Consider the following 217,245-nt stretch of genomic DNA (forward strand, 5'->3'; position numbering starts at 1 on the left):
CCCAGCGCCTCCGCCGCGCTGTGGCCGAACAGCTCCTCGGCCTTCGGGCTCCAGAGGACCACCTGGCCCTCCGCGTTCAGCACCACCGCGGCCACGCTGAGCAGGTCCAGCAGGCCACTGGGCGGCGCGGCGAGTCCGGCCGCCGGCCGGTCGGCGGCTGCTGGGGAGGAGTCCTTCGTGCCCATCCCTCATCTTCCCTCCCGCCCGGTGCCCTGGCTCGTGCAACATCGGCGGGCGTGGTGCCTTCATCCATGGTCGCCCCAGACCGAGGCGGCCCACATCCGGGCCTGTCCGCGCGAGCCGCTGTGCGAAGCTGGAGTCGATCACAGGCGCCACTTCCCCGGGCGTCCCGCCCAGGGAGCGGAGGTGAGTGCAGATGACCTCGAAGTCCGCCGCTGCCCCCGATCCGCCCGGGTCCGGATCAGCCGTCACCGGCAACGGGCCGGCCGTCTCCCGTCGGGAGTTCGACGCACTCTTCGAGGCGGTCCGCACCTGGGGTCGCTGGGACCCGGCCGACCGCGGTGCCTGGAACCGGGTGACCGCCGACCGGGCACGGCGGGCCACGGCGGGAGTGCGGTCGGGGGTGGTCGTGCCGTTGGCGCTGCCGTGGAACACCCGGCCGGGCCCCGACAACCGCAGGCCCGCGCTGCACCACATGACCGACCTCGGTGACGTGGAGAGCCCGGAGCCCACCGCCCACAAGGACTTCATCGCCGCCGACTACCACGGCAAGGGCGTCACGCACCTCGACGCTCTGTGCCATGTCGCCTACCGGGGGCAGCTCTACGACGGCCGGACGGCCGCCGACGTCGTCGGCACCGCGGGCGCCCGCTTCGGTGCGGTGTCGGCGCTCGGGCCCCTCGTCACCCGGGGTGTGCTCCTCGACCTCCCCGCCGTCCTCGGGACCCGCTGGCTGGAGCCGGGGCGAGCGGTGCACGCGCAGGACGTCACCGACGCGGAGCGGGCGCTCGGGGTGACGATCGGCGAGGGCGACGCGGTGCTGCTGCGGTCCGGGCAGGTCCGCCGCCGTACGGAGGTGGGCGCCTGGGACCCGGACACCGCGAGCGCGGGCTTCCACGTGGACGCCGTACCGCTGCTGGCGGAGCGCGGCATCACGCTGCTCGGGGGTGACGGCGACAGCGATGTACGGCCCTCTCCCGTCGAGGGCGTGCACTCGCCGGTCCATGCCCTGGCCCTGGCCGCGATGGGCGTCCCGCTGCTGGACAACCTCGACCTGGAAGCCCTCTCGGCCGCCACCGCGGAGGCCGGGCGGTATGCGTTCCTGCTGGTCGTGGCGCCGCTGAACGTCCCGGGCGGGACGGGCTCACCCGTCAACCCGGTGGCGGTCCTGTGACGACCGGCCCAACGGCTTGCGCATGACAAAGACACCTTCCCCGTGACGCACGCCCACAATATCCGTATTGTTATAAATACGAGATTGTTTAATGGACAGTGGACTCTCGCTAGTGAGGCGAAGCGTGGTGCTGTTCGGCGGGGCACCGACGTCCACGGGGCGTGCGACAGGCGGCACAGGGCCCGCGCGTTCGCGTGAGCGTTTCCTGGGGGGCGAACCCGTCGCAGCGGACGTGCGCACCTCGATCCTGAACTCGTGGCAGCGCTGCCGGTCCCTGGGGCTCTCGGCGGACCGGTCCGACCTCCCCTTCCGGGACGATTTCGAGCGGGACGCCCGGATCGTCCGCGCGGCCGTGCCGGTGCTGGACCGGCTGCAGTACAGGTTCGCCGGCAGTCGGCTGAACATCGCCGTCGCCGACGCGAACGGCACCGTCCTGGTGCGCCGTTTCGGCGAGGCGTCCCTGGCCAGAAGCCTCCCGGCGATCCAGCGCGTGCCGGGATTCGTGTTCGCCGAGCAGGTCGCCGGCACCAACGGCATCGGTCTGGCACTGGCGGAGCGGCAGCTCATCCGGGTCTATGGCGCCGAGCACTTCGCCGAGCGGGCCCAGACGAGCGCCTGCCGTGCGCTCCCGGTCCGCGACCCGCTCAGCGGCCGTATCGAGGGTGTGCTGTGCTTCGGCTATCCACGCTCCGTCGACGACCCCCGGCTGGCCACCGTGATCCGCAAGGCGGCGCGCGCCATCGAACGGCGGCTGCTGAGGCAGAGTTCCGCACGCGAGCGGGCGCTGCTGCGGGCCTACGTGGAGACCGAGGCCGAGGCCGCCGTCGGCCGTCACCACACCATCGGGCTGGACGAACTGGCCCTCGAACAGCACCCGCAGGACCGTGCGATCCTCATGGAGCGGGCCACCGAACTGCTCTCCCGCGCGCAGCGGGCCGCTCTCCACGTCTGCCTGTCCGACGGCCGGCGTGTCACGCTGCTCAGCCGTCCGATGACGAGTGCCACCGGCGTCGAGGGCGTGGCCATCGAGGCCGTCCTGCCCGGCCCCGCACCACGGGATCCCCTCGCCACCCCGTGGCAGTTCGACGAGTTGCCCGACTTCCCCGCCGAGCCCGCCTCCCCCGGCATCGTGCTGCCGTCCGGGGCCGTCATCGCACCCGGCCGGGTCGCCTCGGGCGGCAGGGGCGTCACGGTCGTGGCGGCACCGGGCGGTCGCCGTGCCGCCGCGCCCCCGTCGAGAGGACTACTGCTGGTGGGGGAGCCGGAGGTCGGACGGTACGCCCTCGCCGCACGACACCGGCTGGAGCTGCTGTCCGAGGCCAGTGCCCGCATAGGCACCACCCTGGACGTGCGCCGCACCGCCCAGGAACTGGCCCAGACGGCGGTGCCGCGACTCGCCGACTACGTCACCATCGACCTGCCCGAGGCCGTACTGCGCGGCGAGGAGTCCGCCCACCCGCACGGCGACCTGCGCCGTACGGTGGTCCACGGCATCCGCGACGACTGCCCCTTCCATCCGGTCGGCAAGCAGGTCGACTACGGCCCGACCACTCCGCAGCTGCGCTGTCTGACCGGCGGGGAGCCGGTGCTGGAACCGGATCTGGAGGCCGCCGCGGGCTGGCTCGCCCACGACCCCGAGCACACCGCGGAACTGCTCGCCCACGTCCACTCCCTGATCGCGGTCCCGCTGGTGGCCCGCGGTGTCGTCCTGGGCATCGCCGCCTTCTACCGCGGACAGGACCCCGCACCCTTCGGCGACGACGACTGTTCACTGGCCCAGGAACTCGCCGCCCGCGCCGCCCTGTCCATCGACAACGCCCGGCGCTACACCCGCGAACGCACCATGGTCCTGGCCCTTCAGCGCAGCCTGCTCCCCCAGGGCCTGCCCGACCAGGACGCCGTCGAGGTCGCGCATCGCTATCTGCCGGCCGAGTCCGACGTGGGCGGCGACTGGTACGACGTCATCCCCCTCTCCGGGACCCGGGTCGGCCTCATGGTCGGGGACGTCGTCGGCCACGGCATGCTCTCCGCCGCCACCATGGGCCGGCTGCGTACCGCCGCCCGCAGCTTCGCCGAACTCGACTTCCCCCCGGACGAAGTCCTCACCCACCTCGACAACCTGGTGGGACGGCTGGACCGGGTGGACTTCGCCGCCGAGGCGGACATCCTCGGCGCGACCTGCCTGTACGCCATCTACGACCCGACCACCCAGCGGTGCACCATGGCCCGTGCCGGGCATCCTCCGCCCGCGCTGGTCCGCCCCGACGGCACGGTGTCCTTCCCCGAACTGCCCGCCGGACCTCCGCTCGGCCTTGGCGGCCTGCCCTTCGAAGCCGTCGACGTCGACCTCCCCGAGGGCAGCCGGCTGGTCCTCTACACCGACGGGCTCATCGAGGACCGGTACCGCGACGTCGACGTGACCCTCGGCCGGCTCCGCGAGGTCCTGGCGCAACCGGGGCGCACACCGGACGAGACCTGCGAGGTGATCCTGAACAGCGTGGCGCCCGTTCACCCGGGTGACGACATCGCCCTGCTCGTCGCCCGCACCCGTGCCCTGCCCCCCGACCGGATCGCCGCCTGGGACCTGGAACCCCACCCCGCCCTCGTCGGCGAGGTCCGGGCCGACGCCATGCGGCAGCTGGCCGACTGGGGACTCGACGAAGCCGCGTTCGCCGCGGAACTGATGCTGAGCGAACTGGTCACCAACGCCATCCGCCACGGTTCCGGCCCGATCCGGGTACGTCTGCTGTTGGACCGCAGCCTGATCTGCGAGGTCTCCGACACCAGCAACACCGCCCCGCATCTGCGCCGGGCGGCCAGCACCGACGAGGGCGGCAGGGGCCTGTTCCTCGTCGCCCAGCTGGCACAGAGCTGGGGGACGCGCTATCTGCCCCAGGGCAAGGTCATCTGGGCCGAGTGCGGCCTCGGGGGCGGCCTCGGGGGCGGCCTCGGGGGCGGCTGAGACCGGCGACGCCACTGACCCGTTGGTGTCACACAGCGCGACAGGTGCCCGAAATGACGTAGATAGACGCATTAGGATCGCTCGCGACAGTCGGGAAGAACTCACCAGGCCGACCCTCGGAGATGTCCGTGCACGACCCTCCCGACACCTCTGCGCACCCGCTGGTCCGCATCCGCGGACTCACCAAGCGGTTCGGCGGAACCCTCGCGCTGGACGGGGTCGACCTCGACGTCCACGCGGGCAGCGTCCTCGCCCTCCTCGGCCCCAACGGAGCCGGGAAGTCCACCCTCATCAAGGTGCTCGCCGGCATCCACCACGCCGAGGCGGGACAGGTCACGGTGGACGGGCACCCGCTCGGCAGCCACGCCGCCTCGGACTCCATGTCCTTCATCCACCAGGACCTCGGTCTGGTGGAGTGGATGACGGTCGCCGAGAACATCGCCCTGAGCACCGGATACCCGCGCCGCGCCGGACTGATCTCCTGGCGGCGCACCCGGGAGCGGTGCGCCGACGCCCTGCGGACCGTCGCCGGACACCTCGACCCCGCCGCGCCGGTCGCCCGGCTCTCCCCCGCCGAGCGGTCGCTGGTCGCCATCGCCCGGGCCCTGGCCGCCCGGGCGGGACTCATCGTCCTCGACGAGCCGACCGCCCGGCTGCCCGCCGCGGACTGCGCCCGGCTCTTCCGCGTCCTGCACACCCTGCGCGACCAGGGCCATGGCCTGCTCTACGTCACCCACCGGCTCGACGAGGTGTACGAGGTCGCCGACGCCTTCGCCGTCCTGCGCGACGGCCGGCTCGTGAGCCACGGCGACCTGGCGGGCCACAGCCCCGCCCGTCTGGTGCGTGACATCGTCGGCGAGGAACTCACCCGCTACCGCCCCGCCACCGTCCCCGCGGCCGGCCCGGCCGTCCTGACCCTCGACGGCGTACGGACCGCCGGTGCGGGACCGGTCGGCCTGGACCTCAGGGCCGGTGAGGTCCTCGGCCTGGTCGGCCTCTCCGGCGCCGGGCACGTGGAAGTGGGCCGGGCCCTGGCCGGTGCCCGGCCCCTCCTCGACGGCCGGGTGCTGCTCGGCGGCCGGCCGTACCGCCCTCGCTCGGTCACCGACGCCGTCCGTCTCGGGGTCGGCCTGGTGCCCGGCGACAGACAGCGGGAGGGCTGCGCCGCCGAACTGACCGTGCGGGAGAACCTCCTGGCCAACCCGCGCGCCGCGGGCAGGCCGGCGCTGCACTGGATCGCCCCCCGCCGGGAACGCGCGATGGCCGCCGGCCTGATCGAACGGTTCTCGGTGCGCCCCCGGGACGGCGAGGCCCCGATCGGCACGCTGTCCGGCGGGAACCAGCAGAAGGTCATGATCGGCCGCTGGCACCCGGTGGGCCTGCGTCTGCTGATCCTGGAGGAGCCGACCGCGAGCGTGGACGTCGGGGCCAAGTCCGCCGTCTACCGTCTGCTCGACGAGGCACTGGCCGCCGGCCTCGCGGTGCTGCTCGTCGCCACGGACTTCGAGGAGGTCGTGGCGGTGTGCCGGCGGGCGCTGGTGTTCGTCCGCGGGTCCGTGACGGCCGAGCTGACCGGTCCGGCCCTCACGGTCGCCGGACTCACCCGGGCGGCCTCGGCCAGACCTCCCGCCGGAACCGCGACGGCCTCATGACCGCCTCGCCCAGGTCCCCGTCCCGGCCGCGCCGAGGCTCCGCCGGACACCACGTCGGCGCCTACGGCCTGCTCGCCCTCACCGCGCTGCTCTTCCTGGTCTTCTCGCTCACGCTGCCCCGCACGTTTCCCACCCGGGACACGGTGGACTCGATCCTGTTCAACCAGTCGATCCCGGCCGTCCTCGCGCTCGCCGCCACGGTCCCCATCGTGACCGGCGCGTTCGACCTCTCCCTCGGCTACGGCCTCGGCCTGGCGCACGTGATGGCGATACACCTCGTGGTCGACGAGCGGTGGCCCTGGCCGTGGGCCTGCCTGGTGGTGGTCGCCGGAGGGACGGTCGTGGGCGTCCTCAACGGCGTGGTCGTCGAGTTCGGCCGGATCGACTCCTTCATCGCCACCCTCGGGACCGGCAGCATGATGTACGCCGTGACCGGCTGGATCACCGACGGCGGCCGGATCGTCCCCGGCCCGCAGGGACTCCCCGCCGCCTTCACCGATCTCTACAACTCCAGATTCCTCGGGCTTCCGGTTCCCGCCTTCTACGTGCTGGCCCTCGCCGTCGTCCTCTGGCTGGTGCTGGAGCGGCTGCCGCTCGGCCGCTACCTCTACGTCGTCGGCTCGAACCCGCGCGCGGCCGAGCTCGTCGGCATCCCGACCCGCAGGTACACCGTGTACGCGTTCGCCGCGTCGGGGCTGCTGGTCGGTTTCGCCGGTGTGCTGCTCGCGGCCCAGCAGCAGATCGGCAATCCCAGTGTCGGCCTCGACTACCTGCTGCCCGCCTTCGCCGGTGCCCTCCTCGGCTCCACCGCGATCAGGCCCGGGCGCCCCAACGCGCTGGGCACGCTGGTCGCCGTCGCCGTACTCGCGGTCGGCCTCACCGGCATCGCCCAGCTGGGTGCGGACTTCTGGACGATCCCGCTGTTCTACGGCGGCACGCTGCTGCTCGCCGTCGGACTGGCCGGCTACTCCGCCCGGCGTCTGCGCACCGGGACCGACGCGTCCGCCGTAGCCCACGAGCCGTCCCCCTCGGCCCGGGACGGCGACACGGCGGGCCCCACGCCATGAGCCCCCCGCGTCCTTCTCCCCAGCGTCCTTTTCCTCCGCCTTCTCCTCCTCCCCCTTTTCCTCCGCCTTCTCCTCCTCCCCCTTTTCCTCCGCCTTCTCCTCCTCCCCCTTTTCCTCCGCCTTCTCCTCCGCCTTCTCCTCCGCGAGGAGTCCCCGTGCACCGCAGCCGCAAGGTCTCCCCCGCCCGGTTCGTCTCCCTCGCCCTGCTGGCGGCGGCGACCGCCCTCGCGGGCTGCGAACGCGGCCTGCCGCACGGCCCCGCGGCCTCCGCCACCGGCCCGAGCGGCTGCCCCGCGGCCGAGGCACGGGCCCAGGCCGCCGTCACCCGGGCGGAGCGGACCGACGTCCCCTGGAACGGGCCGACCAGCGGCCCCAGGGCGGTGTCCGGCAAGACGATCGTCTTCGTCGCGCAGACCATGACCAACCCCGGAGTCGCGGGCGTCGCGAAGGGGCTGCGGGAGGCCGCGAAGGTCATCGGCTGGAACGTCCGGGTGATCGACGGCGAGGGCACCCCCGCCGGTATCCAGGCGGCGCTGAGCGAGGCCGTGGCCCTCCGGCCCCCGGGCATCGTCATCGGCGGGTTCGACCCCGACTCGACCTCGCAGCAGGTCCAGCTGGCCAACGCGGCGGGCATCCCCCTCATCGGCTGGCACGCGGTCACTGCCCCCGGCCCCAGTGCCAAGCCCAAGCTCTTCACCAACGTCACCACCGACGTCGGCGACGTCGCCGCGATCAGCGCGCAGTGGGTCATCGCGCACTCCCGGGGCAACGCCGGGGTCGTCCTCTTCACCGACGCCTCGATCCCGTTCGCCCACCACAAGTCCGAGCTGATCAGGAGGGGGCTGGCCGCCTGTGCGGGCGTGCGGCTGCTGGCGTACGAGAACATCCCGATCCCGGACGCGAGCAGCCGTACCGCCAGGGAGGTCTCCACCCTCCTCGCCCGCTTCGGAAGCCGGTGGAGCTACTCCGTCGCGATCAACGACCTGTACTTCGCCGACGCCGCCCCCGCCTTCCGCGCGGCCGGCGAGAAGGGCGCCGGTCCGCCCTTCAACATCGGCGCCGGCGACGGAGACCCGTCCGCCTTCCAGCGCATCAACGGCGACCAGTACCAGGCGGCCACCGTCCCCGAGCCGCTGTCGCTGCAGGGCTGGCAGATCGCCGACGAGTTCAACCGCGCCTTCTCCGGCCGTCCGGCCAGCGGCTACGTCGCACCTGTGCACGTCTCCACGACGGCCAACAGCGCCGGGGCCTCGGCCTGGGACCCGTCGGGCTTCCGGCAGGCGTACCGGAAGATCTGGGGCAGGTGACGGAAACTGCGACGCCCCGACCCCCAACGGGGTGGTCCATGAACGGCGTCGAGCCGCCGCGCCGCCTCACGCGGTACAAGGGTCGGGTCGCGCGCCTGGCGCGGGGTCGCCTGGCACACCGTGCGGGCCTGCGCGGTGCATCTGCAGCTCCACAGTGCCGTGGCCGAGCTGGATACGCAGGCCCGGACCGAGCTCGGCACGCGCCCGGCGGAAGGCATAGGTGCCACAGGTTCTCGGCGGCGCCGGGATCGGCTCCGGCTGAGTATCACGCGTCGCATCAACGGCCGACGGTGGCGGTGGCGGTGGCGGTGGCGGTGGCGGTGGCCAGGATCTCGGTGGTCTGCTGGATCACGGTCGGCGAGGGGTTGTTGAGGCACGCATAGCCGGTGCGCGCCGTATGCCCGTCCTTGGCCGGAGCCACGATGCGCATCAGTTCCTGCGAGCCGCCCGCCCGCTCGCACCACTCGTCGACCCGGTCCAGTCGGCGCACGGCGGAGCGTGGAATTCCGGTCTCGGTCTGGACGTAGAACACCAGCGCCCCGCCCTCGACGACGGGGGTCAGCGCAGCGGCGGAGGCTTTCGGGCTGAATGTGGCGACGACAGCCGTTCCCGGCTCTCCGTCCGGACGCAGCACGGTGTGCCACCCGGCGGACCGCCCTTTGGACAAGCCGGACAGGGGAAGACCGGTGAACCCGGGCGGCGCCCAGGACACCTCGGAAGTCGCCGCGGTCCGGTCCCTGGCGGGGGGCGAATCCCGGATCTGCGTCGTGACAGCCGCCGCCAACGCGAGAGCGGCGGCGCCCGTCAGCGCGACCCCGCGCCGGCGCCGGGCCACCACACGCCGCCGGATCTCCTGCGTGCGCCGGGGATTCCAGCCCGACGGAGTGATCCGGCCCAGCAGCACACGCAGCTCCTCTTCCGCGTGCCCCTCCCCGTGTTCCTCCGTGTGCTCCGTCATGCGTGTCACGGCTGCTCACCGACCTCCAGTACGTGCGACGGCCCCAGGTGCTGACGCAGGATCCGCAGCGCCTTGGCAGCCTGGCTCTTCACCGTGCCGGGGCGGCAGCCCAGCACCTGCGCGGTCTCCTCGACGCTGAGGTCCTCGAAGTAGCGCAGGACGACGACCGCCCGTTGCCTCGGTGGCAGCCGCCGGACCGCACCGGCCAGCGACTGCTCCAGGTCGACCTCGGCGAAGACATCCCGGCCCGCGGTGACGTCCGGCAGTTCCGGCGTGGGGGTCTCGCCACGCCAGCGCCGACGCCACCATGAGGCATGGGTGTTGACCAGCGCCCGGCGTGCGTACGCCTCCGGGTTGTCGCCGGCGATGCGGGACCATTTGGGCCACACCTTGGCCAGCGCGGTCTGCAACAGGTCCTCGGCCGCGTGGGCGTCGCCCGTCAGCAGCCACGCGGCCCGGTACAGACGGTCTCCGCGGGCGGCGACGAACTCCTCGAAACTCCACTCGGTATCCGCCGCCTCCACCTGGTTCACTCCGTTTTGCCCCCGCCGTATTCATGGGTCCCATACCCAGGGAACTAGGTGGAGGGCCAACCGGGTTGCCCGACCACCGGCAGTCGCAGGGATGTGCGGGCCAGATCGAGGGTGATCGTCGGCCGGTCGGCCGCATGGTAGGCGATGCCCCGGTCGGTCCCCGCGACGATCAGGGCAAGCCGGTGGCCGGCCGGGACGACGTGGTCGGTGCTCGCGAGCGTGAGGGTGAGGGTGTACGGCTTGCCGGGCGTGAGCGGCTGGACCCTGTGCGCGTCGGCGGCGGTGCCGAGTGCGGCCCAGCCCCGGCTGAAGACGGTGTTCGTGACGTGCGTGGTGTCGGTCGCCGTCTTCTTGTAACAGGCGCTGTCCTGTGTCGTGCTCTCACCCCAGCAGGACTTTCCGGAGACCGTGGAGATGCCCAGGCCGGCCGGGTTGTAGTCGCGGATCGTGGCCGGGCCCAGGTCGACGAGGACCGCCGACAGGTTCGCGGTCGCGGTCGTCGAGGTGGCGGTGACCGTGACCTTCGAGGCCCCGGCGACGCGGAGGGCTTTGACCAGCGGCTCGGTGACGAAGCCGGCCTTCTCCCCGGTCGGCTGGTCGATGTGCGCGGCCCAGTCGGTCTCGCTCTGCTCCGGATCGTCGGTGAGGGTCTCGGTCCCGCTTCCGGCGTGGGCACTGAGCGTGCCCACGCCCGGCTGCGCGCCCTGGCTGGGGCCGAGGGCCACGGCGGCCGTCGACTTCGGCGGCCAGACGGCGTCCGTGGTCCAGTGGTCGGGGCTGCGTTCGATGTCGGCCATCGGCTCGCGGTCGATGCCGTTGTCGTAGCCGAGGAGTTCGTGGTCGAACCAGCGGTGCAGGGTGTCCACCCAGTCGGCGCGGCGGTAGTCGAAGGGGTCGACGTGACCGGTCTGGGAGAGCCAGATCTTGCGCTCGACACCGTTCCTGGCGAGGGCGTCCCACCACTGGCCGAACTCCTTGGTGCGGACCGTGAGGTCCTGCTGGCCGTGCACGACGAAGACGCCCGCCCTGACCTTGTCCGCGTCCGCCACGTAGTCCCGCTCGGCCCACATCGCCGACCAGTCACCGGACTTGACGACGGCCGGGTCGTCGAGCGGCTTGTTGACGGCGGCGCAGCGCTTGCCGACGGCATCGCTCTCGACCATGCGGATCAGCGCACCGGGCGTGGGCGCGCTTCCGACCAGCCAGGCTCCCTGGGAGAAGTAGGCGTCGTACCAGGAGGAGATGGAGCTGATCGGGACGATCGTCTTGAGGCCCTTGACGCCGGTGGCCGCGACCCCGTTGGCGATGCTGCCGTCCCAGCTCTTGCCGATCATCCCGGTGGCGCCGTCGGTCCAGGTGGCCTGTGCGCGGGTGGTGCCCGTATGGCTGGTGTAGCCGTGGGCGCGCCCGTTCAGCCAGTCGATGACGGATTTCGTGGACCGGATGTCGATGGGCCCTCCGGCGTCCGTGCAGCCGTCGGAGCGGCCGGTGCCGGGGAGGTCGACCGCGACGAAGGCATAGCCGCGCGGGACGAAGTAGTTGTCGTAGAAGAGCGGGAAGCGGACCGGCTGCCCGCCCGCGTCGTAGGACTTCTTCTGGCTCTCGTTGCCACGGCCGCAGCAGGAGTAATAGGGGCTGGCCTCCATGACGACCGGGACCTTGCGGCCCTTGGCTGCGGGTTCGCCGGGGCGCACGATGTCGACGGCCACCCGGTCGTTCTTCCCGTCACCGTCCCCGTCGAGCCCGGTGTCGACCCACACGGTCTCCCGGACGGCCTTCTTGTACGAGTAGACCGGCCTGCTCTCCCCGGAAGGGCCCGCCGCACCGGCCGTCGTCGGGGCCGGGCCGCCCGCTCCCGGGACCGAAGGACTCGTCGAGGAGGAGCAGCCGGCCAGCAGGGCGATGACCACGGTCGCGATGAGGGCCGTCGTCGGGAGCGGCATTCGGCGTCGGTGTCGGCGTTCGCGAGGTGACGCCACAGAATTGTCGGGATGCACGAACGGGTAACCGTCTGGCCCCCGGGGGAGGTTGCCCCGCCGCGGGAGCACACTCCTCGCCCTGCGGCCGCACCCCGGCTCAGGGGAGTCCTCTCGGATTCCCGCCGGAAGTCCCCGAACCAGCCGCCGCCGCGACAGGCCGCGCCCGGGCAGCGCGTTGGCCTGTGCGCGGGCCAACGCCACCCGGTCATGGACCCGCCTCGGGAGGTGTGCGGGGGACGATTCGGCTCAGGGATTCCAGAAGGCTCAGGGATTCCAGAAGAACGACACGTGCGCGCGGTCGAAGCGTCGCTCGGCCAGGTCCTGTCGCGCGATCGCTCGGTCCGGTCCGTCTGCTGTCCGCGCCTGCGGTTCCGCCCCCGCATGAGTGCGCCATTCCTACCCGCCCGGTTAAATTTACAGTCCACGGTAAAAATGCCTTAGGGTGTACATATAGCCGCTCGGTGCGAGACAAGGACGGAACGACATGGCGTCACGCCTCCAGGCCTCTACGCCCGGGCGCACTGGGTGACCCGACGACGGCGCGTGATCGCCGCCTGGCTGCTGCTCGGCGTTGTCGGCGCATACCCGCGCATGAGCGACATCGGGCATGCCAACGGACCGACGCCGTTGCCGCCACGGTTCCTCCGAGCGAGAACGCAGAAGACAGGTGACTGACATGCAGGCATACGTGATGACCCGCTACGGGGACGCGAACGCGATGGAGTTCCGCGACGTCCCCGAGCCCACGGCCGGCGACGGCGACGTACTCATCCGGGTACGGGCCGCGGGCCTGAACCCGATCGACTACAAGATCCGCCAGGGCGCGATGCGGAGGGTGCACCGCTTCGACCTGCCGCAGGTCGCGGGCAGTGAACTGTCCGGCGTGGTGGAGGCGGTCCGCCCCGGCGTCACCCGTTTCGCCGTCGGCGACCGGGTGTTCGCCCGCGTGGACAAGCGGAAGCTGGGCGCCTACGCCCCCTACGCCGTGGTCAACGAGGCCCTGGTGGGCCGGATGCCGCAGTCCCTCGGCTTCGCCGACGCGGCCGGACTGCCGCTGGCCGGACTGACCGCGCTGCAGGCCCTGCGCGACGAGCTGCGCGTCACCACCGGTGACCGGGTCCTCATCTCCGGCGGAGCCGGCGGCGTCGGCACCCTCGCCGTCCAACTCGCCGTACGGATGGGGGCAGAGGTGGCCACCACCGCGTCCCCCCGCGGCGAGGAACTGGTGCGCTCCCTGGGTGCCACGACGGTCATCGACTACAAGCAGCAGAAGTTCAAGGACGTGCTGAGTGACTACGACGGCGCGTTCGACCTGACCGGTGGCCAGGACCTGCCGGACTCCTTCACCATTCTCAAGCCGGGCGCCACCACGGTCTCCGTCGCGGGCCCTCCCACGCCCGCCAACGCCCGCACCGACTTCGACGGCGGCGCACTCCTGGCCACCGCACTGCGGGTCATCAGTGCCAAGACCCGCCGCCAGGCCAAGCAGAACGGCGTCAACTACCGCTTCCTGTTCATGCACCCCAGCGGAGCCGACCTCGATCTGCTGGCCGACCTGGTCGACAAGGGCGAACTGAAGCCGGTGACCGACCGGGTCCTCCCCTTCGACCGGATCGCCGACGCCTTCGCCCACCTTGAGCAGGGCCGCGCCAAGGGCAAGGTCGTCGTCGAGATGTGAGCCGCCGGCACCCGTCGGTCCCATGCCCCGCCAGGGTCGGGCATCGGCGCGACGGGCGCGCCCCCTGGCATCTCGTCAGAAACCTCGGGGCACGGCACGACCCGGGGCGCCAGCTCGGGCCGGGTTGCGCGAGATCACCGGCATGACTCAGCGTTTGCGCAGTTCACGATGGACGGCCCGGGATTCGAAGCCGTCGATGGTCCCGGTCCGGCCGCCGGCCCCCGTGTACTCGATGACCTCGGCGACGGTGCCCAGCCGACTGCCGGGCGCGGCAGCACGGCCCACTCCGCCGTGCCCCGGTGAATCGGCTCCTGCGAGCCGGTCAGCGGCGTGCCCGTGCCGCCCCGCCGGATCGCGACGATCTCCGCCGCGATGGACAGTGCCGTCTCCTCGGGCGTACGGGCGCCGAGATCGAGACCGATGGGCGACCGCAGCCGGGCCAACTCCGCATCTTCCAGGCCGACTTCACGCAGCCTGCGCACCCGGTCCGCGTGCGTGCGGCGGGAGCCCATCGCGCCGACGTAGGCGACCTGCATCCGTAGGGCCGCCTCCAGCAGGGGTACGTCGAACTTGGCGTCGTGGGTCAGCGCGCACAAGGCCGTGCGCGCGTCGGTCTCCGTGCTCCGGAGGTAGCGGTCCGGCCAGTCGACCACGACCTCGTCCGCATCGGGGAAACGGGCCCGGGTGGCGAAGACGGGGCGGGCGTCGCACACGGTCACGTGGTAGCCGAGGAGCTTTCCGGCGCGCACGAGTGCGGCGGCGAAGTCGATCGCACCGAAGACGATCATGCGGGGTGGAGGGACACGGGTCTCGATGAACAGGGTGAGGCCGCCGGGGCAGTGGGTGCCGTCCTCCGAGATGTCGAGGGTGCGGGTGCCGCCGGCGGTCAGCATGGCCAGTGCCTCGGCGGTGATGTGAGCCACGGGCAAGGCCGTGGGTACGGTGCCGGTCCGTGGTGGCCTGTCGCGCCCACGCGGCGGAGCCGCACAGGTCACAGCGCCGCGCCCCGGGGCGGGCGCGAACACAGGTGTGCCGAGAAGTTCGGCCGGTCCACGGATCACCCTGGCCAGTGCCGTCGGCTCCCTTCGGGCCGCAGACGACAGCGCCGCCTCGTACAGCTCTCTGTCCGGTGCGTCCCGCGTCACCGGAGTGACCAGGATCTGGATCACTCCACCGCAGGTCAGGCCCACCGCGAATGCGTCCTCGTCGCTGTAGCCGAATGTTTCGAGGACCGGCTCGCCGTTGTCGAGGACCCGCACGCACAGGTCGTACACCGCGCCCTCCACGCATCCACCCGAGACCGAGCCGATCGCCGTGCCCGCGCTGTCGACCGCGAGGGCGGCGCCGGGAGGGCGCGGCGCGCTGCCGCTGACGGACACCACCGTGGCGACGGCGAAGTCGCGGCCCTCCTCGGCCCACTCGGTCAACTCCGTGGCGAGGTCAAGCATCTCGACCTGCCCGCAGGACGCGGTCGGGGCGGATGGGCAGGCTGCGATGGCGTACGCCGGTCGCGTGCCAGACCGCGTTGCCGACCGCCGCCGCGGCGCCCACGATGCCGATCTCGCCGATGCCCTTGATGACGAGGGGGTCCTCCTCGTCCGGGTCCTCGGCCAGCCAGTCCGCCTCTATGAGGGGGACGTCGGCGTTGGCCGCGAAGTGGTAGCCCGCGAGGTCGGCGCCGATGTGGGCGCCCGAAGCCCGGTCCCGGACCGCCTCCTCGTGCAGGGCCATGGAGATGCCCCAGACCATGCCGCCGACGAACTGGTTGCGGGCGGTCAGCGGGTTGATGATCCGGCCCGCCGCGAAAATGCCCAGCATCCGGCGCACCCGCACCTCGCCGGTCGTGACGTCGACGGCGGCCTCGGCGAAGTGGGCGCCGTAGGAGTGCCGTTCCTTCTGCGGGAGTGCGGCGATGGCCTCCGCTGTGTTCGAGCGGACGGTGACGCCCTCCGGAGGGATGCCGCCGCCCAGGGCGAGTCGCTCGCGCAGTTCGTCCGCCGCCGCGGTGACCGCCCAGGACCAGGAGCTGGTGCCCATCGAGCCGCCCGCGATCATCGCCGGGCCGAAGTCGCTGTCCCCGATCAGGACCTGGACGCGGTCCGGTGTCACCTCCAGCGCGTCGGCGGCGATCAGGGTGAGGGCCGTACGTGCGCCGGTGCCGAGGTCCGCCGCGGAGATGCGGACGGTGAAGCCGCCGTCGGCCTCGGCGGTCACGGCCGCCGTGGACGGAACGGCTCCGGCGTGGAAGGTCGCCGCCGCCGTTCCCGTGCCGAGCAGCCAGCGGCCGTCGCGGCGCAGGCCGGGACGCGGATCGCGGTCCGCCCAGCCGAACCGGCGGGCGCCCTCCCGGAAGCAGGCGGTCAGACCGCGGCCGGCGAAGGGCAGCCCGGAGACGGGCCCCGTCTCGGGTTCGTTGCGGGCGCGCAGGTCGATCGGGTCGACGCCGCACTTCTCGGCCAGTTCGTCGAGCGCCGACTCCAGCGCGAACGACCCCGGTGCCTCGCCCGGCGCGCGCATCCAGGTCGGGGTCGGCACGTCGAGCCGTACGATCCGGTGGGCCGTGTGGTGGGCCGGGGCGTCGTAGAGCACCCGGGCCGGCATGGCGCTGGGTTCCAGGAACTCGTGCACCGTAGAGGAGAGGTTCAGCGACTGGTGCTCCAGTGCGCGCAGCCGTCCGTCGGGGTCGGCGCCGAGCCTGACGCGCTGTGCCGTGGGGCTGCGGTAGCCGACCAGGGAGAACATCTGACGGCGGGTCAGGACGACGCGGACGGGCCGTCGCAGGAGGGTCGCGGCCATGACGGCGGCCACCTGGTGGGCGCGGACGCCCTTGGACCCGAAGCCGCCGCCGATGTGTTCGGAGCGTACGCGCACGGAGGCCGGGTCGAGCGAGAACAGGTTGGCGAGTTCGCCCCTCACCCAGAGGGCGCCCTGATTGGAGTCGACGACCTCGAGGCGGCCGCCGTCCCAGTGGGCGGTCGCCGCGTGCGGCTCCATCGGGTTGTGGTGTTCCTCGGGCGTGGTGTACTCGGCGTCCACGACGACGGCGGAGCGGGCGAGTTCGGCCTCCAGGTCGCCCTTCGCGGTCACGGCCGCGGCGTGGGGCACGTCCGCCGGGGTGTACGCGTCCGGGCGTCCGCCGGCGAACGCGATGTCGTGCGGTTCCTGGTCGTAGTGCACCACGAGCGCCTCAGCGGCCTCCCTGGCCTGCTCGGAGGTCTCGGCGACGACCAGCGCCACGGGCCAGCCCGCGTGCGGCACCCGGTCGTGCTGGAAGAGCGCGACGGACGGGTCGGGCTTGTTCCCCATGAGCCCGTCGTAGTCGGTGTGCAGGTGCGGGGCGTTCCCGTGGTGCAGGACGGCGCGGACGCCGGGCATGGCCAGGACGGCATCGGTCTCCACGGCGCGGATACGGCCGCGGGTGATCGTGGACAACACCAGCCAGCCATGGGCGAGTTCGGCGAACGGGATCTCTCCCGCGTACCGTGCGGCCCCGGTGACCTTGTCCCGTCCCTCCACGCGGGTGTGCGCCGTGCCGACGGAGCCCTTCAGGGGGGTGACGGTGGTCATCGGGCCGCCTCCTTGGCGAGTTCGGTCAGCACGGCCACCACGAGGTTGCGCATCAGGGTCACCTTGTATCCGTTGTGCGGCAGGGGCCGGGCCGCGGCCAGTTCGGCGTCCGCGGCGGCGGCGAAGGTGCGGGCATCGGCCGGCGCGCCCTTGAGCACCCGCTCGGCCTCCAGGGCCCGCCACGGCCGCGACGCGACCGCCCCGAGCGCCAGCCGCACCTCGCGGACCGCTCCTGCCTCGACGTCGAGCGCGGCGGCGACCGACCCGATCGCGAACGCGTACGAGGCCCGCTCCCGCACCTTCCGGTAGCGGGAGGTGGCGGCGACCGGCGCGGGCGGCAGGGTGACGCCGGTGATCAGCGCGCCCTGCGGCAGGGCGGTCTCCCGGTGCGGGGTGTCACCGACCGGCAGGTAGAACCCGGCGAGCGGCGACTCGCCGGGCCCGTCGGCCGTCTCGTACGACACGACGGCGTCGAAGGCGGTGAGCGCCACGGCCATGTCCGACGGGTGTACGGCCACACAGTGGTCGGAGGCGCCGAGGATCGCGGCGTTGTGGTGCTCGCCCGCGATGGCGGGACAACCACTGCCGGGGGTGCGCTTGTTGCACGGCTGGGTCACGTCGGCGAAGTAGCCGCAGCGGGTGCGCTGGAGCAGGTTCCCGCCGACCGTGGCCATGTTGCGCAGCTGCCCGGAGGCGCCGGCCAGCACGGCCTGCGCCAACGCCGGGTAGCGGCGCCGCACTTCGGGGTGGGCGGCGAGGTCGCTGTTGGTGACGGTGGCCCCGATCCGCAGGCCGCCGTCGGGCGTCGACTCGATGCGGTCCAGCGGGAGTTCCCGCACGTCGACGAGCCGGGCGGGCCGCTCGACGCCGGTCTTCATGAGGTCGACGAGGTTGGTGCCGCCGCCGAGGAACCTCGCGTCCGGATCGGCTTCGAGCAGCGCGACCGCGCCGGAGACGTCGCGCGCCCGCTGATAGCCGAACTCCCTCATGCCGCCGCCTCCGTGGTCTCCGCCCGGGCCGCTGCCGCCTGGGCGACCGCCTGGACGATCGACACATAGGCACCGCAGCGGCACAGGTTGCCGCTCATCCGCTCGCGGATCTCCTCGGCGGTCAGCGGCGGCGGTCCCGCCTCGGGTCGTACGTCGCCGGTGACGGCGCTCGGCCAGCCGGCCGCGTGCTCCTCGAGCACCGCGACGGCCGAGCAGATCTGGCCAGGCGTGCAGTAACCGCACTGGTAGCCGTCGAGGTCGAGGAAGGCCTGCTGCACAGGGTGCAGCCGTGCGCCGTCGGCCAGGCCTTCGACGGTGGTGACCTCCCGCCCCTCGACGGCCACCGCCAGTTGCAGACAGGCCACGGCTCGGCGGCCGTCGACCAGAACCGTGCAGGCCCCGCACTGCCCCTGGTCGCAGCCCTTCTTGGTACCGGTGAGGGCAAGCCGCTCGCGGAGGGCGTCGAGAAGGGTGGTGCGATGGTCGACGGACAGGGAGTGCTTCTCGCCGTTGATGTTCAGGGTGATGGCGCTGTGCGTCGGTGGGCCGGCTGGAGCCATGATCAGCCTTCTTTCGCAGATCCGGAACGCGCCGAGAAGGCGGTCCGGCACGCAGGCGTATTGGAGAATCGGGTGCATCGGGAGACAAAGAGGCAGCTCAGTACGTGGCTGGATCAGCTCGGCCAGGGCTATGATGAATCCAACCGGACAGCTGTCCGCTACCAGGAACGTACCGGACAGCTGTCCGCTTAGCAAGGCCGGGCCCCTCCGCGAGCCCGCGAGGAGGGCACGAGTGCCGGAGAAGAAGGACGCACCGCTGCGCTCCGACGCGCAGCGCAACCGGGAACGCATCCTGGAAGTGGCACTGACCGAGCTGACCCGCTGCGCCGACGCCCCGCTGAGTGCGATCGCCAAGAAGGCGGGCGTGGGCCAGGGCACGTTCTACCGCAACTTCCCCAACCGCGAGGCGCTCGTCCTGGAGGTCTACCGCCACGAGATGCAGCAGGTCGCCGACTGCGCGACCCACCTGCTCGAGACCCGGGAACCCGACCGGGCGCTGCGCGAGTGGATGGACCGACTCGCCCGGTTCGCGATGGCCAAGGCCGGTCTGGCCGACGCGATCCGTCAGGTCACGGGCTCGGCGGCGAAGCCCGAGTACACCCCGGTGACCGCCGCGTCCGAACTGCTGCTCCGCGCCGCCGAGAAGGCCGGCACCATTCGCCCCGGCGTCACCGCGGACGACTTCTTCCTCGCCATCATCGGCCTGTTCACGATCGATCCGCAGGGCGACTGGGAAGCGCGAGCCGCCCGCCTCTTCGACCTGGTCATGGACGGACTGCGGGTGGGAGCGCCCGAAGCGAAGGCCGACTGAACAGGACGCGAGCACCTTCGGCCACCGCAATGTGCGCACGGGTGAGCAACAGGCCCAGGGTGGTGGCGAGTTCGTTGGTGTTCATGCGAGTCGCCAGGTCGCCGTCGGTGACCAGTCCTGAGATGCGGTCTCCCGCCCGGTCACGTCGAGACTCCCACTTGCGGAAGGTCCCGGACGCGAGGGGCGTGTCCGGGACCTTCCGCATACAGGATGGCGGCGACGGAGCTCAGTCGAGGTGCTCGCCCATCGCTTCGAACTGCCTCGCCATGGCCGACAGCGACCGACCGTCGAGATTTCCCATGACCCGCTTCCGGGCGCTCGCCAGGTGTACCGGATATGCCGCCCGAAGTCGCTTCAGCCCCTCCGGGGTGAGGGTCGCGACATTCCCCCGGGCGTCACCCTCGTAGCGCCGTTTGACGACCTGGCCGCGGCTCTGCAGCGCATCCACGACCCGGGTGATACGGCTCGCGGACAGCGCGGTCGCCGAGGCGAGATCCGTCATGCGGAGTTCCTGGTTCTCGGCCTCGGAGAGGTTCATGAGCACGAGGTACTCGGTGAGCGTCAGCCCCGTGGAGCGCAGTAGATCGTCGTCCAGCGAGCGCGGCAGCGCGACAATGACGCGCATCAGGGCGCGCCAGAACGGCTCTTCCTGAGCACCTAGGGGACCATCGACGGACATCCCTAAATATTAGCGTGCTCAAGCAAGGAATATCAACCTGTGCCACTTCTCCGCCTCCGAGGCCCGCTCGACGATCTCGGCGACGATGCCGAACGGACGGGACCGGGCGCACCGGCCCTGGATCTCGCGCGCACGCTTGCGATACCGCGGGTAGTCGAGCACCCCGGTGGGCGCCGGGTTGACAGCCCAGGCCCCATGACTGAAGGTTCATTCACCCGGTGCCGACGGGGGCTGGGCGATACATCCTCTTTGCTTCCGTGCGCGGTGGACGCCTCCGTGATCCCGGCGGTACCCACGCCCAACACCCAGGCCACCGTCCTCGCCGTCGCGGAAGGCGTGTCGGTACTTGTCCGGGAGCAGCGCGCCTGACGGTGCGACCGAGATCCGCTGCACCCACCGCTCCTCCAGGAAGAGATCCAACTCCCCATGTCACAACGTCTGCTGACGCACCTGCGCCATGTCGACCTCGCCGTACCCGACTTCGCCAAGCAACTCGACTTCTACGCCGGCGTGTGGGGGCTGACCGAGGTCGACAAGGACAACGGCGTCTCCTTCCTCGCCGCCGAGGGATCTCCCGAGCAGTACGTGGTCCGCCTGCGCAGGGCCGAGGAGAAGCGCCTCGACCTCATCTCCTACGGTGCGGCCACGCCCACCGACGTGGACACGCTGGCCGAGCGGCTCATCGTCGGCGGGGTCCAACTGGTCGGCGAGCCCGGCACGTTGCAGACGCCGGGCGGCGGTTACGGCTTCCGGTTCTTCGACGTCGACGGCCGCACCATCGAGGTGTCCGCCGACGTCGCGGTGCGCGTCCACCGGCGCATCGAGGAGAAGGAGTCCATCCCGGTCCGGCTCTCGCACGTCGTGGTCAACTCGCCCGATGTCGCCTCGACCCGCCAGTGGTACGAGCAGCACCTCGGCTTCGCGCTGTCGGATGCGATCGTCCACCCGCAGGCCGGGGACCTCCTCGACTTCATGCGGATCAGCCCGCAGCACCACAGCCTGGGCATCGCCGCCGGGCCGCACGCCTCGCTCCACCATGTCTCCTTCGAACTGCGCGGACTCGACGAGTTCATGCGCGGAACCGGACGGCTGCTCCGCTCCGGGACCCGTCTGGCGTGGGGCCCCGGTCGTCATCTGGCCGGAGACAACCCCTTCTCCTACTTCGTCGACCCGCACGGCAACACCGTCGAATACACAACGGAGATGGAGGAGTTGGACGAGGACGCCTGGCACCCGCACCACTACTCGGTCCAGGACGAGGAAGCGACCGACCAGTGGGGAACCGCCAATCCCCTGAGCGAACCGATCCTCAGGGAATTGCAGAACGACGTGGACCACGGTCTGTTCACAGCGCCACCTGTATGACCGCTCTGCGTTTACGGACCGGCCCCGGAGAACCCGAACTCCCGCTGAAGCAGGGGGCTTCACATCTGGCGGCGAACCTCGATGAGGAGCGCCTGCGCCGGGTTGAGGGTGGGCATCGGCAGACCGGCGGTGGTCAGGACGGCGCCGTGCAGGGTGAGCCAGTCGTCCAGGGCCGCTGTCAGCCACTGGGGTGGTGCCACCTGGTGGAACGAGGGCAGGCCGAGGTCGGCGCGTACGCGGAGTCGGTAGCGGGCGTCGGGGTCCAGGCCGGGCAAGGGAGTACGACCGGACTGGCCTTCGGGGGAAGTGGCCCCGCGCGCCCAGGAGTACAGCGCCCTCGATCCGTCCTGGGCCACCACTCCGTGCAGGACGCGGGAGTCGTCCTCCAGGTCGGCGCGGACCGTGCGACCGGTGTGGAGCAGGGGGCGCAGTTCGCGGTAGAGGGCGCTCCAGGCGGTCAGCCTGGTCAGCTCCTGCTCCGAGCACTCGGTCAGGTCCTGCTCGATGCCCGCGTGCCCGAACAACGCGGTGACCAGGCGGAACATGTCGGAAGTGACACGGTCCGTCGTGTGGCTGCGCGCGGCGCCCACGTGGGAGCCGACCAGTTCGGGCGGCAGGAGTTGGCCGGTCCAGTTCTGGATCGCCTGGCGTTCCACGGGGTCGTTGCAGTCCGAGGGCCACACCCGGTCGGTGCGGGCGAGTATGCCCAGGTCGACTCGGCCGCCGCCACTGGCGCAGCTCTCGATCTCCAGGGCCGGGTGTCGCTGCTTGACCGCGTCCAGCAGCCGGTACAGCGCCTCGACCTGGGCGTGGGCCGCGGGCCGGTCGCCGGGAGCGTGCACGGCTTCGTGGAGTTCCCGGTTGTGGTCCCACTTCAGGAAGGCGATGTCGTAGCTGCCGACGAGTGCGTCCAGTGACTTCAGGAGGTAGTCGAAGACCTCGGGGCGGGAGAGGTCCAGGACGTGCTGATGGCGTGCGGACGGGCCGAGGCCGGCGGCGGGACCCAGGATCCAGTCGGGGTGGGTGCGGGCCAGGTGGGAGTCGAGGTTCACCATCTCCGGCTCGACCCAGAGTCCGAAGTCCATGCCCAGCGCCCGGACATGGTCGGCGAGCGGGCTGAGTCCCTCGGGCCAGACGGTCGGGTCGGCGAGCCAGTCGCCGAGCCCCGCGGTGTCGGCGCGGCGGCCGCTGAACCAGCCGTCGTCGAGCACGAAGCGCTCGACCCCCACCGCGGCGGCACGCTCGGCCAGGGCCTTGAGCCGGCCGAGGTCGTGGTCGAAGTAGACCCCCTCCCAGCTGTTGAGGACGAGGGGCCGGGGGCCGCGCGGATGCTGGGGGCGTGCGCGCAGGTGACTGTGGAAGCGGTCCGCGACGCCGTCCAGGCCGTCCGCCGACCAGGCGAACTGGCAGGGCGGAGTGCGGTACGAGTCGCCGGGCGCCAGGCGGATCTCGCCCGCCCGCAGGAGTTCGCCACCGCCGAGCGCCGACGCGTGTACGCCTGCTCCCTCCGGCAGTTGCTCGACCAGGTAGCGCTGGTCGCCGCTCCAGGCCACGTGCACGGCCCACACTTCGCCGGTGCGGAATCCGAAGCCGGGTACTCCCACCGTCAGGAGATAGGGAGAGTCGACGCCGGGTTTGCCGCGTCGCACGTCACGGACATGGGACCCCTGGTGCAGCGGGCGCCGCTGGGGGGAGCGCTCCCGGCTCCACTTTCCGGTGAAGTCCAGGATCTCGGTGGCCCGGCGCGGCAGGGGCAGCAGGGTCAGCGCACCGGACAGGTCGTACGGCGCCGGGTCGGCGCCCTCGGCGCGGGAGAGGACGGCCTCGGCAGTGAGGATCCCGTGGGTGTCCAGGGTGTAGGTGAGCCTGATGTCCAGGCCGGACGCCGCCTCGCTCAGCCGCAGTTGGAGTTCGCCGCCGCCCTCGGGGTCCGCGCGGTGGGTGGCTCCGGCCAGGGTCGGACGGGGAGCTCCTGCGGTGCCGGACAGGTGGCCGTGGTGGGCCGGGGTGCCGGACCAGCCGTCCGCCTCGGTGGGCCAGACGGTGAAGCGGCGTGGGATGTCCAGGGCGTTGTTGAGGAGCGCGGGTTCGGCGGTCAGGCTCAGCGCCGTCAGGTCCTCGGTGGTCAGTTCGCCCAGGTCGGCTCCCCAATGCAGGACTCTGGGCACCGGTTCGGTCAGTTCCACGGCGAAGCAGGTGCCGGCCGCGCGCAGGCTGACGATTCGCGCGGGGGTGGTGGGCATACGGTCTCTTTTCGGGGAGGGCGGCAGGACGCGCCGTACGGGCCGCGTCCCGGTCGCGATGCGCCGGCGAGGCGGCGGTCACTTCTTGGTCAGGATGTCCTTCGTCTTGGCCTGCATGTCGGCGAAGACGCTGTCGTCCTTCTGCCCGCCGAAGTATGCCTCGATCAGCGGCTCGATCGCGTCCTGCAGTTCCGCGCCGTTGTTGAAGTCCGGAGAGGGGTAGAGCTCCTTGTTCTTGAGCATGTCGGTGAAGACCGAGAGGTCGACGCCCTGCGCCTTGAGCGCCTTGGCGGAGGCGTCCATCGAGGCGGGGATGGACGGGAAGAAGGTGCCGGTCGCCGACGCCTTCGTCTGGCAGGCCTCGGAGCCCATGTAGGAGACCCACTTCCAGGCCAGGTCCGGGTTCTTCGTGCCGGCCCAGATGGTGTTCCCGTTGGAGTTGCTGAAGACGGCACGGGTCTTGCCGTCGGGGCCGAGGACCGTGGGAGCGATGCCGACCTTGACGGTGGGGATCTTGGCGAAGGTGGACGCCGACCACGATCCGCCCGTCTCCATCGCGACCTTGCCCGAGGAGAGCAGGTCGACGTCGGAGACGGTGTTGGTGAACGTACCGATCTTGGGTGCGTACCCCTTCGCGACCAGGGTGCGGATCCAGTCCATGGTCTTCACCAGGCGCGGGTCGTTGTAGTTCAACTGGGTCGGCCAGTTGGCCTTGTTGCCGAGCCGCCAGCCCGTCGTGGAGACGAAGGAGCTCCAGGTGGACTGGCCCAGGAAGTCCTTGGCGGCCAGCTGGCCGAAGCCGTAGGTCTTGATGTGTGCCTTGTCGAAGCCCGGCTGGTCACCGCGCCGGCCCTTGGTGTCGAGGGTCAGATGGGCGATCATCTTGCCGATCGTGCCGCCGTTGTCGGGGTTCCAGTTCAGGTTCTGGACGTCCTTGGCGGTGTAGCCGGCCTTGGTGAGCATGTCGCTGTTGTAGTAGAGGCCGGTGGCCGCCCAGTCCAGGGGCAGGCCGTACTGCTTGCCGTCGGTGTACTTCCAGGAGTCGACGCCGACGGAGAAGCGCGACAGGTCGAAGCCGTCCTTCTTGATGTAGTCGTCGAGCGGGAGCAGTTGGTGCTGGTCGGCGTACTGCGGGAAGAACTGGACGCTGTTCTGGAACGCGTCGGGTGCCTTGTTGGCCACGAAGCCGGCGGTGAGCTTGGTGAAGTAGTCCACGACGTTGTACTGGGTGATCTTCACCGTGACGCCGGGGTTGGCCTTCTCGAAGTCCTTGGCACAGACCTTGTAGGCGGCCGCCTGCTTGTCGTCCCAGGTCCACCAGTTCAGGGTTCCGGAGCCGGAGCCGCCGGCGGAGTTGGAGGAGCAGGCGGAGAGGAGGGCCGCCAGGGTGAGCGAGGCTCCCAGGGCCACAGCCTTGCGAACTCTCATGGTTCCTTCTTTCACTGTCACTTGAGGCCGGAGAAGCCGATGGAGTTGACGATGCGTTTGCCGAAGGCGACAAAGAGCAGCAGCATCGGAAGCGCCGCGATGAGGGCGGCGGCCATCAGGCCCGCCCAGTCGGGGGCGGCTTGGGGCGAGGACTGCTTGAAGACGCCGAGGGCGAGGGTGAGGGGTTGGACGCTCTGGTCGTTGGCGATCAGCAGCGGCCAGAAGTAGTCGTTCCAGGCGTTGACGAACATCAGCAGCGACACGGTGGCGATGGGCGCGGTCGACATCGGCAGGATGATCCGGAAGAAGATCCGCAGCGGGCCGGCGCCGTCGATGATGGCGGCCTCCTCGACCTCGGTGCTCAGGCCGAGCATGAACTGCCGTAGGAAGAACAGGGTGAAGGCCTGGAAGAGGCCGCCGGGCAGGATGAGTCCGGCGAAGGTGTCGGTGAGCCCCAGGTCCTTCACCAGGACGAAGTTGGGCAGCAGCGTGAACACGGTGGGCACCATCAGGGCGCTGATCAGGATGTTGAACACCAGGTCGCGACCGCGCCAGTGCAGCCGGGAGAACGCGTAGGCGGCGGCCGCGGAGATCAGCACGATCAGCGCGGTCTGCACCGAGGCGTAGATCACCGAGTTGCGCAGATAGAGCGCGATGTCCAGGGTGGCGCCGGAGCCGCCCTGGGCCTGGGCCTCCGCGGTGGAGGCAAGGCCCAGGACCCGCTCGAAGGCACCCCAGGTGAAGCCCACCGGCAGCGGCGAGGACGGATTGGTCGCCAGCTTGTAGTTGTTCGACAGCGCGGTGCGCAGGATCCAGTAGAACGGGAAGAGCGTGACGAGGACGATGACGCCGAGGTAGGTCCAGGCCACGGCCCTGCCGGGTGAGAGCCTGCGGGAGTCCTTCCGGATCGGGCGGCGCGCGGTGGCCGCCGAGCCGGGTGCGATGGTGACAGCCATGGCGGTCTCCTTCAGTTCAGGTCGGATTCGTTGGCGCGGGCGAGCCGCAGCTGGGTGAAGGTGACCGCGATGAGCAGGGCGAACAGGGCCAGCGACATGGTGGCGGCGTAACCGAAGTCGAACTGCCGGAAGGCCTTGCGGTAGATGTACATCTGCAGCACGTTCGAGGCGTTGGCCGGGCCGCCCTCGGTGGTGACCTGCACGATGTCGAACACCTGGAAGGAGTTGATCACCGTCAGGACGACCACCATGACGAGGATCGGCCGCAGCAGAGGCACGGTCAGCCGGCGGAACATCTGCACTTCGCTCGCGCCGTCGACGCGGCCGGCCTCGTAGATGGTCGGCGGGATGGTCCCCAGGCCGGCGAAGATCAGCAGGGCGTAGTAGCCCATCCACTTCCACACGCTGATCGCGGCGAGCGAGGGGATCGCCCATCCCCCGCTGCCGAAGAACAGGATGGAGTGGCCGGTCACGTGCTTCAGCGCGATGTTGACGATGCCGAGGGTCGGATCGAGCATCCACTGCCACACCAGGGCGGCGATGACGTTGGAGATCAGGAACGGCAGCAGGATCACTCCGCGCAGGACCGACGACCGGGTCACCCGGTCCAGCACCACCGCCGTCACCAGGGAGATCAGGGTGCCGAAGACGACGGACAGCAGGACGAAGTAGGCGGTGACGAGCAGCGAGTGCCAGAAGACGTCGTCCCCGATCAGCTCCCGGAAGTTGGCCAGTCCCACCCACTGGGGTGGGCTCAGGACGTGGAAGTCGGTGAAGCTGAGGTAGATGCCGCGCAGGGTCGGATAGGCGTAGAAGGTCGCGAAGCCGATCACCGTGGGGAGGATGAGCAGCAGGGCGACCGGCAGGTCCCGGCGGCGTGCCGCCGCCGACCTGGTGGCGCTGGGCCGCCGCCCCTTCCTCGGGGTGGTCTTCTTCCTGACCGGCGAGGTGGCCGTGGTGGCCACCGCGCCCGGTTCACCGGACCGCGGTTTCACCGGCGTTGCGTGGTTGCCCTGTGATGTGACCACCACAGCACCCTCCTTCGTGCGATACGTGCGTGCGGTACGTGCGGTACGAGCGGTACGAGCTGGTGGACCGGTGGATCAGACGGTGATCTTGTCGATGTCGGGTGCGTAGTCGGTGGCGTTGCCGAAACTGAGCGTGTTGTCTCCGGCCTTCAGCGGTACGGGGACGGTGAGCGACTGCGGGGCACCCCAGCCGTCGTCGTTGGTGCCCGGCACCGGGACGTGGAGGGTGGTGCCGCCGACGGTGAGGTCGATGACGCGACTGGAGTCGGCGTCCACGTAGTCGAGCTTCAGCAGATAGGTGCCGTCCTTCGGGGCGCTGACGTGGGTGATGGCCACCTCGCCGCCGCCGAGGTTGCCGATCTTCTGCCCGCCGGAGCAGCCGTCGCAACCGGCGACGACGGCATTGCCGCTGAGGGGGTTGCCGGACGCCTCGGCCTCGTAGGCGGTGGGACCGGTGGACGCGGGCGTGGTGAGCGCGAGGGCCTTGCTCGGAGCCGACGTACGGCCCCTGGCGTCGCGGGCGACGACGGTGAAGGTGTGGGCGTCGGCGGCGCTCAAGCCGTTGACCGTGGCCGTGGTGCCGGTGGCGGTGGTCACCGGACGGCCGTCGGCGTAGACGGTGTACCGGGTGACGGGTGCGGTACCGGTGGTCACCTTGTCCCAGGCCAGCGAGACGCTCGTCGAGGTGGCGGCGGTGCCGTGCACGCCGAGCGGGGTGCCGGGCTCGTCGCCCTGCCGGGTCGGGGTGAAGGTGAAGAGCCGCGAACCGTGCGGGGGCAGGTTCTGCGTGAGGTGCCCGGAGACGCGGCCGAGGTTCTTGTGCTGCCACAGGTCGCGGACCGCGGCCGTGCCGTCGATGCCCAGATCGGCGAAGTCGGCGGTGACATCGGTGGCCGTGGAACCCAGGTTGAACAGCGCGACCGTGTAACTGCCGTCGGGATTGCGGGCGTACCAGGTCTGCTGGTCGGTGGTCTGGCTGACCGGCCGCGCCGGACGGCCGGCCTGGTCGACGGCGATCACCTCGTCGTTGGTGAGCAGCTTCAGCCCGTAGGAGTCGAGCTTGGTGAGGTCGTCGCCCGAGTACAGGGGCGCCGACTCGATCGCCCACAGGGTCGCGTAGCTCTGCCGTTCGGCCTCGGTGAGGCCGTCCATGGCGCCGACTCCGACGTTCAGCGAGTCGAGGTTGTTCCAGTGGCCGGGACCGGCGTCGTCGATCCACTGCACGACATCGTTCCAGCGTCCCTTCACGGAGTTGTTCCAGGTCACCAGCGTGCTGCAGTAGCACTCGACGTCCGTGTCGATCCGCCAGCCGTTGGAGTCGGCCTTCCAGGTCTCGGCCTTCGTGTGGCTGAGCGACCAGGACAGCGTCAACTGGATCGGACGGCCGGCCTGTTGGAGTGCGGTGTGCCAGGCCTGCACGTCCGGGGTGTTGTCGTGGTCCGCGTCGCCCTGCCAGGAGCCCGGGCCCACGCCGTCGACCTTGAGGAAGTCCACCCCGTAGCCCGCCAGTTGGTCGGCGAGGGAGTCGATGTACTTCTGCGCGCAGGGGTTGGCGAAGTCCATCTTGTAGGCGGAGTTCCACCCGTTGGTCTTGCGCAGGTCGGAGTAGACGATGTCCGAGGTGGTGCAGCCTGGTGCGCCGTGGATCGCGGTCGTCCCGTCGCCGTACGCGGCGGGGTCCAGGCCCACGGCCAGGTACAGCCCGTACTTGAGCCCCTTGCGGTGGAGGTAGTCGCCCAGGGACTTCATGCCGTGCGGGAACGTGGTGGGGTTCGCGGTCGGACGGGCGTACTGGTCGAAGCCGTTCGCCCAGCCGGCGTCGACGTTGATGTACTCGTAGCCGTGGGGCTTGAGCTTGGCGGCGACCACGTCGGCCTGCTGCTTGATGTGGGCCTCGGTGAGCCAGTTCACCCCGCCGTAGCCGGGATAGCTGGTGGCCTCCAGGCTCCAACTGCTCCAGCCCATGTACGGCTTGGCGGCCAGGAGTGCCTGTTGGCGGCCGGCACCCGACGGCGAGGCACCCGCCAGCGCGGCGCTCGACGCCGACGAGGTGGCGTCAGCCGTCGACGGGGAGGCGTCGGCCGCCGTCGCGGCGGTCGGTGCGGCGAGGGACACCACCAGGGCGGTGGCGGCCAGCACGGGCAGGCGACGCAGGCGCGCACCGCCCGTGCGGAGTCTGTGGCGTACGGATGCCGCAGGTCCTGCTGGACGAGCCATGTGAATACTCCATCTCGGCGCGAAAGGCACGGCGAGGCCTTCGGTAGGCCCGGAAGTGCCCCTGCACGGTCAGCCGCATGGGGAATTGGTCGAGTGGGCGTTCGGGCGCCCAAGTGGCCGTAAGGCGACGCCCGTTCGGGAGCGCAGCCCGCGATGACTTACGCGGCCGGTCGAGGAGGAAACCGGCCGCCACCTGCACCGGTGGACGTCCCATCCACCTGTCGCGAGGTGCCGCGAATGTAGCCACGCTTTTCTTCCAGCGTCAACATATTGCGCGGCCCGAATCATCGACATTCGCGGAAAGAATGGATCGGGATTCGGGCGAAGAGTGCGGAAGACGGGCACTGACCGGCGGCGAACTTCTTCTATCTTCTTTTCCAATGGAAATGTATGGTCGCCGCATGACGCTCGCCGATCAGCCACCCGCGGCCGCTCTGTTGTTCCAGACCCTGCTCGCGCACGGCCCGCTCACCCGCGCCGAGATCGGGCGCCGCACCGGTCTGTCACCCGGCGCGATCACCAAGGTCGCCACTCCCCTGCTGACCGACGGGTGGATCACCGAGATGGGCCGCTCGGCCGAGCGCACCGCCGGCCGGCCGGCCACGTTGATCGCGGTGCGGGCCGACCGCGCCCGGTTCGTGGGCGTGAAGGTGACAGGTGACGAACTCATCGGTGTGCTGGCCGACCTCACCGCACGGACCCTGGCCACCGCCCGCGCCACCCTCACCTCCCGTGACGTGGGTACCGTCGTGCTGGCCATCGCCCGGCTCGTCGACCGGCTGACCACGCAGGCACCGCCCCGTGCCGCCGGCGCCCTGCACGGCATCGGCGTCACGATCTCCGGGGACGTCGACGGCCACACCGGCACCGTCCAGTACTCCCCCTTCCTGAACTGGCGCCGCGTCCCCCTCGCCCAACTCGTCCAGCGGGCCACGGACATACCGACAGTGATCGAGAACGACGTACGCGCCCTGACCGTCGCCGAACAGTGGTTCGGCGTGGGGGTCGGGCTGTCGTCCTTCGCCCTGGTCACCGTCGGCGCGGGCATCGGCTGTGGCATCTCCCTCGGCGGCCGGGTCGTCTCCGGAGCCCACGGCGTCTCGGGGGAAGTGGGGCACCTTCCGGTGGGCGGGACCGACCGGGTGTGCACCTGCGGCAACACCGGCTGCGTGGAGGCCGTCGCCTCCACCCAGGCCATCACGGAGCAGGCCCGCCAGGCGACGGGCGATCCGGTACTGACGATGGACCAGGCGGTCCGCCTCGCCCATGCCGGCAACGCCGACGTCCGCGCCGTCTTCGCCCGGGCCGGCCATGCCCTGGGCCTGGCGCTGGCTTCCGTGGCCAACCTTATCGGGCCCGAACGCATCATCATCTCGGGCGAGGGCGTGGCCACCTACGACCTCTACGAGGAGCAGATCCGTGCCACCTTCGCGGCCCGTGCCTTCGGTGCCGCGGCCGACTGCGACCTCGTCGTCAGGCCGCTGCCGTTCGAGGAATGGGCCCGCGGGGGCGCCGCCGTCGCCGCGCAGCGCATCTTCGCCCCCGCCAGGTGACCCGCGAGCACCTCTCCTGTGCGGCCCGCGCCGCTCCCGCGTCCGCCCGACGTGAGCCGTCCTCCGTCACTCATCCCGTCTCGCAGTCACCCCGCCTCGCAGTCAACCCGTCTCGAAAGCGCACGCCATGCTGAAAGCTTTCTCCACCCAGGACTTCCGCGCTGTCCACCACCCGCCCGGAACGCTCTGGTACGACCGTCCCGCCACCCGCTGGCTCGAAGCGCTGCCCCTCGGCAACGGCCGTCTGGGCGGCATGGTCCACGGCGGCACCGACCGCGAGCGGATCCAGCTCTCCGAGTCCACCGCATGGTCGGGCGGCCCCTCCGCAACGGACCTGAGCCCGACCGCCCGGGCGCAGGTGCCGCGCATCCGCGAACTCCTCTTCGCCGGAGAACACGCCGAGGCGCAGCGGCTCGCGGCGGAGCATCTGCTGGGCAGTCCACGGTCGTTCGGGACCAACCTGCCCCTGCCCGAGGTCCAGGTCGCCTTCCCCGACGGCCCTGTGGCCCGGGACTACCGTCGGACCCTGGACCTGGACACGGGCCTCGCCTCGGTCACCTACGAGCAGGACGGCGTCCGCGTCACCCGCGAGGTGTTCGCCTCGAACCCGCACGGCCTGATCGCGATCCGCCTCACCACGGACCGCCCCGGATCGCTCGGCTTCACCCTGTCCATCCGGGACGGCCTGCTCCCCGGTGACACGACCACCACGGACTCCTCCGTCGTCTTCGGCGGCCACGCCTACGAGAGCCTGCACAGCGACGGGCATCAGGGCGTCGCCCTGGAGATCCACGCCCACCTCGAGACCGACGGCGGCACCGTGCACCGCGCAGGCGACGCCCTCCGCCTGGAAGGCGCCGACAGCGCGGTCGTCTACGTCGTCGTCGGCACCGACTGGGCGGGAGCGGACCCGCGTGCCCGGGCGGAATCTCTGCTGGCCGCCGGGCTGGAAGCCGGATACGAAGCCGTCCGGGCCGCCCACGTCGCGGACCACCAAGCGCTGATGCGGCGGGTCTCCCTGGATCTCGGATCGGCACCGCCCGACATCGCGGCCCAGCCCACCGGCACCCGCCGCGACCGGCTCGCCTCCGGGCAGGCCGACGACGCTCTCATAGCGCTGTACTTCCAGTACGGCCGCTACCTGACCGTGGCCGGCTCCCGCCGCGACTCCCCCCTGCCGCTGGCGTTGCAGGGGCTGTGGAACGACGGCCTGGCCAGCAGCGCGGCCTGGACGAACGACTTCCACCTGGACATGAACACCCAGCAGAACTACTGGGCCGCCGAACCCACCGACCTGGCCGAGTGCCAGGAACCGCTGTTCGGCTTCCTGGAGCGCCTGGCGGACCACGGCCGGGCCACCGCCGAGCAGATGTACGGTGCACCGGGCTGGGTCGCCCACACGGTGACCAACGCGTGGGGGTACACGGCACCCGGTTCCGGTATCGGCTGGGGCATGAACGTGACCGGCGGTGCCTGGCTCGCCCTGCAGTTGTGGGAGCACTTCGAGTACGGCCGCGACGAGACGTTCCTGCGGGAGCGCGCGTACCCGGTCCTGCGCGGGGCCGCCGAGTTCCTCCTGGCGTACGCGGTCGAGGAGCCGGAGCACGGGCTGCTCGTCACCGGGCCGTCGGAATCGCCGGAGAACTGGTATCTCGCTCCCGACGGCAGCCGGTGCTCCGTGTCCATGGGGGCCACTGCGGACCGGGTGTTCATGGAGGCTGTGCTGCGGATCTGCGCGGAGAGTGCGGAACTGCTTGGTGTCGACGCCGACTTGAGGTCCAGGATCGCCGCCGCGCGCCGTCGGCTGCCGCCGCTGCGGATCGGGCGCCACGGGCAGCTGCAGGAGTGGCTGCACGACTACGAGGAGGCCGAGCCGAGCCACCGGCACACGTCCCATCTCAGCGCCCTGTTCCCGGAGCGCCAGATCACCCCGCGCGACACACCGGAGCTCGCCCGCGCCGCCGAGGTCACCATCGAGCGCAGGCAGCAGGCCCCGGGCTGGGAGCAGACCGAGTGGGTCGAGGCCAACTTCACGGTCTACTTCGCCCGTCTCCTCGACGGCGACTCGGCCCTCGAGCACCTCACCAGCCTGATCGCGGACGCCAGCGAGGCGAACCTGATGACGTTCTCCGCCGGCGGGGTGGCGGGCGCGGCGCAGAACATCTACTCCTTCGACGGCAACGCCGGAGGCACGGCGGGAGTCGCCGAGATGCTCCTGCAGTCCGACGGCCGCGAGGTCGAGCTGCTGCCCGCGCTGCCGTCCGGCTGGCCCGAGGGGAGCGTGTGCGGACTGCGCGCCCGTGGCGGTCTCACCGTGGACATCCGGTGGCACGACGGACGGCTGGAAGCCGCACGGATCCGGGCGTCCCGGGCCACGGACGTCCGGGTACGGTATGGCGCCGACCTCCTCGACGTACGGCTCGCGGAGGGAGAGACGCTTGCCCTCGGCCTCGGCTGAGGGCAAGCGCCGGTGGCGTCGTCACTGGGCGATCTGGCCGCCGTCGACGAGCAGGGTCTGCCCGGTCATCGCGGTTGCGTCGAGCGCCACGAACGCCACGGCCGTCGCGATCTCCTCGGCCTCCAGCAGCCGGCCCATCGGGATCTGGTCGATCCACTGCGTCATCCGCCGCGGATCGTCCATCCCGACGGTGTCGAGGATGGGGGTGCGGGTCCGGCCCGGCGCGACGGCGTTGACCCGCACCCCGTACGGCGCCCACTCGACCCCGAGGGACCGCGCCAGCTGGGCCACGCCGGCCTTCGCCACGTCGTAGGCGACGTGGTACTCGGGATTGGAGCCGATGAAGGCGGCGATGGAGGAGATGTTCACGATCGATCCGGAGCGTCGGCTCACGAAGTGGCGGCCGAACTCGCGGCAGGCCACGAAGGTGCCGGTCAGGTCGACGCCGAGGATGCGGTTCCAGACGTCGTCCGAGACGTCGAGGGCCGCGTCCTCGTGGGCGATGCCGGCGTTGTTGACCAGGACGTCGACGCGGTCGAAGCGCCGTACGACCTCGTCGGCCGTCTCCGCGACGGCCCGGGGGTCGGAGACGTCCAGGGGCAGGAAGTCGCCGCCCACCTCCTTGGCCACGGCGGCGCCGGTTTCCGTGTTGCGGTCGGTGACGACCACCCGTACGCCACGGGCCGCGAGCGCCACGGCGATGGCGCGCCCGATTCCCTGGCCCGCGCCGGTCACGACGGCCACTCGCTCGTCGGTGTGCCTCAGGGGCGACTCGGACATCTGGTTCCTTCCGTCGGTGGATGCGTGGGGCGGCTTCACAGGGTCCTGGCCGACCCCACTTCGGGGATCTGCCAGCGGACGCGCGCGGCCGGATCGATCGCGGTCGAGGCGCCCGGGCCCTGCGGGCGCTCCATGAGCCCTTCGCGTACGACGCTGCGCTCGACGAAGGCCTCCTGGGTCCAGGGGATGAACTCCACCAGCGGCGGCACCTCGGACAGGACCGTCCCCACCAGGTGCTGGTGCACCTGCATCATGTCGCCGGCGTGCGGCGCGAACCGCAGTCCGCGAGCCGCCGCGTGCGAGGCGATCTGCAGGAACTCGGTCACCCCGCCGACCCGGGTGACGTCGGCCTGGACGACCCGGATGGCGTCGGCCGCCATGAAGGAGGCGAACTGGTGGTAGGAGTAGATGCTCTCCCCGGCCGCCACGTCCAGCCGCGTCGACGCCTGGAGGCGGGCGTGCGCCTGGAGGTCGTCGGCGTGGAAGGGTTCCTCGACCCAGTCCATCGCCGCCTCCTCCAGGACGGGCATGATCTGGTTCGCCGTCGACAGGTCCCAGCGCTGGTTGGCGTCGCACATCAGGGTCACGTCGTCGCCGAGCGCCCGGCGGACCGCGCGCACACGGCGGGCGTCCTCCCGCCAGTCGGACCGGCCCACCTTGATCTTCACCCGGGACCAGCCGTGGTCGACGAGCGCGGTGAGGTCCCGGACGAGTTCGCTGTCGGAGAGGTTGAGCCAGCCTCCGTCGGTGTTGTACGCCTCCACGCTCTCCTGCGTGCCGCCGAGGAGGCGCCACAGGGGCATGCCGGCCCGCTGCGCGGCGAGGTCCCACAGGGCGATGTCGACCATGGCCAGCGCCATGTGCACGACGCCCGCCCGGCCCATCCAGTGCGTGGGCAGCCAGTACAGACGCTTCCAGGTGCCCAGGATGTCCTCCGACGAGGTGTCCAGAAGGGCATCGGCATAGTAGGAAAGGATCACGTCGGAGAGGAGTTCGGGAGCGCAGTGCACGCCGGAGATACCCGTGCCGATACGGCCGTCGGCGGTGCGGATCTCGACCACGGGTACCGTCCAGTGCGCCATGGCGGCGGTGGAGTCGGCGATGGGCCGCTTCAGGGGCACGGCGAGGGCGTAGGTCTCCACGGAGGTGATCACCGCACCGTCGTCGCCGCGCAGGAGGTCCGCTCCGTGCGCGGACAACAGGCCGCGGGCGGTGCCGAAGGAAGTCTGATCGGTCATTGTTCCAGTCGGCCATGGCCGCCGGAACTCGTCAACGGCGAAATGCGAATACACATGATCTGCCGCGCAGATGCCCTGCCGCCGGAAGGAATTCCGTACCGGCGGCGGATGGCTGTGCGGCGAGGAGGTTCGGTCAATGACTCTCGAACTGGCCTGGTTGCGAACCTGGGTCGAGGTCGTGGATACCGGCGGCTTTACCAGAGCGGCCGAAAAGTTGCATTTGTCGCAACCACGCGTCTCGGCGCACATCGCGAATCTGGAACGCGAACTCGGCTGTCTGCTTATCGAGCGCCGTATCCGGCCGCTCACCCTCACCGACGACGGCCGCGCTCTGCTGGCCCGGGCGCGGGCGGTGCTCGCGGCGGCGGACGAACTGGTCACCGCCCGCCAGACCGACCGGGGCGACATCACGGGAACCGTCACCGTCGCGAGCTTCGCCAGCGGGAGTTCGGAGTTCCTCCCGGGGGTCATCACGGCGCTGCAGGAGAAGCACCCGGGGATCCGGGTGGCGGTCCTGGACGGTGACGTGGACTTCATCGAGGCGGCGCTGTCCGAGCGCCGGGTCTCGGTGGCCCTGCGCACGGTCCGGCCGGAGCCGCACGACCACGCCTTCACCATGCGTCCGTTGTGGCGGGAGCCCTTCGTCATGCTCGCCCCGACCGGCCATCCCCTGCTGGAGAAGAGCGAGGTCGATCTCGCGGACTTCACGGGCCAGCGCGTGATCACGATCGGCGATCCGCTCGCCAACACGGTGGTCGGTTACGAGGCCGAGGTCGAGTTGAGCATCAAGGACCTGGTCGCGCCGAGCGGAATCGTGTCCCATCAGCCGACCACGCTCGGCGCGATGGTGCGGGCCGGGCACGGAATCGGCATCATCAACTACCTGGGCGGGGTGATGGTCCTGCGCGAGGGAATGGAAATGCGTCCCATTCACCGTCTCAACCGGTATCGGGACGTGGGAATCTGGTGGCACTCGGAGCGACCGCTCGGCGCGGCCGCACAGGCTTTCATCCGAGCGGTGATAAAGGCTCCGCGGCCCGAGGGGACGACCGCCATTCCACCGCTTTGACGAGCCGGGGACGCATTCGCGGGGCGAATAACCCCCATCCGTGAATCGCCGTTGACGATCTCGGGGTGACCGGGGTGAGGTTGGTCGAAAGCCGCAAGGATCGGAGTCGCGATGGCCACTGTCCGTACGTACTCGAATCTCGATGTGGCGGTACGCAGCGACACGTCGGACGTGGGTGAGGGGCCGGTGTTCGACCCGCGTACCGGGCATCTCCTCTGGGTCGACATCTACGGCTGCAAGGTGTACGACGACGATCTGTCCACCGGGAGGCAGACCGTCACGGAGGTCGGCACGATGGTCGGCGCGGTCGCGCCCCGCGCCGCGCAGGAGGGCTTCGCCGCCGCGGTGGCGGACGGGTTCGGTTTCGTCACCGCCGACGGGCTGACGCTGGTCGACCCGGTGCTGCCGGAGCCGAACCTGCGCATGAACGACGGCAAGGTGGACTCCCACGGCCGGTTCTGGGCCGGCAGCAACGACATGGAGTTCGCGCCGGGCCAGGGCCGGCTGCACCGGTGGGACGGCGACGGACCGAGCGTCGTCGTCGCGGACGGTCTCGTCCTGCCGAACGGCCTCGGCTGGAACGCCGAGGACACCGTCCTGTACCTCGCCGACAGCTACGCCAACCTCCTCTACCGGGCCGACTTCCACGCCGAGCCGGGAGAGCTCGGCCGCCTGGAGGTGCTGGCCAAGACCGAGGGGGCCGGCGTTCCCGACGGCCTCGCCGTCGATGTGGAGGGGTGTTTCTGGGTGGCCATGCACGGGGGCCGCGAGGTGCGGCGGTACGACCCGACCGGGCGGGTCGTCGGGGTCGTTCCGGTGCCCGTCCTTCAGCCGACCAGTTGCGCGTTCGGTCCGGACGGCCGCCTGTACATCACCTCCGCCCGCAACGGCCTGTCCGCCGAGGAGCTGGAAAGGTCCCCGCTGTCCGGTTCCGTCTTCGTCATCGAGACCGGTACGCAGGGGGTCCCCGTCCAGCCGTTCCGGGCCTGACGGAACCGCCCACGGGGCACTGGGCATTCGCATTCCGGATGAATGACCATCGATAACCGTCTTTCCCTTGTGCGGTATTGGCGTCATACCGTCGATGGCATGGACACTGAAGGTCGTGACACGGAGGCAGCGGGCCCAGTGGCAGCCGTCAGGCCGCTGGTGCCCCGGCCCGGACTGGACGACATAGGACTGCTCCTCGGGGATGTGGCACGGGGGACGCCCGTCGAACTCGCCGACGGCACGGCACCGGCCGTCGAGGACATCGCCGCAGGGCACAAGGTCGCGTTGCGTGACATTCCGAAGGGCGCGCCGGTCCGCAAGTACGGCGAGGTGATCGGCGTGGCCCTGGCCGACATCCCGGCGGGCGGCCACGTGCATGTGCACAACCTGGGAATCGGCGGGTGGCAGGAGCCGGCGGCGCGTCCGTCGCCGGCCCGCTCGCGGCCCGCCTCCGCCGCCCTCACCCGCGACCACTTCCTCGGTTACCGCAGGGCGGACGGGCGGGCGGCCACCCGGAACCACATCGTCGTGGTGCCGACCGTGAACTGCTCCGCCACGGTCGCCCGGATGATCGCCCAGCGGGCCGACGAGCGGCACAAGGGGACGCCCGGCCTCGACGGCGTCATCGCGCTCCCGCACGACCTCGGCTGCGGAATGGCGGAGGGCACCCCGGGGGACGCCATCCTGCGCCGCACCCTGCGCGGCTACCTCGGCCACGCCAACGTGGCGGCGGCCCTCCTGATCAGCCTCGGCTGCGAGGTGAACCAGCCGGAGAACCTCCTCGGCGACGGCGTCGGACCCGAGACCCTCACCATCCAGGACCTCGGCGGCACCGCGGCGACGGTGAACGCGGCACTGGACCGCATCGCGCACCTGGTCGCCGGGATCACGACGTCGCGCCGCACACCGATCCCCCTCGCGGAGCTGACACTGGGCCTGCAGTGCGGCGGCAGCGACGCCTACTCCGGACTGACCGCCAACCCCACCCTCGGTGTCGCGGCCGACCTGCTCGTCGCGGCCGGCGGGAAGGTCGTCCTCGGCGAGACCCCCGAAATCTACGGCGCCCACCACCTGCTGCGCGACCGGGCGTCGAACCCCGAGGCCGCGGCCCGGATCGACGAACTCATCGCCTGGTGGCAGCAGTACACGGCCGCGGGCGGCGCGACACTCGACAACAATCCGTCGCGCGGAAACCGGGCCGGCGGGATCACCACCATCTGGGAGAAGTCCCTGGGCGCCGTACTCAAGTCCGGGACCAGCCCGCTGAACGACGTCGTCGGGTACGGCGAACCGGTCACCGCGCCGGGCCTCACCTTCATGGACACGCCCGGCTACGACCCCGTGTCGGCCACCGGCATGGTCGCCGGCGGCGCAAACCTGCTCGCCTTCACGACCGGACGCGGCTCGCTGTTCGGCTCCCGTCCGGTCCCCTGCCTGAAGATCAGCACCACCAGCGGGCTGTACGAGCGGATGCGCGGCGACATCGACTTCGACGCCGGCCCGGCCATGAGCCACGCCGACCAGGTCTCGTACGGCACCGCCTTGTTCGAGGCCCTTGTGGACATGGCGTCGGGCGTCGAGAGCAAGTCCGAGGCACTCGGCTTCGGGACGGAGGAGATCGTCCCCTGGCGCATGGGGGCCGTCCTCTGACACGAACAGGCCCTCTTCGACGTACGGCGCGTCGACGCGGGACGTCCGCACACTACGAAAGGTCGCGGCATGACACTTCAGCACAGGACCGCCCTCGTCACCGGAGCCGCCTCGGGAATCGGCCGGGCAACCGCCCTGCGGCTGGCCGGTGACGATTTCACGGTGGCCCTGCTGGACCTCGATCGGGCCGGCCTGTCCCGGACCCGGATCCTGATCGAGAAGCAGGGGGGCACCGCTCACGAGGTTCCCCTGGACCTGCGCCGGGCCGAGGAGGTCGCCGCGGCGGTGGACACCACCGTCAGCCTGCTGGGATCCCCGGACGTCCTGGTGAACGTGGCGGGAGTCGGGGTGGCGGCGAACGTGCTGGAGACCAGCGACAGTGACTGGGACCTGGTGCTGGGCGTGAATCTCACCGGGCCGTTCTTCATGACCCGGGCCGTCCTGCCCCACATGATCTCGGACGGTGCGGGTGTGATCGTGAACATCGCTTCCGTGGGCGGACAGGTGGGCCTCGCACGACGTGCCGCGTACTGCGCGTCGAAGGCGGGGCTGGTCGGGCTGACGCGTGCCGTCGCGGTGGATCACGCCAAGGAAGGCGTGCGCTGTGTGGCGATATGCCCGGGGACGGTCGAGACGGAGTGGATCGACAAGATCCTCTCCGACGCCCCCGATCCCGGCGCGGCCCGCGCGGCGATGGCGGCCCGGCAACTCGACGGCCGGCTCGGCACCCCCGAGGAGGTCGCCGCCCTCGTCGCCTTCGTGGCAGGAGACCAGGGCCGGTTCATCAACGGGGCCGCCCTGACGGTCGACGGCGGGATGACAGCGGCCTGACGGCTGTCGGCGCACACCCCTGAGGTGCGGGGCGTCAGTGCGCGCTCAGGATCAGCCGCCGAGGCCGGCCGGGCCGGCGCCCCCAGTACGGCGGCTCCCGGCAGCAGCCACGCCCCCTGGTCCCCGCTCCGACCGGGCAGGTCCTGCCGCCGGCTGGCGGCGGTCTGCCGCGGTGACCGCGAGGGCCTCCGGAGCGGGACGGCTCCGGGGGCCGGCCTGCGGAGAACCGCCCCGGGTGCGAGGCGCCTCGCAAACGCGTAGGCGAGATCCAGCCAGAAGTGCTCCCCTGGAATGCTTGAGCACGCAAGGAAGTTCGGGTGTGTGGGGCGCCGGCCGGAGCGCTCCGGGTTCCGCAACACCTTCCCGAGGAGTCGTACCGATGTTCCGTCGTCTTGTGTCACGTCACCGCCGAACCACGTTGCTGAGCGCCCTCGTCCTGGCCGGACTCGCCACCGCCCAGAGCACCGCGGCCCTCGCCGCGGAGCCGCCCGTGAGCGGGGCCCGCGTGCTCGCGCACTTCGACATCGCCGCACAGCAGCAGCCGGAGAACATCACCGCCGAGCCCGACGGCTCCGCGGACCTGACGTGGCTCGGCGCCCGGCAGGTCGTCCGGGTCACCCCGCAGGGCAGGGTCACCGTGCTGGCGACCCTGCCTGCCGTCGCCTCCGGCATCGCCTGGGCCGAGGGCATCGTCCGGGCACCCGACGGCACCCTGTACGTCAATTACAACGCGGGCCCCGCGTCCGGGATCTACCGGATCGGCCACCACGGCGGCACCCCCGTCAAGGTCGTGGACCTGCCCGGGGTCGCCTTCCCCAACGGCCTGGCGCTCGACCCGCACAGCGGCACCCTGTTCCTCACCGACTCCGCCACCGGCACGGTGTGGCGGGCCTGGCCGCGCACCGGCGAGGCGCGGCTGTGGGCGACCGACCCGCTGCTGCTGCCCGGCACCGGCCCCGACGCGCAGGGCTACGGCGCCAACGGCGTCAAGGTCCACAACGGGGCGGTCTGGATCGGCAACTCCGACCGGGGCACCCTGCTGCGCATCCCGGTGGGACCGCACGGCGAAGCGGGGAAGGTCACCGTGGCCGCGCAGGTCAAGAGCATCGACGACTTCGCGTTCACCGGCCACGGCGACAGCGTGCTGGCCGCGCAGAGCAACCTCGACCGCGTCGCCCTGGTCACCCCCGGCAAGACCGCCCAGACCGTACTCACCGCCGCGGACGGACTGTCCACCCCGACCTCGGTGACGGTCAGCGGTCGGCTGGTGTACGTGGCGAGCGCCGCATACAACAGTGGCGTCGACCCCAACGTGGTGCTCGGCCACCTGCGCCACTGAGCCCCCGGCCCGGCTGATCCCGGTGGCCCCGCCCCCCGGCCCCTGGTACGGCGCCGGCTGCCACGGCGGACGACAAGTCGGCCGGCGGCACACGCGGCGCCGGGGCGTCCGGGGGGCGGCCTGCAGCCCGGTCGGCCGGCACTTGGCGACGACGAAGACGACCCGCCCCTGCGTGGATCAACGGGATCGAACTCGAAGCGCACGACCCGTACTTGGCAGGCCCGCGACGGCGCGTCATGCCGTCGCCGGGCCGCCTGCCGGTCCGCGGGGTCTCCAACGGCACTGTCGACCGCCGTGCTGGTCCGGGTCGCGGAACAGGCGGTCCGCGACGGCCTCGGGTCACCGGGGGGCAGGCTCAGCACAGGCAGGCGGAGGATGAACCCGACGATCCCCGCTCACGCTCCCCGACCGGGCACCCCTCGTACGGCTTGCCGAAGTCCTCGGGCGGCGCTCCCACGGCCAAGTACCACGGGTGGGGAGATGTCGCCCTGTTCGCCGCCTGCACGGCAGCGCGCGCCAAGTCCCCCGACCGGCCCGCGGATCCGCGGCGAGTCCACCGGTCCGTGACATCCCCGAACGGTCCCCGGAAGTGACCAAGGGTGTGTGCCAGAATCCTCTGACACACACCCTGACCTGCGACTGTCTCCAGTCGGGACGACAGGATTTGAACCTGCGACCCCTTGACCCCCAGGCGTGAGCGTCAGAGGTGTTTTCCGCATATAGCAGACTTAATCAGGACGCAGGATGTGCGCAGAGGGCTCCCTCGTGCACTATCGCGCACACCGCGTGGTCCCCAACTGGTACCCGCTGGCGGCCATAGCTCTGCCGCCAGACGCTCCGTGAGACGTGCCGACACCTATGACCAGGATCCACCGGCTGGACAGCCGCGGACACTGCCGCACAGGTACCGTCGCCCCCGAGGGCGACATCTTCGCTCTGGGGCACACTCGTCGGCTACGACTCCGCAAGCGGCCTGCCCTTCGGGACGGGAACGCCCCACCTGGTCGCCCACCGCGTCATGTCAGAAATGCCCGCCCTGGACAGCCTCCCCGGCAAGCTGCGCAAGCTTTTGGCGAAGGCCCTCTATGTCCGGTTGACGGTGCGGTGGGGCGGGGCGGGGCAGGGCGAGTTCGCCGCCGGGTGGTCGATTGAGAGCAAGGATCCGCCGCCCGCCCCGGCGCCGTACGGAAACCCGGCAGCCGGGGCGAAGGGCCCGCGATCAGGCGGCGCGTGCGGCGCGGCCGGCCACCCACGTGGCGGCGGCATCCGCGACGCGACGCCCCAGCGCCTCGGCGGTGGCGATGTCGCTGGCCGTCACCCCCTCGGTCCCCTGATCCGCGTTGGACTGAGCGGCGGCACCCAGGAAGAAGCCCAGCCTGTTGAGATCGTTCTCGCTCCCCTTGGACGAGTTCCAGCCCCCCGGCAGGCCGAGCGCGATCCAGTGCATACCGTGCTGCGACGCCAGCGTCGCGAAGTACTGGAGGGTCGACTGTTTGTCGCCCGCCTTGGAAGCCGAGTTGGTGAATCCGGCCGCCAGCTTGTCCTTCCAGGCCTGTCCGAACCAACGCTCGGAGCTGGCCTCCGCGAAGCCGTGGAAAGCGGTGGCAGCGGTTCCCATGTAGGTGGGGGAACCGAAGATGATCGCATCCGAGGCGTCCAGCTGCCTCCACTGAGCGTCGGTGATCTCACCGATGGCGATCAGGTTCACGACGGCGCCGGCCTCCTTGGCGCCACGCTGGACAGCCTCGGCGATGACGGCGGTGTGGCCGTAGCCGGAGTGATAGGCGATGGACACGATGGGCGAAGTCACAAGTACCTCCTACGCTTGAAAACGAAAGCTTCGAGATTCAACTTATTGGCGCCCTCGCAGGTGAACCGGGTAGGAGGCTGACAGATCATGGTTAAAATCCGACACTTGGGTGTGACGGCTACTCCGGTTACGCTGACATCGGCCAGGTTCCCTGCGTGATGGTGGCTACTGGTGACGGTGAGAAAACGACAGGGCACGTCGCGCGAGATCGCGGACATCGGCTTCGCTCCCGCCGTCGGCACCCCTGCCGGCATCGAAATCATTTCTCTGGCCGACCTGCGGGAGCGGGCCGCCGTCCACATGGGCGAAGGACGGCTGCAGGCACCGCAGCGACCCACGTTCCACCACTTGATCACCCTCTCCAGCGGCTCGCTGTGGCACACGGTGGACTTCACCGGTTACGCCCTTGAGCCGGGCTCTTGGCTCTGGACCCGACCTGGTCAGGTGCAGCAGTGGGGTGATCTGGGCGACGCCGAGGGCACCCTGGTCCTCTTCGAGGGCGACTTCCTGGATCCGGCCACCGTGGCTGCAGCGCGGATGGATGATCCGTACGCCCCCGCGCTCCAGGTTCCCGGTCCCGAGGACCGTCACGCGCTGGAGATGGCCGGGGACCATCTGGCGCTGGAGTTCCAGGCGTTGCGTGGCATCTCCCTGGAGGCGCACGTGGCGGTGTTGCGCCACCTGCTGGCAGTCCTCGTGCTGCGCCTTTCGCAGCGCACCGCGCCCGTCGGCAGCCCGGCACCGGACCCAGGGGAGGCATTCCTCCACTTCCGTGACGCGGTCGAAAGCGACTTCACCCGCACCCGCCGTCTGGAGGACTACGCCCGGGCCCTGGGCTACTCACCGCGCACCCTCTCCAGGGCCGCGCTGACCGGAGCCGGGGTGGGGGCGAAGGAGTTCATCGACCGGCGGGTCGTCCTGGAAGCCAAGCGCCTTCTGGCGCACGGCAATCAATCAGCCGCCCGTGTCGCGGCGCAACTGGGCTTCACCAGTGCCACCAACTTCAGCAAGTTCTTCCACCAGCGCACCGGCCAGTCTCCGATCGCCTTCCGCGCGACCGTCCGCGGCCGCTCCTCGGAGGATGGCGGGAGCGAAGCGCCCGACGCCAGGCGGCCTGGGCGGTGAGCATCGCTCCCGGGAGCGGGACCAAGAGACAAAGACCCACAGAGCCCGCCCATCGCCAGTCCGGTGCACATGGGCAGCAGGGTGACGTCGAGGACCGCCGCTGAGGACACGGCCTCGGCGATGAACAGCGCGCCGTCCGGCCGGGCAGGGACGGAGTCAACCGCGGCGCAGGCGATCCGCCACCGGTCCCCGCCCGAGGCGGCCCAGCCGGCCATCAGAGGACACCGTAGGTCAGGACGTCCGCGGCGGTCGCGCGCCGGGGGGTGGTCGCGATGGCCCACCACCCGGCGCGCGGGCGCGTCGTGAGTACGGGTCAGCCCCAGTTCATCTCGCCGGTGGCGACCTTGGTGCCCAGGTCCAGAGCCACCGCCAGGCCCAGGTCTGGGTAACGCTGGAGCATCGCGGACTTCAGAGCCTCGGAGTCGTTGCCGTGCTTGGCCAGCTCCTCCTCGAACTCGGCGAGGTAGGTGCGAGTGGATCCGATCACCGAAGCATCGGTGGCGGAGTCGGCGGACCTGTGGCCGGCGACCACGAACCGCGGGGCGAGCCGCTCCATCTCGGCGAGCGTCTCGGCCCAGGCGTGCCGCTCACGCGGCGTAGGGGTGTCGGCGGTCCACGCATGCAGACCGGCGAAGAGCAGGACCCCGCCCACCACCGCGCGGTCCTCGGGCTGCCACAGGTACTCGGTGCGCCAGACCAGGTCGGGGTGGCCGCCGCGCAGCTCGAAGTCGTGGCCCTCGATGGTGACGTGGTCTCCTTTCAGCGCCTCCGGGACGATCACCTCGGTGGGCAGGTTCCTGCCCAGGTGTGCCCAGGTCTTGAGCTTGCCCTGCCAACTGCTCTTGATCCGCTCCACGGTGGTGGCGGTGGCGACGATCCGCACCTCCGGGAACGCCCGGCGGATCACCTCCAGGCCGAAGTAGTAGTCAGGGTCGGCGGTGGTGACCACGACGGTGGTCAGCTCCTTGCCGCTGTCGAGGACGTCCGCCAGGACCCGGTGCTGCTCGGCGAGCGTGAACTGGCCGTCGACCAGGAGTGCTTCGCGCTCGCCCGTGACCAGGACGGACGACTTGCTCAGGCCGGTGTCACCGGCCGTGTGAACGGAATACGTCAGGCTGGACATGGGTGCACTGTCCTTGGAGGGGTTGCGTGACGGTGGCTTCAGGCGGCCGTGGTGGCGGCCACGTGCTGGTCCAGGGCATGGGTGAGCGCGTCGGCCGAGGCGACACCGTCAAAACTATGCTCAGAAGCTTGTCGTCATCGGATACGCAGACGACTCCCCATGGTCAAAATCCGACAGCCCGGCGATCCCCTCAGGGGAGAAGAGCAAGATTTCGCGCGAAGTCCTGCCTGTTATACAGATGCCATGCAAAACGTCCGGCCGAACTTCTCCGGCCGGACGTTCCGCGGTGACGACTCGGCAGCCCCACGCCTGCCGTGTCACCGTGCGGCTAGCGCAGCGTGGTGTTGCCTTCGCCGCCGACGACGACCGGGGCGCCCTTCACCGGCGTGGCCTCGCCGAGATCCCAGCCCTTCGGCTTCGCGCCGGGCACCTCGACGACGGACGGCTCCTCGCCCGTGACGGGGCCGCCCTCGACGACCGGGAGGTCTCGCAGCTTCTTGGCGGTGCCCGGCGTGATGTGGTGCGGGTGCGGGTTGCCGGGCGCCTCCGAGACCGTGACGCCGTCGTGCTTGGTGGCACTGCTGCCGGCCGAGGCCGCAGCGGCAACCCCACCCGAGGCGAGCAGTGCGGCCAGTACGCCGGCCATCACGGCACCCTGACGACGCGAGATGCCGTTCCTACGCACCTTCATGTGATCAGCTCCTTCGCAGGTGGAGGGAGACAGGAGTACCGGCACACGTCCGGCCCCCGTTCCCTCGGGATCGAGATCGAGGCAACTCTCGCCCGGGCCTGCTGAAGATCCGCTGAACGTTCTGAAGATCTCCTTCAACACCTGATGTCTCAGGCCCGATGCCTGACGTCGAAGTCGACGGAGTGGGGGGTCGGCTTGCCGAGTAGCTCGATCAGCGTGCGGGTCTCGTCCTCGCTGAGGAGTGGACGCGCAGAGTTGTCTGCGGAGGACTTCGCCGAGAACCAGAAGCAGAGCACTACGTAGGTTGGGGAACGCGTTCCCTCGGCGCCCGGCCGCAAGGCATGATCACGGGCATGGCGGAAGCAAGTGCCTGCCGGGTCCGTCAGGCGATGCCGGCTTCGCCGTCGATGGCGGTGAGGCGGTAGCCAGGGCCGTTGATCGGGACGACCTCGCAGTGATGGAGGAGCCGGTCCAGGATGGCGGTGGCGAGGACCTCGTCGCCGAAGACCTGACCGAACTCGCTGAAGCTCCTGTTCGAGGTCAGGATGATCGACCGGCGGTCCGGCACAAGGCCATGGCGCAACACAGCTACGGGGCGTCTCGCATCGCGCTGCGGCCGAAGCTGGTCTCAGGTTCGGCTCTGCGCGTCCATGAGCGCGGTGGCCGTGAGCCACACGACCGCCCGGTTGAGGCGTTCGGGATGCAGGGCGCACATGGCATCGAAGAATTCGATCTGGCTCGTTGTCTCCTTCAGGAGCCGGTCCGCGTCACGGATGTACTGCCGAGTTTCCTCGATGGTGGCCGGACTGTCCAAAAGCGCCTTGTTCTTGTGCCCGCAGACGACGTGGCGCGGCGCGAGGCGCTCGACCGCGTCGAGCGCCTGAAGCCACTGTGCACGCCCGCCATCCGCAGATTCGGAGAGGTACGCGTGCACGCCGTTATAAACGACATCGCCGGCGACGACGAGCCCGATCGAGGGAACGTGCAGCACCGTGGTGCCGTCGGTATCGCTGTGTCCGACTTCGACGGAGCGCAGAACGTTGCCCTCCAGAAGAAATCCTTGCGCTGGTACGGGCCGTGCGAGCACGGGAGTCGGCGGGATCTGACCGGGGAACAGGTTGTCCCACTGGGCCTTTCTGAATTCCGCCGAGCTCTGCTGCCGCATGAGACGGATGCTGTCCTCGCCGGCGAGTACCACGGCGCCGGGGAAGCGCTCGACCAGAGGGCCGGAGCCGAACCAGTGGTCACCGTGGCCGTGCGTGATGAAAATGTGTTCAAGGCGCTTGCCCGACCGTTCGACCCAGTCACCCACCCTCCGGGCCTGTTCGATCGTCAGCGGGGGATCGACCAGTACTGCGCTCGTCTCCCCATAGATGAGCGTGGTCGACATCGGCGACCAGGAGAACAGGTCTCCGTTGGGAACGGGATCCGTGACGCTGGTGGGGATCGGATCGGAGATGAAGACTTCGTACGCCAAATCGGTCTGGGAGACCATCTCTACCACGCCCTTTTCCGTGTGGTGGTTGCCTGGTGGCACCTTGACGGGGCCGGACAGCCCGGCCGCCCCTTTCATCTCGGGACCATGACGTCCCAGTGCTCGACGGCTCGCCCGTCCGCCACCCGGAACAGGTCGTGGAACACGAAGTCGGCGCCCGCGAAGACGCCCACCGAACGGACGTAGGCGAAGTTCCCCTCGGCGACGACGTCGAGTACGTCGGAGTACTTGAGGGACCGGCCGGACTTCGCCAACTCCCCCAGTGCGGCCGCCAGTCCACTGATGCCGTCGGCGAAGCGGGGATTGTGCTGGATGTAGGACTCGCCCGCCAGGTAGTGGTCCAGGTCGGAGAAGTCGTTGTCGACCAGAATCGTGCGCACCGTCTCTTCCGCCGCCCTGCGCGTGGCGTCCGTGTCGGCCGTCGCGTCGATGACGGCGACGCCGTCGACCTGGGTGTGACCGTTGGCCGTCCGTTCCGCGATCGGCTCCTGGTCGCCCCAGTGGCCGGCGATCTGTCCATCCGCGATCTGCCAGAGATCGAAGGCTGCGGCCCGGCCACCGTCGGGGAACGTCGTCGTGGCGTGAGTCACGACGAAGTCCCCCTGTGCCAGTACACGGTGCACCTGGTTCTTGCGCCCGGTGGTGTCGTCGATGGCCGCGAGGACGACCTGCTTGTTGGCTTCATTGCCCATGACGTTCGCCTCTTGTCGTTCGCAAGCGGGGTTTGACCGTCGTACGGTCGCACCGGACCCCGTTGAGGGCGGCGGCTGCACCCGGAGAAGTGAGTACAAAAAATGTACTCACTGGTGACGTTAACCTAGCACAGTGAGTACTGAATCTGCACCGACACCCCGTGTCTGTTCTGTGACCGACGCGGTAGCAGTCGTCGGTGAACGCCATTCGCTGCCGATCGTGCGCGAGCTGCTGTACGGCAACCGGCGTTTCTCCGAGATCGCCGACGCCGTCGGGCTCTCCCGGACGCTGCTGTCCACACGACTGCGTCGGCTGGAGACAGCCGGCGTCGTGGAACGGCGGCGCTACAGCGAGCATCCGCCGCGCGACGAGTACGTCCTCACGGAGGCGGGCCGGGCCCTGCTCCCCGTGCTCGCCGCCCTCAAGGAGTGGGGCGACACGTACTGCCGGGACGGCAATGCCACAGCGGAGTTCCAGCACCGATGCGGTGCCGTCCTGCACACCCGAGCGGACTGCGCAGCCTGCGGCGAGGAGATCCGCTTCGAGGACCTGGCCGTGGTGGGAGGCACCCACCCGCCGCAGATACGCCCCTGAGCGCCTCGCGTCTCGCACGCCCTCCGGCCCGGAACCTCGCGCCGGCCGCCTCCGCCCACCACAAGCCGGGCCCTGAGCCGTGTCTTCCGCGCCGATCCCGCGGCCCACCGCGCGTTCCGGTCGGCGCCCTGGAGTGGTTCAGCGCCATCGGAGCTGTCCCTTCCACCGGATTCGCCTCTCACCGGATCGCGCCCGGGTCCCCGATCCGGGGTACCGGAGGCACGCGGTCACCCCTCTTGCCTGGCGATGATCAGGAGCAGACGGGCACCCCCGTCGGTGGTCCGAGGCGATTCCGCAGTGAGCGTCCCCCCGTGGGCGGTCGCGATGTCGCGGGCGATGGCGAGGCCAAGACCAGTCCCTCCCTCGCTGCGGGTACGGGCGTCGTCCAGACGCGTGAATCGGTCGAAGACCCTCTCCCGGTCGGGTTCGGGGATGCCCCGGCCGTCGTCGCTCACCTCGACGACCACGTCGTGCTCCGTGTGCCGCACCTCCACCGTCACCGTGCTGTGTGCGTGGCGCAGAGCGTTGTCGAGGAGGTTCGTGAAGAGGCGGGCGAGTGCCGTACGACTGCCCAGAACCGTCTCATCAGGGTCGGAGTCCGCCACGAGGACGACAGGTTGACCGGGGTAGCGCTCGGCGAGGGTCCGTCGCAAGAGGTCGGTCACGCGCAGGGGTTGGAGCTTCAGGGGCTGGCGCGCATCCAGGCGGGCAAGGAGCAGCAGATCGGCGACGATGTCCCCAAGACGTGTGGTGTCGCGCAGCGCCTCGCTGCCGACCGCGGTCCATTCAGCCCGGTCGGGACGGGCCAGGGCCAGCTCGAGACGGGCCTTCAGGGTGGTGAGCGGGCCGCGCAGTTCGTGCGAGGCATCCGAGGTGAAGGTCCGCAGGCGGCCGACGGCGCGCTGGAGTTGATCGAGAGTGCCGTTCATCGTCTCCGCCAGCGATGCGACCTCGTCGTCGGAGTCGGGGACGGGGACGCGCCGCTGGAGACTGTGGGCGGTGATGTCGGCGAACTCGGCACGGATGTTCTCCACCGGTCGCAGTGCCCGGCCCATGGCGTACCACGCCAGGTAGGCCACCAGCAGGACCAGCACGGCGGTACTGGGGACCAGGGCCCAGGTCAGAGTGATGACGGCGGTATGCGCGGGAGCACGGTTCGCGAACGCCTGCACCACGATCGGCCCCGTGGGCGTGCCCACGCTGGCACTGGCACCCTCGTCTGCCGACGCGGTGGACGACGCATCGGCAGGGTGTGCGGTGTCCAGGATGATGTCCGGCAGGGCGGCCTGTACGTCGGCCGGAGGTGTTCCTGAGCCGAGTTGGTGGGCTGCCTTGTCGACGTGGTCACGAGCCGCGTTCTGGGCGGAGGTGACCAGGTTGGTGTGGACGGCGTAGAGCAGGACCACCGAGCAGGCGGCGAGGGCAAGGCTGGCGACCAGTGCGACGGCGACGGTGGCACGGACGCGCACGGTCTGCGGCCGCAGCCACAGGCGCCGGCGGTGTCTGCGGTCATGCTCCGTCGGAGCGGAGCAGGTAGGCCCCACCGGGCACGGTTTGGATACTGGCCCGGCCGAAGGGACGGTCGATTTTCCGGCGAAGAGCACTGACGTTGACCTCCACGATGTTCGGGCCGCCCTCGTACGCGCTGTCCCAGACCCGGTCCAGGATGGCGGCCTTGCTGATGGCGATGTCCGGCGTTGCCGCGAGCAGCGCGAGGACATCGAACTCGCGAGGAGTGAGGGCGATATCCGTGCCTCCGCGGCGGCAGCGGCGGGCTCCGGTGTCGATCTCCAGGTCCCCGAAGTGCTGGACGATCTGCCGCTCCGGCCGCGCGCGACGTATCAGGGCGTGCAGCCGGGCGGTGAGGACGACGAAAGAGAAGGGCTTCGTCAGATAGTCGTCGGCCCCGGTCTCCAGCCCTTCCGCTTCGTCGTACTCACCGTCTTTCGCCGTCAGCATCAGGATCGGGGTGTTGTCGCCGATCGACCGCAGGTGGGCGCAGACCTTGTAGCCGTTCAGGCCCGGCATCATGACGTCGAGAATGATCACGTCGTAGGTGTCCGCCGCCGCCCTGGCGAGACCGTCAAGGCCGTCGCTCGCGGCGTCCACCGCGAAACCCTCTGCTCGCAGGCCCTGTTGGAGCAGCTCCACGAGACGGGTGTCGTCGTCCATCACCAGCACACGCATGCCCTCTACCTTGCCCGACCGGTCGCGCCAGTCGCTGAAGAGGATCTTCAGGACGTTCAGCGACCCTTCAGCCGACGGATCGGACTGCCCGCGCGACCGGGTGGTGACCCCATCGTCTACCGGGTCGCCCAGGTGCCCATCGTGTTCGGCGACAGACCCAGGTCGGCGGCGGCCCTGTTGGTGAGCCCGGAGCCGATCAGACGGGTGACCGCCGGCTCGGTCCTGGTCAGTGCCTGCCACCCCGACCCGGGGCCTGCCGCTCCCGTCGCCCACGGTGCCCGTCGAACTCGCGCCCCGCGAAGGACCTCTTGGACGGACAGCATCGAAGCAGCCCACCACGACCAATTCGCCACAGCCGAGCGCGCCGTCGGCCCGCTGTTCGATGACCGGTCGCCGGGTGTGCTGCGAGCCACCCCAGCGTGAACGAAAACCAGGGACGGACGCCGGTTGGTGAGCGGGCGGCCGGGCACCAGGGAGCCCGGCCCGGATGCTCAGGCGGCGGTGCCGAGGGGGTTGAGGATGGCCATGCGCCAGGTGCCGTCCTGACCACGACGGGCGACGTTGGCAGTGGTGCCGGTGGCCTTCTTCCGGTTGCCGTCGGGACCGGTGATCTCGAGGGTCCACTCCTCGCTGATGAACGCGATGTCGTCGCCGGCCACGACGCGCGACGGGCCGTTGGACAGCTGGGAGTTGCCGGCGATCGACCCGGCCGTGTAGTCGCGCAGCGCCTGACCGGTGACGGTCTCACCGGTGACGGTACGCATGACCGCACCGGGCGCGAGCAGGCTCAGGACCTCGTCAAGCTTCCCGGAGTTCATGGCCTGCTCGAAGGCCGGGGGGAGCTGCGCCGGGTCGGTGATGGGAGTCAGCATGGTGGTTCCTCTCAGAATTGGATGTTGCGCAGATCGTTGAAATGGCGGGTGCCGCGACCCGCGTGTGAAGGTCCGCCAGGATGCTCTGCGGGCAGCAGCGCCGTGCCGGCCGCCGCCGCAGGTTCCACGCATGGGGGTGTGGGACCGTCAGGCATACCGGCGAAGGAAGCCGGCCAACGCCGGGTTGACCTGGTCGGGGTGAGTGAGGTTCGTCGTGTGTCCGGCCCCGGTCACGGTGACCAACTCCTCGGCACCGGGGATCTTCCCGGCCAGCGCCTGGCCCAACGGGTACGGGATCGGCTGGTCCGCGTCGCCGTGGACGACCAGGGCAGGCACCGTGATCTCACCGAGCCGGCCGGTGATGTCGTCAACCCCCATCAGTACCTGCACCGCGTCGGCGAGCCGTTCACGCGGCTGCGCCCGCCACTTCGCCAGCCACTGGTCGTGGATCGCGGGCCGGCCCAGCAGCATCCCCAGCAATACCGGGGCCACTGCCTCCGGACCCGCGCCGCGGAATCCCTCCGACACGCCACGCATCTGCTCCAGCGCCTCGAGCGGCCAGGAGACCGAGGTCGTGTCGATCAGCACCAGGGCCTTGACCCGCTCAGGCGCCAGCAAAGCGGCCCGCATCGACAGAAAGCCGCCCTGCGAATGCCCTACCAGCGCCGCCTGTTGCACGCCCAGGTGATCCAGCAGCCCGATCAGGTCGGCGGCCGAGTCCCAGTAGGTGTAGGTCTTGCCGTCGTCCTCGGTCCGGCCGTGCAGCCGCTCGTCCCACACGACGACCCGAAAGTCCGCGGCCAGGACCTGGATCTGATGCGCCCACATGTCACGGTCCATGAGGTTGCCGTGGCTGAAGACCACGACCGGGCCCTCACCACCGCTGTCCTCGAAGTAGAGGCGGGCACCGTTGACGTCTGCGTACGGCATGGTTGTTTTCTCCATTCCTCCCGACCTCACCAGGCAGTCGGAGGCTTGACCGGACGCGGATAACGCGCTGACTGCGTGCTTAAACAATGCGCGATGCGTGCTGCGCAGGCGAGGTATGCAAGGGACGCGCCATGGTCGAAAATGGACTCGCCGATCCGCTCAAGGCGTGCGCCTCGGAGAGCCCGGGCGCGGCGCGGTCTCCGCCCCACAGCCCAGCTGCCGCTGGCTGTCCGAGCGGGCGGGGTTGTCAGCGCTGCGTGGCGCGGAATGCCCCGGGAGTGGCACCCACCGTCCGCTCGAAGAACTTCCCGAAGTTGGTGGGTTCAGTGAAGCCCAGCATGCGCCCGACGGACGCGACAGGAAGGCCCGTATGTACCAGCAGCCGCTTGGCCTCCAGGGCGACACGGTCGTCGATGAGATCCTTCGCGGTACGGCCCGTAGCGGCCAGACAGGCTCGCGTCAGCGTCCGCGGCGAGTAACCGAGGTGCGCGGCATACTCGGCAGCACGGCGCCTCGTGGTGAACGCGCGTTCCAGCTCGCCGCGGAAGACCCGGAACGCCTCGCCCCCCGCCGCAGGATTCCATTCACCGGGATGCGGCAGCCGGGCCATGCGTACCAGCAGCGCGGCAAGAAGCTGCCGCAGCAGCTCCACAGTGAGTTCCGCCTGTGAAGCGTCCCGCTCGGCCAGCGTGGCGTATTCCGCCGCTATCTCGGCCACCGCCACCGACATGGCCCGGTACTCCACCGCGGACAGTGAGAAGGCGGCAGGGCTGAGCCCCTCGTCGATGACGACTGAACTGGCAGGCACCGGCGGTGGAAAGGCAGGCGTGAACACCACCAAGGTCGCATCGAGATCCGCAATGCCCCCCTGAGGATCCGCGGGGAAACGCTGCACCTGGCCAGGACGCAAATGCAGCAGAGTCCCCGGAGCGCACGGGTAAGCCACAAAGTCGATCAACGCGGTACCCTCGCCGCGGGTGACCAGGGTCAGCTGATGGAAGTCCGGACGACTGGGAGCCGCCGCGACAGACGGCAGCAGCCGCTCACGCAGCGTCGCGAAGGACAAAACCTCCAGCCCCAGCCGGGGCTGATCCGGGTTGTAATAGCTGACGTCGACAACATCCGGGCTTCCCATACCGGCCATCCACCAATGATCGCAGTTGCGGCTGATCACACCGGCGACGAGCGTCCTTCGTCCTGGGCCCATACCGGGCCGCCGCCCAGCCATGCAAATCTCGGGCCTATGGCTACGGGCCGAAGGACAGGACGACGAGACCAACGGGCTCGAACACCGCATGTTCGCGGCCAACCGCGAACTGTGCGCCCCCCACATGACCGCCACTCTCGACGCAGCCGTGAAAGCCCTCGCCGAAGAACTCGGCGCCGCTCCCGACGACATCGGTTCCCGCATCGCGACCGCCCCGGCTTTCCTTGCAGCCGGGATGCCGACGCTCAAGGGCCCGGGACGCGGTGCCGGGTCAACGCAGGCGCGGAGCCAGGCACACGGGATGCCCGGCTCCGCGTCTCCTTCGTCACAGCTGCCCGCCGGCAAACGGCCACGGAACCCGGCCGCAGCCATCGCGAGACGTCGTCAGTCCGGACGCACCGGGGCGGCGACCAGCTCGTCCAGCCCGGGGAACGGATTGTCCGGCCGGTGCTTGCGGTACACGATGTCGACGAACGACACCGGCGCCCACTTCGACGGCTGCTCGTCGATCTGATGGACCACCTGCGCATGGATCTTGTTCCGCAGATCCAGATACGGAAACGCCTCGTGCGCCGCGTCCAGTACCGCCCGGTCCACCTCCTCGATACCGAAAGCGAACATGTCGGCACCGATACCGAAGTGCGCGAGAGCACCGACCAGATGCTTGTGGGGCGCGATCCCCGGTGAGGTGTGCAGCGCCACCGCATCCCAGATCTGGTCGGCGGCGACATCGGACAGCCCGTGCTCCCGGGCGAATCGAGCGGCCCGGAACGCACCGTCCACCTCGAACCGGTTCGGACCCTGCCCCGCGTCGGTCAGACCGATGTCGTGCAGCACCGTGGCGAGAAAGAGCGTCTCGTCGTCGTAGTCCACCCCCGCGACCAGGCTCCTGGCGGCGGCGATGCTACGCGCATAGAAGTAGCTGCGGACAGTGTGGTTGAGCAGCCATTCCGGAGAGTGCTCGGCAGTGAAGGCAACGGCGGCCTCCGTGGCCGCCGTACGCGGCCACCCTCCGATCTTCTCCGGCAGATTCTGGAGCACGCTCACTTGACCTCAGCCTCCAGCGCCAGGTGCTCGGCCATGACCACCTCGGCCGGGCGCAGCTCACCCACGACGTTGGTCTGCTCGAAGTAGGTGTACCAGCCGGAGCTCTCGACACCGCCCAGGAACACGTCGGCCACTTCCCTCGAAGGGGCCTGCCAGACCGCGAACCAGTCATAGGACGCGGAAGGCGCGGCCGGTTCCACCCTGCCCCAGCCAAGCGTCACGAATCCGATGTCCGCGAGCTGCTTCATGGCTTCCTGAATCCCTGTGAACAGGTCGTTCCGCGCCTTCTCGTCGGCGGCGAAGAACGCGGGCTTCGGTGTCCACGTCTCGACGACTACGTACATGGTGCGCATCTCCTCACTAATCGCGATCGGCGTGATGCGACCAGCCTAGGAAGACCGAGGGCCACCGTACGATGGCCAGATGGACAGTAATCCCAAAGATCCGGCCAAGATCGCAGTGGTGGTGCAGCCGGGCTACGTCCTGCTGGACGTAGCCGTTCCCCAGCAGGTGTTCGGCCGCTGGCCGGACTGGGTGACCGCCTGCTGGCCCGGCGGCGCCCCCTACGAGCTGACCTTGGTGAGTGCGGTTCCCGCGGAGAACCCGCTGGTTCCCCGCGAGGTCGAGCCGCTCGACCGACTGGACACGGCGGACACCGTGATCGTCGCCGGAGTGCAGGACCCCACCGAGTCTCCGGACGCCGAACTGGTCGAACGACTGCGTGACGCGTACGACCGGGGCAGCCGGATGGTGTCGATCTGCACGGGCGCCTTCGCCCTGGCTGCGGCCGGGATCCTGGACGGCCGCAGCGCCACCACCCACTGGCGCTGGGCCGACCTGCTACGAGACCGCCACCCGTCGGTCAAGGTCCGCGAAGCGGAGCTCTACGTCGAGGACGCCGGCGTCTTCACCTCCGCGGGTGTCCTCGCCGGAACCGACCTGTGCCTGCATCTCCTGCGGCTCGACCATGGTCAGGCCGCCACGAACACGATGGCCCGCTTCCTGGTCAGCCCGCCCCACCGCGAAGGAGGACAGGCGCAGTTCATCGAGCACATCCCGCCCGACGGCGACTCCGAGATCACCGACGTGATCGCCTGGATCCTGGAAAACCTCGACGAGCCGCTCTCCCTGGAGTCGGTCAGCCGGCACAGCCACATGAGCACACGAACCCTGCGCCGCAGATTCCGGGCCGTGACCGGAACGAGCGTCATGAACTGGGTGGCCATGCAACGCGTAGCCCGCGCGCGCGAACTCCTCGAGACCACTCGCCTCGGCATCGACGACATCGCCCACCGATGCGGCTTCGGCTCCGCGGAGTCATTGCGAATCCACTTCACCGCGATGACCAGGACCAGCCCGTCGAGCTACCGCCGCACCTTCGCTTCCTGATTCTGTTGTCAGGCGGTCGCAGCCACGGGGGCGCCACTTCGAGCACCTTCGGTCACGGATCAGGGCCCACGGGACGTTGACGCGCCGACGGGCGAGGGCGAGCTCTGCTTGGAGGTGCTTCTTCCCTCCGACGCGTCTGCGGTCGTAGAAACTTCCGCGAGTTCGGGTCGTAGCGGACGCTGACCAGCGCGGAGGTGCAGAAGACGCGCTGGAGCCTTCGGTGGTGGACCAGCGGCCGGTGAGGGTTGCCGCCGGCCTTGCCCGAACTGCCGCACAGGGCCGAGGCGCGCGATCATGCCCGTTCGAGCCGTACAAGCCACGAGTCTTCTCGACGCCCTACCGTGAGGCGATCTTCCTGCCCTGGACACTGCCGGGGCGGACGCGCGCCTGGGTCGACGGAGTCGACGGACTCTGTGACCGCGCGGTCCGGCCTTCGCCGTCAGGCGGCCTGGTGCTGGAAGGTGCGGCGATAGGCCGTGGGGGTGTTGCCGACGGTGTCACGGAAGCGGGCGCGCATGTTGGCGCCGCTGCCGAGGCCGCACCGGACGGCGATCTGCTCCACCTGGAGGTCGGTGGCCTCCAGGAGTTCTCGCGCGCGGTTGATGCGGGCGGTCAGAAGCCATTGATGGGGGCTGACACCGGTTTCCTGGCGCCACAGGCGGGTCAGGGTGCGTGGGGAGACACCGGCATGGTCGGCGAGGTGGGGAATGGTGAGCTCTTCTTCGAGGCGGAGCAAGGCCCATTCACGGGTGTCGGCGAGGGTGGTGGCCTGGGGAGTGGGGAGGCTCCTGTTGATGTACTGAGCCTGCCCGCCGTCGCGGTGCGGTGCGGCGACGATGTCCCTGGCGATGTCGTTCGCGACGGCCGCGCCGAGGTCTTTGCGGACCAGGTGCAGACACAGGTCGATGCCGGCCGTAAATCCTGCGGAGGTCAGGATGGTGTCGTTGTCGATGTAGAGGACGTTGCGGTCGACACGCAGCCGGGGGTAGAGCTCTTCGAGGTCATCCGCCTTGGCCCAGTGGGTGGTGACGGTGCGGCCGTCGAGCAGTCCGGCCGAGGCGACGGCGAAGGCGCCGGTGCAGATGGAAGCGATGCGTATCCCGGCGCGGCCGGCGAGCTTGAGAGCGGCCCGCACCCGTGGACGCGGAGGGCGCCGGAAGTCCTCGAAGCCCGGGACGATGATCGTGTCCGCTTCGGCGAGCGCCTCGAGACCCGCGGTCAGCCCCAGGGTGAAACCGGCGCTCGTGGTCAAGGCCTCCTCGGTGTCCCCGCACACGGTGAGCTCGTAGGGGGTGTTCGGACGGGCGTTGAAGATCTGCGTGGGAATCCCCAGATCCATGGGCAGCACGCCGTCCACCGCCAGGACCATGACCCGGTGCTTGTTCATGGCCGCAATATTACGTCCGACACCAGTGTCACAGGGAGGGCCAAGGAGCCATCGCGCCTCACCTCAGAAATGTTCCCGGCATAAATCACCTGATCAGGTCGCTGATCGTGTGACCGGAAAGCAAGGGCTCACTTGCAGGGCATGACCCAAAAGATGCGCATGCTGGCAGATGAGCCGTGTCCTGGAAGGGATGTTCCGGAGCAGGATCGAAGAGCGAGCACGGGGCAGCCGACTCCACACACCGGTGGAGCGGTTCACGAGCCCCGACCGTGGACGAGGAGCCGGCAATGACTTCGCAGCCTGTGGTGGGCCGCTTCTTCGATGTGCGGGGCGGCCAGGTGTACGCCCACGTCCGCGAGGGTGACGGCCCGGCGCTGGTCTTCCTGCACTACTGGGGAGGCTCACGGCGCACCTGGATCCCGGTACTGGAGCGTCTGGATCCCGGGCGCGGCTTCATCGCCTACGACCAGCGCGGATGGGGCGACTCCACGAGCGTGCCGGGACCTTACGACCTGGAGCAGCTCGCGGACGACGCGCAGCGGGTCGTCGACGCGCTCGGATACTCCCGCTATGTGCTGGTCGGGCATTCCATGGGCGGCAAGGTGGCCCAGCTGCTGGCCGCACGCAAGCCCGCCGGTCTGCGGGGAGTCGTCCTCGTGGCGCCCGCGCCGCCCGCGCCGATCGGGGTGACCGAGCAGGCGCAGGAGACGGTTTCGCACGCCTACGACAGCGCGGAGGCGGTTCTGCAGAGCATCGACCTGATGCTGACCCACGGCGGGCTGACTTCCGAGCTGCGGCAGCAGGTGGTCGAGGACAGTCTGCGCGGCGGCGACGAGGCCCGACTCGAGTGGCCGCGCCAGGGCCTGGTCCAGGACGTGTCGGCCGGCGTCTCGGCCATCGAGGTGCCGGTGCTGGTTCTCGCGGGCAGCCACGACAAGGTCGACCCGCCGACCGTGCTCGCCGACCACCTGCTGCCGCTGATCCCGACCGCCACGCTGACCGTCCTGAAGGACACCGGCCACCTCTCACCCCTCGAGGTGCCCGACCAGGTGGCCGCGCACATCGGCGCGTTCGTCGCCCAGCTGTAAGCGCAGCACTCCAGCCGCACATCCCCCGTGTGGCGATCGGCTGTCACGCCACCTGCCGTCCAGCCGCACCCCCCATACCCGGCACGCGTGAACGTGCCGCCCGGCCACCGTGCCGATCCGCCCCGGACCGGGGCCCAAAAGAAGGAGACACATCATGACCACCGACGCACACCTGTCCGTCTTCGAGCAGCTCGACCTCCCCGACACGAGCCTCACCCGGGACACATTCGCCTTTGCGGCGCAGGCCACGCCCGCCTTCATCCACGATCACTGCGTCCGCAGCTACGTCTTCGCCCGCGCCCATGCCCAGAACCGGGGTCTGCGCGCCGGTACCGACTACGACGACGAGCTGCTGTTCGTCGCTTGCGTCCTGCACGACTTGGGACTGAGCGAGGAGGGCAGCAACGGCGACCAGCGTTTCGAGGTCGACGGCGCCGACCTCGCAGCGGCATTCCTCCGCGAGCGCGGTGTCGAGGAAGAGCGTATCGCCGTCGTCTGGGACGCCATCGCTCTGCACACCTCGGACGGCATCGCGTCGCGGAAGGGCACGGAGGTGGCGCTGGCCCAGGCGGGTATCGGCACCGACATCCTCGGAATCCAGCGTGAGAGCCTGCCGGCCGGCCTCGCCGACGAAGTGCACGCCCTGCTGCCGCGTCAGGACCTGGCCCACGGGTTCAGCGACCTCATCATCACCCAGGGCGTGGCCAAGCCCCAGAAGGCGTCCCCGACGACCTTCATCGGCGACCTGGTGCGTCGCCACCTGCCCTACGGCGCCTATCCCACCTGGTACGACCTGATCGACGCGGCCGGCTGGGGCGACAAGCCGGTCGGTGTCACCGCCCGGCGCCGTGCCGAGACGCCCCAGCAGGTGGGGACCTTGTACATGGAGTACCTGGAGGCCGGCGACGTCGAGGGTCTGGTGTCGCTCTACGAGCCGAACGCCCACTTCGTCCCCACTCCCGGAACCCACCTGGTCGGCACGGACGCCATCCGCGAGGCCATGCGGCAGATGGTCGACAGCGGTGCCCGCCTCAAGCTCGAACCGCGCGAGATCCGACAGGTCGACGACGTAGCCCTGGTGTCGAACATCGCCACCCTCACCGGGGTCGGACCGGAGCCGGTGGTCTCCACCACCACCGAGATCCTCCGACGCCAGCCGGGCGGCGGCTGGGTTCACGTCGTGGACGACCCGTTCTTCAGCTGATCGCGTAGGGCGGCCTGGGCACGGATGCACAGGCCGCCCGCCCCTCCAGGACTTGGCGGGCACCTGATCAATGTTCAGGATGCTGTGAGGGATGTCCGTTGCAGGCCAACCGCGTACCCGCCTCATCGCCCGGCGCCCCAGCCCCCCAAACCTGCTGAGGAGTTCCTCAATGCCGGGCACTCAATGAGCTCCTTGAGAGTGGCCACCGATCGGGTGATGGTCACCCAATGGCCAATCGGCATCCGCCTGACCAGCCGATTGGGCAGGCCCCATGAAGAGACTCACTGATCCACGTTGCTCATCCGCCCGGTCCGGTCACCGTGAGCGGACGTACTGCCGGTTCGAGCAGCGACAAGCTCCGCTGTTGCGTGTCGAGGGCGACGCGGATACCGACCGGCATCGGCAGATTGGCGCCGACGTGTCCGAACTCGGCGTCGCCCAGGACCGGGATGTCACGGTCGCCGAGGACGTCGAGGACGATCTCGGGCAGGGTCGGGGAGGTGTCGGGCAAGTCGAGTCCGTCGATCGCGTACGGAACGCCCACGACCATGCCGGAGATCCGATCGAGGATGCCGCAGTACCTGGAGATAGCTCCACACATGCGCTGCCCGGCTGCCCGTCCTCTCCCAGAACAGCACCGCGCGGTCGAACCGTTCGAGCGGCGGCGCGTACGGCGTCGCTTGCGCCAGCACGATGCGACTGGTCACCCCGCCGATCAGCCTGCCCTCGGTGCGGCCGCCACGCCAGTACTCCCACGACGGGGTGGCCGGCAGCGCACCGATCGGCTCCGTACCGCCGGTCAGCAGCGTGGAGTAGAGCTTTTCAAGTTCCGCTCCGCGTGCTCCGGGCGCGGCCTGCCAGTGGCCGCCGAGTCCAGGGGTGGCCAAGTCGGCATGGAAGCCGACCAGGCCCGTGCGCGCATAGAGCACCAGATGCAGCAGCGAGACGTCGCTGTAGCCAAGGATCGGCTTGGGATCGGCAGTGATCGCCTCGAAGTCGATCAGGTCGAGGTAGCCGAGCGCCGTCTGACCGCCGTCATGCGCGATGATCGCGCGCACCTCAGGACCACGCAGAAGCAACTGCTCGTCGTCCACCGGTCCTCACCTCGCGGCGATAGCGTCACGAGACTCTGACTGTCCGGGCCGGTCACCATCCGGCGCTGTGCAAGCGCCTGACGCATTGGGCCTCTTGCCGAGGGTGGGCGCCTCCTTGAGGCGCCTCGGCGGAGCCGGAAGGAGCCGCCGTAGCCACTCTCGGTTGACAGTCCATTGCGAAAGGCCGGTTCCCGCACAGTGAGCGGCAGCCGACGGGCCGACGGGCCGACGGGCCGACGATCACGGCATACTCCGGTGCCGCGCCGGGTCCGGGCCAGCCACCGCATCGACTTCCCGTGCCGGGCGTTCTTCGCGGGCCCGACGTAGCGCGGCCACGCGCTAGACCTCGCCTTCCCGCCGGCGCCGAGCACGGGCCACAGCGATCGCTGCCGGCGCATCATCCGGCACGGCTTCCGACTCCGGGAACGCGCGGGCCCTGAGCTTGCGCATCGCCCTGGTCTGCCGCTCCACTGCCTCCGCGGTGTCCGGGTCGGCCAGGCGGGGCGGGCGGCCTGCCGGCGGGCGGCCAGCGCGCGGTCGTAGCCGTCACTGGCCAACTCCTGTGTCTTCACCGGCCCTAGGGCACGGCCGCCGCCTCCGGGACGGCATCGTCCCGGTCGGGCGCGGGCGCGGAGCCGGGCGCGAGGATGTACAGGTGCCGTACAACCGTGCGGCCCGCCGACCGGTTGGCGGCCGCGGTGATGCCGGCCTGCTCCAGGGATCGGCAAATGAAAGCGCCTCGCCGCGTCGTCGAACAGGTGAGGGCAACTCCCCATAGCTCGAATCGACACAGAAATCACAAAGCAGCTTGGCGCACGGGTTGTGCAGCGCACCCTGACTGAGTCAAGGTGCGCTTCAGCCGCGTTCAAGCGGACTGGTCCCCACCGGGTCCCCGAAAATGATCAAAAGGCCGCTTCAGAACTTTCCTGAAACGGCCCCTGACCTGCGACTTCGTAAAGTCGGGACGACAGGATTTGAACCTGCGACCCCTTGACCCCCAGTCAAGTGCGCTACCAAGCTGCGCCACGTCCCGCTGCGCAGTCACGCGGTGTGTACCGCGTGATCACGCAGGTCAACACTACCGCACGCGTGCCGGTGCTGCTGCCGCCGGCTCCGTGACCGCTGCGGTGACGCGCTGTCCGCGACGGACCGGCACCAGGAGCGCGGCCCCGGCGGCGGTCAGGCAGAACAGGGTGAGCAGGGCCCAGGCGTGGGTGTAGCCGGAGGCGTAGGGCAGTCCGGAGGGCTGGAGCCGGCCGGTGACCAGGACACTGGTGAGCGCGGCGCCGACGGAGCCGCCGATGGTGCGGATGTTGGCGTTCATGCCGGTCGCGGCGCCGGTCTGCTCGGGCGGCACGCTGCCAACGACGAGGTTGGCCATCGAGGCGAAGGCCAGGCCGATACCGAGGCCGAACAGGCCGGAGACGACGGCGATCTGCCACTGGGCGGTGTGCCACAGGGTGAGCAGGCCGAGCGCGAGGGCGCCGAAGGCCGCACCGGCGGTGAGGAGCGCCTTCGCGCCCACCCTGGGCTCCAGCCGGCCGCTGAGGATGCCGGAGAGGAACATCGCGAGCAGCATCGGAAGCATCAGCAGCCCGGAGGCGGTGACGCTGGCGCCGAACCCGTATCCGGCGGCGGACGGCGTCTGGACGAAGCCGGGCAGGAAGGACCAGAGGGCGTACATGCCCGCGCCGAAGAGCAGGGCGGCGGCGTTGGTGGTCCAGACGACGGGCAGCCGCATGACGCGCAGGTCGATCAGCGGGGTACGGGAGCGGGCCTCGACGAGCAGCCAGACCGCGAACAGCACGACGGCCGTGCCGAACAGGCCGAGCACCTTGGCCGAGCCCCAGCCCCACTGACCGGCCTGGCTCAGCGGCAGCAGCAGCGCCACCAGCCAGGCGGAGAGCAGCCCGGCGCCGAGCCAACTGACGCTGCCCTCGGCCCTCTTGGGCGACTCGGGGACATAGCGGGCGGCGATGAGGACGGTCACGGCGACCACGCCGACCGGGAGCCAGAACAGCCAGCGGTAGTCCAGCGCCGAGACGATGGGCCCGGCGGCCACGATGCCGACGCCGCCGCCGGCCGCGATCACCGCGGACAGGTTGCTGATGCTGCCGCTGACCCGAGCCGGGGCGAACTCGTCCCGGATGATGCCGAAGGAGAGCGGGAACAGGGCGCCGCCGACGCCCTGGACGACCCGGGCGATGATCAGGACGCCGATGTTCGGCGCGAGGGCGGCGAGCAGGCAGCCCGCCAGGACGGCCAGCAGGACGGCGACGAGGGTGCGCTTCTTGCCGGTCAGGTCGCCGACGCGGCCGAGTATCGGGGTGAAGACGGAGGCGGACAGCAGATAGGCCGTCATCACCCAGGTCGCGTTGGACTGCGAGGTGTGCAGGGCATGTTGGACGGTCGGCAGGGCCGGCGCGACCAGCGACTGGAGCATGGAGAACACGCCGGCACCGGTCGCGAGGACCGCGAAGGTGAGGCGGGTGGACTTGCGGGGCTGAAAGAGCCTCTCCGAACATCGGACACGGAGGGAAAGAACGAGGGAAAGAACGAGGGAAAGCGAGGGAAAGAGATGTCTGGGTCGTGCGGAAGGGCGCGGGCGCAGGCCGCGTCCGGCCTCGGCGGGCCCTTTTCGCACTGCTAAAGTGGAGGTACCCCTCCACTGTACTGGAGGCAACCCTCCGCTTCAACCGAAGTCGAGTAATCCCTCCGGTTCACCATCGCCCCCCGGGAGGCAGCAGTGACCGTCGTCCCCTTCCCCGTCAGTGAGATCGTCGCGGCCCGCAGACCGCATCGCAAAGACGCGGCCCGCAACTACGACGCGCTGATCGCGGCCGCCCGCGAGGCGTTCGCCGAGAAGGGCGCGGAGGCCTCCCTGGAGGACGTCGCGCGCCGCGCCGGGGTCGGCATCGGCACGCTGTACCGCAACTTCCCCACCCGCCGCGACCTCTTCGAGAGCGTCTACGCCGACGAGGTCAACACCCTGTGCCGGGCGGCCTTGGAACTGGCCGAGCTGGATCCGTGGCAGGCCCTGACCTCCTGGCTGGACCGCTTCACCGGCTACATGGTCACCAAGCGGGCGGTGCGCGAGGCGCTCAACGACGAGTCGGAGATCTTCTCGGCCTGCCGGGACTCGATGTACTCGGCCGGCGGCCCGCTGCTGGAGCGAGCCCAGAAGGCGGGCGTGGTACGGACGGACATGGAGATCGGCGACCTGCTGCGGATGGTCTCGGGCATCACGGCGACGGCCTTCGACGACGAGGCCCAGCGCGACCGCGTCATGTCCATCGCCCTGGACGGCGTACGAACGGTGCGGTAGGCGCCCCTCCAGGGGTGCGGGGCGATATCAGCGGGGTATCGAACGGGGGCCACCGCCGCGCGGGCGCGAGAGGCCCCCACCGACCCGCGGACCACCACTCACCACTCACCACTCAGTCCCGAACGCCACTCACCACTCAGCCCCGAACGGTTCTCCCTTCGTACGCCGCCCGCAACACACCCAGTGCGTCGTCGACGGCAACCGGTCGCGGATTGGCATACGCCTGCCCCGCCACCTGCCCGGCAGCCACCGCCAAGTCGCCTTCTTTCAGACCGAGTTCGGCAAGCGAACGAGGCGCCCCCAGACGTCCCGCCAGCTCCTGCAGGGCGCCCGGCGCGTCGTCCGCCCCGAGCGCCCGGGCCACGGCGGCCGCCGCCTCCGGCACGGCGGGCGCCGGGGACGTGCATCCGGGCCCCGGTGTGCAGGCCGGCGCAGGCCGACCCGAGCGAGTCGGCGACGGCCCGCGCGGTCCCCGCGCCCCGCTCTGCGCTGAGCACCCGCAGCCGCCGCAACCCGAGGTGCCGGGACTCCCCGGCGGGCGCGGTGAGTGCGGCGCCGGGCCGGAAGACCACGCGGGCGGGCCGGGTCTCGTACACGAAGTCCAGATTCACGAACGCTCCAGTACGAGGTCGAAGCGGGCGTGCCGGAACGGGTTCGGCATGCCGAACTCCCCCGCCAGCGCCGGGTCGTCGGTCGGCGTGAAGTCCTTGACCAGGCTCTCCTTGACCGCGAACACCGCGTCGGAGTCCAGGTAGGCACCGCCCGCGACGAAGATGTGCGTGGTGACCGGGGTATGCCCCTCGGCCGAGACGATGAAGTGGATGTGGGCGGGACGGTAGGGGTGCCGTCCGGTGGCCTTCAGCAGGGCGCCCACCGGGCCGTCGGTCGGGATCGGATACGCGCTGGGCACACGGGTCCGGAACCGGAAGCGGCCCTCGCTGTCGGCCGTGAAAAGGCCCCGGCCGTTGCCGGGCGGCTGGAGCTCGGGCTGCTGCACGTCGTAGAAGCCGTGCGGGTCGGCCTGCCAGACGTCCAGGACGGCGCCGGGCAGCGGGGTGCCGTCGGCGGACCGGACCACCCCGCTGACCACGCAGGGTTCGCCGGTGCCGACCAGGTCGATGTCGGCCCCCAGCTCCCGGACCGGGGACTCGGTCCTGTGGAAGGGACCGAGGACGGTCGACTCGGTGCTGCCGGGGCCGCTGTGCCCGTTGACCGTCTCGACCAGCATCGACAGGCCCAGCACGTCGGAGAGCAGGATGAACTCCTGCCGGGTGTCCGTGCAGGTCTGCCCGGTGGCGGTGAGGAACGCGACCGCCGTCTCCCACTCACCCTGGGTCAGCCGGGTCTCGCGGGCGAAGGCGTGCAGATGGTGGATCAGTGCCGCGAGCACGTCCCGCAGCCGGGGGTCGTCGGTGCCCCGCAGGCTCTCGACGGCCTCCGTGGTGACTGTGTCTTCGGTTGTCATGCCGCGGCTCCTTGCCCGGAGGAACAGTGACCATGAGTGATCGTAAGCCCGTTGACTGTTCAATGAACCGGATCTACTTGATCAGCGCGTTGGCCACCACCACGATCACCCCGAGCAACGCGTCGAGGATGCCGATGAGCACGGCCGCGGGCCAACTCCGCGCCGACCAGCGGGCCGTGACGAGCCCCAGGCCGAACAGGATCACGATGTTCAGGATGAACGCCGGGTACTCGACGCCCTTGGGCGGCCACCAGCCCCAGCCGGCGCCCGCGAGCAGGAAGACCGTGGGCAGCACAGCCGTGACCAGCGGCCACTCGTCGGCCAGGGAGCGCAGCCCCTCCCAGCGCCGGTGCGGGGCACGCTCGGCGATGTAGTGGGCATAGCCGTGGGCCAGGGCGGAGGCACAGGCGGTCACCAGGAGCCAGAGGGCGTCGTAGCGGCGGCTCGCGGCGGAGGTGTGACCGTACTGGGTGAGCGCCGCGACCATGGAGGAGGCCAGCACGGCGCCGTAGACCCCGCCGAACAGGACGGCCTCGCGGGTGTCGTGCGGGTGCGGCTCCGCCACCGCCGCCGTGGAGTCGGCCATGCTCTCCACGATCACCCCGGCGCGCCGCCCCCGCCATTCCGGACGGCCCGACGAAGTGTCCTCCCACCAGGCCCGATGCCCCACACCCTGTCCACGCCCAGGCACCGGCGGGCTCGCTAGGGTCGCCGTATGACGACGCACAGCTTCGCCCTGCACATCCCCGACGCCGAGCTCGAACCCGATCCGCTGGCCCCGGACCAGATCGTCTCCGGCACGCCCGAGGTCACCGGGAAGGTGGTCTGGGAGTCGGCCGACGGCAAGCAGCTCCGGGGGATCTGGCAGATCACCCCGGGGGTGGTCACCGACACCGAGGCGGACGAATTGTTCGTGGTGGTCAGCGGCTCGGCGACGATCGCGGTCGAGGGCGGGCCGGCGTTCACGGTGGGTCCCGGGGACATGGCCGTGCTGCGCGCGGGCGACCGTACGACGTGGACGGTGCACGAAACGCTGCGCAAGGCCTACGCGATCAATCTGTGAGCGGGGGCCGCCCGTCTCCCGGTGGAGCCCGGCTCAGCGGCCCGCCGGGGCGGGCATGTTGTACGGCGTGACCACCTGGATCGGCGACGGCAGGGTCCGGCCCGCCGGGGGCAGCGCGCCCTGGGCGCGCATCACCAGGTGGCAGGCCTCGCGCATGTCCTGCCGCAGGTCGTGGTGGAGGACGGCGGACAGGCGGTGCTCGCGCAGCAGGCGGGTGTTGTCGTGGTCGAGGTCGTGGGCGACGAACACGGCGCACTCCCGGCCCAGCTCGGCGAAGGCGCGCAGGGTCGCGTTGTTGCCGCCGCCGATCGAGTAGACGGCACGGATCTCCGGGTCGCGTTCGAGGGCGGCGCGGACCAGGTCGTACTGGGTGGCGTCCAGCCCCAGCCCCTCGGCGATCTCCACCACGGTGCGCTCGGGATGGGTGGCCCGCATGACGCTGCGGAAGCCCATCTCGCGCTCCTCCTCGTTGCGGAAGAAGCCGCTGCTGAGGCTGGCGAGGACATTGCCGGGCCGGTCGCCCAGCCACTGGCCCATCAGATACGCGGCGGTGGCACCGGCCGCGCGGTTGTCGCTGCCGACGTAGGCGAGCCGGCCGCTGGCGGGCAGGTCGGTGACCAGGGTGACCACCGGGATCTCCGCCGACCTCAGGCGCCCCACGGCGGCGGTGATCTCGGGGACGTCCGGTGCCTTGAGGATCACGCCCTGCGAGCCCCGGCGGGCTATCCGGTCGAGGGTCCCCACCAGTTCCGCCACCGGCCCGGTCTCCCGGAAGTGGAACCGGGAGCGCACCACCGCCGGATGCAGCGAGGGCAGCTCGGCCTCCAGGGCCCCGCGCACCGCCGTGGTGAACCGCTCGGGCGCCTGCATCACGATGTCGACCATGAAGGTGCGGCCCACCAGCCGGACCTGGGTGCGCTGCCGGTCCAGATCGGCGATCGCCTGCCGCACCTCCCGCTCGGTGCTCTCCCGCACCCCTCCCCTGCCGTTCAGCACCCGGTCCACCGTGGCCTCGCTGAGCCCTGCCTGACGTGCGATTTCACGGATCGGGAAGGGGTGGCCCACAGCCTGGCTCCTTGAAGGGTTTTTGATGGCTCGCTGCTGGTTGTTCGAGGGGTTTGTACTGACAAGAATGACAGAGCCCCGCCGCTCCCATGGCCCTGACCGCGGCCGTGGCCGTGACCGTGGCCATGACCGAAAGAAGGACACCGATGTCCCTCGCCGCCGAACAGGGCCGCGCCTGGCTCTCCGAGCAGGACTGCGACCTCGACACCTTCCGCGCGCTGGTCGAGCGGACCACCGACCTGGCCGGCTACCCGCACGCCTCGGCCGTCGAGCGCAACGTCCTCGTCTACGACAGCGAGCGGCTGCGCACCGCCGACGCGCCGCACGAGATGCGGACCGAACTCGTGCGCGCCCTCACCGACGGCCCCGGTGTCGTCGTCTTCAAGGGCGCGTTCCCCGACCCGAAGGTCGTCGACCGGGCCACGGATGTGTTCGAGGCGCTGATCTCGGAGCAGAAGGAGTCGGGTGCCGGGACGGGCGACCACTTCGCGAAGCCGGGCTCCAACGAACGGGTGTGGAACGCGCTGGAGAAGGCGGCGCTGTACGACCCGGAGGTGTTCGCCGACTACTACGCCAACGACATCCTGGCCCTGGTCTCCCGGGCCTGGCTGGGCCCCGGCTACCAGGTCACCTCGCAGATCAACGTGGTCAACCCGGGCGGCGTGGCGCAGACCGCGCACCGCGACTACCACCTCGGTTTCCTCTCCGACGAGCAGGCCGGGGCCTACCCGGCCCATGTGCACCGCCTCTCCCCCGTGCTCACCCTCCAGGGCGCGGTCGCGCACTGCGACATGCCGGTGGAGTCCGGGCCGACGCTGTACCTCCCCTACTCCCAGACCTACGAGCCGGGCTATCTGGCCTGGCGGCGACCGGAGTTCCAGGACTACTTCAAGGCCCACCACGTGCAGCTCCCGCTGGCCAAGGGCGACGCGGCGTTCTTCAACCCAGCGGTGTTCCACGCTGCCGGCACCAACCGGAGCGTGGACGTGCGCCGGATGGCCAACCTGCTCCAGGTGTCCTCGGCCTTCGGACGGGCCATGGAGACGGTGGACCGGGAGGCGGTGGCCAACGCGGTCTACCCGGTACTGCGCCGGCGCCGGGCGGAGGGGGCCTCCGAGGCCTGGCTGGAGCACGTCATCGCCGCGAGCGCCGAGGGCTACCCCTTCCCGACCAACCTCGACAGCGATCAACCGGTCGACGGCACGGCCCCGCGCTCGCAGGCGGACCTGGTGCGGCGGGCGCTGCGCGAGGGATGGCCGACGCGGGTGCTGCGGGACGAACTGCGGGCCGCGACGGCCCGGCGCGAGAGCTGAGGAGGCCCAGGGTTTCCCGGTGGCCGAGGTGAGCGACGCGTACGGCCGGATCGACTGCCTGGTCGACTCGGCGGGGCTCACCAAATCTGCCCCATCGCGCCGCCGGTCGTCTGCGGCGCCACTGTGACTGGCCGCGCCCACGCGTCGGAGCCGCCTATCGGCACAGCCCGTGCCTCTATGGGGCGCGTACACATCAAGGAGTGACATTCGCATGCGTATGGGAATTCTCGGTCTCGGTCGTATCGGTGCCTTTCACGCCGAGACCCTCTCGGGGCTCGACGCGGTCGAGTCGCTCGTTCTCACCGATCCGTTCGCGGATGCCGCCAAGGCCGCCGCCGAGAAGTTCGGCGGCGAGGTCGTGGACTCGCCCGAGGCGCTGCTGGCCGCCGGCGTGGACGGCATCGTGGTCGCCGCCGCCACCGACGCCCACCCCGCCCTGATCCTGGCCGGCGTCGAGGCCGGCATCCCCGTCTTCTGCGAGAAGCCCGTCGCCAAGCACATGAGTGACGGTGTCGCGGTCCTCAAGGCCGTCCAGGGCAAGGGAGTGCCGATCCAGATCGGCTACAACCGCCGTTTCGACGCCGGGTTCGTCGCCGCGCGTGCCGCCGTCCAGGCCGGCGAGCTGGGCAAGCTGCACACCGTCCGCTCGACCACCCTGGACCCGGCCCCGCCGCCCGCCGCCTATGTGGCCGTGTCCGGCGGTATCTTCCGGGACTGTTCGGTGCACGACTTCGACATCATCCGCTGGGTGACCGGCCGTGAGGTCACCGAGGTGTACGCGGTCGGCGGCAACCGGGGTGCCGACTACATCAAGGAGGCGGGCGACGCCGACACCACCGGCGCGATCCTCACCCTGGACGACGGCACCATCGCGGTGGTCTCCAACTCCCGTCACAACGCCCGGGGTTACGACGTCCGTATGGAGCTGCACGGCTTCCAGGACTCGATCGCCGTCGGCCTGGAGGACAAGCTCCCGCTGCGTTCGGTCGAACCCGGGGTGACCTTCCCGGCGGGCACCCCGCACGACTTCTTCATGGACCGCTTCACCGCGGCCTACCGCGCCGAACTCACCGCGTTCACCGAGGTCGTGGCCGGCAGCCGCCCCTCCCCCTGCACGGTCGAGGACGCCCTGGAGGCCGGCTGGATCGCGGAGGCCTGCACGCTGTCCCTGCACGAGCACCGTCCGGTGACCATCGCGGAGGTACGCGGCGCCTGACACCGGGCACGGCGGCGGGGCGGGCGGAGAGACCGGAGCACGGTCCCTCCGCCCGCCCCTTCGTCATTTCCCCTGCTGGGCCCGCAGCCCGTCCACGATCAGTCGCAGGATCCGCGCCGCCCGCGCCTCCGCGTCGCCGCGCGCCGGGTCGATCCGCCACAGGACGCTGAGCTGGAGGAGTACGTCCTCGGGGTCGACGTCCGGCTTGAGCGTGCCGTCCGCGGCGCCGGCGTCGAGCAGGGTGCCGATGGCGTGCACGAACGGCCCGTACATCGGGTCGGCGCCGCCGCCGGTCGCCGCGTGCACGACCTCGAAGACGCCGAACTTGAGCCGGCCGTAGTGGGCGACCTCGTCGAACCAGCGGCGCAGGGCCTCCAGCGGGGGATGCGTGCGCAGCAGGCCTGGCGCGAGATCGATCAGGTGCTGGAGGTCGTGCCGGTACAGCTCCATGATCAGCGCCTCCCGGGTCGGGAAGTGCCGGTAGAGCGTGCCGATGCCGACGCCGGCCTCGCGGGCGATCGCGGAGAGCGAGGCCGAGGTGGAGGCGGCCAGCTCCGCGCGGGCGGCGGCGAGGATCCGGTCCCGGTTGTCGCGGGCGTCCTTCCGGGTCGGCTTCGAGGGCTGCGGGTTCACGGGTGTCAGTCGTCCGTCCGAAGTGGATTGTCATCCGAGACCCCTCCGGTACGTTCGGAGATGTAGCGGAGGGGGTCTCCGTTTCATCGCCGATTGTGGCACATCCCACCGCATCCGTGGAGGTCAGTCATGCCCGAACTCATCCTGGTGACCGGCGGCACCGGGTACATCGCCGGCTGGTGCGTCGCCGAGCTGCTGCGGCGCGGTTACGACGTGCGGACGACCGTGCGCTCACCGGTCCGGGAGCAGGCGGTGGTCGACGCCGTCTCGGCGGTCGCCGCCCCGGCCGGGCGGCTGGGTTTCGCCGTCGCCGACCTCACCGCCGACGCCGGCTGGGAGGCCGCGATGAAGGGCGTCGACCGGGTGCTTCATGTGGCCTCGCCGCTGGGCGTGAGCGCCCGGACCCCGGACCTGGTCACCCCGGCCCGGGAGGGCACCCTGCGGGTGCTGCGGGCGGCCACCGCGGCGGGCGTACGGCGGGTGGTGATGACGTCGGCCGCGAACACCGCGAGCCCGTCGTCGTACGCCTCGGAAGGCGTCACCGACGAGACGCTGTGGACCGATCCGGAGGATCCGACGCTGATCCCCTACCGGCGTGCGAAGACCCTCGCCGAGCTGGCGGCCTGGGAGTTCATGCGGGGGTACGACGGGCCGACCGAACTGGCCACCGTGCTGCCCGGCGCCGTGTTCGGGCCGGTGCTGACGGCGGACGTCGCCGGTTCCGTCGGGATCGTCGCCCGGATGCTCTCCGGGGCGATGCCCGGCGTGCCCCGGATCGGGCTGGAGGTGGTGGACGTCCGGGACCTGGTCGACATCCACCTCGGGGCGATGACCTCACCGGCCGCCGCCGGCGAACGGTTCCTGGCCACCGGTGAGTTCGTATGGATGGCGGACCTGGCGCGGTTCCTGCGGGAGGGCCTCGGCGAGCGCGGGCGGCGGGTACCGACGCGCCGGCTGCCGGACTTCGCGGTGCGGCTCGCGGCCCGCTTCCGGGACCCCGCGCTGCGGGAGATCACCCCGGCGCTGGGCCGGCGCAACCGGCACAGCACCGAGAAGGCGGCGCGACTGCTCGGCTGGCAGCCGCGCCCGGCCCGGGAGACGGTGCTGGACTGCGCCGAGAGCCTGCTCGCCCACGGCGCGGTCCCGGTCCCGGCGGCTCAGAGGCCGTAACGGACCGCGAACTCGTCCGGGTCGTAGGCGTCCCGGTCCGGGTCGTGCCCGATCGCCGGCCTGGTCTCGACCATGTCCTCCGGGCGGATCCGCTCCGGCAGCGCGCCGAAACGCTCGTGCCGCAGCACCTCGTCGGCAGCGTCGGCGTCCGGCTCCGCGTGCTCTTCGTGTGTCATCCTCGCCCCCATGGCCCGTGTGCGTTGCCGCGGCGGCGGCATGATGGCCGCCGCGGCGGAGTTCGGTTTCGTCCCGTCGTCCTGAAGAACGTCCGGGTCCTGGCGCGTGTTCCCGGGCTCAGGCGCCGCAGGACCGCAGGAACTGCCGGGTGCGCACCGCGATGGGCAGCGGCCTGTCCGGCTCGCAGGGGTACATGTCCTGCTCGACGATGGCGAACAGGTCGACGCCCAGCCGCTGCGCCGCCTCCATCACCGGGCCCAGCTCCGGTACCCCGGTGGGCGGTTCGCACATCACGCCCTGCGCCACGGCCGGCCCGAACGGGGTGCCCTTGGCCTGGACGTCGGCCAGGATCGCCGGGTCCACCTGCTTGAGGTGGAGGTAGCCGATCCGCTCGCCGTAGGTCTCGATCAGCTTGACGCTGTCGCCGCCGCAGTAGGCGTAGTGACCGGTGTCCAGGCAGAGGTTGACCAGGTCCGTGTCGGTCGAGTCGAGGAAGCGCTCCACGTGCTCCTCGGTGTCGATGTGCGTGTCGGCGTGCGGATGGACGACGATGTCCAGGCCGTACGTCTCCTTCACCTCGTGGCCGAGCCGTTCCATGCCCTTGGTGAGGTGGGCCCACTGCTCGCCGGTCAGCTCGTGCGGCTCCAGGATCTCGGCGGTCTTGTCGTCCCGCCAGAAGGACGGGATGACCACCAGGTGCTTCGCGTCCATCGCCTGGGTGAGCGCGGCGACCTGGCTGACGTGCTCCCAGGTGGAGTCCCAGACGGCGGGGCCGCGGTGCAGGCCGGTGAAGACGGTGCCGGCCGAGACCTTCAGGTTCCGCCGGGCGATCTCGTCGGTGAGGCGGGCCGGGTCGGTGGGAAGGTAGCCGTACGGGCCGAGTTCGATCCAGGAGTACCCGGCCTCGGAGACCTCGTCGAGGAAGCGTTCCCAGGGGACCTGCTGGGGGTCGTCCGGGAACCAGACGCCCCAGGAGTCGGGGGCCGAGCCGACGCGGATGCGGTCGAGGGCGTTCGCCATGGGTCAGGACTTTCCTTCCGGACCGGTCACCGCGGGGGCGGTGAGGTCCTCCTCTTCCGGGAGTTCCTCGGTGTCGACTCCGCGGACCTGGGACAGTTCGTGCTTGAGGGCGGCGAGTTCGGTGCCGCCGGCCATGTGGTTGGTGAGTTCTTCGAGCGTGATCTCGCTGCGGGGGGCGGAGAGTTCGAGGGTGCCCAGGCGCAGCACGCTGAAGTGGTCGCCGACCATGTAGGCGTGGTGCGGGTTGTGGGTGATGAAGATGACGCCGAGGCCGCGGTCGCGGGCGGCGGCGATGTACTTCAGGACCACGCCGGACTGCTTGACGCCGAGGGCGGCGGTGGGCTCGTCGAGGATCAGCACACGGGCACCGAAGTAGACGGCACGGGCGATGGCCACGCACTGGCGCTGGCCGCCGGAGAGCGTGCCGATGGGCTGTTCCAGGTCGTCCAGGACGATGCCCATGTTGCGCAGTTCGCGGTCGGCGGTCTCCTTCATCCTGACGATGTCGAGACGCCTGACCGGCCAGGGGCCCCGGGTCATCTCGGAGCCGAGGAAGAAGTTCCGCCACACCGGCATCAGGGGGACGACGGCCAGGTCCTGGTAGACGGTGGCGATGCCCTTGTCGAGGGCCTCGCGCGGGGTGCTGAAGCGCACCGGCTCGCCGTCGACGAGGAAGTCGCCCTCGGTGTGCTGGTGCAGCCCCGAGATGATCTTGATCAGGGTCGACTTGCCGGCCCCGTTGTCGCCAAGCACGCAGGTGACCTGGCCGGGAAAGACCTTGAGGTCGACGCCGTGCAGGGCGCGGATGTTGCCGTAGGACTTGCCCGCGCCGCGCAGTTCGACGATCGGGGCGCCCTCGGCGGGCGCCGTGTCCTGGAGGACGGCGCCGTGGGTTCCGGTTCCGTTGTCTGTCATCGGGTCACCTCCTGGTCGCGGTGCGCTGGACCCACAGGTTGATCAGGACGGCGCCGAGCAGCATGACGCCCAGGAAGGCCTTGAACCAGTCGGGGTTCCAGCCGGCGTAGACGATGCCCTGCTGCACCATGCCGAACATGAAGGCGCCGAAGACCGGGCCGATCGCCGAGCCCGCGCCGCCCGTCAGCAGGCAGCCGCCGATGACGGCCGCGGAGATGTAGATCAGCTCCTGGCCGACGCCCTCGCCGGACTGCACGGTGTTGAAGGAGAACAGCTGGTGCATGCCGACGAACCAGGCGCCGAAGCCGACCAGCATGAACAGCGAGATCTTGGTGAAGGTCACCGGGACGCCGACCGCGCGGGCGCTCTCCTTGTTGCCGCCGACCGCGAAGACCCAGTTTCCGTACTTGGTGCGCAGCAGCACCCAGGTGGCGATGGCCGCGAAGACCAGCCACCACACGATGGTGATCTTCACTTCGACGCCGCCGATGTGGAAGGAGGACGCGAAGACGCTCTTGACCTGGTCGAAGCCGTCCATGTTGCTGATGTCGTCGGTGGCGACGTTGCCGGTGACCAGCTTGGTGACCGCGAGGTTGACGCCCTGGAGGATCAGGAAGGTGCCCAGGGTGACCAGGAAGCTGGGCAGCCCGGTCCTGACCACCATCCAGCCGTTGAAGGCCCCGATGGCGAGCGACACGATCAGGGCGACGATCACGCCCATCCACACGTTGAGCGTCAGCTGGTAGCTGAGCATGCTCGCGGTCAGCGCCGAACTGACCACCGCGACACCGGCCGAGAGGTCGAACTCGCCGCCGATCATCAGCAGGGCCACCGGCAACGCCATGATCCCGATGGTGGACGACTGGTACAGGATGTTCGCCATCGAGCTGGCTTCGCGCACCGGTGGCGCCGCGATCAGGAAGAACACGTACACCGCGACGGCGCCGAGGAAGACGCCGACGTCCGGACGGGCCAGCACCCGGAGCGCCAGCGGGCGTTGTGCGGTGCGGCCGTCCTTCTCCTTGGGGCCGGGGGCCGGCGGTGTGGACACCGCCGGCTGTGCCTGCTGGCTCATACGATCACCGTGTGCCCTTCGCCGCGAACTGGGCGACCTTCTCGACGTTGGACTTGTCGACGAAGGCCGGCCCGGTCAGCACCGGCTGCTCACCGCCGCCCATGTAGTTGCCGTTGTTCTTGTAGAGCCACAGCGAGTCGACCGCCAGGTAGCCCTGCAGGTAGGGCTGCTGGTCCACGGCGAACTCGATGGTCCCCTTACTGATGGCGCCGGTCAGGTCCTTGTTGAGGTCGAAGGTGGCGATCTTCGCCTTGCTGCCCGCGTCGGACACCGACTGCACGGCGATCAGCGCGATGGGGGCGCCGAGCGTGATCACGTGGTCGATGGCCCCGTCCGTCTTGAGCTTGGCGGTGATCGTGGACTTGACCGAGGTCGGGGACGTGCCGTCGACGTACAGGGTCTCCGTCGTCCCGGAGAACGTCTTCTTCACCCCGTCGCACCGCTGGGTGAGGCCCACGTTGCCCTGCTCCTGGATGACACAGACGACCTTCTTGGCGCCTTCCGTGTTCAGCCGGTTGCCGAGCGCCTCGCCCGCCACCGTCTCGTCCTGGCCGAAGAACTCCAGCAGGCCGAGCTTCTTCCAGTCGCTCACGCCGGAGTTGAGCCCGACGACCGGGATGTTCGCCGCGGTCGCCTTGCCGATGACGGCCTTGAGGGCGTCCGGCTTGGCGAGGGTGACGGCGATCCCGTCGACCTTCTGGTCGATCGCGTTCTGCACCAGGTTGGCCTGGTTGCCCGCGTTCGGGTCGGAGGAGTAGACGAGCTTGACGTTGTCCTTGGCGGCGGCCGCCTGGGCGCCCTTGCGGACGATGTCCCAGAAGGTGTCGCCCGGCGCCTGGTGGGTGACCAGCGCGACCGTCATGCGGGGGGTGCTCGCCTTGCCGGCGGAGGCGGCCGCACCGCCCTCCTCCGACTTCTTTCCTCCGGAGCTGCTGGAGCAGCCTGCGAGGGTCAGGGCGGCCGCCGCGGCCACGGCCACGAAGGGGGCCAGTCTCCGCGGACGGATACGGGATGAGCGATCCATCTTGCCTGCACCTCACTGTGCGACGGGAAAGAAAGGGGATCCGTGAGGATCCTGGACCCGGCCCGGAAAGTGCCGCTCCGGGTCGGTGCTGTGCGTTGGGACGGGATACAAGTCCCTGCGCGGCCCGCTGTCAATACTTTGTTAAGACATCATTTCACACTCAGGTCCGAATGTAAGTACAAACCATTGACAGCTCGACCTGCCCCGATCTACACCTGAGAGGCACCCCGCCCCACCCGAAGAGCCTCGCCATCCCTACCCGCTCCCGCCCGGCGTACCCCTGCACACCAACCGCCCGAATGAGGTCCCCATGAGCCAGCCGACCACCCGCCTGACCGTCGCCCAGGCACTGGTGCGGTTCCTGTCCGCCCAGTACACCGAGCGCGACGGCGTCCGGCACCGGCTGATCGCCGGCACCTGGGGCATCTTCGGCCACGGCAATGTGGCGGGTATCGGCCAGGCGCTCCTCGAGTACGGCGACGTCATGCCGTACCACCAGGGCCGCAACGAGCAGGCGATGGTGCACGCGGCCGTCGGCCACGCCCGCCAGCTGGACCGGCTCTCCGCACAGGCGGTGACCACGTCCATCGGCCCGGGCGCCACCAACCTGGTGACCGGCGCCGCCCTCGCGACCATCAACCGGCTGCCGGTGCTGCTCCTCCCCGGCGACTACTTCGCGAGCCACGCGCCCGACCCGCTGCTGCAACAGCTGGAGCACCCGGTCGAGTTCGACGTCTCCGTCAACGACACGCTGCGCCCGGTCTCCCGCTACTTCGACCGGATCACCCGCCCCGAGGCGCTGATCCCGTCCGCCCTGAACGCCATGCGGGTGCTCGCCGACCCGGCCGAGACCGGCGCGGTCACCCTCGCCCTCCCCCAGGACGTCCAGGCGGAGGCGTACGACTGGCCCGAGGAGTTCTTCGCCGAGCGCGTCTGGCGGGTCCGCCGGCCCGCCCCCGACCCGGTCGAGCTGGCGGACGCCGTGAGCGCCGTACGGGCCGCTGAGCGGCCGCTGATCGTCGCGGGCGGCGGAATCCACCACAGCCGCGCCGAGGACGCCCTGAGGGCCCTTGTGGAGGCCACCGGCATCCCCGTGGCCTCGACCCAGGCGGGGAAGGGCTCGCTGCGCCACGACCACCCGGCCGACCTGGGCGGTATCGGCCACACCGGGACCGCCGTCGCCGACGACCTGGCCCGCACCGCCGACCTGGTCATCGGTGTCGGTACCCGGTACACGGACTTCACCACGGCCTCCGGCACGCTCTTCCGGAACCCGGATGTCCGCTTCCTCAACCTGAACATCACCGGCTTCGACGCTCACAAGCTGGCCGCCCGCACCCTCGTCTGCGACGCGCTGGCGGGGCTGGACGCCCTCACGGAGGCCCTCGCCGGGCATCGGGTGGCCGCGGACTACGAGGCCGAGTACCGGGCCGGCAAGGACCGTTGGGAGGCCATCGTCGAGGCCGCCTACCGCGCGGACGACGAGGACGCCGTGCCGACCCAGACGCAGGTGCTCGGCGCCCTGGACGCGGTGGTGGGCGATGACGACGTTGTCATCAACGCGGCCGGCTCGCTCCCGGGCGACCTCCACAAGCTCTGGCGGGCCCGCTCGCCGCGCCAGTACCACCTGGAGTACGGCTACTCGTGCATGGGCTACGAGATCCCGGCCGGCATCGGCGTCCAGCAGGCGGCCCCGGACACCGTGGTCTGGTCGCTGGTCGGCGACGGCACCTATCTGATGAATCCGACCGAGATCGTCACCGCCGTCCAGGAGGGCCTGCCCGTCAACCTGGTACTGATCCAGAACCACGGGTACGCCTCCATCGGCGGCCTCTCCGAGTCGGTGGGCGGCGAGCGGTTCGGCACCGCCTACCGCTACCGCCTGGCCGACCGCACCTTCGGCGGCGCCCCGCTGCCGGTCGATCTCGCCGCCAACGCGGCCAGCCTCGGCATGGAGGTGCTGCGCGCCAAGACCGTGCGCGAGCTGCGCGAGGCCCTCGCGGCGGCCCGGGCGAGCGACCGGCCGACCTGTGTGTACATCGAGACGGACCCGGCACCCACCGCTCCTCCGGCCGAGGCCTGGTGGGACGTGCCGGTCGCCGAGACCGCCGCCCGGGAGCCGGCCGTACGGGCTCGCGAGGACTACGACCGGCAGCGCGCCGAGCGCCGTCGGCACCTGTGAACCCACGAACCCCGGAAGGAGGTGTCCCGGTGGCCCGAACCGGTGATTCCGCCCGCACCGCGACCGTCTCGGCGCTCGACTCCCTGGACTTCGCCCTGGACCGCGGCAGTCCCGTACCGCTCTACTACCAGCTCGCCCGGCAGCTGGAGGAGGCCATAGAGCACGGTGTCCTCGCCCCGGGGAACCTCCTGGGCAACGAGATCGACCTGTCGGTGCGGCTCGGCCTGTCCCGGCCCACGGTCCGCCAGGCCATCCAGTCCCTCGTCGACAAGGGGCTGTTGGTGCGCCGCCGGGGCGTGGGCACCCAGGTGGTGCACAGTCAGGTCAAGCGGCCGCTGGAACTGAGCAGCCTCTACGACGACCTGGAGTCGGCCGGGCAGGGCCCGACCACCCGGGTGCTGCGCAACGAGCGGATCCCGGCGACCGGCGAGGTGGCCGCAGCGCTCGGCATCGCGGAGGGCACGGAGGTGGTCGTGCTGGAGCGGCTGCGCCGCACGCACGGCCAGCCGGTGGCGTTCCTCTGCAACTACCTGCCCGCCACCCTGCTCGAACTCGACACGGAACGCCTGGAGTCGACGGGTCTGTACCGGATGATGCGCACGGCGGGCATCACCCTGCACAGCGCCCGGCAGACCGTGGGCGCCCGCAGCGCCACCGTCGAGGAGGCCGCCCGCCTCGACGAGAAGCAGGGCGCCGCCCTGCTCACCATGCGGCGCACGGCCTACGACGACACCGGACGGGCGGTGGAGTACGGCAGCCACGTCTACCGGGCGTCCCGGTACGCCTTCGACTTCCAGCTGCTCGTCCGGCCGTAGCTCCTCCGATGCTGGTCCGGACGCGGGAAACGAACAGGCCCGCACACGAGCCCCCACGGAGTTTGTCCCGTGGGGGCTCTGTCGTACCGCTTTGTTCAACAAACCGGTAGGCGACCATGTCGATTACGTTTCGGGCAAGAGACGGGCGAGAGAGCCGCAGGCTATTGACGCATGAGCGGACAAGCGGCTGTTATTGCGCCCACGATGTTCGGCCGAGTTGGTTTCTGATCGGTTTCGGGACCTTTCGAAGATCAACTCTTCCCCTTGCCGAACCCTGTTCCTCAGGAGCCGCCATGCGCATCTCCCCGTCCGGTCTTCACGTGCCGGGTCCGAGCCGCCGTAACGTTCTGCGTGGCGCCGGTTCGGCCGCCCTCCTCGCGGGTGCCGGCATACCCCTGCTGTCCGCCTGCGGCGGCAGCGGGTCCTCCTCGGACCCGAAGACGGTCAGCCTCGGCTCCAACCAGTCCGACGCCGTACCGAAGAAGGCCTACGGAGCCCTCTACACGGCCTTCACGAAGCAGTCCGGCCTCACCGTGAAGGTGAACACCAAGGACCACAACACCTTCCAGGAGCAGATCAACTCGTATCTGCAGGGCACCCCGGACGACGTGTTCAACTGGTTCGCGGGCTACCGCATGCAGTTCTTCGCGCAGAAGGGCCTTGCCTCCCCGATCGACGACGTGTGGGAGAAGATCGGGGCCAACTTCCCCGACGCGATGAAGAAGCTCAGCAAGGGCGCGGACGGCAAGTACTACTTCGTGCCGCTGAACACGTACCCGTGGGCGGTCTTCTACCGCAAGAGCGTCTTCCAGCAGCACGGCTACTCGGTCCCCACCACCTGGGACGAACTGGTGGCCCTGTGCAAGCAGATGAAGAAGGACGGCCTGGTCCCGATCGCCTTCGGCGACAAGGACGCCTGGCCGGCGATGGGCACCTTCGACCAGATCAACTTCCGCCTCAACGGCTACGACTTCCACGTCGAGTTGATGGCGGGCAAGGCGGAGTGGACCGACGCCAAGGTCAAGGCCGTCTTCGACCACTGGGCCGAGCTGCTCCCCTACCACCAGGACGGCTTCATGGGCCGTACCTGGCAGGACGCCGCCCAGACCCTGGTGTCGAAGAAGGCCGGCATGTACCTCCTCGGCTCCTTCGTGGCCCAGCAGTTCACCAACAAGGCCGACCTGGACGACCTCGACTTCTTCGCCTTCCCGGAGATCAACTCCGCGTACGGCCAGGACACCGTGGAGGCGCCCACCGACGGCTTCATGGTCAGCAAGTCCCCGAAGAACCACGACGGTGTCGTGAAGCTGCTGGAGTACCTCGGCTCCCCGGCCGCCGAGGAGCTCTACCTCAAGGGTGACCCGAGCGTGGTGGCGGCCTCCAACAAGGCCAGCACGTCGTCGTATTCGACGCTGCAGAAGAAGGCGTACGAGATGATCGGCGCCGCCAAGAGCCTCACCCAGTTCATGGACCGCGACTCCCGGCCGGACTTCACCTCCACGGTGATGCAGCCCTCCCTGCAGAAGTTCCTGCAGAACCCCAAGGGGATCGACAGCCTGCTCTCGTCCATCGAGCGCCAGAAGAAGACCATCTTCGCGTCCGAGTGAGCCAGCTGAATGACGACTGACACGACCACGAAGTCCCAGGAGGCGGCCGCCGCGCCGCCTCCTGGGCGCGCGTCCGAAAAGAAGCGGGTCCAGAAGGGGCACAAGCGCCTGCTGACCCGCCGTGACCGGATCACCCTCGCCTTCATGGCGGGCGTGCCGACGCTCCTGCATGTCCTCCTGGTCTGGGTGACCGCCCTGGCCTCGATCCTGCTCGCCTTCACCACCTGGGACGGCATCGGCTTCGACTCCATCAAGTGGGTCGGACTCGACAACTTCAAGCAACTCTTCACCGACAACCCGCAGTTCTGGCCCGCCGTCCAGCACAACGTCATCTGGTTCGTCGTACTCATCCTGATCCCGACCCCGTTCGGCCTGTTCTTGGCCGTGCAGTTGGACAAGAAGATCCGGTTCAGCCGGGTCTACCAGACGGCGTTCTTCCTGCCGGTCGTCATCTCCATGGCGTGCATCGGGTTCGTCTGGCAGCTGATCTACAACCCGGACACGGGCCTGATCAACAGCCTCATCGGCGCCAACAAGCCGGGGCACTACATCGACTGGATCGGTGACCCGAAGCTCAACCTGTGGGCGGTACTGATCGCCGCGTCCTGGCGGCACGCCGGCTACATGATGATCCTGTACCTGGCCGGCCTGAAGAGCGTCGACCCGTCGCTGCGCGAGGCCTCGGCGCTCGACGGCGCCAATGAGTGGCAGACGTTCAAGAGCGTCATCTTCCCGACCCTGCGGCCGACCAACACGGTCGTCCTGGTCGTGACGATCATCGAGGCGCTGCGCGCCTTCGACCTCGTCTTCGTCTTCAACAAGGGCGCCCAGGGCACCGAGTTGCTCTCCATCCTGGTGACCAACAACATCATCGGCGAGTCCAGCCGGATCGGTTACGGCTCGGCGATCGCGGTGGTGCTGCTGTTCATCTCGCTGATCGTGATCATCCCGTATCTGATCGCGACCTTCCGGAAGGAGCGGCGCGCATGAGCACCGTGAGCGCGCTGGCCAAGCAGCGCACCCCGATCCGCCCGGCGCGCGTGCTGCTGCACGTGTTCCTGGCCGGTACGGCCCTGGCCTGGCTCGCCCCGCTGCTGTGGGCGATCTTCTCGGCACTGCGCCCGTACAGCGAGACCAGCAACCGCGGTTACGTGTCCTGGCCGCACACGCTGAACTTCGACAACTTCAAGAACGCGTTCACGCAGTCGGACATGACGCACTACTTCATGAACACGGTGATCATCGCGGTTCCGGCCGTGCTGCTCACCCTGTTCCTGTCGTCGATGGTCGCGTTCTACGTCAGCCGCTTCGACTTCCGGCTCAACCTGGCGCTGCTGCTGGTCTTCACCGCCGGCAACCTGCTCCCCCAGCAGGTCATCATCACCCCGCTGTACCGGATGTACTTGCTGACGAACCTGCCTGGCATCACCGCGAGCGGCAAGCTGTACGACTCGGCGCTCGGCCTGGTGCTGATCCATGTGGCGTTCCAGTCCGGGTTCTGTGCCTTCGTGCTCAGCAACTACATGCGGTCGCTGCCGCACGAGCTGACCGAGGCCGCGCTGGTGGACGGGGCGTCGGTGTGGCGGCTGTACTGGCAGATCACGCTGCCGCTGTGCAAGCCGGCGATGGCGGCCCTGGCGACCCTGTTGTCGATCTGGATCTACAACGACTTCTTCTGGGCGCTGGTGCTGATCTCGACCGGTGACAACATGCCGATCACCTCGGCGCTGAACAACCTCTCCGGCCAGTTCTTCACCGACCCGAACCTGGTCGCCGCCGGTTCCCTGCTGACCGCGATCCCGACGCTGCTCGTGTACTTCGCGCTCCAGAAGCAGTTCGTCAGCGGTCTGACCCTGGGCTCCGCCAAGGGCTGATCCGGCCCCCTTTGAAAGAGAACCTCGTGCACAACCCGTTCACCCCGGTGGCCTCCGTACCCGTGGACACGCGCACCGCCCGTGTCCACGAGGAGGGCTGGCAGTCCTGGTCGCCGAGCGGCTCCTACGCCCTCGGCGCGGCCCCGTACCGTCCGACGAACGCCAACTGGGCGACCGTCTGCTACCGCCCCGGCCGCGAGGTGCCCGCCGGGACCTTCCAGGGCGAGGGCCTGCTGGCACTCGACCCGGGCGACGGCTCCCCGGTCCGGCTCTGGGCGGCGCCGGACCCGTTGCACGAGGTGCCGTCGATCCGGCTGACGGTCGCGGGCGGTGTCGCGGAGGTCGAGGCGGACGGCCCGGTCAAGGAGTGGGCCGGCACGGACATCCAGTCCGTGCTGGCCGACTGGGCCGGCGCCCTGGCCCTGCCGGCACCCCGCCCCGCGCCCACCGTCTGGTGCTCCTGGTACGAGTACTTCACGGCCGTCACCGAGGACGACATCCACGAGAACCTGCGCGCGATGGACACCCTCGACCTGCCGATCGACGTGGTGCAGATCGACGACGGCTACCAGAGCGCCCTGGGCGACTGGCTGACCCTCTCCGGCCGCTTCCGCTCCCGGCGGGGCATCGCGGACGCCATCCGCGCCCGCGGCCGCCGGGCGGGCATCTGGACGGCGCCCTTCCTGGTCGACCCGGCGAGCGCGCTCGCCGAGACCTACCCGGACTGGCTGGTCCGCGACCCCGACGGCAACCCACTGCACGCGGGCCGCAACTGGGGCCACGACCTGTACGTCCTGGACACCACCCACCCGGCCGCCGCGGCCTACCTCGCCGACGTCTTCGCCACGCTCCGCGCCGAGGGCTACGACTACTTCAAGGTCGACTTCCTCTACGCGGGCGCGCTGGACGGCGTACGGCACTCGGGCGCGGACCCGCTTACCGCGTACCGGCTCGGGATCGCCCTGATCCGGGAGGCCATCGGCGCCGACGCCTACCTGCTGGGCTGCGGTGCGCCGATCCTGCCCTCCATCGGCCTGTTCGACGCGATGCGGGTCAGCCCGGACACGGCCCCGCACCGCCGCCCCCAGGCCGGTGACTACAGCCAACCGGGCCAGGACCCGGCCGAGTTCACCGGTGTCGGCCGTCAGTGGCAGCACGGCCGGCTCTGGATCAACGACCCCGACTGCCTGATGGCCCGCCCCGCCGTGGAGACCCGCGCCCGCTGGGCGGCCCATGTGGAGGCCGTCGGCGGCCTGGTCGCCTCCAGCGACCGGCTGCTCTCCCTCGACCCGTGGGGCGTGGACACGACCCGCCGCCTTCTCACCGGAGCAACCGGAGTCAGCCGATGAGCGACCGCACCCTCTCCGTCCCGGGCATCGCCTACGGCGGCGACTACAACCCCGAGCAGTGGCCCGAGGAGGTGTGGGCCGAGGACGTCCGTCTGATGCGCGAGGCGGGCGTCACCATGGTGAGCGTCGGCATCTTCTCGTGGGCGCTGATGGAGCCGTCCGAGGGCGTCCACGACTTCTCACGGATGGACAAGATCCTCGATCTCCTCCACGAGAACGGCATCGCCGCCGACCTCGCCACCCCGACGGCCGCCCCGCCGGCCTGGTTCTTCCGCGCCCACCCGGAGGCGCTCCCGGTGGACCACGACGGCCGCACCCTGTCGTACGGCAGCCGGCAGACGTTCTGCCCCAGCAGCCCCGCCTACCGCGAGGCCGCGCTCAGGATCGCGGGCGCCCTCGCCGAGCGGTACGCGAGCCACCCGGCCGTGAAGATGTGGCACGTCCACAACGAGTACGGCTGCCACAACGCGGCCTGCTACTGCGACACCAGCGCGGAGTCCTTCCGCCGCTGGCTGCGGGCCCGGTACGGCGACGACCTGGCCGCCCTCAACCACGCCTGGGGCACCACCTTCTGGAGCCAGTGGTACTACGACTGGGACGAGATCCTGCCGCCCCGCGCGACCGGTGCCGTACCCAACCCGACGCACCAGCTGGACTGGCGGCGCTTCTGCTCGGACGAGCTGCTCTCGCTGTACACGGCGGAGCGGGACGTGCTCCGGGAGGCGGCGCCCACGATCCCGGCCACCACCAACTTCATGGTGATGCACAACTTCGACGCCCTCGACTACTGGCGCTGGGCACCGGAGCTGGACGTGGTGGCCAACGACCACTATCTGATGTCCGCCGACCCCGAGTCGGAGATCGACATCGCGCTCAGCGGCGATCTGGTGCGGTCGCTGGCGGGCGGGCCGTGGCTGCTGATGGAGCACTCGACGGGCGCGGTCAACTGGCAGCCCGTCAACCGGGCCAAGAACCCGGGTGAGTTGCGCCGCAACGCGCTCGCGCATGTGGCGCACGGCGCGGACGGCATCTGCTACTTCCAGTGGCGGGCGGCGAAGGCCGGCGCCGAGCAGTGGCACTCGGCGATGCTGCCGCACGCCGGGACCGACAGCCAGATCTGGCGGGACGTGGTCCGGCTGGGCGCGGACCTGACGGCGTTGGCGGAGGTACGGGGCAGCACCGGCACCGCCGAGGTGGCCGTGGTCTGGGACTGGGACGCCCGCTGGGCGCTGGAGTTCCCCTCCCAGCCGAGCGGCGAGCTGCGCTACCTGGACCTGGCCCGCTCCTGGTACGAGCCGCTGTGGCGGGCGGGCGTGGCCGTGGACTTCGTCCGGCCGGACGCGGACCTGTCGGCGTACAAGGTGGTCCTGGCCCCGAGCCTGTACCTGGTGGACGACGCGGGCGCGGCCAACCTGACGTCCTTCGCCGAGGCCGGCGGCTCCCTCGCCGTCGGCTTCCACAGCGGCATGGTGGACGAGAACAGCCATGTGCGGCTGGGCGGTTACCCGGGTGCGTTCCGTGAGGTGCTGGGCGTCCGCACGGACGAGCTGTTCCCGCTGCTGCCGGGTGAGCGGGTGGCGCTCAGCGAGGGCGGCACGGGCTCGCTGTGGTCGGAGCGGGTACGGCCGGAGGGCGCCGAGGTGGTCACGTCCTACGCGGACGGCCCTCTCGCCGGTGTCCCGGCGGTGACGCGGCACGCGTACGGCACGGGCAGCGCCTGGTACCTGGCGACGCTGCCGGACGCGGAGACCCTGGCGGGGCTGCTCGACCGGATCCGCGCGGAAGCGGGCGTGGCCGCGGGCCGTACCGCGCCGGCGGGTGTGGAGGTGGTCGTCCGGCGTGGTGCGGACGCGGACTACGTGTTCGTGATCGACCATGCCGGGGAGGGGGCCGAGGTCGCGGTGGCGGCGGGAGCGGTGGAGCTGTTGTCCGGCAAGGCGGCCGACGGGACGGTTGTCGTGGCGCCGGGTGACATCGCGGTCGTGCGGGAGCGGCGGCGGGGCGCGTAGCGCCGGGACCGGAAGGGTTGTTCGGCGGCTGTGGGTTCGTCGTGGCCGGCCGCGTAGTTCCCCGCGCCCCTTCGGGGTACTGCCGGCGGCGCATGTCGACAAGCCCCCGCGCCTCGGAAGGGGTGCGGGGGCGTTCGTCAGTCGCGGGCGAACGGGCCTTCCAGTGCCGCCCATTGGAGCAGCATGATCGTCTTGGCGTCGGCGATCTCGCCCGTGCGGATCATCTCCAGGGCGCGACGGAAGCGGAGTTCGAGGATCTCGATGTCCTCGCCCTCCTCGTCCAGGCCGCCGCCCTCGTGGGTGCGGGTGGCGGGGGTGTAGGCGGCCGCGTAGAAGGAGATCCGTTCGGTGACCGAGCCGGGGCTCATGTAGACGTCGAAGACGTGCTGGACGTCGCCGACGGTGTGGCCGGTCTCCTCGACGACCTCCCGGCGGACCGCGTGTTCCGGGTGCTCGTCGGCGGCGTCCAGGAGGCCCGCCGGGGTCTCGATCAGCATGCCGTCGGGGTGGCCGTTGACGTACACCGGGAAGCGGAACTGGCGGGTGAGCAGGACGGTTTCGCGCTCGGCGTCGTAGAGGAGGAGCGTGGCGCCGTTGCCGCGGTCGTGGGTCTCGCGTTCCTCGGTGTGCCAGGTGCCGTCGGCGTGCCGGTAGTCGAAGGTGGTGGCCCGCTCGACGTACCAGTGGCTGGACAGCAGTTTCACCTCCCGGACCTTCACGCGCGGGTTGCCGGTCAGGTCCAGGCCGGTGCGGTCGAGTCCGGTGCGGCCCCGGCGGTCGGGGGTGTCGGTCCCGGCGGTCATCAAAGGCCTGCCGGGCGGGCGGGGGCGTTCAGGTCGGTCATGATCACCTGTCTACCACCCGCCCGTGTCCGGCCGGCGTCCCGTCAGTGCACTTCGGCCCGTGCCGGGCCCTCGTCGAGGAAGCCGCCCGACTGGTGCTGCCACAGCTTGGCGTAGGCGCCCTCGGCGGCGAGCAGTTCGTGGTGCGTGCCCTGCTCGACGATCCGGCCGCGGTCCAGGACCACGAGCCGGTCCATGGAGGCGACCGTGCTCAGCCGGTGCGCCACCACCAGCGCCGTACGCCCCTCCATGAGCCGCCACAGCGCCTCCTGGACGAGCATCTCGCTCTCGGAGTCCAGCGCGCTGGTCGCCTCGTCCAGGAGCAGGATCGGGGCGTCCCGCAGGATCGCCCGGGCGAGGGCGACCCGCTGGCGCTGGCCGCCGGAGAGCTTGACGCCCCGCTCGCCGACCATCGTCTCGAAGCCGTCCGGCAGCGCGTCGGCGAACTCCGTGACGTGGGCCGCCTCGGCGGCGAGCCGGATCTCGGCGTCGCTGGCGTCGGGCCGGGCGAAGGCGATGTTCTCCCGCAGGGTGCGGTGGAACATCGCCGGGTCCTGCGGGACGTAGGCGATCTGGCCACGCAGGTCGCCCTGGCGCAGCCGGCTGATGTCCTGCCCGCCGATGGTGATCCGTCCGGCGTCGATGTCGGTCATCCGCAGCAGCAGCCGGGTGAGCGTGGTCTTGCCGCCGCCCGACCGGCCGACGAACCCGAACTTCGAGCCGCTGGGCACGTCCAGCTCCAGTCCCTCGAACAGCGGTTTGGCACCCGCGTGGGTGAAGGAGACCTTCTCGAAGCGGACGTCGGCGGCCCGCGGCGCGAGCGGTTCCGGGGTCACCGGGTCCAGCACGGTCGGCGGCTCCAGAAGCAGCTCGGTGAACTGGGCCGCCTCCGTCATGGAGCTCTCCATACGCCGGTAGATCTGGTTGAACTCGAACATGATCCGGGTCGCGTTGGTGTAGTAGGTGAAGGCGACCACGACCGCCTCCACACCGTGTCCGCCGCCGGCCAGCCCCACCGCGAGCAGCAGGCCCAGCGCGTTGGTCGCGACGGACATCGGCGCGACGAACGTGTCGATGCGCAGGTTGCCGTAGTCCCAGGAGCGCAGGGTGCGCCGCCTCGACTCGGCCACCCGGGACCGGTGTTCGGCGGCCTCCCGCCCCTCGGCGGCGAACGCCCGGACCGTGTCCATGTTCATCAGGCTGTCGGCGACGTGGCCGGACACCCGCGCGATGGCCTCCTCCCGCTGGGCGACCAGCCGCTGCCGCCGTCGGATCAGCGGCACCACGCACACCGCGGTGACCGCGATCATCGTCAACAGACCGACGACCAGGAGCGGTTCATAACGCCACAGCACCACCGACCCGAACAACAGGGGCACGAAACTGCCCACGATGTTGAAGGTGAGCGTGTCGGCGAACTCCTCGAAGCGGGTGGCGAAGCTCAGCACCCGCTTGGTGAGCGACCCGGCGAAGTTGTCGTGGAAGAACGCGGAGTCCTTGGCGAACAGTTCGTCCATGCCGATGACGTACAACTGCTCGATGCCGAGCGCGTCCAGGCGGTTCAGGCAGTGCAGACCGATCCTCCAGAACACCTCCGCCAGCAGCAGGACACCGCCGAAGCCTAGGACGTACGGCAGTGCGGCACCGAGGCCCAGGCCGTGGCCGTCGGCGATCCGGCCGACCAGCTTGGCCACGACCAGCGGGGCCCCGTAGTTGATTCCGATGTTGCCGAGCGCCGGCAGCAGCAATCCGGGCAGGGTGAACCACTTGAGCCGCGCCAGTTCCCGTCCGTAGTAACGAAGTGCGAGCATGACGGCACCTTTTTGCGGTCCGCTCGCAGGTAAATCGACTGAGGATGTCATCTCAACCCTGTGTAGTCGTCGTACGGCATGCCGAGTCGGCCGGCGCATGGTCTGCGGCGGCCTCGAATCGGCAGGTCAGGAAAGGGAAGTGTGCCGTGGCGACGGTCACGGAGTCCACGTGTTTTCCGGACGGCGGCTACTGTGCGAACACGCGGTCGACGCCCTGCGGGGTTCAGCCCAGCAGCAGTGACCTCGGCTGGGCGGAGAGGGCCTGGTCGAGGACGAGGGATGCCGCGCCCACGGCGGCGACGTTCTCGCCGAGGGTGGTGGAGACCACTGTCGTGGGGTGGGTCGCCTTCACGAACGGGGAGCGGGCGACCATCGGTTCGATGACGGGCAGCAGGCGGTCGGCGAGCAGTTTCCAGGTCGGTCCGCCGAACACGATGGTGTCGACGTCCAGCAGCGTCGCCGCTGCGCAGACACCCCGTCCGATCCGGATCGCGAGGCGCTCGATGATGCCGTCCGCCTGGGCCTCGCCGTCGGCCGCGAGCACCGCGAGGCGCTCCAGACCGCGCTGGGCGTCGGCCGGGTTCGTCACCGTGTACTCGGCGCCGAGCACGCCCAGGGCGACGGCCTCCTCGACGAGCGTCTTGGTCGAGGCGGCGGCGCCGAGGCCGCCGACCTCGCCCGCGTTCCCGGAGACCCCGCGCAGCACGGTGTCCTCCACCACCAGCCCCATCCCGGAGCCGGTGCCGAGGTAGAAGAAGAGCAGGTTGCGGCTGTCGGTGGCGGCTCCCGTCCAGCGCTCGGCGACGACGGCGGCCGTGACGTCCTTGTCGAGCAGCGCCGGGAATCCGGTCGCCTCGCTGAGCCGGTCGCGCAGCGGGTAACGGCCCCAGCCGGGCAGTTCGGGCGGGTCCACGACCCAGCCGGCGTCCGCGTCGATGGGGCCCGGCGCGGCGATGCCGAGGCCCAGGACCCGCTGCCGGTCGGCGCCCGACTCGGCCACGATCGCGGACACCGAGGCGGCCATGTCCGCGGCGATCGCGTCGGTGTCGCCGCCGCTCGGCGTCACCACACTGCGCTGGGCGACGACGGTGCCGAGCAGATCCACCAGGACGCAGGTGATGACCGCCGGGTCGAGGTGCACACCCACCGCGTACCGGGACGCGGGGTCGATTTCGAGGAGGGTGCGGGGCTTTCCGCTGCCGGTGCTCCGCTTGCCCGACTCCCGCGCGATGCCCTGGTCGATCAGCCGGCGGGTGATGTTCGAGACCGTCTGCGCGGACAGCCCGGTGGCCTGGGCGAGTTCCACCCGGCTCAGGCCGGTGGGGTGGCGGCGGATGGCGTCCAGGATCACGGACTCGTTGAAGTCACCGAGGCGCGGCAGGTTGGTACCGCGCCGGATGGTGGGCTTCCCGGTGCTCGCCGTGGTCCCCGTCATGCTTGTCAACGTGCTTCTCCCTGCCTCGGCCGGCGGCACCCCGCGTCCGCTCCTCCGACGCATTCAGTCGGTGGAATGTTATGCCACGGCTGTGTGGCCGCGGATGGTCCTCGCGCGTACACGTCAGGCACCGTCCGAGGGGCCGGCGGCCGGGCGCAGGCGCAGCGTGCGGATCTGGAACGGCCGGAACCGGAGCTCGACGGCGGCCTCGCCGGACCGGAGCGCGAGCCGCCGTTCCGGCCGCTCCAGCAGGTCGCAGTCGTGTACGGCGGCGGTCGCGAATCCCGCCGACAGCCGTGCCGAGACCGCTCCCCCGCAGGCCTCGTACAGGCGCACCACGAGGTCGCCGCTGCGGTCGTCGGCGAGCTTCACCGATTCCACGACCACGTCGGTGGTGTCGAGGGCGACCAGCGGCCGGGCCTGGGCCGGGGCGGGCCGCAGGGGCAGGTTCATGGCATAGCCGCCGGCGACGGCCTCCTCGATCCCGGCACCGGCGAGCAGTGCGTAGCCGAAGCTGTGCCGGCCGCGGTCGGCCTGGGGGTCGGGGCTGTGCGGGGCGCGCAGCAGGGAGAGCCGGAGGGTCGTGGTCGTACCTCCGTCGTCGCGTGTGTCGCGGCGGACGTCGTGCCCGTAGGTGGAGTCGGTGAGCAGGGCGGCGCCCCAGTGCCGTTCGCCGACGTGCACCCAGCGGTGCGCCCACAGTTCGAAGCGGGCCGCGTCCCAGCTGGTGTTCTCGTGGGTGGGGCGCCGGACATGCCCGAACTGGATCTCGGCGCTCTCCTGGTCCGCGTGCACGTCCAGCGGCCAGGCCGCCTTCAGTACGGTGTCGCGCTCCTGCCAGTCGATGTCGTTGCGGACGGTCACCCGGCGGCTCTCGGCGGCCACCTCGATGCGCTGGACGAACCGTGAGGCGCCGTGGGCGCGCTCGACCCGCACCACGGCGAGCAGCGGTCCCTCGTCCACGAGTGTCACCGACTCGGCCTCGTCCAGGTCGTGGACGGTGTCCCGGTAGTACGGGTCGAGGTTCCACGCCGACCACAGGTTCGGGTCGTCCGGGTGGAGTTGGAGGAGGTTGCCGGCGGTACCGGGGGCGATGGCCTCGCGTTGTGCGGCGTGGTCGTACACCGAGGTGAGCAGACCGCGCCGGTCGACGACGACGGTCAGCACACCGTTGTCGAGGACGAAACCGCCGTCCCTGGCGGTGGCGGTGACCGAGCCCCGGTGGTCGTCCACCGTGCCGCCGGAGGCGAGCGCGCCGACCTCGGCGAGGACGGCCGTACGCCCGTCCGACAGACGCTGACCGCCGGCGGACTCGGGGACGACCACCACCTCACGGCGGGGGTACGGCCCGGCGTTGAGCAGGGCGGCCGGGCCCGGGAGTGCGGCGACGGCCTCGGCGATCAGGGTCTCCAGCTCCGCGTGGATCGCCGCGTACTCCCGTTCGGCCTGCTGGTGCACCCAGGCGATGGACGAGCCGGGCAGGATGTCGTGGAACTGGTTGAGCAGCACCCGCCGCCACAGCGACTCCAGCCGCTCGTACGGGTACGGCGTCGCGGCCCGGACGGCGGCCGTGGCGGCCCACAGCTCGGCCTCGCGCAGCAGCGTCTCGGCGCGCCGGTTGCCGCGCTTGGTGCGGGCCTGGCTGGTGTAGGTGCCGCGGTGGTTCTCCAGGTACAACTCACCTCGCCACACGGGGAGTTGGTCGTGCTCGGCGCAGGCCGCGGCGAAGAACGTGTCGGGGGACTCGATGACGACCCTGGGCGAGCCCTCCAGGTCGCGCAGGCGGCGGGCCTTCTCCAGCATCGAGCGGGTGGGACCACCCCCGCCGTCGCCGTGGCCGAACGGGGCCAGCGAGCGGGTGGCCACCCCCTTCTCCGCGAAGTTCCGCTCGGCGTGGGCGAGTTCGGCCGCCGTGAGCGAGGCGACATAGCTGTCGACGGGCGGGAAGTGGGTGAAGATCCGCGATCCGTCGATGCCCTCCCAGGCGAAGGTGTGGTGCGGCAGCTTGTTCGTGTCGTTCCAGGAGAGCTTCTGGGTGAGGAACCAGCGGGCGCCGGCCAGCTTGGCGAGCTGAGGGTAGGCGGCCGTGTAGCCGAACGAGTCGGGCAGCCACACCCCGTGCTGCTCGACGCCGAACTCCTCCGCGAAGAACCGCCGTCCGTAGACCAGTTGGCGGGCCAGTGCCTCGCCGCCGGGCAGATTGCCGTCGGCCTCCACCCACATGCCGCCCACCGGTACCCAGTTGCCGTCGGCGGCGGCCTTCTTCATCCGGGCGAAGATCTCCGGCCGCTGCTCCTTCATCCACGCGTACTGCTGTGCCGAGGAGCAGGCGAAGACCAGCTCGGGGTACTCCTGCGCCAGCGTGGTCATGTTGGTGAAGGTGCGGGCGCACTTGCGCACGGTCTCCCGGACCGGCCACAGCCACGCCGAGTCGATATGGGCGTGGCCGACCGCGGCGACCGTGTGCGCGGAGGCGTGGGCGGGCCGGGACAGTACATCGGCCAGGTGCCGGCGGGCCGCGGGTGCCGTCCTCGCCACATCGGCCGGGTCGACGGCGTCGGCGGCGCGGCGCAGCGCGTGCAGGATCTCGTGCCGTCGGCTGGAACCGACCGGCAGTTCGTGCATCAGCTCGTCGAGCACCTCGATGTCGTGGACGAGGTGCCACACCTCGTCCTCGCGCACCGCGATCTCGGCCTGTACGAGCCGGTAGAGGGGCGCGCCACCCGCGGTGTCCAGCGAGCCGTAGTGGACGCCCACTCCGGCGCTGGCGACGATCGGCGGGTTGGCGGCCAGCTCGACCAGCAGGTCGACCCGGTCGCCGCCGGTGGCGGGGGCTGCGGGGTCGGCGAGGAGCACGGTCCGGTGGTACGGGTGCAGGCCCTGGATCGGCGCGCCCTGGGCGTCGTGGACCAGGCCCTCCGCCTGGCCGCCGGGTCCCTTGGTCAGGTCGAAGCCCAGGTCGAAGAGGGCCTCGACACGGCGGCCCGCCCACTCCTCGGGAATGTCCGCGGTCGCCCGCAGCCAGGTCGTCGCCCAGGGGCCGCCCCAGGTGGAACCGAGCGTGAAGGGCGTGTAGTCGGCGCGCAGCGCGTCGGCCACCGGGACCGGTTCGCCGTCCACGAACCAGGCGTGCAGTTCGAAGGGGCGCGCGGCGCTGTAGAGGGCGGGGCGGACGACCCGGTCCAGCAGCTTGCGGATCCGGGTCTCGATGATCCGGCGGTCGTCATGCACGGTGCTGGTCCTTCCGGACGTCGTGCTCGGGGTCGGGGTCGGGGTCGGGCAGCCGGACGGTGTCCTGAGCGCCGTCCGGCCAGATCACGTCCGCGAGCAGGGTGGTGTTCTCGGCGCGGGTGGTGATGCGGGGCAGAGCCACGGGGTCGGTGCCCCCGAGGTGGATCAGGGCGATGTGCAGGGAGCCGTGGGCGACGGGTCCGTCCGTCTCCACGACCGGGGTCGCGGACGGGGAGCCGAGGGCGTTGCTGTCGATGCCGGGGACCACGGCGGCGCGGGGCAGTCCCCACGCGCCCACGACCAGCGAGACCAGCCCGCCGTCGCCCACCACCCTGGCGGCACCGCCGTCCGCCCGGCCCGCCAGGGCCCAGCCGCCGATGCGCAGCACATGCCCGGCGCCGGGATCGCCGTCGACGCGCACCGCCCGTACCTCGACCGAACCGCGCAGCGCGGACCCTACGGTGATCCAGGGGCCGGGCGTGTAGCGGGTGTCGGGGCCGCCGAACGGGTCCCAGGTCGTGTCCTCGGGCCAGTGCGCGCGGGAGCGCGAGACGGCCGTGACGCCGTCCAGGGACACCCTGGCCGCGGGGCGCCGGTGCGAGGCGCGGCCGGCCGCGTCCAGCAGCACGACCGCGTTGTCGAGCGGGTCGGCTCGCACGGCGCCCGCCGTCGGGTCCCCGGGTGTCTCGGGTGCCGTGTGTGTGGAGTAGGCGAAGCGCGCGTAGCAGGGGTCGTCGGCGTGTGGCCGGCTCGGGTCGGCGTGGTCGCCGCCGTGGTTGACGACGCGGACGACTCCGTCGTCGGCGGTGCCGGAGACGAGCCAGCCGGGTGCGGCCAAGGAGCGGGTGAAGTCGCCTTGCTCCACGGCGAGTTGTGCCTCCTGTTCCGTCCACACGGGGTGGTCCGGCGGCAGCAGGAGGCCGATGAAGCCCTTCGACGCCCAGTACGGGGAGGCGGGGCCCGAGTACACCTGGAGGATGCCGCGGAACGGGCGCCGCCAGCCGAGGGTGAGCAGCCCGTCGGTGTCCGTGCCGAAGGAGCCGAAGTGGTCGAGCATCCGGTTGGCGATCGCCCGGGTCTCCCCCGGCGCCAGCGGTGTGGCCTCGAAGAGCGCGCCGGTCCACAGCGGGGCGAGTGCCGCGTGGCGGTAGGTGAGCGAGCGGCCCTGGACCAGTGGGGAGCCGTTGGCACCGACCAGCAGCCGCTGGTCCTCGAGGAAGCGGTGCAGCCGGGCGCGGTAGCGGTCGAGGAGTCCGGCGGGCGCGGCGGCGCCGAGGATGCGGCAGAACCACAGCGGGTACAGGTGCATGGCCCAGCCGTTGTAGTGGTCGAAGTTGCGGTGCTCACCGCCGGTGAGTCCGTCCGAGTACCAGCCGCCGCCCGCGTACCAGCCGTCGGTGAGCGCGATGACCCGGTCCAGGTCCTGCTGCCGCCACTGTCCGCCGACCGTGCGGGCGAAGGCCTCGGTGACGCCCTGGAACCAGATCCAGTTGTTGCCGGGCATCGGGTCGCCGACCATCGGGGCGAGCCAGTCGAGGATCCGCTGTCTGACCCGGTCGTCGAGGCGGTCCCAGATCCAGGGCCGGGTCTCGTGCAGCGCGAGGGCGACGGACGCGGCCTCGACCTTGGCCTGGTTGCACTCGGCGAAGGTGGGCCAGCGGCCCGGGTTCTCCGGGTCGGTGCCGGCGGCCAGGCCGGCCGTGTACCAGCCGGCCAGATCGTGCGGGTCGGCCCCGCCCGCCCCCGCCAGCCGGAGTCCGGCCAGCAGGAACGTGCGGGCGAAGCCTTCCAGGCCGTCACTGCGGACGCCGTTGGCGCTCGGCACGCCGGGCAGCTGGACCAGGGCGTGGTCCTCGGTGGCGTACGGCCGTACGGCGAGCAGCATCCGGTCCGCGGTCCGCTCCCAGTGGGCGCGGTCCTCGGCGGGGGTGCGGCCCTCGGCGGGGATGCGGTTCATGAGGCGCGGGTCTCCCATGCCTGTTCGAACTCGGCCCGGATCCGGTCGCCGGCTTCCCTGCGCCAGTTCCTCATCGCGTCGTCCCACGCGCTGAGCGGCAGGCGGCCCTGCATGATGCCCTTGCGGGTGTCGTCCAGGAGGGTGCCGAACAGCTTGGACTTCTTGGAGTCGGTCGGCGAGTACAGCGGCTCGGCGGGGTTGGGGATCAGCACCTTGACCGCTTCCCGCTGGAAGGCGTACTGCTCGTGCACGATGTCCGGCCTGGCCGGGTAGTACAGCGTGAACGGCGCGTCCGTCGCGAAGATGGTCGGCAGCGTGGCCTCGGCCTGGCCCTGCGGGGTGAGGACCGGGTCGGTGCCCTTCAGGGTGTGGTCGGGGCCCCGGACACCGTACTTGCGCAGCAGATAGGCGTCGGTGCCGAAGGGGGCCGCCAGGGCGTTCATGGCGCGCAGGATCTGCTGGATGCGGGACTTGGGGGCCTTCTTGACGATGAGGGTGGCGTAGTTGGCCGAGCCCTGCCACTGGCCGCCCGTGCCGCCGTCGTAGCCGGGCGCCATCATGTAGCCGAGTTCGAATCCCTCGGTCGCCGGGGCGTAGTTGGTGTAGTAGTCGTTCCACGCGGCGGGCGCGTCGGGGTTCATGACGGTCTGCCCGCCGCCGAACCAGTCCTTGGCCTTGCCCAGCACGCTGTACGTGTCCGGGTGCATGACCCCGGCCTTGGTGAGCTGCCGGACCGCGTCGAGGGACTGCTTGGCCTCCTCGGTCTCGTAGTACCAGGTGAACCTGCCGTTCTCCTGACGCCAGTTGTTGGGCGCCTTCAGCATCTGCATCACGAGGTTCCAGGCGGTGATGCTGTCGCCGAGGGCGTACTGGTTGTGCTTGGGATCCGTGACGTCCTTGCACAGCTGGACGAACTCGGTCCAGCTCTTCGGGTTCGGGTCGAGCCCGCGCTTGTTGATCAGGTCGAGCCGGGTGTAGGTGGGACCGCCGGAGAGCGGGCGGGGCATGGGCAGCGCGTAGATGCCGCCGTTGCGTACGCACGGCGCCCAGGAGGCGGAGGGGATGTTGGCGAGGTAGGGGTAGTCCCGGATGTTGTCGCCGGACAGGTGCGGGGTGAGGTCCTCGAAGAGGGTGTCCAGCATGTCCGGCGTGGCCGCCGAGTTCTGGTCCGGCTTCAGCATCAGCATCGCGTCGGGCAGATCGCCGCCCGCGATGGTCACGGCGAACTTGGCCGGGTAGTCGCCGACCGGGGTGATCTCGAAGTCGAGATCGCAGCCGACGCTTCTGTTGAGGTTCTGCCAGAGGACGTTGCGCCCGGCCGGCGGCGGCACCGGGTTGAAGATCAGCGTCATGATGCCGATGCCGGGGCCCTTGGCGGGCGGCCCGTCCGGGAAGGCCGTGACCGGGTCGGCCGGGTAGTGGAGATAGCCGGGTGCGACCCCGTCCGCGGTGGCCGGCATCGACGTCGCCACGCCTTTGTACGGGATGTATGTCGGCAGTGGTGCCTGGGCGTTGGCCTCACGCGCGGTGGCGGGGCGGTAGTCCCCGCAGCCGGCCAGGGTCAGGCCCGCCGTGACGCCGGCGGCGGAGGCCAGGAAGCCGCGCCGGCTCGGTCGTCGCGTCAGTGGCTTCATCGGGCTGCTCATCCCTTCACCGCCCCGATCATCACGCCCTTGTTCATGTGCCGTTGCAGGAAGGGGTAGATGACCACGATGGGCACGATCGACAGAACCAGGATCGCCGCCTGCAGCGACTGGGCCGGCGGCAGCGGCGCCCCGGCCGCGACGTCCACCTGGCCGCCGCTGAGTGCCGCGTTGTTGACGACGTACGTCCGCAGCACCAGTTGCATGGGCCACTTCGACGCGTCGTTCATGTACAGCAGGGCGTTGAAGAACGCGTTCCAGTACGTCACCGCGTAGAACAGGCCGATGACGGCGACGGACGCCTTGGACAGCGGCAGGACGAGCCGGGTGAGGATCTTCCACTCGGAGGCGCCGTCGATCCGGGCCGCGTCGATCAGCTCGGCGGGCAGGCCCATGAAGAAGGAGCGCAGGACGATCACGTTGAACGCGTTGATCATGGTGGGCAGGATCAACGACCAGTAGCTGTTGATCAGATGGAGCTGCTTGACCATCAGATAGCTCGGGATGACACCCGGTACGAACAGCATCGACATCAGCAGGAGCAGCAGCACGGGCTTGTGCCCGAAGGATCCGGGGCGGCTGAGGCCGTACGCGAGGAAGACGGAGGAGACCAGGCTGAGGCCGGTGCCGACGACGGTGACACCGACGCTGACCAACATGGCCTTGGAGACGATCCCGCCGTTGAGCAGGGCCTGGTACGCGAGGAGCGTGGGGTGGTCGGGCCACAGGACGTAGCCGCCCGACTCGGTGACCTCCGCGGTGTCGGCGAGCGAGGTCGAGACGATCGCCACGAAGGGCAGCACGACCAGGATCACGCAGACCAGCAGGATCAGTGACTTGACGGACCGCCAGGGCAGCGAGCCGGGGGTCTCCCCGGGGACGGCGCTGTAGGCGCGGCGCGGGCGGCGGCGCACGGGGTGGGCCGGTGACAGCGTTGTCATGACCGGTAGACACCTTCTTCCCCGAAGAAGTGGGCGATCTTGTTGGCGCCCAGCACGAGCACCACCCCGACCAGGCCCTTGACGAGACCGACGGCGGCGCTGACGCCCCAGTCCCCGGCGATCAGGCCGTGGTTGTAGACGTACGTGTCGAGCACCTCGCTGTTGTCCAGGCCGACGCCGGTCTGCTGGAGCAGGATCTGCTCGAAGCCGACGGACAGCGCGTCGCCGAGCCGGAGGATCAGCAGCAGGATCACCAGGCCGCGCAGGGCGGGCAGGGTGACGTGCCAGGTCTGCCGCAGGCGGCTGGCGCCGTCCATGGCGGAGGCCTCGTAGAGGTTGTGGTCGACGCGGGAGAGGGCGGCGAGGAAGAGGATCGTGCCCCAGCCGGTGTCCTTCCAGATGACCTGTGAGGTCAGCAGCGTCTTGAACAGCTCGGGGTTGCCGATGATGTTCCAGGTGCCCATGTCGTGGGCCTGGAGGAACAGGTTGACCATGCCACTGCCGCCCAGCAGCTGCTGGAACAGGGAGACGACGACCACCCAGGACAGGAAGTGCGGCAGGTACAGCACGTTCTGCACCCACTTCTTGACGCGTTCGCTGACCAGGCTGTTCAGGGCGAGCGCCAGGAGGATCGGCGCGGGGAAGACGAACACGACCTGGATCAGGGTGAGTTCGAGGGTGTTGACCAGCGCGTGCAGGAACTGCTCGTCGCCGTTGAACAGCACGTCGAAGTTCTTCAGCCCGCTCCACGGACTGTGCGTGATGCCGATGTACGGCTGGTAGTCCTGGAACGCGATGACGTTGCCGAGCAGCGGGATGTAGTGGAACAGCAGCAGGACCACGAGGCCTGGTATCACGAACCAGAACAGGCCCAGGTCCCGGCGGCGCCCCGGCCGGCCCGGCCTCGGGCGGCCTCTGCCCGGCGGCCCGCCCTCCTCGGCCGGACGAGCGGCCGGTTGTTGCAGCGTTGTCATGACGAGAGAGCCCTTTCGCGTGGAGAGACGTGAGACGGGCGTGTCCCGGCCACCCCCCGGAGACCGGCAGAAGTATGTAAATCCAATCGATGGGCTAACGTCAATGCTTCCGACAGGTAAATTCATGCGGCGGGTTCGGCGCTTGCGTGGAGACGGCGTTGACGCATGCGGGCGACCTCGACGGCATCCGGAACCGTGAAGTCGCCGGGTTCCGGGAGGGCGTCGGTGCCCGGGCGCGCGTGGAGCGGGCGTCGACCGCGCCGGCGGCCGGGGCGCTCAGGCCAGTCGGTGCAGCGCCTCGCGGGTGACCTCGCCGCGGAGTGGCTCGCCCGACGCCCAGCGCTCCACCTCCGCCAGCGCGTACTGCCCGAGCCGTCGCAGCTCGCTGCCCTGGGCGCCGGCGATGTGCGGGGTGACCAGCACATTGGGCAGGGACAGCAAGGGGTGGCCGGGCGGCAGTGGTTCGGGGTCCGTCACGTCGAGATAGGCCTCCAGCCGTCCGGAGGCGCATTCACGGGTCAGCGCCTGAGTGTCGACGAGGGCACCCCGGGCCGTGTTGACGAGCACCCCGCCGTCGGGGATGAGCGCCAGCATGGCGGCGTCGAGCAGACCGGTGGTCTCCGGCAGCAGCGGGGCATGGACGCTCACCACCGCCGACCGGCGGCACAGTTCGGCCAGTTGGACCCGCTCGGCGCCCAGCTGGCGCGCCTCCTCGTCCGTCACGTACGGGTCGCTCAGCAGCAGCCGGTGACCCGCGTCGGACCGGCGCAGCCCGGCCAGCACCCCACGGCCGATGCGCGACGCGCCGACGATGCCCACCGTGCTGCCGTCGGCGCCCGTACGGCTGCCGAAGGCCGGCCATCCGGCGCCGCGGCCGGCCGCCATGGTGAGCGTGCGCCGCGCGGCGAGCGTGACGAGGGCCAGGGTGTAGGAGACGACGGGGCCTGCGTTGGCGTCGGCCGCCGACGACACGACGATGCCGCGCTCCCACACGGCGTCGCTCACCAGCCCCTTGACGGTGCCGGCGGCGTGCAGCACGGCCCGTAGGCGCGGTGCCCGGGCCAGGACGTCGGCGGTGAGGCGCGGGCACCCCCAGCCGCTGATCAGGACCTCCGCCTCGGCGAGGGCGGCGGGGAAGGCCGCGGCCACCGGGCCGGGGGCGAGCCCGACGAGCCGGGAGAGCCGATCGCGCAGCTCCGCGGGGAGCACCTGATCGGCGACGAGGGGATCCATGACAAGGACGGCCGTGGGCCGGCCGGAGGGGGCGGTCACTGTGCTGGGTCCTCTTTCGATGTGTACGGACACGGCTCCGGGCCCGGCGCACGCGCCGGGCCCGGAGTGACGGAGCATCACGTCAGGCGCGCGGCAGCCGCAGCGTCACCATCTGGAACGGCCGCAGCGCGAGGACGACCCCGCCGTCCGCCGTGCCGGGCCGTTCGGCGTCGGCGAGCCGGCGCTCCAGGAGGTCCGTCAGGACGGCCCGGTCGGCCGCGAACCCGTCGGCGCGGACGACGGCCCGGGCCCGGCCGCCGTTCGCCTCGTACAGCCGCACCACCAGGTCGCCGCCGCGGTCGTCGGCCGGCTTCACCGCGCTGACCACGACGGCGTCGTTGTCGACGGTCACCAGCGGCGCCACCTCGGCGGCGGCTCCGGCGACCCGGCGCTCGGGCAGGTTGGCCCGGTAGCCCTCGCGGACCGCGTCCCCGACCGTCGCGCCCGGCACCAGCGCGTGCCGGAAGCGGTGCACGCCCTGGTCGGTCTCCGGGTCCGGGTAGCGGGGCGCGCGCAGCAGCGACGCCCTGACGGTGGTCGTCGTACCCGTGTCCCCGCTGCCGGTCCGTACCGCGCGGGTGACGTCGTGGCCGTACGTCGAGTCGTTGACGACCGCGACGCCCCAGCCCGGCTCGTCGAGGTGCACGAACCGGTGGTTGCAGGCCTCGAACTTGGCCCACTCCCAGCTGGTGTTCTGATGGGTGGGCCGGTACACGTGCCCGAACTGCGTCTCGGCGGCGTACCGGTCGGCCCTGACGTCCAGCGGGAAGGCCAGCTTCAGGAAGCGCTCGGTCTCGTGCCAGTCCACCTCGGTGTCGATGTCGAGCCGCTTGGCGTCCGCCGGGACCGACAGCAGCTGGGTGACCCGGGACCCGCCGAAGACCCGCTCGACACGCACCGCGTCGCCCTCGACGCCGAGTTCGGCCACGTCCGTGAGGTCGCTGCCGACGTTGCGGTAGAAGGCGTCGACGTCCCAGGCGTCCCACTGGTTGGGGAAGTCGGGGTGCAGCTGGAGCAGGTTGGCCACCTGCCCGGGGGCGATCGACTCCCGGCCCGCGGCGATGTCGTACGCCGAGACCACCAGTCCGCGCCCGTCGATCTCGACCCGCAGCAGGCCGTTGTCGAGGAGGTAGCCGCCGTCCGCGCGCGGGACGGGGGACACGGTGCCGCCCTCCCCGACCGGTGTCGCGGCACCTCCCGCGGGGACCGAACCCCGTTCGTGCGGCGCCGAGTTGAAGACCAGGGTCCGCGTTCCCCGCCCCGCCAGGGCCCGCTGCGCCGCTTCGATGATCCGGTCGAGTTCGGCGGCGATCCGCTGATAGGTCGCCCGGGCCTCGCGGTGCACCCAGGCGATCGACGAACCGGGCAGGATGTCGTGGAACTGGTGGAGCAGGACCGTCTTCCAGATCCGGTCCAACTCCTCGTAGGGGTACGGGAATCCGGTCCGTACGGCGGCCGTCGTCGCCCACAGCTCGGCCTCCCGCAGAAGGTGCTCGCTGCGCCGGTTGCCCTGTTTGGTCCCCGCCTGGCTGGTGAGGGTGGCGCGGTGCAGTTCGAGATACAGCTCGCCGACCCACACCGGCGGGTCGGGGTACTCGGCTTCGGCCTTGGCGAAGAAGTCGGCGGGTGCCTCCCAGGTGACGGCCGCCGAGCCCTCCAGGCTGCGCAGCCGGGCCGCCTTGGCGACCATCTCGCGGGTCGTGCCGCCGCCTCCGTCGCCGTAGCCGGTCGGTGCGAGGGAACGGGTCGCCACTCCCTTCTCCTTGAAGTTCCGTACCGCGTGGGCGATCTGACGTCCGGTCATCTCGCAGTTGTAGGAGTCGACGGGCGGGAAGTGGGTGAAGACGCGGGAGCCGTCGATGCCCTCCCAGCGGAAGGTGTGGTGCGGGAAGCTGTTGGTCCGGCTCCAGGAGATCTTCTGGGTGAGCAGCCGGGTGGCGCCCGCCGCCCTGATGATCTGCGGAAGCCCGGCCGCGAAGCCGAAGGTGTCCGGCAGCCACGCCTCGTCGTTCTCGATCCCGAACTCGTCCAGGAAGAACCGCTTCCCGTGCACGAACTGACGGGCCATCGCCTCCGACCCCGGCATGTTGGTGTCCGACTCCACCCACATCCCGCCGGCCGGCACGAACCTGCCGTCCGCGACCGCCTTCTTGACCCTGGCGTACACCTCGGGCCGGTGCTCCTTGATCCAGGCGTACTGCTGCGCCTGCGACATGGTGAAGACGAACTCGGGCGCCTCCTCCAGGAGGGCCGTCATGTTGGAGGTGGTACGGGCCACCTTGCGGACCGTCTCGCGCAACGGCCACAGCCACGCCGAGTCGATATGGGCGTGACCGACCGCGCTGATGCGATGGGCGGTCGGGCCGGCCGGCACGGCGAGGACCTCGGCGAGACACGAACGGGCCTTTCGCGCCGTGCCGTTCACGTCCTGTAGGTCCACGGCGTCCAGCGCCCGGCCCACCGCGCGCAGGATCTCCCAGCGGCGGGCGCCGTCGACGGGCAGCTCCGCCATGAGTTCGCCGAGGACCTCCAGGTCCATGACCAGGTTCCACACCGTCTCGTCGAAGACGGCCAGCCGCATCTCGCCGAGCACGTACTGGGGTGCGGCACCGGCGGTCGACCGGTCGCCCATCGGGGTCGGCCGGAACGGCACACCGCTCGCGTCGAGATCGGGGTTGGAGGCGGCCTCGATGTGCCAGTGGACCGGCTCCCCGCCGGCCACGGGCGAGCCGACGCGGACATGGGAGTTGCGCGGGTGGAGGCCCTTGACCGGGGTGCCGTCGGGCCGGTACACGAGGCCCTCGCACTGGAAGCCGGGGGTGCGCGGGGTGAAGCCGAGGTCGAGGACGGCCTCGACGGTACGGCCCGCCCAGTCGGCGGGGACCGTGCCGGTGACCTTGAACCAGCTGGTCCCCCACGGCGTGCCCCACGGGGTGCCCGGGGTGATGGGCCGGGTGGGGGCGGCCAGCCCCTCGGCCACCGGGACGGGTTCGTCCGGGGTGGACCAGAGCTCCACGGTCAGGGGTGCGGTGACGGGATGGACGGCGGGACGGATGCGTTCCCTCAGGACGCGTTCCAGGCGTGCTTCGACCAGGCTCCGGTCGTCGTGCATGAAGGGGGTCTCCTGTGGGTCGTTCAGTGGGCGGTGCCGGTCACCGGGGCGGGGCGCTCGCAGGTGCTGGTCACCGGGAGTGCGCGGCCCTGGTCCGCCGCCTCCATGAGGGTGAGCATGACGTCCAGGACATGGCCGGCGAGGTCGGCCGACGCGCGGTGCGGGCGCCCCTTGGCCAGGGCCTCGGCGAGATCGGCGAGGCCGACGCCGCGGCCCGCGTCCCGGTAGCCGGCGGACACGGGCAGCGTCTCCCAGCCGTCGCCGCGGTGGAGTTCCACGGCACCGTCGAAACCGTTCGGGTCGGGCACCGACAACGAGGCCTCGGTGCCGTGCACCTCGATGCGGGGCAGCCGGGCGGCGCGGACGTCGAAGCTCATGATCAGGGTGGACAGCGCACCGGCCGCGTGCTCGAGGACGCCGGTGATGTGCGTGTCCACCTCCACCGGGAAGACGGTCCCCGCACGCGGACCGCTGCCGATCGTCCGCTCGGCCCGCGGCCGCGAGGAGGCACCCGTCACCTTCACCACCGGGCCCAGCAGATGGACGAGGGCGGAGAGGTAGTAGGGGCCCATGTCGAGCAGGGGGCCGCCGCCGGGCCGGTAGTAGAACTCCGGGTCCGGGTGCCACTTCTCGTGTCCGGCGCCGGTCATGAAGGCGGTGGCCGCCACCGGCCGGCCGATCAGACCGTCGTCGACGGCCTTGCGGGCGGTCTGCGTTCCGGTGCCGAGGACGGTGTCGGGCGCACAGCCGACCCGCAGTCCGGCCTCCCGGGCCGCCGCGAGCACCGCGTCGGCCTCCTTGCGGTTCGCCGCGAGCGGCTTCTCGCCGTACACGTGCTTGCCGGCGCCGAGCGCCGCGAGGGCGACCTCCGCGTGCGCGGCCGGAATCGTCAGGTTGAGTACGGCGTCCACGTCGTCGCGGGCCACGAGCGCGGCGACGTCCGGCGCCGGCTCCGCGCCGGTCTGCTCGGCCACGCTCCGCGCACGGCGCCCATCGAGGTCGGTGACGGCGGTCAGCCGTACGGACGTCAGCCGGTCCAGCGTCGAGAGATAGGCGCCGCTGATCTTCCCGGCGCCGACGATCCCGATGTTCAAGGGCTTCAGCGGCTCGCCCACAGCAGTCCCCTTTCGGTCAGCGTACGGACCTCGGGCACGTCGAAGTCGTCGGGCTTGTGCCCGATGGTCGAGACGAACACCCGCCCCGCCCCCCAGGTCCTGGTCCACACGGCGGGCATCACCGCGGGCCGGTCGCGGACGTCGTCGGGTGGGAAGGTGGTGGTGGCGAGGACGTCGATGTGCGGGTCGGTGAGCAGCCAGTACTGCTCGGTGTGCACGGCGAAGTCGTCGAGCCCGGCGATGACCGGATGGTCGGCGCGCTCGGGCAGCAGGTGCACGGTGTGGTCGTGGAAGCCCGGCGGGTGCATGACGAACTTGCCGCCGGTCAGCAGGTGGTAGCCGTGGTCGTGGAAGCTGTCGACGATGCCGCCGTGCCAGCCGGCCAGGCCGGTGCCCGCGCGCACCGCGGCGGCGAGGTTGGCGCTCTGTTCCCGGGTGATGGTCCCCATGGTCCAGCACTGCACGACCAGGTCGGTGGCGGCCAGGCGCTCCGTGTCCTCGTACACCGCCAGGTCCTCGGAGGTCTCGACGGTGAATCCGTGTTCCTTGAGGAACGGGACGAACCCGTCGCTGATCGTCACGGGCTGATGCCCGTCCCAGCCGCCGCGGACGACGAGCGCCCGCCGGATGTCGGTGGTCAAGGTGATCGCACGCTCCCATCGGCGCCGCGCTGCCGGGCGCGGCGGTCGGCAATTGAAAGGGCGGGTCGGAGTGGGTGCCATGTGAACCTATGAAGGCCCGCCACAGTTTGTCAATACGTTTTATGAACTCTGCGCAGGGCCTGCGCGGGTCCGGGCACAGGGCCCGCCCGGGGACCGAGAAGTGTGCTCCGGTACGGGAGCACGAACCCGACCACGAGGCCGGAAGGGGCGTTCTCAGCCGCTGATGTGGAACGTGGAAGGAGAGTCGTTCTGGGTCGCGGCCTTTCCTGCCCGCAGGTTCTGGATCGTGTTGCCGGAGAAGGTCCCGGTGCCGGTGACCCCCGCCGCGATCCAGATCCCCTGGTCGGCCGGAGCGTCGACCGTGTTGCCCGTCAGCGTCACATCGACGTTCTTGCGGTCGATGTAGAGGCCCGCGCGGAAGGCCCCGCGCAGGACGTTGCCGCTCAGGGTGACGTGCGTGTAGGCGTCCGGATACAGCGAGGTACTGGCCGGCGAGCTGATCCGTACCCCGTGCCGGACGCCGTTCCAACCGCCGCCGCCGATCAGGACGTTGCCGCTGACGGTGGCCGATTCCAGCGGGTGGCCGGTGTCGCCGAACACGCCGATGTCCAGGGCGCTGTTGGACGACACGCCGTTGACCAGGTTGTTCGTCATCTCGACGTGCTGCCCGCCGGCGATCCGCAGGCCGTTGGCCCACCAGGGTGCGATCGCGGTGTTGTTGAGGATCTTCGCGCCGTCGACCTGGCCGTTGGTGCCGCTCGCCCCGGCGTCGGAGTAGGTCGCGAAGGAGTCGTCGCCGGTGCCCCGGGCGAAGTTGTTCTGGACCGTGATGTGGTAGCCCAGCTTGTCCGGGTTCGGCGTGTTGCCGTTGTTGATGTTGAAGCCGTCGCCGTAGGAGTCCGCGGTCCGGCTGTCCCGGACCGTGCCGTTGGAGCCGGAGAGCCAGTTGGCATCGGTGTGCCGCGTCCAGATCCGCTCGACCAGCCAGCCACCGGCACCGCTGGCGTTGATGCCGTAGTCCGCGCCGCCGGAACCGCCGACGCCCCGCCACACGGCGTTGGAGTCGATCTGGAGGTCCCGCAGCGTGGTGCCCGAGCCCACCAGGATCTGCGACCGCCAGGTGGCCGGCAGCGGCGGCTTGCGGTAGATCGTCGTGTACCACATGCCGGCGCCCTCCACCGTCACGCCGGTGAAGTTCAGCGTCGTGCCCGACAGGCTGTTCGTCAGGTACTTGCCCGGCGGGATCCACACCGACCTGCCCTGCGTCCTGGCGGCGTTGACCGTGTTCTGGATGGCGGCGGTCGAGTCGGTGCCGAAGTTCGGGTCCGCGCCGTAGTCGACGACGGAGAGCGAGTTGGCCGGCTGGGTCCGCGCGGCTCCGACGTGCTCCAGGTCGACCGAGTCGACGTCGTAGACCGCGGCGGTGTTGGCGGAGTCCTTCCTGAGGGTGAGGGTGCCGCCCGCCGGGATGGCGGCGCCGGTGACCTTGACGGGGAACTCGTTGTAGAAGCGGTACGGCATTCCGCCCGCATGGGGGTCGTCCGGGTTGGTGGTCGCGTCGCGGTAGTTCCAGGCCTGCTTGGAACTGAGCGTGATCGCCTGCCGGTAGGTGCCGTTCACGTACAGGTCCAGCGTCGCGTCGATACCGCCGCCCGCCGCCGCGTCGGGGATCGAGGCGCGCACCACCAGGCTGTCGGCCTGCCTGCCCGAGCCGTTCTTCAGGGTCACCGAGTCACCGGTGTTCCTCAGCTCGACCAGCGCGTTCCCGGACGCCTCGGTCTCCAGGGTGGCCACCGACGGCACCGTGGCCCCCGGCTTGAGGGAGCGGACGGCCGCGGCGCCGCCGAGCGTGCCGGTTTCGGCCTCCACCGTCACGAAGGGCGTCGTGGCACCGGCCGTGGCGGCGACCGGCTCGGCATCGGCGCCGACCGTGAAGCCCGAGGCGCCCTCGGTGCCGGGAAGAACGAACAGGGCACCGGCGGCAAGGGAGGCCGCGCCACCGAGCCAGAACGATGATCGTCGGAATCTTCGGAGCATGTGTCACCTCTTCAAGAGATCGGAGGCAGCACGGACCGACGGGTCGCGTGCTCCCTCGCTGTCCATTGGGTGCTGGGACGCTCACAACTCGGCGCGCGAAAGGGCATACGCACACCGGTACCGGCGCACGCCTACAGGCACCACCGCATTGCCTATCGGTACCGGCGCACGCCTACAGGTACCGGCGCACGCCCGTACCACCCGTGCCGAACCCGGGAAAGGCGAAGCCCACGGAAGGGCTGTCCGCGGGAACGCCTTCGGCTGCCGCGCAGGCGAACGCGCAAAGGGGGAATCACATCGCCGAACAGACGTCCACGCCCTGGAAACGCCGTTACGGCCACCACCATCCGCACCGCGCGGAGCCCACGACCGGACCCCGCTCCAGGAGCACGACCAGCCGCATCCCTCCTCGGTCCGGCACGCGGCCCCGCGGCCCGGCGCGCGCAGTCGGCATGGCCCGACCGACGAGGCCGTCCCTTGCCCCGCCGATCGCGCTGGCGAGTCTAGCGACGGCCCGCCGATTATTCCATCACCTTGATTAACTAACTTCGAACGGTCGGGGAGCCTTGTCGTCCGCGCCACTTCGGGCCTCGTACCGCTCCCACTCCGCGTCAGCGAGCCCGAGGAGCCGCTCGGTCTCCGCCGCGTCGGGCAGCGGACCGTGATCCCCCGTCACCTTGAGCGCGGAGACCGCGGTGATGTGGCCGAGCCGCAGGGCCCGGGGCGTCGTCTCGCCGCGCAGCAGCCCGGCCAGGAAGCCCGCCGCGAACGCGTCGCCCGCGCCCACGGGTTCCACCACCGCCGTACGCAGCGCGGGCACCGTGCACAAGCCGTCCGCGGTGACGGCCGTGGCGGCCCGGGCGCCGTCCTTGACGACGAGGATCCGCGGACCGGGCAGCAGGTCCCGCACGGCGGTGACGGTCAGGTCCTCGCCCCACAGGTGCTGTGCCTCGTCCAGGCCCACCAGCACGATGTCGGCCCGGTCGGCGAGGGCCCGCAGGGTCCCGGGCGCGGTGCCGTCCGGCCACAGGGCGGCGCGGTGGTTGACGTCGAAGCTGATGGCGTACGGCCGTTCGTCGGCCGGCTCGGCGAGGGCGCGGGTCACCAGGTCGCGGCAGGACGGCGAGAGGGCGGGGGTGATGCCGGTGAGGTGCAGGAGGGCGGCGGAGCGCAGCGGTTCGCCGTCCAGCAGGCCGGGCCCGAGGGCCGAGGCCGCCGAGCCCGTGCGGTAGTAGTGGACGCGGGTTCCGGTGGGGCCGGGGTTCTTGACGAGGAGGCCCGTGGGCCGGTGCGGGTCGGTCCGTACATGGCTGACGTCGACCCCGGTGGCGGCGACCGCGGCGCGCACCCGGTGCCCCAGCGGATCGTCGCCCACAGCCGAGAGCCAGGAGGCCGGGATGCCGTGGTCCGCGAGGTACATGGCCACGTTGGACTCCGCGCCCGCGATGGACAGCCGCAGTTGCTCGGCCTCGGCCAGCGGCCGGGGCGGGTCGGGGGCCAGGGCCGCCATGGTCTCGCCGACGCAGACCACCCGTCCCGGTGCCGGCCGCCAGGGAGCCGTCATGCGTGTCCGTCCTCCGCCACGGCGGCACGGAACGCCCGGGCCCGGTCGCGCAGGTCGGCGATGTCGCCGCCGTCGGCCGCGTCGCCGACCAGCGGTGAGCCGACGCCGACGGCGGTCGCCCCGGCGGCCAGGTAGGCCCGGGCGGCGGGCACGTCGACTCCGCCCACCGGGACCAGCACGGCGTCGGGGAACGGGCCGCGCAACGCCTTCAGATAGGCCGCTCCGCCGGCCTCGGCGGCGGGGAAGAGCTTCAGGGCGGTCGCGCCCCGGGCCTGCGCGGCGATGACGTCGGTGGGGGTCAGCACGCCTGCCAGGACCGGCATGCCGAGGTGCAGCGCGGTGTCGACGCCTGCGCCCAGGCCGGGGGTGACCGCGAAGGTGGCGCCCACGTGGTGGGCGGCCCGCGCGTCGGCGGCGGTCAGTACGGTGCCGGCGCCCAGCGGCCGGTCGGGGCCCAGCTCCTTGCGGGCCCGGGCGAGGACGGTGAGGGCGTCCGCGCCGCTGAGGGACACCTCGATCAGTTCGATGCCCTCCTCGGCCAGGGTCAGGACGGTGCGCAGGGCGGCGTCGGGGTCGGTGCCGCGCACGATGGCCAGCAGTCGGCGGGAGGTGAGGGCGGCTCGCAGATCCACGGCCAGGGCTCCTTCTACGGTTCGGGTTTCAGTGGAGGGCGTCGGGCGCCCACCACGGCTCGGGGATCAGGGCGCACCAGTCGCCTCCTGAGGTTCGGACTCTCAGCGGCGCCGGTCACCGTCGGCGGGTGCGGGTTTCTCCAGGGGCGTCGGGTGTCTGCTCAAGGGCAGTGACAGGCGGCGCTCACGGTGAGCCGCCAGCGGACCTCGCCCGAGGCGCCGACGCGGGCCGCGTCGTCCGGGCCGGCGTCGGCGAGGTCGAAGACCCGGCCGAGCATGGGCTCGACGCCCGTACTGCGGTAGGGCCGGCCGACCGGGAAGCCGCCGAGGTTGCGCCACAGGGCGACGGAGAGTGGCTGCCCCTCGGCCTCGACGGCGAAGGAGAGCCGGTCCCCGTCGTCGTGCACGCAGCACCGGCCGGCCGCCACCACGGCCCCGGCCGCCGTCCCGTCGTCCGGCCCGAACCGGTCCAGGCGCAGCCCCAGCGGCGCGGGCCAGACGCCCTCCAGCCAGCGGGCGCCGTCCGGCCAAGGACGGTTCACCAGGGGCGCCGCCTCCGGGAACAACCGGGTCGGTGCCCCGTACCGGGCCTTCAGGACGGCCTCCTCGGAGAGGTCCAGCAGCGCGTGGGCGGCCCAGAGGAAGCGGAAGCCGGGCTCGGCCGTCAGGACGTAGTCGGCCTGCACACCGTCGGCTGTGCCGCTCAGTTTGCGCGTCAGCGTGAAGTGTTCGCAGTGGACGCGCTCGCCGCCCCCCTCCCGGGTCCAGGCCCGGGACCAGGCGTCCCCGTGGTCGGGGGTGCCGCGCACGGTGGGGACGCACTCCTCCAGTCCCCCCGCGTCCACGAACGCGTCGCCCGGTGCCACACCGTCGCGTTCGGCGAGCTCGCGCCACCACAGCCATTCGCGGCCGCCGTGGCGCAGCGAGGTCCAGCGGCCGCCGTGGGCGAGGTCGGTGACGACGTCCATCACCACTCCGCGAACGAGCCGTCGGGGTGCCGCCACACCGGGTTGCGCCAGTTGTGGCCGGCCCGGTCGGCCGCGCGTACGGCCGCCTCGTCGACGGTGATGCCGAGGCCGGGGGCGTCACCGCGCCGCGCGTGCCCGGCGACGAACCGGAAGGGTTCGGGGTCGACCAGGTAGGAGAGGAGGTCGGCGTCCTTGTTGTAGTGGATGCCCCGGCTCTGCTCCTGGATCAGGAAGTTCGGTGTGGCGAAGGCGACCTGGAGGCTCGCCGCCAGCGCGATGGGCCCGAGCGGGCAGTGCGGGGCGAGCTGTGCGCCGTAGGTCTCCGCGAGCGAGGCGATGCGGTGCACCTCGGAGATGCCGCCCGCGTGGGACAGGTCCGGCTGGGCGACCGCGATGCCGGCGGCGAGGACGGGCAGGAACTCGGACCGGGAGTACAGGCGTTCACCGGTGGCCAGCGGTACCGGGCTCGCCGTGACCAGGCCGGGCAGCAGGTGGCCCTGCTCGGGGACGACGGGTTCCTCCACGAACAGCGGGTGCAGGGGGGCGAGTTCGGTCAGGACGCGGCGGGCGCTGGCGGCGGTGAAGCGGCCGTGGAAGTCGACGGCGACATCGCGGTCCGGGCCGAGGGCGTCCCGGGCGGCCGCCACCCGGGCGACCACCGCCGCGGTCTCCGCGGCCGTGGTGATCGGCGAGGTGGCCCCGGCCGCGTTCATCTTCACGGCGGTGAAGCCCGCCTCCACCTGGGCCGCGACCTGCTCGGTGAGCTGGGCCGGTTCGTCGCCGCCGACCCAGGCGTAGACCCGGACCCGGTCGCGTACCGGACCGCCGAGCAGGGCGTGCACGGGCGCGCCGTAGGTCTTGCCGGCGATGTCCCACAGGGCCTGGTCGAGTCCGGCGACGGCGCTGGACAGGACGGGACCGCCCCGGTAGAAGCCGCCCTTGGTGAGTACCTGCCAGTGGTCCTGGACGCGCAGCGGGTCCTGCCCCACCAGGTACTCGGCGAGGACCTCGATGGCCGCGCGCACGACCTCGGCGCGGCCCTCGACGACGGGTTCACCCCATCCCACCACGCCTTCGTCGGTCTGGACGCGGCAGAACAGCCAGCGTGGCGGGACGAGGAAGGTCTCTATTCGGTCGATCTTCACTGGCCGCCGCTGCCTTTCGGGTCGTCGTCGGTGCCATCGAGCCGGGCCAGGTCGCGGCCCGCCTGGTCGAGCAGGGCACGCATGGCCCGCTCGGCCGCCGCCGGGTCACGGTCGCGGACGGCGTCCAGGACGGCGCGGTGGGCGGGGACGGGGGGCTCGCTGTGCGGGGAGCTGTGCACGATGCGGTCGCGGTGGGCGAGTCCGGACTCGATCACCATCTCCATGCGTTCGAGCAGTTCGTTGTGGGTGGCGGCGAGCAGGGCGCGGTGGAAGGCGAGGTCGGCGTCGACGGCGTGGCCCGGGTCGGCGGCGTCCTGCCGTCCCATGGCGTCCAGGGCGTCCTCCAGGGCCACCAGGTCGGCCTCGGTGCGGCGCTGGGCGGCGAGCCGGACGGCGGCCGGTTCGATGATCGCCCGGACCTCGGCGAGGTTGTGCAGCAGCGAACGGTCGGCGTCGGCCGTACCGGCACCCTCGAACTGCCAGCGCAGCACGTCGGCGTCGAGCAGGTTCCAGTCCGCTCGGGCGCGCACGAAGGTGCCGCGTTTCTGGCGGGCGTCCACCATGCCCTTGGCGGCGAGCACCTTGAGGGACTCGCGCAGGGCGGTGAGGCTGACGCCGAGTTCGCTCTGCAGCGCCACCAGGTCGAGGGTGGCCCCTTCCGGGATCTCACCGCCCAGGATGCGGCGCGCCAGGGCCTCCACGGTCTGGCCGTGCACACCGCGGCGGGCGTAGGGCGTCATGTCGTACAGCCTTTCTGTTCAAAGGGCATCAGGCGGAGGCCTTCACGACACTCCAGCCGCCGTCCACGAGCAGACTGGACCCGGTGATGTAGGAGGCCTCGTCGGCGCACAGGAACGCGATCGCCGCGGCCACCTCCTCGGGCGTGCCGAACCGGCGGGCGGCCGTTCCGGCGATGCTGCGTTCCCGCTCCTCGGGCGGTACCCGGTCCCACGCCCCGGTCAGGATCGGCCCGGGCAGCACCGCGTTGACGCGCACCTCGGGCCCGTACTCGACGGCGAGCTGCCCGCACAGGGACAGCAGACCGCCCTTGGTCGCGGCGTAGGCGGGGTGGCCGGGGATGCCCGCGTGGGCGTGCACCGACGAGGTGAGCAGCACGGCCCCACGGCGGGCGCGCAGGTCGGCCAGCACCGCCTTGACGCCGAGGAAGCTGCCGGTGAGGTTGACGGCGAGCTGCCGCTGCCAGGACTGCAGGGACATCTCGTGGGCGGGTACGACGTCGACGGTGTAGGCGTTGCTGACGAGCACGTCGACCGGCCCGTAGGCGTGGGCGGCGGTGACGATCCGGGCCCAGTCGTCCTCGTCGGCGACATCGGCGTGCACGTACCGGGCCTGGCCGCCGTCCTTGGTGATCCCGTCCACCACGGCCTGCCCGCGTTCGTCCGCGATGTCGACGAGGACGACGGCGGCCTCCTCCCGGGCGAGGCGTTCCGCGGTGGCGGCGCCGATGCCGGAGGCGGCTCCGGTCACCACGGCGGTACGGCCGGTGAAGCGGGCACCGTACCGTCGTACGGACTGGTCCATCGGGCTCCTTAGAGGGTGAGCTGCTGGAAACATATGCGTCCTACCGGCGGGTCAGCACCACCAGGTCGGCATCGTGATCGGCGCTCCAGGCGAACGGCAGGCCGTAGTGGAGCAGATGGGCTCCGCTGTACGTCGTTCCCGTCGCCGTGTCCTGGTAGCGCGCCGCCGGGTCCAGGCCCCGCAGCCGGAGCCGGTCGGGGCGGCCGGGCAGCAGCGGGGCGCCGTCGACGCGGCCGGTGCCGAGCGCGGCGACGACGGTACGGTCACCATGGTCGTACTGCACTCCGCAGCTGGTGTCGTCCGGCGTGCCCAGCAGCCGGGCCTCGCCGTGGTGGACGACGTCCCGGACCTCCTTGTAGCGGGCGATCCACCGGGCGGCCTCGGCCTGCTGACCGGGTGTCCAGGCGCGCAGGTCGGCGCCGATCCCCAGGACCCCGCACATGGCGTTGACGAAGCGGAAGGCGAGGCTGCGCGGGCGCGGGTCGAGGATTCCGGGGGCGTCGGTGACCCAGGAGCTCATCAGGTGCGGGGCGTGTGCGTGCAGGAAGCCGTGCTGGATGCGCAGCCGGTCCAGGGGCGCGGTGTTGTCGCTGGGCCAGACGACGTCGGTGCGGGCGATGGTGGCGTGCTCGATCCGGCCGCCGCCGCCGGCGCAGCCCTCGACGGTGACGTCCGGGTGGGCGGTGCGCAGGTGGTCGAGGACGCGCAGGTATCCGGCGACGTGCTCGGCGTCCAGGTCGACGGGGCCGGCACCGGGGCGGCCGCGCTCGGTGGGCGGGCGGTTCATGTCCCACTTCAGATAGCCGATGTCGTGGTCGCCGAGCAGCCGGTCGAGGGTGCCGATGACGAACTCCTGGACATCGGTCCGGCCCAGGTCGAGGAGCAGCTGGTTGCGGACCAGACGGGAGGGCCGGCCGTCGATGCGGTAGACCCACTCGGGGTGTTCGGCGTACAGCCGGCTGCCGGGACTGACCGCCTCCGGCTCGACCCACAGCCCGAAGTCCAGGCCGAGGGCGCGGACCTCCTGTACGAACCGGTCGAAACCCTGCGGGAACGCCTGCGGGTCCGGGTACCAGTCGCCCAGTCCCCCGGTGTCGTCACCGCGGCCGGTGAACCAGCCGTCGTCCACGACGAACAGCTCGGCCCCGATGTCCGCAGCCGCCTTCGCCAGCTCCAGCTGCCCGGCCGCGTCGACGTCGAAGCCGGTGGCCTCCCAGGAGTTGTAGAGCACCTTGCGGGGGCGGTGCAGCCGGTCACCGGTGAGGTGGCGCTCGTAGCGGTGCCAGACCCGGGCCAGGCCGTCGAGGCCGTCCGGGCTGAACGCGCAGGCGAGACGGGGGGTTTTGAGGGTCTCCCCCGGCGCCATGAGGACGGCGCCCTCGTGCGGGACCCGTCCGGCGCGGACCCGCACGGCGCCGCCGGGCTCGGCCTCTGCCGTGATGTGCCAGTTGCCGGGCCATTCGAGGGCGATGCCGTACGCCGCGTCCCCGCTCTGCACGGCCAGCCAGGGCGCGTACGCGTGCCCGGGCGCGCCCTGGAGGCTGCCGATGGTGAACGTGCCCCGGCTCAGGTCGAGTTGGGTGAGCTGGAACTCCTGCGACCACTGCCCGCAGAGGTAGGTCAGCCCGGCCGGGCCGGCCACCGGGATGTTCACGGCGGCCGAGTCGAGCCGCTCGAGGCGGAGTTCCTCCCTGGCCGTGAACTCGGCCCAGCGGAGGATCACATCGGTGCCCGGTACGGTCTCGTAGCAGAGGACCGTCCGCAGCCCGGTCGTCCCGTCCGTGAAGGCGAGCCGCAGCGCACCCTCCGTCTCCTGCGCGCCGTCGAACTCCCACCACACGCCCCGCCCGGGGCCGGCGATCAGCTCGGAGCCGGTGAACGGCCGCAGCCCGTACGGCAGATACTCGGCCGGGGCCGCGTCGGCGGGCGTGATGAAGTGGGTGCGGTGGGACCAGTCGAGGGCGGAGGGCCCGTCCTCGACGCCGAGCGGGCCCCAGGCGTCGAGCTCGGCCCACGGACCGTCCGGGGAGATACGGACGGTGTAGGAGGTGTTCTCCGTGCGCAGGGTCCAGCGCGTGCGGGTCATTTGACCGCTCCCAGGTTGAGGCCGGCCACGAAGTGCCGCTGGAAGCGCAGGAACACGGCGACCGTGGGCGCGGCGGCGATGACCGACCCGGCGGCGATCACGTTCCACATCGACACGAACTGGCCCTGGAGTCCGATGAGCGCGGCCGTGATCGGCATCTTGGTGTCGCTGCGCAGGACGGTGATCGCCCAGAGCAGGTCGTTGAAGATCCAGGTGAAGGACAGGGCGCTGAGGGCGGCCAGGGCGGGGCGGGCCAGCGGGAGGATGATCCGCCAGAAGATCTGCCACGGCCCGGCGCCGTCGACGACCGCCGCCTGCTGGATCTCGACCGGGATCGACCGCATGAACCCGTGCAGGACGAACACGTAGAAGCCGACGCCGAAGCCGATCTGCACGCCGATGAGCGCGGGCAGGGTGTCGTAGACGCCCATCACCTCGCTGAGCTTGGACACCGGGATGAGCAGGATCTGCGGCGGCAGCAGATTGCCGCCCAGCATGAGCAGCAACAGGGAACGCCGGAAGGGGACTTCGTAGCGACTGAGGGCGAACGCGGCCATCGCGGCGAGGGCCAGGGTCACCAGGACACAGGGGATGGTGACGAGCAGGCTGTTGATCAGGGCCTGCTGCTGGCCGCCGTCGGACCAGGCCTGGCCGAAGTTGGCCAGGGTGAAGGAGTGCGGCCAGCTGCCCAGGCCATGGGCGGCGATGTCGTCGAAGGTGCGCAGGCTGGTCACCAGGACCAGCACGATGGGCAGCAGCCACAGAACGGCCAGCGCGCCCGCGCCCAGGTGGAATCCGGCGGTGGCGGCCCGCTTGCGGCGCAGTGCCGTGGAGTTGGCGGACATCAGTCGGCCTCCCGGAACGCACGGACGAGGTAGGAGGCGATGACCCCGAAGGCGAGGACGAAGATGACGACGGCCAGGGCGGAGCCGTAGCCGAGTCGCAGGGACTGGAAGGCGGTCGAGTACATGTAGGTGCTCAGCAGCTCGGACGAGTGGTAGGGGCCGCCGCGGGTGAGTGACCAGACGACGTCGAAGGAACGCAGCGAGTCGATGACGATGACCGACAGAACGACCGCGTTGACACTGCGCAGTTGGGGCAGCGTGACATGCCGGAAGCGCTGCAGGGCGCTCGCGCCGTCGACCTTGGCGGCCTCGTAGAGCGCCGGGTCGATGCCCTTGAGACCGGCGAGGTACAGCACCATCACGTAGCCGATCTGCCGCCACAGCGCGGGCACGATCACGGCGTACAGGGCGGTGTCCTGGTCGGCGAGCCAGGCGTGCCGGAGGCTGCCCAGGCCCACGCTCTGCAACAACTGGTTGAGGACGCCGTCGGGCTGGTAGATCGCCTGCCAGACGAGGGCGGTGGCGACCAGCGAGAAGACCACCGGCAGGAACAGCGCGGCCCGGTAGAAGCCGACCCCGCGCCGCTCCTGCTGGAGCAGCAGGGCGGCGGCCAGGCCCAGCAGGGCGGACAGGCCGCCGAACAGGACCAACCACAGCACGGTGTGGCCGGCCGCGCTGCGGAAGACGTCGTCATGGGCCATCTCCCGGAAGTTGCCGAGCCCGACGAACTGCGGCGGGGAGACGCCGTCCCACTTGGTGAGGGCGAGGTAGAACCCTTGCAGGGCGGGCCAGAACACCCACAGGGCCTCGGCGAGGAGCGGGACCAGGACGAAGGCGAGGACCAGGGGTGGCGTGCGCCGGGGCCCCCGGGCCCGCTTGCCGCTCATGGGCAGGCGGGCCGGGGACTTCCGGTCGGGCGCGGTCAGGACGACCATGTCAGGCGTTCCAGATCTTCTCGGCGTCCCGCTGCCAGTCGGTCAGGATGCTCCCGATCGACTTGGGCTTGGCAAAGAACTTGGTGAGCGCGGTGTCCGCGGTGGGCTGGAGGGCGTCACTGGAGTCCCGGTTGAAGAACTGGGTGATCTCGGCGGCCGCGTCCACGTGCTTGCGGCCCTTCTTCACCAGCGCGGTGCCGGCGTCCTTGGCGTCCGGGTTGCAGGGCAGGACGGTGCCGGAGGAGCCCTTGATGTAGATCTCCTGGGCCTCGGCGGTGGCGAGGTACTTCATCAGGTCGACGACCTGGTCGCGGCGGCCGGTGCGGGCGCTGGCGAAGTAGCCGTCGACAGGCGCCTCCTCGGCGAGCGGGATATTGGAGTCGATGACGGGGAAGCGGAAGAAGTCGATGTCGTCCAGGGCGCTCTTGGGTGCCGCGTCGGCGAAGAAGGTGCCGATGAGCATCATGCCGGTGCGGCCGTTGAGCAGGGAGGTCGTCGCGTCCTGGAAGGCGACGGCGGTGCCGTTCGGGTCGAAGTACGGCAGCACCTCCTGCCAGCGGTCGAAGACCTTGCGCACCTCGGGGTCGTCGAACCGGTGCTTCCCGGCGAGGAGTTCACGGTGGTACTGGGCGCCGTTGATCCGGATGTCCAGGTAGTCGAACCAGGCCGACGCCACCCAGGGGGTGTTGCCGCCCGCGCCGAGCCCGATCGGGGCGATGCCCTTGCTCTTGAGCTTGTCGCACAGGTCGAGGAAGCCGTCCCAGCTGGTGGGCTCGCTCACGCCCCACTTGGCGAAGTTGGACTTCCGGTAGAACATGCCCCACCAGTAGTAGGTGTTGGGCACGAAGACCTTCTTGCCGGAGGTCGCGGTGCAGAGCGAGTTCAGCGCCTTGGAGTAGCGCTTGAGGTCGGGCGAGGACGTCCACACCTCGTCGAGGTCGAGCAGCAGGTTCTTCTTCGCGTAGGCGTCCGCCACCGAGCCGGGATACCAGGTGTACACGTCCGGCGGGTTGGCCGAGGTGAGGTAGGTCGGCAGCTGGGTGCGGAAGGTCTCGGCGGCGACCGTGTTGAGACCGGCCTTGCCGGACCCCTTCTTCCCGTACGCCGCGACCAGGTCCTCCATGGCGGCCTTGGCCTGCGGGGCGGACAGGTTGGACTGGAGGGTCACCGCACCCTTGGAGGAGCCCTTGCTGGAGGAGGTGGATGTGACGCAGCCGCTGAGCAGTGCCGCCGTCCCGGTGGCACCGAGTCCGGCGAGGAACCGGCGTCGGCTGGGCTGATGGTTGACCATGGTTGTTTCCTCAGTCACTTGAGTGGGGTGCGGTACACGTGGCCGTCGACGCCGCGGAAGACCGCGTCGACGGCTCCGTCCGGGCCGGCTGCCGCGCCGAGCGCACCGTCGAAGGCCGCGCTCGGGAACTCCTGCCGTTTGCTCCAGCCCTGCCAGGCGCCGTCGCTGTACCGCTGCTGCCAGAGGGTGTAGTCGGCGGCCCGCACGTACAGCAGCACCGCGTCCCCGGCGGCGACCAGGGTCGGGCTGCCGCTGACGGTCCCGCCGATGGAGGTCCAGTCCGACCACTGCCCCGAGGTGTCCCGGGTCCGCGTCCACACGTCGTCGGCGGCGGTGCGTACGGCGACATGGACGCGCCCCTGCGCGTCGACGACGGCGGACGGGCGGCCGTACACCTGCCGGTCACCGGGCGCGCCGAGCGAGGACCAACCGGACGACGGCCCGCGCTGGACGACCGTGCCGTCGGCGCCGCTCGCGAACAGCGTCCAGTGCGCGGGGTCGGTGAAGGCGACGGACGGGGCGTCGGTCAACCGCCCGCCCAGGGACTGCCAGGGCCCCCAGTGGCCGTCGGCGTACACCCTCCGGTAGGCCCGGGAGTCGGCGCCACGCACGAAGACGTCGATCCGGCCGCCGGCGGAGGCGTACACGGCGGGCTGGCCGAGGATCTTCCCCTGCGCGGGACCGCCGAGGTCCTGCGTCCTGCCGTCCGCCTTCTCGAGAAGCGAGCCGTGCGGCCCGCGGAAGAACGTGGCGCCGCCGCTCGCCACGGCCGGGCTCGCCGTGGCCGTCACGCCGAGGTCGGTGCCCGGCAGGGCGTCGGCGCCGATGAGCTTCAGGAACGCGGTGCCGTGGGCGGGGACCTCGACGGTGTACGACCCGGTGTGCGTGCCCCGGTCGGCACGTGTCCGCAGGTCACGGACGCGCACCGGGCCGCCGAGGCCGGTGTCCGAGAACTGCACGGTGCGCTGGGCGGGTTGGTCGGACCGGTTGAGCAGGACGACCGCGCGCTGTCCGCGCCCCCGCAGCACCTTGCTGTAGACGTCACCGACCGAGTCGGTGGCGACCCGTACGCCCTGGACGGCGAGGGGGTCCTGGTCCACGGCGATGATCTCCGGGTTGCGCAGGGTCGCGAGCATGGAGTCGGACAGCGTCCGCGGGTCGGAGCCCAGCATCAGCGGCGAGCCCATCTCGGCCCACATCACGAACTGGCTGGTGGACTCCTCCTGCGTCAGCTCGTACGACCCGTCGGTCATCTTCCGCATCGGGATGAGGTAGTCCGGGTCGTTGTAGTGACCGGGGCCCTGCGCCTCCGGGTGCCAGGCGTTGGCGTCCATGTTGCGCAGCACGTTCGGCCACTGTCCGGGGCTCGGGGTGCCCCAGGCGATGTCGGTGCCGGTGCGCCAGGAGTCGGCGGTCGCCGGTCCGTAGACGTAGGTGTTGTGGGCGTCCTGTTCGGGGGTGTGCGGCAGGCCCCAGTCGTCGGTGAGCGGATTGCAGAGGTTCAGCAGCATCGTGCGGCCGGACTTGGCGACCGCGTCGCTGAACTCCTTGAAGGCGGGCCCCGGATCGAGCTTCGCGCCGATCCCGCAGAGGAAGTCGACCTTGATCGCGTCGATCTTCCAGCTCGCGAACTGCCGTGCGTCCTGGTCGTAGTAGCCGCGGCTGCCGAGGCCGCAGCTCTTGCCGCCGTCGTAGGCGCCGGCGTCGGTGTAGATGCCGGCCCGCAGTCCGCGCTTGTGCAGATAGGAGACGAGGGCCGGGATGCCGGACGGGAAGCGGTCCGGGTTGGCCGTCAACCGCCCCTGTGTGTCACGGGGGTTGTCGGCCTGCCAGCCGCCGTCCAGCCACACGATGTCGTATCCGCTGTCGCGCAGACCGCTGCTCACCAGCCGGTCGGCGACGGAGCGCACCTCCTTCTCGGTGGGCGCGCCCAGTCCGTAGTAGGTGTTCCATCCCATGTAGGGAGTCGGCGCGAGGCCGCTGTCGTAGTAGTCGGGTGCGCCCTGGTCGACAGCCGTCCCGGCGACGGCGTCGGGGGCCACGGTGGCGGCCAGGACCGCCGCGATCGCGGCCGCGAGGGCGGCCCGGGTGAACCGGTGGTGCGTGGATCTGTGTACGGGCGGGTGCAAAGTCACGTACCTCTCCCGGAGAGTGGGAAGCAGGAGAACGAGACGCGGGGCCGCTCCGCGGGCGAGGCCTACGACGTCACGGCGATGACTGTGTCCTGTGGCCGAAACCGTGTCAAGATTAATTACTAATTTAGTAGAAGCAGCTCGGATGATCGCCGCGCGGTCAGCGGCCGACGGTGAGACGCCGGTGGGGACGGCCCTGGGCCGGAGGTCGACGTCCAGCAGCAGGTGCCGACCCCGCTCGGCTTCTCGCCCGAGCCCGAGACCGGCACGGGCCTCGCCTACTCGGTATCGGTCGGCACCGAACGGGACGGCGGCAAGGACGCCTGCCGGCACTGAGTGATGGTGCCCGGCCTCAGCAGACCGAGCGGGAAACCGTCGTCGAAGGCTGCCGAAGCGCCCCGGCTCGCTCGGTTTCAGTCGGATCCGGTGGCGTCCAAATGGTCCACGACCGCGGCGAAGTGGGGCCAGCCGTCCACTTCGAGGTTCTGCTCCAGTGGCCGGATGTCCAGGACGGGCGCCGCGGCATCGAGCAGGCGCCTGGCCGTTCCCGGCTCGTAGAGGTTCAACCAGGTGCGGTCGGGCAGGCGCACCACCGTGCCCGCCTCGAAGTACGAGTTCGAAACGATCCTGTCCGGCCCCGGAGCGAAGACCAGGGACAATCGGCGTCGAGCACCCCGCCTCGGCGCCTGCGCGACGAAAGAGATCGTCAGACGGCAGTCGGCGTAGTCAGGTCTCACCCGCTGCCGGACAGTCCAGTACCAGACAGTCCCGTCCACCACGAGGCGGCGGACGCGTCGATCGTTCCGCATCGGGCCACCGTAGAACGTCGAGTCGACTCCGGTCTCGCGGCCCCGCCCGATTCCTCGGCGACGCCTGCCACTCGGCAGCAGGAGCGGAACGCGACGGCCAGTGCTGAGCCGCCCCCGTGGTCACCCCGCAACGCGCTTGTGAACGTGATGTGTGGGCACACGGGACACACCCCTTTGAAAGGTGCCCACTTATGTCAATCCCCAGATTTCGTAGAGACGTTGGTTGTGCGGCCCGGTCTTGTTTGGCGCTGACCAGCCTCGTGTCGTGCCGGTCGCCCATCGCATAGCCCAGGGCCCGGCGGGAGAACGCATCGTGCACGCTCGCGAGGTAGAGCTTGCCCTCGTCGGTGTCGATCTCGGTCATGTCGCCCCACCACAAGATGTCCGGCGTGATCGCGTCGAACCTGCGCAGCACCAGGTCACGTGCCGTCTTCCGCTTCCCGGGACGGGTCAGCGAACGCCGGCGGCGTGGCGGCTTGCGGCCCTGCAGGCCGAGCTCGGCCATGAGGTCGGCGACGGTGTTCTGCGACACCTGCCAGCCCTCCTCCCACACATCCAGCGTGATCCTCGGCGAGCCGTAGCTGCGGCCGGCCCGATCGGTCGAAGAAGTACGAGATCCGCTCGGCCAGCAGTGCCCGTCTGACCTCGCGTTCCGTCGGCTCGGACGGTCTGCGCCGCCACTTGTAAACCACGCCTCCGACACCCCCAGGGCTCGACAGGAGGTGCGATGCGGAATCTTGAAATCGGTCCTCTGGTCGCTGATCACCCCGACGAGCGCCGCCGGGTCCGCAACAGCTACTTCACCCACAGGACCATGCAGCGTTTGAGGACATCACGCTCCATGACCAGCTCCTTGTTGTCCCTCTTGAGCTGGGCATTCTCCCGTCGCAACCGCGCAAGTTCCTCGCTCTCACCCGTCGGACCGGCCTTGCCGGCCGCCCGTGCCCTCGACACCCAGATGGCCAGCGTCGTCTCGTTGATCCCGAGGTCCTTCGCGACCTGCGGGATCGGCTTGCAGGTCTCCGCCACGATCCGCACAGCCCCCTCACGAAACTCCGCGTCGAACTTCAGCCTCTTCCCCGCCATGACCCTCAACTTCCCCTGCAGTCACGGCCTCTACGCTACGAGGGGAAGGTCAGGGCCCTGAGCAAGATCGGGCTCGGGAAGCCGGCCGTCCAACGGGCCTCCCGACGAGTGATCGAAGCCCGGGCGCAAGTGCAGTAGATGGTTCCGGACGCTGTGTCAGCGTCCGGAACCACTCTGAAAGGCGACGCCCGATCGGGCCCTACTTTCTTTGGTGTCCCGGAACCGGAGTCACTCGCCCTGCGCGGCTTTTTCGCCACAGAGGAGAGCATGCGCTTCGCGTGCGGCGTCGTTGAGTTTCATGTCGATACCGCACTTGAACTCGCCCTGGATAGGCCGATACCACGTCGTCACGGTGCCGTACGCCGGGGCGCTCTTTCCGGTCTTTTTGCTGACGCACCCATAGGCGAAGTCTGCTGTCACGACATGGACCCCGAGGTATCCGACGAAGTCGCCCTTTGTGTTCCCCGGGTCAGTGCTGAACAATCCCTCCTTTCCGGGGATAGGGAGGGTCTTTCCGGCTTCGGCGAGGTCGGAACGGTCCATTTTCGCGCGGAGTGACGCGAGTATCGCATGGGCGTCGAGTTTCCCACTCGACTCGACTGAAGCCGTGACGTGGCGTACGGGAATGGCCGCGTAGGTGGTGAGACCGAGATGGCTGCCTGAAGTCACGCGAACCACCTGGGAGGCTGCTACGAGAGGCGTGCTCTCGGACAATTTGCCCCAGTGGTACGTGGTTTCGGCGCATGTCCACTCCTGCACCGGGTTCTCAGCCTTCGGCGTGGCCGAGACACTCGTCGTGCTCTTCCCGTCCTGCGAGGATGCGCATCCTGCGACCAGGGGGACCAGGCCGCTCAGGACGGCGAGGGAAGCCACCGCTCGCCGTTGGAATGATCTATTTTTCACGACAGCTTCCTCCTCAGAAGCAGTATTTCTTCTTGGCCAGCTTGGCCAGGCCGTTGGTGGTCGACTTGTCACATCGGATGGATCCATCGCTGGATCCCGCAAAACTCTTCACCTTCTTGTATGCGGTGGTGTGCCAGCTCTGCGCGGAGTCACAGTGGAAGTGCGACCATTTGCCCCACGCTTTCCGGGTGCCGTTGTAGAAGATGTACAGGTGATCGCTCGACGGGATCCTGAAGCTCGACGTGACGGACGACTTCGACGTGTGGGCGTGTTCGTAGTGCAGATTGAGTCCGACGGCCACCTCCATCTTCCCGATGACGACGTTGGTCTTCTCCGACGTGTTGAAGGTGGCCTCGGCGCCCGCGGTTACGACGGTCTCGACCTCTTCGGTAATGGTGTACGTCCGAGTGATGCCGGTGTTGTTGTACTTGTCGTTCTCGTGTGTGATCACGTACGCCTTGTGGGTGTAGCTCCAGGCTGTCCAACTGCTGCCCGGATCGCAGGCGGTGAGGATGGTGGGCGCTGCGGCAAAGGCGTGCCCCGTGGTGACCGCGGTGAATGCCAGGGCTCCTGCCAGGAGCGCGGCGAGTCTCTTCGTGCGCAAAGTTGTCTCTCTGTCCGGTGATTGCGGTGAAGTTCCCGTGGCCGCCGGCCGGCCGCCCGCCGTCCGTGCTCAGGACGTGGGCGGCCGGTCAGCCGGCGATCAGCCGCTCACTGCGGGGCGGTGGTCGGGCGGATGGCGTTCACCGGATCCGCGTCGTCCAGGGTGTACGTCGTGTAGGCGGCGCTGTCGGTGTCGGGCTGCAGGAAGCGGCCCGCCGCGGGCTGGTAGAGCCTGCCGCGGACCAGGACGAGGCCGCTGCTTTGGCGGTCGGCGAGCAGGGTGTTGCCGAACCAGCCGTAGCGGGCCGACGCGTCCGTCTCTCCGTACTCCGTGTACGAGTGGACCGTGGCGCTTGCGTCGCTCGTCGAGAGTTCCACGCCGACGTCGCCGTGAAGGTCGGTCAGCTGCAACACGACGTTCTTCGTCGCTCCGGTCGTGGCCAGCAGGTTGCCCTCCGGATCGGTCACCCAGCGAACCACCGTGGTGCCGTCGGTGCTCCACAAGGGGAGCGATGTTCCCGCGCCGAAGTGCGTGCTCGTGAGGGACGCCTGCGTCCACGTGCCCGTGGCGTTGCTGGACACTGTGGCGACGGACGGGCGGGCCTCGGCGTCCAGGGACCAGGTGACACGGTCCGTGCCCTTGGTCGTCTGGTACGCGGTGCCGTTGGTGAAGTAGCCGACCGCGGTGCCGTCGTCCAGCTGGGCGGCCTCGCCGAGCGCATCGTAGGTGAGTGCGCCGGCACGTCCCATGGCGTCGTACGAGGCGGTGGCCGTCGATGACGTCGAGTTGGTTCCGTCCGCGCAGTTCGCCGTGGTGGTCTGCGACTGTGTGCGGTTTCCGGCGTCGTCGATGGTGTAGGCCCGGGTTGTGCAGGTGGTTCCTTCGTTTACGGCCGTCTGTGTGAGCCGTCCCGCCCGGTCGTAGGTGTAGTCGAGGACCGAGGTGGTCCCAGCAGTTCTGCTCTCGTGGGCGCGCTGGTCCTGGACCGTGTAGGAGGCGTTGTCGGAGAGTTCCGTCGTGCCGTCGGAGGCGGCGTACGTGCGGGCCGTCGTGTTGCCGGCCTCGTCGTACGCGACGGCGAGCGTGCTGCCGTCGGCGAGTTTGCCCGACTCCAGGCGGCCGTCGACTCCGTGCGTCAGGGTGAAGGTGCCTGCGACGGAGTCGGTGACCGTGACGACCGAGTCGCCGGCTGTCGTCGTGCCGTAGGTGTAGCTGGTGCTGGACGGCACGCTGTCGCTGACCTTGGTCCTGCGGTCCAGGGCGTCGTACGAGGTGGCCTCGGTGTTGCCCGAACCGTCGTTGTAGCTGATGACTCGGCCGAGCTTGTCGTAACCGTAGGCTGACGTCTTGCCGTTGGTGGCGACGGTGGAGACCAGACCGTTCGACTCGTTGTACGTACGCGTGGTGTCGGGGGTCGTCGTACCCGTGCCACCGGAGACCGACGTCTTGGTCAAACGTCCGGCGCCGTCGTAGGTGTACGTCGTCACCCGGGACGTTGCGGAGGACGTCTCGGTCGCCTTCGCCTGGTTGCCCCAGCGGTCGTAGGTGACCGTCTTGGTGACGGCCTCGCCGGACGCGCTGCCGGACACGGATGCCGTGGTGACCTGGCACGTCCAGCCGGCCCATTCCGGGTGGCCTGAGCAGTCTCCGCTGCCGCTGCCGCTCCAGTACGTCGTGGTGGACTTGACTCCCTGGGAGGCGCTCGTGCCGGGGACGGTGCTGGTCGCGGTGTCGCCGGACGAGGTGTAAGTGGCGGATGTGGCGAGGGCGAGACTGCTCGGGTCGGTGACCGTCTTCGTGGGCAGCCCGCTGCTCCAGTCGTACGCCGTTGACACCGTGACCTTGTCTGCGTCGGCAGGGTATCCGCCGACGGAGGCGCCCGTGGTGGTGCTGGTGACCAGACCCTGGGTGTCGGAATCGGCCGGGCGTCCCTCGTCGTAGGTGTACGTGGCGTGCTTGCGCGCGGGTATCTCCGTGCCGGCCGCGAGCTTCGCGTCCGACACGCCGCCCGATAGGGCGTTTTGCAGGGTGACCCGGTGCAGCGGGCCGTATTCCTCCTTCTCCTCGGTGCCGTCGTCGCTGTAGACGCGGCGTGTGGACAGACGTTCGGCCCGATCGGCGGTCGAGTATCCGGAGATGCCGAGACGTGCCAGTTCGGTGTCGGCGCCGTCGGCGGTACCGAGGGCCAGTTCGCGATTGGCTGCGGTGAGTTCGCGGACGACGTTGCCGTAGGCGTCGTAGTCCTTGCTGCTCAGGTGTCCGCCGTCAGTTGCGGTGTCGACCTCGTTGCCGGCCGCGTCCATGTAGGAGACGGTGGCCAGGCGGTAGTTCGACGAGCTCAGGTCCGAACCCAGGCTGGAGGTGGGGACGTTGTCCGCGGAGAACACGGCGGATGCGTCGGTGGGACGGTCACTCTGTCCCCAGGATCCGACATCGCTGCTCGTCATCTCACGCGGGGCGCTGCCGCCGCTGAGCGGGACGTCGTACACCACGGTCGTCACGCTCGTGCCGTCGGTCGACGAGGCCGATCCTGCGGCGAGCGCCGGACGGGAGGCCGTGAGCAGCATGCCGGCCCCGGCGGTGGCGCTGTTACCCACGGAGCCGTAGGTGAAGGTCCACGCGAGCTGGCCCGGCTTCGTGTACGAGGTGACCCTGCTGTCGGAGTCGTAGCCGTAGGTGGTCTTCAGAGCGGATGCCACGCGCGGATCCCATGCCTGGGTCAGGAGTCCGGACGTGTTGTAGGCGTAGGCGGCCACCGCCGTGGAGGTTGCCTTCGAGGCGCCCGGGTCGGCGGCCCACAGGTTGATCTTCTTGACCCGGCCGATGTAGTCGCCGTCCGTGCTGGAGGTCGCCGTGGTCGAGTCGGCGTACACGTATTCCAGTGCCCGGCAGCCCACGACGGTCAGGTCGGTGAAGCAGTCCTTCGCCGAGACCGTGCCGCTGCCGGTGATCGCGTACTTCGGGCGGGCGAGGACGGAGTCACCGCTGATCACAGCCTGGGAGACGTCGATCTCGTCGGTGGCGGAGGTGTCGGCCACGGTGTCCAGCAACCAGGCGGTGGTCGAGCCGGACGGCTGCGTGTAGGTCGCGACGGTGCCGCTGCTGTCGGTCAGGGTGAAGCTGGTTCCCGTGACCGTGCCGGTCAGTGTCACGTCGGTGACGTCGCTGGACGTCCAGCCGCTCGTGCCATTGGTGAAGTCGACGGTCTCGCCGTCCATGTCGGTCAACCGGATACTGCTGGTGCTCAGCTCGTCGATGCGCGAGTACCGGGCGGACTGTACGTCGGCTCCCTGACCGGCGACCCATCCGTTGCCGAAGACGGGGACAAGGGTGTCGGAGTCGACGTCGTCGCTCAGGACACGGGACGCCGCCGTCCGCTGGGCGGTCAGGCCCAGCAGGGACACATCGGTCTCGGAGATGGTGTAGTTGCCGGTGAGCAGATTCACCTGCCCAGGGCCGACCTTCTTCTGTGGGGCGGCGCCCGCCGCCCGGTCGAGCGTCAGCCCGACACTCTGGGTGTTGCCCGGCGTCGTGCCGTCGGTGAAGGTCGCGCGCACGTCCAGGTCGGTGTCCACGCCCAGGGTCGCGGCGACGTTCCAGATCACGTCCGTGGCCTTGCCGTCGGTCACAGTGACAGGCCAGGTCACGGCGGCGCCGCTGCTCGCGGTCACCACGTCGCCCGCCGGCACCTGAACCCAGTCGTCCACACCGTCCGGGCGGTAGTACCAGGTCACCGAGGTGTAGCTGGTCTTGCCGCGGGCGCTCAGTGTGACGCGCCGTGCCGTACTGGTGCCCTCCTTCGGAGAGGTCACGGCAGCGCCGTCGGCACCCACCCCGAACGTGTAAGCCGTGGTGGCCGCCGACAGGTTGCCGCCGGAGTCGACCGTCTTGGCGTAGAGGGTGTGCCAGCCGTTGTCGGGGTTGATGCTGACCGTGAGCGGGTCACCGCCATTGCCGTCCGTGGTGTCGTCGACCCTGCTGGTGGCGTTGGAGTCGTCCAGGCTCCAGTAGTAGCCCTGGCCGTCCGCGGACGAGGTGTCCAGCGTGCAGTCCACGGCCGAGTCGGACTTGGCGGTCCAGGTCTGCTCGTCGTAGGTCTCGCAGGAGACCGCCGGGGCCGCGGGCAGTCCGGTGTTGAGAGCGAAGGCGGTGTAGCCGGACCAGGACCCGTAGTCCGTGCCGTCATAGCCGCGGACCCTGAACCGCAGGTGCTTCGCCGCCGGGAACGCGGAGTCGGAGGGCACGGTGAGCTTCGCCGTCGAACCGGAGGAGACCGACGACGAGGTGCCGGTGTACGAGTACGTGGTGTCCGCGTACGCCGGGTCGGCCGTGACCTCGAACTGCGCCTTGACCGAACTGCCGTCCGCGTCCGTGACCTTGGCCGTGAGCGTTGGGGTCAGCGACGTGACGTACCGCTTCCCGTTGTACGCGTTTACCACGGAAGGGGCGACGGCCGCCGAAGCGTTCACAGCGTAGGAGTTGTACGTGACCGACAGATGCGGTTCCACCGAGTTGTCGCCGGAGACGTAGTTCGCCGACCGGAATCGGCGCCAGGTGGTGGAGTCGGTCTCGTCAGCGCCCCGCATCTGCAGGCCGTAGTTGGCCGATCCGTCGGCCCACGCCTGGACGATGCCGTCGATATCGAAGTTCATCGTTCCAGCGGCACAGGACAAGGAGTAGCCGAGTGCCGCCTTGTTCGTCACGGCGTCGGTCGTGGTGGTGGACGGCTGGGTGGACCAGGTCACGTCCGACGACGACCAGGACGACGTGATGCGCCGCACCTGCGTGCCCGCACCGGACGTGGAGCAGGTCGACGAATAGTACGAGTACAGCGCCAGATTGGTGTCCAGGATGTGCTTGCCGCTGAACTTCGACACGTCGAACTTCAGGTAGGAGCGGGCCTTGTCCGTTCCGCCGTCGTACGTGCCCGACTTCAGCTCGGCCGAGGAGACCTGGGAGTCGGGGTAGTCGGGGGTCTGGACCCAGGTGTCTGTCGTCACCGCGAGCGTCGAGGTGGGGTCGACGGTCACCGGATAGGTGGCGGTGGCCAGGAAGTCCTTGTCCGGGGCCAGCACGAGGGTCTGCGAACCATCGGACGCGGTCTCGATCCTCGTGTCCACCTGCTGGGTGTGCTCGGGCTCGCCGGAAGCGTCGTTCTTCGACGAGTCCCACATCATAGGTGCCGGGGCCTCGGCAACCAGCTTTCCGTCGCCGTCCTTCAGCAGAAGGTGACCGGAGTCCGCCTGGGACAGCTTCAGACCCTGCAGATCCAGGGGAATCCGGTAGGTCACCGCCGCGTCGGACTGCTGAGTGCGGGCGATGTTCTCCGAGAAGCCCTGCGCAAGGGCGGTGACCTTCAGAGTCTGGCCGTCGCCCAGGTCGTAGGAGGCCGTGTCGTCCTTTACCTTTGGGCTCGGCAGCTTCTCCTGCCAGCCCAAACCGAAGGATTCCTTGCCTTTGGTCACCGAGGCGAGCTGCTGGTCACCGCCGTCGGACACCGCGATGTCGGCCGCAGCGGCCTCCGGCTGGAGGTCGTCGCCGGTGTCGGAGAGGGAGGTGTCGATGTCCTGCCACTTTCCGTCCTGTTTCACGCGGATGGGACCGGCGTACGTGTCGGTCCGCAGTGCCCCGTCGGGCAGCGCCCAGGTGGTCGCGGCGCTGGTCCGCTCCGACAGCACCTCAATGCTCCGGTTCTGCAACCGGGCCATGAGCAGAGCCGACGCTTCGTCATGTGCCTCGGCAGCACCGAGCGACGAGGCCGACGAGCTACTGGCGGCCGAGTCGTCGGCGACCGCGGTGGTGCCTGTGCCGGCAGTGGCCAACAGTGCAGCCTCAGCGATCAGCACGAATGCGAGCGAGCCGGAGATCCGGCGCACCCGCCCCCGCAGAGGTGATCTTCCCGGTACGCCCGGCGGCGCACCTGCCCTTCGAACGCGCATCACCCCTCCTTCATGTGATCTCTGTGTGGAGATCAGAAGGAGAGGTGTATCCGGCCATGCCATGGTGAGTGCACCCGGCATCGAGTCAGCCAGCCTGGAGCTGGTCAGTGACGGTCGATATGTGCCACATCAATGGATGTCAGCACGGGGTTAGCGAGCCCCGGGGGCCGTTAAATACCAAGCAAAGGCAAGGTAAGAGTCAAGTGAAACATTTACCAAACGCATGAATGCGTAAAGAGCTGGGCGACAAGTCGCCATGAGTGCAAGGGACTTCGGCGGTTGGCGCACCCGGGTGACGCGGTTCGACTAGGTGTGGCCGAATGGGTTTTTTGAGCCCTATTTACTCTTTATTAACTTCTGTCGATTGGCTTGAACGCGTCGGTTACACCTGGCGAGCTCATGCATGGCCGATCGTGGCGCATCGCAGGCGGCGGAGCCGCCCCCGGTTCACGTCCGAGAACTGCTGGGCCGGGTTGTCGGCGACGGGAATCCGGCCGCTGCTGCCGGTGCCCGGCTGGTTGCGCGGCCGGGGTGGGCAGCCGGAGGCGTACTGCCACCGGCAGATACTGGACGCGATCCGCTACCTCGTCGACAACGGCATCAAGTGGCGGGCGATGCCCGCCGACTTCCCGCCGTGGGACCGGGCATACGCATTCTTCCGCCGCTGGCGCGACCACGCCCTGGTCAAGGAGTTCCACGACCGGCTGCGCGCAAGGATCCGCGAGAGGGACGGGCGGGATGCGGAGCCGACGGCAGGCGTGATCGACTCGCAGGCAGTCAAGGCGGACGCCGTCGTCGGCTCCGACAGCCGTGGGTTTGACGGCGGCAAGCTGGTCAACGGGCGCAAGCGGCACGTCGTGGTCGACACCCTCGGTCTGCTGCTGGGAGTGATGGTCACCCCCGCGGACACCGGCGACCGCGCCGCCGCCCAGGTCCTGCTCGAGCGGGTGGCCGACGCGCACCACCGTCTCGCCCTGGTCTGGGCCGACGGCGGCTACACCGGCCCCCTCGTCGAGTACTGCCTGGCCACGCTCGCCCTGGTCCTCGCGATCGTCAAACGCAGCGACGACATGCGTGGCTTCGTGGTCCTGCCCGAACGGTGGATCGTCGAGCGCCTCTTCGCCCACCTGATGCGCACCCGCCGCCTGGCCCGCGACTACGAACGCCGCACCACCAGTGCCGAGGCGATGATCTACTGGTCGATGATCCTGCTCATGACGCGCCGCCTTGCCCGGCCACACTCTGGGCGAGGGTGAACCGCCCCCGCCCCGGCTGCCGCTCGGCCAGCCAGCCCCGCACTACCAGACGTTTCGCCTTCGACCGCAGTGCCTCCACCTTGGCCGGCACCACGTCCAGGCCGAACACGGCGGCCAGCTCCTGGCAGGTCAGCGGTCCTTGATGAAGCCGGTCCCGGTCCGAGAGCGCCTGCAGAATGCGCTGGTAGTCCACCGACAGCACCGACCAGGCCAGCCCCTCACGCCGCACCGGCACCTGCGACTTCGGCTTCGCCGATTCCCGGGGCGCCGACGGCCCGCCCGCAGCCCGCGGATCCGGCACGTCCTGCGTGTCGGCGGTGCTGCCGCAGTCCGGAGCCAGCACCGCATCGACCTGCCTGCGGGCGACCACCCACTCCTGCCATTCCAGCTCGGCCACGGCCAGTTCGGCCTGGATACGGTCGGCCTCCTCACGCAACCCGTCGACCCGACAGCGAGCTGCGAGTTCGTGCTGTTCCAGCAGTCCGACAACCGACGGCATCCACAACCTCCCGGGGAGCGACGACACGACAGGTCACGACTCCCACAGAACCACCGTCCCTACTCCTGACCAGCGAAAACACTGTCCTCAAGTCCGAAAAGACTTGAACTTCTTACCCGTGACCACAGCTCCGTCCGCCACGCAGCAACAGCCTGCTCATCCCGCTCGGCAGCCCGGTGTGCGGGGACCTGCGGTGACCAGCTCAGCCGGTGCAGTAGGTAGGACACACCGCGCGGGGTGTACCGGTACCCGAAGTGTCTGTTGATCAGCTCCACCACCCTGGCCAGGGTCCAGCGCTGGTCCTCGCTCCAGCCGTGTGCGGCCGGGCCAGCCTCCAACTCGGCTTGAAACCGCTCGGCCTGGGCATCGCTGAGCCGGCACGGCAGGCCACCGGCTCCCTTGGACATCAGGGCCGCTCTGCCGCCTGCCCGCCAGGCAGTCTGCCAGGCGTATGCCGACTTCCGCGAAACCCGTAACCTGCGGGCCACCTCCGGCGGTCCCGCTCCCTGCCCGAACAAACGCACCGCCTCGACGGTGGTGACGTAAGCGTGGGCAGTGCCGACGGATATGTCGAAGCCGGCGGCGATAAAACGAGGACGCGCGTCATGGCCTCTCTCGGGACGGCTCACGCATCCGGGCCGCAAGCGCGGCGCCTGGCCGTTGACGTGTTGGGCCTGGTGATCGCGGTGGTGGTGTTCGCCGCGTCCGTGCACGACAACGCCGTCGGCATCGTGCTGCTGGACAGGGTCGGCGCCGACACCGGCACCGTGGAGAAGGCCCAGGTCGACCAGGGCTTCAAGAACGCGTGATCGATGCACCAGCCGTACGCGGGGCAGGAAGTTTCGCCGGCGATGAAGGCCCCGGTGGAGCGTCGGGCACAGCCTAATGCGCCGCTGGTGTCCATCGGGGGTTTCTGCCAGTGAGGGCCAGCGCGCGGTCGAGCACGGGTGCGTCTGCGTCTTGGGGTACTTCGTCACTCAGAAGGCCGAGACCGCGCATGCGGGGTGCCTCACGCGAGTATGTCGCGAACGCGGCTTCGGCCAAGGCCGCGGGAATGGTGAGCCGTTGTCCGGTGGCTGCTGCGGTGTCCCAGGCGTGAACGGTGAATTCGGCGATCAGGATCCCGCCGAGCGCGGTCGCGGGCATGGGCGGTCCGCCGAGGCCGGCCTCGCCCTCCCACGCTGTCGGCTCGGACCAGGCCCTGGCCGCCGGTTCCGCTCTGCCGGCCACGAGCAACGCCCACTCGGACTCCGGCCGCCCGGCGAGGAGTGGCACCGGGTTCGCGGTCAGCAGGCTCGGATCCGATGCGGTGCGGGTGCCCGCGTCTCTCGTCATCAGCAGCATCATGGCGATGTGATTGACGAGGTCTTTCACCGTCCACGCCGAACACGGCGTCGGGTTGTGATACTGGTCGACCGGTGCACCGCGCACGGCGTCCACGACCAGATCGATGCTCTGCGCCAACTGCTCCACCTTCGTCGCCGGCAGCATGCGGCATCCCTCCTTCGAAGTCGACTGCGACGAACGCGATCACCGCGGTTCGCCCCTCATTCGCAGGGCGTCGTCCTAGTCGATGAAGACGCTCCACGCAGTGGCGTTGAGGTTGTCGGAGAGGAAGATGTCGGTTCCTCCCAGGCGCTTTTCCCAGGACGGCATGAGTTCGGCCGCGCGGGCGGTGACCGCATCCATCCACACCTTGATTTCCGCCTGCTTGTTGTCGGCCGGCACCTTGGCGGCGGCCGAGGCTTCCTTCATGTCGACCGTGCGCAGTGCTTCGGAAGCAGCGGCGCGCAGGTCCCGGATGTACTCCCGGTTCGTGGCCACGTCCTCGGGCGTACCGGGCAGGGCCATATGGCCGGTGACGATGGTCTCGTAGTCGTACTCCAGCAACTGGTCCATGGCGTCGAAGTACGCGGGCACGTGCGCGGAGAAGTACAGGCGGAAGAACGGCGCGCTCTTCGGGCTGAAACTGTCCATCGCCCCCATGAGCTTCAGCTCCGGCAGGTGGATGAACAGGTTGCCGGCCTGATGCCAGTCTCCCGTGTAGTCGAGGACGAAGCGCACCCCGTCGATGTCCATCTCCTTGCGCCGGCCGCTGAAGGTCTCGGTGGGCAGGGGACGCCGGTCGTCGTTCTTGACCTCCTTGATGAACTCGCCGGTGATCTCATGGGAGATGATCTTCAGGCCGTCCCGCTTCAACAGGTGAGCCGCCCCGATGTGGTCGGCATGCGCATGGCTGTAGATCAGGTGGGTGACCGGCTTGGGGGTGACCGACTCGATCGCCTCCAGCAGTCTGTCCCCCAGGAACGGTGAGGCGTCCACGAGGACGACACCGCTCTTCGTCTCCACGAACATCGTGTTGATCATCCCCTGGGTGACGAAGTGGGCACCGCCGCCCAGGTCCTGGACGACATACCCGGACTCCGGGATGTCCGGGCCCAGGGCGAAGTCGGGTACAGGCGCGAACTCGGTCATGGTGATCTCCTTCGGGTGGCCCGCCCCAGGGCTGGGGCGGAGGGATGTCCTGTGATGGGGTTCCAAGGGGCCGCGTGAGGGCCGGCTCGGGCCTGGCCTGCGGCAGCGCGGTCTTCGAGGCGACAGCGGTCCGGCGCAGGACAGCCGCTCCTTTCTCCAGCCCGGTGCAGGGAGGTCCTCTGGCTTCCTCGCGGGAGAAGGTCGTCGCTTTTGATCCAGCATGGCCTGCTTTGGGTGCGCCTGGACGCTCCAAGCGCGCCCTTCTGAACCTAGGTCTGGCTGGTCCACCTTCACCGGCCCGTCACGCCGCCAGCGGGAGCACACTGGCCGCATGAACGACAACGGCGAACTGGGGGACTTCCTGCGCTCGCGGCGAGCCCGTCTGCGTCCCGAGGACGCGGGGGCGGCTTTCAGCGGCGGCGCGCGCCGGGTGCCCGGACTGCGCCGCGAGGAAGTCGCCCATCTGGCCGGGGTGAGCACGGACTACTACGCCCGCCTCGAACAGGGCCGGCACCCCCACGTCTCCGAGACGGTACTGGAGGCGGTCGCCCGCGCCCTGCGCCTGGACGACACCGAACGCGGCTACCTCTTCGAACTCGCCCGGCCCAGGACACCCGGACGCCACCGGAGCAGTCCCGCCCGATCACCACGCATGCGGCAGCCGATCCACCAGATGCTGGACGTCCTGAACGATGTCTCACCGGCCGTCGTCATCAACCACCGCAGCGACGTCCTGGGCGCCAACCACCTGGCCAGACAGCTGATCACGGACTTCGACGCACTGCCGCACCGCGACCGCAACCTCGCCCGATTCGTCCTGCTCCACCCCGCCGCCCGTGACCTGTACCAGGACTGGGACCGGGTCGCGGAGACCTTCGTCGCCAGTCTGCGCCTGGCCTCCGGACGCCACCGCGACGACCGCCTGCTGAACGAACTCGTCGGGGAGCTGTCCATCAAGGTTCCCGAGTTCTCCACCTGGTGGGCCGGCCACCGCGTGGACCAGTGCGCGCACGGCACCCAACGCCTCGTTCACCCTGTGGTCGGCGAACTCACCCTCTCCTACGAAACGTTGGCTCTGCCCGCCGACCCTGACCAGAGCATCGTGCTCTACACCACCGAACCCGGCTCCGCCTCCGCGGAAACACTCCGCCTGCTCGCCAGCTGGACCACACCGACGAACACACACGAGGCCGCCCCCTCCCAGGCTCCGTACGGCTGATCAGGAACAGGCGGCCGATCAGTGACGAGGACTTGAGACCATGACGTCCACGCTCATCCAGATTCCCTTCGGAGAAGGGTCGACGGCCCACGAGGTCATCGAGGGCGTCGACCTTTCAGGCAAGCAGGCGGTCGTCACCGGCGCCGCGTCGGGTCTCGCGCTGAGACCGCCCGTGCCCTCGCGAGCGCCTGCGCCTTGGTCACCTTCGCGGTCCGCAGCACGGACGTCGGCGAGCGCACCGCGACCGACATCCGCAAGGCCACCGGAAACGACGCCGTCCATGTCGGCCCGCTCGATCTCGCCGACAGGGCGTTGATCGCCGCCTTCACGAGCGCCTGGACCGGGCCCCTGCACGTCCTCGTCAACAACGCCGGCGTGATGGCACTGCCCACGCTCGAGCGCACACCGGACGGCTGGGAGTTGCAGTTCGCGTCCAACCATCTCGGCCACTTCGCGCTCGCGCTCGGCCTGCACGACGCGCTCGCGGCCGCCGGCAACGCGCGGATCGTGTCGCTGAGCTCCCGCGGCCACCACGCCTCGCCCGTGGAGTTCGACGACATCAATTTCAACAGCCGTGCCTACGACCCGTGGCTCGCCTACGGGCAGTCCAAGACCGCCAACGTTCTCTTCGCGGTCGAGGCGAGCAACCGCTGGGCCACCGACGGGATCACCGCCAACGCCGTCCACCCCGGCGTGATCATGTCGACGAACCTGTCGCGCTACATGGATCCGGACCAGGCCGCACAGCTGCGCGCCGCCGAGGCAGCCGGAGAATCCGGCTCGATCCAGGGCGCACCGTTCCGGTTCAAGACCATCGCCCAAGGCGCCGCGACCAGCGTGCTCGTCGCGACCTCCCCCCAGATGGAGGGCATCGGCGCCGCTACTTCGAGGACAACGACGAAGCGGAGAAGCTGTCGGCCGAGGCCGTGGGATCCGCCCCCGGCGGCGTAGCCCCGTACGCGCTCGACCCGGATGCCGCCAAGCGCCTGTGGGAGCTGTCACTCGCCGCAACAGGCGCTTGAGCAGAATCCTCGCAAGAGTGGCACTGAACTCGTGGCAGCGATTCCAGCGCCATTCACCGACGCGGTGCTGACCCGCACATCGCATACGTGAGCCGTGACATGTACGAGGTGTTTCTACCGGGACGCAGTCGAAGACACCGCAACATGGCCCGCAGGCTCCCCGTTACGGACGCCCGCCTGACCATCGGATCGGGTCTCGAATATCCCGTCGGTGGGGAGCGGCCTCGACGCCGCGATGTACAGAACACCTGTCTCCATGTGCGGTCCTGGGAGTCCGCAGAGGAGCCGACCATCGTCCGGGACCGCGCAGACGGGGGCAGAACACATCGCAGCAGCGGCAGGACGGCTGCCGCAGGTCACACGGAAGCGGAAATGACGGACGACCTTTGGGAGTCAACTTGAGGGTGCCGCGGAGGAGCTGCGCCCTCGTAGGCCCGTCGGGGCACTCCAGCTGGCGAGCATGCTGAGCGTCTCCGCAGAGGCCGAACCAGGTTCCGCGGTGTAGAGGCAGATACTCAGGTCAGGGTCGGCGGGCAGGGCCAGAATCTCGTAGGAGAGGGTGAGTTCGCCGACCACGGGGTGAACGAGGCGCCGGGTGCCGTGGGCGCACTGGTCCACGCGGTGGCCGGCCCACCAGGTGGAGAACTCGGGAACCTTTGTGGACAGCTCCTCGACGAATTCGTTCAGCAGGCGGTCGTCGGGATGGTGTCCGGCAGCCAGACGAAGACTGGCGACGAACGCCTCCGCGACCCGGTCCCAGTCCTGATAGAGGTCACGGGCGGCCGGCTGGAGCAGTACGAATCGGGCGAAGTTGCGGTCGCGGTACGGCAGTGCGTCGAAGTCCGTGATCAGCGCCTTGGCAAGATGGTTGACTGCCAGGACGTCGCTGCGGTGGTTGAGGACCAGGGCCGGCGAGACATCGTTGAGGGCGTCCAGCATCTGGTGGATCGCCGGACGCACGCGCGGTAGCGGGGCCGGACGGCGCCGTTCCGGGCTCGGGGACTTGGGGCGGGCGAGTTCGAAGAGGTAGCCGCGTTCGGTGTCGTCCAGGCGCAGCGCGCGGGCGACCGCCTCCAGCACCGCCTCCGAGACGTGGGGGTGCCGGCCCTGTTCGAGACGGGCGTAGTAGTCCGTGCTCACCCCGGCCAGGTGCGCGACCTCTTCACGGCGCAGTCCCGGGACCCGGCGCGCGCCGCCGCTGAAAGCCGCCCCCGCGTCCTCGGGACGCAGACGGGCCCGGCGCGAGCGCAGGAAGTCACCGAGCTCGTCGCTTTGATCCATGCATCCAGTGATACCACTACAGCGGCATGACGGGCCGGTGAGTGGACCAGCCAGACCTAGGTTCAGCAGGGCGCACGCGAGGCGTCCGCACGCGCGTCCCGGGCGGGATGCTGGACGCGAACCGGGACGCAGCGCCGCCTCCACAGGTGGTCCTGGCCGGCAACGGGCCCTTCTGAGAAAGGCCCGCGCACGGCCGAGCGGAGCACCCGGTCACCCCTCGTTCCTCACACGAAGCAGATGAATCATGCCCTTTGTGATCTACGTCCTTGGGCTGGGCATCTTCGCCCAGGGCACCTCGGAATTCATGCTCTCCGGCGTGATGCCCTCCATCGCCCAGGACCTCGACATCCCCCTCGCCTCCGCCGGAATGCTGGTGTCAGCCTTCGCCATCGGCATGCTCGTCGGAGCACCGCTGATGAGCCTGGCCACCCTGAAGATGCCGCGCCGTGCCGCGCTGGTCGGCTTCCAGCTCGTCTTCATCGCCGCCCACGTCGGCGCCGCCCTTGTCCCGCACTTCGGATTCCTGCTGGTCATGCGGGTGCTGTCGGCCATGGCGTACGCCGGATTCTGGGCCATGGCCTCGGTCGCGGCCATCTCGCTGGTGGACGCCGACAAGCAGGGCCGGGCCATGGGAGTGCTCGTCTCGGGACTGAGCGTGGCCACGATCATCGGTGTCCCGGGCGGCACCCTGCTCGCACAGCACGCCGGCTGGGAGGCCGCCTTCTGGGCCGTAGCCGCGATGACCGCTCTGTCCACGATCGCACTGCTCATCGCCCTGCCCGGCGGCCGGGACACGACAACGGCACAGCCGCGTCTGGCCACGGAACTGCGCTCGCTGATGCAGCCACGGCTCTGGGTCGCCTACGCCACCACCGCACTGACCGTGGCCGCCCAATTCGCGATCTTCTCCTACCTCGGAGCCCTGCTGGAGGACGTCACCGGCCTCAGCACAGACCTGGTACCCCTCGTGCTCGGACTCTACGGCGTCGGCGCGTTCATCGGCCTGACCATCGGAGGACGCGTAGCCGACCGCGCCCCCTTCACACTCCTCCTGGTGGGCATGGCCGCCTTCATCGTCGCCGCGACAGCACTCGCAGTGACCGCACATATAGCCTGGGTCACGATCGCCCTGGTGGTGCTCCTGGGAGCCGCCAACTTCGGAGTCACGCCCGCAGTCAACGCCAGAGTCTTCTCCATTCTCGGAGAGACCAGGACGCTCGGCGGCGCCGTGAACATCGCCGCCTTCAACGTCGGCATCGCCGTCGCCCCCCTCGCATCCGGCCTCGTGATCAACACGGGACTGGGGCTGGCGGGTACGGCCTGGATCGGCGCGGCCTTCGGGGTCGCCCACATGGGCAGCGTCCTGCTGGACCGCCACCTCACCAGACGCCACGAAGCGGGACCCGAGGAGCCCACAGCCGTCTCCGAGCCGGAGCACGCTCCCGCCGCCTCCTGACAACTGCAATTCGAAACCAATCGTCCCGTCGATGATCCAGACGAAACCGCCTAACCACGAGGCCACGCCCGTGATGCACTGGTGCAGTCCCTGAGGCAGTGCATCAACATCGTCCGATCCGCTATAGGCCACGAAGCGTGACCGGCGCACCTGGCCGACGGCCCTTCCCGGACAGGCCGTACGATCATCATCCAGCAACCCTCCTGGCGAGAATCTGGGGAGTACGAGCCGCCGTGGGGAGCGCGTGGAGAGAACGGGCTGTGTAACGCGGCATGATCTCGAAAGCGCCTGAAAGGGTTATCCACCCAGGTCAGAGCCGGTGTTGAATGCATGGCCGCAGGTCAGGGCATCTCGGTAGACGACTTCAAGAAGATCTCTTCTCGCCTTGGGCTTCGTCACCGATGGCTAACCCACTCGGCAAAGCCCTCTGCCCGCCTTGGACTACCACCGGTACACCCTCGCGCCTCCTCTGAGCCGACCTATCCGTCCCGCATCGCCCTCAACCGCGTCATTCCGGCCCGTAGGGGCTCGGCTTTCAGCAGCGCGAAGAAGCTCTCGGCGGCGGCATTGTCGTAGCACGAGCCGGTTCGTCCCATGCTCTGCCGCAGCCCCAACCGGCGTATTTCCCGGCGAAGTTCGTCAGCGGTGTACTCCGCTCCGCGGTCCGAGTGCACGATGCAGGCGGGCTGGTGGCCGCTGCGGCCGGCGGCCATCGTCAGTGCGTCGACCACCAGGGATGCGCGGTGGTGGTAGGCCATCGAGTAGCCGACGATCTCGCGGGTCGCCAGGTCCAGCCACGTCGCCAGATACAGCCAGCCCTCGTCGGTGGGGATGTAGGTGATGTCAGATCTGGCGAGTGGAGAAACGGACCGGGAGGAATCCCGACACCGCGCACCCCACCATGACGTCACCAGCCGGATTCAGCGTTTCGGCTGGTTAGGGTGGAGCCGGAAGGAAGGGCGAGTGATGGGGACAGCGTCGGCGGGCACCGGGGCAGGGAACGGCCGGGCGCGCAGTCGGCGCGGCCAGGGGGCGCAGTTGCGCCGGGAGATCGTGGCCGGGGTCCAGCAGCTGCTCGCGGAGTGGGGCAGTGCCGACAAGCTGACCATGCGCGCGGTCGCCAAGGAGGTGGGGATCTCGGCTCCGAGCATCTACCTGCACTTCGCCGACAAGACGGAACTGGTGTGGGCAGCCCTGGCCGACAGATACGACGAGCTCGTCACGCAGATGACCGATGCCGAGGCTGATGTCGGCGATGATCCCCGGGAACGGCTGCGGGCACAGGCGCACGCCTACTGCCTCTTCGCGATGAGCAACCCAGGCCACTACCGGCTGATGTTCGAAGTGCGCCAACCCGCGGTGGAACCCTCCAGGATCAACGGCCACCCCGCCCGACATATCTCGGCCAGCTTCCGCAAGGCACTTCGCGGATGTCAGGAGTCCGGCTACACCTTGTCCCTGCCGGTCGAGCAGGCGGCGCAGACCCTGTGGGCCGCGCTGCACGGCACGGTGGCGCTGCATCACAGCCTCTACCACGACGAGTCGTCCGAGACGCTGACACTGCACTTGGCGGACGGGGTGGTCGACTCGCTCGTCGCGGGCACACCTGGCGCCTCCCCCCACTTCCCCCCGGCTCCCCCGGAGACAGAGGCTTCGCGCCGGATCAGGGATCTCCTCTCACCACCACAGCAGTAGGGGCAACGACTAACTCGGTCAGGCCGGCGCGCGTCTTCGCCGTCGCGCACACCTGTCGCGGCACCTGTCGATCGCGCACAAACCATCGCTCCACCACACCTCCAGGCATCGGTTGCCGCTCCCTTCGCCCAGGAGTACAGTCCAAGCTGAACTTAGTTAGGTTACTGAGGCAACTAACTCTCGGTGCCTGACTCACGTCGCCCCCCAAGGGGCTTGACGGAGGTGGACCCCCATGCAGATTTCCATCGACTTCGACAAGTGCTGCGGCGCCGGCCAGTGCGTCCTGACAGCTCCGGAGGTCTTCGACCAGCGGGACGAGGACGGCATCGTGCTCCTGCTCGACTCCGACCCGCCGACCGAGGAGTACGAGAACGTGCGTCAGGCCGCAGCGGTCTGCCCGGCCGCTGCCATCGCGGTACAGCGGTGAGGCCCGGGACTCCGTCCCGGATCGTCGTCGTGGGCGCTTCGGCGGCCGGCCTCAGCGTCGCCGAGGGACTACGACGCGAGGGCTACACCGGCCGGCTGACACTCATCGGCGAGGAAGCCCACCTTCCCTACGACCGGCCGCCGCTGTCGAAACAGCTGCTGTCCGGCGCGTGGGAGGCCGACCGGCTGCAACTGCGCGCCTCCGACGCCATCGAGACCCTCGACCTGGATCTGCGGCTCGGCACCCCCGCCGTCACGCTCGACACCATCACCGCCGAGGTCGTGCTGAGCGACGGCAACCGTGTCTCGTACGACGCTCTCGTCGTGGCCACCGGCACCAGGGCGCGCCGCCTGCGCGGTACCGAGAGGATGGGCGGGGTGCATGTCCTGCGCACCCTGGAAGACACCTTCGCGCTGCGCGAGGAGCTGGCCGCGAAGCCGCATCTGGTGGTCGTCGGGGGCGGCTTCATCGGCGCCGAGGCCGCCGCCGTGGCCCGCGGTGCGGGATGTGAGGTGACCCTGGTCACCGACACGGCCCAGCCCATGGGCGACGCACTCGGTGACGACCTGGGAGCCATGCTTCGCGCCGTCCACGTCGAGCACGGCGTACGCGTGAAGACCGGTGTCCTGGTCGACCAGGTCCTCGCGGCCGACGGTCGGGCCACCGGGGTTCGTCTCGTCGACGGCCGCACCATCACCGCGGACACCGTGCTGGTCGGCATCGGTGCGCAGCCCAACGTCGAATGGCTCGCCGGCAGCGGTGTCCCGGTTTCCGGCGGAGTCCTGTGCGACGCCACGCTCTACGCCGGCTCCGGTGTCTGGGCGGCCGGCGACGTCGCCGCCTGGCCGCACCCGCACACCGGTGAGCCGGTACGCATCGAGCACCGTACGAACGCCGCCGAGCAGGGCCTGGCCGTGGCCCGCAATGTGCTGGCGGGACCCGAGCACGCGACCCCCTTCGAGACAGTCCCGTACGTCTGGACCGACCAGTACGACCTCAAGATCCAGACCTACGGCCGCACCCGGGACGCGGACGAGGTCCGGATCGTCGAGGGCAGCATCGCCGACCGCAGGCTGGTCGCCCTGTACGGCAGGCACGGCCGTGTCTGTGCCGCGGTCGGCGTCAACATGACGCGGGCCCTGCGGGGTTACCGCGCACAGGTCGCCGATGCGGCCGAATTCGACGCAAGGAGTGCCGCATGACAGTCAGTCAGGATCTCCGGGCCGGCGTGGTGGGTCTCGGCATGATCGGTGGCGGTGTGGCCGTCAGCATGGCCCGCAACGGCCGCGTTCCGGCCGTCTACGACATCCGGCCGGACGCGTCGTCAGACCTGGCCGGTGTCCCGGACCCCCTGAGCTGTCCCGCCGACGTGGCCGAGGCCAGCGACGTGGTGATGGTCGCGGTGGTCAACGCGGACCAGGCGCGCGAGGTGATCGGCGGGGAGAAGGGTCTGCTGTCGGCCGCACACCCGGGACTGACCGTCGCCCTGCTGGCCACCGTCGCCCTGCCGGTCGTCCACGAGCTGGGGGCCCTGTGCGCCCGGCACGGCGTGGGCTTCCTCGACTGCGGGGTGACGCCGGGCGACAAGGCCGCCGAGAACGGCATGGTCGCCATCGTCGGCGGCGAGCGGGCCACCATCGAGACGGCGCTGCCCGTGCTGGACGACTGGGCCAAGAAGGTCGTGCACTGCGGCCCGCTCGGTGCCGGCATGGCCACCAAGATCGCCCGCAACGTCATCACGTACGGCAGTTGGCGCACCGTCGCCGAAGCCGCTGAGCTGGCACGCGCCGCAGGGGTGGATCCGGCCCGGCTCGCGGAGGTGATCGACACCGCGGATCCCGAGGGCCGCACCCTGCTGCAACTGCTGCGCATGCGCGGTCCCGACGGTACGCTGCCCGACGCCGTCGGCCGACAGATCGAACCGCTGATGACCAAGGACCTCGACGCCGCCCGCGACCTGGCCGACACGCTCGGCGCCGACGTACCCCTCGTAGAAGTGGTGCGCACCCGGGCCCGTCAGACACTGGCACTGGACGAGCCTCTCCCACCGTCCGGCGACGATCTCCATCAGCGCGGTCTGGAGATGATGGACGCGGTCTACGGACCCGGCTTCAGTACGGCGGTCCAGGGCAGCGGCGATCCCTTCACCGACGAGACCGTCGACTATCTCTTCGCCCAGGTCTGGAGCCGCGAGGGCCTGTCCGTACGCGACCGCCGACTGCTCACTCTCGGCGTCGCCGCCACCGTCGGCCGCCCGGAACTCGTCCAGATCATCGCCAACGGCGGCTTGGTCAACGACGAACTGACGTCCGACCAGTTGCGGGAGGCCGTACTGCATCTGGCCGTCTACACCGGCTGGTGCAAGGCCACCGCCACCCACGCGGGCGTCACGGCCGCCATCAACGCGCACACCGCTTCCCTCTCCCCCACCGCGCAGGAGCAGAAATGACCGAGCCCCTCATCGACCAGCCCGTCACCCGGAGCCCACACAACCCTCTAGACCCTCCGGCTGAATACACCCGACTGCGCGAGGACCAGCCCATCGTCAAGGTGCGCTTCCCGAATGGCTCGACCGGCTGGCTGGTCACCCGCTTCGAGGAGGGCAGCCAGGTCTTCAGCGACCCCCGGCTGAGCGCGAGGCGCCCTCGTCACGACACCCCCGAGGGGGAGGTCGACGAGGCCGGGGAGAGCGCGCCGTTCGACGCGGGGTTCGTCATGATGGACGAGCCCGAGCACGGCGCCTACCGCAGGCTGCTCACCGGTCGCTTCACCCCGAAGGCCGTACAGAACAAGCTTCAGCCCTACATCGACAAGATCGTCGACGAGCACCTGGATGCCATCGCCGCGGGGCCCGAGACCTTCGACTTCGTCCAGGCCATGGCGCTACCCATCCCCTGCCTGGTGATTTGCGAACTGCTCGGCGTGCCCTACGCGGACCGCGACGGTTTCCACGAGGCCACCGTGGACCTGATGGACATGGGCAAGAGCCGCGAGGTGCGCGACAAGGGCGCCCACTGGCTGATCGACTACATCACCGGGCTGGTCGCGGACAAGCGCCGCACCGGCGCCACCGACGGCATCCTCGCCGAACTCGTCAACAAGGCCGACGGCGATGACGCCGCGCTGACCGAGCGGCAGCTCATCGGCCTCGGCGTACTGCTGCTGTTCGCCGGCCACGACACCACGGCCGCCATGATGGGGCTGTCCGCACTCACCCTGCTCACGCATGACGAGCAGCGCAGGGAGTTGATGGAGCACCCTGGAAAGATCGGCACCGCGATCGAGGAGCTGATGCGCTACCTGACCATCGTCCAGTTCGGCCTGGGCCGGGTGGCCAAGGAAGACCTGGAGATCGGCGGAGCCCACATCAAGCAGGGCGAGCTGGTCGTGGTCGCCATGAACGCCGCCAACCGTGACCCCCGCGCCTTCCAGGACCCCGACGCCCTGGACATCGACCGCAAGATGACCCGCCACATCGGCTTCGGTTACGGCGTCCACGCCTGTCTCGGTCAGAACGTCGCCCGCGCCGAGCTGAAGACCGTCCTGCCCAAACTCTTCCAGCGCTTTCCGAACCTGCGGCTCGCCACGCCATTGGAAGAGGTCCCCATGGACTTCACCGGCACCAACTACGGCGTCCGCAAGCTCATGGTCACTCGTTGACACACCGACGACCTGCCGGGCCGGACCGGTCCCATGCCGGACACGCCTGGGCTTGACTCCGAAGCTCCTATAGACCGTCAAGTGGCTAGGGGATGTCGATGGTCCGCTCCTGAAGGCGCTGGTGAGGCGGTGGTAGACCTCACACGCGACGAAGCGCTTGAGGCATCTGAGGATGTCCTTCGTCTTGAGCCCTTCGAGGGTGCGTCGTGCGACGTAGTCGCGAGTGCGTGGGTCGTGATGCATGCAGACCAGCACCATTGTGTGCAGCGCGCGGTCGGCCTGCCGGTCGCCGCCGCGGTTGAGTCGGTGGCGGTCGGTGCGGCCGGAGGATGCTGGCACGGGTGCGGCGGCGCATAGATGGGCGAAGGATGCCTCCGAGACGAGCCTGTCGGGGTTGTCCCCGGCTGTGACCAGCAGATGCCCGGCGGTCTCGGTTCCGAGTCGGGGGTACCCATGGTGAAGCCGCCACGTGGACGTCGTAGATCACCGGCAGCGGCCCGGCCCCGGCTCCGACCGTCCCCTGCGGGCGGTAGTTGCGCAGGGCCACATCGGGTGCGCGCTCCGGCCCGGGGACCCGGACCTCGCCGACGTCGACGCCCTCGCAATCCACCTCGGGCGAGGCGGCGAGGAAGCGGGCCATGTCGGCCCTGGCCGTAGCCAGATCGGAGTGATCAACGTGGGGCATCATCGCCAGGACAGGGGTCTCGCCCCGCGGCGTGGCAGCCGGCGGTTTCGCTGACGAAGCGCGCCAGGAGTCGTCCGAACACGGCCACATCCTCGTCGGGCCACTCGCCGAACAGCTGCCTGAGCCCTTCCTGCTGCCGCGCCCGGGTCACTGCGAGACGTCGACGTCCCTTCGGGGTGAGCTTGAGCAGTTGCGCCCTGGGGAGGTGCGGAGCGTGGACCCTCAGCAGCAGCCCCTGTGACTCCAGCTCGGCCAGCTGGCGGTGGACTTGTCCAGACCGTAGACGTCCGCCAGGTCCTTCGCGTGCGGGCTCGGAGCGGAGTCGACGTAGGTCAGCGCGCCGAACGCGACGAATGACAGCCCCTGGTACATATCGTTGGACTGGGTCCTCGTGCTGCGCGTGAACTGGACGATCGCCTGATGGATCTCCTCGATCGGGTCCCGGTCAGCGTCCATGCGGACACCATGCGAGTTGCGTCACACAACTGTCAAGGTTGCGCGAAGCAACTCTGCAAGCCCAGGTCACCGATACCGTCCGCGGTCCTGGGCGTCGGCGATGGCCGGCGGGGCGACTGCTGCAGCGGCGGGTTTGGTGGCGTCGTTCACGCGGGGCGGGAGTGCGGGAAGCAGTCCTGGGCGCGTTGGGCGATCAGGTGCGCGAAGTCGACGACGACGGGGCTGGGGGTGCGGGCTGTGGCATCGATGAGGCCGATGGTGCGGAAGGCGTCGGGATCCTCCAGCGGTAGCTCGGTGATGCCAGGGGTCTCCTCGTGCGACGGTGGCAGAACGGCCACTCCGAGTCCGGCCGCGACGAAGCCGCGGATGGTGGCGATCTCCGAGCCGTGGAAGGCGGCGCTCGGGGTGAAACCGGCCGACTCGCACAGGGTCGTCACCAGATGGTGCAGACCGTAGCCGGGACTTGCCATCACGAAGTGCTCCGACGCCGCTTCGGCCAGTCGCACCGAGCCGCGCCCGGCCAGGCGGTGCTCGGCGGGCACGGCCAGGCGCAGGGGCTCGCGGACGAGGGGCCGGGCGGTGACGCCGGGTTCGTCGGGCAGCGGGGAGGTCAGGCAGAGGTCCACCTCTGCGTTGCGCAGGTGTTCCAGCAGGTTCGCGGCGCTGTCCTGAACGAAGTCGAACCGGACGCCGGGGTGTTCCTCGCGGAACCATTTGACCAGCAGTGGCACCGGGGCGCTGCCCAGGGCGGGAAGGAAGCCGAAGGAGATGGCGCCGGGAGAGTCAGTGATCCGGCGCAGTTCCTCATAACCTGCGGCGAACTCCCCCAGTCCTCGCTGGACCCGGGCGAGGAAGGCGCGGCCGGGCCGGTTCAGTCGTAGGCCGCGCCGCTCGCGATCGAACAGCGGGGTGCCGACCGCCGCCTCCAGCCGGGCGATGCTGCGACTGACCGTGGACTGCGGCACTCCCAGCTCGTCGGCGGCGCCGGTCAGGTGCTCCAGCCGGGCCACGGCCGCGAAGCGGACCAGGTCCGGACACAGTCCCGCCAGCGGTGCCAGACGGTTGGAGTGGACCGGCGGAGCATCACCGAATGACTGTTCCATAGATGGAATGATAGATGCACTTCCATGCATTGGACGCATACCTGAGGACGTCCTAGCGTCGTTCGGGTGACTGACAGCAACGCTCTCCCGGCCGCTCACGCGCGGGGCGGTTCGGGGTTCCGAAGGGCCACCCTGGCACTGCTGGCCGCCGGGATCACGACCTTCATGACGCTGTACTGCGTCCAGGCGCTCCTGCCGGCCCTCTCCACCGACCTGCGCCTGTCGCCCGCCGCGGCCTCACTGACCATCTCGGTGTCCACGGCCGCCATGGCCGTGGCCGTCGTGCCGCTGACCGTCCTGTCCGACGCGTGGAGTCGCACGGGGATGATGACGCTGTCGCTGACCTCGGCCGCGGTCCTGGGCATCACGTCGGCCTTCGCGTCGAACTTCACGACCCTGCTGGTCATCCGCGCACTGGAGGGCCTGGCCCTGGCCGGCCTCCAGGCGACCGCCATGTCCTACCTGTCCGAGGAGGTACACCCGGGGTCGCTGGGGCACGCGATGGGCCTGTACGTCGCCGGCAACGGCATCGGCGGAATGGCCGGCCGTCTGATCGCCGACGGCATCCTGGAGGTCACCGGAAGCTGGCGCTGGGCGCTGGGCGGGGTCGGCCTGGTGGCCGCCGCCGCAGCAGTCTTCTTCCGCCTGTCGGTCCCGCCCTCCGTGCGCTTCGTACGCCGCGAACCGCAAGCCCGCGCCCTGGCGGCGGCCATCACCAGGGCCCTGCCCGACAGCGGCCTGCTGCGCCTGTACGTCATCGGCTTCACGGCCATGGCCGCGTTCGTCACCGTGTACAACTACCTCGGATTCCGACTGATCGCCGCCCCCTTCCAGCTCTCCCAGACCGCGGCCGGGCTGCTGTTCGTCGCCTACATCGCCGGTTCCTTCTCCTCCACCACCGCAGGGCGGCTCGTCGACCGCCGCGGCCGCGGCCGCGTCCTGTGGCCCGCACTCGTCATCGCCCTGGTCGGCCTCGCCACCATGCTGATCCCCAACCTGGTCACGGTCATCCTCGGACTTGTCGTCTTCACCATCGGCTTCTTCGCGGCCCACGCGGTCGCCAGCGGCTGGGTCGCCGCCCGCTCCGCCGCGATGGGCGCACAGGGCTCAGCGGTCTACCTCTTCCTCTACTACCTCGGCAGCGCCGTCGGCGGCTCCCTGGGCGGACTGGCCTACTCCGCAACCGCATGGCACGGCATCACCCTGTACTGCGGCGCCCTACTGGCCACCGCACTCATCAGCGCCGCGACCCTCCGCCACCTGCGCCCACCGAACCCGCTGCGCCCGACTGTCGACCATGGCACCACGGCCGACACATCCACCGCCAAGGATCCGACTCCCAACCGGACGTGAGGCCGATCACCGCTCACCGGATAGGCACGGGACACGTCGTGATCGCCGTTCTCAGTAGCGGCATGGTCGTCATCGTGGAAGCGATCCATGCCGGTGCCAACGGTGAGTTCCGCGCAGCAGAACTACGGGTCGATGCCGCCCGGGTCGCGGCGGTGGACAGGGAAGCGTCCAACCCCTTGCTGGAGGAGCCCGGCATGGCAGAAGTGCTCGGTCTTGGCTTGACGCATCACCCGATGTTGGCCGGCGCCGACACGCACATGGCGAACCTGCTGAAGACGACGTTGAAGGACCCCGACATCCCGGCGGACCGCGAAGTCCCCGAGAACTGGCCCGAACTGGCCCAGCAGGAATGGGGCGACGACGAAGGGACGGCTGCCGCCGCCCGGCACCGTGCCCGGCTGCGCGCCGGACTCGACGGGTGCCAGGAGGCCCTCGACGAGTTCCAGCCGGACGTCGTCGTGGTCTGGGGCGACGACCAGTACGAGAATTTCCGCGAGGAGATCATCCCCTCCTTCTGCGTCCTCGCCTACGACGACACCGAGGTCGACGCGTTCGCGACCTTTCCTATAGCCGTACAGTTCGCCGGAAGTATCGATCCCACTCCGGGCACCGAGAGTCGCGTCGCTTCTGCCCATCCCTTGCTGCCCTGGCTGACCGGCGCGGCCGTCGGCATTGCCGCCAAGTCGGCGTCCAATCACCGGTTTCTACCTCGGCCCGCCACCCCGACGCCGCCGTCGGGGCACGTGGCCGCCGTCGCCACGTTCACCAATACCGTCACGCTGGAATCGCGTCAGTCGATGGCGGAGCGGTGCCGGGCCAGCGACGTCACGGTGATGTCCATGTACGGGAAGAGCGGCAGGCCCCACAGGATGTCGTTGAGCCGGTCGTTGCTGGTGACATCGAAGATGCTGAGATTCGCGAACTGGCCGACGCAACGCCACAAGTGCCGCCATTCGCCGGACAGTTGGAGCCTCTGCGCGTACTCCTTCTCTGCGGTGAGGGTTGCGTCCCTGAGGTCGGCGTCCAGGTCGGGTGGCAGGTTCACGGTCATTTGGACGGCGAAGAGCATGGTGGCCTCCTGACGGCGGTCGAGAGGGGGATGGCTTACAGCGGTCAGGAGTTGGGGTCGAGGACGAAGTCGTACGTGACCTCGCATGCGCCTGTTCCGTTCGACCGCGGGTCGAGGACGAGCTCGGGCTTCACGGCGGAGGCCACGTCGTCCTGGAGGTGAGCGCCGCCCGTGAAGTAGAGCTGCGTGGTGAGCGGTTCGTGTCCGTGGGCCGAGACCCTCAGGTGCAGGTGAGCGGGGCGCCAGGGGTGCCAATCGGCCGCGGCGATGAGTCGGCCGCAGGAGCCGTCGGTGGGGATCTGGTAGGGGGCCGGCTGGATGGTGGTCACCGCGAACCGGCCGTCGTCGTCCGTGACGATGCTGCCCCGCAGGTTCCACTCCGGTATGCCGGGTGCGAACTGTGCGTACAGTCCGTCGTCGTCGGCCTGCCACATCTCCAGCAGGGCGCCGGCCAGCGGCTCGCCGTCGACGCCGGTGACCTGCCCCTGGAAGAGGAGCGGGGTGCCCGCCTCGGTGTCCCGCATGGGAAGGGAGCTGACGCTGGGCAGAGCAGGGGCGCCGGGCACGTAGTACGGACCCTCGATGGTGCCCTTGCTGCCCTGCCGGGCCGCGGTGACGACCTCTTCGACGACGTGCTCGATCCACACGTCGAGGAAGAGGGGCCACTCACCGTCCTGGCCGACGGAGATCAGCCAGGACTTGAGGGCGTTGTACTCCTCGTACGTCACCTGGTGGCTGCGGATGACGTCGTGGACGGCAGTGATCAGCGCCGTGGCCAGGGTGTTGACGCGTGCGGCGTCGGTACGCGACCCGGACGCCCCGGTCTTGTCGGTGAGGAAGCGTTCCGTGGCCGAGGCCCCGGATCCGGCGGCCGTGGCCTTGAGGGTGGTGGTGTCGGACATGGTGTGCGGCTCCTTCGAAAGCAGGGGGTGTCAGTGGTCCTGGCGGTAGCGGGCGAGCTTGGCGTCGTCGATCGCGACGCCCAGCCCGGGTCGGTCACGGACGGCGAGCGTCCCGTCGGTGATCACCAGTGGTTCGGTGAGCAGGTCGTCGCTCATGTCGAGGAAGTTGGAGAGTTCACCGGCCCGGCGGGACGAGGAAGCGTAGGCGGTGCCGAAGGCGACGGTGCACACCGTGCCCAGCTGGCTGTCGATCTGATTGCCCATCACGACCTCGGCCCCGAGCCCCTCGCACTGGAACAGCACGCGCTGGGAATCGGTGAAGCCGGTGCGGGCCGTCTTGATGCTGATCGCGGTGGCGGCGCCGTCGAGCAGGGAACGGGTCACCTCGGCCGGCGTGGTGGCGGACTCGTCCGCGACGAAGGGGATACGGCTCTGGCCGACGAGCCAACGGCGGCCGAGGACGTCGTCGGCCGGGCACAGCTCCTCGGCGAGCGTCATCCCGAGCTCGTCCAGTTCGCGCAGCGCGTCCGCGGCCTCCGAAGCGGTCCACCCGCGGTTGCCGTCGACGTACAACTCGGTCTCGTCGCCGAGAGTTTCCCGCAGAGCCCGGCAGACATCGAGGTCGAGGCGGGCGGGGCGGCGGCCGACCTTCACCTTGAAGACCGTGATGCCGTACGTGTCCCGGATCCGCACGGCCTCGTCGGCCATCCGCCGCGGCGCGTCGAAGCCGAGCATGTGACTGACCCGCATCCGGTCGGTCCAGCCGCCGAGCAGCTGGGTGACAGGCAGGTCCAGTGCCTGGCCCGCGATGTCCCACAGCGCCATGTCGAGGGCCGACTTGGCGGCCGGATTACCGACGGTGCGATGCAGCCGGGCCCGGATCTGCTCGCGGGTGAACACGTCCGCGCCCACCAGCTGCGGCGCGAAGATCTTCTCGATCACGCCGATCACGGACGCCTGCGTCTCGCCGTAGGTGAAGGGGCGGGGCGGCGCGTCGGCCACACCGGTCAGTCCCTCGTCGGTGTGCACCCGGACCAGGACGTGTTCGGCGGTGTGCACCTCGCCGCTCGCGAACTTGAGCGGCTTGGAGTAGGGGATCGCATACGGGACGGTCTCGATCGCGGTGATCTTCATCGTGCGGTCCCCTCGACCTGCCGAGCGATGCCCAACAAGCGGCCCACGCGCGCGGGGTGGCCGATGAGTTGCAGGCCCAGCGGCATGCCGTACGGGTCCCGGTGACCTGGGACGGTCACGACGGGCAGGCCGAGCAACTGCCAGGGACGGCTCAGGATCGGGGTGCCGGTGGCGTCCAGTCCGTGCGGGGCGGGGCCGGGGGCCGCCGGGCCCAGGATCACATCGGCGTGGTCGAGGAGTTCGAGGATCCGGGTGCGGGCTTCGTCCCTGACGGCGAGCGCGGCCCGGTACTCGTCCGCCGGGGTGTCGCGCCCGCGTGCCAGGAGGTCGTTCAGGTGGCGGCTCAGGGATCCGGGATGTTTCGCTTCGGCCGCGAGCGAGCGGGCGGCCTCGTACGCCATGACGGTGGCGTGCGTCTCGGCGAGTTCCGGCGTACGGACCCGTCCCGCGAGGTCGTCCGTCTCCGCGCCGGCCGCGGCCAGGCTCCGCACCGTGCTCTGCAAGGCGTCGAGCATCGCCGGGTGGACCTCGGCCAGCTCCGTGCCGGGCCACACCAGCACCCGTACCGTGGTGTCCGGGGCCTCACACCGCGTGCCGTCGACGGCCTCCACGGCGGCGGCCAGATCGTCCACGTGCTCGGTGAGCAGTCCTGGTGCGTCCAGGGTCGGGCTGAGGCCGGTGACTCCGGTCGTCGGCCAGGCACCGACCGGGGCAACATATCCGGCGACGCCGCAGAAGGAGGCGGGCCGGGTCAGCGAGCCCGCGGTCTGTGAGCCCAGGGCGAGGGGCACGACGCCGGCCGCGACGGCGGCGGCCGAGCCGCTGGACGAGCCGCCCGGGGTGTGGGCCACATCGTGCGGGTTGCGGGTGGGGCCGGGCTGGAAGTACGCGAACTCGGTCGTCACCGTCTTGCCGAGGGGAACGGCGCCTGCCCTGCGCAGCCGGTCCACGAGCCAGGCGTCGCGCCCGGCGGTCCTTCCGCGGCGCAGCGGAGAGCCGCACTCGGTGGGCAGCCCGGCCACATCGATGATGTCCTTGACCCCGAACGGCAGGCCCCTGAGCGGTCCGTCCGGTGCCCGCTCGGCAGCCGCGCGGGCACCCTCGGCGTCCACGCGGACCCAGGCGCGGATGTCCGGCTCGGTCCGCTCCAGACGTCGTAGCGCGTCCTCTACGGTGGTCATGAGCGGGTGCCTTCCGGTACGAGGGGGTCGGCGTCGAGCCGGTGGAAGGCGCGGTTGAAGTAGACGAGGCTCTGGCCCCCGGGGCGGGTGCGGATCTGCTCGATGTCGACGAACAGCACGCTGTGGGAGCCCATGGGCACGGTGTGCTTGATCGTGCCGATCGCCGTGACGAGGGCTTCCTTGAGGACCGGGACATCATGGGTGCGGTCCCAGATGTCCCAGGTGAAGCGTTCGGCCATGGCCACCTCGGTGGCTCCGGCGAAGTGCAGGGCGAGTTCCTGCTGCTCTCCGCCGAGGACGTTGAGACCCACGCGTCCGTTCGCCCGGAAGACGTCGTGCATGGCGCTGCCGCGGTTCACGCACACCAGGACGGTCGGCGGGTCGTCGGTCACCGAGCAGACGGCGCTGAGGGTGATGCCGCAGCGGCCGTTCGGCCCGTCCGTGGTCAGGATGTTGACGGCTGCCGGGAGGTGGGCCATCGCCTCGCGGAAGTCGGTCCGGCTGGGGGGCACGGCTTCGCCCTTCCTCTCGTTGTCGTCGTACCTCGGAGTGCTCGCGGTGGTCACCACAGCTCGACCACCAGTCGCGCCGACTTCGCCCGTGACACGCAGGCGGCGATCTGGTCTCCGGCCGCCTTCTCCTTCGCGGTCAGGCAGTGGTCGCGGTGGTCGGGTTCGCCCTCGACCACCCGTAGGACACAGGTCCCGCAGATGCCCTCGCGACAGGAGGTCTCCAGCGGGACGCCGTTGTCCTCCAGCACCTCGGCGATGCTCCTGCCGGGCGGCACGGTGTAGATCTCACCGGTGTCGAGTTCGACCTCGAAGGCCCCGCCCGCGTCCGAGGGCCCACCGGCCTGGAACAGCTCCGAGTGGATCCGCTCCTCGGGCACACTGCGCGCGGCGACCTCGCGGACGTACGTCATGAAGTCCTGGGGCCCGCAGGTGTAGACGTGGGCGCCCGCCGGAAGGCCGGCCAGTTGCGCGGTGAGCGCGGCGCCGGCCGACTGCCTGCCGAGCCCGAAGTGGCGGACCACACGCTCGGTGAAGGCGGACTTCTCCAGAAGTCCGGCGAAGGCCGCCTCCGCCCGGCTCCTCGCCACGTAGTGCAGAGTGAACTCTGCTCCCCTGTCGTGCAGTTCGTACGCCATCGCGAGCAGGGGCGTGATCCCGATGCCGGCCGCGACCAGATGGTGCTCGGTCGCGTCGGGAGCAAGGCCGAACAGTTGCCGGGGCGGACCGACGGTCAGTTCGATGCCCGGCTCGGTCTTGTCGTACAGGGCGTGGGAGCCGCCGCGGGAGTTCTCCTCGCGCTTGACGGCGATGGTGTAGGCACCGGTGTCGTCCGGCGGCCCGCACAGCGAGTAGGGGCGGGTGATCCCGGTGGGGCCGGTGACGTCGATGTGCGCGCCGGACGCGTACGGGGCGAGGGGTACTCCGTCGAGGCGGACGAGTCGGAGGACCTTGATCGTGCCGGTTTCGTGGTGGGTGTCGGTGACGGTGACAGGGAACATCCGTCTGCCTTCGGAGGTCGGATCGGGAGCTGACGGCGCTGTCAGCGCATGTACAGGCCGCCGTTGGCGTCCCAGCAGGCTCCGGTGACCGCGTCCGCGTGCTCGGCCGCGAGCAGGACGGCCATGTCGGCGACGAAGCGCGGACGGCCGAGCCGACCGACGGGGATGGTCGCCTCGATCTGCGCGAGCCGCTCCGGCGCGACGGTCTCGCGGACCACCGGAAGGTCCTGCGGTCCCGGGGAGATGGCGTTCACCGTCACCCCGTGCGAGCCGAGGTCGCGGGCGAACACCTTCGTCAGGGTGGCCACTCCCCCCTTCGCCGCCGCGTAGTGCGCGCCGGTCGCCGTCCCGCCGTTCTGGCCGGCCAGGGAGGCGATGTTGACGATGCGTCCGTAGCCGCGTTCGGCGAAGTAGGTGCCGAAGACCTGACAGCCGAAGAAGGTGCCGTTGAGGTTGGTGTCCACCACGGCGTCGAAGCTCTCCGGCGTGATCTCCATCAGTGGTTCGACCTTGGCGTGTCCGGCGTTGTTGACCAGGACGTGGACGGCGCCCCAACGCTCGGTCAACCGGTCCCGGACCGTGACGAAGGCGTCCTTGTCGCGGACGTCGAGTGCGAGTCCGACAGCGTGGTGCCCCTCGGGGTCGAGCTCCGCCGCCGCCTTGGCCGCGGCCTCCTCGTCCAGGTCGGTGAGCGCGACGCAGTAGCCGCGGTCGTACAGCCGTCCGGCGATGCAGGCGCCCAGGCCCCCGGCCGCGCCCGTCACCAGCGCGACGCGCCGTTCGCCCTCCTCGTGCGGGCTCACAGCAGGAACCCCGAAGCGGTCACGGTGTCCTCGGAGTTGACCAGCTGGACGATCTTCCGCGAGATGCGGGGACCGTCCGCGCCGAACAGGATCCGGTGGGTGACGTCGGCGGCGAGGACGAAGGTCTCCTCGCGTTTGTAGCCGACGAGGATCTGCGCGGAGCAGATCTCGATCGCGTCGGTCTCGCGGCCGGTGACGACGAAGCGGGAGACCGAGCGGACGGTGCGGGCGGCCGCCGCCGCGGAGATGGACATCCCGCCGGTGAGCCGCTCGATCCGCATCCGGCGCATACGGTCGTCGTCGTAGACGAGGTTGAGGCGCGAGGCGAAGTCCGTGACATCACGGTCGATCGGAATGACGTACTCGCCGCCCTCGGACCACAGCTCGTCCCACTCCTCGTAGCGGCGAGCGTCGAGCAGATGGGCCTCGTGCCAGATCAGGGAGACGGCGGCGAGGGCGCAGGGATCGCCCAGCGGCAGCTCAACAGCCGTGCTCGGGGCCTCAGTTGCCATCGGTCATCATCCTCTTCCACATGTCGTACGCCTCCCGCATCCCGGTCTCGTCGGTCGCGTGGGAGGTGGGCTGCCCGAGGTCGTCGGGCTTCTCCCGGCCAAGGCCGCGGTTGACCAGGATCGGCATGTCCACGCCGCCGGCCACACCGCGCTGGACCCGGTTCCAGGCCTCGGCGTCGTCGGGGCTGCCGAAGCCGAAGGGGCCCTGGAAGTGCTCGTGGATGCGCAGGCGTTCGCGGTTGACGATCTCGGGGCCGCCGTCCAGGCCGAGGGCGACGTGCCGGATCTCCGTCTCCGTGACCGAGATGGGGCGCAGGACGCGGAAGAACGCCATCGACATGGCCACGTTCGGGAACAGGTTGAGGTTGAACCCGGCGCCGTGGAGGGAGCGGACGATGCGCCTCACCTTCTCCGGCGGCAGGTCCTTCGACAGTTCCTCGACGATGTGGCTGAAGCGGTCCTGGAGTTTCTCGGTGCCGTCGTCCGCGTCCAGGTCGGCGTGTTCGGCGACGGAGATGGAGACGCTGTGACCGTTGCCGAGGGCGTGGGTGACCGCGGTCTCGTCGGTCATGATCGACAGCATGCTCGCGGTCTCGGCGTCGACCGAGGACATCCAGGAGCGGTGCACGATCGGGAAGTGGTACCAGTCGGTGGTGTTCTCCAGCTGGATCTTCCAGTTGCCGTTGAAGCGGAACCGGTGCTCGCCCTGCACCTTGATCGGGTAGCCCGCGCCCTGCTTCATGAATCGGTCGATCCACAGCCTGGCCCCGCCGAGGAAGTCCTCCAGCGGCTCGATGTCCTCGCTGAAGCTGGCGAAGACCATGCCCGCGTACGTGGCCACCTTGAGCCGCTGGAGCGGGAGGTCCTTCTTCTCCAGCACGTCCTCGTAGCCTTCGGGGTACGGGATGCCTCGCAGGGTGCCGTCCAGCGCGTACGACCAGGCGTGGTAGGGGCAGGTGAAGCCGTTGCCGTTGCCCTTGGGGGTCTCGCAGACGCTGGCGCCGCGATGACGGCAGCGGTTGAGGAGGACGTTGATGCCGCCGCGCCGGTCCCGGGTGACGATGACGGGACGGCGGCCCACCCAGGCCGTCTTGAAGTCGCCGGCCTTGGCGATCTCGCTCTCGTGGGCGACCCACACCCAGGTGCGGTGGAAGATGCGGTCCATCTCCCTTTCGAAGAGGGCCGGGTCGGTGTAGAGGGTGCCGGCGACGCGGTCGGCTTCGACGAGCGGCGAGTGCGTCATCGGGTCACCTCCGGCTCGGGGAGCGGGCGGCCGAGGCGGGCCTCGATCTTCATGTAGCGCCATAGGCCGTGCTCGCCGACCTGGACGGTGCGGAAGAGGTTGCAGGCGGCTGCAACGGCGGCCTGGTCGACGACGTCGGCGAGGACGTAACAGGTCCAGGGCCAGGAGTCGGACGGACCGACCATGTGCAGGTCGTCGTCGATGGTGCCCAGGACGGTGACTCCGGGCAGTTCGTACAGCTGGCCGAGCATGGTCGTGAAGCCGTCCCAGACGGTCTTGCCCTGTCCTGTGGGCAGGTCGAAGAAGTTCTGGTTGACGCCTATGCAGAACAGCACGCGCAGGGGTGCGTCGGACACGGGGTTCCTGCCTTTCTACAGATAGCCGGGGAAGGGCTGGACGCCCATGAGGACCGCGCCGGCGCCGTCGTACATGCCCTCCTGGAGGAAGGCGTGCTGCGGCACGACCGACGCGTCACGCAGGTAGCGCTGGAGGGGGCTGCCGTCGGTGATGGCGCCGATGCCGCCGAGCTGGTAGGCGGCCCGGACGACCTCGAAGGAAATCTTGGCGAGGTGCGCGGAGGCCAGCCTCAGCAGGCTCGCCTGTTCGGCCGTCGCGGGGTCGCCCGCCTCGACCGTGGCCCACACATCCTCGGTGGTCTCGTAGAAGAAGGAGCGTGCGGAGCGGAGTTGGGCCTCGGCCTGCCCGACCGCGATGCGGTAGGTGGCGCGTTCGGCGGGCTTCGGGGCGCCGGTGAAACTGGAGCGGCCGCCCTGGGCGATGACGTGGTCGAGGGCCGCGCGGGCGACGCCGAGACCGACGACGGCCAGGACCTGGGCCGCGTAGGGGACGGTGGGATAGCGGTAGAGCGGTTCGTCGACGGTGGGTTCGCCGCCGCGCACGAACGTCCACTCCTCCGGTACGTCCACGCCGTCGACCACGAGGTCATGGCTGCCGGTGCCGCGCATGCCGATGACGTCCCAGTTGTCGACGATCTCCACCTGTGCGGGCCGCAGGACGGCGGTCCGCGGGCGCCCGGCCCGGTCCTCGCCCGCCTTGATTCCCACGCCGAGCAGGTCGGCGCCCTTGCAGCCGCTGGCGAACCTCCAGCGCCCTGAGACTCGGTAGCCGCCCTCGACGCGCTCGGCGGCCTGCACCGGGAACAGGCCGCCTGCGAAGGCCACGTCGGGCCCGTCCGCGTACAGCTCCGCCTGTGTCTCCAGCGGCAATGCGGCCAGGTAGATCGCGGAGGAGCCGAAGCTCGCGACCCATCCGGCCGACCCGTCGACCACCGAGATCCGTTCGATGAGACGGAGAAACTCGGGGGGCGGCAGGGCATCGCCACCGAATCGCTTCGGAACGCCTGCCCGGTAGATTCCCGCGCGCTTGAAATCGGCGATCACATCCCGCGGCACATGCCGCTTCTCCTCGAATTCCGCCCGCCGGTCGGCTACGACCGTCAGCAGCTGATCGAAATGCGTCATGAGGGAATCTCCTCGCATTGCCGGGCGGAACTCCCGCCCGCCGTGTCATCACGCTATGCGCGGCAACCAGCGGACCGCTATTGGAACTTGACCGCATCGCGTAGGGGATTTCCCTTATCCGGGCAACCCTATGAGGTCCTTTTGGACTGCTCCCGACCGCGCGACCAGAACCACGTTCTCCGGCCGGCCCAGTACAGCGATGTCGCGTACCGGATCCCCGTCCACGACCACGAAGTCGGCCGTTTTTCCCGCCCCGAGGGAGCCCAGCCGGTCGTCGACGCCGAGGAGGCGAGCCGCGTTCAGGGTGCCGGCCGTGATCGCTTCGAGCGGTGCCATGCCCAGGTCGACGAGGTGGGACAGTTCGAGCAGATTGCGGGCGTGCGGGACGACGCCCGAGTCCGTGCCCAGGGCGATCGGGACACCACGGGCGATGGCGTGGGCGATGTTCTCCTTGCTGATGCCGGACCAGCGGCTCTTCTTGCGGTAGTGATGGTCGGCCATGCGTGTCCGGTCGAGCGGGGCGAAGACGGTGGACAGGGTGGGCACGAGGAACGTGCCCTGCTCCAGCGCCAGGTCGCACAGCTCGTCGGTCACGCCGTAGCCGTGCTCGATGCTGCTGACGCCGGCCCGGAGGGCGTTACGGATGCCGGCGGTGCCCTGGGCGTGCACCGCCACGGGCCGGCCCCGGTGCCGGGCCGCCTCGTCGACGACGGCCGCCATCTCCTCCTGGGTCAGGCCCTCGTCGTCGGGATCGTCGTGCGGACTGCCCATGCCCCCGGTGGCGCACACCTTGACGACGTCCGCCCCGGCGCGCAGCACCCTGCGGGCGGCGAGCCGCACCTCGTCCACCGTGTCGGCGAGTTCACCGAGGTACGGGGCGGCGTCGATCCCGCCGGGCAGAGAGCAGTCGGCGTGTCCGCCGGTGTGGCTGATCACCTTCACGGCGACCTGGAGCCGGGGGCCCTCGATCAGCCCGCGCTCGACGGCCGTCCGATAGCCGGCGGGTATGCCGCCGAGGTCGCGAAGGGTCGTCACCCCCGCGTGCAGGGTGTCCCGCAGTCGGCGCGCGATCTCGAAGGTCTCCACCGTGGGGTCGGCGGCCAGGCCCGCGACCAGACCGCGTTCGGGGGTCATGGACAGGTGCACGTGGCAGTCGATGAAGCCGGGCAGCAGGGTGCGCCCGCCGAGGTCGATGTCCGTCGCGTCGGGCGTCCGCGGTGCCGCGGACGCCAGGCCCGCGTAGGCGATCAGCCCGTCGTCGTCCACGACCAGGACGGCGTCGGAGACTGGCGCCGCTCCGGTTCCGTCGACGAGGACGGCGTGCCGGTATCGAGTGGTCATGACAGCTCCGTTCGGAACAGGTGGGTGCCGGAGCCGGCCTCGACGGGTGCCGCGGTGCCCGGCAGGTCGATCAGCGCGGTGGTGCCGGGCGGAACCGTGACGATGACGCGCAGCGCGCTCCCGGTGCGGGACCAGGACACCTCGGCGCGGCCGTAGGGCGTGTCGTGGGCGGCGCGGGCATGGGTCAGACCGCCGCCGGGGCGGGGACGGACGAGCAGGCGCCGGTAGCCAGGGGCAGCGGGGGCGAGGCCGGCGACGGTGCGGTGCAGCCAGTCGGCTACGGCGCCGAGGGCGTAGTGGTTGAAGGACGTCATCTCGCCGGGGTTGACCGTGCCGTCCGGCAGCATGCTGTCCCAGCGTTCCCAGACGGTGGTCGCGCCCATGGTGACGGGGTAGAGCCAGGACGGGCAGGTTCGTTGCAGCAACAGCCGGTAGGCCGTGTCGTACTCGCCCGCCGTGCACAGCGCGTCGCAGATCAGTGGTGTGCCGACGAAACCGGTGCCGATGTGGAAGTCGTCGGCGCGGACGAGTGCGGCCAACCGCCGTCCGGCGCGGGCGCGTTGCGCGTCCGTGGCGAGGAGCCCGAACCGCAGGGCGAGCGCGTAGGCGGTCTGCGTGTCACTGGTGAGCAGGCCGTCGGGGGTGAGGTACTCCCGGCGGAACGCGTCCCGTACGGCTTCGGCCAGCTTGGCGTAGTGGGCGTGGTCGTCGTGGCGTCCGAGCAACTCGGCGGTCTGCGCGAGGAGTTGGGCTGGGTGGGCGTAGTGGGCCGTGGCCACGAGGTGCGGGTCGGTACGGGCGTCGCCCGGGCGGTCCGGCGGGGCGGACGGGTCGAGCCAGTCGCCGAGCTGTCGATCGCCGTCCCACACGTGCCGGTCGCCGGCGACCCGCGTGATGCCGTCCACCCAGGCCTTCATGCTGTCGTACTGGTCGGCGAGGATCCCCGGGTCGCCGTAGCGTTCGTACAGCACCCAGGGCACGATCACGGCGGCGTCGCCCCAGGCGGCGGCGCGCAGTTCGGGGAACGCGGTGGGGATGTGCGGCACAAACATCGGGACTCTGCCGTCCGGGTGTTGCTCGGCGGCGAGGTCGGTCAGCCAGGAGCGCAGCAGTCCCGCGCAGTCGTGCAGGAAGGTCGCGGTGGGCGCGAACACCTGGACGTCGCCGGTCCAGCCGAGGCGTTCGTCCCGCTGGGGACAGTCGGTGGGGATGTCGACGAAGTTCCCGCGCATGCCCCACACCACGTTCTCGTGCAGGCGGTTCAGCAGCGGCTCGGAGCACTCGAACCATCCGGTGCGGCGCATATCGGTGTGCAGGACGACGGCCTGGACGTCACCCGGCGCCAACTCCCCCGGCCAGCCGGTGACTTCGGCGTAGCGGAAACCGTGGAAGGTGAAGCGCGGCTCCCACTGCTCGCCGCCGGGCGTCCCCCACAGGGTGTAGGTGTCCGTGGCCCGTGCCTCGCGGAGGGGACGGACGCACAGTTCGCCGTCCTCCAGTACCTCGGCATGGCGCAGCGTGACCGTGTGTCCGGTCTCCCCCTCGACCCGGACGCGGAGCCGGCCGACGAGGTTCTGGCCGAAATCGAGGATCGTCCGGCCGGTGGGTGAGGTGAGGACGGCGACGGGGTCCAGGACCGCGGTGCGGCGCACCGGCGGCCCGTCGGGCGCGACCAGCCGGGCCGGGTCGTACGGCACCAGCCGCACGGGGCGCCAGTCCGTGGGCTCCCGGCGGGCGTCGTACTCCTCGCCCTCGTAGATCCCGGAAGACAGGATCGGACCGTGTGCGGCCTGCCAGTCGAGGCCGCTGCCGAACGTCTCGGCGGTGCCGTCGGCGTACCGGACCTCGATCTGCACGAGGGCGGCGAGCCGGTCGCCGTAGATGTCGCGCGTTCCGCCGCCGAAGCCGAGCCGCCCTCGGAACCAGCCGTCGGCCAGCAGGACGCGGATCTCGTTGTCGCCGTCGTGCAGCAGGCCGGTGATGTCGTGCGTCTGGTAGCGCAGGCGTTCGGGGTAGTGGGTCCAGCCGGGGGCCAGGACCTGGTCATCGGTCCGTTCGCCGTTGAGTTCCGTCTCGTACACGCCGTGGGCGGTGGCGTAGAGACGGGCCGAGGTGACCGGACCGCGCGGGCGGAAGGTGCCCCGCAGGACGGGCGGCGGGAGATGACGGCCGACGGGCTCCGTCCGGGCGGGCGAGACCATGTCGGCCGACCAGTCGGAGGGCTCCAGCAGCCCGGCCTCGACGGTGAGCGGATCCGACCACGGGGTGGGCCCCTCGCCGTCCGGCCCCCAGACGCGAACCGCCACCTCGACGCGGCGGCGCGAGGTCAGCGGATCACCCGGCCAGGGGACGAGCACCGACTCGGTGGACCGGCGGTGGGTCCGGCCCACCTCGCGGTGCTCCTCGGTGAGCTGTATCTCGTACGCCGTCTGGCACCAGCCGGGCCGGTCGATGGCCGTCCGCCAGGACAGCCGGGGGCGCCGTTCGCCGATGCCGAGGGGCTGCCGGTGGTGCTCGGCCCGTACGTCGGTGACTCGCGGTCGGTGGTCGGTCATGTGCTCCCTGCTTCTGCTCGCGTCGGGGCCGTCGGCAGCGCGAACCAGAAGACCGCGCCGCGCGGCTCGTTCGCGTGGACGCCGATGGTGCCGCCGTGCCGGGTGACGATGCGATGGCTCAGGGCGAGACCGATGCCGCTGCCGTTCTCCTTGGAGGTGAAGACTCCCTCGAAGATCCGCTCGTCCGTCGGCGGCCCGTGTCCCTGGTCGCGGACCGCGAGTTCGGGGCGGCCGTCGTCGCCGAGCCGGGTGACGACCCGCACGGTGCGTTCCGCCTCCGGCCAACGGGCCATCTCATCGACCGCGTTGAAGGCGAGGTTCATCACGACCTGCCCGATGAGCACGTTCTCGCACAGGACCGGCAGCGGATCGGCGGCGAGGTCGAACTCGACGGCCACCGCATGCTCCTGGGCCCGCAGTTCGACGAAGTAGGCGCAGTCGCGCACGATCGCGTTGAGGTCGGTCAGCTGCTCGGACTGCTCCAGCCGGCCGACGTAACCGCGCAGGCTGCCCAGGATCCGGCGGGCCCGCTCGATCTGCCGTACGGCGTTGTCCAGCCCCCAGGCCACGGACTCGTCGTGGGAACCGGAGCCGAGGTTGAGGCGGCCGCGCGCTCCCTCGACGAAGTTGTACGCGGCCGCCAGCGGCTGGCTGACCTCGTGGGCGATCGCCATCGCCATGTCACCCATGGCGTTGTAGCGGGCGAGGTGGTCGAGATGCTGGGTGTCGCGTCGGTGCTGTTCCTCGGCGCGGACGCGGTCGGTGATGTCGTAGAAGAGGAGCATCCGCCCGCGCAGGTCGCTCTCGATGTCGATGCGCTGGCAGGTCGCGGCGTACCAGCGGGGTGTGCCGCCCGGGGCGGCGAAGCGGTAGCGGCCCTCGCGCTCGGGGACGGGCCCGTCGCAGCAGTAGGCGGTGAAGTCCGCCCCGTCGAGGTCGCCGCCGAGCTCGCGGGACGCGGCCTCGCTGGCGAAGACGACCCGGTTCGCGTCGTCGAGGACGACGATCCCCTCGGCCAGGCCGCCGAGGAAGGCGTGCAGCCTGTTCTCGGTGCGGGACAGGTCGCGCCGGACCGCCTTCTCCTCGGCGATGTCGCGGAACTGGACCATCACCGCCGTACGCGCCGCCAGTTCGACGCGGATCGCGATCGCCTCGGTGAGGATCTCCTCGCCGTTCTTGGAGCGGTAGCACCACTCGGTGGCGCTGATGCCGTGCTCGACCGCGTGCCCGAGCCAGCGGTGGCCGAGTTCGCGGCTGTACTGGCGGGCGTTCTTGCTCATGTCCGGCGCCTTGAGCGGCTTCAGCTCGTCGACGGTCCAGCCGAGCAGGTCGCAGGCGGCGCGGTTGGCCCAGAGGATGTCGAAGGTGCGGGCGTCGTGGAGGAGGACGCAGTACTTCAGCGCTTCGGTCAGCTCGTGGAAGTCGGTCGGAGCAAGTTCGTCCACGGGCATGCCTCTGCTCACCACGCGTCCAGCCGGAGCACGTCCAGGACCAGGGCGGGGACGCTCTCGGCACCGGTCTTCTCGCGGATGCGGGCCCGGTGCACGTCCACGGTCTTGGCGCTGATGCCGAGCCGCCCCGCGATCTGTTTGTTGGACGCGCCCTCGACCGACAACGCGAGCACTTCCCGCTCCCGCCCGGTCAGGGAGTCCAACTTGGCCCGGAGTCGGCTCTGTTGAGCCTCACGGTCGAAGCGTTCGCGTGCGGTGCGCTGGGCGTTCTGCACGACGTCGAGCAGGTGCTGGGGGTCGTACGGCTTCTCCAGGAAGTCGACGGCGCCGTTCTGCATCGCGCGCACGGACATCCGGATGTCGCCGTGCGCGGAGACGAAGACGACCGGCAGCGGTGACCCGGTCTCGTTCAGCAGTTCCTGGACGCCGAAGCCGCTGAGTTCGGGCATGCGGACGTCCAGGACCAGACAGGCCGGCCGGGTGCGATCGTAGGAGCGCAGAAAGGTCCGGGCGTCCTGGAAACGCTCCGAGCGGATACCGACCGACTCCAGGAGCCAGGCGAGCGACTCGCCGAGCTCCTCGTCGTCGTCGAGGATGTACACGAGGCACATCTCAGCCGTCCCAGGCGGCCTGGGCGGTCCAGTACTCGCTGCCGTCGGCGCTGATTCCGCGCCGCCACTCGGTCGTGCGGCGCAGGGCGGGCTCGACGCGGGCGGTCGCCGCGTCGGCTCCGTCGGGGCCGTCCTCGTCGACCGTCCAGTGGACCCAGTTGACCTCGCGGCCGGTGTGGTCGTGGGTGAACAGGTCGACGTGGTGCCAGCCATAGCGGTGGGTGTCGGCGTAGCAGGTCAGAAGCATGGTGCGGTCCTTCATCACCCCTCCGGCAGCGGTGCGCTGAAGAGTCGTTCGGTACGGAAGACACAGATGCGAGGCCGGTCGCCGTCGAGCCGGAAGGTCACATCGAGACGCGCGACCATCACCTCGGCGCTGCCGGACTCGTACCGCGAGAGCTGCTGCATGGACCAACTGCCGTGCGCCGTGGCGTCCTTGAGGTCCAACGTCCCGGGAAACAGGAGGTGGACGTTGGTGCGGAAGTGCGGACTGGGCGGCAGGTAGTCCGACAGCATCGCGACGATCGCCTCGCGGCCCACGGTGCGGCCGAACTTCCCGGCGTACGCGCCGCCACCGCCCTCCCACACGGCGTCCTCGGTGAAGAGCTCCCCCAACTCGCCCTCCGCTCTCGCGGGTACGTCGCACAGGGCGAGGTAGCGGGTGAGGGTGGCCGTCACCTCGTCGGTCATGACGCGGCCGCCCTCTGCCGCTCCGCGCGGCGCTGCGCCTGCCGCTTCGGGTCCGGCACCGGAGCGGCGAGCAACAACCGCTTGGTGTAGGCGTGTTCGGGGCGTTCGGTGATCTGGGCAGCGTCGCCGGTCTCGACGATCTCGCCGCGGTAGAGCACGGCCACGCGGTGGCTGATGTGCCGCACCACGGACAGGTCGTGGGTGACGAAGAGGTACGCCACTCCGGTCGCCTCCTGGATCTCGATGAACAGGTCGAGCACCCGGGCCTGGGTCGTCAGGTCGAGGGCGCTGACCGGTTCGTCGCAGACGATCAGCCGGGGGTCACGGCACAGGGCGCGGGCGATGGCGATGCGCTGCCGCTGGCCGCCGGAGAACTCCCGGGGCAGCCGGTTTGCCGCGTCGTGCGGGAGGTGGACACGGTCGAGCAGCTTCTGCACCCGCCCCTGCGCCTCGGCGCGGGCGACGCCGGCCACCAGCAGCGGTTCGGTGAGGATGTCCATGACCGTCATGGCCGGATTCAGCGAGGTGTAGGGGTCCTGGAAGACGACCTGGATGTCCTTGCTGAGCGCCCGCCGCTCCCGCTTGCCGAGGCGGGAGACGGGCGTGCCGGCGTAGCGGATCTCGCCGCTGGTGACGGGCGCGAGGCCGAGGACGGCCCGGCCCAGCGTCGTCTTCCCGGAGCCGGACTCGCCGACCAGGCCGAGCGTCTCGCCGGGCGCGATGGACAGGGAGACGCCCTGCAGGACACGGAACGGCTTCCTGCCGCGGCCCTTCGCCGGGTATTCCACGACGACGTCGTCGAGTTCGAGCAGTGGGTCGGTCATGACGTCACCTCCTTCAGCGGCAGGGTGGGGGTGCGCAGCGCACCGCGCGCGGGTCCGCCTTCGAGCGTCGAGTCCAGCAGCATCCGGGTGTACTCGTGCTCGGGCGCCGCGAAGATCCGCCCGGCCGGCGCGGTCTCCACGATGCGCCCCTGCTGCATCACCGCGACCCGGTCACAGATGTCGGCCACGACGCCGAAGTCGTGCGTGACGATGAGCATCCCCATCTCGCGCTCCTGCTGGAGCGAGCGCATCAGGTCGAGCACCTCGGCCTGGACCGTGACGTCGAGCGCCGTGGTCGGCTCGTCGGCGATCAGTAGGTGCGGGTCGCAGCTGACGGCGCCGGCGATGAGGACGCGCTGGGCCATGCCGCCGGAGATCTGGTGCGGGTAGGACCTGAACACCCGCTCGGGGTCCGGGATGCCGACCCGGGCGAGGAGATCGAGCGCCTTGGTGCGGGCCTCGGCCCGGGACAGCCCCAGATGCTTGCGCATGGGCTCCACGAGCTGGGAGCCGATCCGGAAGCAGGGGTCCAGGTTGGACATGGGTTCCTGGGGGATGTAGCCGATCCCGCGGCCGCGCAGGGCGTTGAGCGCCGCGAGGTCCAGGCTCAGCAACTCCTTGCCGTCGAAGACGAGTTGGTCGGCCGCCACCTCCGCCTCGTACGGCAGCAGTCCGAGGACGGAGAACGCCGTCTGGCTCTTGCCGGAGCCCGACTCCCCCACCAGGCCGAGGACCTCGCCGCGTGAGACGGTGATGCTCACCCCGTCGACGACGGTCTTCTCACCGTAGCCGACCCGCAGGTTCGCCACGGTGAGCAGTCGGTCCGCCGGCGCCTCGGCGGCCGACGTCGCGGCCGTGCGGGGAGCGGGTGGCCTACGGCGCTTGGTCGCCCGGGGTTCGGTCGTGCCCAGGGCGTCCCGCACGGCGTTGCCGAGGAGGCTGGACGCCACGATGGTCAGGCCCATGGCTAGGCCCGGCCAGACCAGGAGCGCGGGTGCGTTGTAGACGTTGGTGAAGGCGTCGTTCAGCATCCCGCCCCAGCTGGCCTGGGACGCTTTGCCCAGGCCGAGGAAGGCGAGGCCCGCCTGGATGCCGATCGCCACGGCGAACACCTGGGTCGCCTGGATGACGGACGGCGCGATCACCACGGGCAGGATGTGCCGGCGCATGATCCGTGCGTCGCCGAGCCCGGAGACGCGGGCCGCGTCCACGTACAGCTCCTCGCGGACCGCGAGCACCGAGGCGCGGATGAGGCGGAAGACCATCGGAGCCATGATCACGCCGAGGACGATCATGGCGACGTCGAGGTCCTGTGAGATGGCTGCCATGACCACGAGCATCACGATGATCGCGGGTACGGCCATGATGACGTTGGTGATCCAGCCGGCCACGGCATCGAACCAGCCCCGGTAGAAGCCGCTGATCAGGCCGAGCGGTGCGCCGACGGCGAAAGCGACGAGGACGGCGAGGGTGCCGCCTACCAGGCTGGTGCGCCCGCCGTACAGCAGCCGGGACAGGACGTCCCGGCCGACGCCGTCACCGCCGAGGGGGTGGACACCCGACATGGGCGCGAGTGTGTCGCCGAGGACACTGCGGTCGGGGGCCTGGTCGGTGAGGAGCGGTGCCGCGAGACTCGCCGCGATCACCAGGCCCAGGACGACCAGGCAGACGACGGTCAGGGGGGCGCGCAGGGTCCGGCGCAGGAGGCGGTCTCGGCCGGGGGCCGGAGCCGGGGCCACTTCGGTCATGAGACACGCACCTTGGGGTTGAGCCAGCCGTACGCGATGTCCAGCAGCAGGTTGACGGCGACGACGATCACGACGGTGACGACGACCGTGCCCAGCAGCACAGGCGCGTCACCGCGTACGGCGGCCGAGTTGGCGAGGGTTCCGATGCCCGGCAGACCGAACACCTTCTCCACGACGACGGCGCCGCCGATCAGGCCGATGAACTGCAGGGCGAGGACGGTCAGGGCGGGTGGCGCCGCGTTGCGCAGGGCGTGCCGGAACACGACGCTGCGGGTGGTCAGGCCCCGGCTGCGCAGGGTGCGGACGAAGTCGGCGCGCAGCACGTCGATCAGCGCGCCGCGCACCTGCATCGCGGTGGCCGCGGTCGCGGCGACGGCCAGGGACAGAGCGGGCAGGGTGATGGACTCCAGCCAGCCGGTGCCGGACTCGCCGAGGGCGACATAGCCGGTGGCGGGCAGCCATCCGAGCCGTACCGCCAGGGTGACGGCGAGGACCAGGGCGATCAGGAAGCTCGGTACCGCGGTGCCGAGTACCGCGGCGAACTGGACGAGACGGTCCACCCAGCCGCCGCGCAGTGCCGCCGCGGCGCCCAGTGCCACACTGAGCACCGCCGCGACCAGCATTCCGGCGAGCACCACGGAGAGGGTGACCGGCAGCGTGTCCATCAGGGACTGGTTCACCGAGTCGCCGGTGAACCACGAAGAGCCCAGGTTGCCCTGCACTGCCTGTTCGATCCAGTGCCAGTACCGCTCCATCAGGGGCTGGTCCAGGCCGAGTTCATGGCTCTTCTGGGCCACCGCGGACCGCGAGGCCGTCTCGCCCAGGACATTGCGGGCCACATCGGTGCCCGTGAGGCTGAGCAGTAGGAACGTCGCGGTGGCCACGACGACCACCAGGACGGCACCGGCGGCGATGCGCCGGAACAAGAAGACGAGCACGGTCAGTTCCTCCTTCCGCGTGCCGGAGAGGGCCGGTGACTACTTCGCCGGCGTGTAGTTGTAGATCGGCGGGTACTGGCCCCCGGGCTGGGGTGTCACCTTGACGTCCTTCGCGGTCGCGTACGCGTTGGCGATGACGCTCCAGGGCGCGTTCCAGGCCTGGTCGACGACATAGGTGTTGAGCTGCTCGAAGAGCTTCTCCCGCGCGGTCCCGGTCGCCTTGCCGATGCGAGCGATGAGGTCGTCCGCCTTCGGGTCGTCGTACTTGAACGGATTCCAGGTGGACTTGTTCGTCAGCTCCAGCTGAACCTTGTCCCAGGCGGTGGGCGCACCCAGTTTGAAGTACGACATCGCGTACTTGCCGGACAGCATGGCGCTGAAGATCTGGTCGCTGGGCAGGCTGTCCAGGGTGACCTTGATGCCGATGTCCTTGAGGGACTGGGTGAGCGCGGCCTGCTCCTGCGGGAAGATCGCGGAGAAGTCGGGGATGGTGACGGCGAAGCCGTTCGGGTAGCCGGCCTCGGCCAGCAGTTCCTTGGCCTTCTTCGGATCGTAGGAGTACGTGTCGTCCAGCGCGGCCTGGTAGCCGTCCTCGCCCTTGGCGAAGACCTGTGTGGTCGGGGTACCGAGGCCGGTCTTCGTCGACTTGATGAGGGCCTGCTTGTCGAAGGCGTAGTTCAGCGCCTGCCGGACCTTCAGCTTGCCGAGGGCGGGCACCTTCTTACCGGCGCGGTCCCAGATGTAGAGGCCCTCGACGTCGCCGGGCTGGTAGGTGACGACGTTCAGGCCCCGGCCCTTGACGGTCTTCACCCGGTTGAGGTTGAGGGTGGCGCCGTCGAGCTGGCCGGACAGCAGGGCGTTGGTGCGTGCCGTCGGGTCGGCCAGGTACTTGATGACGATCTTGCCGTAGGGGAAGGCCTTCGCGTTCCAGTAGTCCGGGTTACGGGTGTAGGTGTACGTCTGCCCGGCGGTGGTGGCGCTCGTGTCCAGCTTGTACGGGCCCGAGCCGATCGGGGTCTTGGGGCCGTCGAGCGCCTTGGGGCTGGCGATCATGCCGGAGACCTGGCCCAATGCGGGCAGTACCGCTGCCGTGGGGTGGCTCAGTCTGACGGCCACGGTGTGGGCGTCGACGACGTCGACGCCGGTGATGTCCTGGATCTCGCCGGCCGCGGTTCCCGTCCCGCTCTTGGTGTGCAGCAGGTTCTGGCGCACCGCGTCCGCGTCGAGCGCGGTGCCGTCGGTGAACTTCACCCCGTCGCGCAGTTTCAGGGTCAGGGTCGTCTGGGCCTTGTCGTACGTCCACGAGGTGGCCAGGTTGGGGGTGGGCTCCCCCTTGGTGTTCAGCCGGATCAGGGTGTCGTACACCGGCTGGTAGTACTGGGCCTCGGGGCCCATGCTCGCCTTCGCCAGGTCCCACGGCGTCGCCGTGACCGACTCCGCGAGGGTCAGGGTCTTGTCCGAGCCGGCGGCCTGAGCGCCACCGCCACAAGCCGCGACTGTCGCTGTCAGGATTCCGGCGCCGATGAACGCCACTGTCTTGCGCATGTTCTCTCCACCTGTCTCAATCCTCAGTCTCCTGGAGTCCCCCGGGTCGCCCCGCTGCCGGCGGTGCACTGCCGGTACCGCTGTCGCGCCGCGTAAGCCGGTCATGCCTACGCCTGCCGCGCGGCCCACTCGCCGCAGAGCCGCACGCTCTCGTCCGGCGTCGGCCGGGCGCCCCGGTCGACCTCGATGATCAGCCACCCGTCGAAGTCGTCGGGCAGGGCGCCGATGAATCCTTCTATGTCGGCGTTTCCGTGGCCGGGTTCCGACCACAGCCCCGCCAGGACGGTCTTGCGGTAGTCCCAGCCGGCCTCTCTGGCCTGCGCGGCGAGGCCGAGGTCCAGGTCCTTGATGTGGACACTCGCCACCCGGTCCGCATAGTCGCGCACGAGCTGCGCCGGGTCGGCGCCGGCCCACGCCAGGTGGCCCATGTCGGGGCCGAAGGCGAGGAGGGAGGAGTCGACGGTGTCCAGGACGAACCGGGCCTCCAGCTCGGTCTCGGCCCAGGTGCCCACATGCGGGTGGAAGGCCGGGGTGATCCCTTCCGCACGGATGATCCCGGCGATCTCGGCAAGCAGGTCCCGTACCCGTTCCAGGCGTCCCTGCTCCGCCAGGTGCCCGACGGCGGGACGGGCCACGCGCTCGGCGTCCTTTGCCATTCCCATGGCGAGGAAGACGGTGGGCACACCGAGTTCCGCGTGCTGTGCGGCGACCCGCGCGGCCGTGTCGCGGAAGGTCTGCCGCTCGGTCGCGTCGTCGGTCAGGCGGACCGGGATGTAGCCGGGCGCGGGGCTTATGCCGTACTCGGCGAGCTTCTCGGCGTACGCCCGCGCGGTCAGGTCGCCGGGGACGGCGCTGTGCAGGGAGGTGATGCCGGCGTCACGGATGACCGTGAGCTGCTGGTCGAGCGGCGGGGCGAGCGTGGGGTCGATCCAGCCGTCGGCGCTCGCGACCCACTGCAGGGGGTTGATGGCCAGACGGTCCTGCCTGATCTTCATGCGGTGCGGTCCTCTCGGTGGGCGGGGCGCGGCTCGGGGCGTTCACAGCTGCTGGTCGGCGTGACGAAACGGTTCTCCCGCTGGGAGGTCTCGAAGCTCGCGAGAACCTCCAGGACGTGGAGGGCGAACTGGGCGTTCGCGCGGTGCGGCCCGCCGTCGATCGCGCCGGCGAGGTCGCGGACGCCGAGTCCACGGCGGTGCTGCTCGGGGGTGTCCACGGCGCCGAAGAGCTCGGTGACCGGGCTGAGCACCTGCCACTCCTCGTCTCCGTGCCGCTTGAGGCGTACGTCGCCGTCGAAGAAGTTGGGGTTGGGCAGGGCCAGGGTGCCCTCGGTGCCGTAGACCTCGATGCGGGGCAACTCGGTGTCCCAGACGTCGAAGCTCATGAGCGTGGTGCCGATGGCTCCGGAGGCGAAGGTCAGGGTGGCGGAGGCGTGCGTCGGAACCTCGACCGTGATCTCGTCGACCACGCGCCCGGGGCTGGTGACCTTGCGGGTGGGCGCACCGATGCGGGTGGCTGCGGACACCTGGGCGACCGGGCCCAGACAGTTGACGAGCGCGGCCAGGTAGTAGGGACCCATGTCGAGGACGGGGCCGCCACCGGGGCCGTAGAAGGCGCGCGGGTCCGGGTGCCAGGTCTCCGAGCGGCTGGAGCGTACGAAGGCTGTGGCGCCGACGGTCTCCCCGATCAGACCGGCGTCGATCGCGTGCCGGGCGGTCTGCACGGCGCTGCCGAGGAAGGTGTCAGGGGCCGACCCCAGCAGCGCCGTGCTGCGCGTGGCGGCGTCGAGGACCTCACGGGCCTCGGCGACCGTGGCCGCGAGCGGCTTCTCGACGTAGACGTGCTTGCCGGCCTCCAGCGCGGCGATGACGGTCTTGGCATGGAACTGCGGCGGGGTGATGTTGACGACGATCTCGACGGAGTCGTCGTCGAGGAGTTCGTCGCCGTCTCCCCAGGCCGCTATGCCGTACTCGTCCGCGGCCTGCCGGGCGCGGCCCGTGTCGACGTCGGCCACACGGACCACCTCGAACTCCGGGAAGGTGCGCAGGCCCTCGACATAGCGGCCGAAGATGTTGCCCGCGCCCAGGATCCCGATGCGGTGCCGTGCTTGCTGCTGAGCCATGAATCTCCCGTGGTCCGTGGGTGGTTGAGGTGGTTTCAGGCGATGACGAGGGGGCGTAGGGTCCGGTGCGCGATCCGCAGGCCGGTCTTGACCCGCTCCTCGGTGCCGCTCCACACCGGGTCCTCGTGCTCGACGGAGAGGGTTCCGGTGAAGCCGTTCTCGTACAGGGCGTCCACGACGGCGTTCCAGTCGACCTGGCCACGGCCCGGCACGCGGTAGCGCCACCAGCCGGTGTCCCAGGCGTCGTTGCGCTGTGCCGCCTTGCCGAAGAAGCCGTAGCGGTCCACCTTGCCGGGCAGGATCTGCAGGTCCTTGGCCTGGGCGTGGACGATACGGTCGGCGTACGGCGCGATGGTCGTGACCGGGTCGATGCCGATCCAGGTCAGGTGCGAGGGGTCCCAGTTCAGGTACAGACCGAGGGAGAACATCCACTCCCACAGCTCGGGCGAGTAGGCGAGGTTGCCCGGGTAACCGTCAGGGTGCCAGCCCTCCATCACGCAGTTCTCGATGATGAGCTTCACCCCCTTCTCGCCCGCATACTCGACGAGTTCGGGGAAGACCTTCTCGGCCTCGGCCATGTTGTGCGCCACCGGGCGGGTCCAGTCGCGGCCGACGAAGGTGCCCACGTACGGGACGTCCAGGGTGGCCGCCGTGTCCACGACCGTCTTCAGGTGGGCGTGGATCGCGGCGCGTCGCTCTGGGTCGGGATGGAGATTGTTCTCGTAGTAGGCGAGGGCGGAGATGCTGAGGCTGTGCTTCTTCAGCAGGGTTCGTGTCGCGTCGGCCGCCCGGTCGTCGAAGCCGGCCACGGGGAGGTGGGCCGCTTCGAAGTCGCGGCCCCCGGTGTCCGGCCAGGCGGCGACTTCCAGTGCCTCGTAGCCGGCCTCGCTCGCCCAGGCGGCGATCTCGGCAAGGGAGAGCCGGGGCAGACAGGCGGTGAGCATGCCGAGTTTCATACGGTGGCCTCCAGGGCTGCGGGTGCGGAAGCGATGTCGGTCCAGGTGAGCGACTCGGCAGAGGTCAGCACGGCTTCGACGATCCGGGCCGAGCGCACGCCGTCGGCGCCGGTGGGCAGGCCCTCGGGCGTCGCTCCGCGGATCGCCGCGTAGGCATCGGCGACGAAGGCGGCGAAGCAGTCGCCATAGCCCTGCGCGTGACCGGCGGGCAGGTGGGAGAGCCGGCGCTGCTCGGCCGAACCGTGGCCGGGGTCGCGTATGAGGATGCGCGCTCCGTCGGGGGCGCCGAGCCACGCCGTCTCGGGGTTCTCCTGGTCGAAGACCGCGCTGCCCGCGGAGCCGTCGAGCTCGAACCACAGCCGGTTCTTGCGGCCGGCCGACACCTGGGACACCGTCAGCGTGCCGAGAACCCCGTCGCCGGTGCGCAGCAGCACGGTCGCCACGTCCTCGGTGCGCACCTGGATCCGCGGTCCCCTGGCGGCGGTCGAGAAGCTCACACCGGCGCCGGCGGGGCGGGTGGCGACCGTGGTGCCAAGCCTCGCGGTCAGCTCGGTGAAGCGGACTCCGGCGACCCATTCGACCAGGTCGCACCAGTGCGAGCCGATGTCCGCGAACGCCCTCGACGGTCCGCCGTCCGACGGGTCGACCCGCCAGGACATGGCGTCGGCGGAGAGCATCCAGTCCTGCAGATAGCTGCCGTGGATCAGCTGCCACGCCCCGAACTCGCCGCGCAGCCGACGGTCGCGGATCTCCCGGACGAGCGGGTGGTAGCGGTAGACGAAGGGGACGGCGAGTACAAGTCCCGCCTCCCCCGCCAGCCGCGTGAGCCCTTCGGCGTCGGCGGCGGACGTGGCCAGCGGCTTCTCGCAGATCACGTGCTTCCCGGCACGCAGGGCCGCCTCCGCCTGCCGCACGTGCAGCGCGTTCGGGGTGCACACGTGGACGACCGTGACGCTGTCGTCGGCGAGCGCCGCCGGGAGGTCGGGATAGCGGGCGGGCACCGCCCACTCGTCGGCAATCCTCGCGCTGCGCTCGGGGGTCGAAGCGATCACTCCGGCCACAGAGCCGCCCGCGGCGCGGATCGCCCGGGCGTGGACGGCGCCGATCATTCCGGCCCCGACCACCACTGCCCGCATCGAGCCACTCACGGGTGCACCTCCGTCGTTGTCCAGCGACCGACCGCGGCCTGAACGCCGCGTTGCGCAACACCATCGTTTAGTTCGCCAACACAGCACAAGAGAACCAATTTAATTTTCTTCAAGGCCTAAAAGACGATGTAATTCGGGAAACATGTCGGCTTAGTCCGCCGCCAGTCCTCACCGTTCGGACTCTATTGACGGACACAAGGGGTCGGCATTACGTTCACGTGAATGCATAAAGATGACGGCAGCGCCGAGGAAGAGGTCGGGTCCTCCTCCGTGCCGCTCGCGCTGCGCCGGGTGCTGGGGCTCGTGGTCTCCGGCCAGGCGACCAACCGCGCCGAGATCGCCCGGCGCAGTGGCCTGGCCCGGTCGACCGTGGGCCAGCAGGTCGACCATCTCGTCGGCACCGGGATTCTGGAGGAGGTCGAGTCCAGACGGTCAGTGCGGGGCCGGCCGCCGCGTGTGCTGACGATCAGCCCGCAGGCAGGGAGCGTGATCGTCGTGGACGTCGACACCGCGGAGTCGCAGATCGCTCTCGCCGATCTGACCCGTCGGGTGATCGCGCGGGAGACGGTGGACGTCCGGATCGACGCGGGACCGCAAGTGGTGCTGGACGCGGTGACCGAACGGCTGCACGGGCTGCTGGAGAAGCATCGGCGCGCTCCCGACCGCGTACGGGAGGTGGTCGTCGGTCTGCCCGGGCCGGTGGACTTCGAGCAGGGGTGTGCGGTGCAGCCGACGGGCATGCCCGGCTGGGACGGCTTTCCCGTCGCCGAGTACCTCCGGGAGCGCTTCCACGCACCCATCGTGGTGGACAACGACGTCAACCTGATGGCGCTGGGCGAGGCCGCGCAGGCCCGGCTGGAGACTCCGCTGCTGTGCGTCAAGATCGCGAGCGGCATCGGGGCCGGTCTCATCACCACGCCCGATGACGTGTACCGCGGCGCCGACGGCGCCGCCGGCGACATCGGCCACATCCGGGCCGTGAGCGGTAGCAACGTCCTGTGCGCCTGCGGCAACGTCGGCTGCGTGGGAGCGCTGGCCTCCCATAAGGCGGTACTGCGAGGCCTCGGCATTGCCGAGTCGACCGCCGAGGATCCGCTGCACGGCGCCCGCGAACTCGCCCGGCGTATCGCCGCCGGCGACCCGACCGCCCTGCACGCCGTGCGTCAGGCCGCCACGGAGATCGGCGAGGTGGTGGCCATGCTGGTCCACATGTTCAACCCGCGCACCGTGGTGCTGGCCGGACCTCTCAGCGAACTGCGCGACGACCTCGTCTCCGCCGTACGGGCCGCCGTGTACCAGCGGGCCCTCCCGCTGGCCACCCGCAAACTCACCATCACCGCGACCCAGCTCAAGGGCGGCTCCGGCCTACACGGCGGCATCGCCCTGGCCACCCGGGACGCCTTCAGCCCGGCAGGCATCGCACGGCTGCTGCGCGAGGGGCGTTGAGCCACGGAGGGTCGGTTGACGGCTCCATCGCCACTCCCCCAGGGACCCGGCCTCGGCTTCACCGTCGACGAGCCGGAACCGCGCCAACTGGAGGCTCGCCGCCCGTGGTGATGGGTCTTCCCGGCGTCGATTTCGGCGTGGCCCCCTCGTGTGTCAGGGTGCGGCGCCGCTCGAAGGCCTCGGCCAGGAGGAGGTCCGGCCGTACCGGGCCGCTTTGTACTCCAGCATGCTGACGAACGAGGACCATCCGGCGTCGTGCACGGACTTGGCCAGTCTGGTGCGGGCCGGTCCCGCCACCGACAGGTCCTCCACGGCGATCCCTTGGTTCTCGGAGATCAGCCTGGTGGAGAGCTGGTGGTGGAACTCGCGGCGTGCGTCGGCGACCTTGACGTGGGCGCGGGCGACCTTCAGACGGGCCTTTTCGCGGTTCTTGCTTCCCTTCTGCTTACGGGACAGCTCCCGCTGGGCCTTCTTCAGCTTCTTCTCCGCGCGCCGCAGGAAGCGCGGGGAGTCGATTTTCGTGCCGTCGGACAGGACCGCGATGGGGGTCCCCCCGGACGGAGTCTGGGGGAGGGTGAGGCCGAGGTCGATGCCGATGGTGCGGTCGGTTTCGGGCATCCGCGCCTGGTCGGTGGCGGGGTCGGTGTCGATGACGAAGGAGGCGAAATACCTGCCGGCCGCGTCCTTGATGACGGTGACGGAGGAGGGTGTGCTGGGCAGGGTCCGGGACCACTTCACTTTCACCGTGCCGATCTTCGGCAGGTTCAGGCGGCCCTTGTCGGTGATGGACCAGCGGGCGTTGGCGGTGAACCGGATCGACTGACGGCTGCCCTTGCGGGACTTGAAACGGGGAGCACCGATCTTGGGCCCCTTGCGATCGCCGGTGAGGGAGGCGAAGAAGGTGCGGTACGCGGTCTCGGCGTCCCGCAGGGACTGCTGGAGCACCACCGCGGAGACCTCGCCCAGCCAGGACCGCTCCGTCGTCTGCTTCGCCTCGGTGATCAGCCTCTTGGACAGCTCTGCGGCCTTGGGGAACGGCTGCTTGGCCGCTTTGGCCTCCTCACGGGCGCGGACCGCGTCGTCGAACACGACACGGGCGCACCCGAACGCCCTCGCCAACGACCTCTGTTGGCCGGTGTCCGGGTACAACCCGAAGGAGTACCGGAGCTGCATGACGATCACGATACGTACTTGGGTTATGGGCGATATGCAGAAGATCAGAACTGGTAGGCACTGCACTTTCGTGATGCACGTCCATTTGGTCTTCGTGACCAAGGTTCCGGCACAAGGTGTTCACCGATGCCCACTTGAGGCGTATGGAAGAGATCACGCGGTCGGTGTGTACGGACTTCGAGTGCGAGCTGGTGGAGTTCAACGGTGAGGACAACCACGTCCACCTGCTGGTGAACTTCCCGCCCAAGGTCGCCGTGACCAAGCTGGTCAACTCCCTCAAGGGCGTCTCCTCCCGCCGCTTGCGCCGAGAGTTCCCCGACCTGGTACGCCACTACTGGCGGGCCAGCAAGCTGTGGTCCGGGTCTTACTTCGCCGGAACCGTCGGTGGCGCCCCGCTCTCCGTGGTCAGGCAGTACATCGAACAGCAGAACCGGCCGGTGTGAGCACCGCCCGGCTCCGCCGGGACCAGCCCGCGCGACGCTCCGCGCCGCAGGCGAGGAACTGCGGTGTCCGGCTCCGCCGGACCTGAATCCGCGACGCTCCGCGTCGCCACCATCAGATTCGCATCACCACCGGCCTGAAGGCCGATGCACTGCGAATGAATTCCGGTAGCCGGCTGCCTCCAAGGCACGGCCTCCTCGCCCCAGGCCCCGATGGCCTTGCCATGGCGGTACGCCTCGGTCACCGTCAGCAGCAGGCGTGGGGCGATGGCGGTGGCCACGGCAGCATCGTCGTCGACCTTGGCATCGCGCGCCTCGTAGGCGTCGGCGGCCGGAGCCGGTGCCCCGGTCGGCAGAATCGCGTCGAACTCGGTGGACTGGGCGGTCCCGGCGCACTTCCCATAGGCCGTCCAGATCGTCCGCAGCGAGTTGGGAGAGGGCGGGGCTCGGTTCGACCACCGCAGGCGGGAGGATCGCCTCGGGGACCGGAACCCCGGACCGGCCGCGACGTGCGTGCAGAGGTCCGGGTCAATGTTGGCGAGCACCTTCAGCGCCTGTTCCTTGATCGCCGTCTCCCAGCACTCGCCGAGCTCGAAGGTGTGGGCAGCGACGATGTGTTCGCGCTCGATGGGAGACATGCTGAGCCAGTACAGCCGGGCCTGGCTGAAGTGAATTCGCCGGCGCCGAAGCCACCGTCGACCGCGGCGGCGCCACCGCCACCCGTCGGCTGACCCGGCACTTGGCCTGGCTGACAACTCCCGTCGGCGCCCCCGCGACCCGAACCCGGGCGGACGTCCAGGGGCAGCCGACTTTCCGAAAGGAAGGCGCCCTCCGCCTCCGCTCCGAGCTCGAACTGGCCCGCGGGATTGGATTCCGTGCTGGGTCAGGGGGTGCCCAGCAGGCCGGCGAGCTGTTGGAGTCGCTCGGCGTCGGGGCTGCCTTCGGCGGCGGTGCAGACCATGAGCGCGGGGCCGGGGTTGCCCGGTATCGGGTAGGCGTCCCAGTCCAGGTTCAGTTCGCCGACCTGGGGGTGGTTGAGGCGCATTTGGCCGCAGGTGGGTTCCGCCACGTTGTGCAGCGCCCACAGGGCCGCGAACTCGTCGCTGCGGACGGCGAGTTCACCCACCAGCTCGACCGCGCGCGGGTGGCCGGGATCGGCGGCGACCTGCGTCCGCAGCATCCCGATCAGCTCCGCGACAGTGGCCGCCCGGTTCGGGCACGCCCGGTCGGCCTCGGGGTGCAGGAACAGCGCCAGCAGGTTCCGCTCCCTCTGCGGCTGCCGGGTGAACTCCCCCAGCAGGACACCGCCGAGCGGGTTCCACGCCAGCACGTCCAGGAAACGGCCGACGACCAGCGCGGGCGAGGGCATCGTGCGCAGCAACCGCTTTGTGGTCTCCGGGACTTCCTCCGGTTCGCGCGAACGCGGCGGGCGCGCCGGCGTGCGCGCGGCGGCGGCAAGGCTGTGCAGGTGCCGGGTCTCCTCGGCGGAGAAGCTCAGGGCGCGCGCGAGGGCGTCCAGGACCTGTTCGGAGGGGCGTACGTCGCGTCCCTGCTCCATGCGCTGGTAGTAGTCCGAACTCACCCCCGCCAGCAGGGCCAGTTCCTCCCGCCGCAGCCCGGCCACACGCCGCCGCGGGCCGGGTTCCAGACCGACGTCCTGCGGCCGCAGCCGGGTTCGGCGGGTTCGCAGGAACTCCGCGAGTTCGCGCCGGGGATCGTCTCTCATGGCGAGGGGTGAGTCGGTCACGGCGCCAGTATGCCGTCGGCGCGGCCCGCGAGGGTGGGTCTGCCAGACCCAGGAAGAGGAGAACGACCGTGCTGCCGCTTGCGGGGTCCAGCATCGGAGCAACCACACGGCCCACCACGGAAGGAACGCGCCATGAAGGCCGCTCAGATCACGAGTTTCGGTGCAGCGGATGCCCTGCAGATCAATGACGTCGACCGTCCCGCTCCTGGCGCGGGCGAGGTTCTGGTGTCGGTCGAGGCGTCCAGCGTGAACGGACACGACGTGATCGTCCGCGCGGGGGAAGTGAAGATGATCTCGGGACGCCGGTTCCCGATCGGTGTGGGCCTGGACTTCGCGGGAGTGGTCGCCGCGACCGGCGCCGGGGTCGAGGGTTACCGGGTAGGGGACCGGGTGTGGGGCATGGTGCATCCTCGTCAGCGGCACTCCGTCGCCGGGGCGGCCGAGTACGTCGTGGTCCCCGCGGGCCGGATCTCGGCCGCCCCGGCGGACCTTTCGTCGGTCGAAGCGGCGGCCTTGGTGGTCGCGGGTTCTACGGCGCTGATCGCGCTGCGCGACAGCGTGCACCTGGCGGACGGGGAACGGGTCCTGGTCCGGGGCGCGGCCGGCGGAGTCGGCACGGCCGCCGTGCAACTGGCCCACGCCATGGGTGGCCATGTGACCGCGCTGGCCCGCGACCGGCACGCCGAACTCCTCACCGACCTCGGCGCAGACGAGGTCCTGGACTACCGCTCCACCACCTCGGACCGGATCGGGCCGTTCGACGTCATCGTCGACACCGTCGGCACGGAACTGCACTGCTACCGAAGCCGGTTGGCCACGGGCGGCCGGATGGTCACCGTCGGGCTGTCCCCGTCGGCCCTGGCCGCGATCGCCGCGTCCAGCGTGTACGGTTCCCGCCGCATCCGCACCTTCAGCGCCAACCCCGAAACCCCCGTATTGCGCGATGTGGCCGACCGGGTCACGTCGGGAGCGCTGCGCCCGGTGATCGACAGCGTGTATCCGCTCGCGGACATCGCCGCGGCGCATGAGGCGTTCGAGCGCGGCGGCGCCGTGGGCAAGCACGTGGTGACGGTGCCGCGTAGCTCCCTCTGACGGAGCCCGGTCAGTGGGGCGTGGTGCGCAGGTCGATGCCGCGGTCGTGGGCGTCGGCGGTCACGATCCGGGTCGCCATCCGAGACAGCCGCTTCCGGTCGGTTTCGGGCAGCGGCTCGACACACCTCTCGATCTGCTCGGCGAACTGAGCGGCGACCTGTTCGACGAGTTGCCGACCGGCGTCGGTGATCGACACCTGGTAGGAGCGGCGGTCGACGGCGCTGGCGGTACGGGTGACCAGACCCCGGCGCTGTGCCCGGTCGACCAGGCCCGTGATCGAGGACTTGTCGAGGCCGAGGTGCCGACCGAGCTGGTTCATCGTCGGCTCCCGGTCCCGCAGTATCCCGAGCATTCGGGTCTGGACGACCGACAGGTCGTGCTGCCCTGCGATCTCGGCCAGAGCGCCCTGCACCAGGAACGACAGCTGAGCGAGCGCGTCGACCAGCCCGAAGTCCTCTTCTGCGGGCGACGATGCGGGCGGGGGCGGCATGTCGCGGGATGACGTCATGCCCCGATCCTACTTGCAAAGGTACGTGGCACCTACTAATTTGATTCGTGTCACGAACTAAACCCTTCGCGATACCTACTAAATCCTTCGTCCCGCGTACCAAACCTGAGGAGAGCAGCCATGGACATCCACGCCGCCGTAGTCAGCTCGTTCGACAACCCGCCCCGCTACGAGCCCTTCGATCTGCCCGCCCCCTCCGACGCGGATCAGGCTGTCGTCGACGTCCTCGCGGTGGGCCTGCACCCCCGGGTGCGTACCGGTGCGTCGGGCAGCCACTACACCAGCACCGGCAAGCTGCCGATGGTGCCCGGCGTCGACGGGGTCGGCCGGCGCGAGGACGGCCGCCTGGTGTACTTCGTCGCCGATGACGAACTCGTCCGCCCGATGGGCACCCGGACCGTCATCGACAGCCGCCACAGCATCCCGCTGCCCGACGGCGCGGACGTGGTGAAGATCGCCGCGGCCATGAACCCGGCCATGTCGTCGAACGCGTCCTGACCGACAACGGCTCCTGCTACAAGTCCCGTCTCTGGCGCGACGCCCTCACCGCGGCAGGGATCACCCACAAGCGAACCCGGCCCTACCGGCCGCAGACCAACGGCAAGGTCGAACGCCTCAACCGCACCCTGCTCGATGAATGGGCCTACGCCCGCCCCTACCGCTCCGAACAGGAACGGCGCGACGCCTTCCCCGACTGGCTGCACACCTACAATCACCACCGCGGACACACCGCGCTCAACGGGCAACCACCCGCCAGCCGCGTCCCCAACCTCACAGGGCAATACAGCTAGGGCGTTCGTCATCGGGGTGTGGCACATGTCTTGAGGCCATCAGTCCATCAGCTTCGGGGACGGCGGAGATCAGCTGACCGAGCCGCACCGTGTCGTCGAGAGAGGCGTTGCATCGCGCCCGAAGTCGGGAGCCACGCGTGTTTTGAGGGGACCTTGCTCGTTGACGGGGTATGAAGATCAAACGGGTGACCCGGAGCTATGAAAGCACTGGCGGTGTCCAAGATCGGGGCTGCTCAGCCGCGCACGGTAACCGGAACCTGGGGGCTACCGGTCACGGGAGCGTACCTGCGCCCGCTGTCGGAGTGGTGAGCCGGTGACCTTGAGCGTCATTGATGCCGGGGAGATCGACCTGCGTGCTGTGCGGGAGGAGGTCGATGCGGTGCTGGAAACCTTTCTTGCGGGCAAAGCCCGGGCGGCGGCAGAAAGGGGCCATACGCCGGAGGTGGTGGAGACCTTGCGGGGCTTCCTGGCCGCCGGCGGCAAGCGCATCCGGGCTCTGCTGTGTGTGGTGGGGTGGCATGCCGCGGGCAGGGGCGAGGACACCGCGTCCGTCGTTCGCGTGGCAGCGTCCCTGGAGATGTTCGTGGCTTTCGCCCTCATCCACGACGACATCATGGACGACTCCGTCAGCCGTCGCGGCCGCCCTGCTGTCCATCGTGTTCTTCGGGCGCGCCTTGGGCCCTGCGAGCGTGCGGAGCGCCTCGGTGCGGGCGGCGCCCTCCTGGTGGGCAATCTCGCTCTGATCTGGGCCCAGGAGCTGCTGCACACAGCCGAGCTGGATGGCGAGCGGCACCGGGCTGTGCACGGACTGTATGACGCGATGCTGGAGGAGGTGATGTACGGCCAGTATCTGGATGTGATGGGTACCGGCCGCGGGGATGACGACGTCGAGGCGGCCCTGGAGATCATCCGCTACAAGACGGCCACCGCGACGGTTGAGCGCCCGCTGCAGCTGGGGGCTGCTGTCGCCGGAACGGATGCGGCGACGTTGGACGTCTGTACGGCGCTGGGTATTCCGCTGGGGGAGGCGTTCCAGATCAGGGATGATCTCCTGGATGTGTTCGGCAGCGCGGACGGTGCCTGTGCGCCGGGCCTGGGTGATCTGCGGGAGGGCAAGCGGACCGTCCTGCTGGCCCTGGGCTTGCAGGCGGCCGACGTTGGGCAGCGGCAGCGTCTTCGTCACCTGGTGGGCCGGGCCGATCTGGATGAGGACGGAGCTGCGCAGGTGCGGGCCATCCTGGAGTCGACCGGAGCTCGTGCGCGTACGGAGGACATGATCGCCTCGCGCTATGAGCAGGTGCTGCGGGTCCTGAAGTCTGCCGGGTTTCCGCCGTCGGCCTCGAACGCCCTGCGCCGGCTGGCGGTGACCGCTACGCAGTACACCTCCTGACACTGCTCACGGCCCGGAAGCGCCGTGGGCAGGCCGACGGGCTGTCACCGGCCTCGCGGATCGGTGCGGGGCCGGTGCAGCGAAGCGCCGTGCTACTGACCACTGTCAGAACTGACGCGCGTTCCGCGCGTCCCTCCGGAACGGAAAGACTCTCGCGTGACCGAAACCGCCGTCCTCGCCGAACAGATCAAGGGACGTTTCGCTGCATACGAACTGCGCTTCAACACACGGTTTGAGCAGTACTTCCAGAGCCTGCACAGCGCGTTGGACGCGCCGGCACTCAGCCGGTTCACACCTGAATGCGTGGATCTGCTGAGGGATATGTCCCTGCGTGGGGGCAAGCGCCTGCGGGTGGCGCTGCTCTATGAGGCGGCCCGGCTGGTGACGACCGAGCCCGTTGCCGGCCTGGAGGAAGCCGCGCTGAGCATCGAACTGCTGCAGACGCACGGGCTGGTCCACGACGACATCATCGACGACAGCCCCACCCGCCGTGGCGGCCCCTCCACCTACTACGCCTACCGGGCGAAGTTCCCCGGTGATCCGCAGGCCGCGCTCGGGCTGGCCGTGCTCGCCGGTGACCTTGCGCTGGCCCTTTCCCTGCAGGTCCTCCTCGACTCCGAGTCTTCCCTCCCGGTGTGCCATGCCATGGTCGAAGTGCAGACCAGGGCGGCGTCCGACACGTTCCTGGGACAGATCATCGACGTAGAGAGGGACTTCACCGACCTCCCGTCCGAGGAACTGCTGCACTGCGTGTCCGACTACAAAAGCGCCCGTTACTCGATTCTCGCGCCCCTGCAGCTGGGGCTCTTGGCCGCGGGTGAGCAGCCGGATCGCTTCGATGACGAACTGCGCCGCTACGCCCGGCTGCTCGGGATCTGCGGACAGCTGCGCGACGACTACCTGGACCTCTTCGGAGACGCGCGGACCATGGGTAAGCCCACCGGCACCGACATCCGGGCCGGTAAGCGCAGTTACACGGTCGGCGCGCTCCTGGCGGCGGTCAGCGGTAGCGAGCGCACGATGGTGGAGTCGGCGCTCGGTGACGCCTGTTGTTCCCCGGAGACTATTGCTGCTGTCCGGGAGATCGGCCAACGCTGCGGCGTTGAGCAGAAGCTGCGGGCGGACATGCGGCGCTATGCGGAACTGGCTTCGGCCGAAGCCGCAAACTGGCGGCCGCGGTGGCGTCAGGAGGCGGTCACGTTCTTCGAGCTGTTGCCGCTGTGGAGCGTCGAGCGCGTCCGGTGAGCGGCCCGTGAAGACAGCGGTCCGCTGCCCTCACCGGGCAGCGGACCGGACCTCAAGCCGCAGCTCACTGGCTGGGGATGGTCATCTCTTCCAGGGCCTGACGCCAGCGGGCGGGCAGGCTCTCGGCGCCGGGGAGGGCTTCGTCGATGCGGAAGCACGCGCTCGCCACGTCCTCGTAGACGCACATCACGACCGCCGCGGGAACACCCGGCGGGCAGCAGATGATGGGATCCACGCGCTCCACCACCGCGTCGCCGTAGCCAAGACGGTGGCGCAGCACGAAGGACGAGGCGCAGACGGTGAGCCGGCCAGGATCGGTACTCATCGCCACGAGGCGCTCAAACGCCCACAGCGGAGGGCGGGCGAGGGCGGCGCGCAGGACTGCCTTGTGCTCGGCGGACTTCAGGGCGACGGTGGCCGCGCGGGTGGACGCCAGCCGCCGGCTGAGGGGCATGCTGCCGCCCGGGAGGGCGACGCGGGTCAGGAAAAGCCGGTTACCGGGGGCCGCCACTTCGTCGGCGGTGCGGAGGTTGACCGGGACCATGACGGGGATCGCAACATCTGCGGCGCGCGGCCATCCGCTGTCGGCCCATTCCGCAATCGCGTGCGCCAGGGCGGTGAGGTAGACGTCGTTGGTGCTGGCCTTGCCGGTGCGCGCCGCGGTACGCAGCCAGGAAGAGGGCACGTGGGTCCACAGTGTGTGGCGGCGGCTGGACAGCGGCTGGGACGGTGACGTCCACAGAGTCTGTTTCCTGAAGTGGCGCAGCAGCGTCGCGGTGCTGCGCACCACCTGCCCCAGGCGGGGCCGCGGCGTGTGCGGGACGCCTCGCGCCACCACGGCCGACTGCTCGGGCAGCAGGGATGGCCCGAACAGGCTCTCCGTCACCGCGGCCAGATTGGCGCCGTCCTGTACGGCGTGGTGGGCGAGGTACAGCAGCGCGAACCCGTCCGTGACATGACCGTGCAGCAGGATCATGCGCCAGGCCGGGGCTCCTTGCGGCAGAGGTTCTCGCAGAAGGCCGCGGACCGCGGCGTCCAGGGACTGCGGCTTGTTGTCCACACGCACGGCACAGATGTGGCGCTCCATGTCCGGGGTGGCGGGCAGCCACTGCGCGGTCGTTCCGTCGCTGCTCAGCACGTGCGTCAGGCAGGGCAGTCCGGGAAGGCGTGAGACCACGTGATCGCACAGCTCGGCCAGGTCGGGGACGGTGCCGGTCAGGTGCAGCAGCACGCCGATGGTAGACATGGCGTCGGGGTGCTCCGCTCGCCGTTCGGCGTCGCACAGGATGAGGTCAGCGGGGCTGGGACCGGGAAAGACACCGGAGCCCGTCACCGCAGGACACCGAACGCTACGCCGCCGACAGCTGCTCCCATGACGGCCCCGACGGTTACCTGCGCGGCAGTGTGGCAGCGCAGCCGGATGCGGGACCAGCCGATCAACGGGACCACTGGAACCAGCAGGCACGCCCAGGGCCCGAAGACCGACACGAGGATGACGACGGCGCACGCGGCGACAGCCGAATGCACCGATACCTTCCAGGAGAAGGTGATGACCATCAGGGCGAGAAGGACGGCAAGCATTGCGGCGACCAACGCGCTCACCTCGCTGGGAGCCCCCAGCACGAACAGCAGCGCCGTGCCGACGATGACCGATGCCAGGACACCCGGGGCGGCCACCACACGGTCCTGGCGATCGCGCACCTGCCGGTCGCCCCAGTAGTTGTGCCGCTCGCCGAATCCCAGGATCACCGTGGGCACAACTGCGGTGAACACAGCCGCGAACACACCCCAGCCGACACCTGCGAATCCGTCAGCGTGCCAGCCCAGCAGCACAGTCAGGAACACCATCCAGTTTCTCGGCTCGAACCCCTCACTCACCAGCCACGCGAAGGGCGCCTCACCACGCGACGCTACTCTGATCTCCGGCGCCGCATGGCCCAGATGGGCGGGGCCCGATGCACGCTCTGCCGAGTCCGTCGCCGCAGCCTCCTGCTCGGACACTCCAAGCCCCCGCCATTTCGGTTCCGACATCCCTGGACCAACGCCCACCCCGACAACGACCCCAGACGAGGCTGGTCACGCCAGACACCGGGGGCGTGGCGAGAGGTCATGGCGCTGGGGCGGTTTTCGCGACGCCGTCCGCCGCCTCCTGGGCGATCCCGGCAGCCGCCCGGTAGGTCCGAGTGCGTACAGCGAAGGCGCCCATGCCCAATGCCGCCGTTCCCAGCGCCCAACCGGCCCCCAGCAGCAGGCCGCTCCAGGGCACCACATGCAGTCCAGCGGCGGCAACGCAACTCTGCACTGCCCCGTACGCGGGCAGGTAGCGCACGAGGGCACTGTCCGCGTTCGGATTGATCAGTGGGTTCTGCAGCAGCAGATCGATGGAACTGATCATGATCGCCAGGAACATGCCGGCCAGCTCGCTGCGCAGCACCGACGCGAGCACGATGCCGATGCCGCCGTAGACCAGGGCACCGGTGAACATTCCCACGGCGAACACCACGGGCTGCACCGGCCGCCAGAACAGGTGCACCCACGCGGTGGCGTAGACGGCAACCGCGGCCGCCACCATCACGAGCGAGGAGCACTTCGCCACGGCCAGACAAGACCGCGGGTAACCGGCCTGCACCAGACGCCGGTCGAAGAGCACCGACCGGGCCGTGGAGACGAACATCATGAAACCGACCACCAGCGCCAGGGCCTGCAGCGCCCCGGTCACCTGGGTCAACACGTTGCCGTCCATGACCACAAAGCGGCCGACGGGGCGGACATAGAACCGCAGCGGCAATCGGGCCACGACCTCAAAGGCCAGAGTCGTCCACAGCGGCACGAACAGAACCACAAGGAGCAACGCCAGCCTGTTACGCGCCTGCTCGACAACCGCGAACCGCATCGCCGTACCAAAGCATGACCACCAGCGATTCACGACGACCCTCCGCCGGCTGCGCCTTGCTCCGTCTCACACAGGCGCCCCCCGTCGAGGCGGTACAGGGTGTCGAGACGGGCAGCGTCGTAGGCGAGATGGGAGACCACCAGCACCGCGCAGCCCCGATCACGCAAGGCCGCCGCCAGGTCCCAGAACCGCAGGTAGGTCTCCCAGTCGAAGCCCTGATACGGCTCATCCAGGAGCAACAACTGCGGATCGTGCATGAGCGCCAGCACCAGGTTGAGTTTCTGCCGGGTGCCGCCGCTGAGCGTTTCCAGGCGTTCGCCCCGATAGCCCGTGCAGTTCAGCTGATCGAGCAATTCAAAGGCCCGACCCGGACTGTCCAGACCGTAGGCCGCCTGGAAGAACCGCAGATGCTGCTCGACCGAGAAGGCACCGTGCAGCACAGTGTCCTGCGGGCAACTGCCCACCACCCCATGACGCTCCACCACACCTGTGTCCGGTGCGAGGTCGCCCACCAGGATGCGCAACAACGTGCTCTTGCCCGCGCCGTTCTCGCCCACGATGCCCACCAGCTGACCTGGAAACAGATCCAGCGACACCCCGCGCAGCACCGAACGCCGTCCATAACTCTTGCGGACATCCCTGATGCGAAGAACCGGCCCGCTCACCGCCACGACTGCGCCGCCCACATACAACGCCTTTGCCCACCGGTCAGCCACCCGCGCCGCGCGTTCACAGACTGCTCCACCAAGGTCACCATCCCGTCCCGCACAGCGACAGCCAACGCGATCAAAAACGACACTGAGCCGAACCGGTGACGGCCAGGACACATCGAACCGCAGCCGTACCGGACTCGGTGAACGCCCCCCTCCGCCGGAGCAGGCGGCGACGCCCTCGGTTCACCGACACGGAGCTGAGACGCCGAGCATCCGACACGGCGTGAGACAGCGGACGGACTTGCAGGTCACGCGACCGACGTCCGGCACGAGCCGCGAGACTCTACACCAATCGAGTCGTTTGACATCGAACCCAGTCGTTTCGGCTTCTCTGACAGTGAATCTAGTCGCTAGGGGTGAGCGCACTGGGGGTGTTGTATGGCCGCACCTGCTGGGGCGGATGGGGCCGTGCCGTACGTCGAGGTGTCGTGCAGGCAGTAGGTGGGCGTCAGCGGCGTCCGTGTCGACTGGCCCCACCGCTACCTGGAACGCACGGCGGTCGGTGCCCCTACAGCCATCTGCGTCCTCACCCACGACGCCAAGTGCGACATCCCTCTCCTGCGCCGGGCGCTCACGCTGCCCGTCGGCTACGTCGGCGCGATGGGCTCCCGCCGCACACACGAGGAGCGGCCGCGCCTCCTGCGGGAGCGGTGTCGAGGCACAGCAACTAGCCGCATTGCGTTCCCCCATCGGTCTCGACCTGGGAGCACGTACACCCGAGGAGACGGTCATGTCTATCACTGCGGAGATCATCGCCCACGCCAACGGGACGAGTGGACTGCCGCTGTCTCTGCACACCAGACCCGTCCACCGTGCCGCTGCCGGGATACTGCCGACCGCAAGCACCTTGATCGAGTGATTCCGTAACACGTACGCTGACGGCCGTTACTGTGTGTGGCGCAGGGTGAACAGCCCGCTGAACGCAGTTCACTCGGGTTGCCTGCGGGATGCGGGGGTGCAGGTTGGACAACTCCATGCCGGTGGCAGCTGGTGTTCCGCCCATCCATTTCGGAGTGCACGAACTGCGGACCGGAAGCGCGGACTGGGCACGGGCCGACTTCGAGAAGATGCTCGCGCAGCTCGCGAGTGCGACCAATCCGAACGTCCGGATGATCGCCGCGAATCCGGGCGACTGGGGAATCGACGCTTTCGCCGGCGCCTCGGGGGCGCCATCACGGTCTGGCAGTCCAAGTACTTCATGCCGAAGACCACAACCAGCCAGTCGCAGCAGATTCGCGAGTCCCTCGCGAACGGGCTGAAAGCCGCGGCGGCCAACGGTCACACCATCACGCTCTGGATCCTGTGCATCCCCTCCAGCATGGACGGGCCGGCAGCCCAATGGTGGGACGGCTGGAAGAAGAAGCAGGAGAAGGCGCATGGCCTCGTCATCGAGCTGTGGGACGAGACCAAGCTCAGCTCGTGAAGAAGCTACTGAGCCCCGAAGGTGACCAGGTACGCCGCGCCTATTACGAACCCTTCACGGCGGCCGCCGCCCCCGCCCAGGAGCAGATACGCCTCGTGCTGGACGTGGAGGAGGACAAGGCGGCGGCGCTCGACTCGGCTCTGTTCGTGCGGCAGATGACCGAGGCCGGCCACGTCGAACTGGACTCGGCGAAAAGGCAGTTCTTCAACGCCGACCTGGTGGCGCGCGAAGTCGCGCACAAGGGCGTGCCGGCTGAGGTTGCGGCACTGAGCTCTGCTGACGCCACCCTTCACGGGGTGTGGGAAATGCAGTTCAACGAGTGTTCGGCGGAGGGCACCCTCGCTGCTCTGCACGGCCGGGTATGGCGCGAGGTGCGCGGCGAGCATAGCAGCCATTGCCAACGCCGAACCTCATCGCGATAAGGAGGCCACAGCGGACCCTGCAGCTGCTCACCATCATGCCGTCTCCACTGATAGCGGAGCGCCTCTCCTGACCAGCGCCTGGTATTCAACCAGTGACCTCGCTGCATGCCTGCGAGTGGACGCCTCAACCCTGCGCCGCTGGCGCACCGCCCAGCCTCCCCAGGGGCCGCCCTTCGTCACGGTCTCGGAACGCGTCGTCATGTACAGCGCCCTTGACGTCGAGGAATGGCTGCGCCACCGACGTACCGTCCCGGCCAAGGGACTCAATGGCCGATAAGACACTCCCTATCGGGCGCGTGTCCGGTGGACCGATCCGACCAGCAAGCACCGCCAGTCACTGTCCGAGGGAAAGGACAGCGAAGAAGAGGCCCAGGAATGGCTCCAGGCCATCATCGAGGCCGCGCAGGCCGGACTGAGCCCATCGCTGGCCACCATGAAGCTCGCCGAAAACGGCGAAGCGAACATGGACCTCGCCCTGCGCGGCCTGGAGTTGAAAACGCTGGACCCCTACCTGTCGGGGTGGCGGATGCGCGTGGTCCCCGCCCTGGGCCACCTCGCGGTGCGGATGATCACCAATGGCGTCGTCGACCGCACCGTGCAGAACTGGATCGCCGACGAGCACAGCCGCTCCACGGTGAAGAACACCATCGCCGTCCTGGTCCGCGTCATGGAGCAGGCAGTCCGCGATGGCATCATCAAGATCAACCCGGCCCGGGTGACCGGCTGGCAGAAGCTCTACAAGCACGCCGAGGACGAACTCCTCGACCCACGGGCGCTGGCCCTGCCCGACTGGGAAACCCTCGTCGCGCTGGCCGACACCCTCGTTGCCGCCTCCCACGACCAGTACCGCGGCTGGGGAGACGTGGTCGTCTTCGCCGCGTGCACCGCTGCACGGATCGGCGAGGTCTCAGGCTGCCGTGTCGGGGACATCGACACCACCCAGTGGTTTGGAACGTGCGGCGTCAGACCACACCCGCGCCCGGCGGACTGACCGACAAGGACACCAAGGGCAAGCGGGCCCGCAGGGTTCCCATCGTCGAGGAGATCCGTCCCCTCGTCGCCCAGCGCGTCCTGTCCGCCGGACCCAATCCCGACGCCCGCCTGTTCACCGGCCCGCGCGGCGGACGCATCTCCACAGCCGTCCTGCGCGACGCCACACACTGGGACGACGTGGTCACCAAACTCGGCTACGAACACCTGCGCCGCCACGACCTCCGGCACACCGGACTGACCTGGTTCGCCGACGCCGGAGTCCAGGTACACGTCCTGCGACGCATCGCCGGCCACGGATCCCTGACCACCACTCAGCGCTACCTGCACCCGGACGTACACAAGATCACGGCCGCCGGAGCGGCGCTCTCCGCACACCTCAGCGTGCTACGCGCACCACGCTCACTGCCAAGCCCGATCGTCGTGACCCGCTGAACCCGGTCAAGGGCGCCGGTCCCACCTGGTCCCCAAGAATGATCGAAGGCCGGTTTCGGAGGCATCCGAAACCGGCCCTGACCTGCGACTGTCTCCAGTCGGGACGACAGGATTTGAACCTGCGACCCCTTGACCCCCAGTCAAGTGCGCTACCAAGCTGCGCCACGTCCCGGTGCGCTCACTCGCGGTGACCCGCGTGATCACGCGAACAGCACTTTACCCCACGTCCCCGGGCGGCCCGAAAGAGGGCGTGGGGAGGGGGGACAATCGGTCGTATGGGCCGTATGGGAAACGCCGGGACAGGGGCACGGGACCGGGACGCCGAGGGGCGGGCGCGCAGCGCACGGCCGCGCGACGGACTGGGGCGGCCGCTGCCGTACGACGCGCCGGGGGTGGAGCGGCAGGCCGAGGGCGTCGTACGGACTCCGCCGGAGACCCTCGTCGAGGCGCAGGCGCTGCTGGACGCCGGGAAGCCCTTCCACGCCCACGAGGTGTTCGAGGACGCCTGGAAGTCCGGGCCCGAGGAGGAGCGGACGCTGTGGCGGGGGCTGGCCCAGCTTGCCGTGGGGCTCACGCACGCGGCCCGGGGGAACCTGACCGGCGGGGCGCGGCTGCTGCGGCGCGGCGCGGGCGCGATCGAGGAGTGGGCGGCCGGCAGCGGGGTCCGGCGGCCGTACGGCATGGAGCTCGACGGGCTCGCCGAGTGGGCGCGGGAGCTGGCCGGGCGGGTGGAAAGCGGTGCCGGGAGCGTCGAGGCCGGGGCCGAGGCGCCGCGGTTGCGCGGCACCCGGTAGCACCGGGGGGACCCGCTGTCAGTGGCATGCGGCAGACTCGGGGGCGTGCGAAAGATTCATGTCATCGGTATCGGCGCGGGCGACCCCGACCAGCTCACCCTCCAGGCGGTCCGGGCGCTGAGGAGCACGGACGTGTTCTTCCTCCTCGACAAGGGCGAGGTCAAGAGCGATCTGACCCGGCTGCGCCGGGACATGCTCGACACGCACATACCGGACGGCGGCTACCGGTTGGTGGAGGCGCGGGACCCGGACCGCGACCGGGCCGCGAGCGGCGGGGCGTACTCGCCGGCCGTCGGTGACTGGCGCAGCGCCCGCGCGGACATCTACGAGCGGCTGATCCGCGAGGAACTCGGCGCGGAGCAGACCGGTGCCTTCCTGGTGTGGGGCGATCCCTCGTTGTACGACAGCACGCTCGCGATCCTGGAAGAGGTGCTGGCCCGCGGCGCGGTGACGTTCGAGTACGACGTGGTGCCCGGCATCAGCAGTGTGTCGGCGCTGGTGGCCCGCCATCGCACAGGACTGAACCGGGTGGCCCGGCCGGTGCAGATCACCACCGGGCGGCGGCTCGCCGAGGGACTCCCGGACGGCGTCGACGACGTGGTCGTGATGCTGGACGCGCACCAGACCTTCCGGCAGTACGCGGACCAGGACATCGACATCTACTGGGGCGCCTACCTCGGCACCCCCGACGAGATCCTGGTCTCCGGTCCGCTCGCCGAGGCCGGTCCGCGTATCGAGCGGCTGCGGGCCGAGGCGCGGGAGCGCAAGGGATGGATCATGGACACATATCTGCTGCGCCGCCACCCGGGGGTTCAGAAAGAGGGCTGAGCGGTACCCGGGTGGGCCAGTCCGGCATGCGCCGGTAGCCCACCGGTGTGAGGGTGACAACGTGACAGTGACCGAGGCGTCCGAACTGCCCGACGCGTCCCAGCCGCCCGTGCTGGACACCCGCCGGCGCAACGTCGTCTTCGTGACGATCGTGCTGGGAATCCTGCTCGCGGCCCTGGACCAGACGATCGTGGGCACCGCGCTTCCGACGATCGTGTCGGACCTGGGCGGTGCCGCGCACATGTCGTGGGTGGTCACGTCATATCTGCTCGCGGAGACCGTGGCGACCGTCCTTGTCGGCAAGTTCGGCGACCTGTTCGGCCGCAAGGTGGTCTTCCAGGTCTCGGCGATCGTGTTCATCACGGGCTCGTTCCTGTGCGGTCTGGCCACCAACATGTCGCTGCTGATCAGCTGGCGGGCGATGCAGGGCATCGGCGCGGGCGGGCTGATGGTGACCGCGATGGCGCTGATCGCCGATGTCATCCCGCTGCGGGAGCGCGGCAAGTACCAGGGTGCGATCGGTGCGGTGTTCGGCGTGGCCACCGTCATCGGGCCGCTGCTCGGCGGGCTGTTCACCGACCATCTCTCCTGGCGCTGGGCGTTCTACGTCAACGTGCCCATCGCGATCCTGGTGGTGGCCGCGGCCGCCCGCACGATCCCGGTGGTGAAGTCGGCGTCCCGGCCGGTGATCGACTATCTGGGCATCGCGCTGGTCGCTGTCGGCGCCAGCTCACTGATCCTCGCCACGAGTTGGGGCGGCAACCAGTACGCGTGGGGTTCGGGCACCGTCATCGGCCTGTTCGTGGGCGGTGCGGTGGCGCTCGCACTGTTCTGCTGGGTGGAGACCCGGGCGAAGGAACCGATGCTGCCGATGCGGCTTTTCGGCAACCCGGTCTTCACTGTCTGCTCGATCCTCAGCTTCATCGTCGGTTTCGCGATGCTCGGCGCGATGACCTATCTGCCGAGCTATCTCCAGTACGTCGACGGGGACTCGGCGACGATCTCGGGTGTCCGTACGCTCCCGATGGTGATCGGCCTGCTCATCGCGTCGATCTTCAGCGGCAACGTGGTCAGCAAGACCGGTCAGTACCGGATCTTCCCGATCGTCGGCTCGCTGGTCATGGGCGCCGGCCTGTATCTGATGTCCCTGATGGGGCCGGGCACCGGCGCCTGGCTGGAGTCGCTGTACATGTTCGTGCTGGGCACCGGCATCGGTCTGTCCATGCAGGTGCTGACGATCGCCGTGCAGAACACCGTCGACTACACCGACCTGGGCACCGCGACGTCGGGCGTCACCTTCTTCCGTACGCTGGGCAGTTCGTTCGGTACGGCCGTCTTCGGCACCATCTACACCAACGCGCTGAAGCCGAACCTGGCGGACGGGATCACCGCCGCCACCAAGGCGAGCGTCCTCGACCCGGCGGTCATCGCCAAGGCGGCCACCAGCCCGGAAGGCCTCCACCGGCTGCCCGCGCCGGCCGCCGAGCCGATCATCCAGGCGTACGCCGACACCATCCACACGGTGTTCCTGTGGACGGTACCGGTGGCGGCCGTCGGGTTCGTGGTCGCCCTGTTCCTGAAGCAGGTCCAGCTGCGGGACAGCGCACGGCTCGGCTCCACCGACATGGGCGAGGGGTTCGCCTCACCGCACGGGCCGGACTCGCAGCGGGTGCTGGAAGCGGCCGTGGCGAAGATCATCGGCCGGGCGGACCTGGAGACCGGCCGCCGTCTCATCCGAGAGTCCGGTACCCGGCTGGACGTGGCCGGCGCCTGGGCCGTGATGCAGGTCGAACTGCTCACCCGACTGGTCGGCCACGGCAACCTCGGCCTGATCGCCGCCCGCCGCCGGCTGCCCCCGGAGGTACTGCTGCCGGTCTACGACCGTATGGTCGACGAGGGCTATCTCACCCGCGCGGGCACCTTCCTCTCCCTCACCGCGGCAGGCGACCAGGAGGCCCGGACCATCGGCAGAGCCTGGGGCGCCTGGCTCGAGGACCGTGTCCAGGACGACCTCGGGCACCCTTCGGGTGCCGACCTGCGCGCCGCCGTCGACACGATCGCCAAACGGCTCCTGGTCGAGGACCTCACCGACGGACTCTCCGACCGCGCCGCGGAGTTGGAGCCGGCCGCCGCCAAGGCAGTCTGACCTCGACGCGCCGGCCACCGCGACCGAGCCAGGGCCGGGCCGGGCCACGACCGGGCCAGGGCCGGGCCACGACCGGGCCACGGTCATGGGGGCCACGGTCAGCCGATACGTCGTCCCGCCACGGTCAGGCGATGCGCCGTCGGCCCGTCGCGGGCCTCGGCCGGTCACGCGGGCCTCAGCCGGTCACGCGGTCCCCGGCCGGTCACGTGGGCCCGAGACCCAGCCGCCCCAGGCCCAGCCGCCCCAGTACACCCGCCACGTCGGGCACCGTCGTCACCCCGGACGGCAGCGGCGGGCGGCGTACGACGACCACGGGCAGGCCCAGTTCGCGTGCGGCCGTGAGCTTGGCGGCCGTCGCCGCTCCCCCGCTGTCCTTCGTGACCAGGACGTCGATCAGGTTCTCGCGCAGCAGCGCGGTCTCGTCGGCCACCGTGAACGGGCCGCGGGCCAGCAGCACTTCGGTGTGCGGGGGCAGCGGGGGCTCGGGGGGCTCCACCGAGCGGACGACGAAGTGCCGGTCCGCCAGGTGGGCGAAGGCGGACAGGCCCAGGCGTCCGGTCGTCAGGAGAACCCTGGGGCCGAAGCCCGCCAGCAGGTCCGCCGCGGCGGGCAGGGACGCGACCGGGTGCCAGCGGTCCCCGGCGCCGGGGCGCCAGCCCGGACGGCGCAGCACCAGGGCCGGGACGCCGGTCCGTGCCGCCGCCAGGGCCGCGTTCGCGGTGATCGTCTCGGCGAAGGGGTGGGTGGCGTCCACGAGGGCGTCCACACCCTGGGCGCGCAGCCAGTCGGCGAGGCCTTCCGCCCCGCCGAAGCCTCCGACGCGTACCTCGCCGGCCAGCGCGCCCGGCCGGGTGACACGCCCCGCCAAGGAGGTCGTGACGCGGACACCGGGGTGCGCGGCGAGCGCGGCGGCCAGTTCGCGGGCCTCGGTGGTGCCGCCGAGGATCAGGACGTGCGGGGACATGGGGCGAGCGTACGGGGCCCTTCGGCGGGCCCGGGACGCGGGACGGCCGCCCGGCGGGGGGCCCTTCGGCGGGCCCGGGACGCGGGACGGCCGCCCGGCGGGGGGCCGGGCGGCCGTCGTGGGAAGCGACTCCCGTCAGCCCTGGCGGGCCTTGAAGCGGGGGTCCTTCTTGTTGATCACGTAGACCACGCCGCGTCGGCGGACCACCTGGGCGCCGGGCTTGGCCTTCAGTGAGCGCAGGGACTTGCGTACCTTCATGGTTCCGTTCTCCTCGTGTCGGCCGCGGGGCCGGGTCAGCCGCGGGCGGCGGCGGTGCGGCCGTAGCGGCGTTCGAAGCGCTCCACCCGGCCGGCGCTGTCCAGGACCCGCGACCTGCCGGTGTAGAAGGGGTGCGACGCGGACGAGACCTCGACGTCGATCACCGGGTACGTGTTGCCGTCCTCCCACTCGACCGTCCGGGACGAATCGGCGGTGGAGCGGGTCAGGAACGCGACGTCCGCGGCACGGTCGCGGAAGACGACGAGCCGGGAGTCGGGATGGATGCGGGGCTTCATGGGGTTTCCTTCCTGGGGCCTCGGTCCGGTGGTGGTTCCGGAGGGTTCGGGCCCGGTCGTTCTCGGCGGTTCAGCGCTCTTCGCGGAAGTCCACGTGCGCGCCGGCCACCGGGTCGTACTTGCGCAGGACCAGCCGGTCGGGGTCGTTGCGGCGGTTCTTGCGGGTCACATAGGTGACACCGGTCCCGGCCGTCGACCTCAGCCTGACTACGGGACGCGCGGTGCTGCGTGCCATGAGGTTCTCCCTTCGCCCACACCCGGAATCACTGATCCGAGCATGTCAATCACGGTGGTTGTAACAACGCCTCCCCCGGTCGCATTCCCGGGCCGCCGGAGCGGCTGGTGCTGCGACCGGAGAGGTTCACCGGCTCGCGACGCCCGGCACGGCACTCTCCCAGCCTTCGGCCGGGAGGTGCCCCCACGCCGCGTTGTCGCATCACCCGAGTACGTCCAGTACGCGGGCGATGCTCCGCCCTGCGATGCACCGCACCGGACGCCGCGAGCTTCCGGCAGACCTTTCCGGTCACAAGCACTAGCGCAGAAGCAGCTGGAGACCGCCGACGACCGTCGCCGCGATGACCAGCTGCTCGAACAGCCGCTGGTTGATACGCTCCACCGCCCACTTGCCGAGGAGCGCGCCGGGTACGACGAACACCACGAGCGCGGCGTCGAGCAGCAGCGAGTTGCCGTCGATCAGACCGAGTCCGGCGCTGAAGGGGACCTTGGAGAGGTTCACGATCAGGAAGAAGAACGCCGAGGTGCCCAGGAAGCCGAGCTTGCGGAAGCCGGCCGACAGCAGGTACAGCGACATCACCGGGCCGCCGGCATTGGCGACCATGGTGGTGAAGCCGCCGAGGACGCCGTACGAACGGGCCTTCACCCGGCCCGCCCGGGTGGTGACCGCGTCCGGGTCGTCGGGGCCGTCGGCCTTGCGGCGGCGCCACAGGGTGACACCGGCCATCAGCAGCAGGATCGCGCCGATCGAGGTCCGTACGACCTGGTCGTCGGCCCACACCAGGAACAGCGTGCCGATCATCACGCCGGCCGCGACCGCGGGGAACAGCCGCCACAGCGTGGGCCAGTGGGCGTGCCTGCGGTAGGTGGCGACGGCCAGTACGTCGCCCGCGATCAGGATCGGGAGCAGGACGCCGGTGGAGGCGCGGGCCGGGAGGATCGCGGCGAAGACGGCGAGGCTGACGGTGTTGGCCCCGCTGACGGCGGTCTTGGAGAAGCCGACGAGCAGCGCGGCGAGGGCCAGGGCGGCGAACTCCCAGCCGGATATGTGCCAGAGGGTCATGGTGTTCATGCGGGGACCGATGCTATGTCCGGACAAGCCGATCCGGTAAGTACCGTCTCGCCGATCGGTCCTGCGTACGGCGTCCTCCCGGGGGTGCGGCCGGTCCGGCGAGCACGTTGATCCGTTTGCACCCGCTGGGCACGGGCACCCGGCCGGCGACCGCAGCACAGAAGGGAAACGCACGCATGACCGTGGTGAAGAGCACGCTGTCCGACGAGGCGCTCCGGGTCACCGGGACCGCTCTCCAGGACACCCTGGTGGATCTGCTCGGGCTGTCGCTGATCGGGAAGCAGGCGCACTGGAACATCGTGGGGCCCCGGTTCCGTTCGATCCATCTCCAGCTCGACGAGGTGGTCGCCGCCGCACGCTCCTACTCGGACACCGTCGCGGAACGTGCCGCCGCGCTGGGCGTGTCTCCGGACGGCCGCCCGGAGACGATCGCCGCGGCCTTCTCGCTGCCCGGTACCAAGGACGGCTGGCTGCGGGACGACGAGGTCGTCGACCTGATGACGCGGACGCTGGAGGCGGCGATCGGACGGCTGCGCGAGCGGATCGCCGCGACCGACGAACCCGACCCCGTCACCCAGGACCTGCTGATCTCCCTCACCGCCGACCTGGAGAAGCAGCGCTGGATGTTCGCGGCCGAGAACAACTGAGCTTCGGGGAGGCTCAGTCGGGCCCCTCCGGTATGTCCGTTTCGAGCGCCGCCGCCCGCAGGGCCGCCGCCACGCGGGTGACCGCCCGTGTCGGGGCCTGGGGCAGCCGGGCCAGCAGCTGGCGCCGCTGTTCCTGAGGTCCGCCGCGCACGGGCAGGATCCGGACGCCCGGCGGAGCGGCGGCGGCGAGGGCGGCCGGTACGGTGGTCAACCCGCAGCCCGCGGCGACGAGTTGGAGCTTGGCCAGCCAGTCACGGGCGGTGTGGACGATGTCGGGCCGCTCGTCCAGCCCGGGCCACACCCCCATCAGCCGGTCCTCGCCGGCCGCAGGGCCGGCGATCCAGCGCTGTCCGCGCAGGTCGGCCACATCGACGAAGCCGCCGCGGGCCAGGGGGTGGGCGGACGGCAGCGCGAGGCACAGGGCGCGCTCGGTGAGGGTCTGGAGCAGCAGCGGTGGTGACTCGGCGTCCGGCGGCCGGAACGGCGGCGCCGACGCGATCAGCGCGAGGTCCAGGCTGCCGGCCCGCAGCGCGCGGACCAGGGCCGGGGTGGTGCCCTCGCGGCCGATGACCAGCAGTGCGGGGTCGGTCCGGCGGAGCGCGGCCAGGGCCCGGGGTACCAGCACGGCGCCCGCGGTGGGGAACCAGCCCAGCCGGACCGTCCCGGCCCCTTCCGGCAGGCCTGAAAGCTCCCGCGCCGCCGCCTCGATCTCGTCGAGGACGACGGTCACGCGCCGCATGACGACCCGGCCGGCCGCGGTGAGCCGCACCCCGTCGCGCCGCCGTTCCAGCAGTTCGGCGCCCGCCGCCCGCTCGATCGCGGCGATCTGCCGGGACACCGCGGACTGGGTGTAGCCCAGCGTGGCGGCCGCCGCGGTGAAGGTGCCCTGTTCGGCCACGGCGCGGAAGACCCGCAGCGCGGTCAGCGACACGTCGTTGAAGTCCATGACGTTTACGCATACCACCTGTGCCGGACTTTCGTTGGACTCATGGACCTGGCGTTCCTAGCGTTGTGGGCATGAAGATTTCCCGTATCGCCCTGGTGACCGGCGCCAACCAAGGACTCGGCCGCGCCCTCGTCGAAGGCCTGGCCGCCCGGCTGACCCCGGACGACCTGGTCCTGCTCACCGGTCGCGACCAGCGGCGGGTGACGGACGCCGCCGTCGAGGTCGCCCGGCTGCCCGGCACCCGCGCCCGGGTCGAGGGCCGGGTCCTGGACGTCACCGACACCGACGCCGTCGCCCGTCTCGCCGACGAGCTCCGCGCCCGCTACGGCGGGGTGGACATCGTCGTGTCCAACGCGGTCGCCCGGGTACTGCCCGACGAGTCGCAGTCCGAGCGGGCCGACGAGTTCATCGACGTCTCCAACACCGCCACCCACGCGATCCTGCGCTCCTTCGGTCCCGTCCTGCGCCCGGGCGGCCGGCTGCTGGTGGTCGCCAGCTCGCTCGGCACGCTCGGCCACCTCGACCCCCGGCTGCACCACCTGTTCGACGGCGCCACCCTCGACCAGGTCGAGTACGCCGTGGAGTCCTGGCGCAGCGCCGTCCACCAGCACACCGCCACGGAGGCGGGCTGGCCCGTGTGGCTGAACGTGCCGTCGAAGGTGGCCCAGGTCGCCGCCGTACGCGCCCTCGCCGCCGAACGCCGGGAACAGGACCTGACCTCCGGCACCCTGATCGCCTCGGTCTGCCCCGGCATGGTCGACACCGCCACCTCCCGCCCCTGGTTCAGCGACTACAGCCAGGCCCAGTCCCCCGCCGACGCCGCCGGCGCCGTCCTCGACCTGGTCTTCGCCGACCACGTCGACCCCGCCCTCTACGGCGAGCTGGTCCGCTTCGGCAAGCCCCTGCCCTGGCACGACGGCACACCCCCGGTGGAGCAGGACCGCCTGGTCAGGCCATGAGCGCCGCACCGTGAACGCGCCGGCCGCCGACGGTGCCGCCCGCATCGTCGTCGGCTCCACCGGCCACCAGCGGTCCAGGGAGCGCCCGGACCCGAGTCGGCTCAGAGGCCCAGGATCCGGGCGACGGTGCGCAGCACGCCGTTGTCGTTGTTGGACGGGGCGAGATGGCGGGCCCGGCGGATGACGTCCGGGTGGGCGTTGGCCATGGCGAAGGACCAGTCGGCGGCGTCGAGCATCTCCAGGTCGTTCAGGTAGTCGCCGAAGACCATGGTCTGGGCGGGGGTGATGCCCAGCTCGCGCTGGAGACCGCGCAGGGCGGTGCCCTTGTTCGCGGTGCGGTTCATCACGTCGACCCAGTGCTCGCCGGAGACCACGACCTGGTGGGTGGCGGCGAAGTCGGCCAGCGCCGGGGCGGTGGTGCGCTCGGCCGGGCCGAAGTCGAAGAGCGCGACCTTGATCACGTCGTCGTCGACGGCGGTGAGGTCGTCGACGACCCGGTGTTCGACGTAGTAGCGGCGGACCTCGGCGAGGAACGCCTCGTCCGTGCGCTCCACGTACGCGGACCGCTTGCCGCAGACCACGGCACCCACGTCGACGCCGTCGGCGACCAGCCGCCGTACGGTCCGGGCGAGACCGCCGGCGACGGCCGGGTCCAGGACGTCCGAGCTGAGCTCGACGCCGTCGCGCACCACATAGGTGCCGTTCTCCGCGATGAACACCATGCCGTCGGCGACGTCCGCGAACTGCCGGGCCAGGGTGGCGTACTGGCGGCCGCTCGCCGGGCTGAACAGCACACCGCGGCGGCGCAGTTCGGCCAGCATCGGCCACAGTCCCTCGGGGATGCGCTTCTCGTCGTCGAGGAGCGTGCCGTCCATGTCGGTGACGACGAGGCGGATGTCGGCGGGACCGGCGGGGAGGCCGGGCGTGGCGAGGAGGGACGCGGGCGAGACGGGCATGTCCTGCTTCCGGTGGGGGACGGCATTCGCACACCAGTGTCCCTCATACGGCTGACGGGACCGGAAACGGTCGGGGGGATTCCTGTGACGGCGCGATCACCGGACGGCACCATGTCGGCCGACGGCGTTCGGCCGACGCGGAGGTGGGCGGCCAGGGCAACGTCGCGGCGACGCGGCTCTGGAACGGCCACGCCACCCCGCCGACCGCCGCCCGGAGCCGCGCCGGGATCGCCGGCTTCCTCGACGGGATCGATCCGCCGGCGCCGGGCCCGGTTTCGGTGCTCGCAGTGGCGCGCCGCGCCGGGGCCGACTCCCCGGCGCCGGTGCCGCAGTTCGGCACGGTCGCCGTGAAACCCTGACCGGGACGTGTGCATCCGAGCCCGTCGAGGAGGACGTCGTATGCCACCCCTTGTCGACCCCGTGCCCGGCGGGCGCCCCGGTGATCTCCCCCGGGCGCATGCCCTCGCCCATGAGCTGTCCGCGCAGGGCGTGCGGGCGATCGTGCTGGCCTACGTGGACACCGCCGGGATCTGCCGGGTGAAGACGGTCCCCTGGCAGCGGCTCCAGCAGGCGGTGGCGTGGGGCGTCGGCATGTCCCCGGTGTTCGACACCTTCCTGGCGAACGACGCGATCGTGCGCACCGACGTCCTCGGCTCGCCCGACGGCGATCTGCGCCTCTACCCGGACCTGGACCGTCTGGTGGTGCTGGCCGCACAGCCCGGCTGGGCCTGGGCCCCCGTCGACCGGATCACCCAGGAGGGCCACCGGCACCCGGGGTGCAGCCGCACCTTCCTGCGCCGGACCGTCGCCGACGCCGAGGAACGGCTCGGCCTCACCTTCAAGGCGGGCGTCGAGATCGAGTGGGCGCTGGGCCGGGCCGCAGCCCCGGCCGACGAGTTCGCCCCGGCGGCCCAGGGCCCGGCGTACGGCGCCGCCCGGCAGATCGAGCTGAGCGACTACGCGTCCGACCTGCTCGCGGCTCTGGACGCGCAGCAGGTGCCGGTCGCCCAGTTCCATCCCGAGTACGCCCCCGGCCAGTTCGAGCTCTCCACCGACGCGCTGGATCCGGTGGCCGCGGCCGACCAGAGCGTCCTGGTACGGCAGACCATCCGCGCGGTCTCGCAGCGGCACGGCCTGCGGGCCTCCTTCTCCCCGGCCGTCACCGAACGCGGCGTCGGCAACGGCGGCCACCTCCACCTCTCCGTCTGGCGTCACGGGGTCAATCTGCACGCCGGGGGCGACGGCCGGTACGGCATGACGGGCGAGGCCGAGTCCTTCGTGGCCGGGCTGCTGACCCATCTGCCCGCGCTGACGGCGGTGATCGCGCCGAGCCCGGCCAGCTATCTGCGACTCAAACCCTCCCAGTGGGCGGGGGCGTTCACGGCCTGGGGCCGGGAGACGCGGGAGACCGGCGTCCGGGTCATCACGGGCACGACCGGCCGCCAGAGCCAGGACGCCAATCTTGAGGTCAAACCGGCCGACCTGGCCGCCAACCCGTATCTCGCCCTCGGCTGCGTCATCGCCGCGGGACTCGACGGGTTCGTCTCGGGCGCGGCCCTCCCCGAGGAGGTCGTCGACGACCCGGCCCGGCTGATCCCGGACGAGGCGGTGGCCCGGGGCGTACGACGGCTGCCGACCTCGCTGGCGCAGGCCGTGGACGCGTTCCGCGAGGACAAGGTGGTGCGCATGGCCCTCGGCCCGGTCCTCGCGGACGCGGTGGTCGCCGTACGCGAAGGCGAGACGGCGGCCGTCGCCGGGCTCGACGACGCCGGGGTGGCGGCGGCCTACCGCTGGAAGTACTGATGGCGGGACCGGTCCAGGAGACTCTCGACGCGCTCCCCCTCGTCGACCACCACTGCCACGGAGCGGTCACCGCCGACCTCGGCCCGGCGGAGTTCGAGTCGCTGCTCACCGAGGGCACGGTCCGGCCGGGCGTGTCACCGTTCGACAGTCCGGTCGGGGTGGCCGTACGACGGCACTGCGCGCCCCTGCTCGACCTGGAGCGGCACGCGCCCGCCGCCGACTACCTGGCGCGCCGCGCCGAACTCGGCTGGCAGGAGGTCAACCGCCGGTTCCTCACGGCCGCGCACGCGGAGACGTTCTGCGTGGACACCGGCTACGCCCCGCACCCGGTCACCTCGCCCGCCGACCTCGCGGACGCGTCCGGCGCCGCCGCCTACGAGGTGGTCCGGCTGGAGAGCATCGCCGAGGAGGTGGCCGCGCGGGGCATCGACGCCGGCGAGTACGCGGCCGCGTTCCGGGCGGCGGCCGAGGAGGCGGTACGGCGGCCGGGGGTGATCGCGGTCAAGTCGGTCGCCGCCTACCGCACCGGCTTCGACCTGGATCCGGCGCGGCCGACGTACTCCGAGGTGACCCGGGCGGCCGCGCTGTGGTTCGCGCGGGGCGGCAGGCTCACGGACCCGGTGCTGATGCGCCACCTGCTGTGGACCGCCGTCGCCCTCGGGCTGCCGCTCCAACTCCACGCCGGTTTCGGGGACTCGGACCTGCGGCTGCACCTGGCGGACCCGGCCCTGCTCACCGACTGGCTGCGGCTGACCGCCGGCACCGTCCCGGTACTGCTGCTGCACTGCTGGCCGTACCAGCGCCAAGCCGCCTATCTGGCCACGGTGTTCGAGCATGTGCACCTCGACGTCGGGCTCACCCTGCACTATGTGGGCCCGGCCCGGGCGGGTTCGGTGCTGGCGGAGGCGATGGAGATCACCCCGTTCCGCAAACTGCTGTACAGCTCTGACGCTTATGGTGTGTCCGAGTTCCACCATCTCGGCGCCCTGTCCTTCCGGCAGGGGCTGGCCGGACTGCTCCAGGAGCGGGTGGACGCCGACGAACTGAGCCCCGCCGACGCAGTGAGGATCGCCGCCTGGACAGGACGTGACAACGCCCGTCGCCTCTACGGACTTCCCGTATCGGACCCCGGCCGCGACTGAGCGCGCGCCCCACCCGGAAAGTATGATCAAGCAATGTCTGACATGACCGAAACCACGCCCGGTTGGCTGTCCTCCGACGAGCTGGAGATGGCTCGCGCCCGTATGCCGATCCTGTACGTGGAGGCCGTGCCCGTGCGCGTGGACGACAGCGGCGAAGTCACCAGCATCGGACTGCTGCTCCGCATCGGCCCGGACGGAACGGTCAGCCGGACCCTCGTCTCCGGCCGTGTCCTGCACCACGAGCGGGTCCGCGACGCCCTGTTGCGCCACCTGGAGAAGGACCTCGGCCCGGTCGCACTGCCCCGGGTGCCGGCCTCCCTGCAGCCGTTCACGGTGGCCGAGTACTTCCCGACGCTGGGCGTCACGCCGTACCACGACCCGCGGCAGCACGCGGTGTCGCTGGCCTACATCGTGCCGGTGACCGGTGACTGCCGGCCCCGCCAGGACGCCCTGGACTTGGTGTGGTTCAGCCCGCGGGACGCGGTCTCCGAGGCCGTGCAGAGCGAGATGCCCGGCGGTCACGGCGTGCTCCTGAAGCAGGCCCTGGCGCATGTGGGCTGCGTGGGCTGAGGACCGCCGGGGACGGCCCGGCCGCCGCCAGCCGGTTCAGCTCCCCGTACAACTGGCTCTGGGTGGCCGGCCAGACATGGGCCAGCGAGGTGTCGAAGAGCTTCAGCAGGTCGTAGCCGCTGGCGGGTCGGTCGGCCAGGAGACCGAGGAGTGCGTGGCGAAGGCCCATGCCTTCACGGTAGCTCCACATTGACAGGTCAACTAATACCTCTCACCTCAGACATGTCACTCATGGAACCGACCCGCTCAGGAGGCGGCGCCGACCCGGCTGGTGACGCTTGGGATGTCCTGCTCGGCCCAGATGCACTTGGAGTCGCTGAGGTAGCGGGCGCCCCAGCGCCGCGACAGGGCGGCGACCAACGGGAGACCGCGGCCGCCCTCGTCGGTGTAGGTGGCGTGCCGGATGCGCGGGGTGCTGAGGCTGCCGTCGTAGACCTCGCAGGTCAGGATGCGGCTGCGGAGCAGCCGTAGCCGCATGGGGCCCTTGGCGTGCCGGACGACGTTGCCGACCAGCTCGCTCACGCCGGTCCCACCGGTGCAGCAGGGCGCCCACTCCCCCGACACTCGCCGCCGCCTGCCGAAGAGCCAGCGTCAGCGTCCTCGCCCGCGCCCCCGCGACGGGGGACGGCTCGGATGCGGATCCCTCCGGACGGTTCGGGCACATAACGACGGGTTAACCCGGGAGATCGCGGCGACCACCGGGGAGCCGAGCGGGGTCGTGCCGGTCGCCTACCCCTTCCGCAGGGCCGCGCGAAGGGCGTCGTCGATGCCGGGCTGCCGGAAGGCGAAGCCCGTCTTCAGCAGGCCCGCGGGCACGGCACGGCAGCTGGCGGTGATCCCCACGGAGAACTCGCCGAGGACGGCCCTCAGTGCGAAGGCGGGGACCGCGGCGAGGGTGGGCCGGTGCAGGATCCGGCCCGTCGCACGGGTGATCTCACGGTTCGTCAGCGGTTCGGGGGCCGTGAAGTTGACCGGTCCGGCGATGTCCGCGTGGTCGATCACGTGGCGGAGCGCGGCGATGTGGTCGGGCAGGGAGATGAAGGGCCAGAACTGGTCGCCGGAACCGAGCCTGCCGCCGAGACCGAACCGGAAGAGCGGGAAGAGCTTGCCCCAGGCACCGCCGTCGGCGGAGACCACGAGACCGGTACGCGGGTGGACGACCCGGACACCGGCCCGTTCGGCCGGCGCGGCGGCGGCCTCCCAGCCCACACAGACGGAGGCCAGGAAGTCGCTCCCGGCCGGGTCGGCCTCCGTGACCACGCGGTCGCCGGTGTCGCCGTAGTAGCCGGTGGCCGAGGCCGAGACCAGTACCCGGGGCGGCTCGGCGGCCTCGGCGCAGGCCTCGGCGACGGTGCGCGTCCCCTGGAGGCGGCTGAGCCGGATCTCCTGCTTGTACGTCTCGGTCCAGCGCCGGTCGCCGATCCCGGCTCCGGCCAGGTGCACCACGGCGTCGACACCGTCCAGGACTGCCGGGTCCAGCCGGGCGCCGGGCTCCCAGGAGGCGGATTCGCTGCCGTCGGCCGGCTGCGACGCGGTCCGGCCGCGCGTCAGACGCAGCACGCGGTGGCCGCCGGTGAGGAGGGAGCGGGTGAGGGCGGAACCGATGAGTCCGGTGGATCCGGTGATCGCGACGCGCATGACGTTCTCCGATGAGCGAATGTTTGAGAGTTCAAACTATCGCTCGCCAGAGTACTCCGGCCGGACGCCGAAGGGGCGCGGGGAATCGGCCGGGCCGATCCTGGAAGGGCCGACCACCGAGGAGGGCCGAGATGGAGTACCTGGTCACGATGACCACCCGGGTGCCGGACGGCACGACGGAGCGGGAGGTGGCCGAGGTCCGGGCACGGGAGGCGGCGCACAGCCGCGAACTCGCCGCGCGGAGGCGCCTGCTGCGGCTGTGGCGGCCGCCGCTGGGGCCGGGTGAATGGCGCTCGATCGGCCTGTTCGACGACGAGGGCCCGGACGCCCTGGAGCGCACGCTCGCCGCGATGCCGTTGCGCGTCTGGCGGACCGACGTCCCCGCCGAGCTCGCCCCGCACCCCGCCGATCCGGGCCGGGGCGAGGTCCCGATCGCGGCGGACAGCGAGGAGTACCTGGTCACGTTCGTCGCGGACATGCCGTCCGGAACGGGGCCCGGGAGCCCGGCGGAGTCGAAGCGCGTACGCGACATGGCCGCCGGGGGCCATCTGATCCGCCTGTGGACGCTGCCGGGCGGGGGCCGGGGCATCGGCCTGTGGCAGGCGCCCGGGGCCGGCCGGCTGCGGGAGATCCTGCGGTCCCTCCCGATGGCCGGCCGGAGCACGGTCGACACGGTGCCGCTGACCCGCCACCCCAGTGACCCGGCGCAGGTGACGTGAGCGGCTCCCGTCTCCGACGCCGTCGCGGCCCCCGTCCGAAAGGGGAGCCGCGACGGTGTCACCGCTCGGGGTGGACCGGTGTCAGGACTTGCCCTTGGTGATGAGCCACTTGCCACCGACCCAGTTGCCGACGGTCTCGTAGCCGGAGCGGAAGGAACCGAGCCAGTCGAGCTTCAGGCCGGCCTCCGCGGTGGACTTGACGGGGGTGTAGCTGCCCGGGTCGGTGGCCGAGCCGCCCGTGGTGTTCTTGGCGTAGTACGGGAAGGGGTAGACCGGGCGGGACGCGGTGGTGCTCCCGCTGCTGTCGACCGACTTGGTCGTCAGGCTGTCCGGGGCGTCGCCCTGGGTGACCCAGTCGGTGATCGCGGTCAGCGCGTCGAAGGTGTCCGGGCCCTGGCCGCCGCCGCAGTGCGCGACGCCGGGGAGCAGGAACAGCCGGGCGAAGCTCTTGGTGGCCGCCTCGCCGCCCATGACCTTCTCAACGGCCTTGTAGTAGGCCATGGTTCCGACCGCCGGGATGTGCTGGTCGCCCAGTCCGTGCCAGAGGATCAGCTTGCCACCGGCCTTCTTGAACGCCCTGAGGTCGGGGTCGGTGGCGTCGTACATCCCCTCGTTGGGCTGCATGACCTTCTTGTAATAGGCGGCCGTGAACTTGATGTCCTTGTACGTCAGGGCCGGCTGCGGGGAGTCGAAGATCTGGTAGCGCAGGGTCTCGCGGACGAAGCCGATGTCGCCGGAGGCGCCGGTGGCGGTCGCCGGGGTGATGATCCCGGCCCAGTTCAGCTCGGAGCCGCGCAGCTGGTAGCCCGGGTAGAGCAGCTTGCCGTGCTCGTCGGTGGGGCCCGCGTAGATCCGGCGCAGGGTGGTGACCTGGTCGGCGGTCAGGCAGTAGGCGTCGGACGTCGAGGTCTGTCCGGCCTTGCACTGGATGGTGGCCGGGTCCCAGGTGCAGCTGAGCGGGTCCGCGATGATCCCGTCGGCAGGCGCACCGCAGCCCTTGAGCACGGCCTTGTGCAGGTCCGCGAGGTCGGCGTTGGTGAGGGTGGCCGGGCCGCCGTCGAGGTACACGGACTGGGCGGTCCAGGCGTGCGAGAAGGTGTTCAGCGCGGTGAAGTTGTTGGCCGGGGCGCCGGCGATGATGCCGTCGAAGTCGGTCGGATAACGCTGTGCCTCGGTCAGTGCCTGGTGGCCGCCCTGCGAGCAGCCGTCGAAGTAGGAGTGCGTGACCGCCTGCCCGTAGTACTTCTCGATGATGGCCTTGGACGCCTGGACCAGCTCGTGGTCGGACTTGTAGCCGAAGTCGGCGCGCAGCGTCGGGTCGCTGGAGAAGAGCCCGCCGCCCTGGTAGTGGCCCTCGTCGCTGGAGGCGACGGCGAAGGCGCCGGTGGTCAGCGGGACGCAGCCGGTCGAGGCGGGCGCGTTGGTGACGTTGGTGTTGCCGCACAGGCCGCCGCACCCGACCTGGAGGTAGTTGGCCTGCCAGCCGGTCTCGGGGAGCTTGATCTCGAAGTGGATCTGCGGGGCGATCACGCCCTTCACATCACAGGCGGCCCAGTTGCCGAGCGTGTTGCCGCTCGCGGCGAGTTCGGCGGCCGAGGTGATCTCGAAGGGGACGCCGGGGACCGCGCTCGCCAGGTCCAGCTGGGCCATCCCGGAGCAGGACACGGCCGGTGCGATCCCGGAGGACGTGCTGCTGGTCGTCGTGGCGTTCGCCGAGCTCGAGTCGGCGGCCTGCGCATCGCCGGTCGCGCCGTAGGCGAGCGCCAGACTCGCACCGGTCACGAGCGCCACGGTGGCGGCGAGGGTGGCCAGGAAGGCCGCCGACTTCCCCCTCCACCATCGGAACAGCTGGAGCATGCTCGGATCTCCGTTCGGTCGCCGGATCGGAAAGCGTGCGGGACGCCATGACGGCGGGGAGGACCGACGGGCCGCTCCACCTCGACAATGGCTGTACGGCGCAGGAACGTAGCCTTCCGGCAAACTGGGCGCAATACTTGTCGACCAAATTGTTGACGATTTCGTCGCCGAGTACACCGGCCGGACCGTGCGACAACGTCTGCGCCAACACAGCAGCAGCGAAGCTCGGGCCTGTGTACGAACATGTTCGGTAGGCTCGTGGCATGACTGCCCGATCTCAGCCCCTCAGCCGCCGGGAGCGCCCGGCCAAGCCGGCCCTGACCCGTGACGGGATCGTCGCGACCGCGGTCCGGGTCATGCGTGCGGAGGGGCTGGAGCGGGTCACGATGCGCCGGCTGGCCAAGGAGCTCGACACCGGCCCGGCCTCGCTGTACGTGTACGTGGCCAACACTGCCGAGCTGCATGCGGCGATCCTCGACGAACTGCTGGGCGAGGTCGACTTGGGGCCGGCCGCCGGGGACGGGGACTGGCGCGCGCGGATCGAGGCCGTTCTCGCTTCCTACAGCGATCTCCTCTACCAGTACCCGAGCCTCGCCAGGGCCGCACTGGTCGCCCGGCCTTCGGGCCCCAACTATCTGAACCTGCTGGAGGCGCTGCTGGCGCTGCTCAGCCTGGGTGGCGTACCGAACGGCCAAGCAGCCTGGGGCGTGGACGTACTGCTTCAGATGGCCACCGCCAGTGCGGCCGAGCACGCCGGGCGGGACGGCTCGCCCGACTCCGAGGAGGAGTGGAACGCGGTCGCCGCCGCCGTGGAGAACGCCTCCGCGGCCGATACGCCCCACGTCGCCGCGCTCGGTTCCGAGCTGCTGTCGGGGACTCCGCAGACGCGTCGGACGTGGCAGATCCACATGCTCCTCAACGGCATCCTGCACACACCACGCGTCACATCCTGACCTCCTAGGCGGCCCCATGCGCGCGAGTCACGCGGCAGCCGGCTGGGTTCATTTCGGCGCGAGTTCACGGTGCCCACAGGGGCCGGCCGTGAGCGGCGTGCGTCTGCGCCACAGCGAGCAGGGGCCCGTAACGAACTCCGCTCGCCCCGATGATCGACACGGCACCGGAGGCAGGTCCAGGACAGCCCCGACCCGCCTCCGGTCGAGCAGGGGAAGGCGATCCTCCGCTCTTACCTCGTGACGCCGCTCGACCGGCCGGGACTGGCCGGCATCGCCGCCGCCGTAGTTCCCCAGAGGTCCGGACTGCACCGATCGCCGAGCCCGGTCGGTACGCCGATCGTCCTGAGCAAGGCCCACGCCCACCCACACCCGCTGACGAACTTGTTCGTCCCGAACATGTTCGTTACGGTGAATGGTGTCCACCTCCCCCCGTTTCCGAAAGAGGTGAGCTGCCATGTCCGCATCCACCACACCCGCGGCCGACGACACGTCCGTCGTGCCGAAGAACACCCGCTGGGTCCGTGTCGCTCGGCGCAGCCGCCGTACCGCTCCTCGCAGCCTTCATCGCGTCCCAGAAGCGGACCGACGAACCTCTGCTGCCGCCGCGGATCTTCACCGGCCACCGAAACTTCCCGATCTCCGCCGTGCTGCTGATCGTCGCCGGTGTGGCCATGTTCGGCGGCACGCTGTACCTGCCGCTGTACCAGCAGAGTGTGCAGGGCGCGTCCGCCTCCAACTCCGGGCTTCTGCTGCTTCCGATGATGGCCGGCACCGTCGCCGCGTCCCTGGTCGCGGGCAAGGTGATGACGAGGACCGGCAAGTACAGGATCTTCCCCGTCGTGGGTGCCGCCTCACTCGCCATCGGCATGGGGCTGCTGTCCACCATGGACACCACCACCTCCCGCTTCACCACCAGCGCCTACATGGTGCTGGTCGGCATAGGCACCGGCTTCACCATCCAGATGGCCAACACCATCGCCCAGAACGCTGTCGAGCTGCGGGACATGGGCGCCGCCTCCGCGGCCACCGGCCTCTTCCGCACCCTGGGCGGTTCGCTCGGCGTCGCGGTCCTCGGGTCCCTGTTCACCCGCGCCGTCCAGGGCCACGCAGGCGCTCCGGCCGAGGGCGGCCGCACGGACACCTCGGCCACCGAGGGGGTGTCCGGGCGGCCAAGGACGCCTACCTGCACGCGGTGGCCCACGGCACCCAGCAGATCTTCCTGGTCGGCGCCCTCTGCGCCGCAGCCGCCTTCGCCGCCGCGGTGTTCATCGAGGAAGTCCCACTGCGCGGCAAGCCCGGCAGCGCGCCGCAGCCGCCGAAGCCGCCGAAGCCCAAGGCCGAACCGGTCAGGACCGCCTGACCCACTCACCGGGCGACGCTCAGGCGTTCCCTCACATCCTCCCAGGCACGTAGGTGCCGGGACCCTGCCACCGGCTCAGGCTGGTGCGAAAGGAATCACCATGAACACCCACCACCCCATCGCCATCGTCGGCGCCGGACTCGGCGGACTGACCCTGGCCCGCGTCCTGCGCACCAAGGGCATCGAAGCAGTCGTCTTCGACCTGGAAGCCGGCCGGCGTGCCCGCACCCAGGGCGGCATGCTCGACATCCACACCTACAACGGTCAGGTCGCCCTGCGCTCCGCCGGCCTCTACGACGGCTTCCGCGCGCTGGTCCACACCGGTGGCGAAGCCACCCGCGTAGTCGACAAGCACGCCACCCTCCACTGGGAAGAGGCCGACGACGGCTCCGGAGACCGTCCCGAAGTCGACCGCGGCCAACTGCGCGACCTCCTGCTCGACTCTCTGCCCGAGACCACGATCCGGTGGGGCCACAAGGTCACGGCTGCACGCTCCCTGGGCGACGGCCGGCACGAGGTCACCTTCGCTGACGGCACCGCCCACACCGCCGATCTGCTCATCGGCGCCGACGGGGCCTGGTCCCGTATCCGGCCCCTGGTCTCGGACGCCCGGCCCGCCTACACCGGCATTTCCTTCATCGAGACCAACCTCCTCGACGCCGCCGCCCGTCACCCGGACAGCCTGGCCGTCGTCGGAGACGGTGCGCTGTTCGCGCTCGCCGAGGGCAAGGGCTTCTTCGCCCACCACCAGACCGACGGCAGCCTGCACATCTACACCGCGCTGCGGGTCGCCGAGGACTGGCTCGACGCCATCGACTTCAGCGACACCGAAGCCGCCAAGGCAGCCGTGCTCGCCCAGTTCGACGGCTGGGACGACAGCCTCACGGCGCTGCTCGCGACATCGGACACCGCCCTCGTACCACGCAAGATCAACAACCTGCCCATCGGCCACCGCTGGGAGCGTGTCCCCGGCACCACGCTGCTCGGTGACGCCGCACACGTCATGTCACCGTTCGCCGGTGAGGGCGCCAACCTGGCGATGCTGGACGGCGCCGAACTCGGCGAGGCCCTCGCCGAGCACGAAGGCGACACCGAGAAGGCCCTTGCCGTCTACGAGGAAGCGCTCTTCCGCCGCAGCAAGGAGAAGGCCCGGGAGTCCGCCGAGGGGCTCGAGCTCTGCTTCAGCCAGGACCCGATCGACGAACTCATCAGCATCTTCAGCGCGGTACCCGAGGACACCGACTGACCCGCCCATGGGAGCGAAGGCCCTTCCCGGCGACGTCGCGTGGCCGACGATGGTGACGGCGGCCGCCCCCCGTAGGTGCGTCGGGAACGGATGGGGTCGCGATGCCGGCGGTGCGTAGCTCGCCCCGGGCCCGGTGGGCCATGGCTTTCGCGCCGATACGGTCGAAGGTTTCCAGGGCGGCGCTCAGGTACAGACGGGCACGGGGGTCACGGGTGCGGCGCAGCCATTGTCCGTAGGCGAGCTCGATGCGTGCATGTTCCCATGGCCACCGGGCCGCTTGGGGCAGAGACAGGGCTGCCTCGAACTGGAGACCGGCCTCTGTCTCGTCGGCAGTCACGGCCGCGGCCCCGGCCGTGATCAGCGCTGTGCGGGGGGAGATGAGGTGGATGCCTGCTCGCTGCGCGGCGGCGACGTAGGCACGAGCCTCGTCCACGCGGCCGGTGCGGACCGCCGCCTCGACGAGGTCCCACACTGCCCACCGGGCCGGGATGCCGGGGCCCGGTGCGCCGGGTGGGTTGATCCTGGCCGCTGCTGGACGGCGGCCGTGGCAGCCTGCTGTTCACCGGCGGCGCCCTCGCCTTGACCCCCTCGCCGCAGTACACCTCCCTGTCGATCGGCAAAGCAGCCCTGCACAACTACGTCCAGGCCCTGTCCCAGCAGCAGGACAGCGACGTCCACGTGGCCACCGTCACCATCGACGGGTACATCGGCGGCGGCGACCCCCGCTTCGCGGCCGAAGCCGTCGCCGCGGCCTTCCTCGGTCTGCACCACCAGCCCCGCGACCAGTGGCAGGCAGAACTCCCCTACTGATCACGATTGACCGAACAGTTCGGTTTTGAATGGAGGAGCAACTCGTGGAGAAGAGGACCCTGGGCAGCCAGGGCTTGGCTGTAGCAGCGATCGGCTACGGCGCGATGGGCACCGTGATCGGCTACGGCCCCTCCGAGGACACCGAGTCGGTGGCAGCTGTCCGGGGCGCCCACGAACTGGGCGTGACCCACTTCGACACGGCCGCGATGTACGGCTGGGGAGACGGCGAGAAACTGCTCGACCGCGCACTGGCACCGGTCCGCGACGAAGTGACGATCGCGACCAAGTTCGGCTTCAACAAGGCGACCGAACCGGACTCGCGGCCCGAACACGTCCGTGAAGCCGTCGGCAACAGCCTGCGCAACCTCGACACCGACACGATCGACCTGCTCTACCAGCACGTGCCCGACCCCGACGTTCCCATCGAGGACGTGGTCGGAGTGATGAAGGAGTTCGTCACCGCCGGCAAGGTCAAGTACCTCGGCCTCGCCAACACCGACGAGGACACCATCCGCAGGGCCCTCGCAGTGCACCCGATCTCGGCTCTGCTGAACCAGTACTCGATCTTCGCCCTCGACCGCGAGTCGCTCTTCCCCGTCCTGGAGGACCTCGGTATCGGCTTCGTCGCCTACTCGCCGCTCGCACGCGGATTCCTCAGCGGCGCGGTCAGGCCCCGGGACCAGTACGACGCGAACGACTTCCGCCAGACCCAGGCATGGTGGCAGCCGGAGAACTTCGACGCGAACATCGCCATCGTCAGCGATCCGACGAAGTTCGCCCAGGACAAGGGCGTCACCTTGTCGCAGTTGGCGCTGGCGTGGCTGCTCGCGAAGAAGGACTACATCGTCCCCATCCCGGGTTCGGGCAACCCGCGCCGTGTCGCGCAGAACGTTGCCGCGGCAGACCTGACGCCCACTGCCGAAGACCTCGCCCACATCGTCCAGATCGCCCCCGAGGGCGGTCTCGGTGGACAACTGAGCTGACGCCCGCATCCCCGGTGTCTGCCCACGCCCCTGGCACGGGCAGACGTCGCCTTATATCGGCTCGGCCATGCTCATCAGGCGGGCGCGCCATCCACGACACAGCCACGCACGGTCCTGCGGCACGCGAGAGCACCGCCAGGACCACCGGCGTCTCGCCGTCCGGCGAACTCGTCGCCTCCCATCCGCTGATGGGTCTCCTGCGCCCGCTCGGCAGCGGCACCGGCTCCATGGCGACGCGGCATCTCCGCCGAGGTCCAGCAAGGGCGTCTTCGCCTGCCTCCAAGTAAAGGTGCCGATGAGCGGCATGCTCAACCTCGAAGCCGGAAACACCCCACGCGAAAAAGGGCCCCCGCAGGCTCTCGCCTGCGAAGACCCTTCGCACCGTCGGGACGACAGGATTTGAACCTGCGACCCCTTGACCCCCAGGAGTGAGCGTCAGAGGTATTTTCTGGATATAGCAGACTTAATCAGGACGCAGGATGTGCGCAGAGGGCTCCCTCGTGCACTATCGCGCACACCGCGTGGTCCCCAACTGGTCCCCGCTGGCGGTCATAGCTCTGCCGCCAGACGCTCCGTGAGACGTGCCGACACCATGACCAGGATCCACCGCCCGCCCCGGCGCCGTACGGAAACCCGGCAGCCGGGGCGAAGGGCCCGCGATCAGGCGGCGCGTGTCGTGTGCTTGTGAAGCGCAAGGGGCGCCAGCGACTGCATCATGCAGCCGCACGACCTCCTTGATGAGAGAACCTGCCACCGCAGTGCCGAAGCGACGCCCCACCCCGCATGGCCCGCCGCCGCCTGACTGGTACACGTCGTGGTCGGGCCTCACTCGCCTTGAGGAGTAGCGACCGGCTTTCGGTGTGCCCTGGACGGCTGGGTAAGGTCGCGGTACCCGAGTTGGAGAGGTAGTTGCATGGCCAACGATATTGTGATTGCGCAGACGACCAGCGACGACGAGGGGCAGGCGAAGATGCTGGCCCGAGGTGCGGTCGAGAGCAAGCTGGCAGCGGGCGTTCACATCGATGCGCCAATCACCGCCTTCTACTGGTGGAAGGGGAAGGTCGAGGCGGCGCAGGAGTGGCGCATCTCGTACATGACTACGACGGACCGTCTACCCGCGCTAGAAGCGTGGGTGCACGAGAAGCACTCGTACGACGTCACCCAATGGATCACACTGCCCGTAACCGGCGGCTCGGAGGCGTACCTGTCCTGGGTCTTCGAGGAGACGGAATCGGACTGAGGAGCGACGGGCCGAGCGTAGGACAGCGTTGGTGTGCTGAGCCCGCCGCGTACCACCTGAGGTGGATCAGGATGCGAACCGCCGGAAATGAACGGCGAGTTCCTGCTCGCTGTCAGGGAGCAACGCTGCAATAGCCGCCGCCCGCTCCTTGCCCATGGTGTTGGGCTTGGCCTGTGCCGCCGCAGCGAACTGGCGTGCCACGTAAACGCCTTGGTCGACGTCACTCCCACGCTGTAGGGCCGAAGCGAGATCACCGAGGACCACGACGCCCCCGTCCGGTAGTCCGTCTCCGAGGCAGTCGACCGCGGTGTCAGCTGTGGACGTGAGCTCGGGACGCCTCAGCTGGCCGTACACGGATAGGGCCAACGAGTCCATGCGGTATGGGGTCACGAACCTGACCCATGGCTGCTCGCTCGTGTGGTCAGCGAAATCGTAAGCGAAGCGCGCTCGGTCCAACGCCTGGAGCGCCCCCACCTCGTCGCCGGCCGCCGCAGCTTCTTCCGCGCGCCTGCCGAGAACCCAGGCGGCAGCAGTAGCGTTGCCGTGGCCTCGCACGTCGTTGGCGGCTTGAGAGAGGAACTCCATCTTCGCCTTGGGCGTCAAGGCGCCGTAGCTGCTACAGGTCAGCGCTAGGTGTTCTGTCCGGGGAGGTTGTGGGCGGGTGAGGCAGGTCTCGGCTGAGGGATCTTGAACAGGTGAGGGCCTTCCGGGTTCGGTGTGGATTGCGACGTCTACACCGACCAGAAAGGCCCTCGTGGTCCACCGTAATGCACCCCTGACCGAGACCGGCCGGCTGCGTCTGGCCCGCTGCGTGGTTGAGGACCGCTGGCCGTTGCGGCGGGCCGCCGAGCGGTTCCAGGTCTCACCGACGACCGCCCGGCGATGGGCCGAGCGCTACCGGCAGTTCGGCGAAGCCGGGATGGCCGACCGTTCCTCCCGCCCGCACAACAGCCCCGGACGGACACCGACCCGCACCGAACGCCGGGTCATCAAGGTCAGGGTCCTGCGCCGCTGGGGACCGGCCCGCATCGCCCACCTGCTGGGCCTGGTGCCCTCCACTGTCCACCGGGTCCTCGTCCGCTACCGGCTGGCACGCCTCACGCACCTGGACCGCGCGACCGGCCGGACCATACGCCGCTACGAACGGGACAGGCCCGGCGAGCTGGTGCATGTGGACATCAAGAAGCTCGGCAACATCCCCGACGGCGGAGGCCATAAGGCCCTGGGCCGGCAGGCCGGCCGCAAGACGCGGTCCGGGGCCGGCTACAGCTACATCCACACCGCCGTCGACGACCACTCCCGCCTCGCCTACAGCGAGATCCTCACCGACGAGCGCAAAGAGACCGCCACCGCCTTCTGGACCCGCGCCCACGCCTACTTCACCAGCGCAGGGATCACCGTCGAGCGCGTCCTGACCGACAACGGCGCCTGCTACAAGTCCCGCACCTGGCGCGACGCACTTGCTCTGGCCGGGATCGCCCACAAGCGAACCCGGCCCTACCGACCCCAGACGAACGGCAAGGTCGAACGCCTCAACCGCACCCTGCTCGACGAATGGGCCTACGCGAAGCCCTACCGGTCAGAGCAGGAACGACGCGACGCATTCCCGGACTGGCTGCACTCCTACAATCACCACCGCGGACACACCGCGCTCGCAGGCAAGCCACCCGCCAGCCGCGTCCCCAACCTAATTCCTTGTTAACAGCTCCAGTAGCGGGGACCACGCCCGCGCCGGACTGTTCGAGCGCGGGACTACGACGCCTTTCTGGACCCTGGCCGTT

General features: G+C 70.3%; 185 protein-coding genes, 2 tRNA genes and 15 pseudogenes (1 of these 202 running past the window's edge). 72 read left to right on the top strand and 130 right to left on the bottom strand.

Going from position 1 to position 217,245, the window contains the following annotated elements; all coding sequences use genetic code 11:
• Positions 1 to 185, bottom strand: partial view of a SpoIIE family protein phosphatase gene (locus AB0D59_RS03940; protein WP_362560431.1) — the 5' end (the start) only. The gene continues 2,008 nt to the left of window position 1, outside the view; the window shows 185 of its 2,193 coding nt (coding positions 1-185); its start codon is at positions 183 to 185; its stop codon lies off the left edge, out of view.
• Between the two features lie 191 nt (positions 186 to 376).
• Between AB0D59_RS03940 and AB0D59_RS03945 the strand changes: the two genes are divergently transcribed.
• The 5 genes from AB0D59_RS03945 (at position 377) to AB0D59_RS03965 (ending at position 8,342) form a co-directional block, all read left to right on the top strand.
• On the top strand, positions 377 to 1,354 hold the full coding sequence (locus tag AB0D59_RS03945) for a cyclase family protein (protein WP_362560434.1): 978 nt from the start codon (positions 377 to 379) through the stop codon (positions 1,352 to 1,354).
• A 232-nt stretch (positions 1,355 to 1,586) separates the two neighbouring features.
• Entirely contained in the window at positions 1,587 to 4,316 is a 2,730-nt protein-coding gene (locus tag AB0D59_RS03950) for a SpoIIE family protein phosphatase (protein WP_362560437.1), read from the top strand.
• A gap of 122 nt (positions 4,317 to 4,438) precedes the next feature.
• Positions 4,439 to 5,968, top strand: a complete 1,530-nt coding sequence (locus tag AB0D59_RS03955) for a sugar ABC transporter ATP-binding protein (protein WP_362560439.1) — start codon at positions 4,439 to 4,441, stop codon at positions 5,966 to 5,968.
• On the top strand, positions 5,965 to 7,035 hold the full coding sequence (locus AB0D59_RS03960; RefSeq protein ID WP_362560442.1) for an ABC transporter permease: 1,071 nt from the start codon (positions 5,965 to 5,967) through the stop codon (positions 7,033 to 7,035). The genes AB0D59_RS03955 and AB0D59_RS03960 overlap by 4 nt, the downstream gene beginning before the upstream one ends.
• 155 nt (positions 7,036 to 7,190) lie before the next feature.
• On the top strand, positions 7,191 to 8,342 hold the full coding sequence (locus tag AB0D59_RS03965; protein ID WP_362560444.1) for a substrate-binding domain-containing protein: 1,152 nt from the start codon (positions 7,191 to 7,193) through the stop codon (positions 8,340 to 8,342).
• 277 nt (positions 8,343 to 8,619) lie between these two features.
• Here AB0D59_RS03965 and AB0D59_RS03970 read toward each other — a convergent pair whose 3' ends face one another.
• From AB0D59_RS03970 to AB0D59_RS03980, 3 genes are read right to left on the bottom strand one after another with little or no spacing between them, the layout of a single operon-like run.
• The gene (locus AB0D59_RS03970; protein WP_362560447.1) at positions 8,620 to 9,300 is read right to left on the bottom strand and encodes a hypothetical protein; all 681 of its coding nucleotides are present in this window, start codon (positions 9,298 to 9,300) and stop codon (positions 8,620 to 8,622) included.
• 5 nt (positions 9,301 to 9,305) lie between these two features.
• Entirely contained in the window at positions 9,306 to 9,824 is a 519-nt protein-coding gene (locus AB0D59_RS03975) for a SigE family RNA polymerase sigma factor (protein WP_362560450.1), read from the bottom strand.
• A 53-nt stretch (positions 9,825 to 9,877) separates the two neighbouring features.
• Positions 9,878 to 11,776 (bottom strand): Xaa-Pro dipeptidyl-peptidase, encoded by a 1,899-nt coding sequence (locus tag AB0D59_RS03980; protein WP_362560453.1) that lies wholly within the window; start codon positions 11,774 to 11,776, stop codon positions 9,878 to 9,880.
• Positions 11,777 to 12,488: 712 nt separating this feature from the next.
• Between AB0D59_RS03980 and AB0D59_RS03985 the strand changes: the two genes are divergently transcribed.
• The gene (locus AB0D59_RS03985) at positions 12,489 to 13,490 is read left to right on the top strand and encodes an NADP-dependent oxidoreductase (RefSeq protein WP_362560455.1); all 1,002 of its coding nucleotides are present in this window, start codon (positions 12,489 to 12,491) and stop codon (positions 13,488 to 13,490) included.
• A 134-nt stretch (positions 13,491 to 13,624) separates the two neighbouring features.
• Here AB0D59_RS03985 and AB0D59_RS03990 read toward each other — a convergent pair whose 3' ends face one another.
• From AB0D59_RS03990 to AB0D59_RS04005, 4 genes are read right to left on the bottom strand one after another with little or no spacing between them, the layout of a single operon-like run.
• Complete coding sequence (locus AB0D59_RS03990) at positions 13,625 to 14,938, bottom strand: XdhC/CoxI family protein (RefSeq protein ID WP_362560458.1); 1,314 nt, start codon at positions 14,936 to 14,938, stop codon at positions 13,625 to 13,627.
• Positions 14,931 to 17,057 (bottom strand): xanthine dehydrogenase family protein molybdopterin-binding subunit, encoded by a 2,127-nt coding sequence (locus tag AB0D59_RS03995; protein ID WP_362560460.1) that lies wholly within the window; start codon positions 17,055 to 17,057, stop codon positions 14,931 to 14,933. Before AB0D59_RS03995 ends, AB0D59_RS03990 begins: the two co-directional genes overlap by 8 nt.
• A complete protein-coding gene (locus AB0D59_RS04000; protein WP_362560462.1) occupies positions 17,054 to 18,046 on the bottom strand; it encodes a xanthine dehydrogenase family protein subunit M in 993 nt (330 codons plus the stop codon). The genes AB0D59_RS03995 and AB0D59_RS04000 overlap by 4 nt, the downstream gene beginning before the upstream one ends.
• The gene (locus AB0D59_RS04005; protein ID WP_362560464.1) at positions 18,043 to 18,606 is read right to left on the bottom strand and encodes a 2Fe-2S iron-sulfur cluster-binding protein; all 564 of its coding nucleotides are present in this window, start codon (positions 18,604 to 18,606) and stop codon (positions 18,043 to 18,045) included. Before AB0D59_RS04005 ends, AB0D59_RS04000 begins: the two co-directional genes overlap by 4 nt.
• A 232-nt stretch (positions 18,607 to 18,838) precedes the next feature.
• On the opposite strand from AB0D59_RS04005, the gene AB0D59_RS04010 reads away from it, so the two are divergent.
• Positions 18,839 to 19,417, top strand: coding sequence for a TetR/AcrR family transcriptional regulator (locus AB0D59_RS04010; RefSeq protein ID WP_362560466.1), 579 nt, complete (start codon positions 18,839 to 18,841; stop codon positions 19,415 to 19,417).
• Between the two features lie 226 nt (positions 19,418 to 19,643).
• Here AB0D59_RS04010 and AB0D59_RS04015 read toward each other — a convergent pair whose 3' ends face one another.
• Positions 19,644 to 20,096, bottom strand: a complete 453-nt coding sequence (locus AB0D59_RS04015; protein ID WP_362560468.1) for a MarR family transcriptional regulator — start codon at positions 20,094 to 20,096, stop codon at positions 19,644 to 19,646.
• Positions 20,097 to 20,522: 426 nt separating this feature from the next.
• Here AB0D59_RS04015 and AB0D59_RS04020 point away from each other — a divergent pair, with 426 nt between their 5' ends.
• Complete coding sequence (locus AB0D59_RS04020; protein WP_362560471.1) at positions 20,523 to 21,461, top strand: VOC family protein; 939 nt, start codon at positions 20,523 to 20,525, stop codon at positions 21,459 to 21,461.
• Between the two features lie 59 nt (positions 21,462 to 21,520).
• On the opposite strand, the gene AB0D59_RS04025 is transcribed toward AB0D59_RS04020, so the two are convergent.
• The 5 genes from AB0D59_RS04025 to AB0D59_RS04045 form a co-directional block, all read right to left on the bottom strand.
• A complete protein-coding gene (locus tag AB0D59_RS04025; protein ID WP_362560474.1) occupies positions 21,521 to 23,704 on the bottom strand; it encodes an alpha-galactosidase in 2,184 nt (727 codons plus the stop codon).
• A gap of 78 nt (positions 23,705 to 23,782) precedes the next feature.
• Positions 23,783 to 25,132 (bottom strand): sugar ABC transporter substrate-binding protein, encoded by a 1,350-nt coding sequence (locus AB0D59_RS04030; RefSeq protein ID WP_362560477.1) that lies wholly within the window; start codon positions 25,130 to 25,132, stop codon positions 23,783 to 23,785.
• Between the two features lie 17 nt (positions 25,133 to 25,149).
• Positions 25,150 to 26,088, bottom strand: a complete 939-nt coding sequence (locus tag AB0D59_RS04035; protein WP_362560480.1) for a carbohydrate ABC transporter permease — start codon at positions 26,086 to 26,088, stop codon at positions 25,150 to 25,152.
• Positions 26,089 to 26,099: 11 nt separating this feature from the next.
• On the bottom strand, positions 26,100 to 27,119 hold the full coding sequence (locus tag AB0D59_RS04040) for a sugar ABC transporter permease (protein ID WP_362560482.1): 1,020 nt from the start codon (positions 27,117 to 27,119) through the stop codon (positions 26,100 to 26,102).
• A gap of 72 nt (positions 27,120 to 27,191) precedes the next feature.
• The gene (locus tag AB0D59_RS04045; RefSeq protein ID WP_362560484.1) at positions 27,192 to 29,333 is read right to left on the bottom strand and encodes a hypothetical protein; all 2,142 of its coding nucleotides are present in this window, start codon (positions 29,331 to 29,333) and stop codon (positions 27,192 to 27,194) included.
• 401 nt (positions 29,334 to 29,734) lie between these two features.
• On the opposite strand from AB0D59_RS04045, the gene AB0D59_RS04050 reads away from it, so the two are divergent.
• Positions 29,735 to 30,886, top strand: coding sequence for an ROK family transcriptional regulator (locus AB0D59_RS04050; RefSeq protein WP_362560487.1), 1,152 nt, complete (start codon positions 29,735 to 29,737; stop codon positions 30,884 to 30,886).
• A 127-nt stretch (positions 30,887 to 31,013) separates the two neighbouring features.
• Positions 31,014 to 33,344 carry a glycoside hydrolase family 95 protein gene (locus AB0D59_RS04055; RefSeq protein WP_362560490.1) on the top strand — a complete coding sequence of 777 codons (2,331 nt, stop codon included), beginning with the start codon at positions 31,014 to 31,016 and terminating at the stop codon, positions 33,342 to 33,344.
• 21 nt (positions 33,345 to 33,365) lie between these two features.
• Here the strand turns inward: AB0D59_RS04055 and AB0D59_RS04060 are convergent, their stop codons facing one another.
• On the bottom strand, positions 33,366 to 34,124 hold the full coding sequence (locus tag AB0D59_RS04060) for an SDR family oxidoreductase (protein ID WP_362560492.1): 759 nt from the start codon (positions 34,122 to 34,124) through the stop codon (positions 33,366 to 33,368).
• Positions 34,125 to 34,159: 35 nt separating this feature from the next.
• Positions 34,160 to 35,362, bottom strand: coding sequence for a mandelate racemase/muconate lactonizing enzyme family protein (locus AB0D59_RS04065; RefSeq protein WP_362560494.1), 1,203 nt, complete (start codon positions 35,360 to 35,362; stop codon positions 34,160 to 34,162).
• A gap of 136 nt (positions 35,363 to 35,498) precedes the next feature.
• Here AB0D59_RS04065 and AB0D59_RS04070 point away from each other — a divergent pair, with 136 nt between their 5' ends.
• From AB0D59_RS04070 to AB0D59_RS04090, 5 genes are all read left to right on the top strand, one after another.
• The gene (locus AB0D59_RS04070) at positions 35,499 to 36,431 is read left to right on the top strand and encodes a LysR family transcriptional regulator (RefSeq protein WP_362560496.1); all 933 of its coding nucleotides are present in this window, start codon (positions 35,499 to 35,501) and stop codon (positions 36,429 to 36,431) included.
• Positions 36,432 to 36,542: 111 nt separating this feature from the next.
• Positions 36,543 to 37,421 (top strand): SMP-30/gluconolactonase/LRE family protein, encoded by an 879-nt coding sequence (locus AB0D59_RS04075; protein ID WP_362560498.1) that lies wholly within the window; start codon positions 36,543 to 36,545, stop codon positions 37,419 to 37,421.
• Positions 37,422 to 37,520: 99 nt separating this feature from the next.
• Positions 37,521 to 39,071 (top strand): altronate dehydratase family protein, encoded by a 1,551-nt coding sequence (locus AB0D59_RS04080; RefSeq protein WP_362560500.1) that lies wholly within the window; start codon positions 37,521 to 37,523, stop codon positions 39,069 to 39,071.
• A gap of 69 nt (positions 39,072 to 39,140) precedes the next feature.
• Entirely contained in the window at positions 39,141 to 39,902 is a 762-nt protein-coding gene (locus tag AB0D59_RS04085) for an SDR family oxidoreductase (protein ID WP_362560502.1), read from the top strand.
• A gap of 379 nt (positions 39,903 to 40,281) precedes the next feature.
• Positions 40,282 to 41,241, top strand: coding sequence for a hypothetical protein (locus AB0D59_RS04090; protein ID WP_362560505.1), 960 nt, complete (start codon positions 40,282 to 40,284; stop codon positions 41,239 to 41,241).
• Positions 41,242 to 42,460: 1,219 nt separating this feature from the next.
• Here the strand turns inward: AB0D59_RS04090 and AB0D59_RS04095 are convergent.
• Entirely contained in the window at positions 42,461 to 43,051 is a 591-nt protein-coding gene (locus AB0D59_RS04095) for a flavodoxin family protein (protein ID WP_362560508.1), read from the bottom strand.
• 171 nt (positions 43,052 to 43,222) lie between these two features.
• On the opposite strand from AB0D59_RS04095, the gene AB0D59_RS04100 reads away from it, so the two are divergent.
• The gene (locus tag AB0D59_RS04100; protein ID WP_362560510.1) at positions 43,223 to 44,176 is read left to right on the top strand and encodes an AraC family transcriptional regulator; all 954 of its coding nucleotides are present in this window, start codon (positions 43,223 to 43,225) and stop codon (positions 44,174 to 44,176) included.
• Between the two features lie 313 nt (positions 44,177 to 44,489).
• On the opposite strand, the gene AB0D59_RS04105 is transcribed toward AB0D59_RS04100, so the two are convergent.
• The 5 genes and pseudogenes from AB0D59_RS04105 to AB0D59_RS04125 all read right to left on the bottom strand — a co-directional run bounded on the left by AB0D59_RS04105 (position 44,490) and on the right by AB0D59_RS04125 (position 48,177).
• Positions 44,490 to 45,299, bottom strand: coding sequence for an MBL fold metallo-hydrolase (locus AB0D59_RS04105; RefSeq protein WP_362560512.1), 810 nt, complete (start codon positions 45,297 to 45,299; stop codon positions 44,490 to 44,492).
• A 328-nt stretch (positions 45,300 to 45,627) separates the two neighbouring features.
• Positions 45,628 to 45,990, bottom strand: a complete 363-nt coding sequence (locus tag AB0D59_RS04110; RefSeq protein WP_362560514.1) for a hypothetical protein — start codon at positions 45,988 to 45,990, stop codon at positions 45,628 to 45,630.
• A gap of 382 nt (positions 45,991 to 46,372) precedes the next feature.
• Positions 46,373 to 46,552: pseudogene (locus AB0D59_RS04115) on the bottom strand (ATP-binding protein); the annotation flags it as partial.
• A 66-nt stretch (positions 46,553 to 46,618) separates the two neighbouring features.
• Positions 46,619 to 47,563 (bottom strand): MBL fold metallo-hydrolase, encoded by a 945-nt coding sequence (locus AB0D59_RS04120; protein WP_362560515.1) that lies wholly within the window; start codon positions 47,561 to 47,563, stop codon positions 46,619 to 46,621.
• On the bottom strand, positions 47,560 to 48,177 hold the full coding sequence (locus AB0D59_RS04125; protein WP_362560516.1) for a nuclear transport factor 2 family protein: 618 nt from the start codon (positions 48,175 to 48,177) through the stop codon (positions 47,560 to 47,562). The genes AB0D59_RS04120 and AB0D59_RS04125 overlap by 4 nt, the downstream gene beginning before the upstream one ends.
• A gap of 172 nt (positions 48,178 to 48,349) precedes the next feature.
• On the opposite strand from AB0D59_RS04125, the gene AB0D59_RS04130 reads away from it, so the two are divergent.
• Positions 48,350 to 48,772: a helix-turn-helix domain-containing protein gene (locus AB0D59_RS04130; protein ID WP_217567627.1), complete on the top strand. Its 423-nt coding sequence runs from the start codon at positions 48,350 to 48,352 to the stop codon at positions 48,770 to 48,772.
• Positions 48,773 to 48,999: 227 nt separating this feature from the next.
• Here AB0D59_RS04130 and AB0D59_RS04135 read toward each other — a convergent pair whose 3' ends face one another.
• From AB0D59_RS04135 to AB0D59_RS04165, 7 genes are all read right to left on the bottom strand, one after another.
• Positions 49,000 to 50,241, bottom strand: a complete 1,242-nt coding sequence (locus tag AB0D59_RS04135) for an ATP-binding protein (protein ID WP_362560518.1) — start codon at positions 50,239 to 50,241, stop codon at positions 49,000 to 49,002.
• 40 nt (positions 50,242 to 50,281) lie between these two features.
• Positions 50,282 to 50,959 carry a response regulator transcription factor gene (locus AB0D59_RS04140; protein WP_362560519.1) on the bottom strand — a complete coding sequence of 226 codons (678 nt, stop codon included), beginning with the start codon at positions 50,957 to 50,959 and terminating at the stop codon, positions 50,282 to 50,284.
• A gap of 491 nt (positions 50,960 to 51,450) precedes the next feature.
• The gene (locus AB0D59_RS04145; protein ID WP_362560522.1) at positions 51,451 to 51,831 is read right to left on the bottom strand and encodes a nuclear transport factor 2 family protein; all 381 of its coding nucleotides are present in this window, start codon (positions 51,829 to 51,831) and stop codon (positions 51,451 to 51,453) included.
• Between the two features lie 147 nt (positions 51,832 to 51,978).
• Entirely contained in the window at positions 51,979 to 52,761 is a 783-nt protein-coding gene (locus tag AB0D59_RS04150) for an alpha/beta hydrolase (RefSeq protein ID WP_362560524.1), read from the bottom strand.
• Between the two features lie 247 nt (positions 52,762 to 53,008).
• Positions 53,009 to 53,935, bottom strand: coding sequence for an AraC family transcriptional regulator (locus AB0D59_RS04155; RefSeq protein WP_362560526.1), 927 nt, complete (start codon positions 53,933 to 53,935; stop codon positions 53,009 to 53,011).
• Between the two features lie 417 nt (positions 53,936 to 54,352).
• On the bottom strand, positions 54,353 to 55,015 hold the full coding sequence (locus tag AB0D59_RS04160; protein WP_362560529.1) for an HD domain-containing protein: 663 nt from the start codon (positions 55,013 to 55,015) through the stop codon (positions 54,353 to 54,355).
• Positions 55,012 to 55,359, bottom strand: coding sequence for a DUF6616 family protein (locus AB0D59_RS04165; RefSeq protein WP_362560532.1), 348 nt, complete (start codon positions 55,357 to 55,359; stop codon positions 55,012 to 55,014). Before AB0D59_RS04165 ends, AB0D59_RS04160 begins: the two co-directional genes overlap by 4 nt.
• Before the next feature lie 79 nt (positions 55,360 to 55,438).
• Between AB0D59_RS04165 and AB0D59_RS04170 the strand changes: the two genes are divergently transcribed.
• On the top strand, positions 55,439 to 56,404 hold the full coding sequence (locus tag AB0D59_RS04170; protein ID WP_362560535.1) for a helix-turn-helix domain-containing protein: 966 nt from the start codon (positions 55,439 to 55,441) through the stop codon (positions 56,402 to 56,404).
• A gap of 42 nt (positions 56,405 to 56,446) precedes the next feature.
• Here the strand turns inward: AB0D59_RS04170 and AB0D59_RS04175 are convergent.
• Both AB0D59_RS04175 and AB0D59_RS04180 read right to left on the bottom strand, forming a co-directional pair.
• Positions 56,447 to 56,669: pseudogene (locus AB0D59_RS04175) on the bottom strand (IS110 family transposase); the annotation flags it as partial.
• Positions 56,670 to 56,843: 174 nt separating this feature from the next.
• Positions 56,844 to 57,791 (bottom strand): helix-turn-helix domain-containing protein, encoded by a 948-nt coding sequence (locus tag AB0D59_RS04180; protein WP_362560538.1) that lies wholly within the window; start codon positions 57,789 to 57,791, stop codon positions 56,844 to 56,846.
• 287 nt (positions 57,792 to 58,078) lie between these two features.
• Here AB0D59_RS04180 and AB0D59_RS04185 point away from each other — a divergent pair, with 287 nt between their 5' ends.
• Both AB0D59_RS04185 and AB0D59_RS04190 read left to right on the top strand, forming a co-directional pair.
• The gene (locus tag AB0D59_RS04185; RefSeq protein ID WP_362560540.1) at positions 58,079 to 58,879 is read left to right on the top strand and encodes an alpha/beta hydrolase; all 801 of its coding nucleotides are present in this window, start codon (positions 58,079 to 58,081) and stop codon (positions 58,877 to 58,879) included.
• Between the two features lie 154 nt (positions 58,880 to 59,033).
• Positions 59,034 to 60,083 (top strand): SgcJ/EcaC family oxidoreductase, encoded by a 1,050-nt coding sequence (locus tag AB0D59_RS04190; protein WP_362560543.1) that lies wholly within the window; start codon positions 59,034 to 59,036, stop codon positions 60,081 to 60,083.
• 298 nt (positions 60,084 to 60,381) lie between these two features.
• On the opposite strand, the pseudogene AB0D59_RS04195 reads toward AB0D59_RS04190, so the two are convergent.
• From AB0D59_RS04195 to AB0D59_RS04205, 3 genes and pseudogenes are all read right to left on the bottom strand, one after another.
• Positions 60,382 to 61,177 (bottom strand): annotated as a pseudogene (locus AB0D59_RS04195) (LD-carboxypeptidase).
• A gap of 959 nt (positions 61,178 to 62,136) precedes the next feature.
• Positions 62,137 to 62,210: transfer RNA gene (locus AB0D59_RS04200), tRNA-Pro, on the bottom strand.
• A gap of 45 nt (positions 62,211 to 62,255) precedes the next feature.
• A pseudogene (locus AB0D59_RS04205) lies at positions 62,256 to 63,680 on the bottom strand (MFS transporter); the annotation flags it as partial.
• Between the two features lie 243 nt (positions 63,681 to 63,923).
• Between AB0D59_RS04205 and AB0D59_RS04210 the strand changes: the two are divergent.
• Positions 63,924 to 64,502: a helix-turn-helix domain-containing protein gene (locus AB0D59_RS04210; protein ID WP_362560546.1), complete on the top strand. Its 579-nt coding sequence runs from the start codon at positions 63,924 to 63,926 to the stop codon at positions 64,500 to 64,502.
• A gap of 136 nt (positions 64,503 to 64,638) precedes the next feature.
• Here AB0D59_RS04210 and AB0D59_RS04215 read toward each other — a convergent pair.
• From AB0D59_RS04215 to AB0D59_RS04225, 3 genes and pseudogenes are all read right to left on the bottom strand, one after another.
• Positions 64,639 to 65,107, bottom strand: a pseudogene (locus AB0D59_RS04215) (iron-containing alcohol dehydrogenase).
• Positions 65,108 to 65,109: 2 nt separating this feature from the next.
• Positions 65,110 to 65,967 (bottom strand): intradiol ring-cleavage dioxygenase, encoded by an 858-nt coding sequence (locus AB0D59_RS04220; RefSeq protein ID WP_362560548.1) that lies wholly within the window; start codon positions 65,965 to 65,967, stop codon positions 65,110 to 65,112.
• Between the two features lie 73 nt (positions 65,968 to 66,040).
• Positions 66,041 to 66,553: a hypothetical protein gene (locus tag AB0D59_RS04225; RefSeq protein WP_362560551.1), complete on the bottom strand. Its 513-nt coding sequence runs from the start codon at positions 66,551 to 66,553 to the stop codon at positions 66,041 to 66,043.
• A gap of 129 nt (positions 66,554 to 66,682) precedes the next feature.
• On the opposite strand from AB0D59_RS04225, the gene AB0D59_RS04230 reads away from it, so the two are divergent.
• On the top strand, positions 66,683 to 67,030 hold the full coding sequence (locus AB0D59_RS04230) for a cupin domain-containing protein (RefSeq protein WP_362560554.1): 348 nt from the start codon (positions 66,683 to 66,685) through the stop codon (positions 67,028 to 67,030).
• A gap of 33 nt (positions 67,031 to 67,063) precedes the next feature.
• On the opposite strand, the gene AB0D59_RS04235 is transcribed toward AB0D59_RS04230, so the two are convergent.
• Positions 67,064 to 68,095: a LacI family DNA-binding transcriptional regulator gene (locus tag AB0D59_RS04235; RefSeq protein WP_362560556.1), complete on the bottom strand. Its 1,032-nt coding sequence runs from the start codon at positions 68,093 to 68,095 to the stop codon at positions 67,064 to 67,066.
• A 146-nt stretch (positions 68,096 to 68,241) separates the two neighbouring features.
• Between AB0D59_RS04235 and AB0D59_RS04240 the strand changes: the two genes are divergently transcribed.
• Positions 68,242 to 69,408: a phytanoyl-CoA dioxygenase family protein gene (locus AB0D59_RS04240; protein ID WP_362560876.1), complete on the top strand. Its 1,167-nt coding sequence runs from the start codon at positions 68,242 to 68,244 to the stop codon at positions 69,406 to 69,408.
• Between the two features lie 211 nt (positions 69,409 to 69,619).
• The gene (locus AB0D59_RS04245) at positions 69,620 to 70,624 is read left to right on the top strand and encodes a Gfo/Idh/MocA family oxidoreductase (RefSeq protein WP_362560559.1); all 1,005 of its coding nucleotides are present in this window, start codon (positions 69,620 to 69,622) and stop codon (positions 70,622 to 70,624) included.
• A 63-nt stretch (positions 70,625 to 70,687) separates the two neighbouring features.
• On the opposite strand, the gene AB0D59_RS04250 is transcribed toward AB0D59_RS04245, so the two are convergent.
• Positions 70,688 to 71,257: a TetR/AcrR family transcriptional regulator gene (locus AB0D59_RS04250; RefSeq protein ID WP_362560562.1), complete on the bottom strand. Its 570-nt coding sequence runs from the start codon at positions 71,255 to 71,257 to the stop codon at positions 70,688 to 70,690.
• A gap of 129 nt (positions 71,258 to 71,386) precedes the next feature.
• Here AB0D59_RS04250 and AB0D59_RS04255 point away from each other — a divergent pair, with 129 nt between their 5' ends.
• Positions 71,387 to 72,427, top strand: coding sequence for an NAD-dependent epimerase/dehydratase family protein (locus AB0D59_RS04255; RefSeq protein ID WP_362560565.1), 1,041 nt, complete (start codon positions 71,387 to 71,389; stop codon positions 72,425 to 72,427).
• On the opposite strand, the gene AB0D59_RS04260 is transcribed toward AB0D59_RS04255, so the two are convergent.
• From AB0D59_RS04260 to AB0D59_RS04280, 5 genes are all read right to left on the bottom strand, one after another.
• A complete protein-coding gene (locus AB0D59_RS04260) occupies positions 72,415 to 72,603 on the bottom strand; it encodes a hypothetical protein (RefSeq protein WP_362560567.1) in 189 nt (62 codons plus the stop codon). The two genes, AB0D59_RS04255 and AB0D59_RS04260, sit on opposite strands and share 13 nt — an antisense overlap.
• Positions 72,604 to 72,721: 118 nt before the next feature.
• Positions 72,722 to 73,624 (bottom strand): sugar phosphate isomerase/epimerase, encoded by a 903-nt coding sequence (locus tag AB0D59_RS04265; RefSeq protein WP_362560569.1) that lies wholly within the window; start codon positions 73,622 to 73,624, stop codon positions 72,722 to 72,724.
• 3 nt (positions 73,625 to 73,627) lie between these two features.
• Positions 73,628 to 74,539, bottom strand: a complete 912-nt coding sequence (locus tag AB0D59_RS04270; protein WP_362560571.1) for an ATP-binding cassette domain-containing protein — start codon at positions 74,537 to 74,539, stop codon at positions 73,628 to 73,630.
• 4 nt (positions 74,540 to 74,543) lie between these two features.
• A complete protein-coding gene (locus AB0D59_RS04275) occupies positions 74,544 to 75,614 on the bottom strand; it encodes an ABC transporter permease (RefSeq protein ID WP_362560574.1) in 1,071 nt (356 codons plus the stop codon).
• 4 nt (positions 75,615 to 75,618) lie between these two features.
• Positions 75,619 to 76,638: a sugar ABC transporter substrate-binding protein gene (locus AB0D59_RS04280; protein WP_362560576.1), complete on the bottom strand. Its 1,020-nt coding sequence runs from the start codon at positions 76,636 to 76,638 to the stop codon at positions 75,619 to 75,621.
• A 310-nt stretch (positions 76,639 to 76,948) separates the two neighbouring features.
• Here AB0D59_RS04280 and iolD point away from each other — a divergent pair, with 310 nt between their 5' ends.
• From iolD to AB0D59_RS04315, 7 genes are all read left to right on the top strand, one after another.
• Positions 76,949 to 78,820, top strand: coding sequence for a 3D-(3,5/4)-trihydroxycyclohexane-1,2-dione acylhydrolase (decyclizing) (gene iolD, locus AB0D59_RS04285; RefSeq protein WP_362560577.1), 1,872 nt, complete (start codon positions 76,949 to 76,951; stop codon positions 78,818 to 78,820).
• Between the two features lie 29 nt (positions 78,821 to 78,849).
• A complete protein-coding gene (locus tag AB0D59_RS04290; protein ID WP_362560580.1) occupies positions 78,850 to 79,635 on the top strand; it encodes a GntR family transcriptional regulator in 786 nt (261 codons plus the stop codon).
• A gap of 293 nt (positions 79,636 to 79,928) precedes the next feature.
• Positions 79,929 to 81,242: an extracellular solute-binding protein gene (locus tag AB0D59_RS04295; protein WP_362560582.1), complete on the top strand. Its 1,314-nt coding sequence runs from the start codon at positions 79,929 to 79,931 to the stop codon at positions 81,240 to 81,242.
• A 9-nt stretch (positions 81,243 to 81,251) separates the two neighbouring features.
• Positions 81,252 to 82,232: a sugar ABC transporter permease gene (locus tag AB0D59_RS04300; RefSeq protein WP_362560584.1), complete on the top strand. Its 981-nt coding sequence runs from the start codon at positions 81,252 to 81,254 to the stop codon at positions 82,230 to 82,232.
• Complete coding sequence (locus AB0D59_RS04305; RefSeq protein ID WP_362560587.1) at positions 82,229 to 83,116, top strand: carbohydrate ABC transporter permease; 888 nt, start codon at positions 82,229 to 82,231, stop codon at positions 83,114 to 83,116. The genes AB0D59_RS04300 and AB0D59_RS04305 overlap by 4 nt, the downstream gene beginning before the upstream one ends.
• 26 nt (positions 83,117 to 83,142) lie before the next feature.
• Positions 83,143 to 84,465, top strand: a complete 1,323-nt coding sequence (locus AB0D59_RS04310; RefSeq protein ID WP_362560590.1) for a glycoside hydrolase family 36 protein — start codon at positions 83,143 to 83,145, stop codon at positions 84,463 to 84,465.
• On the top strand, positions 84,462 to 86,474 hold the full coding sequence (locus AB0D59_RS04315) for a beta-galactosidase (RefSeq protein WP_362560593.1): 2,013 nt from the start codon (positions 84,462 to 84,464) through the stop codon (positions 86,472 to 86,474). The genes AB0D59_RS04310 and AB0D59_RS04315 overlap by 4 nt, the downstream gene beginning before the upstream one ends.
• A gap of 137 nt (positions 86,475 to 86,611) precedes the next feature.
• Here the strand turns inward: AB0D59_RS04315 and AB0D59_RS04320 are convergent, their stop codons facing one another.
• The 30 genes from AB0D59_RS04320 to AB0D59_RS04465 all read right to left on the bottom strand — a co-directional run bounded on the left by AB0D59_RS04320 (position 86,612) and on the right by AB0D59_RS04465 (position 129,870).
• Positions 86,612 to 87,277, bottom strand: coding sequence for an NUDIX domain-containing protein (locus AB0D59_RS04320; protein ID WP_362560596.1), 666 nt, complete (start codon positions 87,275 to 87,277; stop codon positions 86,612 to 86,614).
• Between the two features lie 83 nt (positions 87,278 to 87,360).
• Positions 87,361 to 89,127 carry an ABC transporter ATP-binding protein gene (locus AB0D59_RS04325; protein WP_362560599.1) on the bottom strand — a complete coding sequence of 589 codons (1,767 nt, stop codon included), beginning with the start codon at positions 89,125 to 89,127 and terminating at the stop codon, positions 87,361 to 87,363.
• A gap of 223 nt (positions 89,128 to 89,350) precedes the next feature.
• Positions 89,351 to 90,562: an ROK family transcriptional regulator gene (locus AB0D59_RS04330; RefSeq protein WP_362560601.1), complete on the bottom strand. Its 1,212-nt coding sequence runs from the start codon at positions 90,560 to 90,562 to the stop codon at positions 89,351 to 89,353.
• Positions 90,563 to 90,685: 123 nt separating this feature from the next.
• The gene (locus tag AB0D59_RS04335; protein WP_362560604.1) at positions 90,686 to 93,793 is read right to left on the bottom strand and encodes a glycoside hydrolase family 38 C-terminal domain-containing protein; all 3,108 of its coding nucleotides are present in this window, start codon (positions 93,791 to 93,793) and stop codon (positions 90,686 to 90,688) included.
• Complete coding sequence (locus AB0D59_RS04340) at positions 93,786 to 95,750, bottom strand: DUF2264 domain-containing protein (RefSeq protein WP_362560606.1); 1,965 nt, start codon at positions 95,748 to 95,750, stop codon at positions 93,786 to 93,788. Before AB0D59_RS04340 ends, AB0D59_RS04335 begins: the two co-directional genes overlap by 8 nt.
• Complete coding sequence (locus AB0D59_RS04345) at positions 95,747 to 97,384, bottom strand: substrate-binding domain-containing protein (RefSeq protein WP_362560608.1); 1,638 nt, start codon at positions 97,382 to 97,384, stop codon at positions 95,747 to 95,749. Before AB0D59_RS04345 ends, AB0D59_RS04340 begins: the two co-directional genes overlap by 4 nt.
• An 8-nt stretch (positions 97,385 to 97,392) precedes the next feature.
• On the bottom strand, positions 97,393 to 98,334 hold the full coding sequence (locus AB0D59_RS04350) for a carbohydrate ABC transporter permease (protein WP_362560610.1): 942 nt from the start codon (positions 98,332 to 98,334) through the stop codon (positions 97,393 to 97,395).
• Positions 98,331 to 99,308 carry an ABC transporter permease subunit gene (locus AB0D59_RS04355; protein WP_362560613.1) on the bottom strand — a complete coding sequence of 326 codons (978 nt, stop codon included), beginning with the start codon at positions 99,306 to 99,308 and terminating at the stop codon, positions 98,331 to 98,333. Before AB0D59_RS04355 ends, AB0D59_RS04350 begins: the two co-directional genes overlap by 4 nt.
• Before the next feature lie 276 nt (positions 99,309 to 99,584).
• Positions 99,585 to 100,541, bottom strand: a complete 957-nt coding sequence (locus AB0D59_RS04360) for a hydroxyacid dehydrogenase (protein WP_362560879.1) — start codon at positions 100,539 to 100,541, stop codon at positions 99,585 to 99,587.
• 121 nt (positions 100,542 to 100,662) lie between these two features.
• Entirely contained in the window at positions 100,663 to 103,692 is a 3,030-nt protein-coding gene (locus AB0D59_RS04365) for a glycoside hydrolase family 38 C-terminal domain-containing protein (protein WP_362560615.1), read from the bottom strand.
• Positions 103,693 to 103,715: 23 nt separating this feature from the next.
• Positions 103,716 to 104,807, bottom strand: a complete 1,092-nt coding sequence (locus AB0D59_RS04370; RefSeq protein WP_362560617.1) for a Gfo/Idh/MocA family oxidoreductase — start codon at positions 104,805 to 104,807, stop codon at positions 103,716 to 103,718.
• A complete protein-coding gene (locus AB0D59_RS04375; protein ID WP_362560620.1) occupies positions 104,792 to 105,448 on the bottom strand; it encodes a ThuA domain-containing protein in 657 nt (218 codons plus the stop codon). Before AB0D59_RS04375 ends, AB0D59_RS04370 begins: the two co-directional genes overlap by 16 nt.
• Positions 105,449 to 105,682: 234 nt before the next feature.
• Positions 105,683 to 107,506 carry a glycosyl hydrolase family 28-related protein gene (locus AB0D59_RS04380; protein WP_362560622.1) on the bottom strand — a complete coding sequence of 608 codons (1,824 nt, stop codon included), beginning with the start codon at positions 107,504 to 107,506 and terminating at the stop codon, positions 105,683 to 105,685.
• Positions 107,507 to 108,044: 538 nt separating this feature from the next.
• The gene (locus tag AB0D59_RS04385; protein WP_362560625.1) at positions 108,045 to 109,070 is read right to left on the bottom strand and encodes a sugar kinase; all 1,026 of its coding nucleotides are present in this window, start codon (positions 109,068 to 109,070) and stop codon (positions 108,045 to 108,047) included.
• Positions 109,067 to 109,702 carry a bifunctional 4-hydroxy-2-oxoglutarate aldolase/2-dehydro-3-deoxy-phosphogluconate aldolase gene (locus AB0D59_RS04390; protein ID WP_362560627.1) on the bottom strand — a complete coding sequence of 212 codons (636 nt, stop codon included), beginning with the start codon at positions 109,700 to 109,702 and terminating at the stop codon, positions 109,067 to 109,069. Before AB0D59_RS04390 ends, AB0D59_RS04385 begins: the two co-directional genes overlap by 4 nt.
• 161 nt (positions 109,703 to 109,863) lie before the next feature.
• Positions 109,864 to 110,670, bottom strand: coding sequence for a hypothetical protein (locus tag AB0D59_RS04395; protein WP_362560629.1), 807 nt, complete (start codon positions 110,668 to 110,670; stop codon positions 109,864 to 109,866).
• On the bottom strand, positions 110,670 to 111,815 hold the full coding sequence (gene dgoD / locus AB0D59_RS04400; RefSeq protein ID WP_362560631.1) for a galactonate dehydratase: 1,146 nt from the start codon (positions 111,813 to 111,815) through the stop codon (positions 110,670 to 110,672). Before dgoD ends, AB0D59_RS04395 begins: the two co-directional genes overlap by 1 nt.
• On the bottom strand, positions 111,812 to 112,555 hold the full coding sequence (locus AB0D59_RS04405; protein ID WP_362560633.1) for a FadR/GntR family transcriptional regulator: 744 nt from the start codon (positions 112,553 to 112,555) through the stop codon (positions 111,812 to 111,814). The genes dgoD and AB0D59_RS04405 overlap by 4 nt, the downstream gene beginning before the upstream one ends.
• Before the next feature lie 28 nt (positions 112,556 to 112,583).
• Positions 112,584 to 113,357 (bottom strand): SDR family NAD(P)-dependent oxidoreductase, encoded by a 774-nt coding sequence (locus tag AB0D59_RS04410; RefSeq protein WP_362560636.1) that lies wholly within the window; start codon positions 113,355 to 113,357, stop codon positions 112,584 to 112,586.
• 40 nt (positions 113,358 to 113,397) lie between these two features.
• Complete coding sequence (locus tag AB0D59_RS04415) at positions 113,398 to 115,443, bottom strand: alpha-galactosidase (protein ID WP_362560639.1); 2,046 nt, start codon at positions 115,441 to 115,443, stop codon at positions 113,398 to 113,400.
• Positions 115,440 to 116,288 carry a carbohydrate ABC transporter permease gene (locus AB0D59_RS04420; RefSeq protein ID WP_362560642.1) on the bottom strand — a complete coding sequence of 283 codons (849 nt, stop codon included), beginning with the start codon at positions 116,286 to 116,288 and terminating at the stop codon, positions 115,440 to 115,442. Before AB0D59_RS04420 ends, AB0D59_RS04415 begins: the two co-directional genes overlap by 4 nt.
• The gene (locus AB0D59_RS04425) at positions 116,288 to 117,223 is read right to left on the bottom strand and encodes a sugar ABC transporter permease (RefSeq protein ID WP_362560644.1); all 936 of its coding nucleotides are present in this window, start codon (positions 117,221 to 117,223) and stop codon (positions 116,288 to 116,290) included. Before AB0D59_RS04425 ends, AB0D59_RS04420 begins: the two co-directional genes overlap by 1 nt.
• 1 nt (position 117,224) lies before the next feature.
• Positions 117,225 to 118,514 carry a substrate-binding domain-containing protein gene (locus AB0D59_RS04430; RefSeq protein WP_362560645.1) on the bottom strand — a complete coding sequence of 430 codons (1,290 nt, stop codon included), beginning with the start codon at positions 118,512 to 118,514 and terminating at the stop codon, positions 117,225 to 117,227.
• A 14-nt stretch (positions 118,515 to 118,528) separates the two neighbouring features.
• Positions 118,529 to 120,643: a glycoside hydrolase family 27 protein gene (locus tag AB0D59_RS04435; RefSeq protein WP_362560881.1), complete on the bottom strand. Its 2,115-nt coding sequence runs from the start codon at positions 120,641 to 120,643 to the stop codon at positions 118,529 to 118,531.
• 416 nt (positions 120,644 to 121,059) lie between these two features.
• On the bottom strand, positions 121,060 to 121,455 hold the full coding sequence (locus AB0D59_RS04440; protein WP_362560648.1) for a hypothetical protein: 396 nt from the start codon (positions 121,453 to 121,455) through the stop codon (positions 121,060 to 121,062).
• Positions 121,373 to 122,263 (bottom strand): IS3 family transposase, encoded by an 891-nt coding sequence (locus AB0D59_RS04445; protein WP_362560651.1) that lies wholly within the window; start codon positions 122,261 to 122,263, stop codon positions 121,373 to 121,375. Before AB0D59_RS04445 ends, AB0D59_RS04440 begins: the two co-directional genes overlap by 83 nt.
• Complete coding sequence (locus tag AB0D59_RS04450) at positions 122,251 to 122,541, bottom strand: transposase (RefSeq protein WP_362560654.1); 291 nt, start codon at positions 122,539 to 122,541, stop codon at positions 122,251 to 122,253. The genes AB0D59_RS04445 and AB0D59_RS04450 overlap by 13 nt, the downstream gene beginning before the upstream one ends.
• A 228-nt stretch (positions 122,542 to 122,769) precedes the next feature.
• Positions 122,770 to 123,414, bottom strand: a complete 645-nt coding sequence (locus AB0D59_RS04455; protein ID WP_362560656.1) for a hypothetical protein — start codon at positions 123,412 to 123,414, stop codon at positions 122,770 to 122,772.
• Positions 123,415 to 123,457: 43 nt separating this feature from the next.
• Positions 123,458 to 124,048, bottom strand: a complete 591-nt coding sequence (locus AB0D59_RS04460) for a hypothetical protein (RefSeq protein WP_362560657.1) — start codon at positions 124,046 to 124,048, stop codon at positions 123,458 to 123,460.
• 107 nt (positions 124,049 to 124,155) lie between these two features.
• Positions 124,156 to 129,870 carry a DNRLRE domain-containing protein gene (locus AB0D59_RS04465; RefSeq protein ID WP_362560660.1) on the bottom strand — a complete coding sequence of 1,905 codons (5,715 nt, stop codon included), beginning with the start codon at positions 129,868 to 129,870 and terminating at the stop codon, positions 124,156 to 124,158.
• A gap of 530 nt (positions 129,871 to 130,400) precedes the next feature.
• On the opposite strand from AB0D59_RS04465, the gene AB0D59_RS04470 reads away from it, so the two are divergent.
• Positions 130,401 to 131,243 carry an IS5 family transposase gene (locus AB0D59_RS04470; protein WP_362560663.1) on the top strand — a complete coding sequence of 281 codons (843 nt, stop codon included), beginning with the start codon at positions 130,401 to 130,403 and terminating at the stop codon, positions 131,241 to 131,243.
• Here the strand turns inward: AB0D59_RS04470 and AB0D59_RS04475 are convergent.
• Together AB0D59_RS04475 and AB0D59_RS04480 are read right to left on the bottom strand one after the other, a co-directional pair.
• Positions 131,200 to 131,742: a hypothetical protein gene (locus tag AB0D59_RS04475; RefSeq protein WP_362560665.1), complete on the bottom strand. Its 543-nt coding sequence runs from the start codon at positions 131,740 to 131,742 to the stop codon at positions 131,200 to 131,202. The two genes, AB0D59_RS04470 and AB0D59_RS04475, sit on opposite strands and share 44 nt — an antisense overlap.
• Positions 131,743 to 131,801: 59 nt before the next feature.
• A complete protein-coding gene (locus AB0D59_RS04480) occupies positions 131,802 to 132,371 on the bottom strand; it encodes a winged helix-turn-helix domain-containing protein (protein ID WP_362560666.1) in 570 nt (189 codons plus the stop codon).
• Here AB0D59_RS04480 and AB0D59_RS04485 point away from each other — a divergent pair.
• A complete protein-coding gene (locus AB0D59_RS04485) occupies positions 132,348 to 132,551 on the top strand; it encodes a hypothetical protein (RefSeq protein WP_362560888.1) in 204 nt (67 codons plus the stop codon). The genes AB0D59_RS04480 and AB0D59_RS04485 overlap by 24 nt on opposite strands.
• A gap of 73 nt (positions 132,552 to 132,624) precedes the next feature.
• Here AB0D59_RS04485 and AB0D59_RS04490 read toward each other — a convergent pair whose 3' ends face one another.
• Both AB0D59_RS04490 and AB0D59_RS04495 read right to left on the bottom strand, forming a co-directional pair.
• The gene (locus AB0D59_RS04490) at positions 132,625 to 133,233 is read right to left on the bottom strand and encodes a TIGR03086 family metal-binding protein (protein ID WP_362560669.1); all 609 of its coding nucleotides are present in this window, start codon (positions 133,231 to 133,233) and stop codon (positions 132,625 to 132,627) included.
• Positions 133,234 to 133,308: 75 nt separating this feature from the next.
• A complete protein-coding gene (locus AB0D59_RS04495) occupies positions 133,309 to 134,217 on the bottom strand; it encodes an MBL fold metallo-hydrolase (protein ID WP_362560670.1) in 909 nt (302 codons plus the stop codon).
• Between the two features lie 331 nt (positions 134,218 to 134,548).
• On the opposite strand from AB0D59_RS04495, the gene AB0D59_RS04500 reads away from it, so the two are divergent.
• Both AB0D59_RS04500 and AB0D59_RS04505 read left to right on the top strand, forming a co-directional pair.
• Positions 134,549 to 135,436, top strand: a complete 888-nt coding sequence (locus AB0D59_RS04500) for a helix-turn-helix transcriptional regulator (protein WP_362560673.1) — start codon at positions 134,549 to 134,551, stop codon at positions 135,434 to 135,436.
• 40 nt (positions 135,437 to 135,476) lie between these two features.
• A pseudogene (locus AB0D59_RS04505) lies at positions 135,477 to 136,458 on the top strand (SDR family NAD(P)-dependent oxidoreductase).
• 393 nt (positions 136,459 to 136,851) lie between these two features.
• Here the strand turns inward: AB0D59_RS04505 and AB0D59_RS04510 are convergent.
• Complete coding sequence (locus tag AB0D59_RS04510) at positions 136,852 to 137,739, bottom strand: helix-turn-helix transcriptional regulator (protein ID WP_362560675.1); 888 nt, start codon at positions 137,737 to 137,739, stop codon at positions 136,852 to 136,854.
• A gap of 244 nt (positions 137,740 to 137,983) precedes the next feature.
• On the opposite strand from AB0D59_RS04510, the gene AB0D59_RS04515 reads away from it, so the two are divergent.
• On the top strand, positions 137,984 to 139,195 hold the full coding sequence (locus AB0D59_RS04515) for a Cmx/CmrA family chloramphenicol efflux MFS transporter (RefSeq protein WP_362560678.1): 1,212 nt from the start codon (positions 137,984 to 137,986) through the stop codon (positions 139,193 to 139,195).
• Between the two features lie 479 nt (positions 139,196 to 139,674).
• Here the strand turns inward: AB0D59_RS04515 and AB0D59_RS04520 are convergent, their stop codons facing one another.
• Positions 139,675 to 140,106, bottom strand: coding sequence for a DDE-type integrase/transposase/recombinase (locus tag AB0D59_RS04520; RefSeq protein WP_362560680.1), 432 nt, complete (start codon positions 140,104 to 140,106; stop codon positions 139,675 to 139,677).
• 55 nt (positions 140,107 to 140,161) lie between these two features.
• Between AB0D59_RS04520 and AB0D59_RS04525 the strand changes: the two genes are divergently transcribed.
• The 5 genes from AB0D59_RS04525 to AB0D59_RS04545 all read left to right on the top strand — a co-directional run bounded on the left by AB0D59_RS04525 (position 140,162) and on the right by AB0D59_RS04545 (position 144,977).
• Positions 140,162 to 140,890: a TetR/AcrR family transcriptional regulator gene (locus AB0D59_RS04525; protein ID WP_362560682.1), complete on the top strand. Its 729-nt coding sequence runs from the start codon at positions 140,162 to 140,164 to the stop codon at positions 140,888 to 140,890.
• 232 nt (positions 140,891 to 141,122) lie between these two features.
• Entirely contained in the window at positions 141,123 to 141,317 is a 195-nt protein-coding gene (locus AB0D59_RS04530; protein ID WP_362560684.1) for a ferredoxin, read from the top strand.
• On the top strand, positions 141,314 to 142,519 hold the full coding sequence (locus AB0D59_RS04535) for an FAD-dependent oxidoreductase (RefSeq protein ID WP_362560687.1): 1,206 nt from the start codon (positions 141,314 to 141,316) through the stop codon (positions 142,517 to 142,519). Before AB0D59_RS04530 ends, AB0D59_RS04535 begins: the two co-directional genes overlap by 4 nt.
• Positions 142,516 to 143,766, top strand: a complete 1,251-nt coding sequence (locus AB0D59_RS04540) for an NAD(P)-binding domain-containing protein (protein WP_362560689.1) — start codon at positions 142,516 to 142,518, stop codon at positions 143,764 to 143,766. The genes AB0D59_RS04535 and AB0D59_RS04540 overlap by 4 nt, the downstream gene beginning before the upstream one ends.
• Entirely contained in the window at positions 143,763 to 144,977 is a 1,215-nt protein-coding gene (locus tag AB0D59_RS04545) for a cytochrome P450 (protein WP_362560692.1), read from the top strand. Before AB0D59_RS04540 ends, AB0D59_RS04545 begins: the two co-directional genes overlap by 4 nt.
• A 132-nt stretch (positions 144,978 to 145,109) precedes the next feature.
• Here the strand turns inward: AB0D59_RS04545 and AB0D59_RS04550 are convergent.
• From AB0D59_RS04550 to AB0D59_RS04560, 3 genes and pseudogenes are all read right to left on the bottom strand, one after another.
• Positions 145,110 to 145,418, bottom strand: a pseudogene (locus tag AB0D59_RS04550) (transposase); the annotation flags it as partial.
• A gap of 466 nt (positions 145,419 to 145,884) precedes the next feature.
• Positions 145,885 to 146,118 carry a hypothetical protein gene (locus AB0D59_RS04555; protein WP_362560694.1) on the bottom strand — a complete coding sequence of 78 codons (234 nt, stop codon included), beginning with the start codon at positions 146,116 to 146,118 and terminating at the stop codon, positions 145,885 to 145,887.
• 146 nt (positions 146,119 to 146,264) lie between these two features.
• Entirely contained in the window at positions 146,265 to 147,221 is a 957-nt protein-coding gene (locus tag AB0D59_RS04560; RefSeq protein ID WP_362560696.1) for a LysR substrate-binding domain-containing protein, read from the bottom strand.
• A 66-nt stretch (positions 147,222 to 147,287) separates the two neighbouring features.
• On the opposite strand from AB0D59_RS04560, the gene AB0D59_RS04565 reads away from it, so the two are divergent.
• A complete protein-coding gene (locus AB0D59_RS04565) occupies positions 147,288 to 148,574 on the top strand; it encodes an MFS transporter (protein WP_362560699.1) in 1,287 nt (428 codons plus the stop codon).
• A 122-nt stretch (positions 148,575 to 148,696) separates the two neighbouring features.
• Here AB0D59_RS04565 and AB0D59_RS04570 read toward each other — a convergent pair whose 3' ends face one another.
• The 26 genes from AB0D59_RS04570 to AB0D59_RS04695 form a co-directional block, all read right to left on the bottom strand.
• On the bottom strand, positions 148,697 to 149,272 hold the full coding sequence (locus AB0D59_RS04570; protein WP_362560702.1) for a hypothetical protein: 576 nt from the start codon (positions 149,270 to 149,272) through the stop codon (positions 148,697 to 148,699).
• 92 nt (positions 149,273 to 149,364) lie between these two features.
• Complete coding sequence (locus tag AB0D59_RS04575; protein ID WP_362560704.1) at positions 149,365 to 149,643, bottom strand: muconolactone Delta-isomerase family protein; 279 nt, start codon at positions 149,641 to 149,643, stop codon at positions 149,365 to 149,367.
• A 44-nt stretch (positions 149,644 to 149,687) separates the two neighbouring features.
• Entirely contained in the window at positions 149,688 to 150,545 is an 858-nt protein-coding gene (catA, locus tag AB0D59_RS04580; RefSeq protein WP_362560706.1) for a catechol 1,2-dioxygenase, read from the bottom strand.
• A 30-nt stretch (positions 150,546 to 150,575) separates the two neighbouring features.
• Entirely contained in the window at positions 150,576 to 151,679 is a 1,104-nt protein-coding gene (locus AB0D59_RS04585; RefSeq protein WP_362560708.1) for an enolase C-terminal domain-like protein, read from the bottom strand.
• The gene (locus AB0D59_RS04590; protein ID WP_362560711.1) at positions 151,676 to 152,860 is read right to left on the bottom strand and encodes an amidase; all 1,185 of its coding nucleotides are present in this window, start codon (positions 152,858 to 152,860) and stop codon (positions 151,676 to 151,678) included. Before AB0D59_RS04590 ends, AB0D59_RS04585 begins: the two co-directional genes overlap by 4 nt.
• The gene (locus AB0D59_RS04595; protein ID WP_362560714.1) at positions 152,857 to 153,372 is read right to left on the bottom strand and encodes a flavin reductase; all 516 of its coding nucleotides are present in this window, start codon (positions 153,370 to 153,372) and stop codon (positions 152,857 to 152,859) included. The genes AB0D59_RS04590 and AB0D59_RS04595 overlap by 4 nt, the downstream gene beginning before the upstream one ends.
• 50 nt (positions 153,373 to 153,422) lie before the next feature.
• The gene (locus tag AB0D59_RS04600; RefSeq protein WP_362560717.1) at positions 153,423 to 154,370 is read right to left on the bottom strand and encodes a PDR/VanB family oxidoreductase; all 948 of its coding nucleotides are present in this window, start codon (positions 154,368 to 154,370) and stop codon (positions 153,423 to 153,425) included.
• 41 nt (positions 154,371 to 154,411) lie between these two features.
• On the bottom strand, positions 154,412 to 155,173 hold the full coding sequence (locus AB0D59_RS04605) for an SDR family NAD(P)-dependent oxidoreductase (protein WP_362560719.1): 762 nt from the start codon (positions 155,171 to 155,173) through the stop codon (positions 154,412 to 154,414).
• Complete coding sequence (locus AB0D59_RS04610) at positions 155,170 to 155,685, bottom strand: aromatic-ring-hydroxylating dioxygenase subunit beta (RefSeq protein ID WP_362560721.1); 516 nt, start codon at positions 155,683 to 155,685, stop codon at positions 155,170 to 155,172. Before AB0D59_RS04610 ends, AB0D59_RS04605 begins: the two co-directional genes overlap by 4 nt.
• Positions 155,675 to 156,928, bottom strand: a complete 1,254-nt coding sequence (locus tag AB0D59_RS04615) for an aromatic ring-hydroxylating dioxygenase subunit alpha (protein ID WP_362560724.1) — start codon at positions 156,926 to 156,928, stop codon at positions 155,675 to 155,677. The genes AB0D59_RS04610 and AB0D59_RS04615 overlap by 11 nt, the downstream gene beginning before the upstream one ends.
• Positions 156,925 to 157,284, bottom strand: a complete 360-nt coding sequence (locus AB0D59_RS04620) for a hypothetical protein (RefSeq protein ID WP_362560726.1) — start codon at positions 157,282 to 157,284, stop codon at positions 156,925 to 156,927. The genes AB0D59_RS04615 and AB0D59_RS04620 overlap by 4 nt, the downstream gene beginning before the upstream one ends.
• A 15-nt stretch (positions 157,285 to 157,299) precedes the next feature.
• Entirely contained in the window at positions 157,300 to 158,409 is a 1,110-nt protein-coding gene (locus AB0D59_RS04625; protein ID WP_362560728.1) for an acyl-CoA dehydrogenase family protein, read from the bottom strand.
• Between the two features lie 114 nt (positions 158,410 to 158,523).
• Positions 158,524 to 159,750: an amidohydrolase family protein gene (locus AB0D59_RS04630; protein WP_362560730.1), complete on the bottom strand. Its 1,227-nt coding sequence runs from the start codon at positions 159,748 to 159,750 to the stop codon at positions 158,524 to 158,526.
• Positions 159,747 to 162,305, bottom strand: coding sequence for a glycoside hydrolase family 78 protein (locus tag AB0D59_RS04635; RefSeq protein WP_362560732.1), 2,559 nt, complete (start codon positions 162,303 to 162,305; stop codon positions 159,747 to 159,749). Before AB0D59_RS04635 ends, AB0D59_RS04630 begins: the two co-directional genes overlap by 4 nt.
• On the bottom strand, positions 162,302 to 163,756 hold the full coding sequence (locus tag AB0D59_RS04640; RefSeq protein WP_362560735.1) for an ATP-binding protein: 1,455 nt from the start codon (positions 163,754 to 163,756) through the stop codon (positions 162,302 to 162,304). The genes AB0D59_RS04635 and AB0D59_RS04640 overlap by 4 nt, the downstream gene beginning before the upstream one ends.
• Positions 163,757 to 163,764: 8 nt before the next feature.
• Positions 163,765 to 164,367: a sigma-70 family RNA polymerase sigma factor gene (locus tag AB0D59_RS04645; RefSeq protein ID WP_362560736.1), complete on the bottom strand. Its 603-nt coding sequence runs from the start codon at positions 164,365 to 164,367 to the stop codon at positions 163,765 to 163,767.
• A gap of 1 nt (position 164,368) precedes the next feature.
• Positions 164,369 to 164,629 carry a hypothetical protein gene (locus AB0D59_RS04650; RefSeq protein WP_362560738.1) on the bottom strand — a complete coding sequence of 87 codons (261 nt, stop codon included), beginning with the start codon at positions 164,627 to 164,629 and terminating at the stop codon, positions 164,369 to 164,371.
• Positions 164,629 to 165,057 (bottom strand): nuclear transport factor 2 family protein, encoded by a 429-nt coding sequence (locus tag AB0D59_RS04655; protein ID WP_362560740.1) that lies wholly within the window; start codon positions 165,055 to 165,057, stop codon positions 164,629 to 164,631. The genes AB0D59_RS04650 and AB0D59_RS04655 overlap by 1 nt, the downstream gene beginning before the upstream one ends.
• Positions 165,054 to 165,881 carry an ATP-binding cassette domain-containing protein gene (locus AB0D59_RS04660; RefSeq protein WP_362560742.1) on the bottom strand — a complete coding sequence of 276 codons (828 nt, stop codon included), beginning with the start codon at positions 165,879 to 165,881 and terminating at the stop codon, positions 165,054 to 165,056. The genes AB0D59_RS04655 and AB0D59_RS04660 overlap by 4 nt, the downstream gene beginning before the upstream one ends.
• Positions 165,878 to 167,629, bottom strand: a complete 1,752-nt coding sequence (locus AB0D59_RS04665) for a dipeptide/oligopeptide/nickel ABC transporter permease/ATP-binding protein (protein ID WP_362560744.1) — start codon at positions 167,627 to 167,629, stop codon at positions 165,878 to 165,880. The genes AB0D59_RS04660 and AB0D59_RS04665 overlap by 4 nt, the downstream gene beginning before the upstream one ends.
• Positions 167,626 to 168,567 (bottom strand): ABC transporter permease, encoded by a 942-nt coding sequence (locus AB0D59_RS04670; RefSeq protein ID WP_362560745.1) that lies wholly within the window; start codon positions 168,565 to 168,567, stop codon positions 167,626 to 167,628. Before AB0D59_RS04670 ends, AB0D59_RS04665 begins: the two co-directional genes overlap by 4 nt.
• Before the next feature lie 39 nt (positions 168,568 to 168,606).
• Positions 168,607 to 170,112, bottom strand: coding sequence for an ABC transporter substrate-binding protein (locus AB0D59_RS04675; RefSeq protein WP_362560747.1), 1,506 nt, complete (start codon positions 170,110 to 170,112; stop codon positions 168,607 to 168,609).
• Positions 170,113 to 170,219: 107 nt separating this feature from the next.
• Entirely contained in the window at positions 170,220 to 171,107 is an 888-nt protein-coding gene (locus AB0D59_RS04680; protein ID WP_362560750.1) for a sugar phosphate isomerase/epimerase, read from the bottom strand.
• Positions 171,104 to 172,231 (bottom strand): Gfo/Idh/MocA family oxidoreductase, encoded by a 1,128-nt coding sequence (locus AB0D59_RS04685; RefSeq protein WP_362560752.1) that lies wholly within the window; start codon positions 172,229 to 172,231, stop codon positions 171,104 to 171,106. The genes AB0D59_RS04680 and AB0D59_RS04685 overlap by 4 nt, the downstream gene beginning before the upstream one ends.
• Before the next feature lie 35 nt (positions 172,232 to 172,266).
• Complete coding sequence (locus AB0D59_RS04690) at positions 172,267 to 173,187, bottom strand: sugar phosphate isomerase/epimerase (RefSeq protein WP_362560754.1); 921 nt, start codon at positions 173,185 to 173,187, stop codon at positions 172,267 to 172,269.
• Positions 173,184 to 174,335: a Gfo/Idh/MocA family oxidoreductase gene (locus AB0D59_RS04695; protein ID WP_362560756.1), complete on the bottom strand. Its 1,152-nt coding sequence runs from the start codon at positions 174,333 to 174,335 to the stop codon at positions 173,184 to 173,186. The genes AB0D59_RS04690 and AB0D59_RS04695 overlap by 4 nt, the downstream gene beginning before the upstream one ends.
• 222 nt (positions 174,336 to 174,557) lie before the next feature.
• Between AB0D59_RS04695 and AB0D59_RS04700 the strand changes: the two genes are divergently transcribed.
• Entirely contained in the window at positions 174,558 to 175,781 is a 1,224-nt protein-coding gene (locus AB0D59_RS04700; RefSeq protein WP_362560759.1) for an ROK family transcriptional regulator, read from the top strand.
• A gap of 192 nt (positions 175,782 to 175,973) precedes the next feature.
• Here the strand turns inward: AB0D59_RS04700 and AB0D59_RS04705 are convergent.
• Positions 175,974 to 176,954, bottom strand: a pseudogene (locus AB0D59_RS04705) (transposase); the annotation flags it as partial.
• Between the two features lie 25 nt (positions 176,955 to 176,979).
• Between AB0D59_RS04705 and tnpA the strand changes: the two are divergent.
• Positions 176,980 to 177,397, top strand: a pseudogene (tnpA, locus tag AB0D59_RS04710) (IS200/IS605 family transposase).
• Here tnpA and AB0D59_RS04715 read toward each other — a convergent pair.
• Both AB0D59_RS04715 and AB0D59_RS04720 read right to left on the bottom strand, forming a co-directional pair.
• Positions 177,319 to 178,032 carry a catalase-related domain-containing protein gene (locus tag AB0D59_RS04715; RefSeq protein ID WP_362560761.1) on the bottom strand — a complete coding sequence of 238 codons (714 nt, stop codon included), beginning with the start codon at positions 178,030 to 178,032 and terminating at the stop codon, positions 177,319 to 177,321. The pseudogene tnpA and the gene AB0D59_RS04715 sit on opposite strands and share 79 nt — an antisense overlap.
• 245 nt (positions 178,033 to 178,277) lie before the next feature.
• On the bottom strand, positions 178,278 to 179,141 hold the full coding sequence (locus tag AB0D59_RS04720; protein ID WP_362560764.1) for a helix-turn-helix transcriptional regulator: 864 nt from the start codon (positions 179,139 to 179,141) through the stop codon (positions 178,278 to 178,280).
• A 132-nt stretch (positions 179,142 to 179,273) separates the two neighbouring features.
• Between AB0D59_RS04720 and AB0D59_RS04725 the strand changes: the two genes are divergently transcribed.
• On the top strand, positions 179,274 to 180,233 hold the full coding sequence (locus AB0D59_RS04725) for an NADP-dependent oxidoreductase (protein WP_362560766.1): 960 nt from the start codon (positions 179,274 to 179,276) through the stop codon (positions 180,231 to 180,233).
• Between the two features lie 10 nt (positions 180,234 to 180,243).
• On the opposite strand, the gene AB0D59_RS04730 is transcribed toward AB0D59_RS04725, so the two are convergent.
• On the bottom strand, positions 180,244 to 180,741 hold the full coding sequence (locus tag AB0D59_RS04730) for a MarR family transcriptional regulator (RefSeq protein WP_362560768.1): 498 nt from the start codon (positions 180,739 to 180,741) through the stop codon (positions 180,244 to 180,246).
• 120 nt (positions 180,742 to 180,861) lie between these two features.
• Here AB0D59_RS04730 and AB0D59_RS04735 point away from each other — a divergent pair, with 120 nt between their 5' ends.
• The 4 genes and pseudogenes from AB0D59_RS04735 to AB0D59_RS04750 all read left to right on the top strand — a co-directional run bounded on the left by AB0D59_RS04735 (position 180,862) and on the right by AB0D59_RS04750 (position 184,167).
• Complete coding sequence (locus AB0D59_RS04735) at positions 180,862 to 181,239, top strand: hypothetical protein (RefSeq protein ID WP_362560770.1); 378 nt, start codon at positions 180,862 to 180,864, stop codon at positions 181,237 to 181,239.
• Positions 181,224 to 181,532: pseudogene (locus AB0D59_RS04740) on the top strand (integrase core domain-containing protein); the annotation flags it as partial. The gene AB0D59_RS04735 and the pseudogene AB0D59_RS04740, both read left to right, overlap by 16 nt.
• Before the next feature lie 313 nt (positions 181,533 to 181,845).
• Positions 181,846 to 182,922: a polyprenyl synthetase family protein gene (locus AB0D59_RS04745; protein WP_362560772.1), complete on the top strand. Its 1,077-nt coding sequence runs from the start codon at positions 181,846 to 181,848 to the stop codon at positions 182,920 to 182,922.
• Positions 182,923 to 183,078: 156 nt separating this feature from the next.
• The gene (locus AB0D59_RS04750) at positions 183,079 to 184,167 is read left to right on the top strand and encodes a polyprenyl synthetase family protein (RefSeq protein WP_362560774.1); all 1,089 of its coding nucleotides are present in this window, start codon (positions 183,079 to 183,081) and stop codon (positions 184,165 to 184,167) included.
• Between the two features lie 64 nt (positions 184,168 to 184,231).
• Here the strand turns inward: AB0D59_RS04750 and AB0D59_RS04755 are convergent, their stop codons facing one another.
• The 4 genes from AB0D59_RS04755 to AB0D59_RS04770 form a co-directional block, all read right to left on the bottom strand.
• On the bottom strand, positions 184,232 to 185,500 hold the full coding sequence (locus AB0D59_RS04755) for a wax ester/triacylglycerol synthase domain-containing protein (protein WP_362560777.1): 1,269 nt from the start codon (positions 185,498 to 185,500) through the stop codon (positions 184,232 to 184,234).
• Complete coding sequence (locus tag AB0D59_RS04760; RefSeq protein WP_362560779.1) at positions 185,497 to 186,168, bottom strand: hypothetical protein; 672 nt, start codon at positions 186,166 to 186,168, stop codon at positions 185,497 to 185,499. The genes AB0D59_RS04755 and AB0D59_RS04760 overlap by 4 nt, the downstream gene beginning before the upstream one ends.
• 106 nt (positions 186,169 to 186,274) lie before the next feature.
• A complete protein-coding gene (locus AB0D59_RS04765) occupies positions 186,275 to 187,093 on the bottom strand; it encodes an ABC transporter permease (RefSeq protein ID WP_362560781.1) in 819 nt (272 codons plus the stop codon).
• The gene (locus AB0D59_RS04770; RefSeq protein ID WP_362560784.1) at positions 187,090 to 187,746 is read right to left on the bottom strand and encodes an ABC transporter ATP-binding protein; all 657 of its coding nucleotides are present in this window, start codon (positions 187,744 to 187,746) and stop codon (positions 187,090 to 187,092) included. Before AB0D59_RS04770 ends, AB0D59_RS04765 begins: the two co-directional genes overlap by 4 nt.
• Before the next feature lie 483 nt (positions 187,747 to 188,229).
• On the opposite strand from AB0D59_RS04770, the pseudogene AB0D59_RS04775 reads away from it, so the two are divergent.
• The 5 genes and pseudogenes from AB0D59_RS04775 to AB0D59_RS04795 form a co-directional block, all read left to right on the top strand.
• Positions 188,230 to 188,632 (top strand): annotated as a pseudogene (locus AB0D59_RS04775) (XdhC family protein); the annotation flags it as partial.
• Between the two features lie 339 nt (positions 188,633 to 188,971).
• Positions 188,972 to 189,196 (top strand): hypothetical protein, encoded by a 225-nt coding sequence (locus AB0D59_RS04780; protein ID WP_362560787.1) that lies wholly within the window; start codon positions 188,972 to 188,974, stop codon positions 189,194 to 189,196.
• Positions 189,193 to 189,618: a hypothetical protein gene (locus tag AB0D59_RS04785; RefSeq protein WP_362560789.1), complete on the top strand. Its 426-nt coding sequence runs from the start codon at positions 189,193 to 189,195 to the stop codon at positions 189,616 to 189,618. Before AB0D59_RS04780 ends, AB0D59_RS04785 begins: the two co-directional genes overlap by 4 nt.
• A gap of 433 nt (positions 189,619 to 190,051) precedes the next feature.
• Positions 190,052 to 190,609 (top strand): hypothetical protein, encoded by a 558-nt coding sequence (locus AB0D59_RS04790; RefSeq protein WP_362560791.1) that lies wholly within the window; start codon positions 190,052 to 190,054, stop codon positions 190,607 to 190,609.
• Positions 190,573 to 191,043 (top strand): tyrosine-type recombinase/integrase, encoded by a 471-nt coding sequence (locus tag AB0D59_RS04795; RefSeq protein ID WP_362560794.1) that lies wholly within the window; start codon positions 190,573 to 190,575, stop codon positions 191,041 to 191,043. Before AB0D59_RS04790 ends, AB0D59_RS04795 begins: the two co-directional genes overlap by 37 nt.
• 98 nt (positions 191,044 to 191,141) lie before the next feature.
• Here AB0D59_RS04795 and AB0D59_RS04800 read toward each other — a convergent pair.
• Positions 191,142 to 191,215 (bottom strand) — tRNA-Pro (locus AB0D59_RS04800).
• 103 nt (positions 191,216 to 191,318) lie between these two features.
• On the opposite strand from AB0D59_RS04800, the gene AB0D59_RS04805 reads away from it, so the two are divergent.
• From AB0D59_RS04805 to AB0D59_RS04815, 3 genes are all read left to right on the top strand, one after another.
• Complete coding sequence (locus AB0D59_RS04805; protein WP_362560796.1) at positions 191,319 to 191,837, top strand: DUF309 domain-containing protein; 519 nt, start codon at positions 191,319 to 191,321, stop codon at positions 191,835 to 191,837.
• Between the two features lie 45 nt (positions 191,838 to 191,882).
• Positions 191,883 to 192,665 (top strand): precorrin-6A synthase (deacetylating), encoded by a 783-nt coding sequence (gene cobF, locus AB0D59_RS04810; protein ID WP_362560799.1) that lies wholly within the window; start codon positions 191,883 to 191,885, stop codon positions 192,663 to 192,665.
• Between the two features lie 61 nt (positions 192,666 to 192,726).
• Complete coding sequence (locus AB0D59_RS04815) at positions 192,727 to 194,811, top strand: MDR family MFS transporter (RefSeq protein ID WP_362560801.1); 2,085 nt, start codon at positions 192,727 to 192,729, stop codon at positions 194,809 to 194,811.
• Positions 194,812 to 195,013: 202 nt separating this feature from the next.
• On the opposite strand, the gene AB0D59_RS04820 is transcribed toward AB0D59_RS04815, so the two are convergent.
• From AB0D59_RS04820 to AB0D59_RS04840, 5 genes are all read right to left on the bottom strand, one after another.
• Positions 195,014 to 195,775: a cobalt-precorrin-6A reductase gene (locus AB0D59_RS04820; protein ID WP_362560803.1), complete on the bottom strand. Its 762-nt coding sequence runs from the start codon at positions 195,773 to 195,775 to the stop codon at positions 195,014 to 195,016.
• A 135-nt stretch (positions 195,776 to 195,910) separates the two neighbouring features.
• The gene (gene ykgO / locus AB0D59_RS04825) at positions 195,911 to 196,033 is read right to left on the bottom strand and encodes a type B 50S ribosomal protein L36 (protein WP_046728129.1); all 123 of its coding nucleotides are present in this window, start codon (positions 196,031 to 196,033) and stop codon (positions 195,911 to 195,913) included.
• A gap of 35 nt (positions 196,034 to 196,068) precedes the next feature.
• Entirely contained in the window at positions 196,069 to 196,329 is a 261-nt protein-coding gene (locus tag AB0D59_RS04830; RefSeq protein ID WP_362560805.1) for a type B 50S ribosomal protein L31, read from the bottom strand.
• Between the two features lie 70 nt (positions 196,330 to 196,399).
• Complete coding sequence (rpmG, locus tag AB0D59_RS04835) at positions 196,400 to 196,564, bottom strand: 50S ribosomal protein L33 (RefSeq protein WP_362560808.1); 165 nt, start codon at positions 196,562 to 196,564, stop codon at positions 196,400 to 196,402.
• A 297-nt stretch (positions 196,565 to 196,861) separates the two neighbouring features.
• Positions 196,862 to 197,635: a sulfite exporter TauE/SafE family protein gene (locus AB0D59_RS04840; RefSeq protein WP_362560809.1), complete on the bottom strand. Its 774-nt coding sequence runs from the start codon at positions 197,633 to 197,635 to the stop codon at positions 196,862 to 196,864.
• Positions 197,636 to 197,811: 176 nt separating this feature from the next.
• Between AB0D59_RS04840 and AB0D59_RS04845 the strand changes: the two genes are divergently transcribed.
• Entirely contained in the window at positions 197,812 to 198,282 is a 471-nt protein-coding gene (locus tag AB0D59_RS04845) for a DNA starvation/stationary phase protection protein (RefSeq protein ID WP_362560811.1), read from the top strand.
• Between the two features lie 13 nt (positions 198,283 to 198,295).
• Here AB0D59_RS04845 and AB0D59_RS04850 read toward each other — a convergent pair whose 3' ends face one another.
• Positions 198,296 to 199,228, bottom strand: coding sequence for a LysR family transcriptional regulator (locus tag AB0D59_RS04850; protein ID WP_362560812.1), 933 nt, complete (start codon positions 199,226 to 199,228; stop codon positions 198,296 to 198,298).
• 71 nt (positions 199,229 to 199,299) lie between these two features.
• Between AB0D59_RS04850 and AB0D59_RS04855 the strand changes: the two genes are divergently transcribed.
• Positions 199,300 to 200,187, top strand: coding sequence for an SDR family NAD(P)-dependent oxidoreductase (locus AB0D59_RS04855; RefSeq protein WP_362560814.1), 888 nt, complete (start codon positions 199,300 to 199,302; stop codon positions 200,185 to 200,187).
• A gap of 101 nt (positions 200,188 to 200,288) precedes the next feature.
• On the opposite strand, the gene AB0D59_RS04860 is transcribed toward AB0D59_RS04855, so the two are convergent.
• Positions 200,289 to 201,143, bottom strand: a complete 855-nt coding sequence (locus AB0D59_RS04860) for a Cof-type HAD-IIB family hydrolase (RefSeq protein WP_362560815.1) — start codon at positions 201,141 to 201,143, stop codon at positions 200,289 to 200,291.
• Positions 201,144 to 201,286: 143 nt separating this feature from the next.
• Between AB0D59_RS04860 and AB0D59_RS04865 the strand changes: the two genes are divergently transcribed.
• From AB0D59_RS04865 to AB0D59_RS04880, 4 genes are read left to right on the top strand one after another with little or no spacing between them, the layout of a single operon-like run.
• The gene (locus AB0D59_RS04865; protein ID WP_362560817.1) at positions 201,287 to 201,502 is read left to right on the top strand and encodes a hypothetical protein; all 216 of its coding nucleotides are present in this window, start codon (positions 201,287 to 201,289) and stop codon (positions 201,500 to 201,502) included.
• Between the two features lie 40 nt (positions 201,503 to 201,542).
• On the top strand, positions 201,543 to 202,946 hold the full coding sequence (locus tag AB0D59_RS04870; protein ID WP_362560818.1) for a glutamine synthetase family protein: 1,404 nt from the start codon (positions 201,543 to 201,545) through the stop codon (positions 202,944 to 202,946).
• Positions 202,943 to 204,088, top strand: a complete 1,146-nt coding sequence (locus AB0D59_RS04875) for an amidohydrolase family protein (protein ID WP_362560883.1) — start codon at positions 202,943 to 202,945, stop codon at positions 204,086 to 204,088. The genes AB0D59_RS04870 and AB0D59_RS04875 overlap by 4 nt, the downstream gene beginning before the upstream one ends.
• Positions 204,089 to 204,130: 42 nt before the next feature.
• The gene (locus AB0D59_RS04880; protein WP_362560884.1) at positions 204,131 to 204,658 is read left to right on the top strand and encodes an NUDIX hydrolase family protein; all 528 of its coding nucleotides are present in this window, start codon (positions 204,131 to 204,133) and stop codon (positions 204,656 to 204,658) included.
• A gap of 16 nt (positions 204,659 to 204,674) precedes the next feature.
• On the opposite strand, the pseudogene AB0D59_RS04885 reads toward AB0D59_RS04880, so the two are convergent.
• From AB0D59_RS04885 to AB0D59_RS04895, 3 genes and pseudogenes are all read right to left on the bottom strand, one after another.
• A pseudogene (locus AB0D59_RS04885) lies at positions 204,675 to 204,827 on the bottom strand (PadR family transcriptional regulator); the annotation flags it as partial.
• A 77-nt stretch (positions 204,828 to 204,904) separates the two neighbouring features.
• Positions 204,905 to 205,180, bottom strand: a pseudogene (locus tag AB0D59_RS04890) (ATP-binding protein); the annotation flags it as partial.
• 207 nt (positions 205,181 to 205,387) lie between these two features.
• Complete coding sequence (locus tag AB0D59_RS04895) at positions 205,388 to 206,296, bottom strand: TIGR01777 family oxidoreductase (protein WP_362560820.1); 909 nt, start codon at positions 206,294 to 206,296, stop codon at positions 205,388 to 205,390.
• Positions 206,297 to 206,427: 131 nt separating this feature from the next.
• On the opposite strand from AB0D59_RS04895, the gene AB0D59_RS04900 reads away from it, so the two are divergent.
• Complete coding sequence (locus tag AB0D59_RS04900) at positions 206,428 to 207,015, top strand: muconolactone Delta-isomerase family protein (protein WP_362560821.1); 588 nt, start codon at positions 206,428 to 206,430, stop codon at positions 207,013 to 207,015.
• An 81-nt stretch (positions 207,016 to 207,096) separates the two neighbouring features.
• Here AB0D59_RS04900 and AB0D59_RS04905 read toward each other — a convergent pair whose 3' ends face one another.
• Positions 207,097 to 208,872, bottom strand: coding sequence for a tannase/feruloyl esterase family alpha/beta hydrolase (locus AB0D59_RS04905; RefSeq protein WP_362560824.1), 1,776 nt, complete (start codon positions 208,870 to 208,872; stop codon positions 207,097 to 207,099).
• A 263-nt stretch (positions 208,873 to 209,135) separates the two neighbouring features.
• Between AB0D59_RS04905 and AB0D59_RS04910 the strand changes: the two genes are divergently transcribed.
• The 6 genes and pseudogenes from AB0D59_RS04910 to cutA all read left to right on the top strand — a co-directional run bounded on the left by AB0D59_RS04910 (position 209,136) and on the right by cutA (position 215,464).
• Positions 209,136 to 209,825, top strand: coding sequence for a TetR/AcrR family transcriptional regulator (locus tag AB0D59_RS04910; protein ID WP_362560826.1), 690 nt, complete (start codon positions 209,136 to 209,138; stop codon positions 209,823 to 209,825).
• Between the two features lie 149 nt (positions 209,826 to 209,974).
• Positions 209,975 to 210,826: pseudogene (locus AB0D59_RS04915) on the top strand (MFS transporter); the annotation flags it as partial.
• A gap of 459 nt (positions 210,827 to 211,285) precedes the next feature.
• Positions 211,286 to 212,431 (top strand): NAD(P)/FAD-dependent oxidoreductase, encoded by a 1,146-nt coding sequence (locus AB0D59_RS04920; RefSeq protein ID WP_362560886.1) that lies wholly within the window; start codon positions 211,286 to 211,288, stop codon positions 212,429 to 212,431.
• A gap of 579 nt (positions 212,432 to 213,010) precedes the next feature.
• Positions 213,011 to 213,241, top strand: a complete 231-nt coding sequence (locus tag AB0D59_RS04925; RefSeq protein ID WP_362560828.1) for a hypothetical protein — start codon at positions 213,011 to 213,013, stop codon at positions 213,239 to 213,241.
• A gap of 44 nt (positions 213,242 to 213,285) precedes the next feature.
• Entirely contained in the window at positions 213,286 to 214,224 is a 939-nt protein-coding gene (locus AB0D59_RS04930) for an aldo/keto reductase (RefSeq protein WP_362560831.1), read from the top strand.
• 913 nt (positions 214,225 to 215,137) lie between these two features.
• Entirely contained in the window at positions 215,138 to 215,464 is a 327-nt protein-coding gene (gene cutA / locus AB0D59_RS04935; protein ID WP_362560833.1) for a divalent-cation tolerance protein CutA, read from the top strand.
• A 66-nt stretch (positions 215,465 to 215,530) separates the two neighbouring features.
• Here cutA and AB0D59_RS04940 read toward each other — a convergent pair.
• A pseudogene (locus AB0D59_RS04940) lies at positions 215,531 to 216,097 on the bottom strand (transcriptional regulator); the annotation flags it as partial.
• Between the two features lie 121 nt (positions 216,098 to 216,218).
• Between AB0D59_RS04940 and AB0D59_RS04945 the strand changes: the two are divergent.
• Positions 216,219 to 217,166: an IS481 family transposase gene (locus AB0D59_RS04945; RefSeq protein ID WP_362560836.1), complete on the top strand. Its 948-nt coding sequence runs from the start codon at positions 216,219 to 216,221 to the stop codon at positions 217,164 to 217,166.
• The last annotated feature ends 79 nt before the right edge of the window (positions 217,167 to 217,245 follow it).

Source organism: Streptomyces sp. NPDC048417 (genome assembly GCF_040651615.1).
Taxonomy (GTDB): Bacteria; Actinomycetota; Actinomycetes; order Streptomycetales; family Streptomycetaceae; genus Streptomyces.

Excerpts from the sequence above, each read along its gene's own strand:
- AB0D59_RS04080 (WP_362560500.1), top strand. The coding sequence starts at position 37,521 with ATGGACACTGAAGGTCGTGACACGGAGGCAGCGGGCCCAGTGGCAGCC.
- AB0D59_RS04655 (WP_362560740.1), bottom strand. The coding sequence starts at position 165,057 with ATGACCGACGAGGTGACGGCCACCCTCACCCGCTACCTCGCCCTGTGC.
- rpmG (WP_362560808.1), bottom strand. The coding sequence starts at position 196,564 with ATGGCACGCAGCACCGCGCGTCCCGTAGTCAGGCTGAGGTCGACGGCC.
- AB0D59_RS04275 (WP_362560574.1), bottom strand. The coding sequence starts at position 75,614 with ATGAGCCAGCAGGCACAGCCGGCGGTGTCCACACCGCCGGCCCCCGGC.
- AB0D59_RS04515 (WP_362560678.1), top strand. The coding sequence starts at position 137,984 with ATGCCCTTTGTGATCTACGTCCTTGGGCTGGGCATCTTCGCCCAGGGC.
- AB0D59_RS04585 (WP_362560708.1), bottom strand. The coding sequence starts at position 151,679 with ATGAAGATCACCGCGATCGAGACCGTCCCGTATGCGATCCCCTACTCC.
- AB0D59_RS04270 (WP_362560571.1), bottom strand. The coding sequence starts at position 74,539 with ATGACAGACAACGGAACCGGAACCCACGGCGCCGTCCTCCAGGACACG.
- AB0D59_RS04090 (WP_362560505.1), top strand. The coding sequence starts at position 40,282 with ATGTTCCGTCGTCTTGTGTCACGTCACCGCCGAACCACGTTGCTGAGC.
- AB0D59_RS04395 (WP_362560629.1), bottom strand. The coding sequence starts at position 110,670 with ATGGACGTCGTCACCGACCTCGCCCACGGCGGCCGCTGGACCTCGCTG.
- AB0D59_RS04820 (WP_362560803.1), bottom strand. The coding sequence starts at position 195,775 with ATGTCCCCGCACGTCCTGATCCTCGGCGGCACCACCGAGGCCCGCGAA.
- AB0D59_RS04725 (WP_362560766.1), top strand. The coding sequence starts at position 179,274 with ATGAAGGCCGCTCAGATCACGAGTTTCGGTGCAGCGGATGCCCTGCAG.
- AB0D59_RS04830 (WP_362560805.1), bottom strand. The coding sequence starts at position 196,329 with ATGAAGCCCCGCATCCATCCCGACTCCCGGCTCGTCGTCTTCCGCGAC.
- AB0D59_RS04190 (WP_362560543.1), top strand. The coding sequence starts at position 59,034 with ATGACCACCGACGCACACCTGTCCGTCTTCGAGCAGCTCGACCTCCCC.
- AB0D59_RS04475 (WP_362560665.1), bottom strand. The coding sequence starts at position 131,742 with ATGCCGTCGGTTGTCGGACTGCTGGAACAGCACGAACTCGCAGCTCGC.
- AB0D59_RS04380 (WP_362560622.1), bottom strand. The coding sequence starts at position 107,506 with ATGCTCCGAAGATTCCGACGATCATCGTTCTGGCTCGGTGGCGCGGCC.
- AB0D59_RS04295 (WP_362560582.1), top strand. The coding sequence starts at position 79,929 with ATGCGCATCTCCCCGTCCGGTCTTCACGTGCCGGGTCCGAGCCGCCGT.
- AB0D59_RS04675 (WP_362560747.1), bottom strand. The coding sequence starts at position 170,112 with ATGCGCAAGACAGTGGCGTTCATCGGCGCCGGAATCCTGACAGCGACA.
- AB0D59_RS04070 (WP_362560496.1), top strand. The coding sequence starts at position 35,499 with ATGACTCTCGAACTGGCCTGGTTGCGAACCTGGGTCGAGGTCGTGGAT.
- AB0D59_RS04180 (WP_362560538.1), bottom strand. The coding sequence starts at position 57,791 with ATGAACAAGCACCGGGTCATGGTCCTGGCGGTGGACGGCGTGCTGCCC.
- AB0D59_RS04540 (WP_362560689.1), top strand. The coding sequence starts at position 142,516 with ATGACAGTCAGTCAGGATCTCCGGGCCGGCGTGGTGGGTCTCGGCATG.
- AB0D59_RS04240 (WP_362560876.1), top strand. The coding sequence starts at position 68,242 with ATGTCCCTCGCCGCCGAACAGGGCCGCGCCTGGCTCTCCGAGCAGGAC.
- AB0D59_RS04145 (WP_362560522.1), bottom strand. The coding sequence starts at position 51,831 with ATGCTGACTCCCATCACCGACCCGGCGCAGCTCCCCCCGGCCTTCGAG.
- AB0D59_RS04405 (WP_362560633.1), bottom strand. The coding sequence starts at position 112,555 with ATGACGCCCTACGCCCGCCGCGGTGTGCACGGCCAGACCGTGGAGGCC.
- AB0D59_RS04075 (WP_362560498.1), top strand. The coding sequence starts at position 36,543 with ATGGCCACTGTCCGTACGTACTCGAATCTCGATGTGGCGGTACGCAGC.
- AB0D59_RS04690 (WP_362560754.1), bottom strand. The coding sequence starts at position 173,187 with ATGAAACTCGGCATGCTCACCGCCTGTCTGCCCCGGCTCTCCCTTGCC.
- AB0D59_RS04560 (WP_362560696.1), bottom strand. The coding sequence starts at position 147,221 with ATGGAACAGTCATTCGGTGATGCTCCGCCGGTCCACTCCAACCGTCTG.
- AB0D59_RS04220 (WP_362560548.1), bottom strand. The coding sequence starts at position 65,967 with ATGACAACCGAAGACACAGTCACCACGGAGGCCGTCGAGAGCCTGCGG.
- AB0D59_RS04105 (WP_362560512.1), bottom strand. The coding sequence starts at position 45,299 with ATGTCCAGCCTGACGTATTCCGTTCACACGGCCGGTGACACCGGCCTG.
- AB0D59_RS04045 (WP_362560484.1), bottom strand. The coding sequence starts at position 29,333 with ATGGCTCGTCCAGCAGGACCTGCGGCATCCGTACGCCACAGACTCCGC.
- AB0D59_RS04035 (WP_362560480.1), bottom strand. The coding sequence starts at position 26,088 with ATGGCTGTCACCATCGCACCCGGCTCGGCGGCCACCGCGCGCCGCCCG.
- AB0D59_RS04005 (WP_362560464.1), bottom strand. The coding sequence starts at position 18,606 with ATGGCTCCAGCCGGCCCACCGACGCACAGCGCCATCACCCTGAACATC.
- cutA (WP_362560833.1), top strand. The coding sequence starts at position 215,138 with ATGGCCAACGATATTGTGATTGCGCAGACGACCAGCGACGACGAGGGG.
- AB0D59_RS04905 (WP_362560824.1), bottom strand. The coding sequence starts at position 208,872 with ATGCTCCAGCTGTTCCGATGGTGGAGGGGGAAGTCGGCGGCCTTCCTG.
- AB0D59_RS04415 (WP_362560639.1), bottom strand. The coding sequence starts at position 115,443 with ATGACCCGCACGCGCTGGACCCTGCGCACGGAGAACACCTCCTACACC.
- AB0D59_RS04735 (WP_362560770.1), top strand. The coding sequence starts at position 180,862 with ATGGACATCCACGCCGCCGTAGTCAGCTCGTTCGACAACCCGCCCCGC.
- AB0D59_RS04355 (WP_362560613.1), bottom strand. The coding sequence starts at position 99,308 with ATGACAACGCTGCAACAACCGGCCGCTCGTCCGGCCGAGGAGGGCGGG.
- AB0D59_RS03945 (WP_362560434.1), top strand. The coding sequence starts at position 377 with ATGACCTCGAAGTCCGCCGCTGCCCCCGATCCGCCCGGGTCCGGATCA.
- AB0D59_RS04665 (WP_362560744.1), bottom strand. The coding sequence starts at position 167,629 with ATGACCGAAGTGGCCCCGGCTCCGGCCCCCGGCCGAGACCGCCTCCTG.
- AB0D59_RS04345 (WP_362560608.1), bottom strand. The coding sequence starts at position 97,384 with ATGAAGCCACTGACGCGACGACCGAGCCGGCGCGGCTTCCTGGCCTCC.
- AB0D59_RS04700 (WP_362560759.1), top strand. The coding sequence starts at position 174,558 with ATGCATAAAGATGACGGCAGCGCCGAGGAAGAGGTCGGGTCCTCCTCC.
- AB0D59_RS04680 (WP_362560750.1), bottom strand. The coding sequence starts at position 171,107 with ATGAAGATCAGGCAGGACCGTCTGGCCATCAACCCCCTGCAGTGGGTC.
- AB0D59_RS04340 (WP_362560606.1), bottom strand. The coding sequence starts at position 95,750 with ATGAACCGCATCCCCGCCGAGGGCCGCACCCCCGCCGAGGACCGCGCC.
- AB0D59_RS04280 (WP_362560576.1), bottom strand. The coding sequence starts at position 76,638 with ATGGATCGCTCATCCCGTATCCGTCCGCGGAGACTGGCCCCCTTCGTG.
- AB0D59_RS04910 (WP_362560826.1), top strand. The coding sequence starts at position 209,136 with ATGACTGCCCGATCTCAGCCCCTCAGCCGCCGGGAGCGCCCGGCCAAG.
- AB0D59_RS03955 (WP_362560439.1), top strand. The coding sequence starts at position 4,439 with ATGTCCGTGCACGACCCTCCCGACACCTCTGCGCACCCGCTGGTCCGC.
- AB0D59_RS04110 (WP_362560514.1), bottom strand. The coding sequence starts at position 45,990 with ATGAAGGTGCGTAGGAACGGCATCTCGCGTCGTCAGGGTGCCGTGATG.
- AB0D59_RS04555 (WP_362560694.1), bottom strand. The coding sequence starts at position 146,118 with ATGGACGCTGACCGGGACCCGATCGAGGAGATCCATCAGGCGATCGTC.
- AB0D59_RS04170 (WP_362560535.1), top strand. The coding sequence starts at position 55,439 with ATGGACAGTAATCCCAAAGATCCGGCCAAGATCGCAGTGGTGGTGCAG.
- AB0D59_RS04485 (WP_362560888.1), top strand. The coding sequence starts at position 132,348 with ATGGCCTCTCTCGGGACGGCTCACGCATCCGGGCCGCAAGCGCGGCGC.
- AB0D59_RS04630 (WP_362560730.1), bottom strand. The coding sequence starts at position 159,750 with ATGACCACTCGATACCGGCACGCCGTCCTCGTCGACGGAACCGGAGCG.
- AB0D59_RS04330 (WP_362560601.1), bottom strand. The coding sequence starts at position 90,562 with ATGACGGGGACCACGGCGAGCACCGGGAAGCCCACCATCCGGCGCGGT.
- AB0D59_RS04420 (WP_362560642.1), bottom strand. The coding sequence starts at position 116,288 with ATGTCCGCCAACTCCACGGCACTGCGCCGCAAGCGGGCCGCCACCGCC.
- iolD (WP_362560577.1), top strand. The coding sequence starts at position 76,949 with ATGAGCCAGCCGACCACCCGCCTGACCGTCGCCCAGGCACTGGTGCGG.
- ykgO (WP_046728129.1), bottom strand. The coding sequence starts at position 196,033 with ATGAAGGTACGCAAGTCCCTGCGCTCACTGAAGGCCAAGCCCGGCGCC.
- AB0D59_RS04300 (WP_362560584.1), top strand. The coding sequence starts at position 81,252 with ATGACGACTGACACGACCACGAAGTCCCAGGAGGCGGCCGCCGCGCCG.
- AB0D59_RS04650 (WP_362560738.1), bottom strand. The coding sequence starts at position 164,629 with ATGAAGGACCGCACCATGCTTCTGACCTGCTACGCCGACACCCACCGC.
- AB0D59_RS04245 (WP_362560559.1), top strand. The coding sequence starts at position 69,620 with ATGCGTATGGGAATTCTCGGTCTCGGTCGTATCGGTGCCTTTCACGCC.
- AB0D59_RS04325 (WP_362560599.1), bottom strand. The coding sequence starts at position 89,127 with ATGCTCGCACTTCGTTACTACGGACGGGAACTGGCGCGGCTCAAGTGG.
- AB0D59_RS04685 (WP_362560752.1), bottom strand. The coding sequence starts at position 172,231 with ATGGCTCAGCAGCAAGCACGGCACCGCATCGGGATCCTGGGCGCGGGC.
- AB0D59_RS04050 (WP_362560487.1), top strand. The coding sequence starts at position 29,735 with ATGACGCTCGCCGATCAGCCACCCGCGGCCGCTCTGTTGTTCCAGACC.
- AB0D59_RS04880 (WP_362560884.1), top strand. The coding sequence starts at position 204,131 with ATGACCGAAACCACGCCCGGTTGGCTGTCCTCCGACGAGCTGGAGATG.
- AB0D59_RS04845 (WP_362560811.1), top strand. The coding sequence starts at position 197,812 with ATGACCGTGGTGAAGAGCACGCTGTCCGACGAGGCGCTCCGGGTCACC.
- AB0D59_RS04495 (WP_362560670.1), bottom strand. The coding sequence starts at position 134,217 with ATGACCGAGTTCGCGCCTGTACCCGACTTCGCCCTGGGCCCGGACATC.
- AB0D59_RS04715 (WP_362560761.1), bottom strand. The coding sequence starts at position 178,032 with ATGTCTCCCATCGAGCGCGAACACATCGTCGCTGCCCACACCTTCGAG.
- AB0D59_RS04425 (WP_362560644.1), bottom strand. The coding sequence starts at position 117,223 with ATGGTCGTCCTGACCGCGCCCGACCGGAAGTCCCCGGCCCGCCTGCCC.
- AB0D59_RS04060 (WP_362560492.1), bottom strand. The coding sequence starts at position 34,124 with ATGTCCGAGTCGCCCCTGAGGCACACCGACGAGCGAGTGGCCGTCGTG.
- AB0D59_RS04840 (WP_362560809.1), bottom strand. The coding sequence starts at position 197,635 with ATGAACACCATGACCCTCTGGCACATATCCGGCTGGGAGTTCGCCGCC.
- AB0D59_RS04450 (WP_362560654.1), bottom strand. The coding sequence starts at position 122,541 with ATGGCGGGGAAGAGGCTGAAGTTCGACGCGGAGTTTCGTGAGGGGGCT.
- AB0D59_RS04635 (WP_362560732.1), bottom strand. The coding sequence starts at position 162,305 with ATGACCGACCACCGACCGCGAGTCACCGACGTACGGGCCGAGCACCAC.
- AB0D59_RS04030 (WP_362560477.1), bottom strand. The coding sequence starts at position 25,132 with ATGAGAGTTCGCAAGGCTGTGGCCCTGGGAGCCTCGCTCACCCTGGCG.
- AB0D59_RS04855 (WP_362560814.1), top strand. The coding sequence starts at position 199,300 with ATGAAGATTTCCCGTATCGCCCTGGTGACCGGCGCCAACCAAGGACTC.
- AB0D59_RS03995 (WP_362560460.1), bottom strand. The coding sequence starts at position 17,057 with ATGACCACCGTCACCCCCCTGAAGGGCTCCGTCGGCACGGCGCACACC.
- AB0D59_RS04320 (WP_362560596.1), bottom strand. The coding sequence starts at position 87,277 with ATGACCGCCGGGACCGACACCCCCGACCGCCGGGGCCGCACCGGACTC.
- AB0D59_RS04120 (WP_362560515.1), bottom strand. The coding sequence starts at position 47,563 with ATGAAAGGGGCGGCCGGGCTGTCCGGCCCCGTCAAGGTGCCACCAGGC.
- catA (WP_362560706.1), bottom strand. The coding sequence starts at position 150,545 with ATGTCCGACACCACCACCCTCAAGGCCACGGCCGCCGGATCCGGGGCC.
- AB0D59_RS04510 (WP_362560675.1), bottom strand. The coding sequence starts at position 137,739 with ATGGATCAAAGCGACGAGCTCGGTGACTTCCTGCGCTCGCGCCGGGCC.
- AB0D59_RS03980 (WP_362560453.1), bottom strand. The coding sequence starts at position 11,776 with ATGCCGCTCCCGACGACGGCCCTCATCGCGACCGTGGTCATCGCCCTG.
- AB0D59_RS04860 (WP_362560815.1), bottom strand. The coding sequence starts at position 201,143 with ATGCCCGTCTCGCCCGCGTCCCTCCTCGCCACGCCCGGCCTCCCCGCC.
- AB0D59_RS04615 (WP_362560724.1), bottom strand. The coding sequence starts at position 156,928 with ATGACGCACTCGCCGCTCGTCGAAGCCGACCGCGTCGCCGGCACCCTC.
- AB0D59_RS04315 (WP_362560593.1), top strand. The coding sequence starts at position 84,462 with ATGAGCGACCGCACCCTCTCCGTCCCGGGCATCGCCTACGGCGGCGAC.
- AB0D59_RS04140 (WP_362560519.1), bottom strand. The coding sequence starts at position 50,959 with ATGCGTGTGCTGGTGATGGACGACGACACCCGTCTCGTGGAGCTGCTC.
- AB0D59_RS04365 (WP_362560615.1), bottom strand. The coding sequence starts at position 103,692 with ATGCACGACGACCGGAGCCTGGTCGAAGCACGCCTGGAACGCGTCCTG.
- AB0D59_RS04085 (WP_362560502.1), top strand. The coding sequence starts at position 39,141 with ATGACACTTCAGCACAGGACCGCCCTCGTCACCGGAGCCGCCTCGGGA.
- AB0D59_RS04590 (WP_362560711.1), bottom strand. The coding sequence starts at position 152,860 with ATGACCACCGTAGAGGACGCGCTACGACGTCTGGAGCGGACCGAGCCG.
- AB0D59_RS04640 (WP_362560735.1), bottom strand. The coding sequence starts at position 163,756 with ATGCCCGTGGACGAACTTGCTCCGACCGACTTCCACGAGCTGACCGAA.
- AB0D59_RS04780 (WP_362560787.1), top strand. The coding sequence starts at position 188,972 with ATGCCGAAGACCACAACCAGCCAGTCGCAGCAGATTCGCGAGTCCCTC.
- AB0D59_RS03960 (WP_362560442.1), top strand. The coding sequence starts at position 5,965 with ATGACCGCCTCGCCCAGGTCCCCGTCCCGGCCGCGCCGAGGCTCCGCC.
- AB0D59_RS03970 (WP_362560447.1), bottom strand. The coding sequence starts at position 9,300 with ATGACGGAGCACACGGAGGAACACGGGGAGGGGCACGCGGAAGAGGAG.
- AB0D59_RS04610 (WP_362560721.1), bottom strand. The coding sequence starts at position 155,685 with ATGGCAACTGAGGCCCCGAGCACGGCTGTTGAGCTGCCGCTGGGCGAT.
- AB0D59_RS04575 (WP_362560704.1), bottom strand. The coding sequence starts at position 149,643 with ATGCTCTTCGCCGTCCAAATGACCGTGAACCTGCCACCCGACCTGGAC.
- AB0D59_RS04490 (WP_362560669.1), bottom strand. The coding sequence starts at position 133,233 with ATGCTGCCGGCGACGAAGGTGGAGCAGTTGGCGCAGAGCATCGATCTG.
- AB0D59_RS04015 (WP_362560468.1), bottom strand. The coding sequence starts at position 20,096 with ATGTCCGTCGATGGTCCCCTAGGTGCTCAGGAAGAGCCGTTCTGGCGC.
- AB0D59_RS04255 (WP_362560565.1), top strand. The coding sequence starts at position 71,387 with ATGCCCGAACTCATCCTGGTGACCGGCGGCACCGGGTACATCGCCGGC.
- AB0D59_RS04265 (WP_362560569.1), bottom strand. The coding sequence starts at position 73,624 with ATGGCGAACGCCCTCGACCGCATCCGCGTCGGCTCGGCCCCCGACTCC.
- AB0D59_RS04525 (WP_362560682.1), top strand. The coding sequence starts at position 140,162 with ATGGGGACAGCGTCGGCGGGCACCGGGGCAGGGAACGGCCGGGCGCGC.
- AB0D59_RS04055 (WP_362560490.1), top strand. The coding sequence starts at position 31,014 with ATGCTGAAAGCTTTCTCCACCCAGGACTTCCGCGCTGTCCACCACCCG.
- AB0D59_RS04385 (WP_362560625.1), bottom strand. The coding sequence starts at position 109,070 with ATGACGGCTCCCTGGCGGCCGGCACCGGGACGGGTGGTCTGCGTCGGC.
- AB0D59_RS04225 (WP_362560551.1), bottom strand. The coding sequence starts at position 66,553 with ATGGCCGACTCCACGGCGGCGGTGGCGGAGCCGCACCCGCACGACACC.
- AB0D59_RS03990 (WP_362560458.1), bottom strand. The coding sequence starts at position 14,938 with ATGCTTGACCTCGCCACGGAGTTGACCGAGTGGGCCGAGGAGGGCCGC.
- AB0D59_RS04625 (WP_362560728.1), bottom strand. The coding sequence starts at position 158,409 with ATGACGCATTTCGATCAGCTGCTGACGGTCGTAGCCGACCGGCGGGCG.
- AB0D59_RS04850 (WP_362560812.1), bottom strand. The coding sequence starts at position 199,228 with ATGGACTTCAACGACGTGTCGCTGACCGCGCTGCGGGTCTTCCGCGCC.
- AB0D59_RS04430 (WP_362560645.1), bottom strand. The coding sequence starts at position 118,514 with ATGGTCAACCATCAGCCCAGCCGACGCCGGTTCCTCGCCGGACTCGGT.
- AB0D59_RS03985 (WP_362560455.1), top strand. The coding sequence starts at position 12,489 with ATGCAGGCATACGTGATGACCCGCTACGGGGACGCGAACGCGATGGAG.
- AB0D59_RS04805 (WP_362560796.1), top strand. The coding sequence starts at position 191,319 with ATGGGCCGTATGGGAAACGCCGGGACAGGGGCACGGGACCGGGACGCC.
- AB0D59_RS04870 (WP_362560818.1), top strand. The coding sequence starts at position 201,543 with ATGCCACCCCTTGTCGACCCCGTGCCCGGCGGGCGCCCCGGTGATCTC.
- AB0D59_RS04165 (WP_362560532.1), bottom strand. The coding sequence starts at position 55,359 with ATGTACGTAGTCGTCGAGACGTGGACACCGAAGCCCGCGTTCTTCGCC.
- AB0D59_RS04500 (WP_362560673.1), top strand. The coding sequence starts at position 134,549 with ATGAACGACAACGGCGAACTGGGGGACTTCCTGCGCTCGCGGCGAGCC.
- AB0D59_RS04660 (WP_362560742.1), bottom strand. The coding sequence starts at position 165,881 with ATGACCGACCCACTGCTCGAACTCGACGACGTCGTCGTGGAATACCCG.
- AB0D59_RS04125 (WP_362560516.1), bottom strand. The coding sequence starts at position 48,177 with ATGGGCAATGAAGCCAACAAGCAGGTCGTCCTCGCGGCCATCGACGAC.
- AB0D59_RS04260 (WP_362560567.1), bottom strand. The coding sequence starts at position 72,603 with ATGACACACGAAGAGCACGCGGAGCCGGACGCCGACGCTGCCGACGAG.
- AB0D59_RS04790 (WP_362560791.1), top strand. The coding sequence starts at position 190,052 with ATGAAGCTCGCCGAAAACGGCGAAGCGAACATGGACCTCGCCCTGCGC.
- AB0D59_RS04360 (WP_362560879.1), bottom strand. The coding sequence starts at position 100,541 with ATGGATCCCCTCGTCGCCGATCAGGTGCTCCCCGCGGAGCTGCGCGAT.
- AB0D59_RS04900 (WP_362560821.1), top strand. The coding sequence starts at position 206,428 with ATGGAGTACCTGGTCACGATGACCACCCGGGTGCCGGACGGCACGACG.
- AB0D59_RS04530 (WP_362560684.1), top strand. The coding sequence starts at position 141,123 with ATGCAGATTTCCATCGACTTCGACAAGTGCTGCGGCGCCGGCCAGTGC.
- AB0D59_RS04230 (WP_362560554.1), top strand. The coding sequence starts at position 66,683 with ATGACGACGCACAGCTTCGCCCTGCACATCCCCGACGCCGAGCTCGAA.
- AB0D59_RS04920 (WP_362560886.1), top strand. The coding sequence starts at position 211,286 with ATGAACACCCACCACCCCATCGCCATCGTCGGCGCCGGACTCGGCGGA.
- AB0D59_RS04350 (WP_362560610.1), bottom strand. The coding sequence starts at position 98,334 with ATGACAACGCTGTCACCGGCCCACCCCGTGCGCCGCCGCCCGCGCCGC.
- AB0D59_RS04895 (WP_362560820.1), bottom strand. The coding sequence starts at position 206,296 with ATGCGCGTCGCGATCACCGGATCCACCGGACTCATCGGTTCCGCCCTC.
- AB0D59_RS04645 (WP_362560736.1), bottom strand. The coding sequence starts at position 164,367 with ATGTGCCTCGTGTACATCCTCGACGACGACGAGGAGCTCGGCGAGTCG.
- AB0D59_RS04305 (WP_362560587.1), top strand. The coding sequence starts at position 82,229 with ATGAGCACCGTGAGCGCGCTGGCCAAGCAGCGCACCCCGATCCGCCCG.
- AB0D59_RS04185 (WP_362560540.1), top strand. The coding sequence starts at position 58,079 with ATGACTTCGCAGCCTGTGGTGGGCCGCTTCTTCGATGTGCGGGGCGGC.
- AB0D59_RS04730 (WP_362560768.1), bottom strand. The coding sequence starts at position 180,741 with ATGACGTCATCCCGCGACATGCCGCCCCCGCCCGCATCGTCGCCCGCA.
- AB0D59_RS04545 (WP_362560692.1), top strand. The coding sequence starts at position 143,763 with ATGACCGAGCCCCTCATCGACCAGCCCGTCACCCGGAGCCCACACAAC.
- AB0D59_RS04065 (WP_362560494.1), bottom strand. The coding sequence starts at position 35,362 with ATGACCGATCAGACTTCCTTCGGCACCGCCCGCGGCCTGTTGTCCGCG.
- AB0D59_RS04000 (WP_362560462.1), bottom strand. The coding sequence starts at position 18,046 with ATGAGGGAGTTCGGCTATCAGCGGGCGCGCGACGTCTCCGGCGCGGTC.
- AB0D59_RS04150 (WP_362560524.1), bottom strand. The coding sequence starts at position 52,761 with ATGCCGTACGCAGACGTCAACGGTGCCCGCCTCTACTTCGAGGACAGC.
- AB0D59_RS04025 (WP_362560474.1), bottom strand. The coding sequence starts at position 23,704 with ATGCCCACCACCCCCGCGCGAATCGTCAGCCTGCGCGCGGCCGGCACC.
- AB0D59_RS04600 (WP_362560717.1), bottom strand. The coding sequence starts at position 154,370 with ATGTTCCCTGTCACCGTCACCGACACCCACCACGAAACCGGCACGATC.
- AB0D59_RS04410 (WP_362560636.1), bottom strand. The coding sequence starts at position 113,357 with ATGGACCAGTCCGTACGACGGTACGGTGCCCGCTTCACCGGCCGTACC.
- AB0D59_RS04440 (WP_362560648.1), bottom strand. The coding sequence starts at position 121,455 with ATGCGGAACGATCGACGCGTCCGCCGCCTCGTGGTGGACGGGACTGTC.
- AB0D59_RS04020 (WP_362560471.1), top strand. The coding sequence starts at position 20,523 with ATGTCACAACGTCTGCTGACGCACCTGCGCCATGTCGACCTCGCCGTA.